Origin of the sequence: Streptomyces sp. NPDC090032 (assembly GCF_044748025.1) — a bacterium.
In the GTDB taxonomy this organism is placed as follows: Bacteria; Actinomycetota; Actinomycetes; order Streptomycetales; family Streptomycetaceae; genus Streptomyces.
In genome coordinates, this window is record NZ_JBIVFF010000002.1 from 1 (window position 1) to 228248 (window position 228248).

Here is a 228248-nt window from a genome sequence, read left to right on the forward strand (position 1 = left end):
GGGGCGGCCCGGCTCGCCCCCGCCCGGCTGGGGGGGGGGGGCCCCCCCGGGGGGGGGGGGGGGGGGGGGGGGGGGGGCGGCGGGGGGGGGGGGGGGGCGCCCCCCCCCCCCCCCCACGACCCGTCATGCGTGCACGGTGACCCTAATGGCCGGTCCGTACGTGCGGTGCGGGTGTCCGTCTCGGAGGATTTCCGCAGAGCCCCGCCCGGTCTCCCTTCCTTCCGGCCGGGCGGGGCCTCTCATCCCAGAACGCCGAGTTCCGTGTCGGGCCGGCAGCGAGGGCCCGCAGTGCCTGGTCCCGGTCGCCGCCGCGGGAGCGCTTGCCCGCCATGCGCAGTGCCTCACAAGCCGCCCGGGAGGCGATCTTCGCGACGACCCGATCGGCGACACGGATCACAGCGGGCGCGTCGACCGGCGACGGTGACCAGCGCCCCAGCCAGAGGCCGCCGCTGCTGGAGAAGATCCGTGTGCCCCGGCTCGGGTCGGGCAGGCCCCGCAAGAGGCCCGACAGCGTCGCGGCGGACAAGGCCTGCAGCCTTCGGAGGCATAGCCCTCCTCCATGATTCGCTGCACGAGCGCGACCGCCTCCGCTCGACTCAACTCCACCGAACCCATCAGGCCCCTTCCATCGCCACCACCTTGGCGAGCGGTGTGACGTCCGGATCGTCCGGATCAGTAGAGGCCGGGCAGCCGGTAGCTCCGCTGGGCGTTGAGGCCGAATACCTGCTCCTTCTCGGTGGCGCTCAGGGTGTTGACGGCGTTGGCGAGGGCGTCGGCGACGACGCCGTAGCGGTCGGCCGCCAGCAGGCAGACGGGCCAGTCCGAGCCGAACATCACGCGCTGGACCGTGAAGAGGCCGAGGACGTGGTCGATGAACGGCCGCAGCGTCTGCGGTGACCAGTTCTTCCAGTCGGCCTCGGTGACCATGCCGGAGAGCTTGACGTCGACGTTGGGGAGGTCCGCGAGGGGTGCGAGAGCCGTCGCCCACTGGCCGTCCCAGCTGTCGGCGATGCGCGGCTTGGCGATGTGGTCGAGGACGAAGCGCAGGCCGGGCAGGGCAGCCACCGTGGAGACGGCTGCGGGGAGTTCGCGGGTGCGCACGAGCAGGTCGTAGGCGAGGTCACGGGCCGCGATCTCGCCGAGGCCGCGCCGGACGTTCGGCCGCTCCAGCCAGCACGCGTCCGCCTCGTCGTGGACCTGGTGACGGATGCCGACGAGCAACTGGCCGTATTCGTCGCGCAGTTGGTCGAGTACGTCGCCGACGTCCGGAGCAGTGAGGTCGACCCATCCGACGACACCGTGGACGAACGGGGTCTCGCGGGCGATGTCGAGGAACATCCGCGTCTCGGTGAGGTCGGAGACGGTCTGGACGAGGACGGTGCCGTCGATGCCGCGCGCGGCGAGTTCGGGGGCGAGGTCGTCGGGCGAGAACGGGCGGCGTACGGGGTCGAGCGCGGCGTCCTCCATCCAGGGGTAGTGGAATCGTTTGGGGTCCCAGAAGTGCTGGTGCGCGTCGATGCGCACGGCGTGCCGGGGGGTCACCGGACGCTCCTTTCCGGACTCGTGACCAGGGCGCCGGACGGAACGGGCACGTCGTCGGGCAGGAGCCCGCTCGCCCGCAGGTCGTGCCAGAGCGCGTCAGGGATGACCACGTCCAACAGATCGAGGTCCATGTCGAGTTCGGGGACGGACCTGGCCCCGATCAGGACACTGGCGATCTGCGGATGGGCGAGCGGGAACTGCAGGGCGGCGGCCGCGAGAGGGACGTCGTGCCGGTCGCACACCTCCTGGATCCGCCGTGCCTTCGCGACGATCGCGGCGTCGGCGGGGGCGTAGTCGTACCGGGCCCCTGGCGAGGGATCGAGCAGGATGCCGCTGTTGAACACGCCGCCGACAACGACCGTGGTGCCGTGTGCGCGGCAGGCGGGGAGCAGGTCGGCCATCGAGCTCTGGTCGAGCAGGGTGTAGCGGCCGGCGAGCAGGACGAGATCGAGGTCGCAGTTCTCCACCAGCCTGGTCAGCACGGGCGTGCGGTTCATGCCGGCGCCGATGGCCTTGACCGCGCCCTCGGCCCTCAGATCCCGCAGCGCGGTGTAGGCGGTCGAGGCGGCCTGCTCGTAGTGGTCGTCGGGGTCGTGCAGATGCAGGATGTCGATGCGGTCCAGGCCGAGCCGGTCGAGGCTCTCCGCCAGCGAGGTGCGCACCCCCTCGTAGGAGAAGTCCCAGACGGGACCGCTGTCGGGGACGTCGGTGTAGAAGGGCTCCCCGTCCAGGTGCTGGGTTTCGTCGCGGGGGGCGTCCGCCCGCAGCAGCCGCCCGGCCTTCGAGGATACGACGAGGTCCTCGCGCGGCATGTCCCGCACGGCCGCGCCGGTACGTGTCTCCGCCAGGCCGTGGCCGTACAGCGGCGCCGTGTCGACGTAACGGATCCCCCGCGCGTGCGCGCGCCGGATCGTGTCGACGGCCTGCTGGTCGGTGATGGCTCCGAGGAAGTTCCCGAGGGACGCTGTCCCGAGCCCGATGCGCGGCAGCCGCAGGCCGTGGTCGCCGACCTCGACGCGCGGGGGTGTGTTCGACACGGTTCTCCCGACTTCGGTGTGGGGACGGTACGCAGAGGATTCAGCCAGTTCCGGCCGCGCCGGACAACACCGAAGTGCGGATGACGAACTTTCGGATAAGGAGACGACGCGGGGGTTCAGCTGTCGGGCGTCACCTCGCAGGATCGTCCCGGGAGAAGACTCAGGGCGAGGGTGTCGTCCGCGTACCGGATCCGGACCTGCCGTGCCGCCTCGGCGCGGAGCGTGGCGTGCCGCAGTCGGCCGTCGGACCAGGTGATGTCGACCTGGATGCCGCCTCGCGCGCGCAGTCCCCGCACCTGCCCGTCCCTCCACGTGGTCGGCAGCGCCGGGAGCAGCTCGATCTCGTCGCTGTCTGACTGCAGCAGCATCTCCGCGATGCCGCCGGTGCCGCCCGCGTTGCCGTCGAAGGAGTAGATGTTCTGGGCTGCGCCCGCCACCCCGCCGCGCGAGTACGACAGCAGGTTGGCCTCGCTGGCGTCCGCGACGAGGCTGCGGACGTGGTGCAGTGCGGCGTCGCCGTCGAGGAGGCGCGCGTAGTAGGCGATGAAGTTCGCCTCGGCCCACTCGGTCTGCTCCCAGCCGGGTGCCGCCTCGCGCCGGTCGATGGTCACGCGGGCCGCCTGCGCCAGTTGCGGTGTGGTGCGCGGGGAGATCTGCCGCTCCGGGTAGAGCGCCATGAGGTGGGAGGTGTGGCGGTGGCTCGGCACGGCTTCGTCGAAGTCGTGGAGCCATTCCTGCAGTTGACCGTGGCGACCGATCCGGAACGGGGCGAGGCGGGCGCGGGCGGCGGCGACGCGCGCATGGAAGTCGGCGTCGACGTCCAGGTGCGCGGCCGCCTCTTCGCACATACGGAAGATCGCCTCGACGAAGACGCGGTCTGCGGTCGGCCCCATGGACACGGAGCATTCGGCGCCGGAGGGCGCGAGATACCAGTTCTCCGGTGAGTCGGAGGGACCGGTGACCAACCACCCGTGCTCGGGCTCGGGGACGAGGTAGTCGAGGAAGAATTCGGCGGCTTCCTTGAGGACCGGGTACGCACGCTCGCGAAGGAACGTCTCGTCGCGCCCGTACTCCCAACGCTCCCAGTGCTGCAGGGCGATCCAGGCGCCGCCGGTCACGTTGAGGCCCCAGCCCATCCCGCGGCCGGGCGCGGAGTAGCCCCAGGCGTTGGTGACCGTGTGGGCGACCCAGCCGCGGGCACCGTAGAGCCGTGAGGCCGTCGACCGTCCGGACACCCGCAGGTTCTCGACGAGACGCAGCAACGGCTCCTGGGACTCGGCCAGGCCGGTCGGCTCGGCCGCCCAGTAGTTCTGCTGGGTGTTCATGTCGAGGTGGAAGTCGTTCGTCCACGAGGCGCTGCTGGCCAGCCCGTCGTTCCACAGCCCCTGCAGTGCGAGCGGCAGCGGTGAGTCGTGGCGGGATCCGGCGATGGTGAGGTAGCGGCCGTACTGGAAGTAGAGCGCGAGCAGTTCGGGGTCGTCGGCACCCTTGGCGAGGCGGTCGCGGCGTGCGTCGGTGGGCAGTGCGCGGACGGTGGGGTCGGTGCGGCCGAGGTCGATGGCCGCGCGTCCCATCAGCGCGGACACGTCGGCGACGTGCGCGGCGCGCAGCTGCGGCCAGCCCTGCCGCTCCGCGGCGTCGAGGGCTGCGGCCGCGTCGGCCTCCGGGGAGCCGTCGAGCCAGCTGGTGCCTACGGCGATCAGGAGGGTCGCGGCGTCCGCGCCGTCGATGCGCAGAGTGTCACCGGACGTGTCCGGCGTTCCGTGGTCGGTTCCGTTGTCGGGCAGCAGGCGGATCCGGATCGTGAGGTCGACGCCGTCCCGGCCGTTGCTGTGCAGCGTCTCGACGGCCCGGCCCGAGAGGACCAGGTCACCGTTGTCGATCCGGCGTCGGAGCGGGAACACGGCGTCACCGACGTCGACTTGGAGAGCGACGGCGTTCGGCGTGGAGGCGGTGATCCGGTAGGCGATGACACCGGTCGGGTGCGAGGCGAGCACCTCGGTCGCGTAGTCGGTCCCGGACCGGGTGTATGCGGACCGGGCGATCCCGTCGTCGAGGTCGAGGCCGCGTCGGTAGCCTTGGACCGGGCCGGTGGCGAGGTGCCGGATCAGCACCTCTGGCAGTGGGAGGTTGGTGCCGAAGGATGTCGGGCGGCCCAACAGGTGTTCCTCGGTGAGCTGTTGAGCCTTGGCGTGGTCTCCGGCGAACAGCAGGGCGCGGATGTGCGGCAGTTGCTCGCGGCCGGTGTCGCTGACGTCGGTGTCGGACGGTGCGCCGGACCAGGCGGTGGACTCCGACAGCTGGATGCGGTCGACGTCGGCGGCGCCGTGGACCATGCCGCCGAGTCTGCCGTTGCCGATGGGGAGGGCCTCGAACCATCTGGTCGCCGGCGTGCTGTACCGGAGCGAGCCGGCCGGCAGGGGCGCGAGGGATTCGGAACGGTCGGTCCCGCCAAGGGAGTTGAGGAGCATGTGCCTGGCCTTCGGTGTGAGCGTGAGGAGTGGGGGAGTGGGGGCCGGTCGGGTCAGATGGCGTCGAACTGCAGCAGCAGCGCCTGCTGGGGCTGGAGTGTCGGCATGGGCAGGCCGAGCGTGGACAGGGCGTGGCCGCTGAGCGTCAGCGCACCCTCGTCGGCCGAGGCCAGCCAGCCGGGCGGGCCTTCGTGCAGGGCGGGCCGGCCGATCTCGGTGCGCGTACGGATCCTGTACCGGCGATCCGGAGCGAGGCCGGGCACCGGGACCCGGCCCGAGGTGACCGCGGCCGACGTACCGAGCCGCGCCCAGGTGAAGAGCGCGGACGTCCCGTCGTGGGCGGCGACGCCGTGCAGCAGGGTCTGTTCGTCCGCCAGGTCGGCCCGGACGACCCGCCCGCTGTGCAGAAGTGGCCGCAGCTCCTTGTAGAGGTCGGCCCAGGCCCGGATCGTGCGCAACTCGCCGTCTTCGCAGGCATTGAGGTTCTGCTCGATTCCCGCGTGCCCGAACAGCGCGGTGGCGAGCCGGAACGACAGCGAGGTCACGCGCTGCGTCGTGTGTGCCTCGGCGGCGCCGACGTGGGTGCCCATCAGCTCGGGCGGCAGGAGCTGACCGGTCCAGCGCTGGATGTGCTGGCGCTCGACGGGGTCGTTGCAGTCGGAGGCCCAGACACGGTCGGTGTGCTGGAGGACGCCCAGGTCGACGCGGCCGCCGCCGCTGGCGCAGGACTCGATCTCCAGGGCGGGGTGCCGGGCGCGCAGGGCGTCGAGCAGCCGGTACAGCGCCTCGGCCTGGGCCCGGACGGCCGCCCGACCGCCGTCGGCCCGGCTGCTCGCTTCGTGGAGTTCACGGTTGTGGTCCCACTTGATGTAGTCGATCCCGTACTGCGACACGAGGGAGTCGATCCGCTCGTACAGGAACTTCCAGGCTTCCTCGTGGGCGATGTCGAGGACGTGCTGGTGCCGGATCGAGGGGCCCGCGCCGGAGGGCGGGGCCAGGATCCAGTCGGGGTGTTGCTGCGCGAGGCGCGAGCTGAGATTGATCATCTCGGGTTCGAACCAGAGGCCGAACTCCATGCCGTGCGAGCGCACTCGCTCGACCAGAGGGGTCAGGCCGTTCGGCCAGACTTCAGGGTCGACGAACCAGTCGCCGAGGCCGGCGCGGTCGCTGCGGCGGCCGAGGAACCAGCCGTCGTCAAGGACGACGCGCTCCACGCCGACCGAGGCCGCCCGGTCGGCCAGGTCCAGCAGGGGGCCGAGGTCGTGCTGGAAGTAGACGGCTTCCCAGGTGTTGAGGACCAGTGGCCGAGGTTTCGCCGGGTGGTGCGGCCGGGACCGGAGGAACCTGTGGAACCGGTCGGCGACACCGTCCATTCCGCCGTCGGACCAGGCGAAGTAGAGCGTGGGGCTGTCGTACGAGTCGCCGTCGGCGAGGGTGACTTCGCCCGGCAGCAGGAGTTCCCCGCCGCCGACGACCGAACGGTGTGCACCGGCGCCCTCCGGGAGTTGCTCGACCAAGTAGCGCTGGTTGCCGCTCCAGGCCACGTGCATGCCCCAGACCTCGCCGGTGCGGAAGCCGAAGCCGTCCGTGCCCGCCATGAGCAGGTACGGGGAGTCGAGTGAGGGCCGTCCGCGCCGGCTCTCGCGCAGGTGGGTGCCGAACGGGACGGGGTGGCGCTGCGCGCTGCGCTCGCGTGACCACTTGCCGGTGAAGTCGACGATCTCCGTGGCCCGTTCGGGCAGCGGCAGCAGGAAAGTGAGGGCGGTGAGGTCGAAGGCGTCGCCCTCGCCCGGAGTGCCGGCCAGGTCCGGGCGGTGGAGCCGGCCGTCGACGGCGAGGATGCCGTGTGCGTCGAGCCGGTAGCGCAGTGACAGTTCGAGGCCCAGGTCGCAGTGGAGCCGGAGGGTGAGGCTCGATGCCTGCGCGTCATGCGTGTGCCCGGTGAGGTGGAAGCGTGGGTAGGGCATTCCGGTCGAGCGCAGGTGGCCTTCGATACCGGGCGTCCCCGACCAGGCGTCCGCCTCGGTGGGCAGCACGGTCAACAGGCGAGGAAGATCGGTGGAGTTGTGGGTGATGCCGGGTACGGCCGTGGCGCGGATGGTGTCGAGCTCGGCGGTGGAGAGTTCACCGAGGTCGGCACCCCAGTGCAGGACGTGCGGCAGTGGGGCACCGAGCTCGACGACGAAGCTGGTGGCGCCGCCCCGCAGGTGGATCAGGGGTGCGGGCTGGGCGAGGTCGGACACGGTTCCTCATGTGGGTAGTGGAGTGGCGCCGGCCGGTCGGGAGCGATGCCCGCCGACCGGCATGGTGCGCGGCGGTGCCGGAGTCAGTCGGCGTCGGCGATGATCGACTTCGTCTGCTTCTGGAGCGCCGGCCAGAATCCCGCGTTCTTCTGGTGCAGGAAGAACGCCTCGAACTGCGGCCTGATCTCGGACTCCATCTGGGTGCCGTTGTTGTAGGCCGGGGCCGGGACGAGCTGCCCCTTCTTCTGGTACGCACCGAAGACGGACAGGTCGAGACCTTGCTCGGCGGAGGACTTGACGAGGGTGTCCATCGAGCTCTTGATGGAGGGGAAGAAGGAGCCGTTGACGACGGCCGCCTTCGACTGGCACTGCGCGGAGCCCATGTAGGAGAGCCACTTCCAGGTCTGCTCGGGCTTGTCGGTGCCGGACCAGATGTTGTTGCCGTTCATGTTGCTGATGACGGAGCGCTTGCCGTCGGGGGAGGACACCACGGGGACCGTGCCGACCTGCACACCGGTCAGCTTGGCGAGGGCGGGCGCGTCCCAGGAACCGCCGGAGGCCATCGCCACCGAACCCGAGCCGACCTCGTCGGCGATGCCGGTGGTGAACTGCTTGAGCTTGGGCGCGTAGCCGTCATCGGACAGACTCCGCATGAAGTCCATCGTGCCGATGAACCGCGGGTCGCTGTAGTTGAACCGGCTGGGCCAGTTGGCTTGGTCGGTGAGCTTGAAGCCCGTGCTGGAGGCGAAGGGGCCCCAGGTCGTCTGGCCGAGGTTGTCGTCCGAGGCCATCGTGCCGATGCCGTAGACCTTGACCTTCTTCTTGTCGAAGCCGGGCTCGTCGCCGCGCACACCGTTCTTGTCGACGGTGAGGTGCTTGACCACCTTCAGGAACGTGCCGCCGTCCTTGGCGTTCCAGGTGAGGTGCTGGAGGTCCTTCTCCTTGAGCCCGGCCTTCTTGACCATGTCCTTGTTGAAGTAGAGAGCGCTGCCCGCCCAGTCCAGCGGCAGCCCGTACTGCTTGCCGTCGCTGTACTTCCACAGGTCGACGCCATCGGCGAAGGCGCCGAGGTCGTACTTGCTCTTCTTGATGAGGTCGTTCAGGGGGAGGAGCTGCCCCAGACTCGCGTAGGACTGGAAGTACGTCACGCTGTTCTGGAAGGCGTCGGGGGCGTCCTTCGCGGCGAAACCGGCGGTGAGCTTCGTGAAGTAGTAGTCCACGCTGTAGTTCGTGATCTTTACGTCGATGCCGGGGTTGGCCTTCTCGAAACCAGGTATGCACGCGCTGTAAGCGGCGGCCTGCTCGGGGGACCAGGTCCACCAGTCCACCGTGGTGCCCGCGCCTTCGGTGCTGGCGCCGGTGCCGCAGGCGGTGAGGGTGAGCAGGGCGGCGACGCCGACAGCGGCGGCGGCGAACTTCCTGGTTGTCATGGGGTGCCTCAAGTCGAGGTCGGGCGGGGTCACTTGATCCCGCTGAAGCCGATGGAGTTGACGATCCGCTTACCGAAGGCGATGAAGAGCAGCAGCATGGGAACCGCCGCGACCAGCGTCGCGGCCATCAGGCCGGCGGTGTCCGGCGCTTCCTTCGGGGATGCCTGCTGGAAGACGCCGAGCGCCAGCGTGAGCGGCCTGACCTGCTCGTTGTTGCCGACGAGCAGAGGCCAGAAGTAGTCGTTCCAGGCTCCGATGAAGGTGAGGACGGCCAGCGTGACGAGCGGCCCCTGCGTCATCGGGAAGGTGATGCGGAACATGATGCGCAGCGGTCCTGCGCCGTCGATGACCGCCGCCTCCTCCACCTCGCTGCTCAGCCCGAGCATGAACTGGCGGAGGAAGAAGATGTTGAAGGCGGAGAACAGGGCGCCGGGCAGGATGAGTCCGGCGAAGGTGTTGAGCAGGCCGAGGTCGCTCATCAGCACGAAGTTGGGCAGCAGCATCAGAATGCCGGGCACCATCAAGCCGGTCAGCAGGATGTTGAACACCAGGTTGCGGCCACGCCACTGCAGTCGCGCGAAGGCGTACGCGGCGAACGCGGAGAACGCGACCACGCAGACGGTGAGCAGGCCCGCGTAGATGATCGAGTTGCGCAGGAAGAGCGGGATGTCGAGGGTGGCGCCGGAGCCGCCCTGGGCGATCGCCTCGCTCTGACTGGTCATGCCGAAGACGCGCTCGAAGGCGTTGAGTGTGAAGCCGGTCGGCAGCATGGAGTGCGGGTCGCTGCTCAGCGCGTGGTTGTCCGACAGGGCGGTCCGCAGGATCCAGTAGAACGGGAAGACGGTGACCAGCAGGAACCCGATGATGTAGAGCCAGGCGGCGGCCCGGCCCACCGGCGGGCGCCGACGTCGGGGCGCCACGGGACCGCCCTCGGACGACCGGGGCGCCTGGACTTGTGGAGCGGTGACGGCTGTGGCGGTCATGGCGGCCGGCCTCACTTCGTGTCGGATTCGTCGGCGCGCAGCAGGCGCATCTGCAGGAAGGTGATGGTGATGAGCATCGCGAAGAGGGCGAGCGACATGGTGGCCGCGTAGCCGAAGTCGAGCTGGCCGAAGGCCTTGTCGTAGATGTACATCTGCAGCACGTTCGTCGCGTCGGCCGGTCCGCCCTTGGTAGTGACGGCGACGATGTCGAAGACCTGGAACGAGCTGATGACGCTGAGCACGACGACCATGGCCATGATCGGCCGCAGCAGCGGCAGGGTCAGCCGCCAGAACATCTGGATCTCGCTCGCCCCGTCGAGGCGGCCCGCCTCGTAGACGTCGGGCGAAATGGTCTGCAGGCCCGCGACGATCAGGATGGTGCTGTAGCCCATCGACTTCCAGACGCTGATCAGGGCCACTGACGGGATGGCCCACGCCTGGGAGCCGAGGAACTGGATCGGCTCCCCCGTGACCTTCTCGATCAGCATGTTGACGATCCCGAGCTGCGGGTCGAGCATCCACTGCCACACCAGCCCGGCGACCACGCCGGAGATCAGGAACGGCAGGATGACCAGGCCCCGGACCACGGTCGACTTGGTCAGCCGGTGCAGCACGACGGCGGTGACCAGCGAGACCGTCAGGCCGATCCCGACGGAGAGAACGACGAAGTACACGGTCACGCGCAGGGAGTGCCAGAACTTCTCGTCACTGATCAGCGTCCTGATGTTGTCGAAGCCGGACCAGACAGGCGGCGTCAGGATCTTGAAGTCCGTGAAGCTGAGGTAGACGCCGCGGAGCGTCGGATAGACCGCGAACACCGCGAAGCCCAGCACGGCAGGGGCGATCAGCAGCAGCGCGAGCCGCCAGTCGCCTCGATGGGCCGGATTGCGCAACTGTCCTCCGCGGAGGGCACGTTCACGTCCTTCCGGCCGGGTCCTCAGCGTCGTTGCCATGAACTCTCCCTTGAGCGGACGCACTTCGGCAGGGCACCGGCTGGTCGCCGACGTGTGGCGACCATAAGTTCATTACATTCCTCTGTCCAGTAATTCTTCGACCATGTGTTGTCCAGGAACGGTTGCTTTACATGGCGACGGAAACCAAAATGATCGACAGCAGGGCACTGCCGTAGCGGAGATCGGGGACAGGCATGAGCGACGGGCGAGCAGCTCGCGGCGAGGAATCGACGGACGGCGACTCTGTGGCGCCGGGCCTCGAGTGGGGCCGGCTGCCCACTGCGCCCGCTGTGACGACGGTCCTGACCGAGATCCTCAAACGCGGCCCGATCCCGCGGACCGAGGTCGCTCAGCGGACCGGACTGTCCCAGACGGCAGTCACGAAGGCGGTCGCCCGCCTCGCCGAACAGGGCCTCATCTCGGCCCACGACCACCTCCGTTCGTCAGCGCCGGGCCGTCCCGTACAGCCGCTCAGCGTGCAGGCGGAGGCGGCCCTGGCGATCGGGATCACGGTGCGCGTCGACGAGATCTTCGGCGTGGTCACCACCCTCCGTGCCGAGGTGCGGCACTCGATCCACCGTCCGCTCGCCAGTACCGTCCCGGCGGCCGTCGCCGACAGCGTCGCCACCGTGATCGACACCCTGCTCGCCGAGCTCGGCCCGGACGCCGCGCGAGTCCTCGGCGCCGGGGTGGCCGTGTCCGGCGAGGTCGACAGCGCCCTGGGAATCGTACGCACCTCACCACGGCTCAACTGGTCGCAGGTGCCGCTGCGTGACCTCGTCCAGGAACGTCACGACCTGCCGGTGTACGTGGACAACGACGTCCGGGCGCTGTCGATCGCCGAGGAGTGGTTCGGCATCGGCGTCGACACGAACTCGTTCGCCATCCTGACGATCGGTGCCGGAATCGGCTGCGGGTTGTACGTCAACGGCGACATCGTCGCGGGTGATCACGGGGTGGCAGGTGAGATCGGACACCTGCCGCTCGGCCCGAGCGAGTTGCTGTGCACCTGCGGACGGCACGGCTGCGTCGAGACGGTCGCCTCGTCGAGCGCCATCATCCAGGCCATCCGTACGGCCAAGCAGGACCCGCTCCTCACGATGCGGGAGGCCGTCGCCCTGGCGCGCGACGGTGACACCGAGGCCCGTGGCGCGTTCGAGCGCGCCGGATCCGTGATCGGGCTGGCGCTGGCGACCGTGGCGAACCTGGTCGGCCCCGGCAGCATCCTCGTGGCCGGTGAATCCGTCACCAACTACGACCTCTTCGACCTCCGGCTGCGCGAGGCCTTCGAGGCGCACGTATTCGGCTCGGCGGGAGCCTGCACCATCGTCGCGAAGTCCCACACCTTCGAGGACTGGGCGCGCGGCTCGGCGGCCTCGGTGATCCAGGCGCTGGTGGAAGGGAACCTGGCCGTGGAGGCCTGATGCCGCGCGGACCTGATGCCGCGCGGACCTGATGCCGCGCGGACCTGATTCGGAGAACGTCATGCGGAGGTCGCCATGGGGGTAGAGCTGGTCTGGCTGAAGACCTGGCTCGACGTCGTCGACACCGGCAGCTTCGCCAGAGCCGCCGAAGCCATACCCCTCTCGCAGCCACGTGTCTCCGCACACGTGGCCAACCTGGAACGGGCGCTCGGCTGCACCCTGATCGAACGCCGGGTCCGGCCGCTCGCGCTCACCGAGGACGGGCGCGCCCTGCTGCCCAAGGCCCGGGCGGTGCTCGCCGCGGTCGACGACCTCACGGGCCATGGCCACGGCCGGGATCCGCTCACCGGCCTGCTGAAGATCGGCAGTTTCGCCAGCGCGAGCGACGCCTTCCTGCCGGCCGTCGTGCGGCAACTGCGCAGTGAGCACCCGAGACTTGAGGTCGGCATCTTCGACGGTGACGTCCAGTCCACCGAGACCGCGCTGACCGACCGGCGCGTCACCGTCGCGCTGAGGCCGCTGCGCCCCGAACCCGCCGACCGCGCGCTGACCTGCATCCCGTTGTGGCGAGAGCCGTTCGTGGTCCTCCTGCCCACCGGCCATCCCCTGCTGGCGGAGGAGTCCGTCGCGCTGGAACAGGTCGCCGCCCACCGGGTCATCACCATCGGGAACCCGCTGCTCGACAACTATCTCGGCTACGAGGCCGAGGCCGCGCTGCACGCGAGCTACGTGGAGGTGCCCATGGGACAGGTTTCCCAACAGCCCACCACGCTCGCTGCCATGGTCCGCGCCGGGCTCGGTGTCGGTGTCGTCAACCTGCTTGCCGCGTCGATGGTCCGCCAGGACGGGCTGGAGCACCGTCCGATCCGCGACCTGCACCGGTACCGCGACGTGGGTATCTGGTGGCACGGTGAACGACCACTTCCCCGCGCGTCCAGGACGTTCATCGACCTGGTGGCTGCGGCGCCACTGCCGCAGGGCACGATCCCGGTCCCGCCGAGCGCGTGACCCGGGCTCCCTCGGATCGCGGATGCCGTCCATCCGCGATCCACTCTTGCCCGGTGAGGAGGGTGCTGGCTGCATTGAACCGGCCGCCGGACCCGCGGTGTTGTCACGTAGCGAAGTCACGTAGCGAAGGAGAACAACCCTCCATGCCCGATGCTGCTCCGCAGGTGCTCGGTGTGCTGTCGCCCACCCTCAGTGATCTGGTCCACGGTGACGAGGGCGCCGAGATCGTCTCGGTGGAAACGTACGCGCTGGCCGTCCCACTGGCCCGGCCTATCGCGGACGCCACCGCCGCGATGGACCACTGGACGGTGCCCGTCGTCGAGATCCGTACGCGCGACGGCCGGGTCGGCACCGGGATCTCCGGCGTCCACACCGGACCCGGACTCCTGTGCTCCGTCATCGACGACCACTACGCGCCCACCCTGCTGGGCGCGTCCTCCGAGGACATCCTCGGCACGTGGAACCGTCTGTACTGGCTGCCCACCCATTGGATAGGCCGCGCCGGTCCCGTGCACATGGCGCTCGGCATGGTCGACATCGCGCTGTGGGACCTCGCCGCACAGCGCGCCGGCGTCCCCCTGTGGCGGCTCCTCGGCGGATCCGCCGAACCCGTCGAGGCGTACAACACCGACGCAGGCTGGCTCAACTCCCCTGTGGGCGAACTCATCCGCGGCCTGACGGCCCTGGTCGACCAGGGCTGGCGCCGGGTGAAGGTCAAGGTCGGCAAGGCGGACTGGTGCGAGGACGCCGCCCGGCTGCGGGCGGTACGCCGGGCACTCGGGGACGACGTGCCCCTGATGTGCGACGCCAACCAGCGCTGGGATCTGTCCACCGCCCACCGGATCATGCCCGTCCTCGAGGAGACCCGGATGGACTGGGTGGAGGAACCCCTGCACGCCGACGACCTCGACGGCCATGTCGCCCTGCAGCGCTCGACGACCCTCGACATCGCCGCCGGCGAAAGCATCTACAGCTACCAGCAGTTCACCGGCTTCATCGCCCACGATGCCCTGCGCGTCGTCCAGCCCGACGCCACCCGACTCGGCGGCGTGACCGAATGGCTGCAGGTGGCGAGGACCGCAGACGCCCGCGGCCTGCGGGTCGCCCCGCACGCCGGTGACATGATGCAGCTGCACCAGCACCTCGTAGGCGTCGGTCTGTCGGCCGCCCCGCCCCTGGTCGAGTTCATCCCGTGGACCCAGGACGCCTACGCCGAACGCAGCGTCGTCGTCGAGGGCTACCTCCAGCGACCGCAGGCCCCCGGCGCCGCCACGGCCATCGCCCCCCGGGCCCGCCGGGACTGGCAGCTGCGCGGGGTCGGCGCGTTGCGTACCGCATAGGCGTCCGGGCCTTCGGCGGCGGACGGCGCCTGGTCGAACTGCCGATGGCAGGCTCCGCCGCAACCCCGGTGTGCGCGCGGGACGCCCTGCGCGCCCACCGGGACCACGGCCCGCGGCGCCACCTCGCCCAGTACGGGGAGGAGGACGGCGGCCGGTGCTTCAGGCCCCCGCGGTGAGCATCTTCTCCAGGGCGAAATGCCGGTGATGCCGTGCGGAGGGCACTGCCGGCGGCGGAGGAACCTCCCCATTTCGGCGCCGAGTTCGGTCCGCACCCTGGCGCAGGGCTCTTCGCCGGCAGGTTCCGGAACGACCGCCGGACTCGGGTCGGGGCGGGCTTGTGCGGCTCGCTCTTCTTCTCCCACGGCGACGGGAGACCGACCGCGATCGGCCGGGCGAGCGAGCTGCATCCGGATGTGAGCCCGGCGATCAGCGGCCATAGGGCCACCGGCGGCACGGGTGCCCCGCCGGCTGTGCAGCGCTGCCTGGTCGCAGGGGAGGGCATGACGCGAAGGCCACCGTTGTCATTCGATCTCCGGCATGCCGATGGGCTGGACTTCGGTGTGTGCCATCAGTTGTACGGTTGTGTGGTCGCCGTCCTGGCACTCGGCCCACTCCCAGTAGTGGCAATCGGACCCGGGGCCCGTCTGGACGTAGCCCAGGTCTGTGAGGGCCTGTCCGCGTGCGCGCAGGGTGGGGGCTTCGGTGCCGGGCAGGTTCGTCGAGGGCCACTCATCGGCCGGGACCCCGTACAGGACGACCGCGATCTCCCAGTTCGCGTCCCCTGGGGAGCGGGTCAATTGGGCGCGGGTGAAGTGGCCCTGGGCGGTCGGGTCCGTTTGAGGCCCTGGCAGTTTGGGCCGCGGGTCGAGGACGTCTGCCATGGCGTCGAGGGGATCGGGGAGCGGCACAGAGGATTCGGAAGTCACGAGTTCTCCTCACAGCAGGTTCATGGTCGTGTGCCAGGAGTCCCCGCCGATGGGGCATGGTGGCGCGACCTTGTGGTTCGTCGACCGGTGGATGCGAGCCCGCTCTTGGGCGATGTTTTGAACACGCGTGCCGGGTCAGTTCTCAGGCGAGCAGTTCGCCTCCCTGTGCCTCACAGCCAAGTACCGGACCGGGCAAGGACTCGGCAGCCAGGATCTGCGGTCGTGGGATCGCTGCTCAGCGGGGGAGCGTGGCATGGATCGATTTGCCGCCGCCGGGCTGGGGATGGATGGTGAGCGTTCGGGCCAGGCGGCGGATCATGGGCCAGCCAATCCCTCCGGCGCCGCCGGACAGGTCGGTACTGCGGTCCTGGGGATGCGCGGGGCTGGGATCGTCGACGGTGACGTGGATGTGCCGCCGGTCGGCGCGCAGATGAAGTGCCGTTACGGTGCCTGCGTGGCGCCTGGCGTTGGTGACGAGTTCTGAGACCAGCAGGAGCAGGTCCTGGGCCGTAGGTGTCGGTGGGGTGGGGTGGAGACGGGCGAGGAAACAGCTCGCCGCGTCACGGGCGTCGGTCGCTTTCTGCGGGCGGCTGAGTGCCTCGGCCGGATAGGCATGGTGGTCTTCGACCGTTGGCGGGTGCTGCATGGGCTTCACCCCTCGGGCGGACTTCGGTGCGGCTGCTGTTACACAGCGCATCTACCCCGCGGGAGCGCGATGAAAATGGTGAGTCTTCCGTTGGGTGGTTCGGAGCCGTCGCCAGCGGTCGTACGTGGAGGTTAATTCGCAGGTAGGCGGCCTGCGAAGGTCTCTGGCGGTGTGCTCAGCCCGGGCCGAGGCGGAACTCGTGTGGCCTACCGAAGAGCGCTCGGTTGTATGACGGTCTGTTACCTGGGTACGGGGGAGTGGTGAGCGGGGCCATTCCGCGGCGGGCGGTCGACGTCAATGTCGCAATCGGCTCCACGGCCCCGCCATTGGCGAGCAATGCGGAGAGAAAGGAACCACCTCATGCAGAGCGTCTGGGCCTACCCGGCAGGCACCGGCTATCAGGGGCAGGAGCAGGCGGCGTTGACGGGATTCACCCTCACGGCGCCGGACGGGATGGTCGGCCAGGTGGAACGTCAGGTGGATGAGGCCGGTATGCAACACCTGGTCGTCGATACCGGTGTATGGCTGTTCGGCAGGAGTGTCCTGATCCCGGCAGGCATCGTCGTCGCCATCGATACGGGTGCCCAGAACGTGACGGTCACTCACACCAGGGACGAGATCAAGGGCGCGCCCCGCTTCACCCTCGACAGCCAGACCACCGAGCCGGCCTACCTCACCGAAGTGGGCAACTACTACGCCACGTTGGAGCGCTCGGCGTGAAGCCCGGCGGAGATCGCCGCGGTATCCGGCGCGGTGGCGGAGCACCCGCAGCCGGCGATGGCCGACTACAGCGCGTCAAAGGCCGCTCTGAGTGCCTGGCCCGACGCCGTCCGCCGAGAGACGCATACCGTCGGGGTCCAGGTCCTCGACGTCAGGTTCGGGCACTTCGACACCGAGTTTGCCGACCGCGCAGTAGAGGTCATAGCGCCACCGATGCCAGCAGGAGGCGACGTGAACCAGCCAGCGCGAGCGGTGGTGGAAGCCCTGGAGAGCGGCGCTGAGCCCGTGCCCTGGCCCCGACGGGAGATCGGTTGTCCACCGGGGCGCCAGGTACCGAGCACTTCTTGTACCTGAACCATCTCGTCGGACGGTCGAGTCAGTCGCCGATAGGGTGAGGCGGCGCTGCGGTCCGGTCCGGTCGCGCGCAGCGGACCCTAGGTGCAGAGGTGTAGCGAGCGCATGAGGCGACCTGGACGGCTGTGGAAGATACCCGGAACGGGGGGCCGGTTGGCCGGGGCCCTCGCCAGGAGTCGTGCGGTGAGGGGGAGCTCGGCGACGGACCTGCTGCGCAGCGTTGGCGGGCACGATGCGGTGTGGCTGGCCGCCGCTACCGTACTCGGGATGTCAGGCGGCAGGAGTGCCCGCAGGGCCGCCCTGCGCGGCATAGGCTCCGTGGCGATCGTCGTGGCGATCGATCGCGCGCTGGCCAGACCAGCTGCCCGGAGCACGCGCCCTGTCCTGGACGCGCTCCCTGGGATCTTTCCCCGCCCGAGCACCGATTCCCTGCCTTCAAGTCCGATGACGTCGGCCGCCGCTTTCGCGTCCGGGGTCGTCCTGGAGTCGCCCCGCTACGGGCTCGCGGTGCTGCCGTTCGCCGCAGGACTGGCCTACGTACGCGGCCGTGAAGGTCTCGACCACCGAGGCCGCGCGGCGATGGGCGTCATCGTAGGTATGGGTGCCGCACTGCTCACCTGCCGCTGGTGGCCGGTGAAGCCGGAGGCCGCGGCCGCCGCAGCTCCTCCCCGCAGGCCGGCTCCGGCGCTCGTGGCCGGCAAGGGTCTGCATCTGGTGGTCAATCCGTCGTCGGGCATCTCCTGGAGCCAGGACACCGCCGAGACTCTGCGCACCTTGCTTCCCGAGGCCGCGATCACCGTATTCGAGCCGGGTGACGACCTCGTAGCGCTGCTCGACGAGGCGGCGATGCGCGCCGTCGCCGACGGTGGTGCGCTGGGAGTGTGTGGTGGGGACGGCACCGTCAACGCGGGCAGTGCGACGGCTGCCCGCCATCACGTTCCCCTGGCTGTCTTCCCTGGCGGCACGTTCAACCATTTCGCTGTGGACCTCGGCAATCAGACGCTGGAGGACGTGGCCCGCGCGATTCGGGCTGGCGACGCGGTCACCGCCGACGTGGGCCGGGCATCGTCGCCCAAGAGCCCTCGCACGCGCCCCGAGACGGGTGCTCCGGACGGTTCACCCGACGACTCGGCCGGTGTCTTCCCGAGCGGTGGAGAGCAGCAACTCTTCCTCAACACGTTCAGCATCGGGGTGTACTCGGAACTCGTCCATGCCAGGGAACGCATGGAGAAGCGCATCGGTAAATGGCCTGCGCTGGCCGTGGGCCTGGCGAAGGTCCTGGCCACGGGCACCCCGCTCTCAGTGGTCATCAACGGCCGCCCCCGCAGCATATGGCTGCTCTTCGCGGGTAACGGGATCTACCACCCGGCCGGTTTCGCCCCGACCTACCGCACCCAGCTCGACGACGGGCTCCTCGACGTCCGTGCGGTGGAGGCCGGTACCCCGCTGGCCCGCACACGGCTGCTCCTCGCCGTCCTGACCGGGACCCTGCACAACTCCCGGGTGCTGACGACAGCGCAGGTGCGTCGGCTGGACCTGGAAGTGTTGCAAGGTGAACCGCACTTCGCCTACGACGGCGAGGTCACGGATGCCACCTACCGGCACTTGGTCCTCGACAAGATGCCCAAGGCGGTCACCTTGTACCGGCCTGCTGACCAGGACCAGTGGCTGCGCTGACACCAGGCGTCGATCGCAGGAAGGCGGCGGGGGCGACGGGATGAGTCCGTCACCCCCGCCGCCCTCACGTACCGAGTGTGCCGCGTTCGCGTGTGTCGGGGTTTGCGCCAGCGGGCGTTGGCCCAGGAGAAGACACCGCGCGTCGGGCCCGCCGGCGTCCGCGCGCCATTGCCGCTCCACCAGTCATGTCATACCGAATTTCCCCGGCAGGCGAAGCGAATACATTGGGCCGACTACCGGCCGTGTCTACCCGCCGGACCGGATGTGCGGACCGGGCCGTCCCTAGCCGTGGACCTGAATCTCACCCAGGAACCAGCCGCTTACCTCGTCGAGTCCGATGCGGAACAGTCCGCCGTGTTCGGGGAAGGCGGCCCCGCCGCTGACGACCTTGCCACCGTTCAGATGCAGGTAGTTGCTGTTCTGCTCGGGCTGTTCCGCCGCCCAGGTGAAATCGGCGGAGAAGGCATTCGCACGGCTCGCCGAATCACCGAGTTGCTCGGCTATGTGCTCGGCCCAGACGGTGTGCGGTACTACCTCTCCGGTGACCGTGGTGCCGCATACGACGAGTGTGATCGGTAGCGTGAGGGCGTCGGTCTCCACTCGGTCGGTCAACCTCTTCAGCAGGGGATCCACTTTGCTCATGCCTGGACAGTAGCCCGCTGTCAGCCGACGGGAGCCGTCGGTCCACGAACTGGAGTGGTCCAGCGACAGAGTTCCGCCCGCCTTCTGTCATGGCGCCGCGATGATGGCGCTCTGCGGGCCGTTCAACCTGCTGTCCAGGGCCCCGGCAACCTGATCGCTGCTCTGGCCAACGGGGCCCCGTCGGTTGGTTCGGAGGGCGGGGCTTGGCGCGGTCCGTGACCTCGTCGCCGACCGGTCGTCGCCATGGCACGGCGTTGTTGGCGTCCGGCGCCTCTCCCACCATCCGGGATTACGGCGCCTCGTGATTCCGGCCAACTCGCGGGAGACAGACAGCACTTCCCGCATCCTGCACGGCACTCTGGTCAGGCTTCGCTGCGACATCTTCGCCTCACCCGGGCCCCTCCGCGGGTCAGGGCTGGAGACGCGGTGCGGGCGTCAATCCACAGCCCCGCACCGCGTTCTGCGCGCCTCGGTCACACGCTGAGGCGGCCGACTTCCTGCGGGTCCAGGCCGGTCAGTTGAGCGATGCGCGCCGGGGGAATGCCAGCAGTCAGGGCCCGGTGGACGAGAGCCTGCCAGTCCTGCGTCAGTTCCCGGAACTCCAGCAGCTCCGTCTCCATGTCCGTGATGGACTGGGGCGCGCACTCCTGTTGGACCCTCAGCGTTTCCTCCTCGCTCAACGGAACGGGCAAGCGCTCCGCGTCCGGAGGGATCAAGGTCTGCGCCTCAGAGGGAAGAACCCGAACCTGCTCGGAGGTCGCTGGTACGTCGTGGGCCTGCAACCAGCCATGTACGGCCGGAGTCTCCGCACATTCCAGAAGGCCCACGGCAGCAAGAGCCGCCCCCAACCGCGGATGTCGGTCGGGGAGCAAAAACAAGTATGCGTCGTCGGCCATTTCGGCATCGCTTTCGATCGGACATCAGCGGTGCCCTGATGCTAGCGCTCCTGAGCAGCCACGAGTCCCACCGGCTACTTGAATGCCCAGAGCAGTCCGGCTCGCACTCACAGCTCGGAAGGCGCACGGGCCAAGTCGAGTTCGACCAGTGCCTTGTGCGCGTTGGCGTATTCGGTGGTTGTGGGGCTCGGAGAGGCGTCGCGGCAGGTCAAGCGGCATAGCGGTACCCGTTGGTGACGCTGCTGAGGACGCGGGTGCGCAGGATTCTGCGGCCTTCGAGTGCGTGCAGGGCGATGGGTTGTAGGTCGGTGCCTGGCGGTAGTTGGTTGCGGGCCCTGCGCGCGCCGACGAGGTCGTCCACGTGGCTCAGCAACTTGTCGGGTGGCAGATCGAGCGAGGAGAATTTGTGGACCGCGGTCTGTAGCCGGCCCATGGTGGCGGCGGCGTGCATGCCTTGTCCGGACGAGTCGGATACGGAGAGCGCCATGGGCATCGTGGGTGCCACCTGCCTGTACGCGATCTACGATCCGGTGACGCGGCGATGTGTCATGGTGATCTGGGCGTTCCCTCGGTCGCCCCGATACCGGGAGCGGACCTCGCGCCGACGGGGGGGCGACTCGTGCGGGTCGGGCCCGGTGATGCGGCGCGCGTCCATCGTGTCGGATGGGCCGGGGGGCACGGGTTGTGACCGCTCCGCGTGCACCCGAATGCGCTACCCGGTAACGTCGAAAACGCGCGTTCCGCCCAATCCGTCGCGGCCTGGTCTCGTCAGTGGCCGCCGTCGCTGCCGGCAGAGGGACGAGATCACATGCCAAAGCGCAGCATCCACGCGGTGACTGCCGCGGCCGCTCTGGCCTGCTTGGCAGCTTTCGGCACCACACCGATCAGCGCCTCATCAGCAGCTGCCCAGGCCGCAGAACCCAGACCGGCAGCCCCCAGGTTCGTGCCCGGTGCCTGTCCGAAGCCGCCCGAGCCCATCGAAGCGCTGAGGAAGGCACGGTGCGGCTTCCTGGAGGTCCCCGAGAACCGCTCCCGCTCCGGCGGCCGGACCATCAAGCTGGCCGTGGCGGTCATTCCGGCCGCGGCGGAGAAGCCCTCCGAGGACCCGGTGGTGTTCATGGCGGGCGGCCCCGGTGCCGACACGTTCGACGACATTCCCTTCCTCATGGACTCCGGGCTGAACAAGGACCGCGAGCTGATCGTCATGGCCCAGCGCGGCAACCTCTACGACCGGCCGAACCTCTCCTGCCCTGAGGTCGACCGGTTCAACGCACAGGCCGTGGGCCTGGGATATGACTCACAGCGGGCGGAACAGCTCATGCTGAAGGCGGTGAAGGACTGCCGGGGCCGCCTGACGGCCGCCGGCGTCGACCTGAGCGCCTACAACACCACCGAGAACGCCGCGGACTTCGCCGACCTGCGCAAGGCGCTGGACATCCCCCGATGGAACGTCTACGGGTACTCCTACGGCAGCAATCTGGCCCTCACCTACCTGCGCCTGCACCCCGAGGGAATCCGCGCGGTGGCGATCGACTCGGTCACACCTCCTCAGGTCACGACCCTGCCGTGGGGATGGGGCAGCGCCGCTGAGGGAATCCACAACATCTTCAAGGCGTGCGCGGCGCAGCCCGCCTGCAAGGACCGCTACCCGGACCTCCCCCGCCTGCTGACGGAGCAGGTGCGCGAACTGGAGGCTCACCCCCTGACTCTGAACGCCACGCCGTCCAGCGGAGGAAAGCCGGTCAAGGTCGTCCTCGACGGGGGCGCGCTGCTGAACCTGATCGTCGCCTTGACCCCCCGGCCCAAGGACATCCCGGCGGCGCTCGACGAACTCAGCCGCGGAAATCCGAAGCGCTTCGCGCGGGCCCGCGCGGCGGGCTCGGTCCAGAACGTCGGCGCCTTCGCGCACGGCCTGACGAACTCGATAGCGTGCGGCGAGTGGGCTCCGGGTCACTCGGAATCCGACGTGCTGAAAGCGGGGCGCAAGGCCTTCCCCGGGTGGCCGGACACGGTCCTGGCCCAGGCGCCGCAGCTGCCCTTCCAGTACCCGGCGTGCGGGATCTGGAACGTTCCGGACCGCGCGAAGGTACAGCGGGTGGCCACGGTCAGCTCGGTGCCGGTGCTCGTCGTCTCCGGCACGTTCGACGTGAAGACCGGGGCAAGTTGGGCGAAGGGCGTGGCCCGCAACCTGTCCCGCTCGACCGCCGTACAGGTCCCCGGCATCGGCCACTGGGTGGTCCCGCAGTCGCCTTGCGCTCAGCGCGTGCTGGCGTCGTTCTTCGCTCGCCCGACCGCCCCCGACACCTCGTGCGTGAACGGTCTCGAGCCCGAACCGTTCACGATCACCCCGAAATGACTGGGAGGGCACCAGATGACCTTCCACCACGCGCCCCGTCGTCGACGCCCCCTACGACGACTTCCGGCCACGTCGGTCGGCATAGCAACCGGTCTCCTCGTCACCGGCCTGCTCGCAGCGCCTGCTCAGGCACAGTCCCGCACCGACACCAGCGCCGGCCCCGAGGCGCCGATCGGCACGGCCGCACGCACGGTGGGCGACGCCGGCTACGAACCGGGCCCCTGCCCCAAGACGCCGGAACCCGTCGAGGCGCTCAAGGGAGCCCGCTGTGGAACCCTCACCGTGCCCGAGAACCGCGCCAGGTCGACCGGTAAAGCGATCAAACTCGGTGTCGCGATCGTGCCCGCCAAGTCCGCCACACCGAAACCCGACCCCATCGTGTGGCTCGCGGGCGGGCCAGGGGACGACGCGGTAGGGGAGGCGAAGATGGCGATCGACGGCGGCCTGAACCGCGACCGTGACGTGATCCTCATGTCCCAGCGCGGTACGTACTCGGCCGAGCCGAACCTCCTGTGTCCCAACATCGACAGGTTCAACGCGCAAGCGGTCGGTCTCGTCTACGACGCTCCGTCCACCAAGGACCTGCACGTCGAGGCCACGAAGGCCTGCCACGACCAGCTGGCGGCCCGTGGGATCGACCTCAGCGCCTACAACGACATCGAGAGCGCCGCCGACTACGACGACCTGCGCACCGCGCTCGGAATCAAGCAGTGGAACCTGTACGCCATCTCCTACGGCACCCACCTGGCACTCGTCTACATGCGCCTGCACCCCGACGGGCTCCGCTCGGTGGGCCTCGACGGCATACTGCCGCCGTCCAAGGGCGGGTCGGCCCTGACCTGGAGCAGTGCCCGGCAGGGCTTCGACGGTCTGTTCAAGGCCTGCGCGGACCAGCCCGCGTGCAACAAGCGCTACCCGAACCTGTCGGCCACCTTCGACAAGCTCGTCCGCGACCTCGAAGCCAAGCCGGTCACCACCACGGTCAAGCTCCCCGGGAGCGACAAGCCGGTGAAGGTCGTACTGGACGGCGGGGCACTGGTGAACTGGATGACCTCCGCCACCCACGTGGCGCCCCAAGTGCCCATCGCCCTCGATGAGCTGGCGCACGGCAAGCCCCGGCGGATCGCTCAGCAGTGGGCCGGCGGCAAGCTGAGCCCCCAGGCCATGGGCAGGGTCGCGCACGGCCTCGGCTACGGAGTCTTCTGCAGCGAGTGGACGCCGTACGAGAGCGAGAAGCAGGCGCTCCAGGGCGGACAGGACGCGTTCCCCTCCTTCCCCCGCTCGGTCCAGGCCCAAGCCCCTCAGCTCACGTTCCTCCGCCCGGACTGCGACGTCTGGAACGTCCCCGCGGCACCACGCTCGATCCGGGACGTGACCCGCGGAGACATCCCCACCCTCGCCCTGTCGGGCACCTTCGACTCCCAGACCGGGGCGGACAACGGGCCTTACGTCGCCCGCACGTTGAGCAAGGCCAAGGTCGTCACCGTCCCGTACGAGCCGCACGTGGTGTTCGCCACGTCGAAGTGCGCCCAGGAGATCACCGTCTCCTTCTTCGACACCCCGGCTGCACCGAAGACCGCATGTCTGAAGAGCCTCGAACCGCCCAAGTTCGAGATCGGTCCCTGAGCCGCCGGCTACTCCACCGAACACTGACCCCCGACCAGCCCTGCGCGCGCCGGGTGGCTCCCCGCCGCCCATGGGCGGGCCGACGCAGATCGCTTGGACGCTGGGGATGCGTGGTGCCGCGTCCGGCCGGTCCGTCGACGTACCTCAGCCCTTCACTCGGCCCGGACAGCGATGGTCTCGCCGTCCACGTCGTGGCACTAGGGATGTACGCCCAGATGGCCTGGGGGTTGTAGCCGCGGCGATAGTGGTATCCGCCCGTCGGGTCCTCGGTGTCGAGGTCCGCGACGTTGATCCGGGACCTTCGCATCAGCCAGCAGTCCGCCGTGATCCGCCGAAGAGTGGCCCGAGCAGCGCGCCGAGGCCGCCGAGGAAGTAGTTCACGATCAGCGGGCTCTTGTAGAGGTTCCTGGGCAGGATCACGAGGCCGATGACCGTGCTCCTGGTGAGGATCGGCCAGTTCTTCGGTGATCAGCAACGCCACCAGTCGGTGCAACCGGCCCATTGTCCGAGGGCGACCTCAATGTGCCGCTGACCGCGGACGGCCGCGCGGCAGCGGCCTCGCCTCAATCTGATCCGGGAGAGGGGGGCCGGCCCCACTGCGTCTCCAGCACCGTGCGCAGGGCGTCGACCGTCTCCCGGCCGATCCGTTCGGCGAGCTGCTCTTCCAGCTGTTCGAGGATGACGCCGGCCTGGCGGTGCGCGCGTTCCCCATCCGGGGTGCGCCGGATCAGGCGCTGCCGGGCGGAGGTGGGGTCGGGAACCTGTTCGAGCAGTCCGGCGTCGATCAGGCCGTGCACGGCCTGGTGTGCGGTCTGCCGGGTCACGCCCATGCGCCGCGCCAGCTCCGAGACCGTGGTGCCTTCGTCGTCCAGTACGGCGAAGAGCTGCGCCTGCGTCGGGGAGACCGGCGCGGCACCGCTCGCTGCCATGGCCGCCAGCAGCCCTTCTTCGAACCAGCGCCTGGCGTCACCGAGCAGTTGGGGGAGGTTGCGGCGGGTGGATCGCATGTGTTCCTCACGGCGACAGGGGTGCGGGGGCCGGGCTCCCCTCGGGGGTTGCCCACCGACATTTTCCATGTCAGGCTACCTGACATTCCTGGCGGTAGCCGATCCGAGGAGTCCCATGACCATCGAGTACGCCACCCGATACCGGCGGGCCTCACGCATACCCGCCGAGGTGGGCAAGCCCTACTTCATCGAGAAGGGGGAGGGGGACCGTGCCCACCTGTTCGGTGACCTGGTCACCATCTACGCGGGCGGTGAGCAGACCGAGAACACCTTCAACTTCTTCACCGTCGAAGGTCCCAAGGGCGACCTCATCCCGGCCCACGTGCACTCGGACACCCATGAGGTCTTCTATATCGCCGCCGGCGCGGTCCGGCTGTTCGTCGAGGACACCGAGGGCAACCAGCAGGAGAAGCTGCTCACCCCCGGCGACTTCGGCTTCGTGCCCAAGAACTGCCCGCACGCTTACCGCATGGAGCGCCACCACAGTCAGGTCGTCGGCGTCGCCGCCGGGCCCGGGGGCACTTTCGAGCGGTTCTTCGAAAACCTCGGCGCCCCCGCCGAGCAACTCGGCCTGCCCACCGAGCCGGTCATCCCGGAACCCGGCAAGTTCGTAAGCATCCCCGAGCAGTACGACGTGCGTTTCCTGCCGGACCACCAGTGGCGGACCTGATGACGGCAGCCGAACCCTCGGTGCGGGAACTGATCGTCGCGCCCCACCCGGACCGCGCCCCCTTGCCGCCCGCCGATGAGAGGGAGCCCGGCGTACGCGAGCTGCGCGGCGTGCCCTACGGCGTTGTCGAGGGCGGCCGTCCGCTGGAGCTGGACCTGTGGTTGCCGAAGGCCAGCCAGGCGGGGCCTGTTCCGCTGGTGCTGTTCGTGCACGGCGGCGCCTGGCGCCGGGGACGACGCGATGACATGGGCCCGCGCATGCGCTCCTGGGTTCCGGGGCCCTTCGCGCGCATCGCGTCTGCGGGCTTCGCCGTGGCCTGTGCCGACTACCGGCTCAGCGGCGAAGCCACGTTCCCCGGCGCGCTCGACGATCTGCGCGCCGCGCTGCGCTGGCTCACCCTGCGTTCCGCGGAACTGGACATCGACACTGAACGGACGGTGATGTGGGGGGAGTCCGCCGGCGGACACCTCGCCTCACTCCTCGCCCTGACACACACCGACCCGTCACCGGCCGGTGCGGTGATCTGGTATGCCCCGAGCGACCTGACCACTGCACGGGGTTGCTTCGCCCCCGAAGACGCCGCCACCCCCGAGGCCCTGATGCTCGGCGCGGCCCCGGCCGCAGTCCCGCAGCGCGCCCGCGCGGCCAGCCCTCTCGCCCAGGTCCGCCCCGGTGCGCCACCGTTCCTGCTCGTCCACGGCGACGAGGACACCTTGGTGGCCTGCTCACACAGCGAATCCCTCGGCGCGGCACTGGAGCAGGCTCAGGTGCCGGCCAGGCTATGGAAGGTCACGGGCGCCGACCACGGCTGGTGCCGGCTGCCTGATGCCCAAGTCGAGGAAATCTTCAACCGATCCCTGGCCTTCGCTCGTCACCTCGTCACCTCGTCACCTTGCGACCGGGAGCGCGAGTGGGGTGTGAGGGCCAAGGGACCTCTCCGACGCGAGGAGCATGCGCCGCCCAGTCCTCGGCGGACTCACTCATAGACGAGTACGAAAGGGCAGCGTAGATCCGCAGTCAGTACGACGCCCCTGTTCTGGAACCCGGGTAATGCCCTTGCGGGTACGCAAGTATCGGATATACCCCCTAATCATCGATATAACCCGATTAAGGTGACGTGGCGAGCATTAGGGGCATGTGTGAAAATTGGGAATTACGTGGCGAAGCTCTTGCGGGGCCCAACGTCCAAGATTCACACAACACATTTTGGGCCAGCCCCTGAGGGGAGCGGGCAGTGGCGCAGGAAATTCAGGACAAGGCGGCCCACGAGCTGGGAGTCGACATCGGCGGCACCGGTATCAAGGGAGCGGCGGTCGACCTCGAGCTCGGCAGCCTCATCGGTGAGCGGGTTCGGATCCCGACCCCGCATCCGGCGACCCCGGGGGCAGTCGCGGACGTGGTCGTGACGCTGCTCTCCCAGATCGGCGCCCCAGGACCGGTCGGGCTGACGCTCCCGGCCGTCATTCGGGGCGGCATGGTCCAGACGACGTCCAACATCGACCCGGCCTGGATGGAGACGGACGCGGCCCAGCTCTTCGCACGAGCGACCGGCCGCGACGTGAGGGTGGTGAACGACGCCGACGCGGCCGGGATTGCCGAGATGCGCTTCGGCGCCGGCAAGGGACGCAAGGGCGTCGTCGTGATGGTGACGCTCGGCACCGGTATCGGCAGCGCCGTCTTCACCGACGGGTTCCTGGTGCCCAACAGCGAGCTGGGGCACCTGCCGCTGCACCACGGGGATGCCGAGGACTGGGCCGCGGAGTCGGTGCGCGAGCACGACGACCTGTCCTGGAAGAAATGGGCGCACCGTCTGGAGAGGTATCTCGAGCTTGTCCAACGGCTGCTGTGGCCCGACCTGGTCATCATCGGCGGCGGCATCAGCAAGAAAGCCGACAAGTTCCTGCCGCACATCGAGCTCAGGACCGAGATCGTGCCGGCGCAGCTGTTCAACGATGCGGGCATTGTCGGCGCGGCGCTCTTCGCCCCGGCCGGGGAAGGGCAACCCTAGCCCTCCGCGGTCGATATGACGGCCCGGGCAGCACCTTCAGGGACGCCGACTCCTTCGACCAGTGGGCCGTCGAGCTCGGCAAGGTGTTCGCTGTCGCGGTCATCTCGGACCTCGAGAGCGCGACCGAGCCTGAGTTCGGCCACAACTCCACCACTCGTCCACGAACGCGCTGATCCGGCACCACCGCACGCTCAAGGACCAGGAGGCACCACATGGCGACAGACAAGCCCATGCAGCTGGGGATGATCGGGCTCGGCCGGATGGGGGCGAACCTGGTGCGTCGGCTGATGCGAGACGGCCACCATTGCGTCGTGTCCGATGTCGACGCGGCCGCCGTCGCCGAACTGGTCGGCGAGGGTGCGACGGGCGCAGACTCACTCCAGGACTTCGTCGCGAAACTGGACAAGCCACGGGCCGTATGGCTCATGCTTCCGGCTGCGATCGTCGACTCCATCCTCGACGACCTCGAGCCGTTGCTGGAGCCCGGCGACATCCTCATCGACGGCGGCAATTCCTACTACCGCGACGACATCACGCGCGCCAAGCGTCTTGCCGACAAGTCGCTGCACTATGTCGACTGCGGGACCAGTGGTGGGGTCTGGGGGCTGGAGCGCGGCTACTGCCTGATGATCGGCGGCGAGGATGAGACCGTGGCCCATCTCGACCCGATCTTCAAGACGATCGCTCCCGGCGAGGGCTGCGCCGAACCGACGCCGAGCCGGACCCGGACCGACGGCACCGCCCCGCTCGGGTACCTGCACTGCGGGCCGAACGGCGCCGGGCACTTCGTGAAGATGGTCCACAACGGGGTCGAGTACGGGATGATGGCCGCGATCGCCGAGGGCCTCAGCATCATCAAGCGCGCGGACGCCGGTACAAGTCGTCAAGAGGCCGACGCGGAGACGACGCCGCTGCGCGATCCGTGGGCCTACCAGTACGACATCGACGTCGCCGAGGTGGCCGAGGTCTGGCGGCGAGGCTCGGTCGTCGGCTCGTGGCTGGTCGACCTGATCGCCGACGCCTTTGCCGCCTCGCCCTCCCTCGAAGGCTTCGCCGGGCGGGTCTCCGACTCCGGGGAAGGCCGCTGGACCGTCCTCGCCGCGGTGGACGAAGGCGTCCCGATACCGGTCATCACCACCTCGCTCTACGAGCGCTTCGAGTCCAGACAGGCCGGGGAGTTCACCGACAAGATCCTCTCGGCGATGCGCTCGGAGTTCGGCGGGCACGCCGAAAAGAAGGGCTGAGGGCTGTGCATCACGAACTCGAGGTCGTCGCTGACCCCGACGCGGTCGCCGGCACCGCGGCGGCGTTCGTGGCGCGGTCGGCCCGGGCCTGCGTGCAAGCGCACGGCCGGCTCACGTTCGCCGTCAGCGGGGGGCACACGCCCTGGGCGATGTTCGCGCGGCTCGCACAGGAGGACGTGCCCTGGGAGCACGTGACAGTGTTCCAGGCCGACGAGCCGGTCGCGCCCGACGGTGACCCGGACCGTAACCTCACCCACCTGCGGGAGAGCCTCGGTGCGGCCCCAGCCGAGGTCATCGCGACGCCCGTGAACGATGCCGACCCTGACGCGGCGGCCGCCGCCTACGGGCAGCGCGAACCGCTCTTGAGGCTCGTTGCGGGAGACCGGTCGATTCCCGCCGGCCGGGTCAGGGCGGCGCCGTCGCTCGTCCTCGCGGACACGGCGGCGGCCGGCCGGGGTCCTGCTCGCGTCGGCGCCCAGCCGCCGGCAGGACCATGATGCCCGACCCCATTGCGGTGCCGGCTCCGTAAGGAGGATGAGGTGGCTTCGAACTCGTCGAACGTTCCCACAGACGTGCTGGTCATTCTCGGGATCAGTGGAGACCTCGCGCGCAAGATGACGTTCCGCTCGCTCTATCGGCTTGAGCGGCGCAAGCTGCTGACCTGCCCCATCGTCGGAGTGGCGCGCGACGGCTGGTCCGACGACGCGCTGCGTGACCACGCCCGCGCGGCGATCAAGGCAACTGGCGAGCCGCTGGACGAAAGCGTCTTTGCCCGGTTCGCCGCCCGACTCAGCTATGTGCAGGGCGACTACGCCGACCCGGAGACGTTCCATCGCCTCGCCCGGGCGGTCAACGGCAAACGGCACCCGGTCTTCTATCTGGAGATCCCGCCGTCGCTGTTTGCCCGGGTGGTCGAGGGTCTGGCAGGTGTCGGGCTGACCAAGGGCGCCCGGGTCGTCGTGGAGAAGCCCTTCGGGCATGACCTCGCGTCGGCGCGTGCCCTCAACGCCGAGCTGCGTCAGCTCCTCGACGAGGATCAGCTGCTGAGGATCGATCACTTCCTCGGCAAGGAGCCGGCGATGGACATCCAGTTCCTGCGGTTCGCCAACTCCGTGTTCGAGCCGGTGTGGAACCGCGACCACGTCTCCTGCGTGCAGATCACCATGGCCGAGGACTTCGGGGTCGAGGACCGCGGACACTTCTACGACCCGGTCGGCGCGCTTCGCGACGTCGTGCAGAACCATCTGTTGCAGCTGCTCGCCCTGATGGCGTCCGAGCCGCCGTCAGCCGCCGATGCGGACGCGCTCCGGGACCGCCGGGTCGATGTGTTCCGGGCGATCCCCGACGCCGACCCGGCCCACTACGTCCGCGGGCAGTACGAGGGGTACTTGCAAGTCCCCGGCGTGCGGCCGCGTTCGCGCACCGAGACCTTCGTCGGGTTGCGGCTGGAGGTCGAGAACTGGCGCTGGTCCGGGGTGCCGTTCTTCATCCGCGCCGGCAAGTCACTCCCCGAGCGTGTGACCGAGATCCGGATCGTGTTCAAGCGCCCGCCGCGGCTTGCGTTCGCGGAGCGGTTCGCGCCCGAGCCCGACCAGTGGATCCTGCGGATCGATCCGAGCCCCGGCGTGAACTTCCGCATCCAGGCCAAGCGGCCGGGCAAGCAGGACACGCAGCTGGTGGACCTCGACCTCCTCTTCGCGGCCGAGCTGGGTGAGGCACCCGAACCGTACGAGCGCCTGCTCAGTGATGCAATGCAGGGCAACGCGAGCCTGTTCACCCGGGAGGACTCGGTGGAGGAGACGTGGCGAATCGTCCAGCCACTGCTGGAGGCGCCCGGCGATCCGGAGCGCTACCGGCCGGGGACCTGGGGACCGGAGGGAGCGAGCAGGCTCGTCGCCGGATATCCGCGGTGGCACGAACCATGGCTGCCGGCGAGGTCTCCCGACTGACACAGCCGAGCTCCGGCCCCTGGTGAACCGCAAGTTGATCGGCCCACCTGCGTGAGGAACGAGTCCAGTCCCGTGCGAGCCATCGGGCACCCCCAGGTGCTGTTCTCTCGGGCCTGGCGCAGGATGAGCCGCTTGATGGTGCGTGTGGTGGATGGCCTGCCGGGGTGATGGTGCGAAGTGAACGTCAGCTTCCGCGCGATGAGTTGGCGGTGCCCGGCCGACAGCGTGGTCGGTGTGACTGCGCATACTTGGTGCCGGAGTTCCCGTGGTGCCAGTCGGGAGAGGACGGAGAGCCAGATCCGACCGGCAGGCGCGTAGCGGACTCGGGCGGTCTGGCGGCGCAGCACGGCGCTGCCAACTCCTCGCGCTCGCTGCTGGTCAGACCGTCCTCTCGTCGGCGTCAACCTCAGCCCGGCTGACCAACAACCGCACCGCGGCCTCCGTCAGAGGGAAGTCCTTGACTGATCGACCGAGCGGTCACCACGCCGGCACAGCTCGACGATCTCGGCCTCGAACCCCGGCCTGAGTGAACGACGAGGCCGAGGCTTCTCCTTCCTTATGCTCCCCATGCTGGACATACTCCCGGGGCGAGGCTCCTGACCTCGGATGTCGTCGAAGTGGATCAAGCCCACCCGCAGGGCCCGTCAGTCCGGCGGCTCCATCGGGCGCGGCCGACCCGGCGTTGGCTCCGGTGGGTCGGGCTCATCAGGGCCGGGGGGCGCGGACGGCTCGGTTGGCGGGACGGGGGAGCCGGGCGGTGCCGGGGGATCCGGTGGGCTTGGCGGCTCGACCGGTTTCGGCCGATCGGGCGGTTCGCCAGGGTCTGGCGGCCCTGGGCGTGGCGGCGGCGAAGGCGGTGGCACGGGGGCGACGTCGGGATCGGTTGGTTCAGGCACAGTTCCCATGATCACGGCTCCTATCGGCCGGGCGCGCGTTCGAGTGTCAATGACAATCACTTGACGGGCGCCGGCCCGCTCGGCTGCGCGCACCGCTCCGTCCAGGCCGACCCGGCCTTGGGCGGTCAACGCGAGCCGGTCGCCTCGGGCGCCGACCGCAGCAGCGCACGCGCGCCTGATGCCACTGCTGGTGCCAGTTGGCCACCACCGTGCGGCAAGCGCCCGCGTGACGTGTCATACGGGGCGGGTTTCCCGGATCAACGCTGGCAAACGGCCGTAGGGACCGTGCCGTGGGGGCGGGCTGCTCGTAGGGTCGAGAACAGGCAGACGAGGCTCGAGCAAGGGAAGCAGCTGATGCCGGTCGTGACGCTTTTCCATGTCGATGGGCCTCCGCTCGCCATGAGCTGCCGGCACCCGCTCAACCGCGGTGCGCTCGCGGACCCTGTCCGCTACGCCCCCGAATGCGGTTGACCGCACTGCCGTGAGTGAGATGTTCGGCGCCGACTACACGGTCTCTGTCGAGTTCTACGATCTGCTCCAGGCCGAAACCGACCGCCGCTCGGCGAAGCGGCGCTTCGCCGAGGCGGCCGGCCGCGCCCGGCACGGGATCCTTGATGTCGGCGCGGGTACCGGGATCGTCACCGAGACTCTGTTGACCGCCTCCGCCGCGCCTGTCCATGCTGTCGAGCCGGCGGCCCCGATGCGCGCGGCCCTGCTGTCCCGCCTGGCTGGTCTGGGCGCTGACCAGCGTGCCCGCGTCACCCTTCACCCCGTGTCCATCGAGAGAGCGGGACTCGAGGAGGTTGCAGACCTGGCCGTCGCCTCCAACATCATCGCCTGCCTCGACCCCGCCACCCGACGCTCCGCCTGGCAGGCCGTCAGCCGCGCGCTCCTGCCCGGCGGGCTACTGCTCTTCGACCCTCCCCCCGCCGAACTGCCGACCGGGCGCGAGACGGTGGGTCGGCTCGGGCCGGTCCGGTTAGGCCCGGACATCTACGGCGCCGACATCACCCGAGAACCCGATGCGGGGGTCGTGCGGATGGTCTTCACTTATCACGTCGAACGGGACGGACGGGTATTGCGCCAGCAGCGGGAGACATTCGAGCTGTGGCCGGCCAGCGCTTCGCAGATCGGCGCAGAACTTGAGGAACAGGGCCTGCAAGTCGTGCAGGCCCCAAGCGCCGATCTTCTGGCCGCGCGCCGTCCTGCACGTTGACAGCGACGCGTGGGCGGGCGCTGGACGTGTCTCCTCACTCCCGTGTGCCTCGACGTATCGACATGACCCGTCGACAGCGGTGAACCTTCGGCATCGGCCTCCAGCGGGCCGTTGCGCGAGGCACGTCCCATGTCGGGCACGCCGTACAGCCTGCCGTCGGCCGGGCCATGCGACGTGACGTGGGCGGCCGTACCGTTTGCCAGAGAGCAGGCTTCTCCGCCGCGATGTATTCGTGCTCCCGCAGTTCACTCCTGGGCCTCAGCCGGAGCCGTCCCTCGGGCCTGTGGCGCTCGGCCTCACTCGGGCAGCTGGTCGGTCAGTGCCGCTACATCCAGCGCGGGGGCGCCTCCCAGCGACTGTTCGGCCCAGATCACTTTGCCGTTCGCCACATAGCGCGTGCCCCACCCGGCCGCGAATTGCGAGACCAGGAACAGGCCGCGGCCCCCTTCGTCGGTCGTTGCCGCGCGGCGCAGCCGCGGCGAGGTGTTGCTGCCGTCCGACACCTCGCAGACCAGGGTACGGCGGCCCAGCAGGATCCTGACCCGGACCGGAGGGGCCCCGTAGCGGATCGCGTTTGTGAGCAGCTCGCTGAGGATCAGTTCGTTGGCGAAGGACTCCTCCTCCAGCGCCCAGTCCCGCAGTCGGCGGCTTACCTCGGTCCGTATCCGGGAGACCGCGCTGACGTCGAACGGTACGTCCCAAAGCGCGACGCGGGAGGGATCGAGCAGTCGGGTGCGGGCCACGAGCAGGGCCACGTCGTCGCTCGGGTGCTGCGGCAGCAGCGTCTCCGTCAGGGCCTGGCAGGTCTCCTCCGCTGTCTGGTCCGGGTGGGCCACGGCGGCGCCGAGCAGGGTGAGTCCCTCGTCGATGTCCCGCTTGCGGTCCTGGACCAGGCCGTCGGTGAACAGCACGAGGCGGCTGCCCTCGGGCAGGTCCAGTTCGCCTGCCTCGAACGGATGCCCGCCCACGCCCAGCGGCGGCGACAGGGGCAGGTCCGGGAAAGTCACCCGGCCCGCCGGATCCACCACCGCGGGCGCCAGGTGTCCGGCGCGGGAAAAGGTGCAGCGGCCGCCCACCGGGTCGTAGATGGCGTAAAGGCAGGTCGCACCGGTGACCTGCGAGCCCTCCCGGTCCGCCCCGTCCGCCTGCGAGTCCAGGCGCATCACCATCTCGTCGAGACGGCCGAGCAGTTCCTCCGGCGGCAGGTCCAGCGAGGAGAAGTTCAGCACCGCCGTGCGCAGTCGGCCCATGGTCACCGCCGCGTGCAGCCCGTGGCCCACCACGTCGCCCACCACCAGTGCCACCCGGAAGCCGGGCAGGGGGATCACGTCGAACCAGTCGCCGCCGACGCCGGACTGCGCGGGAAGATATCGGAACGCCACTTCCAGCGCGTCCTGCTCGGGCAGATCGCGGGGCAGCAGGCTCCGCTGCAGCGTGACGGCCATCGTGTGCTCACGGGAGTACCGGCGTGCGTTGTCGATCGCGACGGCCGCGCGGGCCCCCAGCTCCTCGGCGACGGCGATGTCCTCCTCCTCGAAAGCCGGCGTGCCGGCGCCCCGCCAGAAGTTGACCATGCCGAGCACCACGCCCCGCGCTCTGAGCGGCACCGTGATCAGCGAGTGGATCCCCGAGGCCAGCACCTGGCGGGCGCCCTCCGGGTCCTGGGCCTGCCAGTCCCGGGCGTTCTGCAGGTCCGGCACCAGCACGGCCGTGCCGCCCCGTAGCGCCGCCACCATCGGCGTGTCGGCCACCACGAACTGGATCAGGTCACCCACCGGCTGCAGCGGATGGGGCGCGTAGGCCCCGTGCAGCACGGTACGGCGCATCCGGTGTACCGCGCCGGTGGGCTCCTCGCCCTGCAGGACGGCCTCCAGGAGTTCCACGGTGACCACGTCCGCCATCCGCGGCACCGTCACCTCCGCCAGTTCCTCCGCGGTACGCCGGACGTCCAACGTCGTACCGATCCGCACCCCGGCCTCGTACAGCAACGTCAGGCGTCCGCGCGCCACATCGGCCCGGCCCGACAGCGCCCGCAGCTCCGTGGTGTCCCGGAAGCTGGCCACCAGGCCCGGGGCGTCGCGGTACGGAGTGGTGCGCCGGATGTTCACCGCGAGCAGCCGGTTCCCGGCAGGGCACACCTTGTCGGACGCGATGTCGCCGGCCACCAGCAGCTGGGTCAGCTCCGGGGACAGCCCCAGTTCCGTGACGTGCCGCTGGTCGGCGTCGTTCGGCAGGTTCAGCAGTTTGCGTGCTTCGTCGTTGGCGAGCAGCAGCCGGCCGTCCGCGCCGATGATCAGCACACCCTCGCGCACCGCGTGCAGCACCGCGTCGTGGTGTTCGTACATCCGGGTCATCGCGGTCGGCCCCAGACCGTGGGTCTGCCGGCGCAGCCGCCGGCTGACGAGGGCGGTGCCCCCGGTCGCGAGCGCCAGGGCCAGCGCGGCCGAGCCCAGCACCATGGGCACCTGCTGGTTCACCAGGTGCCCGAGGGTTTCGATCTGAATCCCGGCGCTGACCACCCCGACCACCCGACGGCTGGCGTCCGTGACGGGCACCACGGCGCGCACGGCGTCGGACGGCTCGCCGTGGAAGACCTCGGTGAAACTCTCGCCCGCGACGGCCCGCCGCACGTCCACTGCCTTGGTGCCGATCAGCTTGGGCTGGGTGTCCGTGAGCCGGATCCCCTTCGTGTTCAGGATGGAGATGAAGTCGACGCCCGCACCGGCCTGTGCCTGCATGGTGGGCGTCTGAAGCAGCTTTGTCGGGTCGGGCGACTGCAGCGCGAGTGCCGTGCCGGGGGCGTGGGCAAACACCTCTGCTGCGGCCATGGACCGCTGCCGGGCACTGTTCTCGGCGTCGTAGCGCCCCTGCAGCACCAGGGCGGCGGCCGCCGACGCGACGAGCACGAGGACGACGAGGACCTGCAGCAGGAACACCTGCACGGCCAGAGTGCCGAGGAACCGGGACGGCGTGAGGCGGAGCCCGGCGGAGCGTACCGGACGGCGGCCGCTGAGCGGCGACGCCGCCTTCGATGGGGACCGGCGGGAACGTCCGATCATGTTCAAGTTCTAACACCGCGCCGACCCGCAGGGCGACCGGTATTTCTCGTTTTTCTACGCTTCGCACCCGGGCTCGCACCGGCCCGGGTTCGAGTATGAGGCGGGCGCGGCTCCGGCGCCGGGGACCGCACCAGTTCGCCGTAGGGGGCAAACCAGTAACGCGTCGATCCCACCCACGCGATTCACGGACAGAAGGACACGGTCTGCGTCAATGACTTCAAGTGCGCCAGGTCAAGTGGTCTGTTCAGGCGTGGCTTGCGCGATGAGTACGGCGACGTCGTCGTGGTCGTCGGGGTGCCGCAGGGTCTGAACGAGCCATGGGCAGGTTGTCTTGAGAGACCGGCGGGATGTGTCCAGGGTGTGCAGCAGGGTGTTGAGTCGCTCGTCGATGGGGTGGTGGCGGGTTTCGACGAGGCCGTCGGTGTAGAGGACGAGCCGGTCACCGGGGTTCAGCTCGAAGTCGGTGCTCTGGAAGGGGATGCCGCCGACGCCGAGTGGTGCACCAGTGGGCAGGTCGAGCAGTCGGGTATGTCTGTCGGCTGTGGCGAGGACGGGCGGGAGGTGCCCGGCGTTGGCGATGCGGCAGCGGTGTTCGTGGGGGTCGTAGACGGCGTATATGCAGGTGGCGATGTAGTGCTCGAGCCCGCAGGTGATCTTGTCGAGGTGCTGGAGGACCTGGTCGGGTTCCAGGTCGAGGTCGGCGAAGGCGCAGGTGGCGGTGCGCAGGCGGCCCATGGTGGCGGCGGCGTCGATGCCGTTGCCCATGACGTCGCCGACGACCAGGGCGGTCTTGTCGTCGGTGAGGGGGATGACGTCGTACCAGTCGCCTCCGACTTCGCTGGATGCCTGGGCCGGCTGGTAGAGCGAGGCGACGTCCAGGCCACGGGTCGGGGGAGGGGGGCCGGGCAGGAGGCTGCGCTGGAGGGTCTCGGCGGCGTTGCGGACGCTCTGGTGCCAGCGGGCGTTGTCGATGGCGACGGCCGCGCGCGCGGCCAGTTCCCCGGCCAGGATCACGTCGTCCTCGTCGAAGGGGAGCGGGTTGCGGGCGCGCAGCAGGTCGAAGGCGCCGAGGACCTCGTTGCGGGCGATCAGTGGCACCGCGAGATAGGAGTGCGCTCCGGCTCGTCTCAGGGCGGCGGCGGCGTCGGAGTCTCGGGCGATGCGCAGGAGGTCTTCGTCGCGGGCGCGGGCGACGAGCACCGGTTGCCCGGTGTGGACGCACTGGGTGACGAGCCGGTCTGCCCCGTATGAGGACAGGTCGCCGACCTGGTCTGTGGCTGCGGTGGCTTCGGTCTGGTAGGCGGAGGCCACGGCCAGTGCGCGGAACACCTCCGGTCCGTCGTGGTCCCCGGCGGTGCGGCGGAAGGCCAGGACGGCGTCCAGGACGTCGACGGCTGCCAGGTCGGCCAGGGCGGGGACAGCGGCCTGGGCCAGTTCGTGGGCGGTCTTGTCTACTTCCAGCGTGGTGCCCACGCGTGCGGAAGCCTCGGCGATCACGGCCAGGCGGCGACGGGCGCGGTCCGCTGCGGCGGCGGCCTCGTGGCGTTCGCTGACGTCGATGACGGAGTTCGCCACACCGATCACGCGGCCGTTGGGGCCTTCGATCCGGTAGTACGACACCGACCAGGCATGGTCATGGTCGGTGTCGGCGGGCGTGCGGCCGACGATGTACTGGTCGATCAGGGGTGTGCCGGTGATCAGCACCTGGCGGAGCGCGGACTCGATCGTGTCGACGTCGAGGCACGGCAGGATGTCGCGCGGGTGGCAGCCGATGTGATCGACGGCCGGGATGCCGTTGATACGTTCCAGTGCCGGGTTGACCAGCAGATAGCGCAGTTCGGTGTCCAGCAGGGCGATGCCGATGGGAGCCTGCGACACCAGGCGCTGGGACAGGGCCAGGTCGGTCTCCACCTGCTGCAGCGTGCTCTGGTCAGCGGCGATGCCCAGGGCATAGACGTCGCCGAGGTCGTCCAACAGCCGCATGTTGCGAAACTCCACCAGACGAGTGCTGCCGTCCTTGGAGCGGATGGGGAAGGCGCCGGCCCAGCTCGCCCCGGTGCTCGTCACCTCGGCAAACAGCTTGATCACCATGTCCCGGTGCTCTTCGTGGACCAGCAAATGTGCCGCGTACTGGCCCAGCGCCTCCTCGGCCGTGTAGCCGAACACGTCATCGGCCTGCGGGCTCCAGAACACGATCCGTCCACTGGTGTCCAACACAACAGCGGCGACACTGAGCAGGTCGAGCAGCCCTCCCGGCGGCGCTGGCCCCTCCGATCGGGGCTGCTCCTCCCTAGGGAGCGGCTCGTGTGCACCCATCCCTGACGGCTTCCTCCTCAGCGACCCCGGTACGGGGCGCGCGGCGGTGGACGGCTTCAGTTCTATGCTGCTCCCCGACCCGCTGCTGCACTAGCCGAGAGCGGCCCTGGCGCAAGAATCCGAGGTCGTCCTCGGGCGGCATGAGGCGGGCCTGCCCGACTTGGATCGGTGCGCCTGAGCAGGCACAGAACGTGCCCTTGTCGGGCACGTGCCAGTGGAAGGCGGACTGGAACTCGGCGCTGTTGTCGGTCTGGATGAAATCGACCCGGATCGGCAGGCATTGGATGCCGGAGTCGAGGAATTCGATGGCGGTGGTCCCGCCCGTCGGACGGCCCGATCTGCCAGTCGACTGTCCTCGTGTCGCCGGACCCGGATGGCGCAGGCCGATCGCTATCGCTGTGCGCCGGCCCACAACGCGCACCAGAGCGCCGCGCCGCGGGAGATGGCTGCTCTACGCCCGACTGGACGTGAGCGGAGGGTGTCAGGCCGCCCGGCCGGAAGGCTTGGCCGCGCCCGTCCCGGCTTGCGACGACTCTTGTCCAGCCACACCCTTTCCAAGACCCCCCTTGTGTTCGCTCCGCTCCGGCCCAGTCACACGAGTCCGACAGCGTTGTGCGAAGCCGCCCCTGGGGGAACACATAGCTGCGCGACTCGACGACAGGAGGCGGTGACACACAGGTGGACCACCGTTCGCGTCGGTCGCAGCGGCAGCAACCGGGCGGGTCCGGCTCGCGTCCCGGATCCGGTCGCGGTGGGCGACGGCTGCGGTATGTCGTGCTGGGGAGCCGGCCCGCCCGCGGGGTGGGGGCGGAGGCACGGGCACGTACGGCTGGAACCGGAGTGCGGCGCCGCGGGGACCACGACGGCGTGGCTGTGAACCGCGGGCTGCGCGTGGCGGCGGCGTACGCGTGGCGGCTGCTGCTGCTCGGGGCGGCCGTGTACACGGCTTTCACGATCCTGGGGAGATTGCAGCTGGTCGGTGTGGCGCTGTTCCTAGCGCTGGTCGTGACGTCGGTGCTGCGTCCGCTGGCCGACCTGCTGGCGCGGCGCCTGCCGAGGGCCGCGGCAGTTGCGTTGAGCGTGATGGGGAGCCTGATGGTCGTGCTGGGGCTGCTGGCGCTGGTCGGCGGACTGACAGCGGGGGAATCGACACGGCTGGGACAGGAATTCTCCGGGGGCATCGGGCGGATCCAACGGTGGCTGGAGGGCCCTCCCTTCCACGTGAGCCACGCGGTGCTGTCGGATCTGCAGGGAAAGGTGTCCACGTTCGTCTCGCAGCACCGTTCGGAACTGATCAGCAGCGCGCTCAGTGGCGCCGGGCGGCTGGTGGAAATCCTCACCGCAGCGGCGCTCGCCCTGTTCTGTTCCTTCTTCTTCATGCATTCCGGGGACAAGTACTGGTATTGGTTCCAGGATCTGTTGCCGGACGGCGCCCGGGACCCCTGGGGCCGTGCGGGACGAACGGCGTGGCGCACGTTCGCCGGGTACACACGGGGCATCATCATCGTGGCGGCATCCAACGCCGTACTGGTCGGGACCGCCCTGTTCGCGCTCCGCGTGCCGCTGGCCCTGCCGCTGATGCTGCTGGAGTTCTTCGCCGCCTTCATCCCTCTGGTGGGCTCACCCATCGCGCTGGCGGTGGCCACGATCGTCGCCCTGGCCGCGCGGGGCCCGGTCATCGCGCTCGTGGTGCTCGCCCTGATCGTGGTCGTCGGCCAGATCGAAGGCCACGTATTGCATCCACTGGTCCTGGGCTGGGCGGTGCGGCTGCACCCCGTGGTGGTGGCTGTCTCCGTCATCACCGGCAGCATTGTGGCCGGAGTGGTCGGTGCGGTCGTGTCCGTACCCATGGTGTCGGTCGCCTGGGCCGTGGTCTGCGAGCTACGCGTACCGCGTACCCGGCCCGACCCGGACCACCCCGGACGCTCGCCGGACTGACGGACGCACTGAGAGCCAGGGATTCCGTTCTCCCACATCACGCCCAGTGCGTGACCGCATCCTGGGAGATGATCGACGACCGGCGCCTCGGCCTGGTGCGAGACGGCGCCGTCCTGATCAACACCGCTCGCGGCCTGGAAGCCCTGCCGGGCGTAGGAGCCGGCTCGGGCGAAGGCGCGTTTTCCCGCCAGCAGGATGGCTGCGAGCGGGCGCTTCTGTACCGCCGTGCCGACTGGTCGGTCACCGGGCTCGCACTCGATCCCCACGATCCCGACCTGATACTGGCCTCCACTTCGCACGGTGCGTTCCGTTCGGCCGACGGCGGCCACGTCTTCACCGCCACGCAGGGCCCCGAGGCGCCCCGCCAGCACGACTTCGTACGCCGAGATCCGCACCGCAGAGGCAGGTTCGTCACGGCCCCGCATTTCGGCGATATCGACATCCCGCTGCACGAGAGCCTGGACTCCGGCCGCACCTGGCAGCCGCTCAAGCAGACCCATGCACAGGCCGACCTGAGCGACTATCCCTCGTACATCACGACTCCGGCCGACATCGGCGCGGCCGTCTCGGAGATCGTCTTCCACCCGGAGCAGCCCGGAACCTTCTTCATCACCGGCTGCTTCGGGGTGTCGAGGACCGATGACGCGGGCAACACCTTCACCGGCCAAGGCTTCAACGGTACGGAGACGATCTGCGTCGAAGCAACCGTGACCGACCCCCGCACCGACCGGATCGCCATCGCCATGGCCGACCACTCGGTGGCCGTCAGCTCCGACGGCGGACAGACCTTCCAACCTTCCCCCGGCGGCCACGGTGGCACTGCCGCCCTCGCCTTCTCCCCGCACGAGAGCGGTCTGCTCCTGTGGGGCGCGGGCGGCAAACGCCGCAACGACACGGACGCTCACCTGCGTCGCTCCACCGACGGCGGCCGCACCGCGGAGGTCGTGCACACCTTCGTGGGTCACCGCTTCCTGCAAGCTCTGGCCGCGGCGCCCGACGAACAGGGCCGCTTCTACACATACGTCGATGGCGTGATCGACGACTCGCCGCACAGCGCAGGCCTGTATCGCTCCGACGACACGGGCCTGACCTGGAACCCGCTGCCCTCGCCGTTCCCCGACTCGCTGCACCGCCTGCCGGCCGAAGAGGACTGGATCGAGAGCGAGCTGCTGCCGGTCGTCGTCTACCAGAAGCGCAACGGCGCCGGCGCCAACCAGCTGCTCGCCTGCGAACCCATGCGCTGGACCGGTACGCCGGCCCGCATCCTGGTCAGCGATGACCGGGGGAACCACTGGCAGGACATCCACCCCGCCGAACACGGGGCACTGCGCTGGAAGGGGATCGCCCTGGACCGGCACGGCACCCTGCACGCCGCCACCTGTGGCAACGGCGTCTACCGCGCAACACCCGCACTGGCGCCAGGTCGTGACAGTCCCTCGGGCAAAGCCTGACCACCCTTCCCTACCGAACCGTACGACGGGATCGGAGGCCTGCCGGGGAGCCACCGTGTTCATGGGTCCCGGTCACCTGCGTGGCCCGCGGCACCAGATGATCGTCGATCCTCTGTGCGCAGCCCTTCCCGGAGGCCGACCAGGTGTCACCAGGTGTCCCCCCGCCATTCACAAGCGGGACGCACAGCTGCCCGTTCGGGCCTGAACCTTGAAGTGCCCCTTCCCTGATCACGAGGATGTCTCTCCGTGTCTGAACTCAACCGCCGGCGCTTTCTCCAGCTCGCCGGAGCAACCACAGGCTTCTCCGCCCTGTCCCAGAGCATTGCTCACGCAGCGGCCATCCCGGCTCACCGCCGTCATGGGAGCCTGCGCGATGTCGAGCACATCGTGGTGCTGATGCAGGAGAACCGTTCCTTTGACCACTACTTCGGTGCTCTGCGGGGCGTACGCGGCTTCGGCGACCCACGTCCCTTCCCCCAGGGCAACGGCAAGTCCGTCTGGCATCAGAGTGACGGCACCAAGGACGTGCTGCCCTTCCGCCCCGACCGTGACGATCTGGGGATGGAGTTCCTCGAAGGGATGGATCACGAATGGGAGGGCGGACACGAGGCCTGGAACAACGGCCGCTGGGATCAGTGGGTGAAGGCCAAGGGCGCGGGAACGATGGCCCATGTCACCCGCAAGGACATCCCCTTCCACTATGCGCTGGCCGACACCTTCACCGTCTGCGACGCCTACCACTGCTCGTTCATCGGCGCCACGGACCCGAACCGCTACTACATGTGGAGCGGGTACGTCGGCAACGACGGCACGGGCGGCGGCCCCGTCCTGAGTAACTACGAGGCCGGCTACAGCTGGACGACCTACCCCGAACGCCTGGAGAAGGCGGGTGTCTCCTGGAAGATCTACCAGGACGTCGGCGACGGGCTGGACGCCGACGGTACCTGGGGCTGGATCAAGGATCCCCAGCGCGGCAACTTCGGCGACAACTCGCTGCTCTACTTCGACAACTACCGCAACGCCGCCCCGGGCGACCCGCTGTACGACAAGGCGCGCACCGGTACCGACGCCGCTGCCGGCGACGGCTTCTTCGACATCCTCAGGTCGGACGTCATGTCCGGCAACTTGCCGCAGATCTCCTGGATCGCGGCACCGGAAGCTTTCACCGAGCATCCCAACTGGCCCGCGAACTACGGCGCCTGGTACATCTCCCAGGTCCTCGACGCGCTGACCTCCGACCCCGAGGTGTGGAGCAAGACCGCCCTGTTCGTCACCTACGACGAGAACGACGGCTACTTCGACCATGTCGTCCCGCCGTTCCCGCCCCACACCCCCGACCACGGACTGTCCGACATCGATGTCACCCAGGACTGGTTCCCCGGTGACGACGGACACCGCGCCGGACCGTACGGGCTCGGTGCACGTGTCCCCATGACGGTGGTATCCCCCTGGAGCACCGGCGGGTACGTGTGCTCCGAGACCTTCGACCACACCTCGATCATCCGCTTCATGGAGCGCCGCTTCGGTGTCCACGAGCCCAACATCTCCCCTTGGCGCCGGGCAATCTGCGGCGACCTGACCTCCGCCTTCGACTTCCGCCTGACCAGCCGGCACCACGCGCAGCTCCCGCAGACCGACAGCTACCGTCCACCGAACCCCGACCCCTACCGGACCTTCACCCCCCTCGCCCCGGCCACCGCCTCGATGCCGCAGCAGGAACCAGGCACACGGCCCGCCCGCCCGTTGCCCTACGCACCTCGGGTGGACGGCACCGCCGACGCCGACGCCGGCACGTTCGCCCTGACGTTCAGCACGGGTCCCCAGGCCGGCGGATGCCATCTGGTCATCTCGGGCAACCGTGAGGACGGCCCCTGGAGCTACACCACGACGGCCGGCCGCGCGCTCACCGACCACTGGAACACGGACCAGACCGGGGGCCGCTACGACCTGAGCGTCTACGGCCCCAACGGGTTCCTCCGCACCTTCCGGGGAAGCGTTTCATCCGGCACCCCGGAGCTGACGGCCCGCCACGACGCCGCACACGGCGGCAGCCTCGAACTCACCCTGACCAACCCGGCACACAGCCCCATCACCGTCACCGTGACCGACGCCTACCGCGACGGCTCGACCACACGCCTGACCGTGCCCGCCCGCGGTCGACTCCGACACCGCGTGCCCGCGACCCGCGGCCACCGCTGGTACGACCTGACCCTTCACACCCCCGGCGACCCGCACTACCTCCGCCGCCTCGCCGGCCACATCGAAACCGGCGAAGCAGGCACCAGCGACCCTGGCACCGCCTCGTCCTGACCAGGCCACGAGAGTTGCTCCGTCCCGTTCATGGCGGAGCAACTCCATGGCACGAACCTTGGCGGGGCGGCCGTCCTGACGGCCGGTGATCAGGTGGGGCTGCCAGGGAAGCAACTCCCTTTCTCACTAGTTGAGTTGCCGGCAGATCGTGCGGCGATCTGCCCGATGACTCATCTCGTGACGGGGTCTTCTTGTTCCGGCGGCAGGTCCGTCGAGTACCCGTACGACTCGTCGCTCCTTCGCCTGTCTTGCACTCGCTCCCGCCGTCGCTTCGTTGGTGAGTCGACCGGCCGGGGATGCGATCGACCCGTCGGTCGGTTCTGGCCGTCGATACATGGACCCGTGATCGTACTGAATATGACTGCCCGTCAGGAATCTCATGCGGCAGTCAAGTGGCTCCAGCGGCAAAGGCGTCAAGCAAGCCCGGTTCTGGACACGTCACGAGCGCTCGGCTGCCGTGCCGCGTCGCGCCTGACTTCCAGCTAGTTGTCCGCGTTCAACCAGGTTCGTTCGCTCATGGCTGCGGTGGTCTGACCATGTCCAGGCCGCATCGCCTGCCGCGCCGGTGTCTTGACGGTGGCGTCCTTGGCCACGCCGCCGCGCAGCGCGGCAGCCGGCCGGCACAGCGCCCGGGACGATCTGACGATGGGCCCTGCGTGGAGAAGCCGCAGGCCCGAGCGGGACAGGCGCGTCGGATCGACGCGGTCTTTCGGCTCCCATTGCACGGACCGGTCGCCGACGGTGATCTCACTGCGCCCCGTCCGTGAAACCCCCCATCATCGAAATTCATCGAAGAGCCGAGGAATCCGTAGACACCCGGCGGGAGCCGAACCTAACCTCACCGAGGCCGCCCAGGGACGAGCGGCTCCCCGCGCACCGTGTCGAACGATTTCGACGAGCCGACCCGAGCGGCCACACGACAGCGGCGGACCCCGGCGAAGAGTCAGGCAGTACCTCATGGTTGCGATCACGGATGTGGCCCGGCAGGCGGGCGTCGCCGTCAGCACGGTCTCGTACGTGATCAGCGGCAAGCGCCCCATCTCGGCGCCCACCCGCCGCAAGGTCCTCGACGCGATGAACCGGCTCGGCTACCGGCCGCCGTCCTCCGCGCGCTCGCGCACCATCGGGCTCGCGGTGCGCGTCGACGACGGGGCGCACAGGCCGCTGCTCGCCGAGTTCATGCTCACGGCGAGCGTGGCCGCCCGCCGGTACGCCTGCAACGTGCTGCTCCTGACCGACCACGAGGAGCACGGCGTCCTGGACGCCGCCCTCCTCGACGGGCTGATCCTCATGGACATCGGCATCGTCGACCCCCGCCTCGACGTGATCCGCGCACTGCCCGTGCCGACCGTCCTGATCGGGCTGCCCCGCGAACCCGCGGGCCTGGCCTGTGTCGACCTCGACTTCCGGGCCGCCGGAGCGCTGTGCGTCGAGCACCTCGCCGACCTCGGGCACCGCGAAGTGGTGCTGCTCGGCGCGCCCGAAGCGGCGTACGCCAGACACGCCGGTTTCGCGGTGCGCACCGTGGCGGGCGCCGCGGAACGGGCTGCCGCGCGCGGAGTGAGGCTCACCCACAGGACCGTCGCGGGAGACTGGGACAGCGTGGCGGGCACCCTCGCCCGGGTCCTGGCCGAACGGCCGCGCACCACCGCCCTCATCGTCCAGAACGAGGCCGCGACGCCCCACCTCGCCCCGCTGCTGCGCGGCATGGGCCGCGCCGTACCCGAGGATCTGTCCGTGGTGGCGCTCGGTTCGGACGTCGTCGCCACCGCGGGCACCCCCGCACTGACCTCGGTCCCCGTGCCCGCCGCCGCGCTCACCGAACGCGCCGTGGACCTGCTCGTCGCCCGGCTCGACGGTGCCACGGCGCCGGGCCGCCGACCGGTTCTGCTGGAGCCCCGGTTGTCCGTCCGGGCCTCGACCACCGCGCCACCGGGCCCCGCCTGAACTTCCCCGCAGCCCCCTGCCCACTCCGTCCCCCTCGGCAGTACCCCCTGCCCGCACGCAAGAGCCGCCCTCGTCCCATCCCGTCTCCCCGAAGGACCCCATGCATCCCCGCCCCCGCGCAGCCGTCGCCGCCTGCGCCGCCCTCGCTCTGAGCGCGGTGCTCGGCGGCTGCGGACTGATCACCGCCGACACCCCGGCGAACACCCTCACCGTCGCCGACTACTACACCGCCGAACCCGGCAACACCGCCCTCACCAGCATCCTGGACACGTGTGCCGCCGACACCGGCGTCGACGTCGTGCGCGAGGTCATGCCGCGCGCCCAGCTCGTACCGAAGCTCCTCCGCGACGGAGCCGCCAGGACCCTGCCCGACCTGATCCTCAGCGACAATCCCGACCTGCCCAAACTCGCCTCCACCGGCGCCCTGTTGCCGCTCGACGGGCGACTCGACACCGACGGCTTCTACGACAGCGTTCTCGCGGCGGGCACCTACAAGGGGACGTTGTACGGCGTCGCGCCCGGCGTCAACGGGCTCGCCCTCTTCTACGACAAGGCCGCCTTCCGCGAGGCCGGACTCGAACCGCCCACGGACTGGAAGCAACTCCGGTCAGCCGCACGCAAACTGACGCAGGGTCACCGCTACGGGCTCGCGCTCTCCGCCGTCGGAACCGAGGAAGGGTCCTGGCAGTACGAGCCGTTCCTGTGGGGCGCGGGCGCCGACCTCGACGACCTGGACTCGCCGCGGTCTGTGTCGGCTCTGTCCTACTGGACGTCCTTGTTCGCCGACGGGTCGGTGTCCAAGTCGGCGCTCAACTGGCAGCAGTCCGACGTCGCCGAGCAGTTCATCGGGCACCACGCCGCGATGATGGTCAACGGCTCCTGGCAGCTTGCCGCCCTCGACGCCGCCAAGGGCCTGGACTACGGGGTCGTACCGCTGCCGGGGAAAGTGAGCGGCACGGCTCCCGTCACCCCGCTCGGCGGCGAGACCTGGGCCGTCCCCAAGGGCGACAAGCAGGACAAGGCCGTCCAGCTGCTCGACTGCGTGCTCGGCCGCGACAACATGCTGCGCTGGGCAAGCCTGCGCGCCGACGTGCCCGCCGACCCGGCGGTCGCCGCGAAACTGGTGAAGCGGCAGCCCGACCTCGCTCCGTTCCTCGCGAGTGTGCCCGGCGCCCGCTCGCGCACCGCCGAACTCGGCACCGGCTACCCCACGGTCTCGCAGGCCCTGTACACGGCCCTGCAGGAGGCGGCGACCGGCCGCCGCACGCCCGCCGACGCCCTTGCCGCCGCGCAGCGGGCCGCCGCCACCTCCGACGACAACTGAAGGGGCGCCGACCATGACCACACTCCTCGACCGGCCTGCCACCGCGGCCGCCGCCCGGCCACCCGCACAGTGCCCGGCGGCCCGCCGCGCACGGCTCGTCCGGCTCAGCTTCTGGGTCCCCGCCGTGCTCTACCTGGCCGTCTTCTTCGGCTACCCGATCACCGCCAACGTCGTCATGTCCTTCCAGGACTACACGGTCACGTCCTTCTACCGGGGCGGGGCGCCCTTCAACGGCGTCGCGAACTATGCGCACGTCCTCGGCGACGACCTGTTCTCCGGCACGCTGTGGAACACGGTCGTCTTCACCGTCGCCTCGCTCGTCTTCCAGTTCGCCATCGGCTTGGGCCTGGCGCTGTTCTTCCGCCGGCACTTCCCGCTGAGCGGTGTCCTTCGCGCCCTGCTCCTGCTGCCGTGGCTGCTGCCGCTGCTGGTTTCCGGCACCGTCTTCCGCTGGCTGCTCGACCAGGACTACGGCGTCGTCAACCAGGTCCTGATGAATCTGCACCTGATCTCCGACCCGGTGCCCTGGCTGGTCAGCCCCGACTACGCGATGACGGCCGTCGTCCTCGCCAACGTCTGGATCGGCATCCCCTTCAACATGGTGATCCTCTACGGCGGACTACAGTCCATCCCGCCCCAGCTGTACGAGGCCGCGTCCCTCGACGGCGCCGGTGCCTGGCACAAGTTCCGGCACGTCACCTGGCCGCTGTTGCGCCCCACCACCTCGGTGGTGCTGATGCTGGGCCTCATCTACACCATCAAGGCGTTCGACGTCGTCATGGTGCTCACCCAGGGCGGGCCCGCGGGCGCCACGCAGCTGCTGTCGACGTGGTCGTACCAACTGTCATTTACCGAGCTGCACTTCGGTCAGGGCGCCGCCGTCGGCAACGTCCTCATCGTCATCGCCACCCTCTGCGCCCTCGTGTACCTGCGGGCCGTGCGCGCCGAGCAGTCCGAGAACGAGAGGTAGACGACCACCATGTCCGCTCCCGCCCCTTCCTCGGGCGCCCCCTCCGTGCGCAGGTGGGCCACCACCGTGCTCGCGCTGGTCATCGTCGCGGTCTTCCTCTTCCCGCTGTACTGGATGCTCAACGCCTCGCTCCAGCCCGCGCAGGCACTGCTGTCCATCCCGCCGAAGTGGATCCCGACCGCCCCCACCCTCGACGGCTACCGCGCCGCCTTCGACACCCAGGGCCGGCACCTGCTGATCAGCCTGTTCGTCGCCTGCGGGGTCGTCGTGCTGACGCTGCTCCTGGCGACGCCCCTGGGCTGGGCGCTCGCCAGGTTCCGGCTGCGGTACGCCGCCACGCTGATGTTCGTGCTCCTGATCGTGCAGATGCTGCCGGGCATCGTGAAGGCCAACTCGCTGTTCACCCTGTACAGCCACCTCGGGCTGCTGAACAACACCATCGGCCTCATGTTCGCCCAATCCACGCTCGCCGTGCCGTTCGCCGCGGTACTGCTCCGCTCCCAACTGCGCGACATCCCGGCCGAGATCATCGAGGCGGCCGCGCTCGACGGCGCCGGAACGTGGCGCACCTTCCTGCGCATCGTCGTCCCGCTGTCCCGCAACGGGCTCATCACCGTTGGCCTGTTCGCGTTCCTGTTCTCCTGGGCCGACTTCCTCTTCGCCATCAGCCTCACCTCCCGCGATGCCGTCACGCCCGTCACCGTAGGCATCTACCGCTTCATCGGTGCCAACGCCACCGACTGGAACGCCCTGATGGCCTCCGCCGTCCTCGCGTCGGTACCCGCCGCGATCCTCCTGATCGTCGCCCAGCGCTATATCGCCGTCGGCATCACGGGCGGCTCGGTCAAGGACTGAGCCTCCCCTCCCGTCCACCCCTTCCACTCCGTACTGGAGCAATGAACGTGACCACCTTCCGGGAACACAACGGCGGCCTCGAATGGCGAGGCGAGCACGAAGTGCTGCGCATCGAACCCTGGGGAACCGACTCCCTGCGCGTCCGCGCGGCCCTCGGCCGGCTGCGCGACGACATCCCCGGCGCCCTCCTCGACCGCGACGACGCCACCGGGGCGGCCGCCACGATCTCGGTCCCGGACCTCACGGGCCTGCGGGTCTTCAAGAACGGCCTCGGCTCGCCCACCGACCCCGTGCCCCCGGCCCGCATCACCCAGGGCAACATCACCGCCGAACTCACCCTCGACGGCCTGATCCGCTTCGTGCGCACCGCCGACGGCACCGAACTCCTCGCCGAACGCCCGGCCCACTTCTGGTGGCCCGGCAGCCGGGTGCACACCCCGGTGGGTCATGGCTACCAGCGTCTGGAGCAGAACTTCCAGGCGTACGAAGGCGAACGCCTCTACGGTCTCGGCCAGCGCCAGCACGGACTCCTTGACCAGAAGGGCACGGTGACCGACCTCGTCCAGCGCAACACCGAGGTCACCATCCCGTTCGCGCTCTCCAACCGCGGCTACGGCCTGTTGTGGAACAGCCCCGCCGTCGGCCGCGTCGAACTCGCCGTCACCGGCACCCGCTGGGTCGCCGACAGCGCCCGCCAGATCGACTACTGGATCACCGCGGGCGACCGCCCCGCCGACATCCTGCGCTCCTACGCCGACGCCACCGGACACGCCCCCGAACTCCCCTCCTGGGCCAGCGGGTTCTGGCAGTGCAAGCTGCGCTACCGCACCCAGGAGGAACTCCTCACCGTCGCCCGAGAACACCGGCGGCGCGGCCTGCCGCTCTCCGTGATCGTCGCGGACTTCTTCCACTGGACCCGGCTCGGCGACTGGCGCTTCGACCCCGCCGAGTGGCCCGACCCGGCCGCGATGGTCGAGGAGCTGGACGAGATGGGCGTCAAGCTGATGGTCTCCGTCTGGCCCTCCGTCAACCGCTCCTCCGAGCACTACGACGCCCTCGAACGCGGCGGCATGCTCGCCGCCAACGAGTACGGCACCGCGGCCCACGCCACCTGGGTCGACAAGGGCGCCGACCACCGCGTGATGGTGTCCTTCTACGACCCGACCAACCCCGACACCCGCGCCTTCGTCTGGGACAAGGTCCGCGAGAACTACCAGTCCCTCGGCATCAACCTGTGGTGGCTGGACGCCTGCGAACCCGAGATGAAGCCCGGCCACCCGGCCAACCTGCGCCTGCATGCGGGCCACGGCGCCGAGGTCGCCAACCTGTACCCGCGAGAGAACGCCCGCATCTTCCACGAGGGCATGGCGGCCTCCGGCAACACCGACGGCATGTCGTTCTCCCGCTCCGCGTGGGCGGGCAGCCAGCGCTACGGCACCGCCGTCTGGTCCGGTGACATCGGCACCGACTTCACCGCGCTGCGGCAGCAGATCGCCGCCGGCCTCAACATCGGCATCTCCGGCATCCCCTGGTGGACCACCGACATCGGCGGCTTCCATGGCGGCGACCCGGACGACCCGGCCTTCCGCGAGGTGCTGATCCGCTGGTTCCAGTTCGGTGCGCTCTGCCCGATCTTCCGCCTCCACGGCTTCCGCCTGCCCTGGCTGCCGCTGGGCGGCGAGATGACCGGCGGCCCCAACGAGGTCTGGTCGTACGGTGATCAGGCCTACCGTATCCTCGGCGACTACCTCGCCCTACGCGAACGCATCCGCCCCTATATCGACGAGCAGATGCGTACCGCGTCGCGCGAGGGACTGCCGCCGATGCGAGCTCTGTTCCTGGAGTTCCCTGACGACGATGCCTGCTGGACGGTCGCCGACTCGTACCTGCTCGGGCCCGACCTGCTGGTCGCCCCGGTCACCACCGCGGGCGCAACGACGCGCGAGGTGTACCTCCCGGCGGGCGCGCGCTGGACGTGCGCCTGGACCGGCGCCGACTTCGAGGGTGGGGCCCGGGTGACGGTGGACGCGCCGCTGGAGCGGATACCGCTGTTCCTGCGGGACGGGACGCGGCTACCGGTCTCGGCCTCGGTGGGGTCGGTGGCTGTTGAAGTGGCCGGCGTAGCCGTGGAGGGATCTTGACCACGGTGATGCCTTCGCCGGCGAACACGGAGTCGAAGGCGGGGGGTGAACTCCGTGTCCCGGTCGCGGAGAGACGGAGCAGCACGAGTGACCATCCATCCTGCCGCGCCGTGCGATCGACGCCATGACTGCGGTGACCCGCTCGGACGTAATCATCGGCACACACATGGGCCGTCGTCACGGAGATCTCGCCCGTCCGACGTCGGCGCCGATGCTGACCGCTCCGACCCGGAGCTACGGGCGTCGGCACGTCACTTGACGATCTCCAGAACGGCCATCATGCCCGCGTCCTCGTGGTTGAGGATGTGGCAGTGAAGCACGGTCTTGCCGGTGTAGTTCCCGAAGTGGGTCCGAACGACGAGCTTCCCCTTGGCGGGCACGCTCGCCGTGTCCTGCAAGCCGTGGCCGTGGTGCGGTCGGCCGTTGATGCTCATCAACTGGAATTTGTTGACGTGCACGTGGAATGAGTGTTCCTCGTTGCTGTCGTTGCGCACGGTCCACTCCTCGACCGTGTTCAGCTTGGACCGGACGTCCACCCGGTTCGGATCGAACTGCTTGCCGTTGATGTAGAACTTGCTGCCGTCCTTGTTCTCGGAGAACGCGAGGGTGCGCCGGGCGGCGATCGCCGAGTGGCTCAGGTCCGTGACCGGCGCGAAGGCTGAGGTGGGCAGGGCCGCCGGGTGCGCGGAAGGTCCTTCGGAGACCAGGGTTGCCAGGGTCGCCTGCGGAAACTTGTTGCCGGCCGGCCCGGTGTCGTACGCGAGCGTCTGCAGCTGGGTACGGCCGGTCGGACCGCCCTGTACGAGTACGTCGAAGCGCGCGCCTGCCGCGAGAAGGAGCGAGTCGGCCGTCCAGATCCGGTCGACGGGGGTGCCGTCGTGGGCGATCACGTGGAACCGCTGACCCTTCAGGCGGATCTTGTAGTAGATGTTGGCGCTGATGTTGGCCAGCCGCCACAGCTGGGTCTCACCCGGCCGGATGCGGATGGTCGGGTTCAGCTGACCGTTGACGGTGCGATTGGTGGACGCGCCGATGTGCAGGTTCTGGGTCCTGACCGCATCACCCTGGATCTGGAAGTCCTTGAGCCCGATGACGTGCTCGGTGATGTGGCGCAACTTCGCCGGCAGGTACTCCTGCAGCCCGTCGACGATCAGGACGCCCGACATGCCCCCGGCGACCTGCTGTGCCGAGATCGAGTGTGCATGTGAGTGGTACCAGTAGGTGCCGGGCCGCAGGGTGTCCGGAAACTGGTAGGCGTAGTGAAACGTCTGGCCGGGACGGATGTGGACGAAGATGTTGTCGGAGTTGCCGTTCGGCGACACATGAAGTCCATGAACATGCAGATTGGTGAACTCGTTCAGCGAGTTCTTCATCGACAGGTTCACTTTGTCCCCCGGCCGGATACGCAGCGTGGGAGGCATGTAACTGCCGTTGTAGGTGAGGGCCCACAGCTTGCGACCGCCCACCTCGACCTTTCGCCTCTCAACGACGAGTTCCACCCGCAGGACCCCGTTGCGGCTCACCAGCTGCGCCGGCTCCTTCAGCGGCGCGCCCTGCGCGACCGCCGGCGACTGCCGGGGGACTGCTACCGGCTGTGCCTGAGCCGGTTCCCGCTCTGGTGGCTGCTCGTCGGAACAGCCACCGACCAAGAGGGCGATGACGACAGCGACGGCGGTAGCCAGTTCGGGCAGCTTGAACCGAGACCGCATTACCTCTCCACTCCTGGGACTCCCACATCACACGTAGCTCTCTCCCAGCAAGCACGTGGTTCCGCCTGTGCGCTACCCCGGTGGAGCGTTCGCGCGACACAGCCACCCCCGATGTACGGAGGTCGCCCGGTGGAGGTCAAGGGGTCGCAGGTTCACATCCTGTCGTCCCGACTTGCGTTATCGCAGGTCGAAGGCCGTTCTCTCGTGATCGAGAGGGCGTCCTTTCGTGCTTCCTGGGGCGTGGTGGTCGCAGTGTGGTCGCACGCCCTGGGCGGTGCTGGCCGGCCGTGATGCTGAGGGCGGCGGGGCAGGGTTGCACAGCCGACGGAAGGCTTCGAGGAGGCTGCGGATGTGGTCGCGTGGTGGTCGCGGCCACGTTGGCCGGTTGGTTCGAAGACTGGTGGTCTCGGCCTGGGTGAGAGTGCGGTCGACGGCGTTGACGGCTTCGAGGGCGGCGTGCTGGGTGAGGTGGCTGTAGAGGTTTGCGGTGGTCGACAGGGTGGAGTGCCCGCTCTGCAGACAGCCAGAGGTCCGGATCTTGGTCCGTATCGGCTTGCGCAATGTGCTGCTGCCGGGCGGGGCCTTCTCGGACCAGCGCTGTGATCGGCAGTGCGACGAGCTGGATTCCACCGGGGACCTCCCTCTTTTACCGAGCGTGGCCGCCGAGTTCAGACGTCCGGGCGGCGGCGCCGGGCAGGCCTTTGAGGCAGCCGGCCGCCTTGTGGCCTTCGGCGGTCACTGGGTCGCAGCGGGGAACTGCTGGGACGCTGCGGAGGCGGAAGCAGGAGCGGCGTTGAGGAGCACGGCGGCGCCAACCCCGGGGGGACGACGCAGCACGTCGTAAGGGAGGAGCGGCCAGGGTCACCAGGCGCTGCTCCATCCGGTTGTGCTGGAATACGAGTCCAGCAGGTCCACCACGAAGACCAGGGTCGAGCCCGGCGGGATCAACGGCGAGGGCGACTGACTGCCGTAGCCGAGACGCGGGGGAACGATGATCTCGCGCCGACCGCCGACCTTCATCCCCCTCACCCCCCGGTCCCAGCCCTTGATGACCTTGCCACTGCCCAGAGCGAACTTGAACGGCTGGCCCCGGTCCCAGGAGGCATCGAACTCCTTCCCGGACTCGAAGGTCACCCCGACATAGTGGACCCTGACCACCATGCCCGGTTTCACCTCGGCCCCGTCCCCGACGACCAGGTCCCGGATGGTCAGCTCGGTAGGAGCGTCACCCTCCGGAACGCCGACCTCGGGCTTCGTCAGTTCACTCATTGCAGCCTCATCACTCTCCGTCGGAAGCCATCGCACGGACCAGCCGGAAACATGAACACTCCATGCAGCAGATGGTCACGCTATCGAGAATGCCGGTCCCCGGAGCACTGCGGCCGTCGAATATTGCACCCGTCCAGGTCGGGCGGCCGGCAGGCGCAGACTTGCCGGCCTCGGCGCCGCGACCGAGCCGATACGGTTCCGGTCCCTGACCGCCGAAGGCTTGCCCACCCACTCGACCAAGTAGTGAAGCAGTAGGCATTCACACAAGCCGCCGCGAGAGCGGCGAAACACCTTCTGACCGAGGACGGAGCAGGACAGGCGCTCAAGGCCATCCGGCAGCTGTCGGGTGGATGACGCCGGTCCGACCCGGAGCGACCGGGATGCTCAGCGCCATCGTCGCGCCGCTCGCCGCCAGCGAGCTCCAGGTCTGGACCCCCGCGAGCTACGGCGGAGACCCCGTGCTCGTCCCGGCCGACCGGCTTGAGGAAGCCGTCGGCGTACTTCGCCCGGCCGGCCGACAGTCGCCTGATCAACGACTTCTGTTAGTGCTTCTGCACGGGACAGCCCTTAGGGCAATGAGACTCCAACTCCCCGAAGTGATCGCTACGCTGGACGTCTCGACGACAAGGGGGCTCTCGTGGCTGAGTATGCCGCGCACGCGCACAAGGCTCAGGAGTTGCTCGAAGCAGCTGAGCGAGGGGGGAAGGGGCGGCTCTCCGCCGAGACCCGCGTACGGATGGCCCAGGTTGAGGCACTCCTTGCACTTGCCGCCGCGATAGACAAGAAGGAGCGAGCGGCATCCCGTTGAAGGACGGCCCCGTCACTTGTACAGCAGCGCCGTACCGCGACCCCAGCAACCGCCCCGTCCGGTATCGCCCTTGAGGGCCTCCAGCGGAGCGGCCGGTATGGCCGTCGTTGACGGTTCCTGCCAGAGCTGCGGATCAGATGCTCCTCTGCTCCTCCTCCACTGCAGGCTGCCGCTATTCCGCTGTCCAAAGACCGCGTCCTACTCGTCGTCCTTGTCCCGGACATCTTCGAAGACGAGGAGGGGTTTGGCGCCATGAGCGGGGGTCTCGGCGAACGAGATGGCTTCAGCGAAGCGTTCGAGTGGGAACGGCTTGCCTTGGGGGATGCTCAGCACATCAGCAGCGACGAGGCTGCGAACCTCGGACAGCGCGCGCAGCACATCCGTAGGTGAGGCAGTGCCGAACCAGCGGTTCAGCCAGAAGCCACGGACCACTTTGGTCTCGTAGATGACCGAGCGCGCCAGCAGCGGAATCGTCAGCGCCGCCGGGTCAGTCTGCCGATGGGTGGAGAGCGCGCCGTAGACCACGACCTCTCCTCCCGGAGCCAACGCCTGGGAGACCTGGGCACCTACGGGTCCCGCGACACAGTCGATGGCCTTGCGCACGCCGGCCGGTCCTGCAATCTCAGTCACACGCTGCAGCAGGTCCTCGTCCTCAGTGCAAATGACCTCGTCGCCGCCGAACGCCTTGAGCTCCTCGACAGCATCGCGCCGCCGCACCACATTGATCGTGCGAATACCCAGATGTCTGGCCAGCTGAATGACGAGCCGGCCGACGGTGGACCCCGCCGCCGTCTGCAGCAGCCACTCGCCCGACTGTACGTCGAGTTCGCGAGCCACCAGGAGCAGCGCGGTCAACGGATTGACAGCGAGTTGACAGGCGCTGGAGTCGCTCAGACGATCGGGGACCGGCACAAGCCTATGGACATCGGCAACAAGGTATTCCTGCCAGGTACCGGCCGCACGAGGCCCGGGTACCGCCGGGACAGCAACGGCCACCACGCGCTCGCCGATCTTCAGTCCCTCCGTGTCCCGACCCAGGGACTCAATGCGGCCCACGCATTCCATGTGACCCCCGACCGTCGGAAACTCGGGGGAGAAACCGTAGCGACCACGCAACACGTGCAGATCGCTGGCGTGAATCGGAGCCGCCTTCACACGGATCAACGCCTGACCGGCTTCCGGCGTGGGCACGGGCCGGGATTCGAGCCGAAGGACATCGTTCGGCTCGCCAACCTCTCCGGCTACGAGCGCGCGCATGGATTGCGGCATGAGTGGCCTTTTCGCTCAGCACCGGATGAACTCGGCGGACGTTCTGGGCAGGAACGACGGAACCTCCGGCGGGTCTCGACGCCATATGTACAGCGCGCCTTGCCTGATCTATCGCCAGGTGTCACCCCTCCACTTGCTTCCAGCTTGCGCTCGTTCGCGAGCGCTGTCATGTGGTGAGCAGGCTTGCCCTCGACGCGAGGCTCGCGACGCACAAGAGCTGCACCAACGCTGCTCCTGCCGAGCATCTCGTCCGTGCTGGTCAAGCAGCATGCTGGTACGCGTTACTCGTGGAGGGTGCTGCTGAGTCGGTCGTCTCGGCGTACGTCGGGACGGGCGGGTCTGATGCAGAGTTGGGTGACAGATTCGGTCATGACCGCCCCGGGGCGGTCATGAGGTGAGGCGGACGGTGGCTCGCCGGCGGGCACGGGCCACCATTCGTCGGCCTCGGGTTTGGCTGAACTTCACTTCCCGCGAGCCGAGTTGACGTTCGAGAACAGCGGGCTGGTGGCGTCGGGCGAGGATCTCGGCGGCCTTGGCGTGGTCTCTCGTGCGCGGCAGGTGCAGGGCGGCGAAGAGGTGAGCTGGGGGCAGGTAGGTGAGACGGAGCAGCACGAGTGGCCATCCTCCTGCCGTGCCGTGAGATCGACGCCATGGTGTCCAGGGGGATCGGGTCGTCTCCGCGCCAGCGGAGGTGGGTCGTCCTCGCCGGTTGCGTTTGGGCTCAGACCAGGTCAGCGCGCACCCGCGGCTCGGCCGCCGCAGGCCGGCCAGGTGGAGTACCCCGTCACTGTGACCCTCGCCGAGGCCGACCGAGGCTGCCCCGCGGCAAGGGCTGGTGGAACGACAGCACCGCACCGTGATGTGGCGCGATCCCGAGACCGTCCGGCTACGGGCCCGGTCCGGGCGGACGGTCACCTCAGCGTGGATGGAGCTGGCCGTGGCCGGCATGGGCTCGCTACGCCCCGGCACGGTCCTCGACGGGCCCCTGGCGTCCGGCTCGACGCCGCCTGCGCGCTCACCCTGCACCCCGGCGCTCTCCCCGCATGAGCTCTCCGCTGCGCGTCCGCCGGGATGCGGCGCACGCCGGCTGGCGCCAGCGTGGGGGAGTGGTGCAGCAGAATAAAGCCAAGTGGATTCCCGCCGGCGTGATCGTGCTGGCCGTAGTGCTCGACCTGGTGACGCCGACCGAGGTGACGTCGGCCCCGCTCATCATGGCGGCGCCCGTCGCCGCCGCCCCGCTCCTGTCGCTGCCCGGCATCATCTGGGTGGGCCTAGCATCGATGGCCGTCCACGCGGGACTGGCCTGGGTGGACGGCACCTTCGGCTGGCACCGCGGTCTGGCCAACCAGATCACCCTCCTGGCCGTGACCCTGCTGGCCATCTTCATCAACCGGACGCTGAAGAGCCAGGACGTCCGGACCCGGCGTGCTCAGCACGTCGCGGCCGTCGCCCAGCGCGCCGTGCTGCCCAGACCCCCGGCTCGCCTGGGTGATCTGCACATCGCCGCCCGGTACGTGCCCGCCGAGGAAGAGGCCATGATCGGCGGCGATCTGTACGTCGTACAGGACACCCCGTACGGCACACGCGTCCTCGTCGGTGACGTACGGGGCAAGGGCTTGGGTGCTGTGAGCGCGGTCTGCGCCGATCTCGGCGCGTTCAGGTACGCCGCGGACGAGGCCGAGGACCTCGCGCAGCTTGTGCGCTCACTGGAGCAGGCACTGCTGCGTGAGGGCGGGCGGCGAGGCGGCCTCGAACAGGAGGAGGGATTCACCACCGCCTTGCTCGCGGAGTTCCCCGCGGACCTCAGTGCCATACGCATCGTCAACCGCGGCCATCCGCCGCCCCTGCTCCTCGACGCACAGGGCTCGGCCACCGTCCTCGAACCGACTCAGGAAGTGCCTCCGCTGGGGATGGCGGCGCTGGGCAGCTGGGACGCACCGGTCGACACGTTTGCGTTCCCGCCGGGCGCGACACTCCTTTGCTACACGGACGGCATCACCGAGTCCCGGGACGCCGAAGGCACCTTCTACGACGCTGCGGCGCGCCTGCCCGTTCTGCTCCGGCACCGCGCCCGGTCCGGCGAGCACCTCACACCGGCGCAGGTCCTCGACATGCTGATCCGTGACGTACGGCGCCACACGGGCGGCCGGCCCCAGGACGACCAGGCACTCCTCGCGCTGCGCCGCTCGGTGCTCTGACCGCATCCCCGCGCATCCGGGGGGCCTTCGGCCCTGGCTCCCCCCGCTCAGCGGGTAGACGATGAGGCATGGACACCAGAGCCTGGCTCATCCTCGCCTCAGCCGTCGTGCTGCTCACCATGGGCATCGCCGCAGTTCTCCTGGTCCGAGTGATCCGGGCGAAGAGACTGCTCCTCGACGCGGGAATCCCGCTCCGCAACAAGGCGCTGGTGTGGGCCGCCGTGATCTACACGGTGTCACCGGTCGACCTGCTGCCGGACCCCGTCTACCTCGACGACATCGGATTCCTTCTGCTGGCCCTGCGCTCCCTGCACGTCGCGGCGCGAACCGGATACCCGCTGGTGGCAGGTCAACCTGTGGTGCGACACCTGGCAGGTCGCCGAGCGGATGGCGGTCAACCACCTGGGGCGGCTGCTGGTCGAGGCTGAGGAGAGCGGGGACGTCGCCGCCTGGTGGTTCATCCGAAAGGCGAATCTTGACGGCTGCGCGCCCTCCCCGCCGACAGCCGTGACGCGACTGCTTTCCTCGGGTGGCTGACCTGCACGCTCACTGAACGGGCCCGCCGGGCCAGGTCTGCACGACGGCGGCACCCTCGCCTACGTGACCGCCCGCCCGCCCGGCCGGCGAGGACGCCAACGAGCTCGGCGCCGCGAGCGAGGCGCTGACCGGACGCTTCGCCTGAAGCTGTGATTCAGCAATCATCGCGACCCCTCGTTTCACCAATGAATCTTGGTCTTATCGAGGGAGGCCGACAAGATCGCAGGACATCAGATCAGAAGGAACACCTGGGCCTACGCGGATGAGGGTTACCGTGGTCTTGTGGCTTGTGACCAGGCAGCGTCGGCCGACGCGGTCGGCAGCGCCATCGACTCCGTCAGTGTCCTGAGCGAGGACTCACGACGGCGCGTGTTCACCTATATCCGCCGTGCCGGCCACGCCGTCACCCGCGCCGAGGCCGCCGAGAGCGTCGGCATCTGCCGCAGGCTCGCCGCCATCCGCCTCGACAAGCTCGTCGACGCCTGCCTGCTGCGCGCCCGCTACGAAACGGCCGGCGGGATCCGCAAGGCCGGCAGGCGGCCAAAGGTGTACGAGGCCACCGACGCACAGATCACCGTGACCATCCCCGACCGGCGCCACGAACTCCTGGCGGACCTGCTCCCGGACGCCGTTCTGACCGAGGAGGCCGACGAGAACGCCGCACAGGCGGCCAAGCGGACCGCGGAGCAGCGCGGTCGGCAGTTGAGCGGACCCGCACGGGAGGAGACCCGCCCAGGGCGCCTGGGCCCCGAGTGCGGACCGGCCGTCTGCGAAGGACTGCTGGAGGAGTACGGCTACGAACCCGTCCGGGAAGCCCCCACCCGGCTCCGGTTGCGCAACTGCCCGTTCCATCCGCCGGCCGCGAAGGCCCCCGACCTGGTGTGCGGCATGAACCAAGCCTTCCTCAGCGGCTACCTCACCGGCCTTGAGGTCAACGGAGTCAAGGCCGTCCTGACCCCCGAGCCCGGCGCATGCTGCCTGCGGCTGTGCCCGAACGACACCGATCGTGATGAGCAGATGCCCCAGGACCACTGACACGGCACCGGCCGCCCGCCCCCGCGGGCCACCGACCCGATGCACAACTCTGCCCGCAGCGAAAGGATCGGATGGGGCAGGGAATCGCCCACGATCTGATGCGGGGCACGCCCAGCATCGGTGCTCGACGTGTCGTCGAGCTAGGGGAAACGCCCGTTCTGGCGTTCCAATCGGAGCATCGCCATGTTGCCCAAACGCGTTCTGAAATCTTCTGCCTCTTCCACGGCACCACCGGCGCAGTCCACTTCCACCGCCGCGCCCACGACGACCGCCGCCGACTTCGGTCTGCTGCTCATCAGGCTGACCGTCGGCCTGCTGATGGCCGCACACGGGGCTCAGAAAGTCTTCGGATTCTTCGGAGGCCAGGGCCTGACGGAGACGGGCAAGGGATTCGCGGCCCTCGGCTACCACCCGGGAAAGCTCTTTGCCTTGATCGGGGGCATGTCCGAGCTGCTCGGCGGCCTCGGTCTGGCCCTCGGCCTGCTGACGCCGCTGGCGGCCGCGGCCCTGATCGGCGTCATGATCAACGCCATGGTCACGGTCACCGGCGCCCACGGCCTGTGGGACGCGCACGGCGGCGTGGAATACAACGTCTGCATCGCCGTCGTCGCGCTGGGCATCGCCGCCATCGGGCCGGGCAGGCTCGCCGCCGACCGCCCCTTCCGCTGGGGCAAGGGCGGCTGGAAAGAGGCCGCTTTCGCCCTCGGCCTGGGCGGCATCGGCGCCGCGATCACGCTCAGCCTGTAGAACCGAGGCGGCCGCCTGCGAGGCCTCGCCTGGGGGTTGAACTGCGCAGGGCCGGTCACGACGTTGCCCTCGCCTCCACAGACACACGCGCCCCTCGTGCGCGACGCAGGGCCGGAGTTCTGCATCTTCCCGCCGACCCGCCGACCCGCGGGTGCGTGGCGGCGTCACAGGCAGACGTGAACTGATGTGCACCGCCGCCGCGTTCGTCACCGAACCCGGTCAGGGCTTCCCCGACGCGATGAACGAAGGCGCGGACCTCCCTCGACGCTGTACGGCTTTACGCCGGCCCGGCTGTGTTCCCTGTGTACGTCGGTCAGCGCAGCCTTCGTGTTCGCCAGAACCGGTCCAGCCCCTCCAAGGGCACGACGATCAGGTCGGGAGAGTCGGCGGAGCCGGATCGGCGGGAGAAGAGTCGGCGCGTACTTTCAGCCGGTCGACGAGTTCTGCTCTCGCCGGGCTTGCGAGTCCACTGCCGTTGCCGCCGCGGCGATGTTGCGGGCCATGCCACCGAACACGAAGGCGTGGAACGGCGAGACGCTCCACCAGTACGCGTGCCCGAGCAGCCCGTGCGGGTGGAACAGGGCCCGCTGGCGGTAGCGGGCCCGCCCGTCGGCGTCGGGATCCGCGGACATCTCGAGCCAGGCCAGGCCCGGCAGCCGCATTTCGGCCCGTAGCCGCAGCAGCCGGCCGGGCTCGATCTCCTCGACGCGCCAGAAGTCGAGGGAATCCCCGACCCGCAATCGCGCAGCGTCGCGGCGGCCCCTGCGCAGGCCGACGCCGCCGACGAGGCGGTCGAGCCAGCCCCGTAGGGCCCAGGCGAGTGGGAACGAGTACCAGCCGTTGTCGCCGCCGATTCCCTCGATGACGTGCCACAGGGCATGAGGTGAGGCGTCCACCCCCAGCTCCCTGCGATCCGTGTAGAGGCTGCCGCCCGCCCAGTCCGGGTCAGTGGGCAGCGGGTCGCTGGGCGCACCCGGCACCGACGCGGACGACCAGCGGGTGTCGACCCGCGCGTCCTGGACGCGCCGCAGGGCGAGCTCCAACGCTGCGTCGAGTCCGATGGGTGCCCCCGGCGGATCGGCCACGTAGCGAGCGATGTCGTGCTCGCGGCAGACCACTTCGTGCCGCAGAGACTCGGTGAGCGGCCGCGCGATGGAGCTGGGCACGGGTGTGACCAGGCCGACCCAGTGGCTGGAGAGGCGGGGCGTCAGCATCGGCACGGGCAGGATCAGCCGTCGGGGCAGCTTCGCGATGGACGCGTACCTGCGCATCATGTCCCGGTACGTCAGGACGTCGGGGCCCCCGATGTCGAAGGTGCGGTGCACGTCGGCGGGCATGCGGGCACTGCCGACCAGGTAGCGCAGCACGTCACGTACCGCGATGGGCTGGATACGGGTGCGCACCCAGCTCGGTGTGACCATCACCGGCAGTCGCTCGGTGAGGTAGCGCAGCATCTCGAAGGAGGCGGAGCCGGAACCGATGATGACCGCGGCGCGCAGAACCGTTGTCGGCACGCCCGAGTCCAGGAGGACGCGGCCGACCTCTGCGCGCGAGCGCAGATGCGGCGACAGCTCCTCGGCGGGCACTCCGGCCGGGGTGAGCCCGCCGAGGTAGACGACGCGTCCCACGCCCGCCGTGCGGGCCTGTTCACCGAAGATCCGTGCCGCCTCACGATCGGTCCTCTCGAAGCCCTGTCCCGTGCCGAGGGCGTGGACCAGGTAATACGCAACATCGACTCCCTCCATGGCGGCGCCGACCGATTTGGGGTCCATGACGTCACCGCGCACGATGTCGACGTCACCCGCCCACGGATGGTCACGCAGCTTGGCGGGTGTGCGGGCCAGGCAACGGACGTCGTGCCCAGCGGCGAGCAGTTCGGGAACGAGACGCCCGCCGATGTAGCCGGTCGCACCGGTGACGAGGCAGCGCAGCCCGCCTCCGGCACTGTCCAGGCTCACGTCCCGCACGCCGGCTCCGCCGTTCATGTCCGTCTCCCTCACTCGCCCGGCAGCCCCATCCCACGATCCGTCGTACGGGGCGCTTCCGCACCAGGGGAGCCGGCGACGGATACGCCGAGGGTTCAGCGCGTCGCGGCGTACGGCATCCTCAGAGGCGAGCTGCCGCACACGGTCTGCGCCCGGGCCGCCCGCCGCACGTCGGTGGCCGACCGGATCCGATAGACGGGACTACCGGGCTCGGTGGAGAGTCCGCTCCCGCCCGCGGGTACCTGCTGGACAACGCGCGCGCCGAGGCGGGCGAGCGATTCGTCTGGCTGGCCGAGCTGTCGACGGTGTGACGCGCGGGCACTTCGATCGACTGGGGGTCAGGGCCGGCTCGCGCTGCTGGGAAGTGGGCGCCGGCGGCCCCAGTATCCCGGAGGCGCTCGCGGCGGCCGTCGGTCCGACCGGGCACGTGCTGTCCACGGACATCGACCCGTCGTGGCTGAAGGCAGGCGACGGGTACGAGGTGCGCCGGCACGACGTCGCCGCTGATCCGCCCCCGGAGCCGGGGACGTTCGAGCTGGTGCACACCCGGCTCGTGCTGGTTCATGTACCCGACCGGGCTCGCGCGTTGGCCACGATGGCGCCAGCGCTACGGCCCGGCGGCTGTCTGCTGGTCGAGGACGCCGATACCGCTCTGCAGCCACTGGCATGCCTGGACGACAGCGGCCCTGTGCAGCGGCGGGCCAACCGGCTGCGCGACGCGGTCCGGGAGCTGCTGACGCGCCGCGGCGCGGAGCTGCGCTACGGCCGGACACTGCCGCGGGCATTGCGTGAGGCCGGCTTGGTAGATGTCGCCGCGGCGGGTTCTTTCCCGGTCGGCGGCCTGGCCTGCGACCGGCTGGAGGCGGCGACCATCCGGCACGTGCGCGGCGAGCTGCTCGCGGCCGGCCTGGCGGACGACGCCGAGATCGACGCGCACCTGGCCGCCATCCACGCGGGCGAACTCGAGCTGACACTCGCGCCGCTGATCTCGGCCTGGGGACGCCGTCCAGCCGAGCACCCTCCGCAACTCGGGTAGGTGCGGTCCAGGCATTGTCCTCCCGTGCCCTGGCCAAGCCCGGCCTCGACGACCACATCCAGGTCACCCTCCTCGTCCATGACGAGGGCGCCCGCCGGCCCCGGTCCGACTCTGGCCAGTTGGCCGGCAGGCATGAACTTTCGGCCGATGCCCACGCCGCACAGCGTCTCTAGCGTCGACGTCATGCCCCACGAACTCGGACCACGACACCGCCTCCTCCTCGCGGCCGCCCTGTTCCTGCTCGCCCCACTGGTGGGCGAGTTCCTCCTCGGCAACCAGCCGGTCACCGCGCTGCCCTCACTCGTGCTCCTGGCCCCGATGTACGGCGGCGGGGCTCTGCTGATCCGCGAGGCGACCCGACGCGCGGGGCGCGGCTGGCCGACGATGATCCTGCTCGGCGCGGCCTACGCCCTGCTCGAGGAGGGCCCGATCGACCAGATGCTGTGGAACCCGCACTACGGCGGCTTCGACATGGGGCTCGCCTACGCCGGAACCCATGTCCCGGTGCTCGGCGTCAGCGTGGAAATGGTCCAGGACGTGCTGTCGATGCACACGGTCTGGAGCATCTGCGTGCCGATCGCGATCGTCGAGACGTTCAGCCGCGACCGTACGCGTCCCTGGCTCGGCCCGGCCGGACTCGGGGTCACGGGTGTGGTGTTCGCCGCCGGGTCGCTGTTCCTGGCCTTCGCCCAGGCCGAGTCCGAGCACTTCATGGCGTCACCCGCCCAGTTCGGCGGCGCGGGGGTCGTCATCGGCGCGCTGGTGGCGGCGGCGTTCGGGTTGCGCCCCTACTCGGCCTCTGCGGCCGGGCGCACCGCTCCGGCGTCGTGGGTGGTGGGCGCCACGGCGTTCGCCGCGTCCAGCCTCTACTGGGGCCGCGAGTTCCTGCCGGACGGGGTGCCGGCCTGGGGCACGGTCGGCGCATGGTGCGTCCTCGTCGCCGCGGTCGTGGCATTGTGCGCGTACTGGTCGCGCGGCCGGGGCTGGGGCGCGCGGCACCGCCTCGCCCTTGCGGGCGGCTCGCTGCTCACCTACGTGTGGGTGGGTTTCGGGCACGCGCGTGACATGGGCGTCCCGTTCGCGACGTCTCTGCTCGGCAACGTCGTCCTCGGCGTGGGCGCGATCGTTCTTCTGGTGGGGGCGGCGGCCGTGGTGCGCGGCCGCGAGAGCGCGCACCACGGACCTGGAACCCGTACGGCGCTGATCACTGCGAGAAATGAGTGAGTTGAGATGCGAGACATCATTCTGGGCATGTCGGTTTCCCCCGACAGTTACACCGAGGGACCGGACCGCGACATCTGCTGGCACCGGGTCGACGAGGAGCTGCACCGGTGACTTCGAGGAAGGCCACCAAGAAGACGTCGGCGAAGAAGCCGTGGCGTAGCGCCTCAGTCGAGTACCCCGAGCTCGGTGTCGGGCCGGCAGTGCGGGCAAGCGTCGAGGCCCTCGGCCACCGCTCGCAACGCATCGTCGTCGTGAGTGTCGGGTCATTGATGGGCGGGGTGGTTCGTCGAAGGGGGCAGTTCCTCTGAAGGGGAACCCGTTCAGGTGGGTGAGGAGCCTTCGGGTAGCTGCCTCGGCGATGACTCGACACCTCCGATGCGGTTCTGCGCCGCCGGCACTGCCCTTCCGATTGCGGTGGCGAGCGTGGCTCCGAGGATGCTGACGCCAAACAGGGTCAGCCAGATCGCGGCTGCCCCGGCGGACAGCAACCCGGAGAGCGCGAACGGAGTGACCGCTCCTGCGACGGTCACGGCGAGTTGGTTGAGGGCCAAGTACCGCCCGCGGAGAGCGTCTGGGGCGCTCTCCGCGGCAACAGTCGACGTGACGGGGCCGCCGAGGATCTCACCGAAGGTATAGCTGCCGGTGCCGAGCAACACGACGGCGATCGCGAGGGCCAGCGCAGCCATCCGGTCGGCCGCGAGGAAGAGGAGGTAGCCGGCCGCAAAGCAGGCGTGGCCGGCGACGAGGACGCGGCTGCGGATCCGCCCGCCGAGCCACCTGACCACGATGCCTTGGCCGAAGCCGACCATCAGGGTGTTGAGCGTGAAGACCGCCCCGGCGGTCCAGCCCGGCAATCCCAGTACGTCGACGGCATAGACCGGTATCGCGATGTTGAGGGCGAACAACGAGATGGCGAAGCACAGTTGATGTGCGACGAGGGACAGGTATCTCCGGTCCCGGAGCACACGCGGCCAGCCCCCAGCAGCATCTTGGCCGGGCTTGGGGCGGGCGTTCGGCACGGCCTGCAGCAGGGCGAATGCGGCGACGTAGGACAGGGCGTTGACGACCACGATCGCGGCGTAGCCGCCGTGAGTGCCGATAGTGACGGCAACGGCGGAGAGGAGCCCGCCGAGCGCATAGCCGAGGTTGCGTACCGACCCCAGCAGGCCGAACCAGCGCTCACGCCGGCCGGGCGCGGCCAGCGCCGTGACGGTCACCCCGTAGCAGCCGAAGAACACCGCCCGGCCCGCGCTGTTCAACCAGGCACAGAGGGAGATCTGCCATGTCTGGCCGGCGACGAGGTACCCGGCGAAGCCGAGCGCCTGGGCCAGGTTCGCCGCCTGCAGTACCGGCTTGGCGCCGTACCGGTCGACCAGTCCGCCGACCAGCGGGCCCGCAGGGAGCGCCAGCAGCCCGGCCGTCGTCAGCGCTGCACCCACCTGCACCAGCGTCAGAGACGTGGTGGCCAGAAAATACAGCATCGAAACGGGGACGAAGACGCCGGTGCCGATCGAGTCGATGACGATCGCCGCGACGAAACGGCGATGGGGAGCTATCAGGGGATGGGTCGGGGGATCGGAAGTGGTCACAGCGCGGACGGTATAGAATCTATACCGGTATCTACAACGCTACCGGGAGGCGTGCATGGGCAAGGCCTACAACGTCATGGCCGCGACCTGCCCCAGCCGCACCGTCCTGCACCGGATCGGGGCGCGCTGGACGGTGTTCGTCGTCAACGCGCTGGACGCCGGCCCGATGCGATTCACTCAACTCAAGGCACATGTACGGGGGATCACGCCGAAGGCGCTCATTGAGACGCTTCGCGCGATGGAGTACGACGGTCTGATCTCCCGCACGGAAATCCCCGCGAATCCCCCGCATGTCGAGTACGCCCTCACCGACCTCGGCCGGTCACTGCTGATGCCGCTACGTGCCGTCCGGGAATGGGCCGAGCTCCACGTCCCCGACATCGAACGCGCCCGCGCGCAAGCTGACGCGCGACGATAACGTCGCTCACCGAGTGGGGCGGGGTGACCTGGCCGGTCATCGGTCCACTTGATGGGGCGGCAGGCGTCACCGCCAATGCGTGTCATCGAGATGACTGGCGACAACCGCTACCCGGAGCTGGAGGCCCGATGACGGTCGGTAAGGCGATTCGCACGTTGGTCCGCCGCCTCGCCGCCTCGCCGCCTCGCCGCCTGATCGCCTGATCGCCTGTCGCTCCTCCCCGCCCCACCCGAAGTGGTCAACCGGAGTGGGAGGCGGGGGAGAATTCGAAGATGCCGTAGGAGAACGGAGAGGCCTGCAACGTAATCCCGTCGGCGACGCTGACGCCGTGTGTCACCAGTGCTCGCGTTCGGCCCAACTCTCCTTCAGAGAGGGTGAATTGTGTATCGGCGGCGCTCGGATTCACGACGACCAGGTGGGTTCCTCCGCGGGTGTAGACGAGCGGGTAGTCGGCATTGAGCACGGTCACCGTCGCGCCAGTGCCAAGGGCCGGGTGCTCGGCGCGCAGCGCGATCAGGGTCCGTACGTGGTGGAGCAGTGAGGTGGGGTCGTCTCGTTGGGCCGCCACCGTGGGGCGCTCGGGGTCCGGGTCGATCGGCAGGTACAGGTCGTCGGCGTGGGCAGTGGAGAAGCCCGCGTTCGCCGTACTGTCCCACTGCATCGGTGTACGTGAGCCCTGCCGGGCCTCGCTGCCCAGTTGGCTGCCCTCCTTCGTGGGCAGGCCCGGCAGGTAGCGCATACCGATCTCGTCGCCGTAGTAGATGACGGGCAGAGTCGGCCAGGTCAGCTGGAAGGCGAAGGCGGGCGCGACCATATCGCGCGTGCGGGTACCGCACACGAGTCGGGAGAAGTCATGGTTCGCGGTGGGCAGGGCCACGTAGCCGCTCCCGGCGATGGCAGCGTCGGCCTCCTGCCAGGCGTGCAGGAACTCCTGCATAGAGCCCTCGCCCTCGGGGGCGAAGTAGCACGGCTGGGTGCCCCAAGCGTCGCTGTGACTGCCTTGCGCATTACCCCAGAGTGAGCGCAGCGGGCGACCCACGAAGTGAAGGAAGAAGTCGGCGTGGATGCCGGCCGGGACCGAGACCTTCGGGTCGCCCCACTCCGACAGCAGTGCACGATCGGGGTACTCGCGGTCGAGCCACGCGCGCATCTCGCCCCACAGGGCGGCGGTCGCGGCGCGGTCGGGGTCGTCCTTGACCAGAGAGAAGGCCATGTCCACCCGGAAGCCTGCGACGCCTCGATCAAACCAGTACGCCATGATGTCGCGGAGCGCGGCGCGGTTGGCCTTCGGGCCGGGGGCGTCGACAGGCCGGCGCCAGGGCTCGGCCGGGTCCATGCGGGCGTAGCCGAAGTTCAGGGCAGGCTGGACCGGATAGAAGTTCGGCAGGTAGTAGCCAGGTCGAGGTCCGGTCGAGGCGACCCAGTCCGGGCCGGGAGCGGTGGGGGAGTGCGCCCAGACGTAGCGGTCGTCACAGGGGTCCTGGAGCGAGCTCTGGAACCAGGGGTGCTGGTCCGAGGTGTGACCTGGCACCAAATCCAGCATCACCCGCAGTCCGCGTGAGCGGGCGGCCTCGATCAGCGCGATCAGATGCGCGTTGGTGCCGTAGCGCGGGGCCACGGTCAGGTAGTCGGCGACGTCGTAGCCGGCGTCGGCGAAGGGCGAGGTGAACAGCGGGCTGAACCATAGGGTGTCGACCCCGAGCCACTGGAGATGGTCCAAGTGGTCCATCACGCCCGGCAGATCCCCGATGCCGTCGCCGTCGGCGTCGGCAAAGCTCTGCGGGTATATCTGGTAGATCACCGCATTGGCCAGCCAGGCAGGGAGCGTTTGCGCGAGGGACACGAGAGGACCACCTTCTCCTAGGGGCAAAGAGCTGCGGCGAGACGTCACATCAGCAGGGAGAGAAGCGCTTTCCCGTATTCGTGTGACGCTGCCGTGCGAGGGGGTTACGGGCTCGGATGACCGAGCGGGCCGGGGGCTGCGGGGCCATAGGGCGGCGCCGCGGGATGTGCTGCAGCGGGTGCGGCTGTGCGCGTTCCCTCACGATCCGCAGCCTCAGAAATCCTGTTGCCACCACCTCTGGCGGTGCCGGCTGCCGACTGTTCCTGGTCCGTCGGTCGGCCGCCGTGGCGCCCGTGCCACGGCAGCCGCCGGTGTGTACACCTGCGGTGGCATCACCGTGTACCGATGGGGCCGGGAAGCGGCACAGACCAGCACCTCGATCGATGCCGGCGTCGACGGCCTGCTCCTACCGGAGATGGGGCGGGCCCTTCACAAGCCGGGCGCTGCGGACTGCCCGGTGAAGTAACCGGTCACCGCAGCCAAGGCGGTGGCACTCCCGCCCGCCAGCCGGATCCGCAGTTCTCGCACGGTAACCGGATCAAAGGCGTGAATACGGCGGACACCGACTGTCTGGCCTACGGCGATCAACTGCCCTTCGGCGACGACCTCGTGGCGCGTGATGTGCTGTCCGGTGGTGAGGTCTTCGCGCAGCTCCAGATGGTCGATGCGTACCGGCTCGGCGAAGGACACCTGGATGCCGCCGTCGATGGTGGCGAGTGTGGCAGGAACGGGTTCGGCGAATCGGCGGGCCGCCTCGTCGGTGAAATCGAGCAGCCGGGTGCGGTCGGCGTCGTCGATCCTGCCGCGCCGGTCCGGTGGGACGTTGAGCAGCAGACCCGCGCCGAGGCCGACCGAGCGATACCAGATGCCCAGCAGGTGATCGGCGCTTTTGAGCGTATGGAGATCGTCGGGCTGCCAGAACCAGTTGGCGCGGATCGGGACATCGCACTCGGGTGGCAGATAGCGGGCGGAGTCGAGGGCGGCCTGCCCGTCGTCGTACACGCTGATCCCGGTGGACTCGGTCACGTACCAGCAGGGGTCCTCGGCCAGACCGTCCTCGTTTCCCACCCAACGGATCGTCGGGCGCCCCATGTTGAAGACCATGGCGTCGGGCTGGTGCTTGTCGATGACGGCCATGACGGCGTCCCAGTCGTACGTGCGGCCCTCGGATCCGGCGCCGTCGAACCACAGCTCGTACAGCGGGCCGTAGCGGGTGCACAGCTCGGTGAGCTGGCGAAGATAGAAGGCGTCGTACGCCGCTGGATCGTCGTAGCAGTCCGCGTTGCGGTCCCAGGGGGAGAGGTAGAGGCCCAGGCCGAGGCCCGCGCTGCGGCAGGCCCGGGACAGCTCGGCGACGACATCCCCCTTGCCGTCGTGCCAGGGGGAGGAGGCCACTGAGTAGTCGGTGGTGGAAGTGGGCCAGAGGCAGAAGCCGTCATGGTGCTTGGCGGTGAGGACGACGTACTTGGCGCCGGCCGCGACCGCTGTCTCCGCCCATTGGTCGGCATCCAGCTCGGTCGGGTCGAACGTGGCCGGATCGAGGGAGCCGTCGCTCCACTCCTCGCCGTTGAAGGTGTTGATGCCGAAGTGCAGGAAGAGGCCGAACCCGTCCTGCTGCCAGGCGAGTTGCCCTGGGGTCGGGATTGCGGTCATGGGTGCATTCCTTGAGTCATGGTTCGATCACCGGCAGCAGTACGCGGGGGCGCCGAGTGGGCAGGTGGAAGCACGCCTGGGTGAACCAGTCGGTCCCAGAGGGAGGTCATGCATGCGATCTCTCGGATGGCACAGACAGGCGTCAGGCCGAGCGGGCCAGGACCGCACGGTGGATGGCGTGCTGGAAGGGCAGTCCGCGGGCGTAGCGCTCCAGCTCGTCGATGGCGGCGTCGGCGAGTCGGGCCAGTTCGTTGCCGAGGGATCCGGCGATGTGCGGGGTGAGGAGCACGTTCGGCAGGTCGTACAGCGGCGAGTCGGGCGGCAGGACGGTGGGTTCCGTGACGTCGAGTACGGCATGCAGCCGGCCGGAGACGAGTTCGGCGGTAAGGGCCTCGGTGTCGACGAGGGAGCCGCGAGCGGTGTTGACCAGGGTGGCGCCGTCACGCATGGCGGCGAGATGCGTCGCGTTGAGCAGGTGCTGGGTCTCGGGGATCTCGGGCGCATGGATGCTCACCACATCGCTGCGGCGTACCAGGTCATCCAGTGTCGTCCGTTCCACGTTCAGCTCTGCGGCGTCCTGCGGATCCAGGTACGGGTCGTAGACCAGCGCCTCGAAGTCGTACGAACGCAGAAGCTCGATGACGTGCCGGCCGGTGCGTGAGGCCCCCACGATACCGATGGTCCTGCGGTAGTTGCCGACCTCCGGGTAGAGGCGGAGGGGGTCGAGCTGGCCGCGGGCAGCCCGGTAGGTCTGAGCTGCCGAAAGGACACGTTTGTTGGCGAAGACGATCGCGGCGACGGTGTACTCGGCGACGGGCCGCGCATTGGCCTCGGCCGCACTTGTCACCTTCAGGCCGCGCTCCCAAGCGGCCTCCGTCATCAGCCCCTTGACCGAGCCCGCCGTGTGCACGACGGCACGCAGCCCAGGCATCTGTGCGAGCGCTTCCTCGGTGAGCTGAGGGCAGCCCCAGCCGGTGAGCAGCACCTCGGCGTCGCGGAGTGCGGCTGTTGCCTCGGGGCCGGGAGCGGTGAAATCGGTGATGAGCGGTGCGGGGAGCAGGTGTGCGGTGGACTGCAGACGGAGCAGTGCGTCGTCGCCCAGCACGGCGGTCATGGCGTCCTGGCCCATGGCGAGGACGATGCGGGGGCGGTGGGTCACTTGAGCGCTCCTGCGGTGAGTCCGGAGCGCCAGAAGCGCTGCAGGCCGATGAAGGCGAGGATGAGCGGCAGAACGGCGACCAGGGAGCCGGTGATGGCGAGCCGGTAGATCTCCGGATTCTGGGCGACCATGTTGTTCCAGCCGTAGATTCCGAGTCCGACCGGGTAGAGGTTCTGGTCGTTGAGCATGACCAGCGGGCCGAAGAAGTTGTTCCAGCTGGCGGTGAACGAGAACAGGAAGAGGGTCATGAAGCCGGGCATCAGGATGGGCAGGGCGATGGATCCGAAGATCCTCACCTCGCTCGCTCCGTCGACGCGCGCGGACTCCAGGATCTCGCCCGGGACATAGCCCTCGGAGAAGACCCGGGCCAGATACACGCCGAAGGGGCTGGCCAGGGAGGGGAGGAGGACTGCCCAGTAGGTGTTGACGAGGCCGGCCTCGGAGGCAAGGAGATACTGAGGCAGGGTGATGACGATGCCGGGAACGAGCGTGCCTGCCAGGACGACACCGAAGAGCTTCTGCTTGCCGCGGAACTCGTACTTGTCGAAGCAGTATCCGGCGGCGACGCACACCAGCGATGAGGCAAGCGCGCCGACGACCGAGTAGATCAGGGTGTTCAGGAGCCAGCGTACGAAGATCCCGCCGTCGTAGGTGAAGACGGCATGCAGGTTGTCGAAGAGGTGGAACTCCCCGAAGGTGAACCCGGACGTCCCGAAGAGGTCGGCGTGGTTCTTGGTGGCCGCGATGAACAGCCAGGTCAACGGCATCACTGCGTACAGAACCGTCAGGAGGAGCACGGCGTTCACCACGAGCGTGGAAGCGAACCGGCCGCCCGTGGGCCGACGGCCCCGCCCGGTGCTCTTCTTCGGCGGTGTGCTGCGCTCCGGCTCGTTCACCGGATCGTCGTTCGAGGCGACGGTGGGAAGTGTGGGAGTGGTCATGCTGCCTTCCACCGGTTTCCGATCGTGGTGACGATGTAGGAGAGGACGCCCGCTACAAGGGCGAGCACGAGCGAACCCGCGGCGGCGAGGCCGTAGTCGTGTTTCTCGAAGGCAGCCTTGAAGATGTACATGATCGGCGACCAGTTGGAGCCCATGGAGTCTGCTCGTGCGGACAGGAGCTTCGGCTCGTTGAAGATCTGGACGACCCCGATGCAGGTGAACAGCAGAGTCAGGATCACCGCGGAACGAATCATCGGCAGTTTGATCTGGACGGCGGTACGAAATCCGCCCGCACCGTCCACGGTGGCCGCTTCGATGACCTCGCGGGGAACGGCCTGCAGGGCGGCGAAGAAGATGATCGCGTTGTAGCCGATCCACTGCCAGGCGGCCATGTTGACCATCGAGGAGATGGCGTGGCCGGAGGAGAAGAAGTCCCAACTGCCGCCCACGGCCTGGATCCAGTCGAGCACCGGACTCAGACCGGGCGTGTACAGATAGAGCCAGATGATCCCGGCGATCATTCCCGGAACCGCGTGCGGCAGGAAGACCACCAGCTGCACGAAGCGTTTGGCGCGGGCCACCGTTGAGTCCACGAGCAGGGCCAGGGCCAGTGCGCTGCCGATCATCACCGGGATGTAGAAGGCGCAGTAGGCAGCCACATGCAGGAAGGAGCTGACGAAGCCGGGCTCGCTCAGGGCCTTCGTGAAGTTGCCGAAGCCGGCGAAGGTGCGCTCGCTCACGCCGCCGAAGCCGAGGCCGGAGGAGCGCTCCTGAAAGAGACTCATCCAGACGGCGTAACAGATGGGGGCCACCGTCACGGCAGCGAAGATCGCGAAGAAGGGAGTGAGGAACAAGGCCACCGCGCTGCGCTGGCCGGGCCTGAGCGTGGCGCTGCGTGCGGACCGGGTGAGGGGTGCTGCCACCGGGGACTCCTTGGTGGGGGCGTGAGAGGCGTCGGGAGGGAACCGCCGGGCACGTCGGACAGTGCGCCCCGCGGCGGGAGGGACCCGGGCATCAGAGCCCGGATCCGCACCGGCTCACTTCGCGAGGTTGAGACCGCGCTCCTTGATGGCCTTCTGGGCCGCTTCCTGGCCCGCATCGAGGGCGTCGACGAGGGTGCCCTTCCCCGCTGCGTCCTGGATGGCGGTGTTGGCGCCGACCTGGACCGGGCCCCATGTCCAGCCCGGAACGATGGTGTCGACCTGCGCGCCGGCGATCTTGTATACGTCGTCGCCGCCGAAGTACCCCTTGTCGTCGAAGAGGCTCGCGGCCACGTCACGCATCTCCACGTTGGCGGGCAGGGCGCTGCTCGGCGCGTCCAGGCTGCTCAGACGGGCCTTCACGGCGTCGGCGTCGGTGGCGACCCACTGCGCGAACACAGTCGCTTCCTTGACGTGCTTGCTTCCCTTGGGAACGGCGTAGGTGGTGCCGCCGTACATGCCGGAGGCCGGGGTGCCCCAGTTCGGCAGCGGGGCGATGCCCCACTTGCCGCTCTGCTTGGGGAAGGCCACCGTGTGACCGCCCGCGCTCCACGAGGCTCCGATGAAGCTGGCTACCTTGCCGTCGGTCTTGTACTTGTTGAAGTCGTCGCCGGCGAAGGTGGTCTTGAGAACGACGTCGTCCTTGACCAGCCCCTGCCAGTAGTCGGCCACCTTCTTCGAGGCGGCGTCATTGATGCCGACCTTCCACGCGTCACCCTCGACGCCGTACCACTTGGCTCCCGCCTGCCACGAGAGGGCGGCGAGCAGCATGGGGTCATCGGAACCCCAGCCGCCGATGCGTACGTTCTTGTCGGCCTTCTTGATCTTCTCGCCGGCCTTCTTGTACTCGTCCCAGGTCTTGGGGACCTCTACGCCGGCCTTCTTGAAGAGGTCCTTGCGGTAGTAGAGCAGCTGAGGGCTTGCGTCGAACGGCACCGCCCACGTCTTGCCGCCCAGGGTCACCAGGTCCTGGATGGCCTGGGGGAACTTCGCCTTGACGGTGGCGCCGGCCTCACCGCTCAGGTCCTCCAGCAGGCCCTGGGAGGCGAATTCGGGAAGCTGCGGGTACTCGATGCCCGCGAGGTCGGGGGCATTGCCCGCCTTGATCGCGTTGGTGATCTTCGCGTATCCGTCCGGGCCGCCAGTGATCTGCGAGAACTTGACCTGGATGTCCTTGTGGGTTCTGTTGAACTCGTCGGCCGTCTGCTGGGCGCCGGCGGTCCAGCCCCAGTAGGTGAGCGTGACCGGCTTGGCGGGCGAGCCGGCCTTCGATCCGACGTCCTCTCCACCGCAGGCAGTGGCGGTCATCGCCAGCGAGACGGTGACGGCTGCAAGGGCGAGGCGAGATGTGCGGGATATGAGCTTCAAGGCTCTGCTCCTCATGGACGGGCCGACGATGCGGCGGCTGCTCGCACATCATTCGGCCAGCCCAATACGGAGTCAATAGAAAAGCAAGAAATTCGAAAGGAAAGCCAAGTTTCAGGTTAGGAAGCGTTGGAGGAGGAGCGCACCCGAAGCTCAGGGAGGATGGCGATCCGGCGCCTGGGTCGACCCGGCTCAACGAGTCTCTGAACCATCAACTCGACTGCGGAGAAGCCGACTTCGTGCTTCGAAGGGGCCACTGCGCTCAGCGGCAGATCGGCGAGCTCGGCCACCTCGTCGTCGTACGAGACGAGCGCCACGTCACCCGGGACCGAGAGCGAGGCGGCGCGCAGTCGCTGCAGCACGACCAGCGCATCGTTTTCCGGATGAACCAGCGCGGCGTCGATCCGGCCGGACCGTACACCTTCGAGGAACTCCTCCATGGGCCGCTCGTAGCCCGGATCACCGGGGCCGCCCGTGCTGAGATCGATGTAGGTGGTGTCGTCGGGACCGTCGAGGCCGGCCGCGCGCATGCCGGCGAAGTAGCCCTCCTTCAACCACGGCGAAGTGGGCGTTCCGCCGCGCATGAACAGGGCGATCCGCTGACACCCGCCGTCGAGGAAGTGCTGTACGGCCAGCCTGGCCCCGTAGGCGTGGTCCGTGCCCACGTGCTCGGTGGCGGCCGCGTCCTGCGCGGGGCGGCGTTCGATCAGCACCACGGGAACGTCCAGATCCTCGTACCACTGCCGCCCTTGGCCGCCATCGGTGTCGGAGGGCGCCAGCAGCAGTCCGGCAGCTCCGTCCTCGATCAGCCGGGCCGCCTGAGACTTCTCCACTTCGGAGTCGTACCCGGAGACAGCCAGCGCGAGCCGTACTCCCCGCGCCTCCGCCGCCTCGCGGGCGCCCTTGATCACCTCGGGGTAGTAGTAGGCGGAGGACGGCACGATCATGCCCAGAGTCCGCACCGTTGGCGGGCTCGGCTTCGTGCGTGCGGCGGCACCCTCGGGAGCGGTCTCCGCCCAGTCCTCGGGCAGCATCGCGCCGCCGTGAACCCTGGCCACGAGGCCTCGCTCGGCGAGGACTTCGACGTCCTTACGAACCGTCACCGGGGAGACCCCCAGCTCCGCCGCGAAGTCCGTGACCCGCATCGACCCTTCCTCGCGCACCCGGCGCAGGATCGCCTGGTGCCTCTCCTCCGCATGCACGATGCGGCTCCCCTCTGTTCGCGTCCCGGTCGGAGCCACACTAGCTCTGACCTCTAACTTTAACGTTTTGTTTCGTTTCGAGCGAAGAAAATGCAAGATCTCTTGGCGCGGGCTGTTGTCGCCAGAGCTGAACCTGTGGGTTCATGCCGCTCCCCTCGTCTCGCGCGGGGAGAGGTCAGGTGCAGGAGAGTCCAGTCCCTGTCGTGCCGCACACGGTTCCGGTCACCGGCGGCGACGTCATCGTCCGGCAACGCCACCGCCGACGATCACCTTCGAACGAACGAAGCAAATGCAAAATAATCGCGCACAAAGCATTGTCCTCCTGGCGCGCAGGGGTATTACATACCCCTGCACTCGCAGGCCCTCAGCGGTCTTCCCGGCGTTGCCCGTCATCCGGAGGTCTCTTCCCATGCCATCCACCTGGTCCCGCCGCCGCTTCCTGCAGGCATCCACCGCCTCCGCCCTCGCACTGGGCATCATGGGAACCACCACCGGACAGGTCTTCGCAGCCGACGACGAGTACGCCGCTCTGCGTGGCACATGGCGCGACCTGATCCTCGGCACGGGCTTCACTCCCACGGCGGAGCCCTACCGGACTCTGCTCGCCAACATCGGCACGTCCGCGCAGAGTTACCTGTCCAGCATGGCTCCGGCCGACGGTTCCCTGTGGCCCGACCGGAGCTACGCCGATCCCGATCCGGACACCGACGCGGAGTCCTACACCTTCTCGGCGAACATGAACGACAGCTACTCCCGGCTGAACACCATGGCCCAGGCGTATGTGCAGCCCGGCACGGGGCTCACCGGCGACACCGCGCTCAGGGACGCCGTCCTCAGCGGCCTCGACCACCTGTACGCAGACGTCTTCAACGAGAACGCCACGCAGTACGGCAACTGGTGGAACTTCCAGATCGGTGCCCCTCAGTCGCTGATGGACACCAGTGTGCTGCTGTACGACGCCCTCTCCGAGACGCAGATCGCCAACTACTGCAAGGCCGTTGACAAGTTCGTCCCCGACTCGGTCTTCGCCTCGTACAGCGGCACCAGCACCGGCGCCAACCGCGTCGATCTGTGCCGCGGCGTCATCCTGCGCGGCATCGTCGGCAAGAACCCGGACAAGATCGCCCTTGCCTCCAAGGCGCTGGCTCCGGTGTTCCCGTACGTCACCTCCGGCGACGGCTTCTACACCGACGGTTCCTTCATCCAGCACACCAGCATCCCCTACATCGGCGGCTACGGTTCGGTGCTCCACGACGGTGTAGGGCGCCTGCTGGCGCTCTTGCGTGGATCGAGCTGGGAGCTGAAGGACCCCAACACACAGCTCTTCCTCGACACCGTCGAGAAGGCCGTGGCACCGTTCATCTACAACGGCCTGATGATGGACAACGTCTCCGCGCGCGGCATCAGCCGCAACGGAAGCAACGACCACCTGCGCGCCCACGGCATGATGGCGAGCATCCTGCTGGTCGGCCAGGGTGCCGGTGCCGAGGAGAACGCCCGCTGGCGGGCCATGGTCAAGGGCTGGATGCAGCGCGACTACTACAGCACCGCCTTGAAGAACCCGGGCCTCAGCCTGATCAGAGCATCGCTGCTGCAGTCACTGCAGGACGACACCACGGTCAAGGCCGCTCCAGAGCCGGTCGAGCACCGGCTCTTCCACAACATGGACCGCGCCACCCATCGCCGCCGCGACTGGGCCGCCTCGATCTCCATGGCCTCCAAGCGGATCTCGCACTACGAGTTCGGCAACGGCGAGCACGCCCGCGGCTACCACACCGGCGCCGGGTGGCTGTCCTGGTGGGGCAGCGACTTCGGGAACGAGCAGTACTCCGACGCCTACTGGCCCACCGTCGACCCCTACCGCCTGCCCGGCATCACCGCATCCCGCAAGCCCCTCGCCGACGGCGAGGGCGGCAACTGGGGTGGCCCCAGGCCCGATTCGGCCTGGGTCGGCGGCACCACCGACGGCGAGTACGGTGCCACCGGCCAGCACCTCAAGGGCCTGTCCAGCACCATGAACGCCAAGAAGTCCTGGTTCTGGCTCGACGACTCCATCGTCTGCCTCGGCGCCGGCATCACCTCCACCGACGGCTACGCCGTCGAGACCACCGTCGACAACCGCCACCTCGGAACCACGGGCACCCCCGCCCTGACGGTCGACGGCAAGTCCCAGCCCACCACTCAGGGGTGGACCGCCACCTTCACACGAGCCGAGTGGGCGCACATAGCCGGACAGGCCGGCTACGTTTTTCCCGTCAGAGCCAAGATCAGCGCGGTCCGCGAGGAACGCACCGGCGCCTGGAAGGACATCAACACCGGCGGGCCCGCCGACCCGATCACCCGCCGCTATCTCACCCTGTTCACCGACCACGGCACCGACCCCACCGACGGCGACTACGCCTACATCCTCATGCCGGGCGCCAGCGCCAGGGCCACCGCCCAACGCGCCTGTGACAAGGGCTGGCTGAAGATCCTGTCCAACACCGGTGACCATCAGGGCATCCGGGTCCCGAAGCTCGGCTTCACCGCGGTCAACTTCTGGGTGCCCGGAACCGTCGACAAGCTCACCACGAGCGCCCCCGCCTCCGTCCTGATCCGGGAGAACCGCAACGGCACGGCGACGATCGTCGTCTCCGACCCGGCACGCCAGGCCACCTCACTGGACATCACCTGGAACCGGCGCGTCTCCAAGGTGCTCACCAAGCCGTCCACACTCACCGGCGCCACCACCGGCTCCTCGCTGAAACTCAGCTTCGGTGACCTGACCGGCGCCGCCGGCGCCCCTCAGGAGATCACCGTCCGCCTGGCCTGAGCCCCCTTGAACCGCGGGCCCGTCGTCGGCGGCGGGCCCGCTTCTTCTCCCCCCGCGCTGTAGGAGGATGCATGCCCCGCACGATGCTGAATGTCATGAGCGCGATCGTCACCCCCCTGCTCCGTCGAACCGCACTCGTCGCGACGGCCATGGCGCTGGCCCTCACCCCGTTCCTCGTCACTCCCGCCTCGGCCGCCGGCTTCACCGTCTACACCAACGAGCGCGGGACCAACCCGCCCGGTCTGCAGCAGTTCGGCGCGGTCAAGTCGACCGTGGTCTACGACTTCTTCAAGTTCACCTGTGACAGCGCCGGCTGCTACTCCAACGGCGGTGCGCTTCCGTCCCAGGCCACCTACCAGGCCAAGGTCCAGGAGTACATGGGCACGGGACAGTTCGGCGGTGCAGCGGGCTCACCGGTCGTGCTCGATTTCGAGGACATCGTGGTCACCGCCCTGTCCGGCCAGGCGGCCACGAACGCGTTCAACCTCTGGAAGAACCAGCTGATCCCCTGGACCAAGAGCGCCGCCCCCGGCCACCCCGTCGGCATGTACGGGTACGACTGGTCGACCACCAACAACAGCCTCACTCAACAGCTCCACCAGAACGGACTGTTCGACTTCTTCGCGCCCCGTATGTACTGGGACGGCGGTGAGACCGAGTCCAGCTGGTCCACCCAGCTCGACCAGGCCATCGCCAACGACCACGCGCTCGCCCCGGGCCAGCCGATCTACCCGTACATCGCGCCCAGCGCGATCGGCGGCGGCTATCTGCCCGGCGGTACCTGGAGCTTCATATTCAGCCAGCTCAAGGCGAAGACCGAGGGCGCCGTCGTCTGGGAGCCCTCGGCCTCGGACGCCGGCGCCTGCAACTGGGTCTCGCAGAACTCGTACGAGATGGGCGTCATCACCGGCACCGGCAGCAGCGGTCCGCTGACCGCCACCGCGGCCGCGCCGAGCGGCAACTGCACGGTGACCCGCGGCGCCACGACCTCGGTCCCGGTCGTCATCAAGAACACTTCGAGCACCACCACCGCGGCCACCACGATGCAGAGCTTCACCGGAGCCCCGCAGGGCATCTCCGGCACCTGGCAGTACTGGGACGTCCCCGCCCTGGCGCCCGGCGCAACCTGGAACACGGCCCTGAACCTGACCGTCCCCTCGACCGAGACGTGGAGCACGGCCCTGTTCCACTTGCGCACCGGCCTCAGCGACACCCGATGGGCCGTCATTGTCCAGTGAGCTGACCGGCAAAGACACCCCGTCGCCCGGACCTCCGGGCTGCCACACTGCGCAGGAGCCGACCGGCCCACCCACCCGCTCACCCACCGACTGCCAATCGCTGAGGAAGGATCAGTCATGCCTGGTGGCGCCCGCCGCGTCCTTGTCGTCGGCATCGACGGCGTACGTCTCGACACACTCCACACCGCGGATACCCCGCACCTCGATGAGGTGGCGGCGGCCGGCTTCCTCGCGCCGCTGACCATCGACGCGGGCACCCCGACCATGTCGGGACCCTGCTGGGCCACGATCGTCACCGGCGTGCGTGTCGACAAGCACGCCGTGTGGGGCAACGACTTCAGCGGGAACCGCCTCGGTGTCTTCTCCGACTTCGCCACCCGCCTGACCCGCCAGGACGGTAGGCGCACCTATGTCGCCGCGGGCTGGCAGCCACTGGTGACCGTGGCCGACGGTGGCCCCCTCTTCCATGGCCCGAGCCGTCTGACGCACATCGCGCCGGCCACCGAGACCTGCGAGGACTGGGACGACACCGACGAGCTCATCACCACCGAGGCGGTGCGTGTACTGGCCTGCGAAGACCCCGAGGCTTCCTTCGTCTACCTCGGCGCCGTGGACGAGACGGGTCACATCCAGGGTTGCGGTCCGGCCTACTCGGCGGCGATCGCCCGCGCCGACGAGCGCCTCGGCCGGGTCCTGACCGCCGTCCGCTCACGCCCTTCGTACGCGGACGAAGCCTGGACCGTCATCGTCGTCACTGACCACGGCCATCGCGACGAAGGCGGCCACGGTGGCCCCTCGGACCTTGAACGAACCGCATGGATCGCCTGCGCCGGCCCCGACATCCCGGCCGGGGCACAGGTCGGCACCCTGCACCACGAGGACGTCGCCGCCCAGGTGTTCGCCGCCCTGGACCGCCCCGCCGACTCGCACTGGACCCTGGACGGCAGGCCCTTCATCACCGCCCCGCAGGCGGTGCTGTGCGACATGGACGGCACCCTCGTCGACAGCGAGACGCTCTGGCTGCGCACGGTCGGCGAGGTCGCGGCCGAGCTCGGGCACACGCTCACCGACGCGGACACCCCGGAGGTCCTCGGCCGCGCGGTCGAAGACACCGCCGCGTATCTGCGGCACGTCGCGGCCACCGCGCGTCCGCTCAACGACATCGCGGCGGACCTCGACGCCCGCTTCCTGGCCGCGGTCGAGGCGGACACGGCGCTGTTGCCGGGAGCCCGCCGCCTCCTGGACACCCTCCTCGACTCGGGCATCCCGACCGCACTGGTGTCGGCCTCCCCGAGGCCCGTCGTCGACGCGGTACTGAAGGTGCTCGGCACGGAGTCGTTCGCGACCACCATCGCCGCGGGCGAGACCGCCCGCACCAAGCCGCACCCCGACCCCTACCTGGCCGCGGCCCACGCGCTGGGGATCGACCCGGCAGCCTGCCTCGCGGTCGAGGACAGCCCCACGGGCGTCGCAGCGGCAGAGGCGGCGGGCTGCAGAGTCGCCGTCGTCCCGTCGTTCGTATCCATCGGGCGAGCACCGGGCCGACAGCTTCTGACCGGCCTGGACGAGCTCGCACGGTCCTTCACGTGCGCACTGTCGCCCACCTCGTGACGCACACAGGGAGCGCGGCCGGCCTCGGTAGGAGCCTCCCGCGGCCGACCCGGATCACCGACAGATCTCTGATGATGCGCGGCGGCTCGTACCTGTGCCACGCCGCCTCGTACTGCAACCGCTACCGCGTCGCCGCCCGCACCCGAAACTCCCCCGACAGCACCGGCGGAACCGTCGGTCTCCGCATGATGACCGCGTTCGGACGCGGCCAGGAGCTCGCTCAGTCGCGGACTTGCACATGGGCGGCGGCCCAGGAGGTGTGGTCGTACGAGCCGTCGCTGTTGGCGTCCCTCACCACAAGACGCAACAGCTGTACGCCCGTTACGTCCACATCGACCGGGCGCGGGCCACCCGCCGCCGTGAGCGGGCCGCTGTCGAACAGCCTGGTGCCGTCGCCCCACACCTCGGCGACGACCCCTCCCCGGGCGTTCTGCAGCGCCGAGAAGTCGTCGATGCCGACGACCGAGGTGAAGCGGGCGCCCTTGGCGCCGAGGAAGTAGACGATCTCCGAGGGGGCATGGACGCCCAGGCCTTTTGCGTAGGTCGTGCCGCCGAAGGCGATCGGAGTCCCGTCGCCGGCCGGCTTCTTGCCGTTGCTGGTGTCGAGTTCGACCGGGCCCCAGCCGTTGGTGGCCGAGAGCCAGGTCAGGTCGCTGAGGTAGGCGTCCTGGGCCGGCGCGGGCGGGGGAGTGGCGACCGTACGGGCGGATGTGTAGCGGACCGTGTCGCGGCCGTACCGGGCCGTACCTTCGGCGCGCAGCGCCCAGGTACCGGCGGAGGTGAGGCCGGGGGGCGCGGTCACTTCCCAACGGGTTTCCAGCGCCGAACCGGGCCTGAGGCGGTGGGCGTCGCGCGCCGTCAGGGGGCGCAGCCGCCAGCCCTCCGGCGCGCCGAGTCGCACTGCGACGCTGGTCCATGTCCGGTCGGAGGCGTTGCCCAGGGTTGCTGTGACCGTGAACTTCTGCCCGGGGAAGACGAGTTCCGGCGCCTCGAGGCGTACGCCGAAGCGCTCGCGCTCGTACGTGTCCGCCCACGACGCCCGCAGCAGTGCGGTCAGTTCCGTCACCACCTTCGGGTGCGCGGCGGCCAGGTCGGTGGTCTCGCCCGGGTCGGTGGCCAGGTCGTACAGCTCGAACTGCCACTGGTCGTCCGGGACCTCACGGTCGCGGCCCGGGGCGAAGCGGATGCCCTTCCAGTCGTCGCGGCGAACCGCCTCGGCCAGTTTGAGGATCCGGCCCTTGTCGACCGTGTTGGCCCGGGCGGTCGAGCCGGGGTCGTTGCGGTACCAGTAGAGGTGTCCGTGCAGCGGGGCGCTGCGCGGGCGGGCGGTGAGCAGCGAGGCGGCGGACAGGCCGTCGATGTCGCGTGGTGCGGGGGCGCCGCCGAGGTCGGCGAAGGTGGGAAGCAGGTCGATCAGCGGGGTCGGCCGGTCGGTGGTGTCCGGGCTGATGGTGCCGGGCTGCCAGGCGATCAGCGGGACCCGCACTCCGCCCTCGAAGAGGTTGCGCTTGTAGCCCGTGAGCGGGCCGTTGGCGTCGAAGAGGTCGGGGTTGACGCCGCCCTCCTCGTGCGGGCCGTTGTCGCTCGCGGCCAGGACCAGCGTGTCCTTGTCGATGCCGAGCGCGCGCAGGGTGTCCACGACCGAGCCGACGAGGGTGTCGAGCCGGGTGACCTGGGCGGCGTGGCCCTTGTTCGCGGCATTCCACGGCTGGTCGTCGTACTCGCTCACGTCCGGGATGTCGCTGGGCCCGTGCGGCACGTTCGGCGTGAGGTACAGGAGGAACGGCTCGTGTGCGTGCTCGGTGATGAACGCGTTGGCGCGTTCCTGGATCACATCGATCGCGTACGTGCCCCTCTTGCCGTCGGCGTTCTCGGGGAACTGGACCCGCTCGCCGTTGTGCCAGAGGTACGTCGGGAAGTACTCATGGGCGTGACCGTGCGTGATGTACCCGTAGAACTCCTCGAAACCACGGGAGTTGGGGTGACTCGGCTGGTCGGCCTCCTCAGGACCGTAACCCCACTTGCCGATGCACGCGGTGCGGTAGCCGCGTGCCCGCAGTACCTCGGCGAAGGTCGTGTCGCCGTCACCGATCGGGTCCTGCGGGCCGTCGAAGGGGTTCTCGCGCACGGGCGCATGCCCGCCGTGCAGGCCGGTCAGCAGCGAGGCACGGGACGGTGCGCAGACGGCGGCCGCCGAGTAGGCCTGGGTGAAGCGCAGGCCCTCGGCGGCGAGTGTGTCGAGCCGGGGCGTGTGGATGAGCTGCTGTCCGTACGCGCCGAGGTCGCCGTAGCCGAGATCGTCGGCCAGGACGACCACGATGTTCGGCCGGCGCGGGCGCGTGCGATCCTCTGCCGACGCGGCGGCGGACGGCAGTGCACTCAGACCGAGTGCGGCGCCTGATGCGGCAAGAAACTGACGGCGACTTGGCACCAGGGACTCCTTCGGACGGCTATGTCGAAGATCCTGAGGGAGGTGTGGAGGGTAAGACCATTGCGAGAGCATGAAGACCTCATGGCGTCACCGAGCGTGGCCAGTTGGGGCACCGTGGCCTGCCGCACCGCACCCCGTGGGTGGGTGGCCCGGCCGCCGTCGCCGTCACCGGCACGGTTCAGCTCGCCTGGCATCGCGGCGGCCCAGGTAGTTGTCGTGGATGTAGCCGAAGAGTCTGCTGGTGATGAGATGCTGTTGGGCAAGTCCGCGACCGAGTGCCGCCCAAGAGGCGCCCCGGATGTCGTCCATATGCGGGACGTGGTACTGATCGTGCCGCCCTCCGGCCGTTCGGTTGCGGCTCCGGATCCGTAGCTCTGGATCCGGAGCCAGCGGGCCACCTCAGGGTGTCGGTGGATCGTCGGACGGCCGGTCACGAGATCCCTCCGGTTCCTGTTCCGTGAGCTGTGCTGGGCACGGTCGGCTTCTCCTTGACTGGTAGGTATTCACTTTGAGCGCAGGCGCCGTGGTCGGAACACATGTACAGATCGGCCTTGATGCGCCCCCTCGTGTGGCAAGCCTTGGGGTGGGGGTCCACGGGACCGCGAGTCGACGCGACGTCTTTCGGCTGCCGGACCTCTGGCAGCTGCACTTGTACCGGTACGAGGCTGAACTGACCGTCGATGGTGTGGTCCACGAAGTCAGGCCCGGCCATGTCAGCCTGGTGCCGCCCGATGCGCTGGTGCACTTCCACTACCGCGGACGCTCGGAACATCTGTACGCCCACCTTGAACTGCCGTCCGCCGGTGAGATGTTGACAGTGCCCGTCATGCAGGACGCAGGCGCTCATACCCCCGCACTGACCGACTTGTTGCAGCAGGCCATGGCGGCGGCGCCGCGCAGCTCCGCCCGAGCCGCCGCGGAGGTTTGGGCTGCCCTGTGGCGCGTGGCAGAGCTGGCCGCACCGGCTACCGGAGGAACGGCCAAGCCGCATCCCTCGGTCGCCCTGGCCATCGCGTACATCGAGTCCAATTTGGCGGGCCCCTTGACCGTTCCCGAGGTGGCGCGTGTGGCCGGGATTTCGCACAACCACCTCATCCGGTTGTTCAAGGGCGAGAACGGCGAGACTGTTGTCGCCTACATCCGCCGACGTCGGCTGGAACGTGCCCGACATCTGCTGCGGGAGTCGACACTGTCCATTCCCGCCGTCGCGGCCGCCGTCGGAATAGGCGATCTGCAGGCCTTCAACAAGGCGTGCCGACGCGAACTGGGTGCGTCGCCGAGGGCTGTTCGCGCCGGTACCGGCTGATCAGTCGCGGCCCGTGCCGCGGTAGAGGTCCAATTCACCGTCGAGCTCGACGGCGAGCACCGTGGCCTGGTCGTCGATGTCGGCCGCGTCCGGGGCGTCGATCCAGGTCACTCCCGGGACTTCACCGAGGCCACCGGTGACGTGATGGCCGAGCTCCCGGTCCGTGCCGAGGACGGTGACGCGCTCGACGGTGTTGCGCAGCCCCCTGACCGAGACGGCCTCACGAGGGGCGTCGAAGCAGACCAGATAGAGCGTGCGCCGGTCGGCGGACAGCGTGCTGGGGCCGTAGTGGTGCCCCGCGGGTAGGCCGGCGACCGTCCCGTACACGGCGTCGACGTGCTTGGCGATCCAGGCTCCGAGGCCCTCCAGGCGTTCGACCTGCTCCTCGGGGATCGTCCCGTCCTCCCGAGGGCCGACGTCGAGCAGGAGGTTGCCGCCCATGCCGATCGTCTCGGTGAAGTAGCGCACCAGCTGACGCACCGACTTGTGGTTGTCGTCTTGGTGCTGGTAGCCCCACGAGTCGTTGACGGTCAGGCACAACTCCCATGGCCCATCGGGTGCTTGGAGCGGAACCCCCTGTTCGGGTGTGGCGTAGTCGCCGTAGCTGAGCATGCGGGCGTTGAGCACGGTGTCCGGGTTGCCCGCGAGGATCTGCTCGGACAGCTCCCGCATCCCCCACTGTTCCTCGCTGCGTTCCCACTCGCCGTCGAACCAGAGCAGGTCGGGCTGGAAACGCTCCACGAGTTCGCCCACTTGGCCGTCGCGGTACGCGATGTAGCGCGCCCAGGCCTGTGGGTCCTCCTTGCCGGGCTCGGCATGGGAGTACGGGTTGGTGGACACCTCGCCGTTCGGCGGCTCGGGGTGCCTGATGCTCGCGTAGTCGGGGTGGTTCCAGTCGGAGTGCGAGTAGTAGAGACCGACCTTGAGGTCCTGCTCGCGCAGCGCGTCGACATATCCGGCGATCAGGTCGCGGCCCGCCGGAGTGTGGCGGACGGCATTCAGATCACCCTCAGCGGTGTCCCACAGGGCCACGCCGTCGTGATGACGGGCGGTGAGCACCGCGTACTTCGCGCCCGCGCGGGCGAACAGATCGGCCCAGGCGCTCGGGTCGTACTCCGAGGCGGTGAAGCCGTCGAGCTGATTCATGTACTGCTCGTGTGTGACCTTCCCGGTGTAGAAGGACCAGGACTCCGGCACTCCGTCCACGGCGTAGATGCCGTAGTGGAGGAAGATGCCCAACTTGGCGTCGGAAAACCAGGGCTGCATTGGCATGTGCCCACGCTAGGCAGCGGTGGTGTGTCGGCGCGTGGGCAGCGATCACCATTTCTGGTTTATTTTCACCTCGTCCGCGAACCTGATGGGGAGGGCTGCCGGTCTTGCTCTTGGCGTGGATGTCGTCGAAGCCACGGGCAAGACCGAGTGGACCGCCGGGTCCTCGGCCGGTCCGCCACCATGCCATTCCATTCGGGATATTCTGACCGCAAAAGGCCGATTCGGTCGTAGGTCCGGGTGAACACATGTCGAGGGTGTGAGAGGCAGTCACTCATGGTGATCCAGGTTCTGGTCGCCGACGACAGTGAGATCGTCCGTCGTGGGCTGAGCAACATCCTCGCCTCGGCGGACGACATCCACGTGGTTGCGGAGGCATGGGACGGCCGCAGCGCTGTGGACGCGGCACGCAGCCTCAATCCCGATGTGGCACTGCTCGACATTCGCATGCCCGGTATGGACGGCTTGGCTGCCACCCGTGAGCTTCAGGCCCTACCCGCACCCCCGCGTGTGCTGATTCTGACCACGTTCGCGGCAGACGAGTACGTGGATGAGGCAGTTCAGTCCGGAGCGAGCGGCTTCCTCCTCAAGGACGCCCCGCCGGAGGAGTTGCTGCGCTCGGTCCGGTTGATCGCGGCCGGAGGGGCGACGCTCGACCCCTCGGTGACCGGGCGGGTCATGGAGCAGCTTGCCCAGCACGCGGTCCGGCTCACAGAGCAGGAGCAGCGTTCCCTGGACGCCTTGACCGGCAGGGAACGAGAGGTGCTGGGCCTCATCGGACGAGGGTTGTCGAATGCCGCCATCGGTGCAGCCCTCCACGTGAGCGAGGGGACCGTGAAGAATCAGGTCAGTCGGCTGCTGACGAAGGTCGGAGCGGACAACCGGGTGCAGGCCGCACGACTGGCCTTCCGCGCTGGATTGGGATGCTGACTGCCCACACTGCCCGCACTGCCCACCCACCCGCCGTCCGCCGGCGATGGGAACAGCCGTGCACCCTCACGCCGCGTGAACCTGGAACCACACCCACTTGCCGCGACACCCCGCGGTCGCCACCCCCCAGGCCCCCGCCACGGTGTCCAGCAGGTCCAGTCCGCGCCCCGTCTCCATGTCCGTCACCTCAGCATCGGTGTGGTCGCTGCTGGACCGCGCACCCGCACCCATCAGCGGTTCCGTGTCGAAGACGGCGCCCGTGATCACACCAGCCGACCGGTCGAAGTCGACGGAGACCTCGATGGCCGCTCCCTTTGCGTGACGGATGGCATTCGACACCACCTCGGTCAGCAGCAGGGCGGCCATATCGGTCTCCCCGCAGTTGGCGGGGACCGTCTGTTCCAGGACCTGCCGCGCCTCGGCCGCCGCACGGGGATGCCGCGGCAGGACGGCGACGCCACTGTGTTCGTTCATGAAAACTCCAGGTTTCTCAGCTGCCCGAATGAGCCGAATCGCCCCCTGCTTTCCCTTCCAGAGTGACGGCGCGACACGGGCCAAACCGTGTGCAGTTGCTCCGGTCTGCGTCAGCTTGGAGTCACCGAGCAGGATGACTTTCGTCATGTGCCCGGCTGAGGCATCAGGCTGCGGTTCGGGCAGGTTCAGGCCCCGGAGGACCGGCGTCATCCGCGGGCCGAAGGCGTGACCTCGCGTCGCACAGGTCAAGTCCCGGCCGCGAGGGGTCCCGACTCGGTCGGAGGAGGCACGTGATGCCCGTCGGGTCGTCGGGATCGCCAGTGGTCAGGGCGTATCCAGACCTGCTCGGTAGGCGATCCTCGCTGCCTGCACGCGGCTGTCCGCGCCGAGCTTCGCCAGGATGCCGGTTACGCGCCCCTTGACCGTCCCCTCGGTCATGCCGAGCTCACCGGCGATGTCGATGTTGGTGAGCCCGCGGGCCAGCAGGCGCAGAACCTCGAGTTCGCGGGGGGTGAGCGTCGCGACCCGTGCCTGCTCCGCCGGGTCGATCTGCGCGGCGCGCCGGGTCAGACCGTCCACGAGATGCCGGGCGACCGGCGGGCCGAGCGCGGCGTGCCCGGCGTATACGTCACGCACGGCACGCAACAGTGCGTCGGGCGGGGTGTCCTTGAGCAGGAAGCCGGCCGCCCCCGCGCGCAGCGCCTCACGTACCTGTTCGTCCTCGTGGAACGTGGTGAGCATCAGGACCTTCGGCGGTTCGGGCAGTGCGAGCAGCCGGTGGACGGCCGCGAGGCCGTCGAGCCTCGGCATCCGGATGTCGAGAAGGACCACGTCCGGCTGCTTCTCAACGGTCTGTGCGACGGCTTCCTCGCCGTCCACGGCCTCGCCGCACACTTCGATGTCCTGGCTGGCGTCGATGATCCAATGCAGCCCGCGGCGGGTGATCTCGTTGTCGTCGGCGAGCAGGACGCGGATGGTCATGGTGCTCCTCGGCGGTGGGGGATGACGGCCGAGACCTGGAAGCCGCCCTTGTGCGGCCCTGCTGTGAGTGTGCCGCCGAGGAGTTCGACGCGCTCGGCCAGGCCGACGAGGCCGTGCCCGCCGCGGGGCAGGTCCGACGACGGCCGGCCGGTGGGTGCGGCATTGGAGACTTCGGCATGGAGACCGTCCCTGCGACAGTCCACGGATACCAGGACCGGGGCACCCGGAGCGTGCTTCGCCGCATTGGTCAGGGACTCCCGCACGATGCGGTGCAGCGCGCGCTGCACGGGCGGCGGAAGGGTCTCGGGGTAGCCGTTGACGTGCAGTTCCACAAGCTGTCCGCGCTCCCGCGCATGGGCGACGAGGCCAGGGAGCTCCCCGGAGTCCGGTTGCGGCTCCGTCGGCGCCTGTGCGGCGGTGACGTGGGCCTGGGAGAGCACACCGAGGACCCCGCGCAGCTCCTCCAGCGCCTGGCGGCCATCGGCCCTGATGAGCTCGACGGTACGCCGCACCTCGGGCTCTGTGCCCACATCCCCCACTTGCAGGGCCCCGGCGGCGAGCACGATGTTGCTGACCCGGTGCCCCACCACGTCGTGCATCTCGCGCGCGATCTCGGCCCGCTCCTCGGCCCGGGCCCGCTCGTCCAGCAGCTGGTTCTCGCGCTCCAGGTCGGCGAGATGCGCCTGCACCGAGGCCATCAGATCGCGCCGAACGCCCACCGCGTACCCGACGGCGAGCGGACCGATGATCAGTGCGAGCGAGTCCGCCGCCTCGCGCACACCGGCATCCGGCATACCGCCTCGAATTCCCGCCAGACCTGCGACGAATCCGGCCGCGGCGAACCCGGCCAGGACGCGAAGCCGCCTGTCCACACTGCCGATGGTGTACATGGCAACCGCGAGTGCCGCCGGCGTGAAGGCGACCGCGTGCATGATCAATACGACGACGGCGACCAGGTGCGGCCGTTGCCGTCGCCACCACAGCGTGGCACCTACGGATCCGGATACCACCGCGATCACAGGCGTCGGTAGGCCCGTGAGCAGCCCGCTGTACGGCTTCACCCAGGAGTCGACGACGCCGAGCGCGACGACGAGCGCGGTGACCATCGCATCGACGCGCTGAGGTGACCAGCGGGATCCCGTCGGTACGGACATATCGTCACCGTATTTCAGAACCACCGGGCTCACCCTTTCGGGCCGCCTGCGCACGACCCAGCTGCTGTCCCGTCCCGGTGCCACGGACCCGCGTGGAGGAGCCTGTAGCGCTACCGGGGCCTGGCGACTCGGACAGGGTGTGTTGCGAAGTAGCGCCATCGGCCCGGGAGCGGACCTCGCTGCTCAGTCCTGGGCGGTGACGCGGGACTCGGAACACCGCCTCGACCTGCCGGCGGCCCTCCGGCATCCGGCTGGTCCTGAGGGGCCCCACATCTCCACACGTTCGGTCATGCCCACAACACCCAGACTCCGCTGCGTCGGCTGCCTTGATCAGGGGGCCGCTGCCTGCCGTCGTCGCGGATCGCGAGCCGCACCCCGGCAGGCCCGTCGGCACGCACCGATTACCCCACGGCGTCCGCGTCCTCACCACGGGCCTGCCAGCGGCCTGCGCCAGCACCACGATTTCCACGACCGACGTGGTGGGCCACCAGGTCGTGCGGCTCACGGGCCAGGTCCCGGCGCCCGTGTGCCCGACGGGCTCCAGATCCGTGACCCGCTTCCCGTCATACACCCGCAGTAACGGCGTATGGGCAGTCACCACCGCCGTCACCGTCGCCGCGGGCGGGGTGACATCGGCCGGGACGAGATCAAGAGAGGGACCGGATACCGCCGCCACTCCAAGAGCCGGCACAGCTGCGCGGCCGTTCGCACCGCGCTGCGCCACAGTATCGGCGACAGCAGGAACAGCAGGGCGATCGACTCCCCCAAACCCCACACGCGGACGGGGTGCCCGGCCACCAGCAGTCCGACCGTCGTCGCCAGCGTCACCACCGCCGCGCCGGCAGCCCTGCCCTCCAGCCGAACCTGCGGCACCGGCACCGCGCACACGCACACCACCAGCCCGCTCGCCAGCGCGGCCGCGTGCTGCAATGGTTGCTGCTGCTTCAGCGCGACGTACTCCGCCACCACCAATCCAGGCAGCAGCACCACAAGCAGACCGCTCCGGATCCGGTTCCACATTCTCTCGTCCTCACCTTGTCTGCGTTCCGGACCGGCGCCCGGCCGATCGGTCCTGACGACCGGGCAGCCCAAACACGACACGCCCCTCGTCCAGGTGTGGCACCGGGCGGACACGTCGTTCGCCCCCTCGCCGCCGGTCCGGCGCCCTCAGACCTCGGCGAGGGCAGGGTTCCGGATGCCCGTAATGGACGGCCTGGAGGTCACCCGACGGCTGAATGCGCGGGCGGCGCCCCCAGGTGTTGATCTGCTCAAAAACTCCGGGCCGGCCCAGCGGATCGAGGCCGTCTGGGCTGTTGTCAACGGCGAGTCCCTGATGGCCCCTGTGGTCACGGTCCGGCTGCTCGCCCACATCGCCGGCCGCAGCGGGGCAGGGCGCCAGCCCGCCGAACAGCTCACCGAATGCGAGAAGGAGGTTGTCGTTCTCGTCGCTCGGGGCGCCACCAACCAGGAGCTCGGCCGGTCCCGCACCCACCGCAGGGGAGTGCCGATGTGGGGGACGGTGCCGGGTGGTTGCCCGGCACGTCCCGCATCAAGTCTGAGCGCCCGAACCGGCCGCTTGCCCCCACCCAAGGTCCGGGCATGGGCCTGACGAAAGTCATGGCCCAAGGCAATCCCGCCGCAATACGGCGGATGCCGCTGCGAACCCGACGCGGGAGAGCGATGCCTGCACCCGAGGTTGCGGACCCGGGGGGGGGAGGGGGGGGAGGACGACACGCGGGTTCGCTCCTGCTGGCTGGGGACTCCAAACCGCGACCAGCTTCCACACATGCTCCCCGCTCTGACCGCGGCACGAAGCCGGCTCGGTCTGACGTGCGCGGTGTGTGAAGAGGTACTGGATGTCCCGTACGGAGAAACCGAATTGGTCTTGACCAATGGGCGTCCAGCTCGGGCACCATATGGCTGGATCTCCATCCGCCCCCATTGAGTGAAGGCGAATCCTCCCTCCATGCGCATATCCGCAGCCGCCGCGGCCGCCGCCGTGCTCGGCTCCTCTCTCACGCTCATGACCCCCATCGCCTCGGCCGCAGAGGCCCAGTGCGACAACCCCCTCGGCATCGCCGGCCAGTTCAACGAATTCATCGAGGGGGACGCCAGCCGCACCCCTGACAGTGAAGGCGCCGTCGCCGTCGGTGGCGACGCGGACTTCGGCAAGGGATTCAGCGTCGGGAGCCATCTCAATGGCACGGGCCAGTTGCCCGGCGGCAACGCCCTGGTCGTCGGCGGCACCCTCCGTACGGGCGATGCCGCCTACACCGTCGTGGAGAAGGGAAACGTCGCGTACGGCCAACTCTCCGGCAGAGCCGTTGAGTTGAAGGGAGGGAAGGCAGCGCAAGGTGGCTCGCCCGTCGATTTCAGCGCAGAATTCGGCACGCTGCGCGGCCTCTCCGACCGACTCGCGGCGGCCACCGCGAACGGCAAGGCCAGCCGCACACAGTCCGGCGGTGACTCGACACTCACACTCAACGGCCAAGACCCGAAGCTGAACGTCATCAACGTGACCGCCGAACAGCTGCAGAGCGCCAAGCACCTCGTACTGGACGTCCCCGGCGGATCGTCGGCCGTGGTGAACGTCTCCGGGACGTCGTACGACATGAATGCCGGCGGCACGTATGCCATTGACGGCCCCTCCGGAGCGGGCCTCAACAGCAAGGTCCTGTGGAACTTCAAGGACGCGACGAAGGTCGTCAAGAAGAGCGAGACACTGTGGCCGGGAACGGTCCTCGCACCCGACGCGCACGTCGACCTGGGCACGGGCGGGCCGCTCGAGGGGACCGTCATCGCCAAGTCGCTGACGGCGGTGGGCAGCGCGGAGACGCACTACTACCCGTTCACCGGGTGCCTGCCCACGTCCGCCTCCGTGCCCGACTCCGAGGCGCCCGCGCCGGCCCCCGGTAACGGGACCTCTTCGCAGCCGGCGCCACCGTCGAAGACCCCCTCGAAGCCCGCCGCGTCGCCGACCTCGCAGGGAGACTCGGGCGACGACCTGGCAGAGACGGGCAGCGGTAGCAGCGCTACGCCGATCGCGCTGAGCGCGGCAGCGGTGCTCGTGGTCGGTGGCGGCCTCGTCTTCTACGCCAAGCGCCGCAGGCCGGGGCTCCAGCGCTGACGTCGTCCGAACCCTCGGCTGCAGGCCCCGAAGGGGTCTCCCTCTGGAGGGGGACCCGGAGCCGAGGGGGCCTGCGTGTTCGCGTCGAGGGCGGTGGGCGGGCGGGGCCTTGCAGCCGGAGGGCGTCCCGGTGGTGGAGACGGTCCGAGAGACCGGGCTGAAGCAGGCGATTCCGGGGACGTGTGGTGCCATCGCGCAAGGCGCGGGCGGTGCACGACCCGGGAGTGCTCCCGCTGGATGGGGCCCGGCCATCGCTCTTGGAGGGGCGCCGCCCGGCCGCTGCGGGAATCATGCAGGCCGAGCCGGTGGTGTTCGGTCCGGTGGTCGGGATCCCGTCACCGTAGATCGGAACCACCGGACTCACCTCACCCTTTCGGGCCGCCAGGGCGCGGGATCCGGGACGCAGGGCGACGATGGGGGAGTGAGGCGCACGGCATGATCACGATCCTGGTCGCGGACGACGAAGCCGCGGTGCGAGAAAAGCTGCGGAAGATCATTGACTCGAGCCCTGATCTGCGGGTGATCGCAGAGGCGTGGGACGGCCGCTCCGCGGTTGACCAGGCCAGTCGCCTGCTTCCGGACATCGTGGTCATGGACGTACGGATGCCGGGCGCCGACGGGATCAAAGCCACTCGTCGGCTGAGGGAGCTGGCCTCGCCGCCCGCCGTACTGATGCTCACCGCCTTCGGCCTGGACCAGTACGTCGAACAGGCACTGGCCGCGGGTGCCTCCGGTTTTCTGCTCAAGGACACCCCGCCCGCCGATCTGCTGAGCGCGCTGAGGAGTCTCGGTGAGGGCCACGCGGTGTTCGCCCCCGCAGTCACCGGCCATGTCATCGACCTCGCCGCACGTGACGAGACAGTGGGCGAACGACGCGAAGGCATCGATCTCGCTGGCATGTTGACCGGACGTCAGCTGGACGTGCTGCGACTGCTGTGCCGCGGGATGTCCAATACGGACATCGCAGCTGAGCTCGGGATGACCGAGGGCACGGTGAAGGGGCATGTGACCCAGCTACTGTCCCGGCTCGGCGCCAGAAACAGGGTGGAGGCGGCCAGGATCGCCTACCGGGCGGGTATGACGGGCGATGATTCCTGACCGACGACGGGACCTCGTGGGAGGACCGATCGCTGTGCCAGTTGCCCGGTCCTGAGCCCTCCGGTCGAGACCGATCACCCACCCCGACCTTCGCCAGGGGTTCCCCGTACCAAGGGCAGGGGTTCCCCGTACCAAGGGCAGGCTTTGAACCCACGGCTGTGGCAGGGCCATCGTCCCCGCGGTCCTCGCCTGCTCGGCGAGCGCGCCCGGTGGGGCCGGTTCAGGTGTCGCGCAGCCGCCCCAGATCAGTCACCGCGAGCAGCCGCCCATGCTGGTCGTGCACCAGAGTGCGCGCCCACGACCAGCCGTCGGGGGGATCGGTTGTCCTCGACCGGACGATCTGGGGACGGGCCGGCCGCACACCTGCATCGAGGAGCCAGATGTTGATGTCGCGCAGGGTCGTCGGCTCCGACAGGGCGCCCGCCCGGCTCAGACGCTTGAACCGCGGTACGGAAGCCAGGAGTGAGGGTGCGAAGTACGACGTCGAACAGCGCACCAGGGTCGCGGAGTCGCGGAACACCCGATGGCGCAGGACGAGGGTGTGGCATGTCTCCTCGAGTCCGAACAGCTCTGGGATCTCGTGTGCCATCCGCTCGTACGTCAGCTGCGTCGAAGCGGTCGTCCTGGGATCCCGCGCTGCGGTCTGCAGCGGTGTCGAGCGCGGTGCGTACGCAAAGGTGCCGCGCTTGCTCGTGTAGATGTGGCGCCTCTCACGCAGATGCCGCAGGGCGCGCCGCACGGTGTCGCGATGGGCGCCGTACATCTCAGTGAGGTCGCGTTCGGAGGGGATTCGCACGTCCGAGGTTCCGGGTGCCGCAGCGACGAATTCCATGATCTGATCCGCGATTTGCAGATATCGCACTGTGGGGCGGGGCATCGATTCGTACCTCGTGGACTGCTTCGGAAGCGGGGGCTGCGGATTGCAGGCCCTTCCATCGAGTCTCGAGGCGGTATCGGCTTCAGAAGGGGGACCTGGGTGGGGGGGTGACCCCTGACGAAAGTCACAGGTCGCCCCGCATATGCCCCTTTGGCGTCGACGATCTGAGCTGTCCGTTTTATACGGACCACGCGCAAGCGACCCGGAGAATTTCTCGGAGGTCACGCGAATGCGGGACGGGCGACGCCGGTTCGCGCAGGTCGCCAGGGGCGTACTTACGCAACCTCCTTGGGGGAACTGTGTTGTACGCCGGGCATGTGCCGTGCCGCCTTCCCGCATGGAGGCATGGTCTGGGGCCGGCCACTCACGTAACGCACGGGTAACGACGCGCAGCGTGAATCAGGTGTGCTTCCCGGCGTAATTCCCTTGGAATTCCATGGCGCCCACCGTGCTAGCGTCCGTCGCCGCCGACTCAGAAAGCGAAAGGAAACCCTGTGGGCCATCTGCACCATTTCAGTGCCGGCTGGGTGTCTCCCGTCCTCGCCTACGCCATGGCGAGCATCGGCGCGGCACTCGGACTGCGTTGCACCGTAAGGGCGTTGGCCGTCGAAGGCCGCTCCCGGCGCAACTGGCTGATGACCGCCGCCATAGCCATCGGCTCCGGAATCTGGACGATGCATTTCGTCGCCATGCTCGGCTTCGGCGTCTCAGGAACCGCCATCCGCTACAACGTGCCCCTGACTCTGCTCAGCCTGCTCGTAGCAGTCGCCGTGGTCAGCGCCGGCATGTTCACCGTGGGTTTCTACGGCGGTGCGCGGCTTCGGTCGCTGTCCCTCGGCGGGCTCGGTACGGGGCTCGGCGTGGCCGCGATGCACTACCTGGGTATGGCAGCGCTACGGCTGCACGGAAGCATCGGGTACGACTTCGGTCTGGCGGCCCTCTCCGTCCTGATCGCCGTTGTCGCAGCCACAGCCGCACTGTGGGCCGCACTCACGGTGCATGGCGTCACAGGCGCCGCGCTCGCCTCGCTGGTGATGGGCCTCGCCGTCAGCAGCATGCACTACACCGGCATGCGGGCCGTGCACGTCACCGTGACGGGGGAGCGGACCTCGCTGCCGGGGGCGACCGCCATGGAGTTCATCTTCCCGCTGACCGTACTGCTCGGCTCTTTCCTCTTTCTCACCTGCGCCTTCGTGGCGCTCTCGCCGACGGCGCGTGAACGGGCGGAGGAGGCGTCCGCTGCTCGGGTCGGTGGAGCCGAACTGCCCGCCGGTTGACCATCCTTGCCGTCCCCCTCATCACCGAACGAGGCATCTATGCGTGCACGCAGCTCACTTGGCAGGCTGCGCCCCAAGTCCGTGAGAGCGAAGATCGTGGCGCTGCTCATGGTTCCGATCATCTCCCTGATGGCCCTCTGGGCCTTTGCGACGGTCAGCACGGCCCGCAACGTCTCCGAACTGGCCCAGTTCAAGGACGTCGATGCGACCCTGCTGACTCCTGTCGACACCTTCGTCTCCGCCGTGCAGGACGAACGCTCGGCCGCCGCACGCAACGTCGCGGCACCAGGGTCCGAACGCGCCGCTGCGTTGCGCGAGGCGACGCGGGCGACGGATGCCTCGGCAAGGAAGCTCCGCGACAGCATCGCCACCGGAACCTTCGAGTACGGAGCCCTCCATCCTGAACTCCCGAGACGTATCGACCAGTTGCTGGAGTCGGCCGACGCGCTGCCGGGGCTGCGCAAGCAGGTGAGCGGAGTGGACGCCTCCTACCGGGCGTACACGGCCGTCGTGGAGAGTGGTTTCGCCGTGCGAGGGGCGGTCGCCAGTTCCGCAGGTGTCCAGGCTGCCTCCCCGGCGCGCGTGTTGCTCGAGTTGGCAAGGGCCCGGGAGATGCTCGCGCGCGAGGACGCCCTGCTGGGCGTGGCCCAGGCAGCCGGGCGGATGTCCCGTGCGCAGCAGACAGAGATCACCGGAGCCGTCCACACCCGACGTGATCTCCTCGCCGCCGTCGACGATCTCCGTCCGGTGGACCGGGACGCCTACCGCACTGTCCTCGCGGGGGAGGACTATCGCGCACTGCGCAGCGCCGAGGACGCCGTTCTGCAACCGGGTTCGGGCACGTCTGCGGCCGCCGCGGTGTCCACGTCGAATTGGGAAGCGCACAGCCATGCCGTAGAACAGCAGCTCCGACGAGTGGAGGCCGGCGCGGGCAATGTGGCAGCCGCGCGACTCGACCCGTACTCCTTCGATGTACTGGGCGGATCGGGCATCGCGGTGGTCCTGGGACTCGCCGGCGTGCTGCTCTCCCTGCTGATCTCGGTCCGCATCGGACGGGCGCTCGTCGTCGAACTCGTCGACCTGCGCAACGACGCCCTCCGCCTCGCCGGCCACGAACTTCCCGCAGCGATCGAGAAGTTGCAACAGGGCGGACAAGTCGACATCGACGCACCCGTGCCTGTCCGCAGGCGAGGCGCGGACGAGATCGGACAGGTCGGCTCCGCGCTCGTCGCCGTACACCGCGCCGCGCTCAAGGCGGCCGCGCAGCGCGCCGAGGTCCTCGGCCGGATCTCCGGCGTCTACGTCAGCCTGGCCCGCCGCAGCCAAGTGCTTCTGCACCGCCAGCTCGCCCTGCTCGACACCATGGAGCGCCGCAGCCAGGACCCGGTGGAGCTGGAAGATCTCTTCCGTCTCGACCACCTCACCACGCGTATGCGGCGGCACGCCGAGAGCCTGATCATTCTCTCCGGCGCCGCACCTGGCCGAGGCTGGCGCAATCCGGTGCCGTTGATGGATGTCGTACGGGCGGCCGTCGCCGAGGTGGAGGACTTCGCACGCATCGACGTCCGCGACATGCCGGAGGTGCGGATCCCCGGCAAGGCGGTCGCCGACCTCACCCACCTCCTCGCCGAACTCGCCGAGAACGCAGCGGTGTTCTCGCCCCCGCACACCACGGTGGAGGTGCGCGGCGAGCCGGTCGGCACCGGCGTCGTCATCGAGATCGAGGACCGTGGCCTTGGAATGGGCAAGCAGGCACTCTCGGAGGCCAACGCCAGAATCGAGGACTCGGGCCGCGTCGACCTCCTGGACACCGAGCGGCTCGGTCTGTTCGTGGTCAACCGGCTCGCTCATCAGCTCGGTGCGCGCGTGGCACTGCGGACCTCGGTGTACGGCGGCGTCACCGCCGTCATCCTGCTTCCCGAGGCACTGGTGACAGCGCCGGCGCAGATGGCCGAGTCCGACTCCCAAGAGGGGCTGCCTCGTAGGACTGCGGTACGGGCCAGGGCAGTTGAGGCAACTCCGCCCGCACGGCCCGAGGCTCCTCTTGCCCCGCCGGCGCCCCAAGGGCCACCTGAACTCCCGCCCGTCCAGGTATCGGCCGGCCGGCAAGCCGACCCACCAGACGGTCGCCGGCCCTTGCCGCGACGCGTACGCGAGACACACCTGACGCCCGAGACACAGGAATCACAGCGGGAGGCTGCCGCCCAGCCGTCCAGGCCCCGGCGTTCGCCCGAGGAGGCCCGAGCCACCATGTCCGCGCTCCGCACCGGCTGGGCCAGAGGCCGTCGTCTCGATGCCCAGGGCCCGTCACAAGGAGAAGAGGGATCATGACCGACGCCACGCACCGCCCCAGTGGACTCAGCTGGCTGCTCGACGAGTTGGTCGGCCGAGTAGCCGAGATCAGACACGCCGTCGTGCTGTCGTCCGACGGCCTTGCGGTCGGGGTCTCCTCGGGCCTTGGCCGCGAGGAGGGTGAGCGCTTCGCAGCCATCGCCTCCGGATTCCATAGCCTTGCCAAAGGCACTGGACGCCATTTCGGAGCGGGCCAGGTCATCCAGACCATGGTCGAGCTCGAAGGCGGCTTCCTGTTCGTCTGCGCGGCGGGCGACGGCTCGTGCCTGGCAGTGTTCAGCTCGGCCGATGCCGACCTCGGCCTGGTCGCGTACGAAATGGCGCGCCTGGTCCAGCGCGTGGGGGAACACCTGGAAACACCCACCCGGCACAGTGCAGAGGCGCCCTCGCAGAAATGAGTGGCAACACCCCTCAGTGGTACGACGACGAGGCAGGACCGATGGTCCGGCTCTACGCGATGACAAAGGGCCGGGCACAGCCGGCCGGTGAGATGTTCGATCTGATGGCCGTCGTTCATGCCGTCCCCGAGCAGCCCCGCCAAGCTCCGGTGCTTTCGCCCGAGCAGCGCGCGCTGGCCCAGTTGTGCGGTACGCGTCCCCGGCCGGTTGCCGACCTGGCCTCCGAGTCCGGTCTTCCGCTGGGTGTCGTACGCGTACTGCTCAGCGATCTGCTCGCCGCCGGTCTGATACGCGTCACCGCCCCCGTACCACCGGCACGCCTGCCCGAACCCGACCTCCTCAGGAGAGTGATCGATGGACTCCACGCGCTCTGAAGCCTTCCTGGCTTTGAAGATCCTTGTGGCCGGCGGCTTCGGGGCCGGCAAAACGACCCTGATCGGCGCCGTCAGTGAGATCCGGCCGCTCAGCACCGAGGAGAACCTCACCGAAGCCGGCCGCCCCGTGGACAGCCTCGACGGCGTCGTGCACAAGACCACGACGACGGTCGCCCTGGACTTCGGCCGCATCACCATCGACAACGACCTCGCCCTCTACCTCTTCGGCGCACCCGGCCAGGACCGCTTCCTGTTCCTATGGGACGAACTCGCTCAAGGAGCCCTGGGAGCCGTGGTGCTCGCCGACACCAGACGCCTCGAACAGTGCTTCCCCGCCGTGGACTTCTTCGAGCGCCGCCGGCTCCCCTTCGTCGTGGCCGTCAACTGCTTCGACGGCGCACGCGACTACAGCGCGCAGGAGGTGGCGAAGGCACTCGACCTGTCGCCCGAGACCCCCGTCGTGCTGTGCGACGCCCGCGAACGAGAGTCCGGCAAGGAGGTGCTGATCGCCCTCGTCACCTTGGCGGGCGGTCCCCGCTGACGGGGGTTCCCGCGGGTCGGCGGTGTCGATGCGTCCTGCGCGCTGTCGTCACGCGGTAAGCGGCTCCGGCTCCGGCCCTGCAGGACAACCCAGTTCAGATGTCACCCGATCATCAGACCCTCACGGCTGTCACGTAGGACGCACACCAGCACATACACGCAGAAGTCGGCCACCGCGCGGTCGTTGTCCTGCTGATCGCTCAGCCGGTGTTCACACAGGGTTGGTGTCCACTCGCTTCGATGAGCGGGTTGCAGCACCACCCTCGACTGTCCATGCCTCTGAGGAGCTTCCATGTCCCCCGATCCGATCAACCCGACGTCCGAGTCCGAGCTGGACGACAGACCCGGGACGACGGCCGGCACCACTCGCCGTAAGTTCCTTCAGAGCACGGGGGTCACCACCGGGGCGCTGGTGCTCGGCGCGACCGCCGGGGCGGGCGGCGCGTACGCCGCCCCGAACTCCAGGTACGTCCTGCCGAAGGGCTTCAAGGGCAACATGTCCGACCTGAAGCATGTCGTGATCCTGATGCAGGAGAACAGGTCCCTCGACCACTACTTCGGTACGTTCCCGGGCATACGCGGCTTCAACGACAAGCAGGCGCTGCGGTTCCAGGACGGCACTACCGTCTTCCAGCAGAAGGACGGCAGCGGCAAGATCGTCACCCCACAGGTCGACGACGGAGCCTGGGGCAACGACCACGGAGCCTGGGGCGACGTCGAGCATCGCAAGTGGGACCGGTGGGTGCAGCACAACGGCGCCAGCTGCATGAACTACCACAGCGACACCTACATGGGCTTCTACCACTCGGTCGCCGCGCAGTACACCATCGCCGACCAGAACTTCTGCTCCGAGTTCGGGCCGACCGACCCCAACCGCAAGTACCTGTGGAGCGGTACCGCCAACAGCGAGACGGGCAACACCGACGAGTCCAACTACTCCCGTTCCTGGACCACGGTGGCCGAGCAGCTCCAGCAGGTCGGCATCGACTGGCGGCTCTACTCCGACAACAGCGGTAACGGGCGACAGGGTTACATCAGTACGTGGGTCGGCGACTACGGCGACAACGAGCTGAAGTACTTCAAGGGGTTCGACCCGGAAGGGCTGAGCGCGGACGACCCCAAGCTGCGGCCCGGCACCGGGCTGATCTGGCGCGGCAACGCCACGTACTACTCCGGCATGACCGCGCCGAACGACGACTCCGACGCGAACCTCGACGCGGTCCTCAAAGACCTCCGTGACGCCTGCCGGCCGGGCGCGGAGCACCCGCTGCCGGCAGTCTCCTGGATCGTGGCGCCCTACGGCTGGTCCGAGCACCCGGGCGCGGACACCCTGCACGGCGAACGCTACGTCAAGAAGACGCTCGACATCCTGCAGAGCAACCCCGACATCTGGAACCACACCCTCTTCATCCTCAACTACGACGAGAACGACGGGAAGTTCGACCACGTGCTGCCGCCGTGGCCCGAGCCGGGCACGTCGCGCGAGTACGTCGGCGACTACCCGCTCGGCTTCGGTCCGCGCGTGCCGATGCTGCTGGTCTCGCCGTGGACCCGCGGCGGGTACGTCGCCTCGGAAGTCTTCGACCACACCTCGACGATCAAGTTCCTCGAGACCTGGGCGGCCCACCTCGGCAAGCCGTTCCGGTGCCCCAACATCAGCGACTGGCGGCGCTCGATCGCGGGCGACCTGACCAGCGCCATCGACTTCGCCCACCCGCAACCGGGGCCGGCCACGTTCGTGGACCCGCAGGCCGAGCAGTCGGTGTCCATCGCCGCCGACCACATGAAGCCGCGCCCGCTGAGCTTCCATCCGCACGCGACGATCTCGCAGGACCGCGCGACGGGGACGGTCACCGCCAGGATGACCCTGACCGGCGGCCCGAAGGACAAGGCCTTGAGCTTCCAGGTCTTCCCCGACAAGTACCAGCCGTTCTCCAGCACGCCCTTCACCGTCACCGCGCGCAAGACGCGCGAGTACACCTGGGACACCAAGGCCACCGACGGCAAGTACGCGTTCTCGATCTACTCCAACGACGGGTTCGTGCGCTCCTTCGCCGGCCAGGTCGCGCCCGCCGGAACGAGGGACGGCGCCCTCCCGCGTGTGGAAGTCGACCTGCTGAAGGCCAGGGGCACCAAGCACCAGGCTCAGGCGAAGTTCACGTTGCACAACGACGGCACCAAGCCGGTGGACTACACGCTCACCGCAAACGACCACCTCGGCCGTACCCAGAAGGTCACGGTGCCCCACGGTGCGACGAAGGTCGTCATGTGGCCGACCCAGGAGGGCTACTACGACGTGGTCGTCACCGTGGACAGCGACACGACCTGGACGCAGCGCTACGCCGGCCGGATCGCCACCACCAAGGACTGACCGGCAAGGACATCCGTGGTGACGGCGTAATGCTGCGCACTACTGCGACAAGCAGGGCCTCCTGGCGCTCGGTGTGGCTTCAACACCATCCGGATCACCAAGGGGCCCTGCTTCCGTGCACCGGCCACGCCGGGGCCCGAACAAGACTCCAGCTCGACCCGCAAGCCCGGATCAGCCGCGGCGACCACGCGGCCGACGCTCTGGCGGGTTTCCTCGGGGCGTTCCATGTGGAGGCGCAGGCTGAGGCGCCGGCCAGTCCTTCCTGGCGGCAAGCCGGCATGGGGGGGACCAGCAGGTCGGGCGGCGCGCGATCGTGTTCTGACATCCAGTTCGGGCTGCCCCCTCCTGCATAGGCCCCGCCCCGACGCCGGCAGACGCCCTGGACCGTTGGAAGCCGATCTGGAGGCGCGGGAGCGCCGGTTTGACGATCAGCAGGAGCAGAAGTAGGGCCAGATCGACCATGAGCGCAAGATGGCGCACTCATGCGTCCACCGCTCTGGTAGCAGTCCGCGTCCCCCAAGGTGCCCCGGGTGACGACCAGCCGTGCAAGGAATTTGATGCTGTCCGTGCGGCGCAGAGCGGGGTTTGCGGGCCAGATGCGCGGTGCCGGGGCTGTTCGGAGGAGAGGTGGGTGTGCCTGTGACAGTAACCTGGCGACCCACCCCGTCGCCCCGCGACGGGACCCCTGGGGTGAAGGTGCCGGAGCCGAGATTCTTGGTCAGCTCAGCCGTCGCGCGCCCACTGCCGTGGGTGCTGGTGGCCTCGTGGTGCGTTTCGTTGCCGGGGATGAGAACTGACCCGAGCACGGCCGCTGTTCCGAGAGTGATCACCGTCGTGAGCAGCACCACCTGGGGGCGTTGAAGAACTGCACGGCCCCGGCGGGGTCCCACCTTGGACCGGCCCGGTAGGGCATGTCGGGGACGTCGGCCGTCCAGAGGCACTCGGTGGACACCACGCCCGAAAACCCGATGGCTGATGCGGGCGAGCGATCTTGGCACGAGAGTGACGGTGAAAAGAGCAATGGCAACGATTGCAGCCGCCGCCAGGCCAATCGTGACAAACATCGGCATCTCCCCGAGTACCAGGCTGGTGAGGGTGACGACCAGAGTGAGCCCAGGGAAGACCACGGCCGAAGCTGCGCTCCCCGCTGCCTTTCCGAGGGCTTCCTCCCTGCTGTGTCCCTTGATGAGCTCGGCGCGACAGCGCGCGGCGATGAACGGGGTGCAGATGATGCCGATAGCGGGACCGATCAGCATCGCGGCTGCGGTGGCGCCGGCGGAGATTCCGAAAGCTGCGCTGAGCGCAAACATCGCAGGGATGCCCAGGCCGAAGCCCAACAGTGCGGCCAGCAGCGGCAGTCCGGTGGCGATCAGCGAGCCGAAGGCGAGGCCGAGGGCCACGGCAGCGAGCGTCATCCGGTTGGCCTTGCCATGGCGCATACGTGGCTCGGCGAGCGTTGCGCCGATGCCGATCTCCGTCGATTTCCCTGCCTCGCGCCCGGCCGCGAGCCCGTTCCGGGTTCCTGAGCCGGTCGCGTCCTCGCCATGGTTCGGCGGCAGATTCTCCGTCGCCGCAGCTCGGGCGGGCATGCCGTCCGAGCCGACCGCTCCCGCGGCGAGTCGCTCAGTAACTGCTGCGATTTGCGGGCCGGCATGTGCTGTGCCGCCGAAGCATCTGACGGCGACATTCCGGTGTCGGCGGACGGCCACGCCGAGTCGGTGGAGAAGGGAAGACATACGTGCGCCATTTCCGTTCTGCGGTCGGTCGGGGTTCAGGTTCGGGTTGTCGGGGGACGCAGGTGGGCGGGCACCGCACGGGCCAGTACGGGGGGAAGGGCCACGTGCGGTGCCTGCCGTCGGCCGCGCGTCGGGGGGTTCGGGCTCCGCGCGGCTCTCATCAATGCTGGCGGCAGCGCCGGGGGATACGAGACCGACCTGAGTGGGGGGTACCCCTGTCAAAGGTCAGGGGTACTCCCGGGCAGCTGTCCGCAGCCCTCCCTTGATCATTTCTCCGCAACCTGGACGTGGCGGTGATCATCGAAGCTCCGCCGCATGGCCTGCGTCATTTCTCGATGGACGGGGAGGCCGTCCGAACATGTCTGGCCTAATGGCGTCGTGCCCGCTCCACCACCACAAGGGACACGAGCTTCGGTCGGGCATTGGCACCGCGCGCCGGCGGCGAGACTCAAAGTGCCGGGCGACTCGGGAACGCCGAAGGGCGGCCCCTTGAGGGCTGGCCGACAGGCTCCTTGCGCACACCGACCAGATGGCGAGCGTGGTGACGATGTCGCGCTGTTGCTGCTGCTACACGCCGGGCTCCAGCGGCCGGTAGCCCACCGGATCGCGATCCGCACGAGACATCGATCAACATCTCAGATCCGCCCTACGGCGCCTCGGCAGCCGGCGGGAGCATGAACTCGTAGGTGAGCTCACCGTGTTCAGGAGCGATATGTAAGTCCGTGAGCTCCAGGATTTGATGGCGCTGGTCGTGGACCAGGCGCCGCATGGAGAGCCAGAGGTTCCCGCACTCGGCCGCAAGGCTCACCCGCACGCAGTCCCGACGCACGGCGTGGATCCCGGCCTGCGCCATCCAGAGGTAGAGGTGGCGCATGTCGGGTTCGGCGTCGCTGGGCAGACGACGTAGGCGGGTCTTCAGCTGAGGTACTGATGAGATTGCGGCCGGGGAGAAGTACGAGATCGAGCGCTGTAACGTCTCGCCGCTTGGAAGCCTGATGTGCTGCCGGTGCACCAGGGATGGCCTGGTCGGGGCAAGACCGAGCAGTGCCTCAATGGGCGGTGGAACGGGCTCGACGGACAGCCGGGCAGACGCGCGGACGGTCAGACCGGGAAATATGGCTCCTCCGGGGAACAGCTGCTCCGCGTCGAATGCCGGAGGTCCTGGCGGGCCTTCGGCCCTGAGGTATGTGCCGGACTTGTCGGTGAAGACCAGTCCATGGGTGCGCAGATGGCTGAGCGCGCGCCGGACACTCTGCCGGTTCACGCCGAGCGAGGAGGAGAGTGTCCGCTCGGAAGGGAGCCTACTGATCGCGGAGGCGGTGCCCTTCTCGCGGCGGGCGTCCTGGAGGATCTGCTCTGCCAGCCGAATGTACAGAGGACCGGCAGGAGGAGCCGAGGGCGTCAAGGGACTTCCTTCCGTTGTCTGCTCCCGTGCCGAGCGGTCAGCCTTCACCGGAGCCGCGGTACAGGTCGATCTCTCCGTCCAATTCGACAGCGATCACGGTGGCGTACGGGTCGCAGAGTTCAGGTGCGGCAATACGGACCACACCCGGGACACCCGCGCTCGGGAAACCACCGACGACGCGGTGCATGAGTTCCTCGCCGGTGCCGAGCACGGAGATCCTCCGTACGCAGTTGCGTATGCCGCGCAGTTCGATGAAGAGCCGTGGCACGTCGAAGCAGACGAGGAAGACCGTGCGACGGTCCTTGGAGAGCATCGAAGGGCCGTAGTGGTGGCCGTACGGCAGACCGGCTTCGGTCGGATAGACGGCCTCCTGGTTGCGGTTGATCCATCGGCCGAGCCCTTCCAGGCGCTGGGCGTGGATAGGGAGGATGGTGCCGTCCTCCCGGGGGCCGGTGTTGAGCAGCAGGTTGCCGCCGTGACCGATGGTCTCGGTGAACACCCGGACCAGTTCGCGGACCGATTTGTGGCCCGTGTCCTGTGGCTGGTGGCCCCAGGCGTCACCGATCGTGTAGCAGAGCTCCCAGGGGCCCTCGGGCCGGGCGATCGGTACGCCCAGTTCGGGTGTCGCGTAGTCGCCGTGCCCGAGCATGCGGCTGTTGAGGACGGTGCGCGGTCCCAACTCGAGGATCTCCTCACGCAGTTCCTTCATGCGCCACTGACGTTCGTCGCGTTCCCAGGCGCCGTCGAACCACAGCAGATCGGGCCGGTAGTTGGTGAGCAGTTCGCGGATCTGCCCACGATGCACCTCTTCGAGGTAGCGCTCCCAGCGCTCCGGGTCCTCTTCTCCGGGGGCGGGCATCGCGTAGCGGTTGTCCACCCACGGCCGGTGCAGGGCTGAGGGCCGGACGCTCGGGTAGTCGGGGTGGCTCCAGTCGCTGTGCGAGAAGTAGAGGCCGACCCGCAGGTGGTGGCGGCGCAGTGCGTCGGCGAACGGACCGACCAGATCACGGGCCGCGGGCGTGCGGGCGGGGACGGAGAGGTCGGTCCGCCGGGTGTCCCACAGGGCGACGCCGTCGTGGTGCTTGGTAGTGAGGACCGCGTACTTCGCTCCGGCACGCCGGAACAGCTGGGCCCAGGTGTCGGGGCAGTAGCGCGATGCGGTGAAGCCGTCGAGCTGCTTCATGTACGCGTCGCGCGTCAGGTCTCCGCCGAAGAACGACCAGGACTCCGGTACGCCGTCGACGGCGTAGATCCCCCAGTGGATGAAGATTCCGAGCTTGGCGTCGGTGAACCAGGGCTGCATCGTCACGCTGTGTGATCCAGTTCCTCGCGGTGTACGGCATGGGTGAACGGCAGGCCCGCGGCGTACCGGGTGACTTCGTCGACGGCGAGGTCACCCATGCGCGCGAGCTCATTGCCGAAGGAGCCGGCGAAGTGCGGGGTGAGCAGCACGTTCGGGAGGTCGTAGAGCGGGGAGTCGGCGGGCAGGACCTCGGGTTCGGTGACATCGAGGACGGCATGGAGACGCCCCGTCACCAGTTCTTCGGTGAGGGCCTGTTGATCGACGAGCGATCCGCGGGCTGTGTTGATGAAGGTCACGCCGTCCCGCATCAGGCCGAGACGTCGCCGGTCGATCATGTGTCGGGTCTCGGGCGTCTCTGGTGCGTGCACGCTGATGACATCGGATGTCTGGCACAACTCGTCGAGCGTCAGGCTCTGTACGCCGAGAGCGGCCGCCTCGTCCGTGGAGAGGTAGGGGTCGTGGACGACGACCTTCAGGGCGTACGGCCGCAGGAGGTCGATGACGAGTCGTCCTGTGCGGGAGGCGCCGATGAGTCCAACAGTCCTGCGGTAGTTGCCGACTTGGGGGTAGGCGGCGCGCCAGTCGTGTTCGTCGCGGATCCGGCGGTAGGTGTCCCAGACTTCGAGGAGGCGCTTGTTGGAAGCGAGTACGGCGGCCACGGTGTACTCGGCAACGGGCACCGCGTTGGCATCGGCTGCCGAGGTCACTTGGATGCCGCGATCCCAACAGGCCTCCGTCACATGCCACTTCACCGAGCCGGCGGCGTGCACGACGGCACGCAGCCGGGGTGCGGCGGCCAGGACCTCGGCGTCCAGGGGAGGGCAACCCCAAGAGGTGAGGAGCACCTCGGTGTCGCGCAACGCGGCGAGGGCATCGGCCTGGGAGAAGTCGTCGACGACGAGGCCTGGTGCCACCTCCGCGACGCGCGACAGCCGTCGCAGGGCGCATTCGTCGAGGAGGGAAGGCGCGAGCGTGGGATCCATCGCCAGCAGGGTGCGGGGACGGCGGGGTGGCTCCGCCGGCAGGACGGATGACTCGTCGAGCTTCGTTGTCTGGGCGGTCATGCAGCGACCTTAGGGATCGATATTTCGATCGTCAAGATCGATCAAGTGAAACTCGGGAGGGGGATGATCGCTGAAGTACGCTGACGTCACTGTCCCGGGGAGACGAGGAGTGCACGTGCGGTACACGGTGGACGAACGCCACGAGCGGATCCTGGAACTGGTCAGGCAGCACGGCACGCTCCGCGTCACCGACCTCGCGCGCCATTTGCAGATCTCCACGGTCACCGCGCGCCGCGACGTCGAGGCTCTCGCTTCACGCGGGCGCCTGAACCGGGTACGCGGTGCGGTTTCGTGGCCGGGTGCGCCGCTCGTGACCGACCGCGGGCCGTTGTCCGCGCCCGTGTCGCATGCGGGTGCCGTGCCTGATGGGGAAGGTCTGGTCCTCGGCATGGTCCTGCCGCAGTCCCAGCACTACTTCGGCGAGATCATTCGAGGCGCCGAGGAGGCGGCCAAGGAAGCCGGCGCCCGTCTCGTGCTCGGGTTCTCCGGCTATCAGGCGGACCAGGACGAAGTGCAGGCGCGGCGCCTTGTCGATGCGGGCGCCCATGGGCTGCTGCTCGCGCCCGGCTGGATGACGGACGGGACCGACAAGGACGCCCGCAGTCTGGACTTCGGCGTACCGACCGTCCTTGTGGAGCGGCGCCCGGCGGCCGGCACCCGGGCCGCGGAGTTCGACCATGTGTGTTCGGATCATGCTGGGGGCGCGGGCCTCGCGGTACGTCACTTGGCCGGCCTCGGACACCGGAAGATCGCACTGCTCGCCGCAGGCAGTGCGACAGGGGTGCACGTCCGGGCGGGTTACGAGACCGGGATACGGGCCGCGGGCCTGGAGCACACGCAGACCCTGCGGATCGAGCTGCCGGTAGGTGCGATCAACGCGCGAAACATGGAAGCAGCGGCGCGGCAGCTGGTCGAGGCGGTGGAACACCAGGAGATCAGCGCAGCGCTCGTGGTCAGCGACACGGATGCCATCATGCTGCTGCAGCTCCTGCGCGGATTCGACCGGCAGCTCCGGGTGCCGCAGGATCTCGCGATCGTGGCGTACGACGACGAGGTTGCGGCACTCTCCGACCTGCCGCTGACCGCGGTCGCGCCCCCGAAGCGCGAAGTCGGCCGTGCTGCCGTGGGTCTGTTGCTGCAGAGGGTGCGCGAGGGGGCGCAGGGGCAAGAGGCGCCGCGCCAACACCTCGCACTGTTGCCCCGTCTGTGGATCCGTCAGTCGTGCGGGGCCGAGCTGCAGGGCGAGTAGCTTCGATCAATTTGATCGAAATACGGAAACTTCGATCCCTTCCTCTTGACTGCGATCGTCACGGTCGCCAGGATTCGGAGCGTTCGCCCGGAGCACCGATACATCGGATCTCTGTGGTGGTGTTCATTGCCCGTCGACCTGGACGACCCCGCGCCTGAGTCAGCTCACCTTCGTGCGATGCGCTCACGCCGGCAGGGTGCACCCGTGGCCGGGCGCAGTGAGAAGGGGATCAGCGATGTCGGTGACGACGAAAGAGCCGGAGGCTCGCCCGATACGGGCGGCCTCCCGGCCGACGGGGAAGGCGAGGCGGCCGGGAGGCGCGCTGCGCCACCGGCTCCACCGGGACCGCGCACTGCTTCTGATGATGGTGCCGGGCCTGCTGTTCTTCCTCGTGTTCCAGTACCTGGCGCTCTTCGGCAACGTCATCGCGTTCAAGGACTACATGCCGTTCCTGGGCGTGGCCCAGAGCCCCTGGGCGGGCCTGAGCAACTTCCAGACCCTCTTCGGTGAACCGGCGTTCTGGCACGCCGCGCTGAACACCGTGGTTCTTGCCCTGGCTCAGCTCATCTTCTACTTCCCCGTTCCGCTGGCCCTCGCGCTGCTGCTGCACAGCCTGATCCAGGGCAGGGTGCGCAGGTTCGTGCAGAGCGTGGTGTACCTGCCGCACTTCATCTCCTGGGTGATCGTGGTCGCCCTCTTCCAGCAGGTCCTCGGCGCGGACGGGGCGCTGAACGGCGTGCTCGGCGGATCCGACGGGCACCTGTTCGACATCTTCGGAAACCCGGACCTGTTCAAGCCTCTGATGGTCCTCGAGCTGATCTGGAAGGAGTGCGGCTGGGGCACCATCATCTTCCTCGCCGCGCTCGCCCAGGTGGACAACGGCCTCTACGAGGCGGCGGCGCTGGACGGCGCCGGCCCCTGGCGCCGGTTCTGGCACGTCACCCTGCCCGGACTTCGCTCGGTGATCTTCCTGCTGCTCATCCTGCGGCTCGGGGACATCCTGTCGGTCGGCTTCGAGCAGATCCTGCTGCAGCGCGACGCGTTCGGTCCCGATGTCGCCGAGGTGATCGACACGTACGTCTTCTACCACGGCATCCGGGACCAGAACTGGGGCGTCGCGGCCGCCGCTGCCCTCTTCAAGGGCGTCATAGGTGCCTGCCTCGTCTTCTCCGCGAACAAGATCGCTCACCGCATGGGCGAGCAGGGGGTGTACCGCTGATGAGCGCTGCCACTACGGAACACGTCGAGCGTCCGGCCTGGATGGAGAAGCCGAAGCCCGTCACCCAGGGCGCCAAGGGCCTGGCCCTGGTGGTCACCGTCCTCGTCGTCGTGGTCCCGTTCTGGGTCGTGTTCGCCACGAGCTTCGCGCCGGACCAGCAGGTGATCGACAACGGTGGCTACGCCCTGTGGCCCGACACCTGGACACTGCGCGCCTACGACTTGATCTTCTCCGGCGGGCAGATCACCAGGGCGCTCGGTGTCTCGGCCGGCATCACAGTCGTCGGTACCGCCTTCAGCCTTGCCTGCACCGTGCTGCTGGCCTACGCCCTGGCCAGGCCCGGTGTCGTCGGCGGCAAGCCGGTGATGCTGCTGATCCTGTTCACCTTCCTCTTCCCCGCGGGCATGATCCCCAGCTTCCTGGTGGTCAATGAGCTGCACCTGCGCAACACCTACTGGGCGCTGTTCCTGCCGGTACTCATCAGCGCGTTCAACCTCGTGGTGATGCGCGGGTTCTTCCAGGGGATCCCCCTCGAACTCTTCGAGTCCGCGAAGATCGACGGCGCGAACGAGCTGCGGATCCTGCTGACCATCGTCCTGCCGCTGTCCAAGGCCGTCATCGCGGTGGTCGGACTGTTCTACGCGGTCGGCTACTGGAACGACTTCTTCCGCGCCATCCTCTACACCGACCAATCGACGATGTGGCCGCTGCAGACCTGGATGCGCACCTATGTCGTGCAGGCCCAGAGCAGCATGGTGCAGGTGCAGGGCGGCGTCAACGAGCAGATCCAGTTCGCTCCGCAGACCGTGAACATGGCGGTCGTGGTGCTGGCCACCGTGCCGATCCTGTGCGTCTACCCGTTCATCCAGCGCTATTTCACGAAGGGCGTTCTGACCGGCGCTGTCAAGAGCTGACCGGCTTCCGCTCTCTCTCCTCCCAGCATTTCGTCCCACTTCACCCCTGCCCGGGGTTCCTCATGAAGGATCGGTTCGTCATGTCATCTGGCATCTCCCGCAGATCTGTGCTGCAGACGATAGGCATCGGCACGGCGCTCGCCGCCACCGGCGTATCGCTGTCCGCGTGCTCCACCTCGGCCGGCGGTGACCCTCTCACCAACGAGGGCAAGAAGCTGGCGCCCTGGCCGGCCTACATCCCGCACCCGGACGCGCCCAAGCCGGACCTCGCCCCCAGCGACAAGGGAGTGCAGCCCGGATACGTCGCGTACCCGAAGGAGCTGAAGCAGTCCGTCGCCGAGAAGCCCGGTGACGGCTCCAAGGTGACCGTGTGGACGATCACTTGGGGAGCGCCCCCGAAGGAGAAGGCCAAGCACAAGCTGTGGCAGGCGCTGAACAAGCAGCTCGGTGTCGACCTCGACCTCGTCGTGGTGCCGGCCATGGAGAGTCAGCAGAAGTTCGCGACGCTCGTCGCCGGCGGTGAACTGCCGGACATCATCGCGGTGGCGCAGAACCTGCCGAACCCGACCGAGCTGATCGCCGCCAAGTGCCAGGACCTGACCGAATTCCTGTCGGGGGACGCGGTCAAGGACTACCCGAACCTGGCCGCCATCCCCGGATATGCGTGGAAGGCCGCCGGGCACATCGACGGCAAGCTCTACCGCTTCCCGGTCGAGCGCTCGCGTATCGGCCACTCCCTCTACGCCAATGTGGAGCGGCTGAAGAAGGCCGGAATCTGGGTGCCCGAGACCGGCGGGATCGCAGTCGACGACTTCACCAAGGGGCTGCAGCAGATCTCCGGCCGGAACAAGTGGGCCATGGGCGCGGCCGGCACGGGCGCCTTCGGCTACAACACCGTGGCACCCGCCTTCGGGACACCCAACTGGTGGTCCGTGAAGGACGGCCAGTTCACCGGCGCCGTGGAGTCGGACGAGTTCAAGGCGTCCATCGAGCAACTCGCCAAGTGGCAGAAGGCGGGCGTGTTCCGGCCGGACCCGATGTCTCACGACGCCACGCTGAGCACCGACTTCCAGACCGGCATCACCGCGACCGTGTCGCAGTCCAACGTCTCGTTCACCGGCTTCGAGACCGCCGTGAAGGACGGGTTCACGCTTGACGCGGTCCGCCCGTTCAAGCCGTCGAACGGGGCGCAGCCGGGACACTGGTTCAGCCCGGGTGCCGACTACTTCACGGTGCTGAAGAAGGCCCCCAAGGCCCGCATCCAGATGCTTCTGCGGGTGATGGACTTCCTGGCCGCGCCGTTCGGCACCAAGGAGTGGGAACTCGTCAACTACGGCGTCGAAGGAACCCACTTCACCCGCGGCGACGACGGCAGCCCGGTGCAGACCAAGCTCGCCCTCGACGGAGACAGCAAGGACACCCTGGGGATCGCCTTCATCGCGACCGGCCAACAGGTGCTCTTCATGCCCGCCGGTGTCACCGGGGGTGCCGATGCGGTCAAGCGCCGCCACGCCTTCCAGACCGAGGTCGCGGAGATCGGTATCGCAGACCCGTCGGTCGGGCTCCTGTCCAAGACCTGGCTTGCCAAGTACAACGAACTGCTGCTGCTCAAGGAGGACGCCATCAAGGCGATCGTCATGGGCCGCAAGCCCCTCTCCTCCTGGGACTCCATGGTCAAGGACTGGAAGGCCAAGGGAGGCGACAAGGCCGCGGACGAGTTCGCCGAGGAGTACGCCGCGGCCAAGGCCTGACCCCCCACGGTCCGGCAGGTCTCTCCACCCCCCTGGCCTCCCCGCCGCGGAGGGACCTGCCGGTCCACAACGCTGGCCCACAACCTCAGCTGTCTCCGTCACTCACACAAGGGAGTCTGAGTGAACACCGCAGGATCCACCTCCCCCCACGCCCTCCGTGTCCGTTCGGCGCTCGCCGTCGCCGGGCTGCTGACCGCCACGCTGCTTTCGGCCCCGGCCCCGCACGCGTCCGCGGCCACCGGCTCCGTCGACCCCAACACGCCGGCCGGCGTCCGCCCCAACGGCGGCAGCTCGCACAGCACGCTCGTCTTCAGCGACGAGTTCATGGGCACCTCGCTCGACACCACCAAGTGGAGCTCCGTCGATGCCCTGCGCCGCAGCGGCGACTACTACGACGCATGGTGGAAACCGTCGAACGTCAAGGTCAACCCGAACCCCGACTCGATCAACGGCGGCAACCTGTGGATCTCGCTGTCCCAGCTGAGCTCCACCGCGTACGCCACCGGCGAGATAGAGGGTCGCGGCAAGTTCGACTTCACGTACGGCACGGTGGAATGGCGTGCCCAACTGCCGCCCACTGACGACCACTTCGGTGCTCTGTGGCTGATGGCATCCGGTGGCACCAGCGGCGTGGACGGCACGGCCCGCGACGGCGGAGAGTACGACGTCATCGAGAGCACGCAGAAGGCCGACGCCTACGGCAACACCATCCACTACGACGGCTACGGCGCCGACCACAAGGCGTCATCGGCGAACATCAGCGCGCCGGGACTGCACAGCGGCTATCACACGTACACCGTGGAGTGGAAGCCGACGCAGATCATCTACCGCTACGACGGCACCGTCGTGCGCACCATCAACGACCCGAACCTCATCAGCCAGGTCCCCATGTTCCCGGTGATCTCGCACGAGGCCGCCGAGTGGGCGGACGGCAGCATCTACGACGCGCCGCTGGACTACCGCTCCAACATGTACGTCGACTACATCCGCGTCTGGCAGTAGCCCCATCCAGCCCAGCCCTTCGGAGGTCCCCATGGCGCCACCGTCCTGGTCCCGACGCGGCGGCTACACCGCGGTCAACTTCTACAGTGCAGGGACCGTGGGCAAGCTGACTTCCTCCGGCCCTGCCAGCGTCATGGTCCAGGAGAAGGCAGCCGTCGCCACGCTGTGTGTCTCCAACCCGACCAGGTCCTCGACAAGTCTCGATGTCATCTGGAATCACCCGGCTTCCTCCGTGGTCTCCAAGGACCCCTCGGTGACCGTCGTGTCCGCCGGCTCCTCGCTGAGACTGCGCATCGACACCAGTGCGAAGACAGGCTCCACTCACGAGATCACGGTGCGGTAGGCGGCACCCCACTGCCCGTCCTGCCGGCGACGAGAATCCCCCACCTCTCTCAAGGAGATCCCCATGCAGAGCCGCATGCTCCGATTCATCCCCCGTGCTGTGCGCGGGCGCTTGTACCCGCTCGCCGCGGGTGCCGCCGCCATGATGCTGGTCACGGCGACGCCCGCCCACGCCTCGGTCATCTGGGACGGCGACGCCTCCCACGGGACCGGCGTGTTCGCAGGGATCCTCTGCGACGCCCCGAACTACACCTACACCACCGACTGGGGCGACGGCCATGGAGACATCCTCGGCCTCGTCAACAAGGCGGGCGGCACGCGCTGCGAGGCGCACAGCGTCAAGGTCGGCGGCTCGGAGTATGCATTCACCAGCGGCAAGGCGTACTGGTGGGGCTGGGATTCGATGACCAGTACCGGCAACACCGGGACCGTGTTCCAGTGGAAGTCGAACGGCACCGGCGAGCAGCATCAGCAGAACTACCCCGTGATCATGATGGTCCTGGAGAACCAGCTCCGCGTCTGGTACGTCGCTCCGGGCGAGCAGTGGATCGGGGTCGGCAGCGGTGCGTGGGCGCCGGAGACCTGGCACAAGATCAAACTCGGGATCAACGCCCAGTCGGGCACCACCGGCTCGTTCCAGGTCTATCTGGACGGCAATCTGATCGTCGATCAGCAGAACGTCCGGACCTGGGACGACCTGGGCAACAAGCCCCGGTGGGGCGTGTACGACTCCAATGTCGCCGATACCGACCAGGTCAACTGGATCAACGGCCTGAAGATGGGCACCACCAGCGGGGACGTGTAGCCCTCCGCTCCCCGTACGCGGGCCCGTCGTCGGAGGCGGGCCCGCTCCTTCCCCCTGACACGCGCAGGTCTGCCGCGCCAGGTTCCCCGTTCCCTTTTCCTCCTGGAGGAGCATCCGTGTCCAGATCCGTCCCGCCGCGCCTGACCCGTGCCGCCATAGCCGGTACGGCCCTGGCCGGTGCGCTCGCGGTGTCCATTCCGGTGCCGGCCGCCCATGCCGCGGAATCCCTGGTCGCCAACGGCGACTTCGAGCAGGTCGCCGCCGACGGCAGCATCGTCGGCTGGCCGCAGAGCGAGAACCGGGCCAGCGGCCACGCCACCATCGTGGACGGCGCGGGCCCCGACGGCAGCCGGGCCCTCGCCCTCGACCTCGGCGACCCGGGAGACAAGGCGGCGGTCGGCCAGGACATTCCCATCGCCGACAACTCCACGTTCCAGGCGTACAGGATCACGTTCGACGAGCGGGCAGTTGGCCTGTCCGGCTACGGCGGCGACCTGTGGGCCCGAAACGTCGGCCAGGACGCCGTCATCGGCCGGATCACCGGCAACACGGGCTGGCGCAAGGCCAACGCCGTCGTCCTCGCCCGGCCCGGCGCCAAGGCCGTCAACCTCCTTCTCGCCCTCGAGCAGACCACCGGTCGCATGCTCATCGACAACGTCAGGGCCGAGCGCATCGAGGGCAACGAGGTGGGCGCCAGCGCCCAGCCGACCGGCGCCGTCCAGCTCACCTGGCACTTCGCCGCGGTCGACGGCACTCCGGCCACGTACCAGGTACACCGCTCGACCAGCCCGGGATTCACCCCGAGCGAGAAGACCCTGATCCGCGAGGTTCCCGACGCGTGGACCGCCGAGGACGGATCCGCCAGGCCCGGTACCCGGTACACGTACAAGGTCGTCGCGCTCGCCGCGGACGGCTCGAAGCTGGGCGTCACCGAGCCGGAGACCGTCACCACCCCGTCGGTGTTCCTGGACGAGCAGCAGACGAATGTGCTGACGGCGACCGAGGACGGCGAGAGGGCTCGCCTCGCGTGGCGGCTCAGGGCGGGCACCAAGGGCCCGGTGACGCTGTATGCGGGTGGCGCCGAGGTCGCCGACGGCAAGCTGCACAAGGCCCGCAAGGTCAGTACGTACGGCGGCCACGGAACCATCGGCGGCGTCACGCTGCGGGGCGGGGAGCGCCGCGGCGCCACCGGTTTCGCAGTCGTCGGGCAGGGCGGCAAGGTCCTGGCCACCGCGAGCCTGGCGAGCCTGCAGCACCCTCGGATGGGGGTCACCGACGACAAACTCGCCGCGATCCGCGCTGCGATCCAACAGGACGGCACCCCCAAGTCGACGTACAACAGCATCGTCAACCGGGTCGGCAAGGGCCTCCCGGCCTACAACTACGGGCCGGGTCCGTCACAGGCGTCCTGGGCCATGGACGCCGCGCTGCTCTACCAGGTCGGCAAGGACCCGGCCTACGCGCAGACCGCCTTTGACGCGCTCATCGAGGCCGGCCGGACCATGCCGTTCATCAACGGCACCGGGTACGCCGGGGCCGCGGCCCTGGAGACCGCCAACGCCGCGGGGCCCCTGGCCACCGCCTACGACTGGGCCTACCCGGCCTGGACACCGCAACAGCGCGCCGAGGCCCAGAAGGTACTGCAGCGTGTGGCGGCATATCTCGAGGTCGCGTACCACCCGAACTTCGACCTGCCGACCAAGCAGAGCAACTGGACCGCGGTAGTGCGCGGCGCCGAGCTGTCGCTGCGGCTTGCGGTACGCGGTGACGGCCCGTTCGACCTCCAGGAGTACCGCATCCCGCAGCTCGTCGACGCGTTGGGACGGCACCTGGACACGGCGTACTCCGACGCCGGCTGGGACCAGGAGGGCATGGACTACTTCAGCTACGGCCTCGGTGTCGGAGCACCCGCTGTCGTCGGCTCCGTCGACGCCGGAATCGGCGCGCTCAAGGCGAAGTGGCGGCGGCCCGCCTTCGCCAACCTGGTGCTGCACAGTGCCTCCGCGCAGCCCGACAACGCCCGGCTGCAATGGGGCGTCTCCACCCCCAATGGCGGGGTGCCCATTCCCGGCCTGATCTTCACCCAGGTTCCCGAGGAGCAGCGGGCGGCGTGGCTGTGGCAGTACCAGAAGACCGTCGGCGGTGGGGGAGGCGCCTACGGACTGCTCAACTACCCGTACGGCGTGGCCCCGCAGGACCCCGACGAGGGACCGGCCGCGGTGCGCGCGGCGCTCCTCGACGACCACGCCGGCTCGTACCTCTTCCGCAGCCGCTACCAGGACAAGGACGATGTGCTGGTCGGCGCGCAGAACCGCAACGACACCCACATCGGGTGGGGTGGTTTCGACACCTTCGCTCTGTCGCTGGTCGGCCAGGACGTGACCTGGGCCCGGCAGCCCGCCAAGGACTACGCCAAGCGGGAGTTGTTCTCCAAGCCGCTGATCGACGGCTTCCCCGAGAAGCGCAGCACGGACTCCACAGCGGGCAAGGGCGAGACGTTGGAGTCCCGGGCCTACGCCGGCCAGGGCGGCGGTTACGTGTCCCTCGACGGTCACCTCAACTACGAGGTGACCAAGGCCCGGCGGGACCTCGCCGTGGACCTGCGGCCGGTGGGCGGGGCGGACGCCGTGATCGCCGTCCACGACGCATTCGCGGACAGCGCCTCCCACGCGTACACCTGGCAGCTGGCCCCTGAGGCGGGTACGGAGATCACCTTCGGGGAGACCGAGTCCGGTGCCAAGACCTTCCTCTTCAAGAAGGGCGACAGCTATCTCAAGGGCTGGGTCCTGAACCCGGACGGAGCCCAACTGTCCACGGAAAAGGGCGCGTTCAAGGTGACCCGGAACGGCACCGACGCAGACTTCAAGATCGTCTTGACGGTCGGCAAGGGCACTCCGCAGACCGCCACCACGTCGGGCGACGAGCTGACGGTCGGCGACACCACGTACGACCTCGGCGATCTCAAGGGCTACGACCCGCGGAAGGGCTGACGAAGCGCGGGGGAGCCGTCGGCGTAGACAGCCGACGGCTCCCGTCCGAGAAGAGGTCTGAGAAGAGGAGGGCAGCACCCTTGGTTCACGAAGACTCATCGGATGGTCCCGCGCGCGGCGGAACCCGTCGGCAGCCACGCCGAGACCTACTCGACCGGCGCCCAGTACGACATCTTCACCGCGCACTACCCCGACGTGAAGGGCGAACTCGGCGGCGAGACCGCCAGGCCCTCCAGCAAGGAGATCCTCATGAACGGCGGCTCCAGCAACTGATGGGCGCGCCCGGGCCGGGGTCACCGGCCTCGTCCGGCGTGGTCGGGCGAGTTCGGCGCCCTCGGTCGGCCCCTTTATGCCACTTCCGTGAGGGGTTCCTCGGCCCAGATAGTCTTGCCGCGGTCTTCGTAGCGCGTTCCCCACCGCTGGGCGAACTGCGACACCAGCAGCAGACCGCGGCCACCCTCGTCGGTCGTGCGGGCGTGCCGCAGATGCGGGGCGGCGCTGCTGCCGTCGGAGACTTCGACGCTCAGCGTACGGTCGCGGATCAGCCGTAACTGTACGGGCGGCTGTGCGTACCGGATGGCGTTGGTGACCAGCTCGCTGACGATGAGCTCGGTGGAGAACGCCTCGGCGTCCATGGCCCAGGTGCTGAGCTGGCGGGCCGTGAGTGAGCGGGCGGTGGCGACGGCTTCCAGGTCGGAGGGGAGCACCCAGGTGGCGACGCGTGAGGGATCGAGGGGCTGGGTGTTTGCCACGAGGACCGCCGCGTCGTCCGGAGGGTCGGCCGGGATCAGCTCCTCGGTGAGCCGCAGGCAGAGGTCCTGCGGGGACTCGTGGGACGTGGACAGCAGGCGCACCAGGTCGTCGTACCCGTCCGCGTCGGTGAAGGCCTGCAACAGCCCTGGTGTGAACAGGACCAGCCGGCATTCATCGGGCAATTGCATGGTGGTCTTGGCGAAGGACGGACCGGGCCGACCGAGCGGCGGCCCGGCCGGGATGTCGGCGAAGGTCACGGTGCCGTCCGGAACCACCGTGGCCAGCCCCGGCGGTCCGGCTGCGGCCACAGTGCACTCACAGGTGACCGGGTCGTAGACCAGGTAGAGGCAGGTGGCGCCGACGGGGCTCCCGGCCGGCGGCTTGGCGGTCTCGGCGTCCATCTGGCGGACCAGGTCGTCGAGACGTGCCATCAGCTCGTCAGGCGCGAGACCGAGGGCAGCCATGGTGTGGACGGCGGTGCGCAGTCGTCCCATGGTGGCGGCGGTGCGCACGCCGCGGCCCGGTGCCCTGCCCGCGACCAGGGCCACCCGGGCTCCGGGCAGGGCGATGACGTCGGTCCAGTCGCCGCCCGCGCCGGACTGGACCCAATGGTGCGCCGCCTGAACCGCCTGGGGCACCTCAAGGTTCTCGGGCACCAGTCCGCGCTGCAGCGTGAGTACGGTGTTGTGCTCGCGTAGATAGCGGCAGGCATTGTCCAGAGCGACGGCGGTACGGGCGACAAGGTCCGACGCCAAGGTGAGGTCGTCGTTCTCGAAGGCGCCGCGGGCGGTCCACCGGTAGAGGGTGACCAGGCCCAGTACACAGTCGCGGGCCAGCAGGGGGACCGCGATCAGCGAATGGACCCCCTCTTCCTGCATGCGCCGGCCACGGACCGCGTCGCCCTGCACCCACCTGCTGTCCGCACCGACCGTGCGCACGAGAAGCGGCCTGCGGTCGGCGAGCACCTGGACGGCGGGCGCGGCGTCAGGGAAGCTGCTCATCTCGCCGACCGTGTACACACCGGGCTGGATGTCGCGGCGGATCGACCGGGAGGCAGCCCGCCGCAGGTCCCAGTCGGCCTCAGCTGTCCTGTCCGGGACCTCTTCCCCGGCCAGGACCGGTTCGAGGAGGTCCACGGCCACGCTGTCGGCCAGCCGTGGCACCACCATGTCGGCCAGTTCGGCCGCGGTGCGCAGCACATCGAGGCCGGTGCCGATCCGGGAACCGGCGTCGGCGATGAGGGCGAGGCGTTCCTGGGCACGATGCTGCTCGGTCACGTCGACGACGAGGTCGGCGATTCCGAGGACGCGGCCGTCGGGATCGTCCAGACGGAATGCGGACGCCGAGTACACGTGTTCGCGGTCGGGATCGCCGGGGGGACGGCCGCGCTTTTCGAAGGCGAGGACCGGCTGCCCGGTCTCCAGGACCTCGGTCATCACTCGTTCGGCGACCTCCGCGCTGAAGTCCGGCCATGCCTCGGTGGGTCGCAGCCCGAGTCCCTCGGTCACCCGAGTGCCCTGCATGCCCTCCGCAGCGGCGTTGTACCGGGTCAGCCGCAGATCGGGGTTGAGGACGAACAGACCGATGGGGGAGCGGGTGAACAGCGCGTCCAGAAGCGCCCGGTCAACGGCGGCCGACCCTTCCCCGCCGGGCGGCACATCGCCGACCCTGCTCGAGGACACATCGACTTTCCAGTGCGGCACCGCCCCCGCCTCGGGTTCGGCGCTCACCCGCACGCGGCAGCCGACGAGGTGCCCGTCCCGGTGCCGCAGCACGACATCGGCGGTCATCTCGTCCGGCGCCTCGACCGTGGCCAGATCCGTGACCGCCCGGCCGAGGACCTGCTGCGCGGGATAGCCCAGCAGGTCCTCGGCGGCCGGACTCCACTCGATCACGATGCCCTCGTCATCGACCCCGAAAGAGGCCGTGCGCGGCCCGCCGTCCACGGAGCCGCCCGAGCGGCGGCCGCTGTCTGCCCACTCGTTCATGATCACCCGACCGTTCTCACACAGGGGCCAGTGCGGTCGTACATCCCAGTCTGACCCGGGCGCTCCGACTCGGCATCCCTGACGGGGCATTCCGTTCGACCCCAGCACGGCATCGCTTCCCGCACCCCGGCAACCGCAGGCGTGACCGTGCGTGCCGCACTCCGCCCGGAACGCACGGTGAAGTGGCTCGCCTCCCGTGTGTGCAGAGGGCGCACGGAGATGTGGCGTACCGCGGTCGCGGATGTGGTGTGCCGCGGTCGTGCCCGGCGACAAGACGTCCGCAGGCCGGTGGCCGATGTATGTCAGGACGCTTCAGGCTCCCTTCGGCACTGCTCCGGCCGCCGGTCCACACCGCGTGTCCCGCGCGAAATACGATTCGCGGCTGTGGCCTGCACGTTGGCTGATGCCGGCGACGCGGCGTCGACTTCCCTGCAACGATCTGCAGATGCCGTGGTCGGTCGTCGCCGCGCTGGTCCGGAATCTGATCACGGCGCCCGCTGCCGAGCTGCGCAGCCACACGGTCAGAGTTGCGGAGTGCTGGCGCCACGGCACGAGAACGCGGTGCTGCCCCGTCAGATCGCCCGAGTCCGCTACCAGTTGGCTGTGTTGGCTGTCCCGATCCGGCTCGCCGCACTCTCCCAGTTGATCCCGGGGTCGCTCTGCGGCGGGAGGCGGCCAGAACTGCGGGCGAGACGGCCTGACCGGCCGACGCCGACTTCTATGCCGGCTGGGGGAGTTCTTGTTCGGTCCAGATGGTCTTGCTGCCGTCGCTGAAGCGGACGCCCCAGCTCTGTGCGAGTTCTGCGCAGATGAACAGGCCGCGGCCGCCTTCGTCACTGGCCTGCGCATGGCGCAGATGCGGTGAGACGGGGCTGGAGTCGCTGACTTCGACGGTGAGCGTACGGCCCTTGATCAGGCGGAGGGTGATGGGCGGGGTGCCGTAACGGACGGCGTTGGTGGCCAGTTCACTGACGATCAGTTCCGTGGTGAGTGAGAGCTCGTCGAGGTTCCATTCGGCCAGTTGTCGCCGTGTGCGGGCTCGGACGGTGGCGACGGCCGCGGGGTCGACCGGCAGGTCCCAGGTGGCGACGTGGCCGGGATCGAGTGTGTGCGTCCGCGCGAGGAGCAATACGGCGTCGGTGCCGGGAGAGGAAGCCGGGACGGTGCGTACCGCTTCGTCGAGCAGGTCGTCCAGCGGCCGTCCGCTGTCGGCGAGGACCTGCCGCAGACGGTCCTCGCCGGCCTTCCTCCCGGCCTCGCCCATGGACAGAAACGCGTCGGTGCACAGCGCCATGATGCTCCCCTCAGGGAGGTCGAGACGGGTGATGACAAACGGTGCTTTCTCGCCGGCACCCAGTGGGGGAGCGATGGGAATGTCGGCTGTCTCGGTTGTTCCGTCGGGGTGTGCGATGACGGGTCGTGGGCCACCGGCGAGGGCGATGACGCAGCTCTTGCTCAGCGGGTCGTAGGCCGCGTAGAGGCAGTCGGCGGTCAGTTCCTGACTCCGCAGGGGGTCGCGGGGCGGCAGGTCGGTGCGTTCGTCGGCGAGTCGGACCACCGTGTCGTCGAGGCGGGCGAGAAGTTCGTCGGGTTCCAGGTCGAGCGCGGCCAGAGTGTGGATGGCGGTGCGCAACTGGCCCATCGCTATGGCAGCTTGGATGCCGGTACCGGAGACGCGGCCGACGGTGAGGGCGATGCGCGCGCCGGAGAGCGGGAAGAGGTCGAACCAGCTGCCGCCGGCATGGGCAGCCTGGTGGAAATGGGCGCTCTCCACCGCTGCCAGCGGCTCTGGGTGCTGGGGAAGGAGACGGCGCTGCAGGGTCAGGGCGACGGTGTGTTCTCGGGTGTAGCGGCGTGCGTTGTCGATATGCAGTGCGGTACGGGAGGCGACCTCCAGTGCGAGGTCGAGGTCCTCGTCCACGAACTCGTCGCGGTCAGGGGAACGGTAGAGGCTCAGCGTTCCGTAGACGCCGCCCCGGAGGGTGAGCGGGGCGACGATGGCGGAATGCGAGGTCGGAGTGGGCGTGGCCCTCCAGCCACGCGGATCGTTGGCGGGGCCGTCGTCCGGGTGGTACGTGATCAGGTGGGGCTGCAGGTCGGTCAGGGACTGGAGCCATGCTGCCGGAAAGCGGAATGGGGCCGTACCGGCGCCCGCCCCCACCGGGTTCCGTTGACCGTCCGCCGACGCGAGGGACATCCGTCGTAGAGGCACGTCGGGTTCCACCGGTGCAGACGGGGGCTCGTCGCCCCGGACGACCGGGTCCAGCAGGTCCACCATCGCTACGTCGGCGAAGGCAGGTACGAGCACGTCGACGAGTTCGGTGCAGGTGGTGTCCAGCGCCAGCGAGGTTCCCACGAGTTGCCGTACATCGTTGAGGACCCGTGTCCGCGTGACGGCACGCTCGCGCACCGTGACGTCCACCTCTGCCGCGGAGAGGCCCAGGACGTGGCCGTCAGCATCCTGGAGCCGGAACACGGAGACGGAGTACACATGCTCGTGGTCCGGGTCGTTGGGCGGGCGGACCTGCACGAGCCTGTCCAGTGCAGGTTCGCCGGTGGCAAGCACGTGGCGCGCCATCGCCACGGTCTCTTCGGGGTCGGACAGCCGGAACACGTCACTGAGTGGGCGGCCGAGCGTGACCGTGAGGTCGAAACCAGTCATGCCTGACGCTGCCGTGTTCATTCGCATGACTCGCAGCTCGGGATCCAGCACCTGCATGCCGATAGGCGATTGCGTGAACAGCGCCTTCAGGAGAGCGTGCTCGCTCGCATCCCCGCACTCCTGCGACCGGAGCAGGCTGAGGACCCAGCCCGAACCACCGTCGCTCAGCGTCACGGGCCGCATCACCAGTCCGTCTGGGACCGCCCCTGGGCCGCTGGAACGACTGTCCTGGTCCGTGACGGCCCGAACCCATGGTCCGGCCAGCAGCTCCAGGACGGGACGGCCGAGTGCCTCGGACGCTTCGTGGTCGAAAAGGGACTTGGCCTCCTGGCTCCACGCCACCACGACACCCGCTGCGTCGATCTTGAGCAGCGCGTCCGGTGCCATGGACTGCTCGCCTCCATGCGTCGCTTCCCGACGACGGGCATCAGCCCGGCAGGCCGGGAGCCTGCGTACGGTCAGGCCACTTCCAGGGTGCCTCGCGGCGCGGGGTACCGCACATCGGCGAGGCGGCATGCGGCACAGACGTCTGATGGGCCCGGCCTGCCAGCGTCTCAGCAGCCGGAGACGTTCCGTACGGCGCGGGCGGGCGACCACTGCACTTCATGATGCCGCGGTCAGCGGAGAGGTTCAGGTTCGAACGAGTGAACCCAGTCGTTCCGCGCGTAGCGGCCGATGTGACAGCGGGAAGGCCATTCCCCACCGGACAAACGATGGGCAGGAAGCATCCCTATGCCGAAGTTCCTCATCCAGGCCACCTACACGCCCGAGGGCACCAAGGGTCTGCTCAAGGAAGGCGCGAGTGGCCGTCGCGCCGCCGTCGACCATGTCGTCACCAATCTCGGCGGGCGGGTCGAGGCCATGTACTTCGCCTTCGGGGAGGACGACATCGTGCTTATCGTCGACTTCCCCGACCCGGTCTCCATGGCCGCCGTCAGCCTCACCGTCAAGGCCAGCGGAGCCCTCCACACCCGGGCCACCCCTCTCCTCACCCTCGACGAGATCGACGAGGCCGCCCGTCGGCAAGTCACCTTCCGATCCCCCGGCATGTGAGCCCGGGACCCTTGGCCCGGTACCGGGAACCGGTCGTGCCGCCTACCGCCGTCCGTGACCGACCAGGCAGCGCGCGACCGACGCGGACGATCTCTGAGCTTCTCGGCGCTGGTGAGGGTGCGATCGATGGCGCCGACAGCTTCGCGGGCCTCGCCCTGTGTGTCGCGGTCGGTACGTATGTAGACGGCCGGACCGCGGACGGGCGGTTCGAAAGGGACTGACAGACGGTCTTCGGTGTGGTTACGATGCCCGCGATGAACACCTTCTTCTCATTGGGATCGGAGGAATCGTCCGCGCAAGGTGAGTGCTGATGGCACATCACTTCACGCAGGAGATTCCGGCCCACCTGTTGATGTGGCAGCGCGTACGTGAGTACGCCGTGCCACCGTCCATGATCGAGACCGCGACCGCGCGCCGTGCAGCCGGTGACTGGGCGGGAGCCTGTGCCGCCGCCCGGATCGACGTAGACCTCGATCTGCGCGCCGTGCGCGACCGCCACGGCACCGATATCGCCACCCGTATCCGTGCAGATCTGCGCAGGCTCGCGCCCGATCTGCTCCGCTGGCACATGCCCAGGATCGCTCCCGACGGGCGCCTGAGGCCCGGCCTCACCATCTCCTTGGCCCGTTACGGGAGGTGCGGCGGAACACCGCCGCACCTCGTGGTGCGGACACCGCCCGCCCACGCGGACGCCGGACAGCGGATGTCGCTGGACGTGTGGGAGGGGTCGGCGAACGACCGTTCCGCGAACCGTCCGTACCTCCATCCGCATCCGCATCCCGACCGGCGTTTCCGGCTCGATCTGCACCGGCATCTCTGGGATTCGGGACGGAGCGGCGAACTGGCGCGGCGCGGAGGTGCGCCGTCCGTGGCGCCCCCCGGCCGGCCCGCCCTTCACGACTCGCCCTGGGCAGTGGCCGGCTGGGCTGCCGAGGCGGAGTTGCTGTTGCGGGCCGAGGGGCGCTCTCGTGGGGCCTTCACCGTACGGCTCGGAGCGCGCAGTCGTGCCGTCCTCGAACTCGTCGCCCCCGACGACAGCCACGTGCCGACGTTCCGGCCGCTGCGGGAGACACTGCCCCCACAGGAAGTCGCGGTGCTGCCCGTGCTGCCCGAGGCGGCGGCACGGATTCTTCCGGATCTGGAACTGCTACGGGCCGGGCTGATCACGGTCGGGCGGCTGCATCCGCTCGTGGCCCCGGCGGTGCGGGGAGACGGCCCGAAGTCCGTGGCCGGCCGCGCATCCGAGCCCGGCGACCCGCACCGGGTGGAGTGCCGGGGCGAGGTCCATCGCATCGCGCTGCGCGACGGGGTGCTGAGCGCGGTCGATCACGACCCGGACCAACTCCGCCGAGAGGACCTGCTGGTGGCGCTCGGGGGTACGGCGCTGCCCTGCCTACGGGCGATCGACGCGGTGCACCGCAACCCTGAGGCGCTTCCCGCCGTACGGGAACGGCTCCGCCACGGCGACGTCACCGGTGCGCTCGCCGTGGTCGAGAGGCTGCTCGGTCCCGGTGCGATGCTGCGCGACGGGCCGCTCAGGGAGGAACTGGAGTCGGCCGCGATCCGCCGTATCGATCACGGGCTCTTCCGCGCGGGGCTCGCCGACGTACCCGCCGGCCCCGGCGAACCACGGGGCGGGCACCCTTCGGGCGCGCGGCACACGGAAGCGGGCCACCGACCCCGGCTCGGCCGCGGCACATCCCTTGCAGTGCGCCGCAAGCGCGGCAGCCGGGGCCGGCCTCGCACCGGTCAGATCTGATCCGCCCTCACTCACCAATCGGCTGACTCGCCGAAGTCCCCTTCACGCACGGTGCGTTGCGCGCCGCATGCCCATACGCCCTCAGGAACGGCACGCCCCGTTCCCCTCTCCCACTCCAGGTGATGCCCCATGACTTCCAGCACCGTCCTGCCCGTCCTTGCCCTCGCCCCCGCCACCGCGACCACCAAGACCGATACGGACCTGGCCCTCGCCGCCCATCTCCTCTCCCTCCTGCGGTCAACCACCACCGAGCCGCGCCCCGACGAACAGCTCGAAGCGCTCACCCTGGCCGTCGCCGCCGACCTGCCCGTGCTGCTCTGGGGCGAGCCGGGCATCGGCAAGACCGCCGCCCTGACGCAACTCGCCGCCTCGCTCGACCTGCCGCTCACGACGGTGATCGCCAGCGTCCACGAGCCGTCCGACTTCTCCGGGCTGCCCATCGTCGGCGACGACCCGGCCGTGCAGGGCGTGCCGATGGCGCCGCCGCAGTGGGCCGTCGAACTCGTACGCGCCGGCCGGGGGCTGCTCTTCCTGGACGAACTCTCCACCGCCACCCCGGCCGTCCAGGCCGCACTGCTGCGCGTAGTCCTGGAACGGCGGGTCGGAGCGCTCCAGCTCCCGCCGGACGTAAGGATCGTGGCCGCCGCCAACCCGCGTGCCTCGGCAGCGGACGGGTGGGAGCTGAGCCCGCCGCTCGCCAACCGCTTCGTGCACCTGAACTGGGTGCACGACCGGGACGTCGTGGTACGCGGCCTCGGCGGCGTCTGGCCCCGGGCGGAGCTGCCCCGGCTCGCTCCTGAACGGCTGGCAGAGGCGGTGACGTTCGCCCGGCACGCGGTCTGCGGATTCCTGAAGGCCCGGCCGACACTGATCCACCGGCTGCCGACCTCCGAGACCCGGCGCGGCGGTGCGTGGCCGTCGCCCCGGAGCTGGGAGGCCGCGCTGACCCTGCTCGCCTTCGGTACGGCGGCCTCAGTCTCCCGGGACGTCCTCGCGCTGCTCGTGCGGGGCGCGGTGGGGGACGGGCCGGGGCTCGAACTCCTCGCCCACCTCGACCGGATGGACCTGCCGGACCCGGAGTCGCTGCTCGCCGACCCGGCCGCCGCCGAGCTGCCGGAGCGGGGCGATCTGCGGCAGGCGGCGCTGGAGGCGGTGGTGGCCGCCGTCGGGGCACGGCCGGAGCGGCACCGGTGGGAGGCGGGCTGGGCCGTGCTGGTCAGGGCCCTGGAGACCGGAGCCCCGGACCTCCTGGTCGCCCCGGCGACGGCTCTGGCCGGGCTGCGGCGAGACGACTGGGAGGTGCCGGTGGCGGTGGAACGGCTGGCCGGGGTCGTCGGGCTCGCCCGGACTGCGGACCGGTCGGTGGAACGGGTCGCGGCAGCGGCCGACGCCCGTCGCGTGACGGGGACGCGTCGATGACGGCAGCCGCGAACCACCCCGGACCGCGCCCGCTCCCGCGATCGGCGACGGCTGCCGCGCGGCGCCCGGGACCACGCCCGCTGCCGCGCCCCATGTCCCCGCCCGCGCCCCCACGCCCGGTGCGGGCGACAGCGCCGGAGCGCGCCGCAGGGCCCGGCGACCGGCCCGGACTCCCGCTGGACCGGGAGAAGTTGTTCGCCGCCCGGCTGCACGCGGTGAGGGTCCGCCCGTACCTGGCCGACGCGCTCTTCGCGCTGCATGTGGTGGAGGACCGTGCGGTGCCGACGATGGCGGTGGACGCGCACTGGCGCTGCTACGTGTCGCCCGGATTCGTGGCCCGCACACCGCTGGAGGAACTGGCGGGCGTCTGGGTGCACGAGGTCTCCCATCTGCTCCGTGACCACCACGGGCGCGGCGAGCGGTATGCGCGGGAGCATGAGGAGTCCGGGCCGGGCGAGCGAAGCGAGATGGGGGTCCCCCCGGCCGAAGGCTGGGGGAGGCTGCGTCGGAACATCGCCGCCGACTTCGAGATCAACGACGACATCTACGGTGACGGACTGCCCCGGCCCTTCGGGGCGGTCGTGCCGTCGCTGTTGCGACTGCCCGACGGTCTGCTGATGGAGGAGTACCTGCGGACGGCCTCGATGTCCGGGCTCGGCGCGGAACTGGCCTGGCTGGACTGCGGCAGTGGTGCCGACGGGCACGACCGGCCGTGGGAGCTGGGGCCCGGCGGGGCGAACGGACTCACCCGGCAGCAGCGGGACGCGGTTCGCTTCCGGGTCGCGGAGGGCATCAAGGGCCGGCCCGGCCACGCGCCGGATGGGTGGCGGCGGTGGGCCGACGAGGCGTTCCAACCGCCGCAGCCGTGGCGGCAGTTGTTGGGCGCGGCAGTCCGCTCGGCGGCGAGTGCGCCCGGAGTGGGGGAGAACCACACCTACCGGCGTCCGTCCCGCCGCTCGTCGAGCGTCCCTGGAGTGGTTCTGCCGAGCCTTCGCCGTACGCCGCCCCGCGTCTGCGTCGTCATCGACACCTCCGGGTCGGTGAGCGACGCCGAGCTGGGCAGCGCGCTCCTCGAGGTCGCGGCGATCTCGCGGGCCGTCGGCGGGCGGCGCGACCTGGTCTCGGTGGTCTCCTGCGACGCGGCGGCCGGCGTCGCCGTCCCGCTCTGCCGTGCCGAGAGCCTCGAGCTGCTCGGCGGCGGCGGAACCGATCTGCGCTCCGGTTTCGCCCGGGCGCTCCGTTCCCGGCCCCGCCCCGACGTGATCGTCGCCCTGACCGACGGGCAGACGCCGTGGCCCTCCGGGCAGCCGCCCTGCCGCACCGTCGTCGGCCTGTTCCCGCGACCCGCCCGCGCCACGGACGAGGACGACTCCGACTACGTACCGGACACCCCGCCGTCCTGGGCGCGCGTCGTCACCATCGGTTGAGGAAGGCAGCAGGCGTCCGTCGCTCAGCGGCGAGGAATTGCCGGCGGTGATCGTCCCGTCCGGCCGGAAGGGCTTGAGACCTGTCGGTTTCTCGATCGGCACGGATGACGAGGCCGTCGTAAAACCCCTCGCCCATGCTCTGGCAGGACGCGGACGGAGCGTCCAGCCATAGAGCGTCGCCCATTCACGATGAAGACGTATTGGCCTATGCGTTGATCAATCAAATCTTCTTGGTTTCTTCCGGGTTGAAGCATGAAATCGAGTATCAGCCTTCAAGTGTTCGTTGCTGGATTGTGATCTCCGTGAATGCAACCGTGTTCACCGTCACCTTGCGAAGATCTCTGAAGCCGTGAATCTGGAGGTTTGTCGGCTTGCAGCGTGATCTTGGGGCCAAGGAATATGTCCGGCGGTGTGCGACAGGTCAACAGAGCCAACCGCCAAGGAGATTGCACTCTTGAGACGCAGACGCTTATCCAGAACGCTACGGAGAATTGCCGCGGGCGCGGCGCTCGTCGTCTTCGTAGGAGCCGGACCTGCGGTCGCTGTGGATGCGGCGGACGTGAAGACGGACGCGGCACGTTCGACACGCCCCGCAGAAGAAGCCGATCCGTCGGCCCCGCCGCCCAAGGTTCACGGGCCGGAACCGAAGGGGCTGGCCGCGGCGGGGGCGCGCCCGGCGTCGGGCAAGAGCCCGAAGGCCGACCCGCTTTCCCGTAACAGCGCGCCGGGCGGATTCCAGCGGGTGACCTCACAGAAGGTCAAGCTCAAGAACACCGTGACCGACCCCGACGGTGACCAGGTGAACCTGACGTTCGAGGTGTGGACAGCGGACGCTGCCGGCAACCCGAAGACGAAGGTCATGCTCAACGACAGCCAGTACGGCGTCATCGTCTCCCCTTACGTGGCGTCGGGCTCGACGGCCACGGTGGAGGTCCCCGCGGGGAAACTGTCGCTGAACCAGAACTACGTCTTCCACACCAACGCCTACGACGGCTCCCTGTATGAGACGGCCTGGTCGCCATGGGCGAAGTTCCGGGTGGAGCTCCCGGTCGACCTGACGCTGCCGACGCCCGACTACACCGCGCCGGACCCCAGCTCGCTGAACACCCCGCCGGACCGGCGCCAGACCCGGCCGCTGGGCTCCTCCGGCAGCCTGGCTGCGCAGCGAGCCCAGGGCGGCGAGCAGTGCAGCGAGAAAGACGCCGACGGCCGGCAGGTGTGCTTCGGCAAGCAGCTCTCCAAGGACGAGGCGCCCAAGAACGTGGCCCGTTCGATGGCCAGAGCCGAAGGGACCGCAGGGGTGGAGTGGTGCCACACCGACTTCCCCGACATCCTCGCCACGCGCTTCACCGAATGCGACGTGCGATCCGTGCCGGTCATCATCCGCACCGACGGTGTGCCCGACGCGATCGCGTACTTCATGTTCCTGCGCATGATCCAGCTCGACGGGCAGAACAGCTTCACCGAGCACCTGACGATCGAGCCGGCGCAGCAGATCCCGACGGACTTCGCGGAGATCGACCTGGCCATCAACGAGCACCTGTGCCAGGGCTCGTGCAAGCCGATCGAGCCGGATGACGGTGCCTGGACCGACAAGACGTGGTGGACGCCGGGTGACATGCACTCCACCTCGGTGACCACGCCTTACACGTGGGACGCTTCGACCGCTGGCCAGCAGTACTTGTTCAAGCCGGACATCAAGATCGACGCGAGCATCCTCCCGTCCGACGGGAAGATCCGCCCGTTCATGACCGGCTACCAGTGGTCACTGGACTACAGCGGCGGCGTCGAGGACATGGACAAGATCCGCTGCGACACCACCGACGCCGGGCCCGGCACGGGCTGTGTGTTCGTCAACCACGCGCCGACGTACAGCTTCAATGCCAAGGCGTTCCCGCAGGCCGCCGCACACGCGTGGCTGATCCAGAAGTCCACGCCGAAGCACCCCGGTTCGATGCAGGACCAAAAACCGCTCTACTACATGGGCGACAGTGCGCAGAACTCGCGGAGCCGGAACCGGATCTGCCCCACGGGGTGGGCGAAGGAGAACGGTGACGCCTCGGCCCTGGTGGATGCGGCCGACGAACTGAACTGTGACGAGTTCGCCTTCGCGTCGACGTACAACAGCGGCGGCATGTCGAGCTCCGAGGGCGGGCTGAATCCGGCGCTGCTGCCGGGCGGGACCACACCGACCGGCGCGGCATGCATCGGTACGTACGCCAAGAAGCAGGGCAGTGCGGTGCACCTGTTCAGCCTGAACGGAACCGACCCGACGTTCACCGAGGTGTGCGGGCGTTCGGCGATCTCCGGCATGCACAACCAGGAGTCCATGGGCAATCACTTCGCGACGTTCATGCGCGACAACAGGATCATGGACAAGGACCCGTACTGGCTGGACACCCGCATGGACGACGGCGGGACCTGCACGTACGGGACCGGCGGTGGCCAGCCTGTCATCTGCAAGCTGACCGCACAGTAGATTCCGTGCAACAGCACCGGCCCCCACCCTGCGCGCGGGTGGGGGCCGGTGGCGTCGGCCGGCATGGTCAGGGCATGGGGATCAGCACACAGGGAAGGTCGCCGGCCCTGACGGCGGCCTCGTCGATGGACAGGCCGCAGTAGTTGCCGACGGCGGTGAACACCGCCTCGGGCAGCCGCGGCCCGTGCTCCTCGTAATACTCCACCACCGCGGCCTCGCCGACGTTCCCGATCGTGGGGAAGACGGCACCCGCCGCGTGGAGCGCCGAGTCCAGGGCGGATGCATCGCCGGTGTCTTCCCCGAACGCGGCCCGCCGGGCCCGCTCGTCGCCGGGGACGTGAAGGACCTGCGACGGCGGACTGAAGCGGTTCAGCGTCAGGCAGACGATCTCCTCACCCGGGCGAGGCCACATCGACTCCACCTTGCGGTAGCCGGTGGACCACGTCGCAGCCCCCCAGTCCTCCAGCACGTACACCCAGTCACCGCACGTCCCGTACATGACGGGGTTCACCGCGGGCGAGGGGCGGCCGGGACCTCCCACCGGTACATCAAGGTCCCTGTACGGGGTGCGCGCGGTCAGCTCATCGATGTCGGCGCCCAGCGCGATGAGGAAGTCGTCCGGCTCCAGGCCCCTGGCAGCGGTCAGCGAGATCCCGCCGAGCATTCCGTGCACACCCGCGGATACGGGGGTGTGGTGGTGTGCGCCTATCCAAGCAGTGCCATCGGTCATCAAGTTCTCCGGTGTGGTTCCGATGCCGGTGAGCATACCGACACGTGTTTCTCTCTCGGCCCGACGCAGGCCAACTCCCCTTTTCACCAGGCCACTTTGGCGATTCTCGGCTACTTGAGGGAGCGCGGCCCGCAGGGCCGCCCAGCTACGCAAGAATGCTTCCGACACGGCCCGTTGAGGGGCCTGCGCGTGCCGAAAATTGCGTCCGCCCCGGTCAACACCCATCGTGTGGGGCCCAAATATGGGATTCGCCGCTGATCTGCGGGTTCGTAGTGGTGTCGACCGGCGGTCTGGTACTCGTTGACGAGTCCTCAGAGTGACGGGCTTCAACGCCGTACGAAATTCGTGTTTTTGAGCCCCGCAGGGGCAGTCAGACCGTGATCGACGGCTTCGGCAGCACCGTGGACGGGTTCCTGGGGATGTTGCGGGGCGAGAACCAAGGCAAGATCATCGTGCGGGCGACCGGGGCGGACGCCTGACGGACCGGGGCGTGCCCGGCACCGCGCGTGTTGCAGAAGGCCGCGATCACGGCATTTCACTTGTATGCGTGGGGTGTTGAGGGGGTGAGCCCGTGTAGGTGGAGACGTTCACCGGGCTGAGGACGCGACAGTTCGAGTGGCTGTTGAAGGTGGTTCGAGAGCGAGGCGGCAATGGTCCCGGTCGAAGCCGGCCGTGGTGCCTGCCCTTGGCGGACCGCGTGCTGCTCAGCCGGGCTTTCGGGAGACTTGCGGGGCACCTCTTTCGCGGTCAGCGGCCTGCCCAGTGCGGTGGGCGCTTTTCGGCGAAGGCGTGAGCTCCTTCCTGCGCGTCGTGGGACGCGAGGACCGGGGCGACGAGCCGGTCCTGCTGGCGGAAGGCATCCTGGTCGCCGTACGCGGTCCGCTCGTTGACCGCGCGTTTGAGGGCCGCGATGGACAGCGGGGCGTTGCGTGCGATGCGATGGGCCAGTTCCACGGCCTTGGTGAGCGTCTCGCCGGGTGGGGTGAGGTGGTTGACGAGGCCGAGCTGATGAGCCCGTTCGGCGGGCAGGGGGTCGCCGGTGAGGAGTATCTCGACGGCGATGTTGCGGGGGATGCGTTCGGGCAGGCGCACGATTCCTCCTTCCGGGGGCACCAGGCCGAACGTCACCTCCGTGAGGCCGAAGGTGGCATCCTGGGCTGCCACGATCAGGTCGCAGGCGAGTGCCATCTCGGTGCCACCGCCCAGCGCCCAGCCCTCGACGGCAGCGATGAGCGGGGTGCGGAGCTGGGTTCGGGTGAGGCCCGCGAAGCCTCGCCCGGGGATGACCGGGGTATCTCCCCTTGCGAACGCCTTGAGGTCCATCCCCGCGCTGAAGGTGCCGCCGGCACCGGTGAGCACACCGACCATCAGGTCGTCACGGGCGTCGAGTTGGTCGAAGGCATCGGCCAACGCCCGCGCGGTGGCGCCATCGACGGCGTTGCGTGCCTTCGGCCGGTCGATAGTGATCACGAGAACGCCGTCGCGTTCCTCGGTGTGCACGGTGGGCGCATCGGTGGTGGGTTCGGTGGTCATGGTGGGGCTTCCTTGTCGTTCCCGCCGGCGTGGATCGTCTACCGCTGACGGCGCAGAGCTCCTCGGGGCGCTCGTCGTCCAGTGCCGGGTGCTGTTGGTTTCGGACCACTGCTAGCTCGGGATCGCTCCGCCGGTACGCAGTGACTCGATGTCGGCGGCAGCGAAGCCGAGTTCGGTGAGGACCTCTTCGGTGTGCTCACCCAGATCGGGTGCCGGCCGTGGGGGAACCTTCTGTTCCTGGTCCAGGTGCACGGGGCTGTTGAGGGTCAGGTGTGGCTCGCTGCTCCCGTCCTCGATCGGCACCACGATCTGGTTGGCCAGGAGTTGGGGGTCCTGGGCGAATTCCTCGAGTGTCTGGGCAACCCCGTAGGTGAGGCCGGCGGCGTCGAGTACCTCGCGCCATTCGGCCAGGGGACGGGTGGCGAACCGCTTGTCCAGCAGAGTGACGATGTCGGCGGCGTGGGCGCGGCGACTGGCGGTGTCGTGGAACCGGGGGTCCTCGACGGCCTCGGGGTGGCCGATGGCCTTGAGGAAGAGGGGGACTTGCTTGTCTTCGTTCGCGAAGGCCAGGAGGATCCAGCGGTCGTCCGCGGTGCGGTACACGTTGGCCAGGGCGTTAGGTGGGTGGGAGCGGTCGGCGGGGCGAGGGGGTTTCCCGCCGAGCAGGGCTGCCTGCAGCCACATCCCGGCGGCCCAGGCGCCTTCGGCGACCAGGGACGCGCTGACGCGTGCGCCCTGGCCGGTCTTCTCGCGTCGGTACAGGGCGGTCATGATCCCGGCGAACAGGGTGATACCGGTGGGGTGATCGCCAGAGCCGAACGCGTTGATGGCCGGGGCCGCGTCGCGCTGGCGAGTGAAGTCCATCAGACCGCTGCGTGCCCAGAATGCCGTGACGTCGAAGCCGGGCAGGTGTGCGTCCGGGCCCTGCTCGCCGAAGCCGGTGACGTCGGCGTAGATCAGCCGGGGGTTGAGGGAGGCGAGATCGTCGTAGTCCAGGCCCAGCTTGTCCCGGGTGCGGGGCGGGAAGTTGGTGATCAGGACGTCCGCCCACCGCACCAGTCGTTCCAGTACCGACCGGGCGTCGGACGATTTCAGGTTGAGCTCGATGCTGCGCTTGTTGCGGTTGTCCAGTTGCCAGGGGTAGTTGACCCCTTCAACCTGGGGATTGGGGGGCATTCGGCTGAGGGCACGGTAGCTGTCGCCGGTGTGCGGTGGCTCCACCTTGACGACATCGGCTCCGAAGTCACCGAGCACCGAGGCCGCGGCCGGTCCGGCTATGAAGCTGGCGAGATCGACGACGTGCAGTCCCTCCAGCAAGGGCGTGTTCTCCATGACAGGGTCCTCTCCCCGCCCTGTGTCCGGCGGGGTGTCGGTGTCCTCGCCGCCGGCGCTGCCCGCACCCGGGCCGCCAATGGATGCGGACGCGGGAGACGCTGCGGCGAAGCTGTACTGATGTGACCGGTCCGGCAGTCGCCCGGCTCGGCAGTGCAAGGCGCGGGGTGCCATGCGCACCGGTGCTAGTGGTGGCCGTTGGGGGCCATGGGCACGAAGGCGTTGTATCCGGTGATGTCGCGGCCGACGATCAGTGCCTGCACGGTGTCGGTGCCCTCGTAGGTGTCGATGGCCTCGATGTCGCACAGATGCCGGGCCACGTGGTAGTCGAGCAGGATCCCGTTGCCACCGAGCATGTCGCGGGCGTCGGCGAGGATGGCCCGGGCTCGTTCCGTGTAGTGCATCTTGGCCAGCGCGACCCGCGGCATCGACATCTTGCCTTCGTCCATGAGCTGGCTGAGCCGGTAATTCATGCACACCATGTCAGTGATGTCCGCCAGCATCCGCGCCAGCCGGTACTGGATCAGCTGGAAGGCCGCCAGCGGTACACCGAACTGCTTGCGCTGCTTGGCGTAGGCCAGCGCGGTCTCGTAGCCGGCGATGGCGGCGCCGATCGACTCCCAGGCCACGCAGAAGCGCGAGGCCAGCAGGACCTTCTCGGTGTCCCGGAAGGTGTTGACGTTCGCCAGGCGGTTCTCGGCGGGCACGCGGACGTCGGTGAGGGAGATCTGCGCGTTCTGCACACAGCGCAGTGCCATCTTTCCGGTGATGGCCTCGGCCTCGAACCCCGGGGTGCCCTTCTCGACGACGTAACCGCCCACGTGGCCGTCGTCACCGCGGGCCCAGATGATCGAGTAGTCGGCGAACGTCGCGTTGCCGATCCAGCGCTTGTGGCCGTTGAGCACGTACGAGTCGCCGTCCCGGTGCGCGGTCGATTCCAGCTTGACCACGTCCGTGCCGTGGGCCGGCTCGGTCAGACCGAAGGCGCCGATCTTCTCCAGACGTGCCATCTGCGGCAGGAAGCGCTCCTTCTGCTCCTCCGATCCCAGCAGCGCGATCGACATCATGGCCAGCGCCGAGTGCACCCCCATGAACGTGGACATGCTCAGGTCGCCGCGGGCCAGCTCCATGATCACCACACCGGCCGTCACGTTGCTCATCCCGGGCGCACCGTATCCGGGAATCTGGAAACCGGCGATGCCCAGCTGCGCCAGCTTGGGGACCAGCTCGTGCGGGAATTCCGCCCGCTCCCAGTAAGGGTTGATGATCGGAGTGACCTCCTGGTCCATGAAGTCCCGCACCTTCTGGCGGAGGGCCTGCTGCTCATCCGTGAGCAGATCGTTCAGCAGGTAGTAGTCCGTGTTCTCGGGGCCACCCAGCACGGGGGGCTGGACGACCGGATGCCCGTTTCCGGAGCCGACGGTGGTCACGTCGACGGGCATCATCGTGTCCTGGCGTTGCGCGTTCATCCGTCCGACGCTCCTTCTTGTTCGGCCTGGGTCCGATCCCTCCCCCTGACACGACGCTAGGGGCTGTCCGGGGAGAAACCATCGGACGCGGGGTACGAACTTTTCGAAAGAATTCGTGCCCGCGAACCGATAAACCCGGGGTGACCGCCCCGGCACAGAAAGGCGTGAGGAGTGAGGCGTGGAATTCAGGTAGAGGAGTGAGGCGTGGAATTAAGGTAACTGTCCTTCGCCTGACCGGCGTTGGCGGCCTCTCCGCCGGGACCGGTTGCTGAAGGTGTTGGCCGGTTGCGCTGGATGGCACGGTCGGGACCGTCGCGATAGCGTGACGATATGGCCGTGGGCAGCGATGAAGCAGAAAAGTGCTTGTCTGCCGTGGCGTCGAACGTCGCCGCACACACGCCGGAGGTCAGCCGCGACGTGTGGGAGCTCGTGATTGCCGAAATCCCGCAACTGAGAGGCGACGGGATAATTCTCAACACTCTTAAAGCGAGTGTCGAGGAGAATATCGCCACATTGCTGCACGGTTTCGAGAACGTCATGCCGCTGGACCATGTTGAGGGGCCCGCGGCTGCTTTGGACTATGCGCGTCGGCTGGCTCAGCGCAATGTTCCCATCAGCTCGCTCATCAGGTCCTACCGGCTCGGACACTGCCGATTCCTGCAGTGGTGCCTGGACGAGCTCCGCCGTCAAGGGCCCGATGAGGATGTCTGCACGGCTACCGCGCAGCTCATGCTGGAATTGAGCTTCGGATACATCGACCGCGTCAGCGAACGAGTCGTCGAGGTCTACCAGTTGGAACGGGACCGTTGGCTGCTGGGCCAGACGGCCGTACGCGCGGTACGTGTGCGAGAGATCCTCGCCGAAAAGCATGTGGACGCCGACTCGGCGGAATCAGCCCTCGGCTATCGCATACGTCGACATCATCACGTAGGGATGCTCCTCTGGCTGCCCCAGCGGCCCTTCGGCGGTGAAGGCCTCGCCCGGCTCGACCGGCTGACAAGCCGGATCGCCGAGGAACTCAACTGCTGTACCAACCCGCTGTTCGCCGCCCGCGACGAAACCCTGGCATGGGCCTGGCTGCCCTTCGACTCGCCCCGCGACCTTGCCTGGGACGTGCTGGCGAGCGCGGTCGAGGACGGCGACCCCACCGCGAGGGCCGCCGTGGGGGACATGGAACCCGGCATCGAAGGCTTCCGCCGCACACATCGCCAAGCCCTGCGCGCACAGGCACTGGCCATGGCTGCGAGTCCCGGAACACGGGTCACCGCCTACGCCCAGGTCGCCCCGATCGCATTGATGTGCACGGACATCGAGGACACACGCGCCTGGGTGTGGAGCGTGCTGGGTGCCCTGGCCTTCGACGACGAGCACTGCGCACGACTCCGGGAGACCTTGCAGATCTTCCTCGCCACCGGCTCCAGCTATACCGCCACCGCCAGCCAGCAGATTCTGCACAAGAACACCGTGCAGTACCGCATTCGTAAAGCCGAGGAAGCCCTGGGGCGGCCACTGCAGGAACGGCGCCGCGACCTGGAGTTGGCGCTGCTCGCCGTTCAGTACCTCGGCTCATCGTTCCTGCGGACGAACCCCTCCTGAGCACGATGCTCACGGCCTCCCCCCGGGGAGTCGGCTCATCGATCGCCCGGTTCGGCCGGCGGGACGATCTCCCGCTTGAGGATCTTGCCGGTGGAACCTTTCGGCAGCGCGTCCACGATCCATACCTTCCGCGGATACTTGTACGCGGCGACCTGGCGCTTGACGTAATCACGCAGTTCCTGGGCTGTGGCAGCGGCGCCTGGTTTGAGAACGACGGCGGCGCCGATCTCCTCGCCGAGATCAGGATCCGGCAGGCCGATGACTGCGGCTTCGGCCACCGCAGGATGCTCGTACAGCACGTCTTCGACCTCGCGCGGGTACACGTTGTACCCGCCACGAATGATCAGGTCCGTCTTCCGGCCGACGATCCAGAAGTATCCGTCCTGGTCGACCCGGCCGAGGTCGCCGGCGTGGAACCAGCCGTTACGGATCGCCGCGGCCGTGGCCTCGGGACGCTGCCAGTAGCCCTTCATCACATTGTGTCCGCGGATCAGGATCTCGCCGGTTTCGCCCTGTGACACCTCGTTGCCGCCGTTGTCGGCCACCCGCATCTGGACGCCGTGGATCGGGGTGCCGATCGAGCCGGGCTTGCGTGGGGCGTCCAGGCGGCTGAACGAGGCGACCGGTGAGGTCTCCGACAGCCCGTAGCCCTCGAGCACGACACAGCCGAACGCGGCCTCGAAGTCGCGCAGCACCTGGACCGGAATGGCCGCGCCACCGGAGACGGCCAGCCGAAGCGCGGAGACGTCGTAGGAGTCCCGGTCCAGCGGCTGCACCAGTCTGCTGAAGATCGTCGGTACCCCGGCGAAGACCGTCACCCCGTGCTCGTCCAGCATCCGCAGCGCCTGCTCGGCGTCGAAGCGCGGCAGCAGAGTCAGACATGCACCGGCGGTGACGGCGGCGTTGAGCGTGCAGCTCTGCCCGAACGCGTGGAACAGGGGGAGCCCACCGAAGATCACGTCGTCCGAGGTGAGGTGAAGCAACTCAGTCGCCACGACCTCGCAGTTGCGGGTGAGGTTGGCATGGGTCAGCTCGGCACCCTTCGGCTGACCGGTCGTCCCCGATGTGTAGAGGATGACCGCAGTGTCGTCCTCGTGCCGCTCGATCACGTCCTCGACGAGTGGAGCGGACGCGAGCAGCGTGTCGAATCCGCCGGGACCGACGACCACCGCATAGGCCCCGACCTGCTGTGCGCCGGTCCGTACCTCGTCGGCAAAGGCGGGCCGGGCGAACAGCAGCCGGGCACCTGAGTCGCCGAGGTAAAAGGCGACCTCCCGGGCCTTGAGCAGGGGGTTCATCGGAACGACGATGCCGCCCGCCCGGAGCACGCCGAAGTAGGCGATGGCGAATTCCGGACTGTTGGGCAGCATGATGGCAACTTGGTCGCCAGGCTTGACGCCTCGGTCACGGAGCAGTCCCGCCATGCGGGCGCTGACCTGGTCAAGCGCCCGATACGAGAGGATGTCATCTCCCAGACGCAGCGCGGCGCGGTCCGGGTAGGCACTGGCGCTTCGTACGACCTGCGACGCGAGGTTCATGGCAGAGCCACCCTTCAGCGTGCTTGCCTTCGTCGGCCGCCGGCCTCAGCAGGAGCGGCGACATCGCCCGCGCCGCCGCGTGGCCGACAGAACCCTCAAGTGATCGCCGGCCAAGCCGATGGGGTGCATCACCTGCAAGCACGCACACTCCTTTGCCCATTCTGCCGCACCACCAGGCTGCCGCATCTCAGGTGAATGTTCGCAGGTCACCGGCACGGCGTGCGGTTTGCCGCCGAGGGCGCCCCGAGGGCCGATTCAGCCCGTGGTAACGGTGGATCGCCTTGCGGCAGCAATCGTGCCTACGGCTCCTTGGTCGGAATCAGGGCATGGGCGATCCCGGTGAGGTTGCCCTGCGCAATGAGGATCTCTCTCCGGTTCGATCCGTCGAGATCCGCCGCGTAGACGGTCCCGGCCATGTCGGTCACGAACATGCGGCCGCCGTCCAGATCGAGAGCGATGCCGATGCCCTCCATCAGGTGGGTCCACAGGATCTCGGCCTCCCGCTGCCCGTTCGGCGGATCCATCGGCGTGCGATTCACGGAGTTGCCTCGCGGCGGGTCCCCGCGGTCGGTCCAGTACAACATGCGCTCCGCGAGGTCGAGTTGCAGGTCGATCGGCTCCGGCAGCTCCCGGAGCAGCACCTCGATGTCGCTCCGGTCGGCTGCGGATTCGCCTGCGGGCAGGTCGATTCCGGCCCGCAGGATCTTCCCCAGCCCTGCATCGCTCGGGCCCTTCTGTGTCCAGTACAGGTGCCCGCCGCCGGGGTCGACGGCGACTCCGACGCACCATCTGGTCGGGTCGCGGCGGTCGTTGTCCCCCTGCCCTGTTTGCACGAGTGTCTCGACGTTCGAGCCGTCGAGGTCGCAGCGCATGACGCGCATTCCTTCGCGATCGCCCCAGTAAAGCTTTCGGCCGGCGGCCTCGAAATGCAGCTGTTTCGGCGTGTGCGTGCCGCCGTTGGGAACGATCGTCGTCCGGTTGCTTCCGTCCAGGCCGACGCGCTCGATCGAGCCGTCGTTCACCGGCGGAGACCCCATGTTCGTCCAGTAGAGGTGCCCCGCTTCGTCGTCGACGGCCACACCGTCGGGGTACCTGCACCCGGTGACGATGACCTTCTTGTCGGTGCCGTCGGGGTTCACGGAGAACACGCGGCCGTCACCGCTGAGTTCGAGCACGAACAGTCTTTCCTGCCGCTGTGTCACCGTCTCTCCTTTCGGGCGGGATCCCACTGCTCCGGGGCAACGGGTGCCGGACTCACGCCGACCGGCCGGCTGCGTCGCCGTGCGGGCCGGATGCGGCGCGCACGGCCAGCAGGCTGAGCAGCATCGCGTCACGCTGGGAGGCCAGTTCGTCGACCGAGTGGCCGTCCGCCTCTTCCAGGACGCCGTTGACAATCTTCTCTTTCAGCTCGGGCGTGAGCTCCGGGGTGCCCAGTTCCTGCCACATCCCTGTCATCCGCGGCATGAGCGTGTCCATGAAATGCCGGATGCCGCCCTCGCCTCCGCCGAGATGCCACAGCAGATTGGGTCCCATGACACCCCATCTGAGTCCCGGCCCCCAGGACACCGCGTCGTCGGAGTCCGCGACGTCGAGTACTCCCTGCTCGATCATGTGGACGACCTCGCGGTACAGCGCGGCCTGGATGCGGTTGGCGACGTGCCCGGGGAGTTCCTTCTTGAGATGGATCGGCTTCTTGCCGATCGCGGCGTAGAAGGACATGGCGTCCCGGATCGTCTCCGGGGCGGTCTTCGTTCCGCCGACGACTTCGACCAGAGGCATGATGTGCGGGGGGTTGAAGGGATGTCCGATGAGGGTGCGCTCCGGATGCCGGCACTCGGCTTGGATGACACTCATCGTGATGCCCGACGAGCTCGACGCGATGATCGAGTCCGGCGGCGTGGCGTCGTCGATGTCGGTGAACAGCTTGACCTTCAGTTCCGGGCGCTCCGGCGCGTTCTCCTGTACGAAATCTGCGTCCGCAACGGCCTGTCGCATGTCGGCGATGAACGTCAGGCGATCGGGTGAGGCTCCGGGTTCGGCCCCGAGCGTGGCTGCTGCGTCCCACGCTGCGGCCACGTACGACCTGAGGGCCTCCTCGGCGGCGGGGGCAGGGTCGGTCGCTGTGACGTCAAAGCCCCGAGCGAGATAGTGCGTTGCCCAGCTCGCACCGATGGTGCCGGTGCCGACGATCGCAACGCGATGGACGGGTTTGTAGGCGTTCATGGCGTGTCGATGCTCCTGGAGGTTGGGCGTTCGGCGTTCGGTGTTGGGCGAGAGGGCATCACGGCCAGGTGGTCAGAGGCCAGGACGGCTCGGTCTGCCTGCCTGCGGCCGCGTCGTCGGTTCGCGCGCTGCTCGCGCTTTGCGTGGCGCGGTCCGGGGTGGGCGATCACCGCTTGTCAGCTCCCGGACGACGTCGGCACCGGCGACGGTCGTTGGGGGAGGTCTGAGAGAGCCGGAGTTCACAGACACTGTGGTGCCCCCTTCCCTCGCGGTCGGTACTACGGCCGGGGACGCCCTTCGGCCTCTTCCCCGTGCTGCCGGGCGCGTGCCCGTACGAGGACTCCGCGATCGGCTGTCCGTCCTGACTCGTGTGGCTACGTTCCAGGGTGCGGCGCTTGCCCACCCCGGGCATCTCGGGGACCACCGGGGCCGCTTTCCCCGTCACGTTGCGACGTCAGGTCGCGCTGCCCCGGACGGCCGGCGAGGGTCGGCTGGTGCTGGAGCCACCTCTATGTCCTGGTGGCCCCCAGTTCGTAGCCATCAGGCCATCGCCCGAGTCGCCCGTACCGTGTCCGGAGCGGATGCTGGACGCACATCCATGGTCGGCCTTCGGTTCGTGTGGCAGCTACCGTTCGCCGCCGCGATTACTTCACACGGGAGCAGCGATCACGTATGGCACGCATCTTCATCACCGGATCGACGGAAGGGCTGGGTAAGGCGGCCGCCCTGGATCTCCTCGACGACGGGCACGAGGTCGTCGTGCACGCGCGCAACCCGTCGCGGGCGGCGGACCTGGGCGCCCTCGCGGACCGCGCGTTCGGGGTCGTCGTCGGCGATCTCTCCAGCGCCAGGCAGACGCATGCCCTGGCCGAGCAGGTCAACGCGCTCGGCCGAATGGACACAGTCATCCACAACGCGGGCATCTATATCGACCCCGAGCGCGTCGCCACCGCCGAAGGTCACCCGCGGACGCTGACCGTGAACGTGCTCGCGCCCTATGTTCTGACCGCCGAGATCCAGCGTCCGGCCCGGCTGGTCTACATCAGCAGCGGGATGCTGGAGGACGGCAGCGCCTCCCTGGACGACCTCGACTGGACATCACGGCGATGGAGCGGCGTCCAGGCGTACTGCGACAGCAAACTCCTCGTCGCCACGCTGGCCTACGCGGTGGCCCGGCGGTGGCCGGACGTGATCGGCAACATCGTCGATCCGGGCTGGGTGCCCACCCGCATGGGCGGGCCGAGCGCGTCGGACGACCTCGTCCTCGGGCACACGACGCAGGTGTGGCTGGCGGCCAGCGACGAGCCGGAAGCGACCGTCAGCGGTGGCTACTGGTACCACCGGCATCGCAGAGAGCCCATTCCGGCCGCCTCCGACCCCAGTTTCCAGGACGCCCTGCTCGACGAGCTGAACCGCCTCACCGGAGTGCGGTTGCCCTGAAGTGCGCACGGTGTCGCCGGGCCGCACGGTCGAGCGCACCGGCTTGCGCCGCTCCCGGGCCGGCTTCGAGCCGGCCGCGCGGGCCTGCCGGATGTGGAGGAGCTGCTCGACAGTCCGTCGTGGGTGAAGTGGCAGGACGGGCGCACGCACCACTACGCGGCGGCGTAGGCACTCACCAGGACGACGCAATGCGCACGAGGGACGCTGCTCGTATCTGCCACGGCTGCCCCTGCGCCCCTCGGCAGCCGCACGACTGCTGAGAGCCGTGAGTGAGGTGTGACGGGTCCTCCTCTGGGACTTCGATCAGCTCTACTTCGAGCCCGAACCCGTTCGACGTGCGAACCGGCTCAGTGCGAGAGACCGTTAAAGCATGAATCACCCACTCGTCCCGCCGACAGAAACGCCGCCGGCGGAAGGGTCGATCGCTGAAGCACATCAAGAACGGGCCGATGGTGGCATCTGGGAACACCCTTATTTCTGGGTGTCCCTCATCGCGTTCGGATCACTGCTGGTGGCCGGCTACTTCCTGGCACGTATCTGGGGTATGTGACCACGCTCGTCAGACTGCTCCGGCAGCCGGCCGTCAAGCCTGCCCGTTTACGGCCGTCGCCCGAGGCGTAAGCAGCACGAGTGCCACCAAGACCGGCCCGTGTTCACCGTCTGCCGGACACGAGAAACGTCCCATCGTTGGTGCCTCAGACGACCCCGCCGTCCACGCCCCACCGTGACACCCCTGTGGAGCACAAGGGGGCGTTATGCGCAGGAGCCTGGGGGCGGTCCCAGCTCAGGAGATGGCACGCTCGGCCTGCGGCGGCAGGTCCACGGGGTATGGCTCGACGAAGTCGGCGGAGCGGCTCACCTGTTCCCAGGCGCCCGCTTCGGCCAGTTGCAGGCGGGAGTAGTCGAGTGCCATGGTCACCGCGTTCACCCCGAGCAGCAGATGGCCCGGAACTCGACCGCGCCGCACCGTACGCACGATGATCGCGGCGGCCCGTTCCGGGTCGCCGGCGCCGCCGGACGTGCCCTGGCGCACCCGCCGGTTCATCGCGCCCACGGTCTCGTCGTAGGCGTCCGGGACGGGGTGGACGGTCATGGACGAGCCGGCCCAGTCGGTGGCGAAGCCACTCGGCTCGACGACCATCACCTGCACCCCGAACGGAGCGGCCTCCGCGGCCAGTACCCGGCTGAAGCCGTCGACCGCGAACTTGGCCGCCTGATACGAGGCGATGCCCGGGGACCCGCCGACGCGCCCGCCGACCGAGGAGAACTGCACCACGGTGCCCGACCCCTGCCGGCGCAGGGTGGGCAGCGCCGCCTTGGTCACGTTGTAGACGCCCCAGAAGTTGGTCTCGAACTGGGCGCGGAAGTCGTCGTCGTCCGATGTCTCGACCGGTGACACGTTCGCGTACCCCGCGTTGTTCACCAGCACGTCGATGTGGCCGAAGCGGGCGAGCGCGGCGTCGATTGCTGCGCGGGCCGCGTCGGGGTCGGTGACGTCCAGCGGCAGGGCGAGGGCGCGGTCGTCGTACTCCGCCAGCTCCTTCGCGAGGGCCTCGGGGTGACGTGCGGTGGCCACGACGAGATCACCCGCGTCGAGGACGGCGGTGACCAGAGCGCGGCCGAATCCGCGGGACGAACCGGTGATGAACCAGACCTGCGGCGTAGTGCGTGCGTTTTCACTCATGTATTTAGTACAACACCGTTCTCTAAATAACGCAACGTCGTTCCGTTAAATGTTCCTATGATGGCCCCATGAGTCAGCCAGCCTTCCAGCGGGCGCGCAGCGCCGAGGCCAAGCAAGCGCGCGAAGGGGCGATCCTGGACGCGGCCCGGGCGCTCGGCCGGGGGCGCGGCATCCGGGATGTCACCCTCACTGACCTCGCCACCGAAGTGGGCATGCACAAGTCGGCGTTGCTGCGTTACTTCGAGACGCGGGAGCAGATCTTTCTCGAGCTCACCGCGGAGGGCTGGCGGGAATGGTCCGCATCGCTCCGTGCCGACTTGGCGGCGCGGAGCGAAGCGACGCCAACGGAAGTCGCCGAGGTCTTCGCCGCAACGCTGGCGGCGCGCCCCATGTTCTGCGATCTGCTCGCGCAGGCGCCGCTCAACCTGGAGCGCAACGTGTCGTTGGAGGCGGTGCGCGCGTTCAAGCTCGTCACGCTGCAGGAAGTCGACCTGATCGGCGGCGAGTTGAGCCGCCTGCTGAGGCTCACGGAGGAGCAGGTCCTCGACATGATTTCCACCGCCACGGGCATGGCCGGAGCGCTGTGGCAGATGGCCAGCCCGGGCCCGCGCCTGCAAGAGCTCTACGCCGATGACCCAAGGCTCGGGCACGCGATCGTCGAGGTGGAGCCCCGACTGCGCCGTATCCTCGCCGCGTTCCTGACGGGAGTCGGGGTCCCGGCCCGTTGAGGCTCTTGACATCACGCCGTGCGCATACCGCGGTCCCTGCGTTGGCCCAGCACGGATCGTGAATGTTGTGCTCCACGTAACAGCGAAGAGCGTCCGGGTGCACGGGTGCGTCTGATCAGGCACGTCCCAACGCTTCGAAGATCTCTTCCCGCGGGGCGAGTGATCGTTCCCCGCCGGAAGAGGTCAGCCGTCGCGAAGGCCCCAGTCGTCGAGACCTTGGTAGATGTGTGCTGTGAGGCATTGCGGTGCTGCGAGGCATTCGGCTTCACCTCGGTAGACGGCGATGGGGGAGTCCGTACCGCGCCACCAGTTGTCCGCGATCCCTTGGATCTCGGGCACTGGCTCGCTCCGTCCGGCCCGATCATGAACTCGTAGGCCATAGACACCCGTTCGTCTCCGGCCGAGAACCACCATCCTCCTGTGGCCGAGGCTTCAGAAGCGTCCGCCCTTCTTCTTCCCGGTGGAGATGACGAGCCGCTCGCCGATCTCCCGCAGGCTCAGTTCCTGGTCGCGGAGGTGGAGCGCGAGGGCGAGCATGGTGTCGTCCGTGACGGCGGCCCCGCCGGTCGACTTCCCGCGGGCGCGGGCGGCCTCGTGGCCTTCCAGGGTCTTGTCGCGGATGTACTCGCGTTCCGTTCCGGAGATCGTGGCCAGGACGGTGAAGACGACGCCGGACGGGTCACCTGATTGCAGTTCGCCAGTCAAGGACTCCAGCGCGCCAGCATCGAACTCGCGCAACTCGCCGAGTAGCTCCGCGCCGACGGCATCGCGCGGCCGGTTTCGTAGAAGCCAGCAGGTCCGGGTCAGATGCCGGGCGGCTGGTGTCGCGTAGCAGCGGGTGCAGCCGCGCGACCGGCAGCGCGTCCAGCCCGGCCGCGGAGTGCCAAGTCAGCTGGACGCTTCCTCCCGTCGCCGGTCATCGCCGGCTGTGGCGGGGACGGCGTTGTCGATGAGGACGGCGGCGATGGCGGCGGCGGTGGGGAAGGCGTCGGCGTTGAGGACCCGGGTGCGGGCCGCGGCGCCGTCGATGAGCAACGCGAGCTGCTCGCCGAGCTGTTCAGGGTCGGCGGCGCCGGCTTCGCGGGCGGTGTCGGCGAGCCGTGCGGCGACGGCCTTCTTGTAGTCGCGTGCGTACTGGGATGCGGGGTGCTGGGGGTCGTGGAGTTCGACGGCGGCGCCGATGTAGGGGCACAGGGGAGTGGTGGGGGGGATGTCGAAGACGGCGAGGAGCCGTTCGCGGGGCGTGAGGTCGGTGCGGTCGAACACGCCGGACAGAACGGAGGGGTCGAACTGGCGCAGGTACTCGGCGACGAGTTCGTCCTTGCCGGCGAAGTGCTGGTAGGCCGTGCGCTTGGACACCTCTGCCGTCGCGCAAAGCTGGTCCATGCCGGTGCGGTTGATGCCCTGCTCGCGGAACAGCTGCTGGGACGCGCCGAGGATGCGCTCGCGGGCGCCCCGCCCGCGGCGGCGGCCCTTGGGGCCCTTCTCCAACTCCTTCATAGGCCCATGGTACCCCGCTGGGTAACGACCGGTGTACATAGTTTGCGCCCCGGTCGCCCGCCCCGTACCGTAAGTACACAGGGCGGTGTACATAACTCCGTCCCCCCAGGTGCACGCGGCACCACCGACCCAAGGGAGCGACTATGGGAAAGCTCGACGGCAAGGTAGCGGTCATCACCGGCGGCACCACCGGCATGGCGCTGGCCGGCGCGAAGCTGTTCGTCGACGAGGGAGCGCACGTCTTCATCACCGGCCGCCGCCAGGACGCCCTGGACGAGGCCGTGAAGCAGATCGGCCGCAACGTCACCGGCGTCCAGGGCGACGCCGCCGACCTGGACGACCTGGACCGCCTGTACGACACCGTCAAGCGGGAGAAGGGAAGCCTCGACGTGCTGTGGGCCAGCGCCGGAGGGGGCGAGCCCGCCCCGCTCGGCGAGATCACCGAGGCCCACTTCGACGCCGCGTTCTACCTCAACGCCCGCGGCACCCTGTTCACCGTTCAGAAGGCCCTCCCGCTCTTCAACGACGGCGGCTCCATCCTCATGACCGGATCCAACGCCTCCCTCGGCGCCTTCCCCGGCTGGAGCGTCTACGCCGGCAGCAAGGCCGTCCAGCAGGCCTGGGCCCGCGTCTGGCTCAACGAGCTCAAGGACCGCCGCATCCGCGTCAACGTCCTGACCCCCGGTCAGGTCGCCACCGCCAAGCAGGAAGAACTCTTCGACGAGGCCACCAAGCGCCAGTTCGAGTCCCTCATCCCCCGCGGCCAGATGGGCCGCCCCGACGAAATCGCCACCGCCGCCCTCTTCCTCGCCTCCGACGACTCCAGCTACGTCAACGGCATGGAACTCGTCGCCGACGGCGGCACCACCGCCATCTGAACCGAACAGCACACAACCAGGGCAGGACAACTCATGAGCAACATCAGCATCATCGGCACCGGGAACATGGCCCGCACCATCGGCGTGCGGGCGATAGCGGGCGGCAACACCGTCGAGGTCATGGGCCGCGATCAGTCCAAGGCCGCCGACCTGGCCAAGGCTCTCGGCGGCGGCGCCACGACGGGAGAATGGGGCACCGCCCCGGCCGGGGACATCGTCATCGTGGCCCTGTTGTACGACGGTGTCGTGCCGGTCGTCGCCCAGTACGGAGACGCTCTCGCGGGCAAGGTCATCGTCGACATCAGCAATCCCTTCAATTCCACGTTCGACGGGCTGGCCCACCACGAGGAGACCTCGATCGCGCAGGAAGTCGCCAAGGCGGCCCCGGCCGGCGCCAGCGTGGTGAAGGCGTTCAACACCGCCTTCCGTCACGTCCTGGAGAAGGGTCGTCCCGACGTTTTCATCGCTGGCGATGATGCGCAGGCCAAGGCAAGTGTGGAGGCGTTCGTCGAGAGCCTCGGGCTGCGCCCGCTGGACGTCGGCGGCCTGAAAATGGCGCACTGGCTGGAAGGAGCGGGCGTGGTCACGGTGGGCCTCGCCAACCACGGGGTGGGGAACTTGGACTTCGCCCTCAGCATCACCGAGCTTCCCGTCCGAGCACACGGCTGACGGATCACCGAAGAACTCACCAATGCAGTCACCGCGGCGAAAGCGTCATCAAACTGCCGGCAGCCTCCAAGCGGCGATCAGGTCTTCCGGCTCCCAGTCGGCCTTGTGGGGACCATGTTCTTGATCGCCTGGGTGCCCCAGGCCGCGGTCGGGTGCGCGGTGGTGCCCAGGATGCGGACGCGGCGGGTGGTGTGCTCGGTGGCGGCTGCGTGGAGGATCTCCCAGGCCGTGGGCGGGGCGATCGGGGAGTAGTTGAGGTGGGCGAGTTCGCCCTGTATCCGGAGGTGGCCCCAGTTGCTGTTCTCCCGGGCCAGGCGCAGGATGAAGTGTTCGAACGGCACAGGGTCGGGACCAGACGCTTTGCAGCGGGGGCGGAGCTGGTCACCCGAAAGGCCGGGGCGGCCGACCAGTCGGGAAGGGCACCGTTATGGCCGAACAGATCGTCTTGGGCGCCGCTGAGGATGTGGATCACAGCCGGGAGCTGCTCTCGCCGAGTGGCTGACCAGGAGCCGGTGACCAGTACGTGAGACCAGCGGTGGCGGTCACTGCCGTTCACGCGAACTGGCCCTTGCCGCAGGCCTTGACCGGGCACGGGCCGGCTCTCCACCGCACGCTTCTGGGCATCCCACGCCGCCTGGAGACGTGAGGAGGGATGGGGCAATGCGAACGAACATCATCCGGCACGAGAACCTGATGGTGAGTTACGACGTGGTCAACGGCTGGACCGTCATCGAGGTCGACGGTGAGGTCGACGCCCACACCGCCCCCGTGATCCGCGAAGGAGTGATCAAACTCCTCAATGAGGGACACCGCCGTTTCGTCCTGGATCTGGGCTTTGTCACCTTCATGGATTCGATGGGGCTCGGCATGATCGTGGCGATCACCAAACGCCTCCGTGAACAAGAAGGCGCGCTGCGTATCGCGTCCGCCTCCAGCCGGGTACTGAAGATCTTCGACCTGAGCGGCATGCGCGAGAGCTACGAAATCCTCCCCTCGGCGGCGGAAGCGACGGCGTCTGCTCCCTTGCCTGGCAGCCTCGCGCACTGGCCGCATCCATCCTCCGGCTGAGGAGGGCGGCACTGTGTGTCGGGTGTGCGGCAACTTGGGGGTCTCGGTAGCCCGCCGCCAGGGAGATCCGGCACCGGGAGGTCGCTGGGCATGGGCCCCCGTCATCGTGCCGGGCCCTCCGAGGGGGCGGGGCGGACCCACTGGGTCTGGTCCGCAAGATCGTGCTGGACTGCTGGGCCGACCACTACCGCCGCCAGGCCCGCCACGCAGTCCTTTTGCTTCAAGCAAGGACGTCGGTAGACGCGCGAGCGACCTGCTCGCGGAATTCGGCGACATTGTCACCTCGGCCTCGACCATGTCTGCCCGGAATGCCGGCTGCCGGCGTTGTCGCAGGAATCCAGGAGCCCGCCGCTGCACTTTGGTTCGGTGCAACGGCGGGCTGCGTCGGCGGAGGTGTTACTACAGCTCCCGCTCGATCTGGTTCTCGCTCACCTTGTCTTCGCGCAAGGTCGCCTCGTTCTGGACGGCGTAGCGCATCTGCGCCCCGCTGCCCTCGGCGCTGCGGATCTCGCCCCGCTGAAGCTCGTCCTGCTGGTCCCGGTACTCCACTTGCTGTCCCTTGCGGTAAGGCATGGGGATCTCCAAATCTCGTGTGTGTCGACGAGGGCCGGCCCCGCGCGTTCGGCAGCGGGCGCCCTACCCTCTTGGCGCCCGCGACTATCGTCAGGCGCACTCATAGCCCACCCCCAACTCCGTCCTACGGCAATCGCTACGGGCCGAATGGATGATGCCTCGCCCTGTGGGTGCCGGAAAGTAGGTCCATGCAGGTCACGCAGCGTGTCGGCACTCGTGGAGGACGCCGCCGAGGCGGTCGTGTCGGCGTATGCGGAGGCTGGCGCTTCGCTTGGGTTCGAGCGGTTGGGGGAGCGGGTGGAGCGGAGTGGCCGTCTGGAGCGATCGGTGGGTGCGCTGCTCGCCGTAATGGAGCGCGTAGGCGCGTAGGGCGTGGCGCATGGGCGGCGGTGTCGGGCGGTGTCGGGGGAAATTCCACGTCCGGGCAACGAGTCGTTCGTGCCGGCGCAGCAGTGTGGTGAGGGTGGCTGCGCATGCTTGGCGCCAGTGCTGCCGAGGGACGAGCCGGGAGAGGAGGGCGAGCCAGAGCCGGTCGGCGCCTCGTAGCGGACCCGGGCGATCTGGCGGCGCCAGCGCGGCGTTCTCGTGCCGCTACGCCAACACTCCGCGTCCTTGGCCACGCGGTTGCGCAACACGGCAGCGGGCACCGCCAACTCGGTAAGGGCCGCTTACCGGCAGGCGCCGCAGGCGCCACAAGCGCTCTCCCGCTCCGGCAACCACCCATAGTCGGACGGCGACATGCCGGCTTCCCGGACCCCGCACAGCGTCCTGTCGAAAATGCCGAAGGCGTGGGCGACGTCTGGGAGAGGGCCGTTCGCAACGGCCCTCTCCCAGCGCATCTCCGTCAGGGGCACCTGTGTCGGTCAGTGCCCCAGATTCACGTCCGCGTCCTTCTCGCCCGCGCCGCTCACCCGCAGCGGCACGGCCCGGGGCGCGTATCCGCTGGCGATCACGGTGTAGTCGCCGGTGGCCAGGTCGTTGAACGCGTAGGCGCCGAGCGCGTCGGTGACCGTCGTGGCGACCGTGTTGCCCGCCGCATCGAGGAGCGTGACCCGGGCGTCGTCGACCGGGTGGCCCGCGCGGTTGCGGACGGTGCCGTGGACATGGGCGCCAGGGTCGAGGCGGATCTCGTAGCGGTTGGCGGCGCCGCCCGCGACCTCGGCGGGCAGGGCCGCCGGACGGTGTCCGGGGGCGCTGACCACGAGGGTGTAGTCGCCGGGGACCAGGTCGGCGATGCCGAATTCGCCGGTGTGGTCGGCCGCTGCGGAGGCGACGACCTCGCCGCGCACGTCCGTCGCGGTGACCAGGGCGCCGGGCAGCGGCCGGTCGTCGGGGGTGGCCAGGACCGTGCCGGTCAGGCCGGCCGCGCCGGAGAGCACCAGGTCGAAGTCGACCAGGCCGTCGGCCACCGTGATGGTGGTGGCCTGCGGCTGCCGGGCACCGCCGGAGGCGATCAGGACGTACGTTCCCTCGGCGGGCGCGGCGACCGCGTAACGGCCGTCCGCCTGCGTCGCCGTACGACCGAGCTGGCTGCCGCGCAGGTCGATCAGCGTGACCACGGCGCCCGCCACGGGCGATCCCGCGATGTCGCGGATGTGGCCGCGGACACCTGAGGCGGGTTCGTCCGCGAGGGCGGTGGCGAGCGAGGCGACCGGGGCCGCCTCCACCGCCTCCGCCGTGTCAGCCATCGCCGTCACGGGCGTCTCGGCAGCGGCATCCGAAGCGGTGCCGCCCTCCTCCGCCGCCCGCGCCTCGAGACCCGACATCTTGCGCAGCGGGACCTCCTTGGTCCACAGGACCATGAGGAACGCGACCGCGATCACGCCCGCCGCGATAAGGAACACCACGTGCATGGAGTCGGCGAAGCCCTGCTTGAAGGGCTCGGCCAGGCGCGGGTCCAGGTGCTGGATGAACGACGAGTCGCTCAGTACGTCGGAGCTGCCGCCGCCCGCGCCGGGGTGCTGCAGCATGTCGAGGACCGGCTTGTTGGCCGGGTCGGACAGGACCGCCGGGTCGTGCAGCGCGGCCTGGAACTGGTGCGTCCCGGCGGCCGACTTGAACGCCGAGGAGATCTTGTCGCCGACGTTCGAGAACAGCACCGACAGGAAGATGGCCGTACCGGCGGTGGCGCCCATCTGCCGGAAGAACGTGGACGACGCGGTCGCCACGCCCATGTCCTGCGGCGGCACGGCGTTCTGCACGGCGAGCACCAGGGTCTGCATGCAGCCGCCGAGGCCGAGGCCGAAGACGAGCATGTAGATCATGCTCTCCCACAGCGGAGTGTCCCACTGGACCTTGAAGTGGAAGAGCAGCAGCGCCGCGACCATGAGGACGGTGCCGATGGTCGGGAAGATCTTGTAGCGGCCGGTCTTCGCGGTGATCTGGCCGGAGACGATGGACGCGATGATCATGCCGAGCATCAGCGGCAGCATCTCGAGACCGGACTTGGTGGGGCTCGCGCCCTTCACGATCTGCAGGTACTGCGGGATCATCAGCATTCCGCCGAACATGCCCGCGCCGATGAGGACGGACAGCAGGCTGGTCTTGCTGAATATCGCGTTGCGGAACAGGCGCATCGGGATCAGCGCGTCGTCGCCCATCCGGCGCTCGACGAGGATCCAGGAGATGATGCCGACGACGCCGATGCCGTAGCAGGAAAGGGACCTGGACGAGTCCCAGCCCCACTCGCGGCCCTGCTCGGCCACCAGGAGCAGCGGCACGACGCCGAGCGCGATGGTGAACGCGCCCCACCAGTCGATCCGCCGGTCGCGGCGGGTGTGCGGGATGTTGAGGACCTTGGCGACGACGAACAGCGCGATGATGCCGATCGGCACGTTCACCAGGAACACCCAGCGCCAGCCGACGACGCCCAGGATGCTGTCCTGACCGGCGAGGAAGCCGCCGATGAGCGGCCCCGCGACGCTGGAGGTGGCGAAGGTGGCGAGCATGTAGCCCTGGTAGCGGGCCCGTTCGCGGGGCGGCACGATGTCGCCGATGATCGCGAGGGCGAGGGACATCAGGCCGCCGGCACCGATGCCCTGCAGGGCGCGGAACGCGGCGAGTTCGGTCATCGACGTCGAGAACGTGCACGCCGCCGAGCCGAGGATGAAGATGCCGATCGCGCCGAGGAAGTAGGGCTTGCGGCCGTGCAGGTCGGACAGCTTGCCGTAGAGCGGCGTCGCGATCGTCGAGGTGATCAGGTACGCCGTCGTCGCCCACGCCTGCTGGCTGAGGCCGTGCAGGTCGTCCGCGATGGTGCGGATCGAGGTGGAGACGATGGTCTGGTCGAGCGCGGCCAGGAACATGCCCAGCATCAGACCGCTCAGAATGGTCAGGATCTGGCGGTGGCTCAGGCCGCCGCCGGAGGAGGCGGCTATCGCCTCCGTGTTCTTCGCGGTGTCTCGGCGCGGCGCCGACACGGCCTCACTCATGCTTGCTTGCTCCCTGCTGCGCCCCTGCTTCGGGCTGAGTCCCGTCGCCGTGGCGTTTCTGTTGATGCACTACCAGGTCGTCGTTGAGGCGTGTCATCAGCCGGATCAGCTGATACCGGTCCTCGGGGGGCCAGGGGCCGAGGAGCTCCGCCAGCTGCGCGTCGCGCTGCCGGCGGTACTTCTCGTACACCGCCCTGCCGGACTCGGTCGCGTGCAGCAGCGTGCCGCGCCGGTCCTCCGGGTCGGGCCGCCGCTCGATCAGGCCGCGCTCCACCATGGAGCGGACCTGACGGCTGACCGTCGACAGGTCGAGGAAGGTCTCGGCGGCCAGATCGGTGGCCCGCTGCTCCCCGTCCCGTACGAGCCGGGCCAGCAGGACGCGCTCACCGGCGCCCTGCTCCAGCTTGGTCTGGTGCCTGCGCGCCGCGACCAGCCGGGTGAAGCGCACGATCTGGCTCCCCAGTCCTGCCCCGGCCTCCTCGGCACTCGCGACCCCGGTGTCCCCGGTTGTCCTGTGCTCACGCGCTGCGCGGTCACGGACCGTCCCCTTGCCCATTGCCCGCCCCCTGTTCCACTCAGTTTTATTGCTTGTAGCTACCAAGTGAGTGTAGACGGCCCGGAACGGTGCCCGGTACGGGTCTCGGATGCACGACCCGGCGCATGTGGCAGCCCGATGCGCCGGGTAGCGAAGCGGCCGACGCGAGGTGCCGGAGTGTGCCGACAACCCCGGTCACCCACGCTGAGCTGCGGCTTCAGGGGCACGACGGGTTGCATCGAGGGTGTCCGCGAGCCGGTCGGTGCAGGCTTGGGAAAGGTGGCGTTCCGTCTGGTCTACAGATTCGGCAAGAAGTGGGCCTGCCCGCCCCGCAGCCCGGTCCGCCCGGCCAAGCCCGAGGCGCTGCGCGCTCTGGTGCTGCGCCTGGCCCGCGAGAGCGACACGTGGGGGTATCGCAGGATCCAAGGCGAACTGCTCACCCTGGGCCGGAAGGTCTGCGGATGTCGTCGCATCGCGGGGGCTCCACCGGGCGGCCGATGGCGAAGACAAGCCCCTGCGCCTGGCCGACGGATTGCGGTATCGGATCGAAAGTGCCCTGCAGGTGGGACGTGTCCTGTCCTGGACAGTGGTCTGGAAGTCCTTTGGTGTGTTGTGGCGGACCGGTCAGCGACATACCTGACGACTGGCCGCCGGGGCCACGCGGATCGTGTGTCAGGAGGTGACGCGGGCGAGGAAGTCGCGGATGTAGCCGGTGATCTCCTCCAGGTGGCTCTCCAGGGCGAAGTGCCCGGACTCGAGGAGGTGGATCTCGGCGTCGGGCAGGTCGCGCTGGAAGGCGCGGGCTCCGTCGGGGCCGAAGATCTCGTCGTTGGCTCCCCATACGGCCAGCAGCGGCACCTGGCTGTCGCGGAAGAACTGCTGCAGCTCGGGGTAGAGAGCGACGTTGGTCGGATAGTCGCGGAACAGGGCGAGCTGGATGGCGTCGTTGCCCGCGCGGTCGAGCAGCGCTTGGTCGATGGTCCAGTTGTCCGGGCTGACGACGCTCGGATCCGTGACCCCGTTCAGGTACTGCCAGCGGGTCACGTCGAGGCTCAGGGCTCCTCGGACGGGGGCTTCGGTCTCGGGCGTCGGGTTCTCGGTGTAGGCGAACAGCCCGTCCCAGAAGGCCTTGACGAACCCGTCGGTGTAGGCGTTGCCGTTCTGCGTGATGATCGCGGTGATGCTCTGCGGGGAGCGCGTGGCGAGCCGCCAGGCGATGGGTGCTCCGTAGTCCTGCGCGTAGACCGCGAACCGGTCGACACCGAGCTGCTCCAGCAGGCCGGCGGTCACGTCGGTGAGGGCGTCGAAGGTGTAGTCGAACTCGTCGACCGCCGGCATGGCCGACTGCCCGAATCCGATCATGTCGGGTGCGATGACGCGGTAGGTGTCCGCGAGTGCCGGGATCAGGTTCCGGAACATGTGTGAGCTCGTGGGGAAGCCGTGCAGCAGCACGAGCGCCGGTGCCTGCGGGTCTCCGGCCTCCCGATAGAAGACCTCCACGCCGTTGATGGTGGCCGTGCGGTGATGCACAACGCTGCTCATGTCGACCTCCAAGAGGGCTTTGAGCGGGTACTTACAGTCCAGCACACGTTACCTAACCTTGCAAGTCGCGGTTAATGGTTAGGTTTGGGTTGTCGGTTTCCGGCCCTCGCCGCTCCCCGAAAGCTGGGGCGGAAGCGGGGTGCCCCGCCGCTCGCACGCAACCTGTATGGCAACTTTTGATGGTTATGTGGAGCGGAGGGGTGAGGTAACCTCTTAACGGCGGAGAAAAGGTTAGGAGTCGGGTGTGGTGGGAGGCAGGATTCACGAAGACATGCTGCTGGAGCTGCTCAACACGACCCCCGTGGTCGAGGGCTCGACGCGGGATGCCCTCGGCACGCTTTCCGCAGGCCGCGCGTGGGCGCGCCAGCACGGGGGGACCGGTTCGAGCGAGGAACTCAGCTGCCTCGTTGCCGCACGCGACACCCTTCAGGACGTCGTGAGGGGAGAGCGGGAACCTGCGTGCCTGGGTGAATTCCTCAACGGGGTCAGCAGTGTTCCCGACCTCTCGGGAGGGAAGCTCGAATGGGCCCTGGAGGTACCCGCTGCGCGACGCATGGCGGTCGAGTCGGTGCTGACCTGGGCCGGCCTGCAGGAGACCAAGCCCGGACGGCTCAGGCCCTGCGCGAACCCGCAGTGCCAACGCTTCCTTCTCGACCGAAGCAAGCCCAACAGTGCCCGATGGTGCTCCATGGCCGAGTGTGGCAACCGGATGAAGGCCCGACGCCACTATCAGCGCGCCAAGGAAGCCCGAAACTCCTAGCAGGGTGCGGCTGAAGCGTTCGAGAGAAGTCGTGGCGGTTCGAGCATCAGCGCTCCGGGAGGAGGGCTGATGGAGACGGGCCGGCAGTCGGCCTTGTCAGCGCGTGGCCTGCGCCGTGGTGTGGTCCAGCCCCAGGCGTAGCGCGTCGCGCTCCGGGCGGATGCTCGCAACGGAGAGCAGGCCGGCGAGGACCATGACGAGGGCGGCGACGAGGAAGGCGGCCGTATATCCGGAGGCCGTGGTGTCCGCAGCGTCGATGAGGTGGCCGGTGAGGGCGGGTGCGACGAGACCGGGGAGGGTGCCGGTGGCGGCGACGATGCCGAAGACGGCCCCGCGTTGGCCGGTGGGGACGACTTCGGCCGTGGTCATGTAGTGCAGAGGTATGGCTACGGCGACGGTGCCGAAGGCGAGTGCGATGAGCAGCAGGCGAGGCAGGGTCGAGTTGATGAACGGGAAGGCGGCCATGGCGGCGCCGGCTATGCAGACCGCGATGCCCTGTGCCGCGCCGCTGGACCAACGGCTGGTGACGCCACGGGACTTGAGCGCGTCCATGAGTGGCGAGATGGTCAGCAGCAGGACGAGGCTGAGGGCGGAGACGGCGCTGATGGTGGTGGCGGCCGTGCCGGGGCTCATGCCGAGTTCGGTGCGGAGGTAGGAAGGCAGCCAGGCCTGACTGAGGGACAGGGCCCAGGCGGCGCCGAAGGCGCTGGAGATGCTGCCGAGGACCGTGCCGGTCAGTAGAAGTCTGCGGTAGGGCAGGCGGGTGTTGCCGGGCGATGCCGCTTTCCCCGAGGCCCTGGGGCGTACGTCGTCGAAGGGGCCGTCGTGACCGACGCGCCACCAGACCAGGGCCCAGATCGCGCTGGCGACGGCGAGCGCGGCATACGCGGAGCGCCAGCCGTGCTGGCCGATGACCCAGGTCAGGGCGGGCGCGGAGACGAGGGTTCCCAGGGCCGCGCCGCCGATCTGCAGGGCGGAGGGCAGGCCGCGCCGATGCGCGGGAAACCATTTGTAGAGGGCGTGCATGGACATCGAGGCGGCTGGTCCTTCGGCGGCGCCGAGGAGGAGGCGTCCGGCGATGAGTGCGGGGACGGAGGCCACGACGAGGACGGGCAGTTGGGCGGCGGCCCACGTCAGCGTCATGACGAGCAGCAGGGTCCGGCTGGAAATGCGGGAGGAGAGCAGCCCGACGACGAGTCCGGAGACGCTGAAAAGCAGGGAGAAGGAGCTGGAGATCAGTCCGTAGGTGCCGTGGCTGATGTCCAGTTCGTCCGTGATCGGGATGGCGGCGAGCCCGAGGACGGCCTTGTCGGCGAAGTTGATGACCATGAAGGCGACGATCATGGCGGTGATCAGCCAGGCTCGACGCCGGTCGTACGGGGGAGAGTCGGCCGCCTCGGCACTGCGAAGTGTGCCGGGTGGCGCGGGTGGTTGGGGTGCCATGGGTGGCTCCTGCGGGCGTGGGTGGAGCAGGGGTACGGGCGAGGGGAAGGCGAGTTCGTGTGGTGACCGGACGGACGCCGGGCGTGGGCCTGGCCGACCGTCCGGTGACGCCGGTTCGTGGAGCCACGGCCGGCGGTCTGCCTCGAGGGAACAAGTGCCAAGAGCGGTAAGGGGTTTGGTCAGACAAGCGCCTTGGCGATGGCGTTCTTGTGGATCTCGGTGGTGCCGGTGACGATCCGGAACATGCGCAGCGTGCGGAAGACCTGCTCGACCTCGTGGCCGCGCGTCAGGCCCGTCTTGCCGTGGATCTGTACGGCTTGGTCGGCGACGCGGAAGCACACCTCAGAGGTGAACAGCTTGCACATGTTGGCCTCGACCGCGATGTTCTCGCCGCGGTCGAGGCGCGCCGCGGTCGCCATCACCATTGAGCGGGCGGCGTAGAGGTCGGTGGCCATGTCGGCGAGCTTGTGCTGGACGGCCTGGAGCGCGAGCAGCGGCTGCCCGAAGGCGACCCGGCTCTTGGAGTACGCGACGGACAGGTCCCAGGCCCGACGGGCGGCGCCGATCAGGGAGGGGCAGTGCAGCAGCCGGTTGAGGGTGATGCGGCCTATGCCGATCCGCAGGCCGTGGCCGATCTCGCCGAGCAGGTTGTCGGCCGGGATCCGGCAGTCCTCGAAGACGAGATCGCCCTCCATCTGCTGCCCGGACATGGGGACCTCCCCCTCAAGGACCCGGCAGCCGGGGGAGTCGAGGTCGACGAGGAACGCGCTGTACGCCTCCTCGCTCCCGGCCATGCGGGCGACGACGACAGCGAAGTCCGCGAAGGGGGCTGCGGAGGAGAAGACCTTGTGCCCGTTGAGGACGTAGGTGTCGCCGTCCGGTGTCGCGGTCGTGCTCATCCGTCGTACGTCGGAGCCTGCGTCCTGCTCGGTGATCGAGAAGCAGCAGGCCCGCTCGCCGCGGATGACGGGCATCAGATAGCGCCGCATTTGCTGTTCGGTCGCGTACTTCACGATCGCGCCGACGCGCAGCGGCCCTCCCATGTCGCCGAGGACCGAGTGGGACAGGGCGGCCCCGGAGGCGGTCAGTTCCTCCTTGAGCGCGCACAGCTCGGTGAAGTGCAGTCCCTGGCCGCCGAGTTCGGGGGGCAGGCTGATGCCGTAGAAGCCGAGTTCGGCGCTGCGCTTCCAGACGTGTTCGAGCGTGGTTCGGTCGAGTTTGCTCTCGGCGGTGATGCCGCGCTCCCTTTCGTACGGGATGAGTTCGTCGGTCAGATACGTGCGGAGCCGCTCGACCAGTTCCTTCAGTCGCGGGTTGTCGTCGTAGGAGGGTTCGAGGGTGTAGGGCATGGTGCGGAGTCCCGTTCCGGTTGCAGAGGGCTTGTCGGTGTCAGTGGACGCGGCGCTCGGCGCCCGCCCAGTACCGCTCGCGGATCGCGCGGCGGTCGATCTTGCCGTTGGGGTTGTGGGGCAGGGCTTCGACGACGTCGACGGAACGGGGCTTCTTCATCCGGGCGAGGTGCTCGGCGCAGAAGGCGATCAGCTCGGCCTCGTCGAGGACGGCGCCCTCGCGCGGCACGACGACGGCCTGGACGGCCTCGCCCCACTGCTCGTCCGGGGTGCCGACGACGGCGGCCTCATACACGTCGGGGTGCTGGTGGAGGACGGACTCGACCTCGACGGCGTAGATGTTGAATCCGCCGGAGATGATCATGTCCTTCTTGCGGTCGACGATGAAGACGTACCCGTCGGACCTGCGACGGGCGAGATCGCCGGTGTGGAACCAGCCGTCGCGGAATGTCTGTGCCGTGAGGGCTGGTTCGTTGTAGTAGCCGGGTACGACGTCGGGTCCGCGGACGGCGATCTCGCCGATCTCCCCGTCGGCGACGGGGATGCCGCTGTCGTCGACGATCCGCACTTCGGCCTCGGCGAGCGGCCGCCCGCACGACAGCAGCAGTTCCTCGTCCTCGCCCTCGATCGCCCGCCGGTGGTCCTCGGTGGACAGGAACAGCACCCCGGAAGTGGTCTCACCGCAGCCGAACCCCTGCGAGAGCACCGGGCCGAAGAGATCCCAGGCCGCCCGGATCCGGGCCGGTGACATGGGTGCCGCGCCGTAGATGAGCTGGCGCAGGCTGGAGACGTCGTAGTCTCGGGCGCCCGGCAGCGCGAGGACCGAGTTGACCATCGTGGGTACGACGAAGGCGTGCGTGGCGTGTTCGCGCTGGACGGTGGCGAGGAACTCCTCGGCGTCCCAGCGCGGCAGCACGATCGCGCAGCCGCCGGCGAAGAAGATACCCATCAGCGGCATGCCCGAGGCGTGGGTGACGGGACCGGCCAGGATCTGCCGGTCACCGGGGCCGACCCGGGTGCCCGCGCTCATCACCGACTTGCGCAGCAGCGCGAGACGATTGCCGTACGTCTGGACCGCCGCCTTGAGCTTGCCGGTGGAACCCGACGTGAAGTGCAGCACGGCGATGTCGCTCTCGGAGCACTCCACTTCGACGGGTTCGGCCACGGCGGCGGCGAGGATCTCGGCGTAGCCGGGGCCCAGCTCGCTCGGGCCGTCGTAGCCCACGACCGTCCGCACTCCGGTGCCGGGGACCGCCTCGCGTGCCGTCTCCCAGTGGGCCGCGTCGGTGAGCAGGACGCGGGCGTCCGACTCCGTGAGCAGGTGGGCGACTTCCGCGGTGCCCAGGCGGGCGTTGATCGGCGCCCGGGTCAGACCGGCCTTGTACAGGGCGACTTCGGTGACGACGAGTTCGGCGCGGTTGGCGGAAAGGGTCGCCACGCGCTCGCCCGGGCCGAGGCCGAGCCCGCGCAGCGCGGTGGCGAGGCGGTCGCTGTGGTCGTCGAGTTCCGCGTACGACAGCCGAACGGGCCCGCAGACCACGGCTTCGGCGTCGGGTTGGTGGCCGGCAGTCCGGCGTATGTACCGCCCGAGGTTCATCGCATCTCCAGGGTTTCCGAACAATGTGTCTGGTATCAAGCTTGGCGTTCGGCAACGTAAAGGCAGCGTTAGGGTCAGGTCAATGGTCCGGAGAGAAGGAAGCGAAGTGGATATGAACCCCGCGGGAGACCGCCGCGTCCGCAGGACGCGGGCCGCACTGCGCCAGGCCCTGGTCGAACTGGTCCTGGACAGGGGGTTCCAGGCGATCACCGTCGAGCAGATCACCGAGCGGGCCGATGTCGGGCGCGCCACCTTCTACGCGCACTACCGCGACAAGGAAGACCTGCTGGTCGGCATCGTCCGGGACCTTGCGGAGGACCGTGAGCGCCTCCTCCCGGCCGTCCAGCAGGCGCACGCCGAGGGTTTCACCGGCCTGCCGGTGAAGTACATCTTCGAACACGCCGAACAGGAGAAGCCCGTCTACCGCGTCGTCCTTCGGGGTGAGGGCGACGGACGGGCGCTGCGCGAGTTCACCGACCTCATCTGCGCGCACGCCGAGTCCGCCTTCCGCGCGCGGACCGAACAGCTCGCGGTCACGCCCAGGATTCCCCTCGACGTCGTCGCCAGGGCCTGGACCGGCGAACTCATCGGCCTGCTGACCTGGTGGGTCGAGAACGACACCGGATACAGCGCCGCCGAGATCACCGCCCATCTTCGCGACCTGTCCGTCTACGGCCGCGTGTGGGCCACCGGCCTGGCTCCCTCCGACGCCCCCGGGGCGCTCGACCTCGCCCCCTGAGGGGCGACGCCCGCTCCCGTCCCGGCATCCCTGTCCGAGTTACCAGACACGGTGTACGGTATCGATCTCAGTGGCGCACGACAGCGCACGACGGTAAGAGCGGAGCGGACGCATGACAGGCATGCCCACACTGGCCGACCTCGTCTGGGCACGGGGATACACCGATCCGGCCTGGGCTCGTCAGTACACAACGTCAGGCCGGGAACTCGTTCCGAGCCGCAGTGTCTGGCGCGGCTCCGGCGCGGCTTCGGCCCTGCCCATCGCGCCGCCCGGCGCTCTGGACGGCCTCACCTTCACCGGACCGCACGGGCAGCCGCTCACCCTCCCCGAACTGCTCGCCGCGGCAGAGACCGACGCCCTGCTCGTCATGCACCGAGGGACACTCGTCCACGAGCAGTACTTGCACGGATACGAGCCCCACGTCCCCCACTTCAACGCCTCGGCCGCAAAGTCCTACCTCGGCCTCGTCGCCGCCGTCCTCGCCCACGAGGGGCAACTCGACCGCGGTGCACAGGTGGCGAAGTACGTCCCCGAACTCGCCGGCACCGCCTTCGGCGACGCACAGGTCGACCACTTGCTCCACATGGGCACCCGCATGAGCTACGCGGGCCGCCCCTACGACAAGGCACTCGAAGCCCAGCGCTACTTCGCCGTCCTCGCCCCCCGACTACGCCCCTACGGCTACACCGGTCCCGCCACCATCCGCGAACACCTCGCCACCGCCAGGGCGACCGGCGACCCCGGCGCCGAGTTCTGCTACGAGAACGGCAATGTCGAAGCCCTCGCCGAGGTCCTGCGCCGCATCACTGGTACGACCACATCGGCACTGCTGTCCGAGATGATCTGGTCCCGCATCGGCGCTGAGGAGGACGCCTACTACCTCCTCGACGCGGACGGCACCGAGGCCGCGTGCGGAGGGTTCAGCGCCACCACCCGCGATCTGGCGAGGTTCGGCGAGATGATCCGCTGCGGCGGTGCGATCGGGGACCGTCAGGTCGTCCCTGAGCCCGTCGCTTCCACGATCGCCTCCGGTGTCCCGGACGGCTACTCCCGCCGCGTCCGCTTCCCCGCCGCACCCCCCGAGGCGCCCGCCACCCTCTCGTACCACGACCTGTGGTGGATCCCGAACGACCCCTACGGCTCCTTCATGGCCAGCGGCATCCACGGCCAGCGCCTGTTCATCTCTCCCGCCCTCGACCTGGTCATCGTCCACTACGCCTCCCAGATCGTCTCTCCGGCGGTCCCTCAAGTCCCGCTTGTCCAGGCATTCCTCGGGATCGGTGCCCACCTCTGCGCCTGAGGAGCACCAGCGGCCGGACGGACGTTGCTGTCCCTCAGCGGTCATCTGGAAATCGTCCGCCGGTCGACAGGCACTCGAACCCAGTCTGTCGGCCACCACCGAATCCGGGCCCGAACCCGAACCCGCCTCCGTGCCCGACCCCGTACCCCTACGGCCTTTCAGATCCGCCGTTTCGGCGAGGGCGGTCGGCGCACGACCGGGGACTGGCGGGATTGTGGGCGAGGCGGTGGCGGCGAAGGCTGCGGGGGTGCCGGTGCCCGAGCTGGTCGAGCTCGAGGGCCAGGTGTGACGCCGTCGCTGGAACGTTCAGCGCACCAGCTCGGCGATGACTAGTTTTCAGGCAGGGGCCGGTCGTCGATGACGTTCTTCATGACGAGGGTGGAGGTCAGGCGCTGGACCCCGGGCAGCCGGGCGAGCTGTTGGTCGTACAGCTCCTGGAACGCGGCCAGGTCGGCCGTCGCGACCCGCAGAAGGTAGTCGGGCTCGCCGAACAGACGCTGAGCCTGAAGTACGTGCGGGACGGCAGCCACTGCCTCTTCGAAGGCCGTGACGGTGTCAGCGTCTTCCCAGCGCAGTGTCGCGAACACGAGCGCCTCGAAGTTCAGGCCGACCGCGGCAGGGTCGACCACGGCGCGGTAGCCGCGGATCGCGCCCCCGCGTTCCAGATCGCGCAGCCGACGGTGGCAGGGCGAGACGCTGAGCTGCACACGAGCGGCCAGCTCGGTGACGGTCAGGCGGCCGTCGAGCTGTAGCTCGGTAAGAATCTTCCGATCGAGTGCATCCATGGAGAAGATTCTCCCTCACTTCGCGCGATCATGGGGTAAAGAAGCAAACATCTTCGGGCATATCCGGCCTAGCCTTCCCTCGAGAGAAAGAATTGCGAGAGGGAACGATCGATGGATACGACGACGCTGGTGGCCTTCCTGGCTGTGGACCTGCTGCTGGTGTTCACTCCGGGCGCGGACTGGGCCTACGCGATCTCCGCCGGACTGCGGGGACGCTCGGTCGTTCCGGCCGTCACCGGGCTGCTTGCCGGACACGCGGCCTACGCGCTGGTGGCCGTCGCGGGCCTGGCGCTGATCGTGGCGAGTTCCCCGGCCGCACTCACCGCCCTGACCGTGGCAGGAGCCGGCTATCTGCTCCGGCTGGGCTGGGGCGTGCTGCGGCAGCCGGCCGTACCGGCGGCTGCCGACGAGAGCGCGGACGCCTCCCGCCTGCAGGTCATGCTCAAAGGGGCCGGGATCAGCGGCCTGAACCCGAAGGCGCTGCTGCTGTACTTCTCGTTGTTCCCGCAGTTCATAGACTCTGCCACGGGCTGGCCGGTCGCCGCGCAGACCGGGCTGCTCAGCACGGTGCACCTGACCGCGTGCGCCGTCGTCTACCTGGTCGTAGGCATCTTGGCCCGCACCCTTCTGCAGACCCGGCCCTCGGCCGCCAGGGTCGTCACCCGCATCAGCGGTGCCATGATGATCGCCATCGGCGCCTTCCTGCTCGTGGAACGCCTGGCCGTCTGACGCCCTGTCCCGATTCACCCGACACGGATACGAAGGAGAGCGCGTGGAAGACCGGACGCAGCAGGAACAGGCGAGCCCCGCAGTCCAGAAACGTGTCCGGAACAGCTTCGACCTGCAGGGCCTGATGTCCCACCTCGGCGCGCGCCTCACCCATATCGGCCCCGGCCGCGTGCACATCGTGCTCCCGGCCCGCCCCGAGGTGACCCAGCAACACGGCTACGTCCACGCCGGCGCCACCAGCGCCATCGCCGACAGCGCGGGCGGCTACGCGGCACTCACCTTGTTCGACGAGGACTCCGAGGTCCTCACCGTCGAGTACAAGATCAACCTCCTCGCACCCGCCGCCGGCGATCACCTCGAAGCGATCGGCACCGTCCTCAAGCCCGGACGCACCCTGACCGTCTGCCAGTTGGAGGTCTACGGCGTTCAGGGAAGCGGCGAACGGAAGCTCGTGGCCAACGGCCAGCAGACACTCATCCGCGTCGACCGGCCCGGCCGGTGAGCCCGCACCCCCTGCTGCCGCCCTGGGTGACGTGGTGGCAGCGGCCGTTCCCCGACGCCAACACCTTGCTCGTGCACGGGCGGCGGCCGGCTCTGGTCGACAGCGGGTTCGTGGCCCACGCCGAGGACACCTCCTCCTGGGCCCGCACCCGCGCAGGGGAGATCGGCCTGGTCGTGAACACCCACTGGCATTCCGACCACGTCGGCGGCAACGCCGCCCTCCAGGCCAGGGGAGCCGCCATCGCGGCAGGAGCCCCGGAGGCCGAGGCGGTCCGGCGCCGTGACGCGGGCTGCTGCGCGGCTGAGTACCTGGACCAGCCGGTCGCCCCGTACACCGTCGATGTGCCGCTCGCCGACGGCCAGGTCCTCCGGCTCGGTGACACCGACTGGCAGGTCGTGCGCACTCCCGGTCACACGCCGGGCCATCTGGCACTGTGGGAACCCGACGAGCGGCTGCTCGTGGTCGGGGACGCGCTGTCCGACTACGACGTCGGCTGGGTCAACCTCGCCCTCGACGGGCCCGACGCAGCCGATACCGCGCTCGCGTCCCTTGAGCGGATCGCCGCCCTCGACCCGCGGGTGATCCTCCCCTCCCACGGGCCGATCCCCGCCGACATCCCCGCGGCCTTCACCGCCGCCCTGCGACGTGCCCGGCGCCTGGCCGACGACCCGCAGGGCGCCGTCTGGTACGGGGCCCGGCGAATCTTTGCCTTCGCGCTGATGATCCGCGACGGGATACCGGCCGACGAGGTCGAGGTGTACCTGCTGAAGCGGTCCTGGCTGACGGACGCGGCACGACTGCTGAGCCTCACGCCCCAGGCACTCACGGACGAACTGGTCACCTCGATGCTCCGCAACGGCGCGATCGTCAAGCGTGAGGGCAGACTGTGCGCCGCAGCCGAACACACCCCAGTCGCCGCCCAGCCGTTGCGGGTCCCCTATCCGCGCGCCTGGCCGGCCCCCGAACCGCGCCGATCGGCAGGCACGTAGCGGACTCGGGCGATCTGGCGGCGCAGCACCGTGTTCTCGTGCGGTAACGCCATGACTTCTGTGTCCTTGGCCAGGCGGCTGCGGAGCACGGCAGCAGGCTTCTTGATCTGGCTTCGGGCCGGCGCGGTCACGATCGACAGTGGCATCGTCAGATCGTCGCGGGCGCTGTGCCGGTCGACGCCCTGCGCGGAGAAGCTGCGGACCAGAACCAGAGTCGTATGTCCGAGCGGGGCAGGCGGCAGGAAGCAACCGGCTCGCCACGTCCCCGCTGAGCGACGGCCCCGCTCCGGAACGCCGCAGCAGTCTGGGCTGTCGGCGCCCAACAGCGGGGTCCTACTCCTCCGACCCGCCCGTCTCCGCGTAGATCACCAGCGTCCGCTCCGGCTGTCCGGCCACGTGGAACGCGGTGTAGTCGTACGTGACCACGCCGCGCCCCCGAATCCGCAGCCGCTTGCGCCCGCCGCGGCGCGCCTCGACCTCGAACCGGGGCCACCAGTCCCGTACTTCGGGGCTGCCCTCGTGGAGTTCGTCGACGAGTCGCGCGTAGCGGGGGTCGCCCGGATGCCCACCGGCCAGCGTGCGCACCCGGGCGAGCAGGCCCCGCGCCTCGGGCTCCCAGTCGACGAGCACCTCCCGCGCCAGGGGCTCCAGAAAGACCCAGCGCACGAAGTTGGGCCGCCGGCCGTCCTCGGTGACCAGGCGCGGAAACACCTCTTCCGTCGCTCTGTTGTGACTGAGCACGTCGTACGTGCCGTCGATGACGTACGCGGGATGCGGCTGGAGCAGCAGCGGGACGGCGGCGACCTCCGGGGCGAGCGGCTCCACGTCGGGGATGTCGGCCGCCGGCGCGCGCCCGGCGAGCTGGAACAGGTGGGCGCGCTCGTGCGGTGCGAGCCGCAGGGCCGTGGCGAGCGCGTCCAGGACCTGGTCGGAGACGCGGATCTCGCGGCCCTGTTCCAGGTACGTGTACCAAGTGGCGCTCATCCCTGCGAGCAGGGCCAGCTCCTCCCGCCGCAACCCCGGGGTCCGGCGCCGGCCGGTCGTCGGCAGTCCCGCCTCGACCGGCGTCAACCGCGCCCGGCGGCTACGCAGGAACGCACCGAGTTCACGACGTCGCTCCGCCGTCTCGGACATGGTCCTACCACCTCTGGTTCCAGAATAAATGGGCTCTGGATACCAGGCTAAAGCCGGACCACACTGACAGAGAAGCCGGAACAGAAGCGGTGAGAAGTGAGGAGAAGGCGATGTCAGGCATCACGGGCAAGGTCGTGGCCATCACGGGGGCGAGCAGCGGTATCGGTGAGGCGACCGCACTCCTGCTCGCCGAGCGCGGAGCGCGCCTCGTCCTCGGAGCACGCCGCTCGGAGCGGCTGGAGGAACTGGTCGCCCGCATCGAGAAGGCCGGCGGCGAGGCCGTGCAGATCCGTACGGACGTGACCCGTCTCGACGACGTACGCGCCCTGGTCGGGCTCGCGGGAGAGCGGTTCGGCCGGCTCGACGTGCTCATCAGCAATGCGGGGGTGGGCACCATCTCGCCCCTGGACGATCTGCGCACCGACGAGTGGGACCACATGGTCGACGTCAACATCAAGGGCGTCCTGCACGGCATCGGCGCCGCGCTGCCCGTCTTCCGGGCCCAGGGCGGCGGCCACTTCGTCACGACGGCGTCCACGGCCGCGTTCCGCGTCGCACCGGCGATGGCCGTCTACGCAGGAACGAAGATCGCGGTGCGGGCCATCTGCGAGGGCCTGCGCCAGGAGGCGGGTCCCACGGTACGGGTGAGCACCGTCTCGCCCGGGGTGATCGACACGGACTTCCCCGAGGCGTCGACGAACGAGCGGGTCCGCGTCGAGATCGCCGGGTTGCGGGACCGGGTCGCGATCCCGCCCTCGGCGATCGCCCGGGCCATCGCGTTCGCGATCGAGCAGCCCGCCGAGGTGGACGTCAACGAGATCGTCGTCCGGCCGACCGCGCAGATCTGAGCGGCGCACACCTGCCGAAGAGACGAGGGCAGCCGACCAGCGGTACGGCGTCGGGGGCGGGCCGTGCGTGGTGACGTCGTGGACGGACCACATGAGGGCTTCGTACGGCACGGGGGTGCACCGGGGCTGATGGTGATCGAGACCCTTTCGGCTGATCCCTGGCCCCTGCCTGCGAGGACTTCGATCAGCCGTGGAAGGTGATTCAGATGTCATCTGACAAGAGTTACGAACCCGAACTGACGGGGCTGCTGATCGTCGACCCGTACAACGACTTCCTGTCGGAGGGCGGCAAGCTCTACGACCGCGGTCGCTCGACCCTCGACGCGCTCAACGTCGTCGATCACATGCGCCAGGTCCTCGCCGCCGCCCGGGCGGCCGGTGTGCAGGTCTTCATCGCCCCGCACCATCGGTGGCGTGGAAGCGACCCGTACAGCCGCTGGAAGACGATGCCCCCCGTCCAGGCCTCCGCCGCGAAGGCGCACGTGTTCGCCGACGGAACCTGGGGCGGATCTTTCCACCCCGATTTCGAGCCGCGTCCCGGCGACATCGTCGCGCAGGAGCACTGGCTCTCCAGTGGATTCGCCAACACGGACCTCGACCTGCAGCTCAAGAAGACGGGCGTCCGCGAAGTCGTCGTGATCGGCATGCGTGCCAACACCTGCATCGAATCCACCGTCCGCTTCGCCGCCGAGCTCGGCTACGAGGTCACGGTGGTGAAGGACGCCATCGGCAGCTTCGGGGCCGCCGAAATGGATGCGTCGCTGCAGTTCAACCTGCCGCAGTACGCGAGCTCCGTCATCTCGACCGACGAGACCGTCAAAAAGCTTTCCGCCTGACGTCACGGAGATCGAAGACGACTGACCGCGTCATCGCCGAATCGGTGGCCGAGGCCTGTACGGCTTCAGAGTGGCTTCACAGCCTGTGAGCTGGGCAGGGTCATGCTCCTGTGGTGGAGCCGGGACGGATGATCATCAGGACGGTGACCGTTGCCCACAGCAGGTTGAAGACGCCGGTGAGCATGGCGAGACGGCCGGCGGATCGGGAGCCGGGGCCGGGGCCGGGCGTGTGCGCGACAGCGAGAGCGTTGTCCTGGGCGGGAAGGATCAGCAGTGCCAGGATGGCGGCGGCCGCGGTGGTCAGCAGGATCGAGGCGATCAGCCACCCGCTGCCGAGGACGCCGAGGCTGCTGGCCGTGGCGAACCCGAAGACGGGAACCGCGGTGCCGACGGCCGCGTAGACGCGGCAGATGCGGTGCAGCATCCGCAGGGTCAGGACCGCCTCGTGGTCACCCGGGTCGGCTTCGATGCGCCGCAGTGCTCGGGGGAACAGGCTCGCGGCGACGGTGACCGGACCGATGGCCAGCACGGCGGCCAGGACGTGCAGGGAGAGGAGGAGTTTCGTCACGGTCAGTGTTCCGTCGCCGTTCGGACGGCACGACGTCGGCCGGTGACCTTCGACGCCGGGAGGCGTCCGGCCTTGGAGGTGCCGGTCAAGGTGTCGCCACTGATCGTCACGGCGAAGGCCAGGTTCAGGCGCAGGGGCTTGGTGACGGTCTGCTCCCAGGTGAGCCGGTCGCCGTCGAGGGTGATATCGCTGAGTGCGACTTCCTCTCCCGTCCCGTGGGCGACCCCGGTCAGGACACCGTCCTGGCGAAGTAGTTCGACGACGGCCTTGATCTTGCCGATGGGGGTGGAGACGGACAGGTCCCAAGTGCCTTCAACGGACATGCTGTTGTTGCTTCCTCACGGTGCGATGTGAACAGAGGTGATTCGAGGGGAGGCGTGGTGTGTGGTCAGAGGCCGGCGGGCGCCGGGCCGTGAGGGCGCCAGACAGTGCCGCGGCGTTCATGAGCGAACAACTCCTCGACAGCGTGGGCGATCTGGGGGCCCACCTCGCGCTCCAGCAGGTACAGGCCCAGGTCGAGGCCGGAGGTGACACCGGCGCCGGTCACGAGGTCGCCGTCATCGACGATGCGGGCGCTCACCGCGTGGACGCCGGTGGCATCGAGCATGTCCAGGCCCAAGTGGTGGGTGGTCGCATGGCGGCCCTCCAGCAGGCCGGCCATGGCCAGGACGAGCGAGCCGCCGCACACCGCGCCGACCGTCACCTCCGGATTGTCCATCGCCGCCTTCAGCTGCGCAGGCAGCTCGGTGGTCAGGGTGCGGCCCAGGAGCACGGGGATGAGTTCGTCCTGCTGCCACTCCCCGGCACCCGCGTCATGGTCAGGGACTTCGCCGGGTTCTCCCACGCGGCCCGAGGCGCCGGGGACCAGAATCAGGCCCGCGCGCGTGGGGTCGAGGGCGGCCGTGGCGCGCAGCACCAGGCCCCCGGTGCCGCTGACCACCTCGCGCGGTCCTTCGGCGGAAACCAGCTCCACGCTCACCGCACCGCCGGAGGCGGTGCCGCCCGCGTACAACACTTCATAGGGGCCGATGGCATCGAGCGGATCGAAGCCGTCGAACAGGACGATCTGGGCGTGCATGAAGGGTTCCTTCGGAGTGGGACAGGCCCGGTCTGCGCCGGGCTCGCTCCCGACGCTAATCGGCTGCCGAGTCCTGCCCCAGTGGCATTAGTGACACCTTTCAACGGAATAACGCCATCGCGAGTGAACAGGCCGCTGAGCTGGCCAAGGAAGGGACAACGGGGTGATCGGGCCAAGGCTGTGCACCTGGAGGAGCGGTATCTTCTGGCCATGCACACTGTCGCTGTCCTGGCGCTGGACCGGGTGATCCCGTTCGACCTGTCCACCCCGATCGAGGTCTTCACCCGGACCCGTCTACCGGACGGCCGTCCCGGCTACCAGATCCGTGTGTGCGTGGAGAAGCCGGAGATCGACGCGGGTGCCTTCACCCTGCGCGCGCCTTGGGGGCTGGAGGGGCTCAAGGGCGCGGACACGATCATCGTGCCGGGCACCGACGCCCCCGCGGCCCCGCTCGCCCCCGCCGTTCGCGACGCGTTGCGAGCGGCGGCCGAGTACGGAACGCGCATCGCCTCCATCTGCACGGGCACTTTCCCACTGGCCGCTACCGGGCTCCTGGACGGCCTTCGCGCCACCACCCACTGGATCGCGGCCGACCTCCTCGCCACCGCCTACCCGGACATCGAGGTCGACCCGGATGTCCTGTACGTCGACAACGGCCAGATCCTCACCTCCGCCGGCGCTGCCGCCGGCCTGGACCTGTGCCTGCACATGATCCGCAAGGACTACGGCTCGGCCGTCGCCGCCGATGCCGCCCGGCTGTCCGTCATGCCCCTGGAACGAGAGGGCGGACAAGCGCAGTTCATCGTCCATGACTGCGCGCCCACCCCCCAGGGCTCCGTACTCGAACCCCTGCTCATCTGGCTGCAGGACAACCTGGGCGCCGACCTCACACTCGCCGACATCGCAGCCCACGCCGGAACCAGCACCCGAACCCTGATCCGCCACTTCCGGGAACAGACCGGCACCACGCCGCTCCAGTGGCTCCACCGCGCCCGCATCCGCCAGGCCCAGCACCTCCTCGAGACCACGCGCCACTCCGTCGAACGCATCGGCACCCAGGTCGGCTTCGGCTCACCCACCGCCTTCCGTGACCGCTTCAAGCGCACCACCGGAGTCAGCCCTCACACTTACCGGCGCACGTTCAGCTGATTGAAGACCGTGCAGGACGGTGTGGTTCATCGAGGTGAAGTCCGGCGCGACGTTGCGTGAGACGCCATTTCGGTGGGCGTGATCTCGCGGCTGTCTGGGTTGGTGACTGCTTCGCTCGGGTCGTCGAACGCTGCCCTTGCCGAAACCTCATCCGTGACAGCCACACCTTTTGAAACGGTGCCGCTTCCAAGCTGCAACATGTCATAGCTCTCGCAATTCAGGGCCTCATGCCGCGATACGGCTGCGTCGTGCCGGGCTCCCGACCGCGTAGTGCACGTACTCGCGTACCAGTCGGAAGCCGGCGGTCCAGGCCAGGAGGCGGCTGGCGCGGTTGAGGGTGGAGCAGTTCCAGCTGGGGGTGTGACCGCGTGCGGTGATGTCCGCGACGAGGCCGGTGACGCACGCCAGCGCGAGGCGGTGGCGACGGTGGTCGGGGGCGGTGAAGACGGCTACGTCCTCGTAGCGGGTGCCGCGGAAGTACGTGCAGGCGATGGCCAGCACCTGTCCGCCGCGGTCCACGGCCCCCCAGCCGTGACCCGAGGTGGCGAGGCCGGCGGCGCCGCCCCAACTGGCGTGGATCCAGGCCGAGTCGGGGCCGAGGGCGTGCAGGGCGTCGGTGTCGGCGGGCTCGAGGCGGCGCACGGTCACGCCGCGAGGAGTCGGGCAGGGCTGGGGCTCGGCCTGCAGGGTCCACACCATGCGTTCCCACGGGGTGAGGCGGTCGAAGGCCGCGCCGAGGGCCGGCAGGAAGCGCGCGGGCGCGTCGATGCGGCTGCCTGCCAGGGGCGTCAAGTCCTCCGGTGTGTCCGGGAAGCCGCGCAGCAGGACATGGTCGGCACAGGAAACGGCGATGATGCGCGGCTGATCCGCCCGGTCCGCCCACCAGCGGCCGACGCCGGTGGTGAGGGCATGCTCGCCGATGGTGGCCGGCCCCGGGGCGCCGGCGGGGAACCAGCGGGTGAGTGGCGGCAGTTGACGGGGTTCGAGTTCGATCATCGACATCTCCGAGGTGCGGTGAGGGGGGAGAGGCGGGTGCGGGGGAGATGCGGCCCGTATGGCCGGTCTCATCACCGCGCCCGCCCCTCCGGTGGGTCAGCGCTGGCCGGCCTTGCGGCCGTGGTTCGCCTTGTTCCTGCGGCGGGCTCTCTTCTTGCGGGATCGCTTCGACATGGGTGGCAACTCCGTTATGGGGTGGGCGCGTTCAAGCGGTACGGCCGACGAGGAGGTCGGCCAGTTTGCTGAGGCGCTTGACGGTGCGGTCCTCGGTGGCGGCGGGCGCCGGGTCGACGCGCTCGGCCCGGTCGTAGTAGGCACCGTTGACGATCTCGACCGACGGGTCGCAGAGGCGGACCACGTGCGCGGCACCCTCGGTGGGCGTGACGCCGTCGTGGGCGTAGAGGGGGAGCAGCGCGGTGTCGCACACACCCGGGTGGACGGACACCGCGCTGACGCGCGGATCCGCCGCGAAGACCGTCAGGGCCAGTTGCGACTGGGCGTAAGCGGCGAGCCGGGAGTAGCGGCGGGCGCGGTTGGGGTCGCTCCACTGGATGGATCCGGTGCGGTGCAGGGAGGAGGAGACGTTCACGACGCGGCCGCCCGGGGTGCTGGTGAGTGCCGGTTCCAGCAGGCAGGTCAGCAGGTAGTGGGCGAGGAAGTTGACCTGGAAGGCGATCTCGTTGCCGTCGGCGGTGATGGTGTGCCGCTCGGGCGCCGCCATGCCCGCGTTGTTCACCAGGACGTCCAGGTGCGGGTGCTCGGCGACGACACGGGCCGCCAGGGTCTCGACCTCGTCGAGGCGGGTGAAGTCGGCGCCCATGCTGCAGAGTCGGTCTGCGTCGATGCCGGCGGTCGCGACGAGACGGTCGGCGGCGGCGCGCGCTTCCTCGGCGGTCCTGCCGTGCAGGAGTACGGTGGCGCCGCGTTCGGCGAGCTGCCGGGCGGTCTCCAGACCGATGCCGGAAGTGGCGCCCGTGACAAGGACGGTGCGGGAGGAAAGGGTGGTGTCAGGCATGGTCCATCCGGGGATACGAGTACGGCTTCGCGTACGGCTCAGGTCCGCGTACGGCAGGTGCGTACGGGCATGGAAAGGGGCGCCGGACGTGGGTCACGGCGCCCCTGGGGCAGCGGAAAGCGCGTCAGCGGACGGCGGACGCGGGCGTTTCCGCACAGCGGGGCACACGGCGGGACGCCCGATGAGGCGGCCGGTCGATGAGGAGCCACTCGCTGTTCATGGTGTCCATGGAACCCGCGGGAGCCACCCCGTACAAGCTCATCTCCCGCTCCCTTACGCGCCTCTGACGTGCCCGGACGCGTTCTTTACGCGGGCTGTTCACCCAAGCCCTGGCACGCCGGAGATCAGCAGGTCGATGAGCTTGATGCCAAGGAAGGGCAGGACAAGGCCGCCGAGTCCGTACAACGTCAGGTTGCGCCGCAGAAGGTCGTGCGCCGACGCGGGCGTGTAACGCACACCCCGCAGCGCGAGTGGGATCAGCGCGACGATGATGAGCGCGTTGAAGATGATCGCCGAGGTGATGGCCGAGGTCGGGCTGTGCAGGCCCATGATGTTGAGCGACTCCAGACCCGGGTACGCGCCCGCGAACATGGCCGGGATGATGGCGAAGTACTTGGCGACGTCGTTCGTGATGGAGAACGTCGTCAACGCCCCGCGGGTGATGAGGAGTTGCTTGCCGATCTCGACGATCTCGATGAGTTTCGTCGGATTGGAGTCCAGGTCGACCATGTTCCCGGCCTCTTTGGCGGCCGAGGTTCCCGTGTTCATGGCCACGCCCACGTCGGCCTGTGCGAGGGCCGGCGCGTCGTTCGTGCCGTCGCCCGTCATCGCGACGAGTTTGCCTCCCTCCTGCTCACGCTTGATCAGCGCGAGCTTGTCCTCGGGAGTGGCTTCGGCCAAGTAGTCGTCCACACCGGCCTCTTCGGCGATGGCCTTGGCTGTCAGCGGGTTGTCGCCCGTGATCATCACCGTTCTGATCCCCATGCGGCGGAGCTCGGTGAAACGCTCGCGGATGCCGTCCTTGACCACGTCCTTCAGGTGGATCAGGCCCAGCACCCGGGGCCCGTCCCAGTCGTGCACGGCAACCAGGAGCGGGGTGCCCCCCGAGGCCGCGACCGAGTCGGCACACCAGCGAGCCTCGGCGGGAACATGGCCGCCGTACATCTGCACCCACTCGATCACCTGCTGGGCGGCGCCCTTGCGGATCGCGCACACCGCGCCGTTGTCCCAGCGCAGATCGACGCCGCTCATGCGGGTCTGCGCGGTGAACTTCACCCACCGGGCGTGGCCCAACTCGCCCTCGGCAGGCGCCCGTAGCCCGTACCGTACTTTCGCCAGCACGACGACGGAGCGTCCCTCGGGCGTCTCGTCGGCCAGCGACGACAGCTGGGCGGTGCCGGCGAGCTGCGCTTCGGTGATGCCGGGCAGCGGTACGAAGGCGGCCGCCTCGCGGTTGCCGAGGGTAATGGTGCCGGTCTTGTCGAGAAGCAGGGTCCCCACGTCACCGGCAGCCTCGACCGCGCGGCCGGACATGGCGAGCACATTGCGCTGGACGAGCCGGTCCATGCCCGCGATGCCGATCGCCGACAGCAGTGCCCCGATGGTCGTCGGGATGAGGGTGACGAGCAGGGCGACGAGGACCGTGGTGGACTGGGCGGCGTCGGCGTACCCGGCCATCGGCTGGAGCGCGACGACGACCAGCACGAACACGATCGTCAGCGCGGCCAGCAGGATGTTCAAGGCAATCTCGTTCGGCGTCTTCTGGCGCGAGGCGCCTTCGACGAGCGCGATCATCCGGTCCAGGAAGGAGTGTCCCGGGCGCGCGCTGACGCGGACCACGATCCGGTCGGACAGGACGGTCGTGCCGCCGGTGACACCGCTTCGGTCGCCGCCCGACTCCCGGATGACGGGCGCGGATTCGCCGGTGACGGCCGATTCGTCGACCGCCGCGACGCCGTCGATGACGTCGCCGTCGGCGGGGATCAGTTCGCCCGCCTCGACCACGACGACGTCGAGAGGTTTGAGCTCGGTGGCGGCCACGGCCTCCGTCTCGGCATTGCGCAGGTTGGTGCCGTAGCTCCAGTGGCGCAGGCGCAGCGCGACCGTGTCCGTACGTGCCCTGCGCAGCGATTCCGCCTGCGCCTTGCCGCGGCCCTCGGCGACGGCCTCGGCGAGGTTCGCGAAGATCACCGTCAGCCACAGCCAGGCGCTGATGACCCAGGTGAAGACGGCGGGGTGGAGGACCGCGGAGAGGGTGGTGAGGACGGCTCCGACGGAGACGACGAACAGCACCGGGTTCTTGACCAGAACTCGCGGGTGCAGCTTCCGCAGCGCCTCGGGGAAGGACCGTGCGAGCTGAGCGGGTTCGAACAGCCCGCTCGACGCGCGACGTCCCGAACCTCTCTTGGGCCCTGGCTGGGGTCCCTGCTGTGGAGGGGACGGCGGGGCCTGCTGGGGACGGGCGGAATACATGGGGACCTTCATGCCTCGGTGGGGAACCGCGCCCACGCGCAGGGCGGCGCGCCGGCGACCGGTCGGGCTGACAGAAACGTGTGGTGGCCGCCGGGCCTTGCGGTGCATGGGCCCCGGCACCGCAAGGCTGCACACGGACGTCGGCGACGGGACGACGAGACGCCGCCGCGTGCTCGGCCGCCCGTGAGATGCCCTGACCGGAGGCGTCCGATGGGTGCTTCCGGTGGCGAGCCGTCATGCCACTGACGCCCGCGGGCCTCACCGGCGGCCGAGGGGAAATCTAGCCGCGCCGGATGCCTGAAGTGCGCCGTCCGGCATGGAATTTGCGCCTCCCTTACGACCCTTCGAAGGGCGGTATCAAGCTCGCGTCAAGGTCACCTGAGAAAGCGTCAGGGAGGCGTCAACGAACCACGTCCGTGGCCGATTCCGGTCGCAGACTGAGCGGCGCGGGGGACACGGGCGACCGTCCGTGGCGTGACGTTGGAGGGCTCGTGACCATCACGGCCGGTACCACGCGCAGTTCTGAGGTCGAGGCCGAGACTGTCGCGGAGCCACAGCACGGACCGGTCGCCCCGCCCGGGGGCGGGCCCGGTCCGCGGCCACGAGGGGGGTCGCGACCGGGCCCTCACCTCCGTCGCGAGGCCGTGGACGCGTGGGCCGCTCTGCGCCGCCGCTTCTGGGCCACCATGCCCGCGCGGCTGCGCCTCCTGCACGTGTCCACGGTCTCGCTGGCCGCCGCCCTCGCGCTGCTGCTTCTGCTGGCCGGGCTCGCCGCTTCCGGCACCTGGGACGCGGTCGCCGACCGGGACTCCCCGCGCACCACCAGTGCCGCCGACCTCAACCTCGCCCTCAACGACATGGACGCGCAGGCCGCGAACATCCTGCTGTCCAGCGGCGACGCGGGCAACGGGCGCCTGAAGACGCCGTACGGCAAGGCGGTCGGCTTATACGGCGACGCCCGCACCGCCATCGGCCACGACCTGCGCACCCTCGCCGTCGCCGCCCAAGGTGACCGCACCGACGAGCGCACCGTCGAGTCCCTCACCGACAACTTCGCCGAGTACCAGGAGATGATCGGGCGCGCTCTCGAGAACGACGGCCGCACCGGCGGCAAGGCGTCCGCCATCGCCGACTACCGGGATGCGACGGATCTGCTCCAACGCAAACTCCTGCCGGAGTCACGCGAGTTGGTGGCTTCCAACGATCGGGCGTTCAACACACAGTACGCGCAGGCCCGTTCGGCGCTTTCTGCGCAACTCGCCGCTGTCATCGCGCTAGGCGTGCTGCTCCTTGCGGTGCTCGCCGTACTCCAGTGGTACTTGGCGCGCCGCTTCCACCGGATCCTCAACCCCGGAGTCCTGATCGCCACCATCTGCGTCCTGCTCGCCACCCTCCTCGGTGCTCAGGCGCTCTCCGGGACGGCCGAGCAACTGCGGGGCGCCCGCCGGGACGCGTTCGACTCCGTCGTCGCGCTCTCCCGCGCCCGCGCGATCGCGTACGACGCGAACGCGGACGAGAGCCGCTACCTCCTCGATCAGGAGCGTCGCGGCCGGTACGAGCGAGCGTTCCTGGCGAATTCGCAGAAGTTGTACGGCGTGCGGGGTGCGACCCTCGCCACGTACGACGACGAACTCGCCACGACCTGGCAGGCGTACCGCTCCGACCACGAAGACCTGCGTTTCACCGGCGAGTTCCGGCGCGAACTCGACAACATCACCTTCCCCGGCGAGCGGGCAGCGGCCGAGAAGGCGGTCGAGACGTACGCCGTCTACCAGCGCGACGACCGCAAGATCCGTGCTCTGGTCGCACAGGGCAAGGAACGCGAGGCCGTCGCGTTCGGGATCAGCTGGCAGCCCGACATGTCCAACGCGCACTTCGGGGCATGGATGGAGGCGCTCGACAAGGTGACCGACATCAACCGCGACCACTTCGCTGCCTCGGTACACGCGGGCCGCTCCGCGGTGGGCGATCTGCTGACCTGGGTCCTTGGAGCGCTTTTCGCGGCGATCGTATGCACCACCCTGGGACTGCGACCGAGGTATGCGGAGTTCCGTTGAAGCGTGAGTTGCACCAGGCGGCAGGATTCGAGATGACACTGTATGGCGTGCCGAAGTGCCATCACCGGGCCAGCTGCCCACTTCGGGCGGACAGCGGAGCGGTGTCCAGTCAGGACACGCCATTTCCCGGGCCGGCCGGCCCGGGGCCACGAGCATGGAGAGGGATCCACCATGACTGACTCCGACCTGTCCGTCCTGCGGGAGCGGGCCGAGAAGGGTGACGCGTACGCGGTCGACGAACTGATCGAACTCGCCGCCGAGCGCGGAGACATGGATGAGTTGCGGCGTCTTTCCGACGGGGGCAGCGCCACTGCGACCGATGAGTTGATTCAACTCGCCGGCGAGCGCGGTGACATGGGTGAGCTGCGACGGTTGTCCGATGCCGGTAACGCCACCGCAGCCGATCAGTTGATGGAACTCGCCACCGAATGTGGCGACTTGGACGAACTGCGACGCCTCGCCGACCAGGGCAACACCGCTGCTGCCGAGCAGCTCATGGAGCTCACGACGGAGTGACCCGGCTCGCGACGAGGTGACACCCGCACTGTTCAGGCGGCGGGGGGCACGTGACCGGCGGGTGGACCTCGACTGCCCCTGCGCTGCGCAGGCCGTCCCCTTGGTCATCAGAAGGGGACCTTGTCGGCCCTCTGCCGACCGGACTTCCCGGCCTGCCTCTTCCGCCCCGGCGGAGCAGGTCTCGTCAGTGTGGTGTCAATGTCCACGTGACCGGCGCCAAGGATGCGTCAAGGGGTGCGCCGATGCACTCGCACAAGCGCTTCGGTAGAGAGAAGGAACCCTTCCCTCCGGGAGAGTTGATCATCAGTGAGCGGAGCGCATCGGCTGCGATGAGTGACGTACGGACGGATATGAGTGACGTACGGACCGGCGGGGGTGTGAAACGGACCGGCGGGGGTGTGACACGGACCGGCGCGGGTGACGTACGCCCCGGACGGCTGAAGGTCTACCTCGGGGCTGCCCCGGGAGTCGGCAAGACCTACCGCATGCTCGACGAAGCGCGGCGCAGAGCGGCGCGCGGCGCCGACGTGGTGGTGGGGTTCGTGGAATGCCATGGACGCCCCGGTACGGAGGTGATGCTCGACGGCCTGGAAGTCGTCGACAGGACCTCGTGCACCTATCGCGGCGGCGGGTTCACGGAGATGGACCTCGCCGCGGTCCTCGCGCGGCGTCCCCAGGTCGCGATCGTCGACGAGTTCGCCCACAGCAACGTTCCGGGGGACGGCCGCAACCCCAAGCGCTGGCAGGACATCGAGGAGCTGCTCGCGGCAGGGATCGATGTCATCAGCGCGCTCAACATCCAGCATCTCGAATCCCTCAACGACGTCGTCGAGAAGATCACCCGGGTCCCGCAGCACGAGACAGTTCCCGACGAGGTCGTGCGCCGGGCGCGTCAGATCGAGCTGGTGGACATGCCGCCCGAGGGGCTTCGCCGCCGGATGGCGCACGGCAACATCTACGCTCCCGAGAAGGTCGACGCGGCCCTCGCCAATTACTTCCGGCCCGGCAATCTGACAGCCCTGCGCCAACTCGCTCTGCTGTGGGTGGCCGACCGCGTCGACGAGGCACTGCAGTCCTACCGCTCGGAGCACGGCATCGGTGGCGTGTGGGAGACCCGGGAGCGGGTGGTCGTGGCTCTGACGGGCGGGCCCGAGGGCGACACTCTCATCCGGCGGGCCGCCCGTATCGCCGACCGGTCGGCCGGCGGTGACCTGCTCGCCGTACACGTCACGCGCAGCGACGGACTCGCCGCCGGCACCTCGCACGCCTCCCTGGCCCGGCAGCGGCGGCTTGTCGAGGATCTCGGCGGCAGCTACCACTCCGTGGTCGGCGACGACGTCGCCACCTCCCTGGTCGAGTTCGCGCGCGCCGAGAACGCCACGCAGCTCGTGCTGGGCACCAGCCGCCGTGGCCGCCTGGAGCAGTTCGTCACGGGACGGGGCACCGGCGAGACGGTGGTCAAGTCCTCGACCGACATCGACGTCCACATGGTCACGCACGAACGTGCCGGGCGAGGCACGCTGTTGCCTTCGCGCCGCCGCACCCTGTCGACCGTCCGCAGGATCGCGGGCCCGGTCGCCGGCCTGCTGCTGCCGCTGGCCCTGACCTTCCTGCTGGATCTGGACGCGGCCAGGGACAGACTCAACCTCACCAGCGAGGCCTTGCTCTTCCTGCTGACTGTGGTGGGGGTGGCCTGCATAGGCGGGGTCGTGTCGGCGGTGATCGCGTCGGTGACGGCGTCCTTGCTGCTCAACTACTGGTTCATCCCGCCCAGAGGGCACTTCACGTTGAGCGATCCGAACGCGTTGCTTGCGCTCGCGGTCTTCGTCGTGGTGGCCGCCATAGTGGCTGCCGTCGTCGACCGCTCCCTGCGTCTGTCGCGGCGCTCGGCGCGAGCCACCGCGGAGGCGGAGACCATGTCGTCCCTCGCGGGCACCATCGTGCGCGGCGGTGCGACGATCCCCGCTCTGGTGGAACGCACCCGTGAGACCTTCGGAATGGACTCGGCGGAACTGGTGGACGAGCCGCCGGGGGAGGACGGCGCAACAGTCGTGCCCGCGGGGCCCGGCGCCTTCCTGGTGCTTCGCGGCCGTCCCCTCCCGTCCTCCGAGCGGCGCGTGCTGGCCGCGTTCGCGGCACACGTGGGCGCCGCCGTCGAACGGGCCCGGCTCGCCGAGGCCGCCGCCGAGGTCGAACCGGTCAAGGCCGCCGACCGGATGCGTACGGCGCTGCTGCGGGCGGTCGGCCACGACCTGCGCACCCCGCTCGCCGCCGGATGGGCCGCGGTCTCCTCGCTGCGCAGCCGGGATGTGGAGTTCTCCGACGCGGACCGTGACGAGCTGCTCGCCACCGCCGACGAATCCATGGCCAAGCTGAACCGGCTGATCGAGAACCTCCTCGACCTCAGCCGACTGCAGGCAGGGGCGCTCACCCTGAACCTGCGCCCCACCACGCTGGACGAGGTCCTGCCGGCGGCGCTGGCGGACACACTCGAGGTCGAGGTGGGGGACATGGAGGAGGTTCCGGCCGTGCTGGCCGACCCGCCGTTGCTGGAGCGGGTGGTCGCCAACCTCGCGGGCAACGCGGCCCGCCACAGTCCTGCGGGGCGCAAGGTGCTGCTGACAGCCAGCGCCCATGCGGGCCGTGTCGAAGTGCGTGTGGTCGACCGAGGCCCGGGCCTCCCATCCACCGACCGCGACCGCCTCTTCGAACCGTTCCAACGCCTCGGCGACACCGACAACGCCACAGGACTCGGCCTCGGTCTGGCCCTGTCCAGGGGCCTGGCCGAGGCGATGGACGGCACCCTCGTCCCGGAGGACACCCCGGGCGGGGGCCTGACCATGGTGCTGTCCCTGCCCTTCGCCGAGCGGGCGGAGCACCCCAGTGGTACGCAGAGCGTAGGAGGGGCGCCTGAGGCCTGACCTCGGCGTACGAAGGGTCGTGGGAACCGCCCAACCCGTCCACACCACCGAGGCGTTGGGGGTGCTGCGTGATCCCGCTGTCCGCGAGCGATCGGGTTGTTCATCGGCTTCACCATCAGCCAGGTCGGGCTCGTACGGCACTGGGCAGAGGGGAGCGGCCGCCCGGCTGGCTACGGCGTGCGGTGCTCAACGGGGTCGGCGCGGTGCTGACCGCGGTGCCGCTCGTCGTCCTGCCGGCAGGTAGAGCGTCGTGCCGTACCGGCTGAGCCTGTGAAGTGCCTCAGGCCCAGCCGGTGCTGCCGGACTACAACAGCCCGTCGGCGATGGTGCCGAGGGAGAGCGCCGGAAGGAAGTTGAGCAGCGCCAGGATGATGGCCGCAGCTGTGGCCAGGACGACGAAGTTGACGCCCTGCGCGCGCAGCGTGCCGACCGTGACGACGCCCGGCTGTTGCCTGGCGAGGCGCCCGGCCAGGGCCAGGACGCAGGCCATCGGCAGATAGCGGCCGGCCAGCATCGCGAACACCATCAGCAGGTTGTGGAAGTCGGTGGCGCCGTTGAAGCCCGCCATGGCACTGCCGTTGCTGTTGGTGTTGCTGGTGTACGCGTAGATGAGCTCGGTCAGGCCGTGCGCGCCGGGGTTGCCCATGGAGGACCCGCCGTCGCCCGTCGCCAGGGAGAAGCCGGTGCACGCGAGGATGACGGTGGGCGGGATCAGGGCGTACACGACGACCCAGCGCATCTCCCCGTAGCCGATGCGCTTGCGCAGGTACTCGGGCGTGCGGCCGACCATCAGGCCGCCGATGAAGACGGCCACCAGGACCACCACGATCAACCCGTACAGGCCGCTTCCGGTGCCCCCAGGGGCGATCTCGCCGAGCATCATCGCCGAGAGGAGTACACCGCCGCCGAGGCTGGAGAAGCTGTCGTACGACGAGTTGCCCGCACCGTCGGCACTGGCGGTGGCCGAGATGCCGAAGAGTGTGGAGCCCGGGACGCCGATGCGGGTCTCGGTGCCCTCGTACTGGCCGCCGACCGCTTCGGTGACCGTGCCGGTGTGGGCGCTTTGTGCGAGCGTGCCCGCGGCGAGCAGCAGGCCGAAGAGGATGCCGACGACCGTGAGCAGGGTCCAGGACTGCTTCAGGCTGCCGATCAGCCGGCCGAACATGCGGATGCATGCCGTGGGGATGAGCAGCATCAGAATCACCTCGACGATGTTCGTCCAGGCGGTCGGGTTCTCGAAGGGGTGGGCGCTGCCGGCGTTGAAGAAGCCGCCGCCGTCACCCGAGAAGAGCTTCACCGGCTCCCAGGACGCGACGGGCCCGTCGAGGAGGGTCTGCTTCGCGCCGCCCGCGACCGTGGTCACGGTGTGTCCGCCGCCCAGGCCCTGGATGACACCACCCGCCATGAGGATCAGGCCGCCGACGACGGCGATCGGGACCAGGACGCGGAACGTGGTGCGCAGCAGGTCGACCCAGAAGTTGCCGAGGTCCTGCGTCGAGCGCCGGGTCAGGCCCCGGACGAGGACGAGAGCCACGCAGATGCCGACGGCCGCGGACGCGAAGGCCTGCACACCGAGCCCCGCCATGACCGCCAGATGACCGGTGGTGGCCTCACCCGCGTAGTTCTGCCAGCTGGTGTTCGTGGTGAAGGAGACCGCGGTGTGCAGCGCGAGACGCCATGGCATGCCCTCGTGCCCCGTCGACCAGGGCAGTTTGTCCTGGAGGGTGAAGAGGGCGAACAGGGTCGCGGTGCTCATGGACGTGAAGGCGAGCAGAGCGGTGAGATAGTGCCGCCAGGTCTGCTCCTTGTCCGGGTTGATTCCGCAGACGCGGTACAGGGCCTTCTCCGCCCGCAGGTGGCTGCCGCCCTGCAGGACGCGGGCCATGTAGTCGCCGAGCGGGACGTGGAGACCCACGACCACCACGAGGACGATCGATGCCTGGATCCAGGCCGCCATGATCAGGCTCCCTGCTTCTGCTGTGCGGCGCTCTTCGGGTAGGCGCGGTCGAGTGCGAGGTTGAGTTCCACGACGTTGACGCCCGGCTCACCGAGCACGCCGAGCGTGCGGCCGGTCGTGTACGTGTCGACCAGTTCGCGGACGGCGTCCTGGCTGGCGCCGCGCTCCCTTGCCACGCGCGGGAGTTGGAGCCTTGCGTACTCGGGGCTGATGTGGGGGTCGAGCCCGCTGCCGCTCGCGGTGACCGCGTCGGCGGGCACTCTCGGGTCGGCCGGGGCGTCACCTCGCACGGGGGTGGTCACGGCCTTGCTGTAGTCCGCGCCGGACTTCGCGCACTCGACGCGTGCGCCCTGGTACGTGGAGATGAACGGGCGTGCGGGACATGCCTGGTCGAGGCTGACGACGCGCGTGACGGCGCCGCTCGTGCCACCGCTGCGGAAGACGCCCAGGACCGCGCCCACACCGTCGTCCGTGCAGTACGGGCGTGACCCGTCCACGCCCTCCAGGTCGCCGACGGCCTTGCTGCGGGAGCACACCAGGGTGAGCAGGCTCGGCCTGTCCTTGGCGTCGACGACGGACTCGGGGCCCTGGTTCCCGGCCCCGGACGCCGTGGCGTCGTAGCCCGCACCGGCGTTGGAGGGCCGGGACTGGAAGTACCTCCTGATCGGCGCGCCCTTGGCGTCGGTGAAGGACTGGCCGATCAGCGAGGAACCGGCCTTCCTGCCGTCGGCGCCCGTGACGCGGGAGCCGTCCGCCTTTCCGCTCAGGCCGGGGACCTGGGCGAAGGCCGTCATGGCCAGCGGATAGGCGAGGCCGGTCAGCAAGGTGAGTACGAGGACGACGCGGATGGCGGCGAGGTGCTGCGCCAGCCAGTGCGGGAGTCGTTGATACATGGTCAGATCCCCGGGATGAACTGGACGAGGGTGAGGTCGATGAACTTGATGGCCAGGAACGGGGCGATCACTCCGCCGAGTCCATAGATCCACAGATTGCGCGTGAGCAGGGAGGAGGCGCTGCTCGGGCGGTAGCGCACGCCACGCAGCGCGAGCGGAATCAGCGCCACGATGACGACCGCGTTGAAGACGACCGCGGACAGGATGGCGGACAGCGGCGAGTGCAGATCCATGATGTTGAGGCGGTCGAGTCCTGGATACACCGCGGCGAAGACGGCGGGCAGAATCGCGAAATACTTGGCGATGTCGTTGGCGATCGAGAAGGTCGTCAACGCGCCCCGGGTGATGAGGAGTTGCTTGCCGATCTCGACGATCTCGATGATCTTGGTGGGGTCGGAGTCGAGGTCGACCATGTTGCCGGCCTCCTTGGCGGCCGACGTGCCGGTGTTCATCGCGACGCCGACGTCCGCCTGAGCGAGCGCGGGAGCATCGTTCGTGCCGTCGCCCGTCATCGCGACGAGGTGACCGCCCGCCTGTTCGCGCTTGATGAGGGCGAGCTTGTCCTCGGGTGTGGCCTCGGCGAGGAAGTCGTCGACGCCGGCCTCCTCGGCGATCGCCCTGGCGGTGACCGGGTTGTCGCCGGTGATCATCACGGTGCGGATACCCATCCGGCGCAGTTCGTCGAAGCGTTCGCGCAGCCCGGGCTTGACGACGTCCTTGAGGTGGACGACGCCTAGCACCTCGGCGCGTCCGTCCGTGGCAGCGGCGACGGCCAGGGGGGTGCCGCCGGACGCGGAGACCTGCTCGACGGCCGCATCCAGTGCGACCGGGACGGTGCCGCCCTGCTCACGCACCCACGCGGCGACCGACGCGGCGGCGCCCTTGCGCAGCCGCTTTCCCCCCGGCAGGTCGACTCCGGACATCCGGGTCGCGGCGGTGAACGGTACCCACTCGGCCCCCCTCTCGACCCGTTCCGTCAACTGGTGTTCCGCGTAGGCGAATTCGACGATCGAGCGGCCCTCGGGCGTCTCGTCGGCCAGACTGGACAGCAATGCGGCGCTCGCCAGCCGCTTCATGGGGACATCGCCCATCGGCAGGAACGCACTGGCTCGCCGGTTGCCGAAGGTGATCGTGCCGGTCTTGTCGAGCAGCAGTGTGTTGACGTCGCCGGCGGCCTCGACCGCCCTGCCGGACATGGCGAGTACGTTGCGCTGGACGAGCCGGTCCATGCCCGCGATGCCGATCGCGGAGAGCAGGGCACCGATGGTCGTCGGGATCAGACAGACCAGCAGCGAGACCAGCACGATGCCCGTGACACCGTCGGCGGTCAGCGCCGCGGTGTCGGGCGCGGCGGCCATGGCGTCCTTGGAGAAGATCGCCATGGGTTGCAGCGTCACGACGGCGACCAGGAAGACGAAGGTCAGCATGACCAGCAGCAGATTGAGCGCCAGCTCGTTGGGGGTCTTCTGCCGGTTGGCGCCCTCGACCAGGGAGATCATCCGGTCCAGGAAGCTCTCCCCGGGTTCCTGGGTGATCCGTACGACGAGGTGGTCGGAGAGCACCCGGGTGCCACCGGTGACCGCACTGCGGTCGCCGCCGGACTCACGGATGACCGGAGCGGACTCACCGGTGATCGCCGACTCGTCGACGCTCGCGGCGCCCTCGATGACGTCGCCGTCGCCGGGGATCAGGTCCCCGGCCGGTACGGACACGATGTCGCCGCGCCTCAACTCCGAAGCGCCGACCGCCTCTTCGACGTACGCGCCGTGGTCGGCCCCGGGTTCCCAGCCCACGAGCCGCCGGGCCGTGGTCTGCTGCCGGGTTCTGCGCAGCGAGTCGGCCTGCGCCTTTCCTCGGCTCTCGGCCACGGCCTCGGCGAGGTTGGCGAAGATCACGGTCAGCCACAGCCAGGCGGCGATCAGCCAGCCGAAGCCGGTGGGGTGGACCATCGCCGTGCCGGTGGTGAGCGTGGCACCGACCTCGGTCACGAACATGACCGGGTTACGGAACAGGGTCACCGGATTGAGCTTGGCGAATGCCTGGGGAAGGGCGCGCCACAACTGCGTCGGATCGAGGATCCCCGCGCCGATCCGGCGCGGTCTGTCGGGTCCGGGCGGGCGGTCGTCCTGCGCGGGCGCGGGACGTACCTGTGTGGGCGCGGACATCAGAACTTCTCCGGCTTGATCAGGGCCACCACAAGGTAGGCAAGCAGCGCGACGGCCACGATCAGGCCGACGGTGTTCTCGACGGTCATGGAGGGAACCTCGTCCTCGGGATTCAGGGGGGTGTTCGGGGAGAATTCGAGCTACAGGGCCACTGGTGGCATGCGTCGGACAGCCCTCCGCCGAGGGACAGCTCGGCGGAGGGACGAGGACGGGACCGGTGCTAGAGGCCGATGTCCCGGCGGCTCATGTCGTCCAGCGACTCACGGCGGACGAGAACACGGGCGATCCCGCCCGCCACCGCGACGACGGGCGGCCTGCCGACCAGGTTGTATCCGGAGGCCATGGACAGGTGGTAGGCACCGGCCGCGGGCACGGCAAGGAGGTCGCCGGGGCGTACGTCACCCGGCAGCGCCACGTCGTCCGCGAGGATGTCGCCCGCTTCGCAGTGCCGGCCCACGACGGTGACGAGCTGGGGCGGCGCCGACGAGGGGCGGCCGATGAGCCGGGGTGCGTAGCGCACCCCGTACAGCGCGGGCCTGGGGTTGTCGCTCATGCCGCCGTCGACGGCGACGAAGGTGTGTCCCGCGGTGCGCTTGACCGCGAGGATCCGGTAGACGACGACCCCGGCGGGGCCCGCGATCGCACGTCCGGGTTCCAGGGTGAGCCGGGGCACGGGCAGGCCGGCACGCGCGCAGCCGTCCTCCAGTTCGGCGCGGACCCGGCCGGCCAGGACTCCCACGTCGAGACTCTCCTCCCCGGGCCGGTAAGCGATGGCGTGGCCGCCTCCGATGTTCAGCTGGGGCAGGGCGATGCCGTGCTGGTCCTGTATCCGGGCCATGAGCCCGACCACGCGGCGCACCGCGGCGACGTAGGGCTTGACGGTGGCCACCTGCGAGCCGATGTGGCAGTGCAGGCCCACGAGTTCGAGGTGCGGCTGGTCGAGTATGCGGGCGACGGCGTGCTGCGCGGATCCGTCCGTGATGGACAGACCGAACTTCTGGTCGTCGGTGCCGGTGCGCACCTTGGCGTGCCCACCGGCGGAAATGCCCGGTACCACCCGCACCATGACCTTCTGGCGGGTGCCTTCGGGCGTGATGGCGGCCAGCCGCGCGATTTCCGAGGCACTGTCCACGACGATGCGTCCGACACCGAGACGGACAGCGGTGCTCAGGTCGTCCGGGCTCTTGGCATTGCCGTGCATCACGATCTTCTCCGGCGGGAAGCCGGTGGTGACGGCGAGCGCCAGCTCACCCGCGGAGCAGACGTCCAGGCCGAGGCCCTCCTCCTCCACCCAGTGCGCCATCGCGCGGCACAGGAACGCCTTGGCGGCGTAGACGATGTCGGCGTCGGGGAACGCGGTGCGGTACGCACGGCAGCGCTCCCGGACCTCCTGCTCGTCGAGGACGTAGACGGGGGTGCCGAAGCGGTCGGCCGCCTCGGCGAGGGAGACGCCGCCGACGGAGACGTCCGCGCCGGGCTCGGGGCGCGTGGAGCGGGGCCAGACGGACAGGCCGTCGGTGTCCCTGTCACCGCCGGCGAGGATCCGGGACAGGGCCTGGGGATCCGACGGCAGGGACGACGGAAGGGGCGAGGGAAGAGAAACGGTCATGGCGGGCGTCTCCTCAGCCGATCAGCAGGTTCAGACACGCGACGACGGCGGCGGCGCCGGTCACTCGCAGGGCACCGACGTGCTGGGGACTCCAGCGGCTCGTGGAGCTCTCGCGCTCACGGACCTTGGCCGAGGTGCGGTCGGCCGCGGGGGCGGAGAACGGCGGGTCGACGGTGAGGGCGGTGACGCCCAGGGGCGCGGCGAGCGCGCGCAACGCGGGTTCGGAGAGCCTGATGCAGGCCTGGTCCGTGCCGAGTGTGGCGGTGAGCTTCGCCGCCGACGTGAAGCCGACGGCGGTACGGCCGCCCAGGGGGGTGCGGAAGAACCGGGCCGTGCAGCCCGTGGGCCCCGACCGGACGGGGACGTAGAGAGGTCCGGCCGGGAAGCGTTCAGAAGGCTCGGGGTCCTCGGAACGGTCGACTGCAGACATGATGCTGCTCCTCGAAGAAGGCGACGTGCGCCGCCCGGTCGGATCGGCCGGGCGCTTCGATGAAGCTATGCCCGACCATCCGGTGCCGGGCCCCCTCACTGACACATGCTTGACGGGAAGCCGTCCACCCATAACGCGCTGCTGACGGCAAGGGAATGCCTGGTCAGCGATGTGCCTCAGTCTTCGGGCGGAGCCGGGTCGGGGCCGTGCCGGGGCCGGCCTCGACCGATGAGGGCAGGGCGGAGCGGTCGGAGGTGGGGGAGTGCACAGTGGTGGGCCCGGAGGCCTCGCGGGGAAGGCCGAAGGAGGGTGTCCGTCGCGGCAGAGGGCAGCCCCTGTGCTTGCTGGGCATCTGCCGGATCACCGACGGACCCATGGCGTGGCCGGTTGCCGACGCGTCCCGGTCGGTCAGGACCTGCCGTCCGTCAACTCCCGCGCGTCGAGCGGCAGCCGCAGGCTCACGCGGCGGTGCACGGACGCGAGTTCGCTCTCCAGGGGCGACGGCGGGACGGCCAGCACAGGACAGGCGGCGTGCGCGACGCAGTACCGGGCGACCGACGGGAACAGCGCGCGGCGCACCCTCCCGCGGCAGCCCGCGCCGATCACCAGGAAGTCGTCGGCCCGGTCGGCCGTCTCGACCAGTGCGCGCCCCGCCGCGCCCCGTGCGACCACACCCTGGAACGGAACCCCGGGACCTGTGTCGCCGAAGGCCGTGCGGAGAGCGGCGAGCAGTCGCTCGCCCGCGTCGTGCCGGAGGTCGGCCATCGGCGACGGGAACACCGAGCGCCGGTGGGCGAGTTCACCGCCCGGCGGCTCCCACGCCAGTACGGCCAGCAGCTCGGCACCGGTACGACGGGCCTCGTCGGCGGCCACGTGCAGGGCCGCCAGACTGCTCAGCGAACCACTTACTCCGGCAACGATGCGCCGCCGCTCGGCACCGCCCATCGCTCGCTCACCCCTTGGCGTACGTCCACACAGACATGCGGGTCCCATAGAAGTCCCCGAGGTGGTGCCGGACCGTTCTGTTGGCGCATGCCTGATGCCGGAGGACCGCTTCCTAATGCTCTTCTGACACCGCTCAAGCCAGTCGTTGCGCCGGAAGGCCCGGTAGATCATCACGGCGCATGCCGGAGTTCTGCTGGATGCCGGCCTGCGCGAGGGCGAGGGACAGGGCGGTGTAGGGATCAGTGACGAAGACCGCCACGGCGCACGGCGAGGCGACGATCATGAAGGGCCGGCTCCCAGCCGCCGGTAAGTCCCCCTCCCTGTGCATCCGTCGGTTGGTCGTGGTCGATACGAGGGCGCCGAGGCGCTGTCCGCGTTCGACCTCTGCGGGGGTGAGCGGCAACGGCAACCTGGCCATGGCTCCGATTCCAGACCGGTATAGTAATGCCGGTATAGTTATTGGTTCCATGAGAAGGCGTCGCATGATCGAGATCCTGAACCCCACCCTGCTCGCCCGGGCGAAAGGCACCGGTGCCCTGGTCGCTGACATCCTCCAGACCCTGAAGAGCCGTAGCGCGATCGGCACGAACCTTCTGGACATCGACCGGTGGGCAAAGTCCATGATCGTCGAGGCCGGAGCGCAGTCCTGCTACGTCGACTACGAGCCGTCCTTCGGGCGCGGCCCGTTCGGCCACTACATCTGCACGGCCGTCAACGACGCCGTACTCCACGGACGGCCGTACGACTACACGCTTGCCGACGGCGACCTGCTGACGCTCGACCTCGCCGTCTCCAGAGGCGGAGTCGCCGCAGACGCCGCCATCAGCTTCATCGTGGGCGACGCGAAGCCCCCGGAGAGCGTCGCGATGATCAGTGCGACCGAACATGCGCTGGCCGCAGGGATCGCCGCTGCTGGGCCGGGGGCCCGCATCGGCGACATCTCCCATGCCATCGGCGCGGTCCTCAGCGAGGCGGGATACCTGATCAATACCGAGTTCGCAGGTCATGGCATCGGATCGACGATGCACCAGGACCCGCACGTTCCGAACACCGGACGGCCCGGCCGGGGATACAAGCTGCGCCCTGGGCTGCTCCTTGCCCTGGAGCCGTGGGTCATGGCGGACACCGCCGAACTCGTCACAGATGCCGACGGGTGGACGCTCCGAAGTGCGACAGGCTGCCGGACAGCACACTGCGAGCACACGATCGCCATCACGGACGACGGAGCCGAAATCCTCACCTTGCCGAAGTAGGCCCTGTCATGAGGTCGACCGGGCGAGGTGCACCGAACCCTTTGGGTGGCCCCGCGACCGCCCACTTCGCGTAGTAGTCGTACGCGGTCTCGTGCGGAGGGAGGTGATGCGGCAGGTACTTCCACGGGATGCCCGTGCGGTTGATGTAGGGGATGGCGTTCACGATGGCCCGTAGATCATGCACCCGTGCCGCAGTCGCTTCCAACCCTCCAAATCGCCTGCCAACCAGATCGGTTGCCCTTGGAGGGAGTCGCCCTCCGGGGGCAACATCCTGGCCCCTGAAGCGGGCTGAACACGTGACGTGGGTAACGCGGAGGGGGTCGAGCCTGTGAAGCACCCCATAGGAGCCAGGTCACATACTAGTGGCGATAGTAGCTGGTGAGGCCGCCCAGAGGCACATAGAAGGCGCCCTATTTGGTCATTTCGGACATTCCCTCCGTAGTGGGGTAGTACGTCACATCCTTGCGCCCTCTCTCGGGCATCGCTAACTATGGCTGTCGTCCCGGAGAACGGGTCGGAGCACGAGCGAAGGCGCTCGCTCCGGACCCCCGGGTCAGGACGCGGATCCCGACTCCGCTCCAGGCGCCACCCACAGCGGCCGGCGCCGCACGATGTCCCCCACATGAAGAGGTAATCCCGTATGACCTTCTCCACCCCGATCACCGCTGCCGCTCGCCCCACCCGCTTCAAGCGCGCCACCGTCACGGTCCTGGCCGCCGCCGGTCTCGCGGGCGCAGCACTGACCTTCGCCCCGTCCCCCGCGCAGGCCGCCGAGCCCGCCGCGACGCCGAAGGCCGCTCACTCGGTCTCGACCGAGAAGGCCACCGGCGGGAACGACGTCGACGGCTGGATCAACGACGCCCTCAAGATCATGAAGGCCAAGGGCATCCCCGGCTCCTACGAGGGCCTGCACCGCAACATCATGCGCGAGTCCTCCGGCAACCCGAACGCCGTCAACGGCTACGACGTGAACGCGGTCAACGGCACCCCGTCCAAGGGCCTGCTGCAGGTCATCCAGCCGACCTTCGACGCCTACCACGTCTCCGGCACCGCCAAGAGCCTGACGGACCCGGTCGCCAACATCACCGCGGCCGCCAACTACGCCGCCGACCGCTACGGCTCCATCGACAACGTCAACTCCGCGTACTGAGTCGTCGTCATCGCAGGCCGTAACTGATCCACGGCACATCACAACCCTCGAACGGAGGGCAGCGCCCATGCCGCACACCAGCGGAGACGAAGGGAACGCGCCCTCAGCCGATGCCCCGTGACCACCCCGACCACGGGTCCGCGAACCTGCACCGCTCACGCGGCAGGTCACGCAGGAAGCGGCTGCGCGTCATCACGTACACCGCGCTGGGCAAGAACGGTCCGGACTCGGGCCACGACGAGTCGATGAACATCCTCCTCCTCGGCTCCGACTCGCGCGCCGGCACACACGGCGAGTACGGCACGGGCGTCACCGGCGCCCGCTCGGACACGGCGATGGTGCTGCACGTCGACATGAGCCACAAAATGGCCTCCGTCGTCAGCATTCCCCGCGACACGATGGTCGACCGGCCGCGGTGACTGGCCGGACATGCTCCGGGTCGCCGGATCGCTCATCACCAACCAGGTCCGCGCCTAGGACCTGCTGCGGATGTTCGGCTGCGAGGGTCACCCCACCCCGCTCGGCGCTGTGTTTGCCGAGTACGGCCGCATCGACAAGACCATGCACCTGCTCGCCCCGGTCGACGACACCTGCCGTCGCCTGATGAATCGGCAGCTCACCGTGCATGGTCCCGCCACAGCCTGGCCCGCGTGATCTGCCATGGCGGACGCGGGCAGATCCGCCAGGCGTACCGACGAGGGCCGAGAAGACCAGCTCGCCGCCCACGGTCTGGTCCTCAACACCGTCGCCCTGTGGCACACCCGCTGTCTCGACGCCGCCGTCGCCCAACTGCGCGCGAGGGTCGGGACATCAAGGACGAGGACGTCGCCCGCCTCTCCCCGCTCAAGGGCCGGCACATCAACTTCCTGAGCCGCTGCCTGTTCAACGTCAAGGCCGGCGGCCCCGGTCAGGGCCTGCGCCCGTTCCGGTACCCGCGCGCTGTCGAGGACGACGCCGACGACGAGGATCGAGCGTCAGCCAGAGCCTGTTTCCTGAACTGAAACGGCGTTCAGGTGCCCCCTGAGGGCGACCGAACGCCGTCACGGGCGAGTCGTCGCGCTTCTCCCGCCAGTGCTGGTGCCGTCGCCGTGAAGCGGGGCGGACCGGACCATCACCGTCCCCGCAGGCCTGCGGAAAACCTCCAGGTCAGGGCTGCCCGTGGTAGGTGAACTCCAGGCTGTACCCATCGGGGTCGAGGACGTTGGCCGCGTAGTACCCGGGAGCGAAGTAGGGGCGCTCCCCAGGTGCACCGTTGTCGGTCGCCCCCGCTGCCATGGCCGCCGCGTACGCCGCGTCGACGCCCTCTCTCGAGGGAGCGGTGAAGCCGACGTGCGCGGCGTGTCCCTGGCTGTCGCCTTCGCGCAGCCAGAACGTGAAGGCCGTGTCGGTGCCGAACCCCGCGAGGTCGCCGACCCACTCCGGGGCGGTCGAGCCATCGAAGTCGAACACGTGGCGCATGCCCAGCGGCTTCAGCGCCTGGCTGTAGAACTCGACTGAGCGTTCCCTGTTGCTTACCGTCAGGAAGACGTGGTCGATCATTGTGCTCATCTCTTTCCGGATGCCGAGACGCCGCTTACGCAAGCGTCCAGGACTGTTTGGATTGCTGGTTCTCGGCCTCCAGGGAGACCGAGCCGTGGCGGGCCGCCTGCCGGGAGGCCCCGTACTCACCCGTTGAGAAGCTGCATCTGGTCGGGGGTGTAGCGGTCGCCGGCGACGATCCCGTGCGGGGCGACCGCATCGATGGCGGCCATCTCTTGCGCGGTGATGGTGACGGCGGCAGCGGCGCTGTTCTCTTTCAGGTAGCGGCGGCGCTTGGTGCCCGGGATGGCGACCGCGCCCTGGCGCAGGACCCAGGCGAGGGCCAGCTGGGAGGGCGTGACCTTCTTGGCTGCGGCGATCCGGCGGACCTCGTCGACCACGGCCAGGTTGCGCTGGAAGTTCTCGCCCTGGAAGCGGGGGTCGATGCGGCGGTAGTCGTCGGGGGCGAAGTCGTCCGGGCTGGTGATCGCGCCGGAGAGGAAGCCACGCCCCAGCGGCGCGTAGGCGACCAGACCGATCCCGAGCTCTTTCAGGGTGGCCACGACCCCGTTCTGCTCGATGCCGCGCTCGAAGAGCGAGTACTCGGTCTGGACCGCGGTCAGCGGGTGGGTGCGGTGGGCGCGGCGGATGGTCTGCGGCGAGGCTTCGGACAGGCCGATATGGCGGACCTTGCCGGCGTCCACCAGCTCACCCATGGCGCCGACGGTCTCCTCGATCGGCACCTGCGGGTCGACCCGGTGCAGGTAGTAGAGATCGACGTAGTCGGTGTCCAGGTGGCGCAGGGAGCGGTCCAGAGCGTGGCGGATGTACTCGGGGCGCCCGTTGAGGCCGGTCACCGCACCGTCGTCGCCGATGTCGATTCCGGTCTTGGTGGCGATCACGGCCTGCTCGCGGCGGCCGGTGAGCGCTGTGCCGAGGAGCTGCTCGTTGGTGAAGGGGCCGTAGATCTCGGCGGTGTCGAGCAGGGTCACGCCCAGTTCCAGGGCACGGTCGATGGTGGCCAGCGATTCGGCCTCGTCGGTGCCGCCGTAGAAGGCGCTCATCCCCATGAGGCCGAGTCCCTGGGCGGAGACGGTGAGGCCCTGACTGCCGAGCGTGCGGAGTTCCATCATTGATCTTCCTTGTGTCGAGGTCACCCAAGTCATGGCAACCAACTGGATGGTTTCTATCGTGGGATACGCCGTCGCGGGTGTCAAACCAACTGGATGGTTACTTGCTAGAGTGGCGGCATGCCCCGAGATTCCGCCGCGACCAAAGAACGCCTTCTGGACGCCGCCTCCGCCGAGTTCGCCGCGCACGGCCTGGCCGGCGCCCGGGTGGACCGCATCGCCGAGGCGGCCCGTGCGAACAAGCAAAGGATCTACGCCTACTTCGGCAACAAGGAGCAGCTGTTCGACGCGGTGATCGAGCGGGTGCTGGCCGTGGGCACGGAAACCGTGCTCTTCGACGCCGAGGACCTTCCCGAAGTCGCGGGACGGATCTTCGACGAGCTGGTCGCCCACCCCGACCTGATGCGGCTGCTCTCCTGGAAACTGCTGGAGCGCCCCGGCGCCACCGACCAGGAGGCCGCCACCTACACCGCGAAGGCCGCAGCCGTGGCGGCGGCCCAGGAGCAGGGCCGAGTTGATCCGGAGCTCGGCCCGGAGGACCTGGTGGCTTTCGTGCTGGCGCTGACCCAGACCTGGTTCAGCCTCGCAGGCGGTATGAGCCCGACCGGCGGAAGCGCCCCGTGGCCGGCGCAGCGACTGATCCAACACCGCGCCGCCGTCGTCCACGCCGTACGGCAGATCACCACACCACGCGGATAGACCAAGCGCTGATCACTCGAGCTGGTTGCCCGAACTCGTGGGCGGAGCCGCCTGCGGCGAGGGTGCAGACCGAGCGACGGCCAACAGTGCACGACCGGCGTCATCTTGAACGGCGGCGCCGGCGCCCAAGGCGTGGAAACCGACACCCTCTACGAACCCACAACTGACAACTGTGGGAACTGGCGGCGGCGACGGCAACACGGGCAGGGTGACGGGCGCACACGTGAGGGCCACCGCTGGCGACGCCGGCGACGGGGCAGATGGCGGCGAGGGCAACCTGGGGAGAAAACACCGGCGTCCCGCCACTGCCGGAGCGGTTGTGGACGGTGGATCCGGCCCGAATTCCTGCGGCATCTCCCGCCACTGCCTGCCCGTCTTGAAGCGCCAGATCACGCCCTCGACTGCTGCTGCAGCCGCTCGGAGGGTCCCCCCAGGGCCTACCCCTTCTCGGCCCGCAGTCCCGGTGTAGCTTCGACCAGGCTTTCGAAGCCCGATGGCGGGCGGCCCAGGAGTTCCGTTACATCGTTGGTGCTCCGGTCGTAGCGGTTCTCCCTGTGCAGTCGGGCCATCGTGGAGATGTGGGCAAAGACATGCGGCGTCAGACCCAGCGGCTTGAGGTCGTGCTCAACCCATTCGTCGTATGGCACGTCGAGGTACGTCACGGTGCGTCCCAGCGCATCGGAGAACTCGGCGGCGATCGTGGTCATGTCGCGTGAGGCGGCGCCTGTCAGCTCGTAGACCCGGCCGACCGGTGGTGAAGGGTCGAGCAGCAGTCGGGTGACCACGTCGGCCACGTCGCGGGTGGCCACCGGCGAGGTGCGTGCGGTGCCGAAGGGGAGGCGGATGGTGTTGTCGCGTCGGATGGAGGCCACGGCGAGCATGCCGAAGAGTGGGTTCTCCATGAACACCGTCGGCCGGATGTGGACGACGGGCAGCCCGGACCAGTTGAGGACGTGTTCGGAGAGCCAGTGCAGCCGCTGCTGGCGCGACTCCGTGCTGCTGGTGAGGTTCATCTGAGAAACGGTCATCTGGGAGATGTTCACCAGCAGTTCCAGCCGGCCGCTCTCAAGGCCCGCTGCCGCCACGGTCGCCGTGGCTTCCAGGTAGTCGTCCGAAGGGCTCATCCCGAAGTAGGCTCTGCGGCATCCCTCCAGGGCCGCCACCACGTCCGCCCCACGCGTGAGATCACCGACCACCACCTCGACGCCGCTGATGGCCCGCAGGGCGGCGGCACGGTCGTCGTCGTGGTGCACCAGGGCTCGCACCGGCACCCCGTGTTCGCGCAACTCCCTGACGACTTTCCCACCCACACCTCCGATGCCACCGGCGGCACCGGTGACCAGGATCGGATCAGCGCTCGGCAAGGTGCCCTCCCACAGTCGACAACGCGTTCCGTCTACCTATGGCTATCTATGGCGCGCGGTCCGCGCCTCTGCACGCCCCGGTCGCGGGGGTCACCCGTCAGGAGTAGCCGCCTTGGGCCGTCGGCGCCGCAGATGCCGGGCCCGGTACCGCCAGTGCGCGAGTCACTCGACACCACCACGCCCGGCGCCGTCTGGTGTCCACGTGTTCGCGGAGTTCATCCGCGAACTGATCGTGCAGGGCGCCCACGAGGGCCTGGCGGCGGCACGGGCCCATAGTGAACGGATCGGCCGGCCGACCGCCATGACGGAGCAACAGGTGCGGCGCCCGCGGCTTGCCGACCGATCCGGAGACACGATCACGTCGATCGCCAAGCTCCTGAGTGTCTCGCGGACCACGCTCTACAAGTACCTGCCAGCCCCGTTCCAATCTGCTTCGGCGCCGCATGTTCGAACGGTGGTCGCCGTCCGGCCCTGGGCCCGATCGGCGACTCCGTCACGTCGAGCCGTAATACAGCCGGAGGAAGTCCTCCATAGCCGCATTGACACCGTCGCGGTCACCGGTGGCGAGCAGGTCGAGCAGCAGACCGCGGACGGTGGCGAGTCCCAGCCTGGCGCGATTCCGGGCCACGGCAGGGTCCACCCCTGTGGCGACCTCGGCGGCCACGAGCGGCTCCAGCCAGTCGTTCACGAGCCCTTCGAGGACCGGGGCAGCCTCGGGACGGCCTCGCAGCGCCTGCCCGTAGATTTCGAAGAAGAGCCGCTCTTGACCGGCCAGTTGAGGGTCCGTCAGTTGCTGCCAGAGGAGACGCGCAGCATCGACGGGCGAGAGACCGGGCTCCAGCCGCAGCCGGGACAGCAGTTCGCGCTGGCGCTGCTCCGACGTCCGGACGATCTCGACGAGCAGGTGTTCCTTGGAGCCGAAATAGTGGATCAGCATGCGGTGACTGACGCCGATCGCGGCACCCAGGCCGCGCAGGCTCAGGTCTGTGATGCCGTGTGCCGCGACGTAGTCGACCGCCGCGTTCACTAATTGAGCACGCCGGTCCCCGTCCTTGCCGGGCGCTGCCTCACCCTCCGGATCTGAGTCGACCGTATTCACCACCTCACGAGTGTACCAATTGGTACATGCCCTGTGTACCGTGTGGTACATGAAGTCCGTCACCGTGTCGATCGACGTACCGCAGACGCCCGAGCAGGTCTACGACTTCCTCGATGTCATGGCTCACCACGAGCGATTCACCGACCACTACCTGACCAACTGGCGCTACAGCGGCCCCGTCCGCGGCATCGGATCGTGTGCCACGGTCACGGCCGCGCTGGGCGGCACGAAGACCGACGTCGCCATCGAGGTCGTCGAGGCAGCCCCGCCGCGGCGCATCGTCGAACGGAACGTCAGCGCGGCCGGCCGGCGCCTGGCAAACGGCACCTACACCATCGAGCCGCTGCGAACCGGGGGGAGCCAGGTGTCGTTCACGTACGCCTGGGCCCACACCCCGCTCGCCGACCGCGTGCTGGCACCAGTCGTCCGGGCCACGATTCGACGCGCCAACCGGACGGTCATGCGACGCCTGGCCACCGAGTTGGCTCGACACGCGTCCCCTGCCGGATCCTGACGTCGGTACCTATCGGCTCTTCTGTCCAACGAAGCTGCATCGTCGCCGGAATCGCCGCCGCAGATCACGGAGAGCTCATGAGCCAGATCAGTAGCGCCGAACGCCGACGCAACGAGGAAGCGATCCGCGCCGCCATGGACCGCCTTCTGCGCGGCGAACCCCCGCCCGGCGGACGCGGCGACGTCAAGACGCCGGCCGCGGAGGCCGGGGTCAACCGCACCGGCTTCTATCCGAAAAGCACCCGAACGACACCGTGCGGGACGGCCCTTACCAGCACCTTGCCGACGAGTTCGTGCGCCGGCTGAAGGTACTGCATCACGCGATCTCCCTCTCCGTGGTCTCGGAGCGTGTCGCTCGACGGCCGTCTCAGGAACCGGTCGCCTGTTCAGGCCGCGGTGCGAGGGACCGGCTCGTGGATTCCCGAAAGCGGGCAGCGAGCGGGCTGCGGTTGCCTGGCCGGCCGGCGATGAGCGGGCTGTGGTCTGCAGCGCGGCCGGTGACGGCCATCTGGCAGGCCCTTCACGTCATCGGGCCTGGCCGCCCGCGGTCACGGCCTTGAGCTCGTCCATCGCATCTCGCATCAACCGAGACAGAGCGCGTTCCTCGTCCGCCGCGATCCAGCGGTGGAAGCCGACCTTGAATACGCTGACTCCCGACTCCGCGGCCAGGCTCGCGGCCGGCTCCGCGACGCCATGCCGGCGCAGGGTGTCGGCGAGCGCGGCCGTGGTGGCGGCGAGCTTGATCAGGTCGCGCTCCTGAAGCTCGGGGTTCGCCATGATCACAGCCTGTCGGGTGCGGACGAAGTCGCGTTGGCCGGCGAGCATCTCGCAGATCGCGTCCAGACCCACCGCGATCGCGTCGATCGGCGCCGCGGACTTCAGCGCACCGGAGACCGCCCCCACGAACCGTTCCTGAAACTCGCCGGCGGTGGCGAACAGGACCTCACGCTTGTCGGCGTAGTGATTGAAGAAGGTCCGCTCAGTGAGCCCGGCGCGCTTGGCGATCTCGGCCACGGTGGTCTGCTCGTAACCGCGCTCGCTGTAGAGCTCCATCGCCGCTGCTGCCAGGCGCCCGCGCGCGTTCGGCTCCCATCTGCCCATGGGTGGATCCTACGCGATTGCAGTCACTGCAATCAGGTGTACGGTTGATTGCAGTGACTGCAATCAAGTGTTGAGGTTCCTCATGCGCATTTTTGTGACCGGAGCGACCGGCTTCATCGGTTCCGTCGTCGTCCCCGAGCTCATCGGGGCGGGGCATCAGGTCGTCGGGCTGGCCCGCTCCGATGGCTCCGCCGCCCAACTCACAGCCGCCGGCGCCGAGGTCGTCCGCGGCACCCTCGGCGATCTCGAGATCCTGCGGGACGCCGCCGCCGCGTCGGACGGGGTGATTCACCTTGCCTTCGACGGCGCGGCCGCGTTCAGCACGGGCGACTACCGGCCCGTCGCCGAGGCCGACCGCCGCGTCGTGGACACCTTCGGCAACGTGCTCGCCGGTAGTGGCCGCCCCTTCGTCATCGCCTCCGGTTTCGTCGGTTTCCCGGCCGGACGCGTGGTGACCGAGGCGGACGAGCCCGTGATCGACGACTCGCCGTATGTGATCCGCACGGCCACCGCCCAGGCCGTGCTCGCCCTCGCCGGGCGCGGAGTGCGTTCCTCGGTGGTGCGGGTTCCCCCGTCCGTGCACGGCGAGGGTGACTATGCCTGGGTGCCGGGCCTGATCGCCGCCGCCCGCACCCACGGCGTCTCCGGCTACCTCGGAGAGGGTGCGAACCACTGGCCGGCGGTCCACCGCCTCGACATCGCGCGGCTGTTCCGTCTGGCCGTCGAGAAGGCCCCCGCCGGTTCAGCGCTGCACGGCGTCGCGGACGAGGGCGTCGCGCTCCGTGACATCGCCGAGGTGATCGGCCGCCACCTCGACGTGCCGGTGGCCTCCGTGGTCCCCGAGGCCGCAGCCGAGCATTTCACCTGGCTGAGCCCCTTCATCGGCCTCGACGTACAGGCCTCGAACACCCTGACCCGCGAACTGCTGGACTGGCAGCCGACCCACCCCGGCCTCCTCGAAGACCTCGAAAAGGGCCGCTACTTCGACACCCCCGCCAGCACCGTCTGACCAGCCTGTGGGTGCCCGACATTCGGCTGCCCTGTGCGATCTATGTGTATTCGTGGATCGCTCCGCCGAGTTACGGGTACCCACGGGCTGCGTCGCTGACCTGGAAGTTCGAGCCGGGCAACCGAATCCGGTCAGCTGGTGTTCCTGGACGATGAATTCCGGGGCTCTGTACACAAACCGCGGACCCCCGCCTGTGACCGTTGGCGCCCAGATCGCGAAGCCTGACCCTCCACGAATGGCCCAGTCGGATAGCCGTCAAGTGGACCAGCTCACTGGTCCGCTTCATGTTTACGGTGAACCTGGAACCCCGCACGAGCACCATGGCCGGACGGACCGTGGACAGAACCATGGCCGGCCCATGGCAGAGCCCCTGAGGAAATTCCCATGCAAGCCATCACCGTGAAGGACCGCGAAGCCGGTGTCAGTGGCCTCGCTCTTACCGAACTGCCCAGCCCGCACGCGGCGGAGAACGACGTGATCGTGCGCGTCCACGCCGCCGGATTCACCCCGGGTGAGCTGGCCTGGCCCGGCACCTGGACCGACCGGGCGGGCCGTGACCGTACCCCGAGCGTCCCCGGTCATGAGCTGTCTGGCGTGGTCACGGAGCTGGGCTACGGCACCACCGGCCTGACCGTCGGGCAGCGGGTCTTCGGACTGACCGATTGGACGCGCGACGGCTCCCTTGCCGAGTACACCGCCGTCGAGGCCCGCAATCTCGCCCCGCTCCCCGCCGACGTCGACCATGTCACGGCTGCCGCCCTGCCCATCTCCGGCCTCACCGCCTGGCAGGGACTGTTCGACCACGCCCGTCTCACGACAGGTCAGACGGTGGTCATCCACGGTGCCGCGGGCGGCGTCGGCTCCCTCGCCGTCCAGCTCGCCCGTGAGGCCGGAGCCCGCGTGATCGGCACCGGCCGTGCCGCTGACCGCGACACCGCAGGGGCCCTGGGCGTGGACGCCTTCCTGGATCTCCAGGCCGAGCGGCTGGAGGACATCGGCCAGGTGGACGTGGTGTTCGACGTCATCGGTGGCGAGATCCTCGACCGCTCCACCGCGCTGATTCGCCCCGGCGGCACCGTGGTCACCATCGCCCACCCGGTCGCCGTCCACCCCGAGGACGGGCGCGCCGTGTTTTTCGTCGTCGAACCCGACCGCGCCCGCCTCGTCGACCTCGCCACCCGGCTGCGCGATGGTCGGCTGAAGCCCGTCGTCGGAGCGGTTCGGCCCCTCGCCGAGGCCCCGGCGGCCTTTGCCCCGGACCGGCGTACCTCCGGCAAGACGATCATCCGTGTCGCTGAAGGCTGAGAACACTCGAACGGCCCGGCGCTCACCAGGGACCATTGTGTGCGCGCCGGGTCAGCCGATGCTCAGGGTGGTCGATGGGGAGGAGCCGAAGGAGAGGGCGCACCTGCGCGCCCCGCGTCCCATGCGACGCGCCGCTCGCGTGCCGACGCAGCGGTGCGTCACCATGAGTCGGTCCGGGTGCCAGAACGTGTGCGGGTTCGCGAGATACAACAGGGCAGACATTGCCTCATGCCAACTATCGATCCCGGTCACCCGAGGGCGAGTTTTGAACACGTTCAAGTAGGGCGTACGCTCCTGCCATGAGTGACAGTGGTGACAGACTCGCCCTTCTCAAGGGCATCCGTGCGTGGCTGGTCCTCTTCGTCGTCTGCCTCGTGCTGAGCGGGGCGACGGCCTTCCCTCTGGTGCATGAACTGCACTGGGCCGAGGATCTGTTGAGGTCCTTGTCCGTGCCGGAGCACCTGCCCGCGCTCATGGACTGGATCGAGCACGTACGGCACGGGCTCGACGTCGCCGACGAGGAGTACCCCTTCCTGCTGTACGGCACGGACTGGCTGGCGTTCGCACACCTCGTGATCGCCGTCGCCTTCTACGGGCCCTACCGCGACCCGGTCCGCAACATCTGGGTCGTCGAGTTCGCGATGATCGCCTGCGCCGGCATCGTCCCGCTCGCCCTGATCTGCGGACCGCTCCGCGGCATCCCCTTCTGGTGGTCGGTCATCGATATGTCCTTCGGGGTCTTCGGGGTGATCCCGCTGTACATCGTCCGCAGGAAGATCAAGCGGCTGGAGGCGCTCACCTCGCCTGTGCCGCTTGCCATGGCTACTTGAGCGCCGCCGACGCGATCCGCCGGGCCACCGGCTTCAACTCACCTTTCGCGTGCGTGGAGTTGGCCGAGTGGACGAGGGTGCGGGAGAGGTCGCGGGTGGCCACGACGACCGCGCTGTGGCCGTAGCGGGCGCCCGACTTGAGCCAGTACACCTTGCCGCCGTACTCGAAAAGCTGAAGCCCGGCGCTCATGTCGGCACCCTCGATGGTCGAGGGGACGGTGAACATCTCCTCCAGCTGCGGCTCCGGGAGGATCTCCTCCTGGAAGAGGTGAGTGATCAGCCGGCGACCGGAGCCCGGAGTCCTCGGCGCCGTTGTGTCGGGGATCTCGAGGTTTTCCGGGGCGGCAGCGTGATCAGTGGGCACTCTTGGGGCGTTCGAAGACGATGCAGCTGTCCAGACGTCCGTTGTCGCTCGGTCCCCGTTCCGGCCGACACGCACGTCCGCGTCACGCCCGAACCTCCCCCTCCTGGGAGGGGAAGAGGCACGTAAGGAGTCGACCATGGATCACGAGATCCAGCTGATGAGTGACGGCGATGGTCTGGCGGTCATGGGGAATCCAACGGCGGTCGCACGCTTCCTCGTCTCTGAAGGACTGCCGTCGAAGGACCTCGCACTGCAACGACTCCGACCCGCCCTCGGCAACGCGGCTGTAGTCGCACAGGCAGCTTCCGATGTCGCTGCCAACTCGGGTGGTTGGGTGAAGCTGACCAAGGAGTCCGCGCAGCGTGCCGACAAGTACGGGCTGAGGGAGAGTGCCACGACAGGTCTCAGCACGGGAGTGCTGAAGGGGGACAGCGGCCAGATCAAGGGATTCCTCGAATTCGCCAAGAGGTCAGGACCGCTTCGGACCAACCCGGCGCGGTTGGCCAATGTCGCGGCGGCCATGGCGCAGCTTGCGATGCAGCAGACCATGGACGAGATCACCGAGATGACGGCGACCGTCAGCGAACCAGTCGCGCCGGACACCGACGGGGCGTTCCGGGTTGCGTTGCCCGCCGATGAGCCGGCGCAGCTTCATCGCGGATGCGCTGTGGGTCAGGATGTCGATCAGTGCGTGGCGACGCCCTCACCGTCCACGTCGTGCGTCGGCTCGCGGCTTGTGGAGCGCGCGGCGACGAGGAGAGCCTGATCGCCTGCGGCAAAAGCCGGAGGTGTTTCGTGCCCTGCGGGCAGCGGCACGACATTCCGCTTCGTCGGCGGATCGCCGGCTCGGGACGGCTGCGACGTAGCCTGATCCGACGGGTGGCGAGGGAGGCTGCGGCATGGCGTCGACGGACCCGGACTGGTCGGTGCTCGCGCCACGTTGGGATCCATCCCAACGCAGCGCGCAGGGTGACGCGGTCGCGGAGACCGAACTCGCTGCGGTTGGCCGCACTGCACGCCGGGTGGCTGGTGGCGGCATCCGGGCTGCCGTACTGGGCATCAACGACGGCCTGGTCACCGGGAAACGCAGCGCCCTTCACGAGCAGTGAGCGCAGCATCGGTGAGTCGGGCAGGACGGCGGCATCCCGCCGGCCCGGCCCCGAACCCGCTCGCGTTCCTCCATCCTGCGCAATGCAGCAACTGCTCACCGAGCGAGAGCAGAGATCCTCCAGCGGGAGCCTCACTGCTCGGCGGGCTTCCGCGCTGCCACGAATTCCGCCACACCGCCGGCTTGAATGACTACGAGGGCGCTGGAACACCTGCGGCAGTGGGCCCCGGCGGGGCTGGGCCGGCGCTCCGAGTGGCGCCCTGGCTCCGGCCGGACAATTCTGGTGCCGGTGGCCGGGTGGTGAACGTGGGCGCGCCCGCCTGACGAGAACGACCACGGCAGGCCCCTCTTCCTCCGTATGCGAGGTGAAAGAGCCACCTGCTGCCCTGAGTTCTGGGGTTCGCGCACCGCGCTAACCGCATTCGGCACGACCGCCGGATCGCCGTGACGGGAGACGACCGATGAGCGGAAAGCTGGCAGGCAGGAAGGCCTTGGTCACCGGTGGCGCACGGGGGATCGGCGCGGCGGTGTCCCGCAGGCTCGCCGCTGACGGGGCCGACGTGGCGATCAACTACCGGAGCAGCGGCGACGCGGCCCGAGCACTCGCCGACGAGATCACCGCCGATGGCCGCCGCGCGGTCGCGATCGAAGCGGACGTCAGCGATCCGGACCAGATCCGGCGGCTGACCGATGAGGCCGCCGATGCTCTCGGCGGACTCGACATCCTGGCCAGCAACGCCGGAATCGAGCACTTCGGCAAGCTGGAAGCCGTCACCCCCGCCGACTTCGACCGTGTGTTCGCCGTCAACGCACGGGGCCAGTTCTTCGCCGTGCAGAACGCGGTACGGCATATGGGCGAAGGAGGGAGGATCGTACTGACGTCATCAGGGAGTGCCCACAAGGCGGTCTTTCACCACGCCCTCTATGCGTCGAGCAAGGCCGCCGTCGAATGCATCGCGCTCAACCTCAGCCCCGAACTCGGCCGGCGCGGCATCAATATCAATGCCATCGCACCGGGGGGAACTGTCACCGACATGTCCGACCACGTGGCTTCCCAGTACGTCCACCCCGACATCGACGCTGACTTCCATACCGTCATCCGTACTGCCAGTTCGCTCGGGAGGATGGCCCAGCCCGCTGAGATCGCCGCAGTCGTGTCCTTCCTGGTGTCGGACGACGCCTCGTTCATCACAGGCCGGACCGTCCAGGCCGACGGCGGCTGGTTCTGACCAGGAATCACAGTGGGTCATACGGCCGCACAGCCAAGGCGCCCATCTGGTGATTCGTGGACTGGAAGCGTCGCCCTGCGCCCGAGCCACAGACCACGTTCGGCAACGTCAAAGCCGACGCGCCCGCGCACTACGTGCACGGCTTCGAGCGCGGGGACTTCGTACGCACCATCCTGGACTCCCCGTGGGCCGAACAGCCCACCAGCGAACCACGACCACGGGTCGTAGGAGCCGCCTTCGGCAGTGTGCAGCTGCTGGACGTCACCGGCCCGCTGAGCTCGCCACCACAGCGAACGCCTTCGGCACCCGCTACGTCGTACGAATCGTCTCCCCGGCCTGGCCGGCTCTGACGCAAGGCCGCCGCCATGCCCGCAAGATCGTGCCACCGGGCCCATATCCAGGTGTCGATGGCTCCACTCGCCGTCACGACCAGTGATGATTGCCCGTACTCCGAAACCTGGAGTTACCGCGGTACAGCGGCGAGGCCGGCCCTCTGGTCGTCAGCACGCCTGATTCCGGTGCTGGTGCGATGTCTGGCCCTCGTGTGCACGGACACTGGGTCGTGACTCCGTCGAAAGGAGCCCGTGTGGAACCGAGTGGGCGACCACCAGGCACGGCGAAGTCAGGAGGCGGGCCAGATCCGAGCCGGTGGCGGGCCTTGTGGGTCACGCTGGTGGCGGGCTTCATGATCCTGCTCGATGTGACGATCGTCGCGGTCGCGCTCCCCTCGATGCAGAGGGATCTGGGCGCCTCCCCGGCCGCGGTGCAATGGGTGGTGTCCGGGTATGCGCTGACGTTCGCGCTTGCGCTGGTGCCGGCCGGACGCCTTGGCGACGCGATCGGCCGACGCCGGATCTTTCTCGGAGCGCTCGCGGCCTTTGTCTTGTGCAGCGTCGCGGCGGGGGCGGCCCCGACGATCACCCTGCTCGTCATCGCCCGCATGGCGCAAGGAATCGCCGCCGGCTGCCTCGCTCCGCAGAATTCTGCGCTGATCCAACAGATGTTCACCGGAGCCGAGCGTGCTCGCGCCTTCGGGTTGTTCGGCGCCACTGTCGGCATCTCCAGTGCGGTCGGCCCGATCACCGGAGGCGTCATCCTCGCCTTGGCCACCGGACCCCAGGGCTGGCGCTGGATCTTCTTCGTCAACATTCCCGTGGGTGCCGTGGCACTCGTACTCGGCTACCGGCTGCTGCCCCGCGTCGCCCCGGGCAAGAGGGGACACCTCGATCTGTCGGGCGTTGCCCTGATCGGTTGCGGTGTCCTGGCGGTCCTGTTGCCGTTGGTCCAAGCCGACTCCGGCGGCGTGCGCCGTCTGTGGTGGCTCTTCCCAGTAGGAGCACTGCTGCTGGTCGGCTTCGCGCGGTGGGAGCGCCGAGTCGCTGCCCGAGGCGGCGAACCGCTGTTGCATCCAAGGTTGATCACCGAAACCCGTGGCTATGCGACCGGTGCCAGCTTGGCGACGCTCTACTTCATGGGATTCAGCGGTGTGTGGATCGTGTTCGCACTGTTCTTCCAAAACGGCCTGGGCTACTCGCCGCTGCAGTCCGGACTGGCCGTGACACCGTTCGCGGTGGGCTCCGCGGGAGCGGCCGTCGTGGCCGGACGGCTTGTGGAGCGGATGGGCAGGCTGCTGACCGTGCTCGGCCTGGGCGGCGTCGTCGTCGGGCTCGCCGCGGCGGCGCTGCTGCTCAGGTTCGCCCCGCCGTCGGTCGCCGTCTGGGCCGCTGCCCCCGCCCTCCTCGTGGGCGGGATCGGCAGTGGCTTCGTCATCTCCCCGAATGTGACGATGACGCTGCGGGATGTTCCGGTGCGGATGGCGGGCGCCGCCGGCGGTGCGCTGCAGACCGGACAGCGCCTGGGCGGGGCAGTGGGGACGGCCGCACTGCCCGGCACGTACTACGTGGTACTGACCTCGAGCGGGGACGACTACCGGCTGGCCGTGGCAGCGTCCGTCGGCGTCGGCATCGCCGCCATCTTGCTGGCGCTGGGCATCGCGCTCGTCGAGCGGCGTAACGACCCGGGCGTAACCGCGGCCCCGTGCCCGCCCGAAGTCGCCCACGGGCACTGTCATGCCACCCAAGGCTGACACTGGTCGGACCCCGACCCGGACAGCGGTCCTGGACGCCCGCCGATGACACGGCGCTATGAGGTCTCGATGCCGCCGGCTCCCGGATTGTGGCGGTCGCCGACGGGAGGCAGGGTGGTGTCGAGACCGTTTGGGCGAGGCAGAAGGCACACGGCCTGTCACGCATGTGAACTGTGGCTTGTCCACATCGCGAAGCGAGTTCTGTGAGCCGGGAACCGGTGAACTCGGTCACCGCCGAACGAGTGCGTCGGTACACCGGTCCGGAATGCGGTGGCCGACGCAAGATCATCCATTCCGGGCAGGCTTACGGAGGTGTGGTACATGTCAGCGAAGAACCCAGAGCACGGGAGCGCCCCCGAGGTCTCCCTGCCGCCCGAAGTCAAGTTGCTGCAGGAAGTCACTCCGCCCTTCTTTCCCGAAGGCGGTTCGGCAATGACCATCCTCGTCGAGTGGCCTCCCGGTCACCCCGGGCTTCCTCCGCATCGCCACTCGGGCCCGTCGTTCGGCTACGTGATGGAGGGCGCGGTCCGGTTCGAGCTCGAGGGTGAGCCGGAGCGTGTGGTCGAGGCCGGTGGGACGTTCTGGGAGCCAGGCGGTGACGTGATCCACTACCAGGACGGCAACGCCCTGTCGGACGCACCGACCAAGTTCGTGGTGACCATGGTGTGCGCGCCGGGCCAGCCGATGCTCAGGCTGGTCGACGAGGAGGAGCTGAAGGAACGGACGCACCTGCGCGCCCCGCGTCCCTCCGAAGGCTGACCCGCGAGACCGACAAGACTGCGGAGTCCGGAACACCGATCCAGGTGCCGGGGCTTTGAGGAAGGCGGCCCACTCCCCACGCGTCGGTTGGCGGCGTGGAGCCGGGCCGAGGCCGGCAGCGCGCAGCGCCCGTCGGACGGTGGCGGGGCTGGCCTGGTGTCTGATTCGGCGCGGTTCGCCGTGCACACGCCGAAGCCCCCATTGATGGTTCCTGGCGCCGAGCCGAATGATCAGGTCGCGAATCTCTTCCGGCAGGGGCGGGCGTTGGACCGGGTCGTCAGGCGCGTAGACCCACTTGCCGCAGGCCGATGGCCGCCAGGTCGGCGATGACCTGTTCGTCGCCGCGCCGCCAGGCCTCCGCGAGGCCGCCGGGTGGCGCGGACACCGCTGCGAGTTCGCGCTGCGAGCCGGTGAGGACGCGCAGCGCGAGGAGGTCGGCGCCACCTGGACCGGCGGCGAGGCGTCGGGTGACTGCGCTGCGGCGGATCCAACGCAGGCGCGGGGGCAGCCACAGCAGCAGCACGAACACCACTGGGATGACGATCAGGACGACCGTAGTCAGCGTGGCCACGTGGCCTACCGTGTCCTGGAGTGAACGACCTGCGTCGGCCAGCCCCGTGCCGGCCTCGGCGGCGGACCCGAGCTGCTTCTTCAACTGACCCCCGACGAACGGCACCTTCGAGGCAGCCTCGCCCGCGTCGACGAGTCCGTCGGAGAGGCTGACGCCGGCGCTTTCCGCCTTGCGGCCCGGGTCGGCCAGCCGCCCGATCGCGTCATGCACGACCAAGGCCAGCTTCACCACGGCGCAGATCATGGCCACCGCGATGAGGTCAGCGAGGACCTGGCGGATTCGACGTGCCGGGGTCTGGGCGTAGAGGCGCATGGGCGCGTGCTCCTTTTCCGATAGGGCATCGGCGGTTGGGCGGCTGCTGGGCAGACAAGCACGCGGAAGCCTCTGGTGGACAGGCGATCTTGGTCGTGACTCGTCTACCAGGAGCATCTGCCCATCAGGACGCCACTCACCCAAACTACCGGCCAGGCCAGTCAGGTTGGCGCACACTGGCACTGTTCGGGCCGGGAATGCCTACTCCTGGACCTGCCTCGGATCGATCGGAATCTCGCGTGCCGTATTCTCGGCGCGCTTCTCGGCGCTCTGCTGCCGCGCCACGGTCCCGCAGCAGCGGTCGTACTGGTTCTGCCAGTCCGTCATGAACGAGTCGTAGCTGGACCGGCCGATCAGCTTCAGGTCCGACTCGTCGTTGTGCCAGACGCCGTTGCTCGTCCAGTTCGAGGAACCGACGAACACGATCCTGGAGTCGGCCGCCCCCGCGTAACCGCCGCTGACCATCATGTACTTGTCGTGCGTGTAGTGCAGAGCGTTGCCGTTCGCGTCGGTGCCGCGGCTGGTGTCGTACATGTCGATATTCGGCCGGTTCTTCAGGTAGTTCTGCACGCTGTCGTCGACCTGGCCGGCGGTCATGAGAACGTGGATCTTGACGCCGGTTTGTGCCAGGCTCACCAGCTTCTTCGGCAGCTCCAGATAGTTCCTGTCGCCCGGCTGCCCGTGAGAGGTCCACTGGAACATGGCGACGTTGATCGTCGCCGGCGCCTTGACGTTGCTCAGGAAGTCGACCCAGGTGTCGCTTCTGGTGCGCGCCTTGGGCCACTGGTAGGAGGGCGGGGACAGTTGCCTGGCCGCCGTGGCGCTCGTGGAGTTGTAGTAGTCGGGTGCCAGCGGGCCCGGGCCATTGATCGCCCCCATAGCCATGGCGGTGAAGTAGCGGACGTAGGAGTTGTACAGGTCGACGTTGCCCTTGACGGTGGCGCTGCTGTTCCACGCGGTGCCGGCCTGGGCGGAGGTGGGGTTGGCGCTGCTGACGGTCACGGTCCTGTTCGCATCGAGCCCGCCGCTGAGCATGTAGTACTTCGCGTGCAGGGCGGAGCCGCCGAAGTGGGACAGGCAGCCGCCCGGGCACAGCGCGGCGAAGCTGGAGGCTCGGGGATCGTTGCCCAGCTCGGTGACCATCGACTGCCAGATCGCGTTGTCGCTGTGAGAGTCCATCAGCACCTTGACGATGACGCCGCGCTGGTGCGCCGCGATCAGGGCGTTGGCGAAGTCCGGCCCCGGCTGTGCGTTGCTGATCGAGTACATGGCGACGCGTACGGTCTGCCCGCAGCCGGCGCTGTTGATCGATTCGATGATCGGGCCCATGATCTTCATCTGGGCGGCGGGGTCCTCCGGGTCGTTGAAGCGCGGGCCTGGGCTGGAGGTGAACGTCCGAGACTCGCAACTGAGCGGGGGCTTGGCCTTCTTGACCGCGGCGTGCGCCGGTGTCAGCGACAGCACGGTGACGACCAGCGCGGTGATGAACGTGAACGTTCGCTTCATGGGCGGCCCTTCGCTGGCTGTTGATGATGAAGAGTCGGGTTGCCGCAAGAGGCCCGCAGGAGCGATGCCGCTGTCAGCGGAATCTACTACTGTTCCACCGATTGTTCCGAAAATCACTGAAAATCCCTGCACTTGCGCATCGCGAGATTCCTTGAACAGGGGGGCAGCCGCGGGGACTGCGGGGTGGTGTCCGGCCGTTTCAGGCGAGGGCCATGGCGAGTACGGCCCGGTCGTCTCCCTCGGAGGTGGCCGACCAGTTCCTGGTGTCGGTCTCCAGGAATGCCACGACCGCCTCTGGATCCGTCCTCTGTGTGCCGCGGAAGTGTTCGGTGAGCCGTTCCAGGACGGGGTAGAAGTCGCCGTCGGAGTTGCGGGCCTCGCTGATGCCGTCCGTGTAGAGGACGAGGACTTCGCCGGGCGTCAGCTTGTGCAAGGTCGTCAGCCCCGGGGCAGGAGAGAGCTCTTTGAGCCCGAGGGGGAGTGCGGGGGTTGTCGCCAGGATGCGGGCGCCGTTGGGGCCGACGGCGATCGGGGGCGGGTGGCCGCGGTCCATGATGCGCACGGTGTCCTGGTCGAGTTCCAGGACCAGTGCGGTCACGAACAGCTCGGGGTCGCCGACCATAGTGCGTGTCACGTTGCGGTCGAGGCTCAGCTCCAGCCGATCCGCCAGGAGGGGAAGACCTTTCCATTCGTGCGCTGACACCCGGAAAGCCCCCAGGACCGCGGCCACCGCCTGCACCGCGTCCAGTCCCTTGCCCCGCACGTCGCCGATGATCGCCCGAACTCCGAACGGCGTCTCACACACGTCGTAGAGATCACCACCGACCAGCGTGCCTCCCTCCCCGGCTGTGTAGGAGGCGGCGGCGCGCACATGCCCGATCCGGGGCGGTACGGGCCGCAGCAGGGTCCGCTGCAAGGCCTCCGCCACCGAGTTCGCCCGGATCAGATGCCTCTGCGCGCGCTCCCGCTGCACCGAGAGCAGGACGCTGACCACGCCGATGAGGAACGTGGCCACATACAGCGCCACATGGTGCTGCTCGTCGAAGTGGCCCGGACGTCGCCACGCCATCAGCATCTGCAGTCCTAGACACACCACCACCGAAACGGCGGTGCCCCTGGGCCCGCGCGTCGCGGCGGCCAGCGGCGGAACACCCGTGAGCAGGAAACTGACCAGCTCCCGCCCGCCCAGGGCGGCCTCCGAGATCAAGTCCAGGCCCACCGCCACGGGCGGCAGCCACCACACCCACCCGCGGCTCCCCACGGACAGCCGCCCACCTGGCGAAGAGGATTCCAAGGACACCTGCGCACTGTAGAACCACACCACCCGCCCCACCGCCCCGGCGCGCGTGGCTTGTCAGCCGGCTGGGGCCTGTTGTTCGGTGCGGATGCTGTTCCCTACCCCTCTGTCACCGATGAGGTGAGCGGGAGAGACGAGATGGTCACCATGGCTGCATGCGGTATCCGTTCCCACCCGAGTGCCCACGTGGTCGTTGTCCCCCGCGACAGGGTGCCGAAGCGCTGCGACCAGTGCACCCGATGAGACGTCGAGCGAGAGCAGGGCGGGGATGCGTTCGCTGAGGTCAGGAGAAGTCTGCCGCGGTGATGCCGTCGGCATGTCCGAACGGCCACTCCACCAGCTCGATCCGGTAGCCGTCCGGGTCCGTGAGCCACGACGTCTTCGGGCCGTGAGGGCCGCCCGGATACTGGACAGGCTCCGGCTCCAGGCCGGCTTCGGCCAACGCCTTCAGGGTGACAGTCAACGTGTCCACCTGGATCGCGAGGTGGTCGATTCCGCTGCGCACGTCGACGCGTCCGTCGGCGGGACGGTGGACCAGTTCGAGCGAGGCCGCCGGTTCGCCGGGGAACTTGAGGATCACGAGGTGACTCCCGTCGCCGACCTCGACCCTGCCCAGCTCGACGTAGCCCAAGGCGGTGTAGAAACGGAGCGAGCGGTCCAGATCGGTGACGCGGTAGGAGACGAAGAGCGTCTTCATGCGGCCTCCCCGGGTCGGCGCACCTGGTAGCGGAGGTGCGTGACGTCTCGGTCCTCGAGCCGTCGGACGAGGTCGAGTTCGATGTGATCACCACCGAGGTGGTCGAACAGCCGTCGACCGTCCCCGAGGAGGACCTGCACCAGGTGGATCTCCATCTCTTCCATCTGCCCGGCCCGGAGAAGCGCTTGGGCCGCCCCCGCCCCATGGACCATGACCGGCCGGTCCCCGGCGGCGGCGCGAGCCTGACGGGCGCATTCCTCGACGTCGGTGACGAAGCGCGCGCTACCGGGTGGCACGTCCCCGTCATCCACCTGGTGGGTGAGGACGAGGATCGGCACGCCGTCGTGGTGGTCGCCCTGCCAGCGCCCGGCGAGCTCGAAGGTCCGTCGGCCGGTGATCACCGCGCCGGTCGCTAGCGCTTCGCGGTAGACCTGGCCGCTCGGACCTTCGGACTCCCGATCGTCGAGCCAGTCGAAAAGCCGTCCGCCGTCGCGGCCGAGTTCCTGACCTGGCCGATCGTCCGGCCCCGCGATGTAGCCGTCGAGCGACATCGACATGTACAGCCGAATCGGATTGCGCATCCTGGCCTCCCTTTCTTTTCCGTGACACCGGGACCCGCCCACACCGGGCCCGCCGCTTCCTGATCCGCCGACGGGGCGGGCATGCCACGAGGAAGACTTCAGGCAACCGGCATAATCATCGGCCGGCGCGGTCGACGAGGAGGTCGGCGTGGCGTCCCTGCCGGTCCTGTCGCGCATCAGGAAGGGCGGTGAGGTTCAGGCTTTCGCCCGCGAGCGCCGCGGTCGCGGCGGCCAGAGCCTGGATGCCGGCATCCTCCGAGTCCAGGTCCGAGACGGAGAGGCAGTCGTCACGGGCCCCTTCGGACCGGCTCCGCGTTCGGTGTTGCACGGCGAGACGTCGATCTCCCCGAAGCCGTCCTGGTTCGTCACCAACAGGACCGCCGGACGCACCGGTCGGCTCCTCACGGATTTCCCGCGCGTCCCCGATGGCAGGCGCCGCCCGCCATCTTCACCTCGGCTCTGCGCGGCTGAAGGCCGTGGGCTCAAGTCCGGTGCGGAACCGGAGTACGAGCGTGGCACCGGTGGCGGCCGGCTTCCTCCCTTCGCACAGCCCAGAGCCGAACCCGTCCTGCCGCCGGAGCGACATCAACGCTCGGTCCTGGCACGGAACTTGGGGTCAGTCTCCGTCATGATCACTCGACGCCGCGACCGCAATCGTCCGGACTTCGCCACGCACGTTGAGGATCACCGCCTTGAACCGCGGAAGTCGCCCTCAGAGATCGCTGGACAAGCGCACGTGCAGCTCGGGGAGGATGAAGGTGCGCCGCCGTGATCGGGAGGGTTCGGCCAGTCGGAGCGCGAGTAGTTCCACGGCCGACGCCCCGACGTCGTACTTGGCGGGGGCGACGGCGCTCAGGGCTACGTCGGCGATCCTGGCGAACTCGTCGTCGTAGGAGACGATCGCGAGGTCGGACGGGACGGAGATCGATCGCGAGCGCAGCCGCTGAAGCAGCACCACTGCCTCGGTGTCGGGGTGGACGATGACGGCGTCCAGGCGCCGGCTCTCCACGGCTTCCAGGAAGGTGTCCATCGGGAGGTCGTAGGAGGGGTTTCCCTGCCGTTCGAAGCCGAGATCGATGAAGGAGATGTCCTCGGGAAGCTCCACGCCCGCCTGACGCATCCCCGCGGCGTACCCCTCCCTGAGCCACGGCACGGTCGGAGTCGCGCCCCGGACGAGGAGGCCTATGCGGCGTCGGCCCACCTCCAGGAGATGCTCGACGGCCTTACGCGCACCGAAGACATGGTCGCTGACGACGAAGTCGATCGACGCGCCCTCCCGTGCCTGGCCACGCTCCACCAGGACGACGGGCACGCCCAGTTCCTCGTACCACTGCCGCGAGGCATCGGGCTCGGCGCCGGTCGGGGCGAGCAGCAGCCCGTCGACGCCGTCCTCCACCAACTCCGCTGCCTGAACCCGCTCTTGCCCGGCGTCGTACTCGGAGATGCGCAGGGCCAAGCGAATGCCCCCAGCCTCGGCGGCCTCCTGCGCTCCCTTGATCAACTCGGGGTAGTAGTAGTTGGCCGAAGGCACCACGAGGCCGAACGTCAGCCGTCGACCTGACGAGGCGGCAGCGGAATCGGCGACCTGCTCCGACCGCACGGTCTCCGACCAGTTCTCCGGAAGCGCGGCCCCGCCGTGCACGCGCACCACGAGCCCACGCTCGGACAGCACCTGCACGTCCTTGCGGACGGTGGCCGTCGATGCTCCGAGCTCGGCAGCGAGTTCGCTGACTCGCACTGAGCCCCGCTGACGCACTTGCCGCAGGATCGCCTTGTGTCTGTCCTCGGCATGCATGTGCACCGTTCCCCTCCCGCGGTCCCAACGATGGCAGGGGAGCCTACTCGGCCTTTCGTTTCCGCGCGATCGCTAGCGAATAGCGAAAATCCTTGCCTTTCGCGCCCAAAGCATTGTGACCGCTGGGTGTTCGCGTGTAGAAAGTGCGGCGTTCAACAGTGGCGCATCACGCTGACGCAACGTCGATCGAGGAGTAACTGCCTTGAACCGCATGCCGATTCCCCGCACCTCGTTCAGACGTCGCACCGTCCTCGGGGCCATCGGTGGCACCACGGCGGCCCTGCTGACGCCCAACGCCCCGGCCCAGGCACAGACCTCTCCCTCGTCCGTCGCGCCCGGCGCAGCGGCCGCCGACCAGGATCGCGCCTTCTTCGGCGCCTGGGACGCCATAGCGGGTTCCTGGACCACCGTAGGCCGGCTGAACTACGCGGCCGCGCCGACCCTGGCGCCGGTGGAGGAGGCGGTGAAGACCGGTGACTACCCGGCGGCCGGGCAGCGGCTGGCCGAGCACTTCGCGAAGCGAGAGGCGCGCGCCACACTGCCGTTCCTGTACAACGGGACCTTCCGCCCCGGGCTCGTCCCGCTGTTCATCGACCACATCTGGACGCTGGGCACCGGGGAGATCTACCAGGACGTCGTCACCGTCGGCGCGCAGGACTCCGTCGCCGAGGCGGACGTCACCGACGCCGTCACCCGCTCCTTCGCCACCGGGGATCTGATCTTCTTCCTGATGGCCCGCAACAAGGAACCGTCCACGGCCGTCTTCCACAGCCGCACCGCAGGCTCCGGAGCCCCCGTCCTCGAAGTGACCCGCGCCGACGGCACGACCGTCTCCTTCTCGCCCACCGCCGACACCTACATCAAGGCGGGGGCGGACGCCTCCCACAACTTCGGTTCCGATCCGGGCCTCCAGGTGCGCGACGAGGGCACCGGCGCGTTCACCGACGAGACCCGCAAGGCCTACCTCGCCTTCCGCGTCGAAGGGATCACCGAGGCCCCCAAGTCGGCCGTCCTCAAGCTCACCGGACGCAACGCCACCACGAACGAGGCCAAGAAGGTCATCGTCTTCCAGAGCGTGGAGACCTTCGGCGAGACCACCCGCACCTGGGCCAACACCGTTCAGAACACCTTCTCCTGGCAGGGCGACCCGGGCGGCTTCACCTGGAAGGGCCCGGCGGGATCCGACCCGGAGTACAGCTACCAGCTGCCGCGCTGCTACTTCGCCGGCCCCATGGCCGACGCCTACCGCAGCAGCGGCGACGAGACCATCGCCGCGGGCCTGGTCGATCTGCTCACCGACTTCGTCCACGACGCCGACGGCTACGACAGCACGTACGGCGCCGGTGCCTTCCCGCGCAGCCTCGACACCGCCAACCGCATCCTCAACCTGGTCTACGCATACGAGATCCTGCGTACCAGCCCGTCCCTGACCGTGGCGGCGTCCACGGCGATCCTGCGCACCCTGGAGAAGTCCGGCCAGTACCTCGCCGTCGCCACCAGCCCGACCCCCAACTGGATGCAGGCGCAGAAACAGGCACTGGCCGAAATCGCCATCCACTTCCCCGAGTTCGCCGCGAGTCCGGGCTGGCTCACCGACGCCGGCGACTTCCTGACCAACCAGCTGAGCCAGGCCCTGTACCTGGACGGCGGCTACGCGGAGGCGAGCGACGGCTACGCCACGGGCGTGGCCGGCACCTTCGTCGGCCTGGTCAACTACTTCGCGGCCAACGGCCACCAACTCGGCGGCACCAAGGACCTCGGCCGGCTCGCCCACTTCCTCGCCGACGAGAACTTCCCCGGCGGCTGGGGACCCGGCTATGGCGACAGCGGCAGCGCCGACCGCCGCCCCCTCCTCGCGACCCTCGCCGACGCCCTCGACGACGAAGAGCTGCGTTACGTCGCCACCGACGGGCAGAAGGGCACCGAGCCGGGCCATGCCTCCGTGCTCTACCCCGACACCCGCGTGGCCGTGCTGCGCAGCGGTTGGCGCCCCGACGCGTCCTACCTGCGCATCAACGCCGACCGCGGCCCTCACTCCCACCCGGACGAACTGGCGGTCACCGTCCACGCGCACGGCCGCCAACTACTGCCCAACATGGGTGCGTTCACCTACAGCAACGATCCCCGTAGCAACTGGCTCCGCACGACCACCGAGTCGCACACCACCGTCGAGATCGACGGCAAAGCACAGACCTCGGACTCTGCGGCCACGTTCGACCTCTTCGCCACCAACGCGGTCTTCGACGTGGCACGCGCCTGGAGCGACGCCACGGCCGGGGTACGCCACACCAGGTCGGTACTGTCCGTGCACCCCGGCATGTGGATCGTCTCGGACCGGCTCGACCCCGCGGACACCGCCTCGCACACCTACCGACAGAACTGGCACCTGCTGCCCGACGCGCACCCCGCCGTCGATGCCACCACCAAGAGCACGGCCACGGCCTTTCCCCAGGGCGCCAACCTCCTGATCGCCCCGGCACGGCCCGAGAAGCTCACCGCGCAGATCCGGGACGGGTACTACTCGCCGGCCTTCTACAACATCACGGACACCAAGTACGTCACGTACACCCGGCAGGGCCCCGGACCGACGGTCTTCGACACGCTGCTGCTGCCCGCACCCGAAGGCACCGAGCCACAGGCCACCGTCGAGCACATGCCTGTCGCGGGCGCCTCCGATGCCACCGCGCTGGCCATCACCTTCGACACACACCGCTCGGCGACGTACTGCATCGCGCACGCCGCGCCACGCGGTGCCCTGCAGTTCGGCCGGTACGGCTTCGACGGCACGCTCGCCTACCTCGGCCAGGACCGGCAGCGCAAGACCTGGCTCCTCCAAGGTGGTAGGCAACTCACTTACAAGGGTGAGGTGTTGGTGTCCTCGCCCACCCCGATGACCGACGTGGCCGTCCTCCTCGACCCCCGGGCCGCCACGGTCGCCATCACCGGCTCCCAGCTCACCGCCACCACCGACCACCACGAGGCGATCCGGATTCACGCCCCCTGGGCCCGAACGGTCACGGTAAACGACCGCAAGGCCCCCTTCGCCCGCCGAGGCGACGCCATCCTTGCCGCCGCGATCGGCTGACCCCAGGCGCAACACGTACCGCAGGCGCACGGAACCACTACCAGAACGGAACCACGGCACCACTACCAGAGAGGTGATCCCATGCGCTTCCGAACCACTGCATACGGAATGGCGGGCGCGATGCTCAGCGCGTGTGCGCTGCTCGCCGCCGGACACGCGCAGGCGGCCCCGGCGCCTGTCCCGGGGGAGCCGTCCTCCTCGTTCGTCGATCCCGCGACACCGGCGGGGGTGCAACCCCTCGCTGCCGACGGCACCCGGGCGGCTCAGACGCTCGTCTTCAGCGACGAGTTCAATGGCAGCACGGTCGACAGCGGCAAGTGGACCGCCCGCGACCAGGAGCGCTCGGGAGCAGCCCCCGGCGATACCTGGTGGTACAAGCCCGGCAACGTCCGCACGGACAACAACGGCGCGCTGGCCATCGAGGTCCACAACATCGGCACCGGCGTGTACTCCGGTGGCCGCATCGACACCCAGGGCAAGTTCAAGTACACCCACGGCACGCTGGAAGCGAGTGTGCACACCCCGTACGTGACGAACGGCCACCTGGCCGCGGTCTGGCTCCAGGCCGACGGGGGGACCACTCCGGGCGGTGCCGTCGACGGCACGGCGCGCGACGGATCCGAGATGGACCTGGTGGAGACCGCCTACCAGGCCGACAAGTTCTCCACGGCCATTCACTGGGACGGCTACGGTGCGGACCACCAGTCCCTGGGGACCACGCCCGCCGCCCCCGGCCTGCACAGCGTCTGGTACCACACCTTCGGTCTCAACTGGACCCCCACGAAACTGGAGTTCACCTATGACGGGGCCGTGGTGCGCACCGAGACCGACCCCAAACTGATCAGCCAGGTCATGGAGTTCCCCATCCTCTCCCACGAGGTCCTCGACAGCTGGGCCGACGGCTCCATCCACGACGAGACCTACGAGTGGACCTCCAACATGTACGTCGACCACATCCGCATCTGGCAGTGACCGACCGATCCGAGACCCTTCTGGGACACGTCCCCTCCGTCAGGTCGGCATCAGCATGTCTTGCGGTAGGGAGCGTCAGGGATGTGCGTTCTCCACTCCTGTTCGGAGAGAGGGCCCGCCTTGGCGCAGAGATCCCGGATCAGCCGCGCAGGGGAGATGTCGTACCTGAAGAATCTGCCGTTCGTGTCCACGCTGGTCAATTCTGAGCCGTCGGGCGTGAACGTGATGGCGACAATCTCGTCCAAGGGGTCCGAAGGGCCCGTCAGCGGCCGCTTGGACATCCAGGCCGACCTGGCAGCGGTCGAAGACGGTGGCGACTTCGGCCCCGCCGGTCAGTCTCAGCTGATGGAGCCGGCGTTGGGCGGTCGCAGCGGAGGTGTGCGTGCGCGCGCCGAGCTGGGCGAAACTCATGCGCCCGTCCGCGGCGAGGGCTTCGACGAGGTGGTGTTCGTCGGCGTCGAGGCGAGGGCCTGGCTCAGGACTCGGATCACCGTGCGGGTCTGGGCGGCTGTGAGCAGGGGTGGCTGCGGCGGTCCTGCCAGGGTGTAGGCGCGCAGGGCAGGCAGGGCCCGCAGGTCGAGGAGATCGCCGGGGATGGGGAGCTGATGCAAGGTCAGTTCGTTGCGCTCGTCGCGGTTGCGGGGGTGGACCAGGGCGAAGGTCTCGTTGCTGTCGAGCACCCAGACGGTCTTCACCGGGTACATGCGGGCGAGATGGTGGGCAAGGCGCAGGGGTCTGGTCGGGACGGGTGCGCAGCACCAGGATGAGGGGCCAGCCGCCCCAGGCGCGAACCGCCCTCCACCAGACCCATGAGGTGCGCGACCCGCGCGGCATCCTGTTCGTGGCGGGGCAGACGGCGAAGGAGGGCAGTACCTACCTGTACACGTGGGACATGGAGAAGCAGATCGACCGGGTCTTCGACCAGGTGGAGAAATACGTCAAAGGACGCCGGGTATCAGCCGACCAGATCACGCAGCTGCGCTACTCGGTGACGGACGAGGATCTGTTCTTCAAGCACTTCGACAAGGGTCACCGACCGTCTGGACAAGGCCGGCATCAAGACCACCAGCGCGGCGATCGGCGTCGAACGCCTCGCCAAGCCGGGCGTCCTCCTCGAAATCGAAGCGGTCGCGGTGCGCTGAGAAGCGCGTCGACCGGCGGGGCCACCGGGCGGAGCAATCATCGTAGAAGGCCTCCGCCTCCATAGCGCAACACCGTGGGAGGGCGTGCTGAGGCCGCACGGCTACCCCGCCTCATCCGTTCCGGAACACGTCCAGGATCCGCTCCGCGGCCAGCGTGGCCGTGAGCTCTCCCTCCCGTACCTGACGCTCCAGGTCCGGGGTCAGCGACCGGACCGCCGGGTCGGCGTGCAGGCGGCCGAGCAGTTCGTCGCGGACCATGGCCCAGGTCCAGTCGATCTGCTGGTCGCGGCGGCGGGCGGCGAGACCGCCGGCGGAGTCCAGCAGGGTGCGGTGCTGTTCGAGCCGTTCCCACACGGCGTCGAGGCCGGTCGACTCCCGTGCGCTGCAACTGAGCACCGGTGGAGTCCAGAAGGCGTCCTTGCCGTGCATCAGCCGCAGCGCGCCCGCGAGTTCACGGGCGGCGGCCCGGGCGTCACGCTCGTGGGGCCCGTCCGCCTTGTTGACACTGATCACGTCGGCGAGTTCCAGGACACCCTTCTTGATGCCCTGCAACTGGTCACCGGTCCGTGCGAGCGTGAGCAGCAGGAAGGTGTCGACCATGTTGGCGACGGCGGTCTCGGACTGACCGACACCGACGGTCTCCACCAGCACCACGTCGTAGCCCGCGGCCTCCATGACCACGATCGACTCGCGGGTGGCTTTGGCGACCCCGCCGAGCGTGCCCGAGGTGGGGGAGGGGCGCACGAACGCCGCTGGGTCGACGGCGAGGCGCTCCATGCGGGTCTTGTCGCCCAGGATGGACCCGCCGGTCCGGCTGGACGACGGGTCGACGGCGAGCACGGCCACTCGGTGCCCGAGGCCGGTGAGCATCGTGCCGAACGCGTCGATGAACGTCGACTTGCCCACGCCCGGCACTCCGCTGATCCCGATGCGCCGGGCACGGCCGCTGTGGGGCAGCAGCTCCGTGAGCAACTCCTGCGCCAGTCCGCGGTGTTGGGGACGGGTGGACTCGACGAGAGTGATCGCGCGGGCGATGACGGCCCGTTTCCCGTCGAGGACGCCCTTGACGTACGTGTCGAGTTCGATGGCCATGGAGTCACCCGCTCACAGCTGCTGGTCGTGGCCGAGGTCGGTCGCCAGCCGGGACACCAGGTCATGGGCCGCGTCAGGGATCACCGTGCCCGGCGGGAACACGGCCGCCGCCCCCATCTCGAGCAGGGTGGGGACGTCGGCGGGCGGGATCACGCCGCCCACCACGATCATGATGTCCTCGCGCCCCTCCTCGGCGAGGGCCTCGCGCAGCGCCGGTACGAGCGTGAGGTGCCCGGCCGCCAGCGACGACACCCCGACGATGTGGACGTCCGCCTCGACGGCCTGTCGCGCCACCTCCGCCGGGGTCTGGAACAGCGGGCCGACGTCGACGTCGAAACCCAGGTCGGCGAAGGCGGTGGCGATGACCTTCTGGCCGCGGTCGTGACCGTCCTGGCCCATCTTGGCGACCAGTATGCGGGGGCGGCGACCCTCGGCTTCGGCGAATGCGTCGACGCGGGTGCGGGTGCGGTCCACGGACGGGGATTCGCCTGCTTCGTTGCGGTACACACCGGAGATCGTACGGATCTGCCCCGCGTGGCGGCCGTAGACCTTCTCCAGGGCGTCGGAGATCTCCCCGACGGTCGCTTTCGCCCGGGCCGCGTTCACGGCGAGCTCAAGAAGATTGCCTGTACTGCCCGCGGCCCGGGTGAGGGCGTCGAGCGCCTCCTGGCACGCCCCCTGGTCCCGCTCCGCGCGCAGCCTGCGCAGCTTGGCGATCTGCTGGGCCCGTACCGAGGAGTTGTCGACCTTGAGGACCTCGATCTCCTCGTCGGAGTCCACCCGGTATTTGTTCACCCCGATGACGGGCTGCCGTCCGGAGTCGATACGCGCCTGGGTGCGGGCGGCGGCCTCCTCCACCCGCAGCTTCGGGATTCCGGCGTCGATGGCCTGCGCCATGCCGCCCGCCTGTTCCACCTCCTGGATGTGCTGCCAGGCCCGGCGTGCCAGGTCGTAGGTCAGCTTCTCCACGTAGGCGCTGCCGCCCCACGGGTCGATCGCGCGCGTGGTGCCGGACTCCTGCTGGATCAGAAGCTGCGTGTTCCGCGCGATCCGCGCCGAGAAGTCCGTGGGCAGCGCGAGCGCCTCGTCAAGTGCGTTGGTGTGCAACGACTGGGTGTGTCCCTGGGTCGCCGCCATGGCCTCCACACATGTACGGGTGACGTTGTTGAACACGTCCTGGGCGGTGAGCGACCAGCCGGACGTCTGCGAATGGGTGCGCAGGGAGAGGGACTTGGTGTTCTTCGGGTCGAACTGCTTGACGAGCTTCGCCCAGAGCAGGCGTGCTGCCCGGAGCTTGGCGACTTCCATGAAGAAGTTCATGCCGATCGCCCAGAAGAACGACAGGCGGGGCGCGAACGCGTCCACGTCCAGGCCCGCCTCCCGGCCGGCGCGGATGTACTCCACGCCGTCGGCGAGGGTGTACGCCAGCTCCAAGTCGGCCGTCGCGCCTGCCTCTTGGATGTGGTAGCCGGAGATGGAGATGGAGTTGTAACGGGGCATCCGCTGGGACGTGTACGCGAAGATGTCGGAGATGATCCGCATCGACGGCTTCGGCGGATAGATGTAGGTGTTGCGGACCATGAACTCCTTGAGGATGTCGTTCTGGATGGTCCCGGCCAACTTCTCGGGCGGCACGCCCTGTTCCTCGGCCGCCACGATGTACAGCGCGAGTACCGGCAGCACGGCGCCGTTCATCGTCATCGACACCGTCATCCTGTCCAGCGGAATCCCGTCGAACAGCTGACGCATGTCGTAGATCGAGTCGATGGCCACGCCCGCCATGCCGACGTCGCCGGTCACCCGCGGATGATCGCTGTCGTAACCCCGGTGCGTGGGCAGGTCGAAGGCGACGGACAGGCCCTTCTGGCCCGCGGCCAGGTTGCGCCGGTAGAAGGCGTTCGACTCCTCCGCCGTGGAGAAACCCGCGTACTGACGGATCGTCCACGGCTGATTCACGTACATCGTCGGGTACGGGCCCCGCAGGTACGGTGCGACGCCTGGATAGGTGTCCAGGAAGTCCAGACCGTCGAGGTCCTGCGCGGTGTAGAGCGGCTTGACCGGGATGCCTTCCGGGGTCTCCCACAGCAGATCCCCACCGTCCGCGGGCTTCTTCACCGCCGTCCGCCATTCGTCGGGCCCGGCGTCGACGGCAGGTGTCCCGAGCGAGAGTGCCGAGAAGTCGGGGATGGAGGAGCCGCCCGCATCGGAGGGGTGGAACGGGCTGGGCATCAGGACACTCCCATACGGTCGAGCGTGGCGGACAGGACGTCCGCTGCGTCACAGCCTGCGAAGACATAGGTGTCGACCCCGGCGTACGTTCCCGGCCGCCCGGCGAGGAACACCTGCCGGGCGCCGTCCGCACGCAGCCGCTGAGCGGCGGCCTCGGCCTGCTCCGCGTACACCTGGTCACTGGAGCACAGGCACACGGCTTGCGCGCCGCTCTCCTCGAAGGTGCCGTCGGTCACGGGTTCGATGCCGCCTGCCTGGAAGAGGTTGGCGGCGAAGGTGAGCCGGGCGGAGTGGGCGGCGGCCGGGCCCAGCGGAGCGAGGAACACGCGGGGCCTGCTGCCGGACGCGGCGAGATGGGCGTCCGACCGGGACCTCAGCGCTTCGAAGGCTTCGTCCCGGCGCACCCGCGGCAGACCCCCGGACGGCGCCTCGGGCGCCGGCTCACGGACGACCGGCTTCTCGTCGAGGAACGGGAACTCGCTGACGCCGGTGACCGGCTCACGTCGCCTCGCCAGATTCCCGCTGCGAAGGGACCAGCTCTCGGCCAGGCGTTCGCGGACCATCCCCGACCGCAGCGCGGCGGCCTGGCCGCCCGAACGCTCGATCTCCTGGAAGAAGTCCCATGCCGCGTGGGCGAGTTCGTCGGTCAGGCGCTCCACGTACCAGGAACCTCCGGCCGGGTCGATCACGCGGGCCAGGTGAGACTCCTCGATGAGGATGGTGGAGGTGTTGCGGGCGATGCGCCGGGCGAAGCCGTCCGACAGGCCGAGAGCCTGGTCGAAGGGCAGTACGGTCACGGCATCGGCGCCGCCGACCCCTGCGGCCAGGGTGGCCACGGTGCTGCGCAGCATGTTCACCCAGGGGTCGCGCCGCGTCATCATCACCGGTGACGTCACCGCGTGCTGGAGTTGCGCTCCGTGCTGCGCGGCTCCGCAGGCCTCGGCCACCCGTCCCCACAGACGGCGTGCCGCGCGGAACTTGGCGATCGTGAGGAACTGATCGGCGCTCGCCGCGTAACGGAACTCCAGCTGGGCGAGGGCCTGTTGGACGTTCAGCCCGGCCGACGTCAGCGCGCGGAGGTAGGCAACTCCGGTCGCCAGGGAGCAGCCCAGTTCCTGAGCGGTGGAAGCGCCGGCCTCGTGATACGGCAGGGCGTCCACCGTCAGTGCCCGCAGCCCGGGCCGGTCCGCGACGCACCGGCCGGCAAGCTCGTAGATCGGCGCGCCGTCGTACGACTCGCCGGTGCGGGCCTCGTGGCCGAGCGGGTCCCCGCCCAGACTGCCGCGCACCGCGTCGGAGGCGACGCCCGCTTCCTCGTACATGCGCAGGAGTTGTGCCGTGGCTGCAGTGGTCTCCGCGCCCGCGTCGAGGACGACGGGAGCGAGGTCCAGATAGACGCCGTCGAGAGCGGCGGGCAACGCGGAGACGGGGAAGCCGGTGTGCTCACCGACGGTGAGCCACAATGAGGTGACGCCGTTCTCCAGGTCGGCGAGCACCGCACCGGAGTCCGCGACGCTGTGCGGCTGACGCACGTCCCAGCCGCCGACCGTCTGTCCTTCGGCGCGGCCGCCGCGCACGAAGGGAGCGAATCCGGGCAGCCCTGTCTCGGGGGCGGCATCGCGAGGTGTGTACAGAGGGTGGGCGCGCAGCCCGTCCTCGAGCGTGGTGGACAGGGCGTCTTCTGCCTCCTCGGCCGAGACTTCCTTGCCCGACTTGCGCAGAACACCTGCTACGAGGTGCTGCCACTGCTCATGTGTCGCGTCAGGGAACTCGGCGGCCAGGGAAAGCCCGTCGTCAGGCAGGACCGTCATGTCCGGATGGTAGGTCAGATCGACAGATGAGCAGGAGATGACGCGGGTGTGACCTTGTTCTCCTTGCCTAGTGGGCGTCGGCTGCCTATGGGTTGACGAACGGAGCCTCTCGCGGGAGCTGTGCGGCTGCCTGTGCCACCGACCCGGAGACGACCCGCCTCACCACACTGCACGCGGCCCTGTGCCACGCGATGCTCGCCGACAAGGGCATCCACCCCAACCTCGACCACCCGGCCGGACTGGCCCATCACCTGATGGGCTTCGACAACCCGGTCTTCACGCCCACCTTCGTGATGAGCCGCATCACCGGCTGGACCGCGCACATCACCGAGCAGCGTGTTCGCCGTCTCCCGCCCCGCTCGCTCACCGCCGCCGGCCCTCAATCCGGCGGCGGTACCCGGGCCCCTCAGCCCCGGTGGTCTTTGGTGGTGTGCGCGTCGTAGACGTGAAAGCCGCGACCGCTCTTACGGCCCAACAAGCCTGCCTCGACCATGCGTTGGAGCAGGGGCGGCGGCGCGTACAGCGGTTCCTTGAACTCCTCGTAGAGGGAATCGGCGATGGCGGCGACGGTGTCGAGGCCGATCAGGTCGGCGAGGCGCAGTGGGCCCATGGGGTGGGCGCAGCCGAGTTCCATGCCGTGGTCGACATCGGCCGGGGTGGCGAAGCCGGACTCGGTCATGCGGATCGCTGACAGGAGGTACGGGATGAGCAGCGCGTTGACGACGAATCCGGCCCGGTCGCGTGAGCGTACGACGGTCTTGCCGAGCGTCGACGCGGCGAAGTGCTCCACCAGGGCGGTGGTCTCCGGTGATGTGTGCAGTGAGGTGACGACCTCGACCAGAGGCAGGACGGGGACCGGGTTGAAGAAGTGCAGTCCGACGACGCGGTCGGCGCGGTGGGTCGCCATGCCGAGTCGCATGACCGGGATCGAAGAGGTGTTGGTGGCCAGGACGGCGGCCGGATCTTCGACGATCTTGTCGAGCGCGGCGAACACCTCGGTCTTGGCGTCGGGGTTCTCGGTGATCGCCTCGATGACCAGCTGTCGGTCGGCGAGATCGTCCAGGAGCCCGTGAGCCGGTCCCGCGCGGCCCGCGCTGCGGCGTCGGTCGTCTTGCCGCGCCGCGCGGCCTTTTCGAGAGAGGTGGTGATGCGTTCGCGTGTGCCCTGCACGGCCGTCGCGTCGGCCTCGCACACGATCGTGTCGAGTCCGGCTCGTGCGCAGACTTCGGCGATGCCCGCGCCCATCTGTCCGCCTCCGACGACTCCCACCCGTTGGACGGCGGCGGTCATGACTGAGGCTCCGTCGTGCGGACGAGGTGGCGGCTGTAGGCGTCGGAGGTGAAGAACAGGGGGAGTTCGGCGGCCAGGGCGGTCCGCTCGAAGAGGCCGCGGATGTCCTCCGGCGGAGCGAAGGGGTACTCGGCGATCAGAGCGTCGAGTTCGTCGTCGAGGACGCGTAGCACCGTTTCCCGGTCGACGACGCGGTGGCGCAGCCACTGCCAGATCTGGACGCGTGCGATCTCGGCGGTGGCGGCGTCCTCCATCAGCCCGTCCACGGTGACAGCGCCCTGCCCGCGCAGCCACGCGGCGAAGTAGCGCAGGGCGATCGAGATGTTGGTTCGCACGCCGTCGCCGGTCGGCGGACCGCTGACCCGCCGCACCGCCAGCAGATGGGCGGGGGTCACCTCGACGTCGTCACGGGTGCGGTCGAGCTGGTGCGGCCGGTCGCCCAGTACGCCGTCGAACACCTCGCGGCAGACCGGCACGAGTGCGGGGTGGGCGACCCAGGAACCGTCGAAGCCGTCTTCCGCCTCACGTTCCTTGTCCAGTCTCACCGTCGCGAGGGCGGCGGCGTGTGCCTCGGGGTCCTTGTCCGGGACTTGGGCGGCCATGGAGCCGATCGCGTGC

189 protein-coding genes and 17 pseudogenes (1 of these 206 running past the window's edge) are annotated in these 228248 nt (G+C 69.1%); 105 read left to right on the plus strand and 101 right to left on the minus strand.

The annotated features are described in order from the left end of the window. Window positions 1-672: 672 nt before the first annotated feature. The 7 genes from ACIPWY_RS03750 to ACIPWY_RS03780 form a co-directional block, all read right to left on the minus strand. On the minus strand, window positions 673-1542 hold the full coding sequence (locus ACIPWY_RS03750) for an amidohydrolase family protein (RefSeq protein ID WP_362910556.1): 870 nt from the start codon (window positions 1540-1542) through the stop codon (window positions 673-675). Next, entirely contained in the window at window positions 1539-2579 is a 1041-nt protein-coding gene (locus ACIPWY_RS03755) for an aldo/keto reductase (protein WP_401532170.1), read from the minus strand. Before ACIPWY_RS03755 ends, ACIPWY_RS03750 begins: the two co-directional genes overlap by 4 nt. A 116-nt stretch (window positions 2580-2695) precedes the next feature. Continuing rightward, on the minus strand, window positions 2696-5050 hold the full coding sequence (locus ACIPWY_RS03760; protein WP_401532171.1) for a glycosyl hydrolase family 95 catalytic domain-containing protein: 2355 nt from the start codon (window positions 5048-5050) through the stop codon (window positions 2696-2698). Between the two features lie 53 nt (window positions 5051-5103). After that, window positions 5104-7293: an alpha-galactosidase gene (locus ACIPWY_RS03765; RefSeq protein ID WP_401532172.1), complete on the minus strand. Its 2190-nt coding sequence runs from the start codon at window positions 7291-7293 to the stop codon at window positions 5104-5106. Between the two features lie 83 nt (window positions 7294-7376). Further along, window positions 7377-8723, minus strand: a complete 1347-nt coding sequence (locus ACIPWY_RS03770) for a sugar ABC transporter substrate-binding protein (RefSeq protein ID WP_362910547.1) — start codon at window positions 8721-8723, stop codon at window positions 7377-7379. Window positions 8724-8752: 29 nt separating this feature from the next. Beyond that, complete coding sequence (locus tag ACIPWY_RS03775) at window positions 8753-9706, minus strand: carbohydrate ABC transporter permease (RefSeq protein ID WP_362910545.1); 954 nt, start codon at window positions 9704-9706, stop codon at window positions 8753-8755. Between the two features lie 11 nt (window positions 9707-9717). Beyond that, window positions 9718-10659 carry a sugar ABC transporter permease gene (locus ACIPWY_RS03780; protein WP_362910543.1) on the minus strand — a complete coding sequence of 314 codons (942 nt, stop codon included), beginning with the start codon at window positions 10657-10659 and terminating at the stop codon, window positions 9718-9720. Between the two features lie 194 nt (window positions 10660-10853). Between ACIPWY_RS03780 and ACIPWY_RS03785 the strand changes: the two genes are divergently transcribed. The 3 genes from ACIPWY_RS03785 (at window position 10854) to ACIPWY_RS03795 (ending at window position 14431) form a co-directional block, all read left to right on the plus strand. Further along, window positions 10854-12083: an ROK family transcriptional regulator gene (locus ACIPWY_RS03785; RefSeq protein ID WP_362910541.1), complete on the plus strand. Its 1230-nt coding sequence runs from the start codon at window positions 10854-10856 to the stop codon at window positions 12081-12083. 75 nt (window positions 12084-12158) lie between these two features. Further along, a complete protein-coding gene (locus ACIPWY_RS03790; protein WP_393703275.1) occupies window positions 12159-13091 on the plus strand; it encodes a LysR family transcriptional regulator in 933 nt (310 codons plus the stop codon). Window positions 13092-13234: 143 nt separating this feature from the next. Next, entirely contained in the window at window positions 13235-14431 is a 1197-nt protein-coding gene (locus tag ACIPWY_RS03795; protein WP_393703273.1) for a mandelate racemase/muconate lactonizing enzyme family protein, read from the plus strand. Between the two features lie 521 nt (window positions 14432-14952). Here ACIPWY_RS03795 and ACIPWY_RS03800 read toward each other — a convergent pair. Next, window positions 14953-15357, minus strand: coding sequence for a DUF6303 family protein (locus ACIPWY_RS03800; protein ID WP_362910535.1), 405 nt, complete (start codon window positions 15355-15357; stop codon window positions 14953-14955). 235 nt (window positions 15358-15592) lie between these two features. After that, entirely contained in the window at window positions 15593-16003 is a 411-nt protein-coding gene (locus ACIPWY_RS03805) for an ATP-binding protein (protein WP_362910533.1), read from the minus strand. A 360-nt stretch (window positions 16004-16363) separates the two neighbouring features. Here ACIPWY_RS03805 and ACIPWY_RS03810 point away from each other — a divergent pair, with 360 nt between their 5' ends. The 3 genes from ACIPWY_RS03810 to ACIPWY_RS03820 all read left to right on the plus strand — a co-directional run bounded on the left by ACIPWY_RS03810 (window position 16364) and on the right by ACIPWY_RS03820 (window position 18754). Then, window positions 16364-16723, plus strand: a complete 360-nt coding sequence (locus ACIPWY_RS03810; RefSeq protein WP_362910531.1) for a PRC-barrel domain containing protein — start codon at window positions 16364-16366, stop codon at window positions 16721-16723. A gap of 12 nt (window positions 16724-16735) precedes the next feature. Then, a complete protein-coding gene (locus ACIPWY_RS03815) occupies window positions 16736-17077 on the plus strand; it encodes an SDR family NAD(P)-dependent oxidoreductase (protein ID WP_393703299.1) in 342 nt (113 codons plus the stop codon). Between the two features lie 444 nt (window positions 17078-17521). Continuing rightward, window positions 17522-18754, plus strand: a complete 1233-nt coding sequence (locus ACIPWY_RS03820; protein WP_393703270.1) for a diacylglycerol/lipid kinase family protein — start codon at window positions 17522-17524, stop codon at window positions 18752-18754. Window positions 18755-19036: 282 nt separating this feature from the next. Here ACIPWY_RS03820 and ACIPWY_RS03825 read toward each other — a convergent pair whose 3' ends face one another. The 3 genes and pseudogenes from ACIPWY_RS03825 to ACIPWY_RS03835 all read right to left on the minus strand — a co-directional run. After that, the gene (locus ACIPWY_RS03825) at window positions 19037-19396 is read right to left on the minus strand and encodes a hypothetical protein (protein ID WP_393703268.1); all 360 of its coding nucleotides are present in this window, start codon (window positions 19394-19396) and stop codon (window positions 19037-19039) included. Window positions 19397-19869: 473 nt separating this feature from the next. Then, a complete protein-coding gene (locus ACIPWY_RS03830) occupies window positions 19870-20292 on the minus strand; it encodes a DUF6003 family protein (RefSeq protein ID WP_393703266.1) in 423 nt (140 codons plus the stop codon). Window positions 20293-20635: 343 nt separating this feature from the next. Beyond that, window positions 20636-20779, minus strand: a pseudogene (locus ACIPWY_RS03835) (SpoIIE family protein phosphatase); the annotation flags it as partial. 321 nt (window positions 20780-21100) lie between these two features. On the opposite strand from ACIPWY_RS03835, the gene ACIPWY_RS03840 reads away from it, so the two are divergent. Next, complete coding sequence (locus ACIPWY_RS03840; protein ID WP_393703264.1) at window positions 21101-22648, plus strand: alpha/beta hydrolase; 1548 nt, start codon at window positions 21101-21103, stop codon at window positions 22646-22648. Between the two features lie 15 nt (window positions 22649-22663). Next, the gene (locus ACIPWY_RS03845; RefSeq protein WP_393703262.1) at window positions 22664-24274 is read left to right on the plus strand and encodes an alpha/beta fold hydrolase; all 1611 of its coding nucleotides are present in this window, start codon (window positions 22664-22666) and stop codon (window positions 24272-24274) included. A 193-nt stretch (window positions 24275-24467) separates the two neighbouring features. On the opposite strand, the pseudogene ACIPWY_RS03850 reads toward ACIPWY_RS03845, so the two are convergent. Continuing rightward, window positions 24468-24712 (minus strand): annotated as a pseudogene (locus tag ACIPWY_RS03850) (cytosine permease); the annotation flags it as partial. Window positions 24713-24837: 125 nt separating this feature from the next. Next, the gene (locus ACIPWY_RS03855) at window positions 24838-25281 is read right to left on the minus strand and encodes a MarR family winged helix-turn-helix transcriptional regulator (protein WP_393703260.1); all 444 of its coding nucleotides are present in this window, start codon (window positions 25279-25281) and stop codon (window positions 24838-24840) included. Between the two features lie 115 nt (window positions 25282-25396). Between ACIPWY_RS03855 and ACIPWY_RS03860 the strand changes: the two genes are divergently transcribed. The 7 genes from ACIPWY_RS03860 (at window position 25397) to ACIPWY_RS03890 (ending at window position 33264) form a co-directional block, all read left to right on the plus strand. Next, window positions 25397-25951 carry a quercetin 2,3-dioxygenase gene (locus ACIPWY_RS03860; RefSeq protein ID WP_362910517.1) on the plus strand — a complete coding sequence of 185 codons (555 nt, stop codon included), beginning with the start codon at window positions 25397-25399 and terminating at the stop codon, window positions 25949-25951. Then, the gene (locus tag ACIPWY_RS03865; protein ID WP_393703258.1) at window positions 25951-26937 is read left to right on the plus strand and encodes an alpha/beta hydrolase fold domain-containing protein; all 987 of its coding nucleotides are present in this window, start codon (window positions 25951-25953) and stop codon (window positions 26935-26937) included. The genes ACIPWY_RS03860 and ACIPWY_RS03865 overlap by 1 nt, the downstream gene beginning before the upstream one ends. A gap of 248 nt (window positions 26938-27185) precedes the next feature. After that, entirely contained in the window at window positions 27186-27959 is a 774-nt protein-coding gene (gene ppgK / locus ACIPWY_RS03870; RefSeq protein WP_362910513.1) for a polyphosphate--glucose phosphotransferase, read from the plus strand. Window positions 27960-28171: 212 nt separating this feature from the next. Further along, a complete protein-coding gene (gnd, locus tag ACIPWY_RS03875; RefSeq protein ID WP_393703256.1) occupies window positions 28172-29203 on the plus strand; it encodes a phosphogluconate dehydrogenase (NAD(+)-dependent, decarboxylating) in 1032 nt (343 codons plus the stop codon). A gap of 5 nt (window positions 29204-29208) precedes the next feature. Beyond that, window positions 29209-29700 (plus strand): 6-phosphogluconolactonase, encoded by a 492-nt coding sequence (locus tag ACIPWY_RS03880; RefSeq protein ID WP_393703254.1) that lies wholly within the window; start codon window positions 29209-29211, stop codon window positions 29698-29700. A 42-nt stretch (window positions 29701-29742) separates the two neighbouring features. Next, a complete protein-coding gene (gene zwf / locus ACIPWY_RS03885; RefSeq protein ID WP_393703252.1) occupies window positions 29743-31152 on the plus strand; it encodes a glucose-6-phosphate dehydrogenase in 1410 nt (469 codons plus the stop codon). Between the two features lie 1386 nt (window positions 31153-32538). Next, complete coding sequence (locus tag ACIPWY_RS03890; RefSeq protein WP_362910560.1) at window positions 32539-33264, plus strand: class I SAM-dependent methyltransferase; 726 nt, start codon at window positions 32539-32541, stop codon at window positions 33262-33264. 296 nt (window positions 33265-33560) lie between these two features. Here the strand turns inward: ACIPWY_RS03890 and ACIPWY_RS03895 are convergent, their stop codons facing one another. Together ACIPWY_RS03895 and ACIPWY_RS03900 are read right to left on the minus strand one after the other, a co-directional pair. Continuing rightward, complete coding sequence (locus tag ACIPWY_RS03895) at window positions 33561-36323, minus strand: SpoIIE family protein phosphatase (protein ID WP_393703250.1); 2763 nt, start codon at window positions 36321-36323, stop codon at window positions 33561-33563. A 231-nt stretch (window positions 36324-36554) separates the two neighbouring features. Further along, the gene (locus tag ACIPWY_RS03900) at window positions 36555-38639 is read right to left on the minus strand and encodes a SpoIIE family protein phosphatase (protein WP_393703248.1); all 2085 of its coding nucleotides are present in this window, start codon (window positions 38637-38639) and stop codon (window positions 36555-36557) included. 867 nt (window positions 38640-39506) lie between these two features. Between ACIPWY_RS03900 and ACIPWY_RS03905 the strand changes: the two genes are divergently transcribed. From ACIPWY_RS03905 to ACIPWY_RS03940, 8 genes are all read left to right on the plus strand, one after another. Then, window positions 39507-40577 carry an AI-2E family transporter gene (locus ACIPWY_RS03905; RefSeq protein WP_393703246.1) on the plus strand — a complete coding sequence of 357 codons (1071 nt, stop codon included), beginning with the start codon at window positions 39507-39509 and terminating at the stop codon, window positions 40575-40577. Between the two features lie 50 nt (window positions 40578-40627). After that, window positions 40628-42028, plus strand: a complete 1401-nt coding sequence (locus tag ACIPWY_RS03910; RefSeq protein ID WP_393703244.1) for a hypothetical protein — start codon at window positions 40628-40630, stop codon at window positions 42026-42028. Window positions 42029-42274: 246 nt separating this feature from the next. After that, window positions 42275-44338, plus strand: coding sequence for a phosphocholine-specific phospholipase C (locus ACIPWY_RS03915; RefSeq protein ID WP_401532173.1), 2064 nt, complete (start codon window positions 42275-42277; stop codon window positions 44336-44338). 957 nt (window positions 44339-45295) lie between these two features. After that, window positions 45296-46285 (plus strand): LacI family DNA-binding transcriptional regulator, encoded by a 990-nt coding sequence (locus ACIPWY_RS03920; RefSeq protein ID WP_393703242.1) that lies wholly within the window; start codon window positions 45296-45298, stop codon window positions 46283-46285. A 100-nt stretch (window positions 46286-46385) separates the two neighbouring features. Next, the gene (locus tag ACIPWY_RS03925; RefSeq protein ID WP_393703240.1) at window positions 46386-47609 is read left to right on the plus strand and encodes an extracellular solute-binding protein; all 1224 of its coding nucleotides are present in this window, start codon (window positions 46386-46388) and stop codon (window positions 47607-47609) included. A 13-nt stretch (window positions 47610-47622) separates the two neighbouring features. Next, window positions 47623-48579 carry a sugar ABC transporter permease gene (locus ACIPWY_RS03930; RefSeq protein WP_362910495.1) on the plus strand — a complete coding sequence of 319 codons (957 nt, stop codon included), beginning with the start codon at window positions 47623-47625 and terminating at the stop codon, window positions 48577-48579. Window positions 48580-48588: 9 nt separating this feature from the next. Next, on the plus strand, window positions 48589-49434 hold the full coding sequence (locus ACIPWY_RS03935) for a carbohydrate ABC transporter permease (protein ID WP_362910493.1): 846 nt from the start codon (window positions 48589-48591) through the stop codon (window positions 49432-49434). A gap of 41 nt (window positions 49435-49475) precedes the next feature. Then, window positions 49476-51575, plus strand: a complete 2100-nt coding sequence (locus ACIPWY_RS03940) for a TIM-barrel domain-containing protein (RefSeq protein ID WP_393703237.1) — start codon at window positions 49476-49478, stop codon at window positions 51573-51575. A 251-nt stretch (window positions 51576-51826) separates the two neighbouring features. On the opposite strand, the gene ACIPWY_RS03945 is transcribed toward ACIPWY_RS03940, so the two are convergent. After that, the gene (locus ACIPWY_RS03945; RefSeq protein ID WP_393703235.1) at window positions 51827-53284 is read right to left on the minus strand and encodes a multicopper oxidase family protein; all 1458 of its coding nucleotides are present in this window, start codon (window positions 53282-53284) and stop codon (window positions 51827-51829) included. 861 nt (window positions 53285-54145) lie between these two features. Next, window positions 54146-54553 carry an FKBP-type peptidyl-prolyl cis-trans isomerase gene (locus ACIPWY_RS03950; protein WP_393703233.1) on the minus strand — a complete coding sequence of 136 codons (408 nt, stop codon included), beginning with the start codon at window positions 54551-54553 and terminating at the stop codon, window positions 54146-54148. Window positions 54554-55190: 637 nt separating this feature from the next. On the opposite strand from ACIPWY_RS03950, the gene ACIPWY_RS03955 reads away from it, so the two are divergent. After that, on the plus strand, window positions 55191-55361 hold the full coding sequence (locus tag ACIPWY_RS03955; protein WP_393703231.1) for a hypothetical protein: 171 nt from the start codon (window positions 55191-55193) through the stop codon (window positions 55359-55361). 198 nt (window positions 55362-55559) lie between these two features. Here the strand turns inward: ACIPWY_RS03955 and ACIPWY_RS03960 are convergent, their stop codons facing one another. Together ACIPWY_RS03960 and ACIPWY_RS03965 are read right to left on the minus strand one after the other, a co-directional pair. After that, a complete protein-coding gene (locus tag ACIPWY_RS03960; RefSeq protein WP_362905340.1) occupies window positions 55560-56618 on the minus strand; it encodes a zinc-dependent alcohol dehydrogenase family protein in 1059 nt (352 codons plus the stop codon). Between the two features lie 399 nt (window positions 56619-57017). Then, complete coding sequence (locus tag ACIPWY_RS03965) at window positions 57018-57242, minus strand: hypothetical protein (protein WP_393703227.1); 225 nt, start codon at window positions 57240-57242, stop codon at window positions 57018-57020. Window positions 57243-57736: 494 nt separating this feature from the next. On the opposite strand from ACIPWY_RS03965, the gene ACIPWY_RS03970 reads away from it, so the two are divergent. Together ACIPWY_RS03970 and ACIPWY_RS03975 are read left to right on the plus strand one after the other, a co-directional pair. Beyond that, complete coding sequence (locus tag ACIPWY_RS03970) at window positions 57737-58828, plus strand: PP2C family protein-serine/threonine phosphatase (RefSeq protein ID WP_393703296.1); 1092 nt, start codon at window positions 57737-57739, stop codon at window positions 58826-58828. 68 nt (window positions 58829-58896) lie between these two features. Beyond that, window positions 58897-59256 (plus strand): YkvA family protein, encoded by a 360-nt coding sequence (locus ACIPWY_RS03975; RefSeq protein WP_393703225.1) that lies wholly within the window; start codon window positions 58897-58899, stop codon window positions 59254-59256. A gap of 118 nt (window positions 59257-59374) precedes the next feature. Here the strand turns inward: ACIPWY_RS03975 and ACIPWY_RS03980 are convergent, their stop codons facing one another. Beyond that, window positions 59375-59530 carry a hypothetical protein gene (locus ACIPWY_RS03980; protein WP_401532174.1) on the minus strand — a complete coding sequence of 52 codons (156 nt, stop codon included), beginning with the start codon at window positions 59528-59530 and terminating at the stop codon, window positions 59375-59377. A gap of 117 nt (window positions 59531-59647) precedes the next feature. On the opposite strand from ACIPWY_RS03980, the gene ACIPWY_RS03985 reads away from it, so the two are divergent. Together ACIPWY_RS03985 and ACIPWY_RS03990 are read left to right on the plus strand one after the other, a co-directional pair. Beyond that, entirely contained in the window at window positions 59648-60400 is a 753-nt protein-coding gene (locus tag ACIPWY_RS03985; RefSeq protein ID WP_393703223.1) for a helix-turn-helix transcriptional regulator, read from the plus strand. A 183-nt stretch (window positions 60401-60583) separates the two neighbouring features. Further along, window positions 60584-61147, plus strand: coding sequence for a DoxX family protein (locus tag ACIPWY_RS03990; protein ID WP_362905334.1), 564 nt, complete (start codon window positions 60584-60586; stop codon window positions 61145-61147). A 425-nt stretch (window positions 61148-61572) separates the two neighbouring features. Here ACIPWY_RS03990 and ACIPWY_RS03995 read toward each other — a convergent pair whose 3' ends face one another. Then, window positions 61573-63132, minus strand: a complete 1560-nt coding sequence (locus ACIPWY_RS03995; protein ID WP_393703221.1) for an SDR family oxidoreductase — start codon at window positions 63130-63132, stop codon at window positions 61573-61575. Between the two features lie 191 nt (window positions 63133-63323). Here ACIPWY_RS03995 and ACIPWY_RS04000 point away from each other — a divergent pair. The 3 genes and pseudogenes from ACIPWY_RS04000 (at window position 63324) to ACIPWY_RS04010 (ending at window position 65392) form a co-directional block, all read left to right on the plus strand. Continuing rightward, window positions 63324-64168 (plus strand): annotated as a pseudogene (locus tag ACIPWY_RS04000) (methyltransferase domain-containing protein). Window positions 64169-64182: 14 nt separating this feature from the next. Further along, window positions 64183-64341 (plus strand): hypothetical protein, encoded by a 159-nt coding sequence (locus tag ACIPWY_RS04005; protein WP_362905331.1) that lies wholly within the window; start codon window positions 64183-64185, stop codon window positions 64339-64341. A 10-nt stretch (window positions 64342-64351) separates the two neighbouring features. Next, complete coding sequence (locus tag ACIPWY_RS04010) at window positions 64352-65392, plus strand: hypothetical protein (RefSeq protein ID WP_393703219.1); 1041 nt, start codon at window positions 64352-64354, stop codon at window positions 65390-65392. Between the two features lie 164 nt (window positions 65393-65556). On the opposite strand, the pseudogene ACIPWY_RS04015 reads toward ACIPWY_RS04010, so the two are convergent. After that, window positions 65557-65634 (minus strand): annotated as a pseudogene (locus ACIPWY_RS04015) (DUF6233 domain-containing protein); the annotation flags it as partial. Between the two features lie 78 nt (window positions 65635-65712). Next, window positions 65713-66981, minus strand: coding sequence for an MFS transporter (locus ACIPWY_RS04020; RefSeq protein ID WP_393703217.1), 1269 nt, complete (start codon window positions 66979-66981; stop codon window positions 65713-65715). Window positions 66982-67036: 55 nt separating this feature from the next. Here ACIPWY_RS04020 and ACIPWY_RS04025 point away from each other — a divergent pair, with 55 nt between their 5' ends. Then, window positions 67037-67399, plus strand: coding sequence for a helix-turn-helix domain-containing protein (locus ACIPWY_RS04025; protein ID WP_362905325.1), 363 nt, complete (start codon window positions 67037-67039; stop codon window positions 67397-67399). A 238-nt stretch (window positions 67400-67637) separates the two neighbouring features. Here the strand turns inward: ACIPWY_RS04025 and ACIPWY_RS04030 are convergent, their stop codons facing one another. The 7 genes from ACIPWY_RS04030 to ACIPWY_RS04060 all read right to left on the minus strand — a co-directional run bounded on the left by ACIPWY_RS04030 (window position 67638) and on the right by ACIPWY_RS04060 (window position 76542). Next, window positions 67638-69242 carry an alpha-amylase family glycosyl hydrolase gene (locus tag ACIPWY_RS04030; protein WP_401532175.1) on the minus strand — a complete coding sequence of 535 codons (1605 nt, stop codon included), beginning with the start codon at window positions 69240-69242 and terminating at the stop codon, window positions 67638-67640. Between the two features lie 429 nt (window positions 69243-69671). Next, window positions 69672-70895, minus strand: coding sequence for an alpha-L-fucosidase (locus tag ACIPWY_RS04035; RefSeq protein WP_393703213.1), 1224 nt, complete (start codon window positions 70893-70895; stop codon window positions 69672-69674). A gap of 142 nt (window positions 70896-71037) precedes the next feature. Beyond that, window positions 71038-72024, minus strand: a complete 987-nt coding sequence (locus tag ACIPWY_RS04040) for a hydroxyacid dehydrogenase (RefSeq protein WP_362905357.1) — start codon at window positions 72022-72024, stop codon at window positions 71038-71040. A gap of 26 nt (window positions 72025-72050) precedes the next feature. Further along, the gene (locus tag ACIPWY_RS04045; RefSeq protein WP_362905319.1) at window positions 72051-72995 is read right to left on the minus strand and encodes a carbohydrate ABC transporter permease; all 945 of its coding nucleotides are present in this window, start codon (window positions 72993-72995) and stop codon (window positions 72051-72053) included. Then, window positions 72992-73855 (minus strand): carbohydrate ABC transporter permease, encoded by an 864-nt coding sequence (locus ACIPWY_RS04050; protein ID WP_393703294.1) that lies wholly within the window; start codon window positions 73853-73855, stop codon window positions 72992-72994. The genes ACIPWY_RS04045 and ACIPWY_RS04050 overlap by 4 nt, the downstream gene beginning before the upstream one ends. Before the next feature lie 177 nt (window positions 73856-74032). Then, window positions 74033-75343 (minus strand): sugar ABC transporter substrate-binding protein, encoded by a 1311-nt coding sequence (locus tag ACIPWY_RS04055; protein WP_362905315.1) that lies wholly within the window; start codon window positions 75341-75343, stop codon window positions 74033-74035. A 116-nt stretch (window positions 75344-75459) separates the two neighbouring features. Further along, window positions 75460-76542: a LacI family DNA-binding transcriptional regulator gene (locus ACIPWY_RS04060; RefSeq protein ID WP_401532176.1), complete on the minus strand. Its 1083-nt coding sequence runs from the start codon at window positions 76540-76542 to the stop codon at window positions 75460-75462. Window positions 76543-76951: 409 nt separating this feature from the next. Between ACIPWY_RS04060 and ACIPWY_RS04065 the strand changes: the two genes are divergently transcribed. The 4 genes and pseudogenes from ACIPWY_RS04065 to ACIPWY_RS04080 all read left to right on the plus strand — a co-directional run. Then, window positions 76952-79354, plus strand: a complete 2403-nt coding sequence (locus tag ACIPWY_RS04065; protein WP_393703208.1) for a polysaccharide lyase 8 family protein — start codon at window positions 76952-76954, stop codon at window positions 79352-79354. Window positions 79355-79425: 71 nt separating this feature from the next. After that, window positions 79426-80592, plus strand: a complete 1167-nt coding sequence (locus ACIPWY_RS04070; RefSeq protein ID WP_393703206.1) for a hypothetical protein — start codon at window positions 79426-79428, stop codon at window positions 80590-80592. 117 nt (window positions 80593-80709) lie between these two features. Next, entirely contained in the window at window positions 80710-82203 is a 1494-nt protein-coding gene (locus ACIPWY_RS04075; RefSeq protein ID WP_393703204.1) for an HAD-IA family hydrolase, read from the plus strand. Between the two features lie 71 nt (window positions 82204-82274). Then, window positions 82275-82388 (plus strand): annotated as a pseudogene (locus tag ACIPWY_RS04080) (SUMF1/EgtB/PvdO family nonheme iron enzyme); the annotation flags it as partial. Between the two features lie 35 nt (window positions 82389-82423). Here ACIPWY_RS04080 and ACIPWY_RS04085 read toward each other — a convergent pair. Beyond that, window positions 82424-84634, minus strand: coding sequence for a sulfatase-like hydrolase/transferase (locus tag ACIPWY_RS04085; protein ID WP_393703202.1), 2211 nt, complete (start codon window positions 84632-84634; stop codon window positions 82424-82426). Between the two features lie 508 nt (window positions 84635-85142). Here ACIPWY_RS04085 and ACIPWY_RS04090 point away from each other — a divergent pair. Then, a complete protein-coding gene (locus ACIPWY_RS04090) occupies window positions 85143-85940 on the plus strand; it encodes a helix-turn-helix domain-containing protein (protein ID WP_393703200.1) in 798 nt (265 codons plus the stop codon). On the opposite strand, the gene ACIPWY_RS04095 is transcribed toward ACIPWY_RS04090, so the two are convergent. Continuing rightward, entirely contained in the window at window positions 85941-87212 is a 1272-nt protein-coding gene (locus tag ACIPWY_RS04095) for an alpha-L-fucosidase (protein WP_401532177.1), read from the minus strand. A 276-nt stretch (window positions 87213-87488) separates the two neighbouring features. Between ACIPWY_RS04095 and ACIPWY_RS04100 the strand changes: the two genes are divergently transcribed. Next, window positions 87489-88139, plus strand: a complete 651-nt coding sequence (locus ACIPWY_RS04100; RefSeq protein ID WP_362905353.1) for a response regulator transcription factor — start codon at window positions 87489-87491, stop codon at window positions 88137-88139. A gap of 66 nt (window positions 88140-88205) precedes the next feature. On the opposite strand, the gene ACIPWY_RS04105 is transcribed toward ACIPWY_RS04100, so the two are convergent. The 4 genes from ACIPWY_RS04105 to ACIPWY_RS04120 form a co-directional block, all read right to left on the minus strand. Further along, on the minus strand, window positions 88206-88613 hold the full coding sequence (locus ACIPWY_RS04105; RefSeq protein ID WP_362905303.1) for an ATP-binding protein: 408 nt from the start codon (window positions 88611-88613) through the stop codon (window positions 88206-88208). Between the two features lie 324 nt (window positions 88614-88937). Next, window positions 88938-89594, minus strand: a complete 657-nt coding sequence (locus ACIPWY_RS04110; protein ID WP_362905301.1) for a response regulator transcription factor — start codon at window positions 89592-89594, stop codon at window positions 88938-88940. Then, window positions 89591-90748 (minus strand): sensor histidine kinase, encoded by a 1158-nt coding sequence (locus ACIPWY_RS04115; RefSeq protein ID WP_401532178.1) that lies wholly within the window; start codon window positions 90746-90748, stop codon window positions 89591-89593. The genes ACIPWY_RS04110 and ACIPWY_RS04115 overlap by 4 nt, the downstream gene beginning before the upstream one ends. Before the next feature lie 606 nt (window positions 90749-91354). Next, entirely contained in the window at window positions 91355-91768 is a 414-nt protein-coding gene (locus ACIPWY_RS04120; protein WP_401532179.1) for a hypothetical protein, read from the minus strand. A gap of 175 nt (window positions 91769-91943) precedes the next feature. Between ACIPWY_RS04120 and ACIPWY_RS04125 the strand changes: the two genes are divergently transcribed. The 3 genes from ACIPWY_RS04125 (at window position 91944) to ACIPWY_RS04135 (ending at window position 94973) form a co-directional block, all read left to right on the plus strand. Then, window positions 91944-92357, plus strand: a complete 414-nt coding sequence (locus tag ACIPWY_RS04125; RefSeq protein WP_362905295.1) for a hypothetical protein — start codon at window positions 91944-91946, stop codon at window positions 92355-92357. A gap of 357 nt (window positions 92358-92714) precedes the next feature. Continuing rightward, a complete protein-coding gene (locus tag ACIPWY_RS04130) occupies window positions 92715-93875 on the plus strand; it encodes a choice-of-anchor A family protein (RefSeq protein ID WP_362905293.1) in 1161 nt (386 codons plus the stop codon). Window positions 93876-94310: 435 nt separating this feature from the next. Next, the gene (locus ACIPWY_RS04135) at window positions 94311-94973 is read left to right on the plus strand and encodes a response regulator (protein ID WP_393703190.1); all 663 of its coding nucleotides are present in this window, start codon (window positions 94311-94313) and stop codon (window positions 94971-94973) included. 220 nt (window positions 94974-95193) lie between these two features. On the opposite strand, the gene ACIPWY_RS04140 is transcribed toward ACIPWY_RS04135, so the two are convergent. Next, the gene (locus tag ACIPWY_RS04140; RefSeq protein WP_401532180.1) at window positions 95194-96189 is read right to left on the minus strand and encodes a GntR family transcriptional regulator; all 996 of its coding nucleotides are present in this window, start codon (window positions 96187-96189) and stop codon (window positions 95194-95196) included. A gap of 155 nt (window positions 96190-96344) precedes the next feature. Here ACIPWY_RS04140 and ACIPWY_RS04145 point away from each other — a divergent pair, with 155 nt between their 5' ends. The 6 genes from ACIPWY_RS04145 to ACIPWY_RS04170 all read left to right on the plus strand — a co-directional run bounded on the left by ACIPWY_RS04145 (window position 96345) and on the right by ACIPWY_RS04170 (window position 103162). Further along, on the plus strand, window positions 96345-97127 hold the full coding sequence (locus ACIPWY_RS04145; RefSeq protein ID WP_362905287.1) for an MHYT domain-containing protein: 783 nt from the start codon (window positions 96345-96347) through the stop codon (window positions 97125-97127). Window positions 97128-97166: 39 nt separating this feature from the next. Beyond that, entirely contained in the window at window positions 97167-99458 is a 2292-nt protein-coding gene (locus ACIPWY_RS04150) for a nitrate- and nitrite sensing domain-containing protein (protein ID WP_401532181.1), read from the plus strand. After that, the gene (locus ACIPWY_RS04155; RefSeq protein WP_362905283.1) at window positions 99455-99877 is read left to right on the plus strand and encodes a roadblock/LC7 domain-containing protein; all 423 of its coding nucleotides are present in this window, start codon (window positions 99455-99457) and stop codon (window positions 99875-99877) included. Before ACIPWY_RS04150 ends, ACIPWY_RS04155 begins: the two co-directional genes overlap by 4 nt. Next, window positions 99874-100251 carry a DUF742 domain-containing protein gene (locus ACIPWY_RS04160; RefSeq protein WP_362905281.1) on the plus strand — a complete coding sequence of 126 codons (378 nt, stop codon included), beginning with the start codon at window positions 99874-99876 and terminating at the stop codon, window positions 100249-100251. The genes ACIPWY_RS04155 and ACIPWY_RS04160 overlap by 4 nt, the downstream gene beginning before the upstream one ends. Continuing rightward, window positions 100232-100792: an ATP/GTP-binding protein gene (locus tag ACIPWY_RS04165; RefSeq protein WP_362905279.1), complete on the plus strand. Its 561-nt coding sequence runs from the start codon at window positions 100232-100234 to the stop codon at window positions 100790-100792. Before ACIPWY_RS04160 ends, ACIPWY_RS04165 begins: the two co-directional genes overlap by 20 nt. A 291-nt stretch (window positions 100793-101083) precedes the next feature. Further along, window positions 101084-103162: an alkaline phosphatase family protein gene (locus tag ACIPWY_RS04170; protein WP_401532182.1), complete on the plus strand. Its 2079-nt coding sequence runs from the start codon at window positions 101084-101086 to the stop codon at window positions 103160-103162. A 428-nt stretch (window positions 103163-103590) separates the two neighbouring features. On the opposite strand, the gene ACIPWY_RS04175 is transcribed toward ACIPWY_RS04170, so the two are convergent. From ACIPWY_RS04175 to ACIPWY_RS04190, 4 genes are all read right to left on the minus strand, one after another. Next, window positions 103591-104751, minus strand: coding sequence for an MMPL family transporter (locus tag ACIPWY_RS04175; protein WP_401532183.1), 1161 nt, complete (start codon window positions 104749-104751; stop codon window positions 103591-103593). 793 nt (window positions 104752-105544) lie between these two features. Further along, window positions 105545-106351, minus strand: a complete 807-nt coding sequence (locus ACIPWY_RS04180; protein ID WP_393703176.1) for a GntR family transcriptional regulator — start codon at window positions 106349-106351, stop codon at window positions 105545-105547. Then, on the minus strand, window positions 106341-107612 hold the full coding sequence (locus ACIPWY_RS04185) for an alpha-L-fucosidase (protein WP_362905271.1): 1272 nt from the start codon (window positions 107610-107612) through the stop codon (window positions 106341-106343). Before ACIPWY_RS04185 ends, ACIPWY_RS04180 begins: the two co-directional genes overlap by 11 nt. Then, window positions 107609-108589: a hydroxyacid dehydrogenase gene (locus tag ACIPWY_RS04190; RefSeq protein ID WP_401532415.1), complete on the minus strand. Its 981-nt coding sequence runs from the start codon at window positions 108587-108589 to the stop codon at window positions 107609-107611. The genes ACIPWY_RS04185 and ACIPWY_RS04190 overlap by 4 nt, the downstream gene beginning before the upstream one ends. Window positions 108590-108785: 196 nt before the next feature. Here ACIPWY_RS04190 and ACIPWY_RS04195 point away from each other — a divergent pair, with 196 nt between their 5' ends. The 9 genes from ACIPWY_RS04195 (at window position 108786) to ACIPWY_RS04235 (ending at window position 119215) form a co-directional block, all read left to right on the plus strand. Next, window positions 108786-109919: a substrate-binding domain-containing protein gene (locus ACIPWY_RS04195; RefSeq protein WP_401532184.1), complete on the plus strand. Its 1134-nt coding sequence runs from the start codon at window positions 108786-108788 to the stop codon at window positions 109917-109919. A gap of 235 nt (window positions 109920-110154) precedes the next feature. Beyond that, on the plus strand, window positions 110155-111138 hold the full coding sequence (locus ACIPWY_RS04200; protein ID WP_362905266.1) for an ABC transporter permease subunit: 984 nt from the start codon (window positions 110155-110157) through the stop codon (window positions 111136-111138). Continuing rightward, window positions 111138-112052: a carbohydrate ABC transporter permease gene (locus tag ACIPWY_RS04205; RefSeq protein WP_401532185.1), complete on the plus strand. Its 915-nt coding sequence runs from the start codon at window positions 111138-111140 to the stop codon at window positions 112050-112052. Before ACIPWY_RS04200 ends, ACIPWY_RS04205 begins: the two co-directional genes overlap by 1 nt. Window positions 112053-112132: 80 nt before the next feature. Beyond that, window positions 112133-113803, plus strand: coding sequence for a sugar ABC transporter substrate-binding protein (locus ACIPWY_RS04210; RefSeq protein ID WP_401532186.1), 1671 nt, complete (start codon window positions 112133-112135; stop codon window positions 113801-113803). Between the two features lie 120 nt (window positions 113804-113923). Beyond that, window positions 113924-114805 carry a glycoside hydrolase family 16 protein gene (locus ACIPWY_RS04215; protein WP_362905260.1) on the plus strand — a complete coding sequence of 294 codons (882 nt, stop codon included), beginning with the start codon at window positions 113924-113926 and terminating at the stop codon, window positions 114803-114805. Between the two features lie 31 nt (window positions 114806-114836). Continuing rightward, a complete protein-coding gene (locus ACIPWY_RS04220) occupies window positions 114837-115148 on the plus strand; it encodes a polysaccharide lyase beta-sandwich domain-containing protein (RefSeq protein ID WP_393703168.1) in 312 nt (103 codons plus the stop codon). Window positions 115149-115211: 63 nt separating this feature from the next. Next, the gene (locus tag ACIPWY_RS04225; RefSeq protein WP_393703166.1) at window positions 115212-115952 is read left to right on the plus strand and encodes a heparin lyase I family protein; all 741 of its coding nucleotides are present in this window, start codon (window positions 115212-115214) and stop codon (window positions 115950-115952) included. 116 nt (window positions 115953-116068) lie between these two features. After that, window positions 116069-118942 carry a hypothetical protein gene (locus ACIPWY_RS04230; RefSeq protein ID WP_401532187.1) on the plus strand — a complete coding sequence of 958 codons (2874 nt, stop codon included), beginning with the start codon at window positions 116069-116071 and terminating at the stop codon, window positions 118940-118942. A gap of 102 nt (window positions 118943-119044) precedes the next feature. After that, window positions 119045-119215, plus strand: a complete 171-nt coding sequence (locus ACIPWY_RS04235) for a hypothetical protein (RefSeq protein WP_362905252.1) — start codon at window positions 119045-119047, stop codon at window positions 119213-119215. Between the two features lie 74 nt (window positions 119216-119289). Here the strand turns inward: ACIPWY_RS04235 and ACIPWY_RS04240 are convergent, their stop codons facing one another. Further along, window positions 119290-121683: a SpoIIE family protein phosphatase gene (locus ACIPWY_RS04240; protein WP_393703162.1), complete on the minus strand. Its 2394-nt coding sequence runs from the start codon at window positions 121681-121683 to the stop codon at window positions 119290-119292. A gap of 718 nt (window positions 121684-122401) precedes the next feature. Further along, complete coding sequence (locus ACIPWY_RS04245) at window positions 122402-124732, minus strand: SpoIIE family protein phosphatase (protein ID WP_393703160.1); 2331 nt, start codon at window positions 124730-124732, stop codon at window positions 122402-122404. 345 nt (window positions 124733-125077) lie between these two features. On the opposite strand from ACIPWY_RS04245, the gene ACIPWY_RS04250 reads away from it, so the two are divergent. The 5 genes from ACIPWY_RS04250 to ACIPWY_RS04270 all read left to right on the plus strand — a co-directional run bounded on the left by ACIPWY_RS04250 (window position 125078) and on the right by ACIPWY_RS04270 (window position 132482). Then, window positions 125078-125398: a GYD domain-containing protein gene (locus ACIPWY_RS04250; RefSeq protein WP_393703158.1), complete on the plus strand. Its 321-nt coding sequence runs from the start codon at window positions 125078-125080 to the stop codon at window positions 125396-125398. Between the two features lie 310 nt (window positions 125399-125708). Then, window positions 125709-127157 (plus strand): hypothetical protein, encoded by a 1449-nt coding sequence (locus tag ACIPWY_RS04255; RefSeq protein WP_393703156.1) that lies wholly within the window; start codon window positions 125709-125711, stop codon window positions 127155-127157. Between the two features lie 129 nt (window positions 127158-127286). Continuing rightward, window positions 127287-128576 (plus strand): MoxR family ATPase, encoded by a 1290-nt coding sequence (locus ACIPWY_RS04260; protein ID WP_362905243.1) that lies wholly within the window; start codon window positions 127287-127289, stop codon window positions 128574-128576. Next, window positions 128573-130003 carry a DUF2201 family putative metallopeptidase gene (locus tag ACIPWY_RS04265; protein ID WP_393703154.1) on the plus strand — a complete coding sequence of 477 codons (1431 nt, stop codon included), beginning with the start codon at window positions 128573-128575 and terminating at the stop codon, window positions 130001-130003. Before ACIPWY_RS04260 ends, ACIPWY_RS04265 begins: the two co-directional genes overlap by 4 nt. 742 nt (window positions 130004-130745) lie before the next feature. Beyond that, window positions 130746-132482, plus strand: a complete 1737-nt coding sequence (locus ACIPWY_RS04270) for a hypothetical protein (RefSeq protein ID WP_362905241.1) — start codon at window positions 130746-130748, stop codon at window positions 132480-132482. Between the two features lie 67 nt (window positions 132483-132549). Here ACIPWY_RS04270 and ACIPWY_RS04275 read toward each other — a convergent pair whose 3' ends face one another. Further along, entirely contained in the window at window positions 132550-133212 is a 663-nt protein-coding gene (locus tag ACIPWY_RS04275) for a hypothetical protein (RefSeq protein WP_393703152.1), read from the minus strand. A gap of 371 nt (window positions 133213-133583) precedes the next feature. Here ACIPWY_RS04275 and ACIPWY_RS04280 point away from each other — a divergent pair. Together ACIPWY_RS04280 and ACIPWY_RS04285 are read left to right on the plus strand one after the other, a co-directional pair. Further along, window positions 133584-133691: pseudogene (locus tag ACIPWY_RS04280) on the plus strand (NADP-dependent oxidoreductase); the annotation flags it as partial. A 98-nt stretch (window positions 133692-133789) separates the two neighbouring features. Next, window positions 133790-133936 (plus strand): annotated as a pseudogene (locus tag ACIPWY_RS04285) (IS5/IS1182 family transposase); the annotation flags it as partial. A gap of 23 nt (window positions 133937-133959) precedes the next feature. Here the strand turns inward: ACIPWY_RS04285 and ACIPWY_RS04290 are convergent. The 3 genes from ACIPWY_RS04290 to ACIPWY_RS04300 all read right to left on the minus strand — a co-directional run bounded on the left by ACIPWY_RS04290 (window position 133960) and on the right by ACIPWY_RS04300 (window position 137546). Beyond that, a complete protein-coding gene (locus tag ACIPWY_RS04290) occupies window positions 133960-134745 on the minus strand; it encodes a crotonase/enoyl-CoA hydratase family protein (protein ID WP_362905237.1) in 786 nt (261 codons plus the stop codon). A gap of 111 nt (window positions 134746-134856) precedes the next feature. Then, on the minus strand, window positions 134857-136077 hold the full coding sequence (locus ACIPWY_RS04295; RefSeq protein WP_393703150.1) for a CaiB/BaiF CoA transferase family protein: 1221 nt from the start codon (window positions 136075-136077) through the stop codon (window positions 134857-134859). A 185-nt stretch (window positions 136078-136262) separates the two neighbouring features. Next, window positions 136263-137546, minus strand: a complete 1284-nt coding sequence (locus ACIPWY_RS04300; protein ID WP_362905233.1) for an acyl-CoA dehydrogenase family protein — start codon at window positions 137544-137546, stop codon at window positions 136263-136265. Between the two features lie 330 nt (window positions 137547-137876). On the opposite strand from ACIPWY_RS04300, the gene ACIPWY_RS04305 reads away from it, so the two are divergent. Beyond that, window positions 137877-139142 (plus strand): helix-turn-helix domain-containing protein, encoded by a 1266-nt coding sequence (locus tag ACIPWY_RS04305; protein ID WP_362905231.1) that lies wholly within the window; start codon window positions 137877-137879, stop codon window positions 139140-139142. A gap of 35 nt (window positions 139143-139177) precedes the next feature. Here the strand turns inward: ACIPWY_RS04305 and ACIPWY_RS04310 are convergent, their stop codons facing one another. The 3 genes from ACIPWY_RS04310 to ACIPWY_RS04320 all read right to left on the minus strand — a co-directional run bounded on the left by ACIPWY_RS04310 (window position 139178) and on the right by ACIPWY_RS04320 (window position 142903). Then, entirely contained in the window at window positions 139178-140680 is a 1503-nt protein-coding gene (locus ACIPWY_RS04310) for a long-chain fatty acid--CoA ligase (protein WP_362905229.1), read from the minus strand. Between the two features lie 299 nt (window positions 140681-140979). Further along, window positions 140980-141882, minus strand: a complete 903-nt coding sequence (locus tag ACIPWY_RS04315; protein ID WP_393703147.1) for a 3-hydroxyacyl-CoA dehydrogenase — start codon at window positions 141880-141882, stop codon at window positions 140980-140982. 52 nt (window positions 141883-141934) lie between these two features. After that, complete coding sequence (locus ACIPWY_RS04320) at window positions 141935-142903, minus strand: 3-hydroxyacyl-CoA dehydrogenase NAD-binding domain-containing protein (RefSeq protein ID WP_362905227.1); 969 nt, start codon at window positions 142901-142903, stop codon at window positions 141935-141937. 672 nt (window positions 142904-143575) lie between these two features. On the opposite strand from ACIPWY_RS04320, the gene ACIPWY_RS04325 reads away from it, so the two are divergent. Together ACIPWY_RS04325 and ACIPWY_RS04330 are read left to right on the plus strand one after the other, a co-directional pair. Continuing rightward, window positions 143576-144343 carry an SDR family NAD(P)-dependent oxidoreductase gene (locus ACIPWY_RS04325; protein ID WP_362905225.1) on the plus strand — a complete coding sequence of 256 codons (768 nt, stop codon included), beginning with the start codon at window positions 143576-143578 and terminating at the stop codon, window positions 144341-144343. Window positions 144344-144713: 370 nt separating this feature from the next. Next, entirely contained in the window at window positions 144714-144893 is a 180-nt protein-coding gene (locus ACIPWY_RS04330; RefSeq protein ID WP_362905223.1) for a DUF6480 family protein, read from the plus strand. 234 nt (window positions 144894-145127) lie between these two features. Here the strand turns inward: ACIPWY_RS04330 and ACIPWY_RS04335 are convergent, their stop codons facing one another. Next, on the minus strand, window positions 145128-146027 hold the full coding sequence (locus ACIPWY_RS04335) for an SDR family NAD(P)-dependent oxidoreductase (protein ID WP_362905221.1): 900 nt from the start codon (window positions 146025-146027) through the stop codon (window positions 145128-145130). 68 nt (window positions 146028-146095) lie between these two features. On the opposite strand from ACIPWY_RS04335, the gene ACIPWY_RS04340 reads away from it, so the two are divergent. Further along, a complete protein-coding gene (locus ACIPWY_RS04340; protein ID WP_362905219.1) occupies window positions 146096-146755 on the plus strand; it encodes a TetR family transcriptional regulator in 660 nt (219 codons plus the stop codon). Between the two features lie 432 nt (window positions 146756-147187). On the opposite strand, the gene ACIPWY_RS04345 is transcribed toward ACIPWY_RS04340, so the two are convergent. Continuing rightward, entirely contained in the window at window positions 147188-147460 is a 273-nt protein-coding gene (locus tag ACIPWY_RS04345; RefSeq protein WP_362905217.1) for a hypothetical protein, read from the minus strand. Window positions 147461-147643: 183 nt separating this feature from the next. Further along, window positions 147644-148255, minus strand: a complete 612-nt coding sequence (locus ACIPWY_RS04350) for a helix-turn-helix domain-containing protein (RefSeq protein WP_362905215.1) — start codon at window positions 148253-148255, stop codon at window positions 147644-147646. 143 nt (window positions 148256-148398) lie between these two features. On the opposite strand from ACIPWY_RS04350, the gene ACIPWY_RS04355 reads away from it, so the two are divergent. Further along, complete coding sequence (locus ACIPWY_RS04355; protein ID WP_030354521.1) at window positions 148399-149133, plus strand: SDR family NAD(P)-dependent oxidoreductase; 735 nt, start codon at window positions 148399-148401, stop codon at window positions 149131-149133. A 33-nt stretch (window positions 149134-149166) separates the two neighbouring features. Then, window positions 149167-149802, plus strand: coding sequence for an NADPH-dependent F420 reductase (locus tag ACIPWY_RS04360; RefSeq protein ID WP_401532189.1), 636 nt, complete (start codon window positions 149167-149169; stop codon window positions 149800-149802). Between the two features lie 77 nt (window positions 149803-149879). Here ACIPWY_RS04360 and ACIPWY_RS04365 read toward each other — a convergent pair whose 3' ends face one another. After that, window positions 149880-150143 (minus strand): hypothetical protein, encoded by a 264-nt coding sequence (locus ACIPWY_RS04365; RefSeq protein ID WP_401532190.1) that lies wholly within the window; start codon window positions 150141-150143, stop codon window positions 149880-149882. A gap of 319 nt (window positions 150144-150462) precedes the next feature. Between ACIPWY_RS04365 and ACIPWY_RS04370 the strand changes: the two genes are divergently transcribed. Beyond that, window positions 150463-150870 (plus strand): STAS domain-containing protein, encoded by a 408-nt coding sequence (locus tag ACIPWY_RS04370; protein ID WP_362905211.1) that lies wholly within the window; start codon window positions 150463-150465, stop codon window positions 150868-150870. 399 nt (window positions 150871-151269) lie between these two features. On the opposite strand, the gene ACIPWY_RS04375 is transcribed toward ACIPWY_RS04370, so the two are convergent. The 4 genes from ACIPWY_RS04375 to ACIPWY_RS04390 all read right to left on the minus strand — a co-directional run bounded on the left by ACIPWY_RS04375 (window position 151270) and on the right by ACIPWY_RS04390 (window position 156951). Continuing rightward, complete coding sequence (locus ACIPWY_RS04375) at window positions 151270-151443, minus strand: hypothetical protein (protein WP_362905209.1); 174 nt, start codon at window positions 151441-151443, stop codon at window positions 151270-151272. Window positions 151444-152306: 863 nt separating this feature from the next. Continuing rightward, window positions 152307-154874: an MFS transporter gene (locus ACIPWY_RS04380; protein WP_362905207.1), complete on the minus strand. Its 2568-nt coding sequence runs from the start codon at window positions 154872-154874 to the stop codon at window positions 152307-152309. Further along, window positions 154867-155322 (minus strand): MarR family transcriptional regulator, encoded by a 456-nt coding sequence (locus ACIPWY_RS04385; protein ID WP_362905205.1) that lies wholly within the window; start codon window positions 155320-155322, stop codon window positions 154867-154869. Before ACIPWY_RS04385 ends, ACIPWY_RS04380 begins: the two co-directional genes overlap by 8 nt. A 759-nt stretch (window positions 155323-156081) precedes the next feature. Then, window positions 156082-156951 carry an alpha/beta hydrolase gene (locus ACIPWY_RS04390; RefSeq protein WP_362905203.1) on the minus strand — a complete coding sequence of 290 codons (870 nt, stop codon included), beginning with the start codon at window positions 156949-156951 and terminating at the stop codon, window positions 156082-156084. Between the two features lie 271 nt (window positions 156952-157222). On the opposite strand from ACIPWY_RS04390, the gene ACIPWY_RS04395 reads away from it, so the two are divergent. Beyond that, window positions 157223-157711, plus strand: a complete 489-nt coding sequence (locus ACIPWY_RS04395; RefSeq protein ID WP_362905201.1) for a CGNR zinc finger domain-containing protein — start codon at window positions 157223-157225, stop codon at window positions 157709-157711. Between the two features lie 96 nt (window positions 157712-157807). On the opposite strand, the gene ACIPWY_RS04400 is transcribed toward ACIPWY_RS04395, so the two are convergent. From ACIPWY_RS04400 to ACIPWY_RS04410, 3 genes are all read right to left on the minus strand, one after another. Continuing rightward, window positions 157808-159154: an MFS transporter gene (locus ACIPWY_RS04400; RefSeq protein WP_362905199.1), complete on the minus strand. Its 1347-nt coding sequence runs from the start codon at window positions 159152-159154 to the stop codon at window positions 157808-157810. 179 nt (window positions 159155-159333) lie between these two features. Further along, window positions 159334-160503 (minus strand): acyl-CoA dehydrogenase, encoded by a 1170-nt coding sequence (locus tag ACIPWY_RS04405; protein ID WP_362905197.1) that lies wholly within the window; start codon window positions 160501-160503, stop codon window positions 159334-159336. Between the two features lie 40 nt (window positions 160504-160543). Continuing rightward, the gene (locus ACIPWY_RS04410; RefSeq protein ID WP_362905195.1) at window positions 160544-162100 is read right to left on the minus strand and encodes a long-chain fatty acid--CoA ligase; all 1557 of its coding nucleotides are present in this window, start codon (window positions 162098-162100) and stop codon (window positions 160544-160546) included. Window positions 162101-162206: 106 nt separating this feature from the next. Between ACIPWY_RS04410 and ACIPWY_RS04415 the strand changes: the two genes are divergently transcribed. Together ACIPWY_RS04415 and ACIPWY_RS04420 are read left to right on the plus strand one after the other, a co-directional pair. Then, window positions 162207-162839 carry a TetR/AcrR family transcriptional regulator gene (locus ACIPWY_RS04415; RefSeq protein WP_393703132.1) on the plus strand — a complete coding sequence of 211 codons (633 nt, stop codon included), beginning with the start codon at window positions 162207-162209 and terminating at the stop codon, window positions 162837-162839. A 112-nt stretch (window positions 162840-162951) separates the two neighbouring features. Next, a complete protein-coding gene (locus tag ACIPWY_RS04420; RefSeq protein ID WP_362905191.1) occupies window positions 162952-164139 on the plus strand; it encodes a serine hydrolase in 1188 nt (395 codons plus the stop codon). A gap of 329 nt (window positions 164140-164468) precedes the next feature. Here the strand turns inward: ACIPWY_RS04420 and ACIPWY_RS04425 are convergent, their stop codons facing one another. Continuing rightward, window positions 164469-164924, minus strand: a complete 456-nt coding sequence (locus ACIPWY_RS04425) for an Lrp/AsnC family transcriptional regulator (protein ID WP_362905189.1) — start codon at window positions 164922-164924, stop codon at window positions 164469-164471. A gap of 111 nt (window positions 164925-165035) precedes the next feature. On the opposite strand from ACIPWY_RS04425, the gene ACIPWY_RS04430 reads away from it, so the two are divergent. From ACIPWY_RS04430 to ACIPWY_RS04440, 3 genes are read left to right on the plus strand one after another with little or no spacing between them, the layout of a single operon-like run. Beyond that, a complete protein-coding gene (locus ACIPWY_RS04430) occupies window positions 165036-165653 on the plus strand; it encodes a LysE family translocator (protein ID WP_393703129.1) in 618 nt (205 codons plus the stop codon). 43 nt (window positions 165654-165696) lie between these two features. Further along, window positions 165697-166155, plus strand: a complete 459-nt coding sequence (locus ACIPWY_RS04435; RefSeq protein ID WP_393703127.1) for a PaaI family thioesterase — start codon at window positions 165697-165699, stop codon at window positions 166153-166155. Beyond that, window positions 166152-167144 (plus strand): MBL fold metallo-hydrolase, encoded by a 993-nt coding sequence (locus ACIPWY_RS04440; protein ID WP_401532191.1) that lies wholly within the window; start codon window positions 166152-166154, stop codon window positions 167142-167144. The genes ACIPWY_RS04435 and ACIPWY_RS04440 overlap by 4 nt, the downstream gene beginning before the upstream one ends. 333 nt (window positions 167145-167477) lie before the next feature. Here the strand turns inward: ACIPWY_RS04440 and ACIPWY_RS04445 are convergent, their stop codons facing one another. Next, entirely contained in the window at window positions 167478-168278 is an 801-nt protein-coding gene (locus ACIPWY_RS04445) for a helix-turn-helix transcriptional regulator (RefSeq protein WP_362905183.1), read from the minus strand. A gap of 110 nt (window positions 168279-168388) precedes the next feature. Between ACIPWY_RS04445 and ACIPWY_RS04450 the strand changes: the two genes are divergently transcribed. Both ACIPWY_RS04450 and ACIPWY_RS04455 read left to right on the plus strand, forming a co-directional pair. Further along, complete coding sequence (locus ACIPWY_RS04450) at window positions 168389-169126, plus strand: SDR family oxidoreductase (RefSeq protein ID WP_362905181.1); 738 nt, start codon at window positions 168389-168391, stop codon at window positions 169124-169126. A gap of 206 nt (window positions 169127-169332) precedes the next feature. After that, window positions 169333-169962, plus strand: coding sequence for an isochorismatase family cysteine hydrolase (locus tag ACIPWY_RS04455; RefSeq protein WP_362905180.1), 630 nt, complete (start codon window positions 169333-169335; stop codon window positions 169960-169962). A gap of 100 nt (window positions 169963-170062) precedes the next feature. Here the strand turns inward: ACIPWY_RS04455 and ACIPWY_RS04460 are convergent, their stop codons facing one another. The 3 genes from ACIPWY_RS04460 to ACIPWY_RS04470 form a co-directional block, all read right to left on the minus strand. Then, window positions 170063-170530 carry a DUF2269 family protein gene (locus ACIPWY_RS04460; RefSeq protein ID WP_362905178.1) on the minus strand — a complete coding sequence of 156 codons (468 nt, stop codon included), beginning with the start codon at window positions 170528-170530 and terminating at the stop codon, window positions 170063-170065. Window positions 170531-170532: 2 nt separating this feature from the next. Next, entirely contained in the window at window positions 170533-170853 is a 321-nt protein-coding gene (locus ACIPWY_RS04465) for a hypothetical protein (RefSeq protein WP_362905176.1), read from the minus strand. Window positions 170854-170918: 65 nt separating this feature from the next. Continuing rightward, window positions 170919-171608 carry a DJ-1/PfpI family protein gene (locus ACIPWY_RS04470; RefSeq protein WP_401532192.1) on the minus strand — a complete coding sequence of 230 codons (690 nt, stop codon included), beginning with the start codon at window positions 171606-171608 and terminating at the stop codon, window positions 170919-170921. A gap of 210 nt (window positions 171609-171818) precedes the next feature. Here ACIPWY_RS04470 and ACIPWY_RS04475 point away from each other — a divergent pair, with 210 nt between their 5' ends. Then, entirely contained in the window at window positions 171819-172757 is a 939-nt protein-coding gene (locus ACIPWY_RS04475; protein WP_393703121.1) for a GlxA family transcriptional regulator, read from the plus strand. Window positions 172758-172982: 225 nt separating this feature from the next. On the opposite strand, the gene ACIPWY_RS04480 is transcribed toward ACIPWY_RS04475, so the two are convergent. The 4 genes from ACIPWY_RS04480 to kdpB (ACIPWY_RS04495) form a co-directional block, all read right to left on the minus strand. Then, window positions 172983-173753 (minus strand): GNAT family N-acetyltransferase, encoded by a 771-nt coding sequence (locus tag ACIPWY_RS04480; protein ID WP_362905170.1) that lies wholly within the window; start codon window positions 173751-173753, stop codon window positions 172983-172985. 96 nt (window positions 173754-173849) lie between these two features. After that, entirely contained in the window at window positions 173850-173927 is a 78-nt protein-coding gene (locus ACIPWY_RS04485; RefSeq protein ID WP_382007288.1) for a 50S ribosomal protein bL37, read from the minus strand. Window positions 173928-173958: 31 nt separating this feature from the next. Continuing rightward, a complete protein-coding gene (locus tag ACIPWY_RS04490; protein ID WP_362905168.1) occupies window positions 173959-174768 on the minus strand; it encodes an SDR family NAD(P)-dependent oxidoreductase in 810 nt (269 codons plus the stop codon). 318 nt (window positions 174769-175086) lie between these two features. Further along, window positions 175087-177240 carry a potassium-transporting ATPase subunit KdpB gene (gene kdpB, locus ACIPWY_RS04495; protein ID WP_393703118.1) on the minus strand — a complete coding sequence of 718 codons (2154 nt, stop codon included), beginning with the start codon at window positions 177238-177240 and terminating at the stop codon, window positions 175087-175089. Between the two features lie 644 nt (window positions 177241-177884). Between kdpB (ACIPWY_RS04495) and ACIPWY_RS04500 the strand changes: the two genes are divergently transcribed. From ACIPWY_RS04500 to ACIPWY_RS04515, 4 genes and pseudogenes are all read left to right on the plus strand, one after another. Beyond that, the gene (locus ACIPWY_RS04500) at window positions 177885-179297 is read left to right on the plus strand and encodes a hypothetical protein (protein ID WP_393703116.1); all 1413 of its coding nucleotides are present in this window, start codon (window positions 177885-177887) and stop codon (window positions 179295-179297) included. Window positions 179298-179468: 171 nt separating this feature from the next. Then, window positions 179469-179813: a hypothetical protein gene (locus ACIPWY_RS04505; RefSeq protein ID WP_393703114.1), complete on the plus strand. Its 345-nt coding sequence runs from the start codon at window positions 179469-179471 to the stop codon at window positions 179811-179813. Between the two features lie 350 nt (window positions 179814-180163). After that, window positions 180164-182734 (plus strand): ATP-binding protein, encoded by a 2571-nt coding sequence (locus tag ACIPWY_RS04510; protein ID WP_393703290.1) that lies wholly within the window; start codon window positions 180164-180166, stop codon window positions 182732-182734. Between the two features lie 87 nt (window positions 182735-182821). After that, window positions 182822-182973: pseudogene (locus tag ACIPWY_RS04515) on the plus strand (amino acid permease); the annotation flags it as partial. A gap of 65 nt (window positions 182974-183038) precedes the next feature. On the opposite strand, the gene kdpA reads toward ACIPWY_RS04515, so the two are convergent. The 8 genes from kdpA to ACIPWY_RS04555 all read right to left on the minus strand — a co-directional run bounded on the left by kdpA (window position 183039) and on the right by ACIPWY_RS04555 (window position 191016). After that, a complete protein-coding gene (gene kdpA, locus ACIPWY_RS04520) occupies window positions 183039-184691 on the minus strand; it encodes a potassium-transporting ATPase subunit KdpA (RefSeq protein WP_362905159.1) in 1653 nt (550 codons plus the stop codon). Window positions 184692-184693: 2 nt separating this feature from the next. Further along, window positions 184694-185584, minus strand: a complete 891-nt coding sequence (locus ACIPWY_RS04525) for a potassium-transporting ATPase subunit C (RefSeq protein ID WP_362905157.1) — start codon at window positions 185582-185584, stop codon at window positions 184694-184696. Window positions 185585-185586: 2 nt separating this feature from the next. Continuing rightward, on the minus strand, window positions 185587-187749 hold the full coding sequence (gene kdpB, locus ACIPWY_RS04530) for a potassium-transporting ATPase subunit KdpB (protein ID WP_362905155.1): 2163 nt from the start codon (window positions 187747-187749) through the stop codon (window positions 185587-185589). Then, window positions 187749-187838, minus strand: a complete 90-nt coding sequence (gene kdpF / locus ACIPWY_RS04535) for a K(+)-transporting ATPase subunit F (protein WP_362905154.1) — start codon at window positions 187836-187838, stop codon at window positions 187749-187751. The genes kdpB (ACIPWY_RS04530) and kdpF overlap by 1 nt, the downstream gene beginning before the upstream one ends. 131 nt (window positions 187839-187969) lie before the next feature. After that, window positions 187970-189358 carry a diaminopimelate decarboxylase gene (gene lysA / locus ACIPWY_RS04540; protein ID WP_362905152.1) on the minus strand — a complete coding sequence of 463 codons (1389 nt, stop codon included), beginning with the start codon at window positions 189356-189358 and terminating at the stop codon, window positions 187970-187972. Between the two features lie 13 nt (window positions 189359-189371). Further along, entirely contained in the window at window positions 189372-189788 is a 417-nt protein-coding gene (locus tag ACIPWY_RS04545) for an SAV_915 family protein (RefSeq protein ID WP_362905150.1), read from the minus strand. A 408-nt stretch (window positions 189789-190196) separates the two neighbouring features. Continuing rightward, the gene (locus ACIPWY_RS04550) at window positions 190197-190733 is read right to left on the minus strand and encodes a universal stress protein (protein WP_362905148.1); all 537 of its coding nucleotides are present in this window, start codon (window positions 190731-190733) and stop codon (window positions 190197-190199) included. 133 nt (window positions 190734-190866) lie between these two features. After that, a complete protein-coding gene (locus ACIPWY_RS04555) occupies window positions 190867-191016 on the minus strand; it encodes a hypothetical protein (protein WP_401532193.1) in 150 nt (49 codons plus the stop codon). A 199-nt stretch (window positions 191017-191215) separates the two neighbouring features. On the opposite strand from ACIPWY_RS04555, the gene map reads away from it, so the two are divergent. Beyond that, complete coding sequence (gene map / locus ACIPWY_RS04560; protein ID WP_401532194.1) at window positions 191216-191986, plus strand: type I methionyl aminopeptidase; 771 nt, start codon at window positions 191216-191218, stop codon at window positions 191984-191986. Between the two features lie 49 nt (window positions 191987-192035). Here map and ACIPWY_RS04565 read toward each other — a convergent pair. Continuing rightward, window positions 192036-192164, minus strand: a pseudogene (locus ACIPWY_RS04565) (transposase); the annotation flags it as partial. A 462-nt stretch (window positions 192165-192626) separates the two neighbouring features. Here ACIPWY_RS04565 and ACIPWY_RS04570 point away from each other — a divergent pair. The 3 genes and pseudogenes from ACIPWY_RS04570 to ACIPWY_RS04580 form a co-directional block, all read left to right on the plus strand. After that, window positions 192627-193136, plus strand: coding sequence for a transglycosylase SLT domain-containing protein (locus ACIPWY_RS04570; protein WP_362905142.1), 510 nt, complete (start codon window positions 192627-192629; stop codon window positions 193134-193136). Between the two features lie 203 nt (window positions 193137-193339). Next, window positions 193340-193549 (plus strand): annotated as a pseudogene (locus ACIPWY_RS04575) (LCP family protein); the annotation flags it as partial. A 7-nt stretch (window positions 193550-193556) separates the two neighbouring features. Continuing rightward, window positions 193557-194137: pseudogene (locus ACIPWY_RS04580) on the plus strand (Tn3 family transposase); the annotation flags it as partial. A gap of 145 nt (window positions 194138-194282) precedes the next feature. Here the strand turns inward: ACIPWY_RS04580 and ACIPWY_RS04585 are convergent. Together ACIPWY_RS04585 and ACIPWY_RS04590 are read right to left on the minus strand one after the other, a co-directional pair. After that, window positions 194283-194684: a VOC family protein gene (locus tag ACIPWY_RS04585; RefSeq protein WP_401532196.1), complete on the minus strand. Its 402-nt coding sequence runs from the start codon at window positions 194682-194684 to the stop codon at window positions 194283-194285. Window positions 194685-194800: 116 nt separating this feature from the next. Further along, a complete protein-coding gene (locus ACIPWY_RS04590; protein ID WP_401532416.1) occupies window positions 194801-195784 on the minus strand; it encodes an aldo/keto reductase in 984 nt (327 codons plus the stop codon). Between the two features lie 120 nt (window positions 195785-195904). Here ACIPWY_RS04590 and ACIPWY_RS04595 point away from each other — a divergent pair, with 120 nt between their 5' ends. Further along, window positions 195905-196483, plus strand: coding sequence for a TetR family transcriptional regulator (locus ACIPWY_RS04595; RefSeq protein WP_362905138.1), 579 nt, complete (start codon window positions 195905-195907; stop codon window positions 196481-196483). 281 nt (window positions 196484-196764) lie between these two features. On the opposite strand, the pseudogene ACIPWY_RS04600 reads toward ACIPWY_RS04595, so the two are convergent. Beyond that, window positions 196765-196882, minus strand: a pseudogene (locus tag ACIPWY_RS04600) (transposase); the annotation flags it as partial. A 38-nt stretch (window positions 196883-196920) separates the two neighbouring features. Then, the gene (locus tag ACIPWY_RS04605; RefSeq protein ID WP_401532197.1) at window positions 196921-197847 is read right to left on the minus strand and encodes an NAD(P)H-binding protein; all 927 of its coding nucleotides are present in this window, start codon (window positions 197845-197847) and stop codon (window positions 196921-196923) included. 301 nt (window positions 197848-198148) lie between these two features. Between ACIPWY_RS04605 and ACIPWY_RS04610 the strand changes: the two are divergent. Further along, window positions 198149-198229: pseudogene (locus tag ACIPWY_RS04610) on the plus strand (hypothetical protein); the annotation flags it as partial. Window positions 198230-198340: 111 nt separating this feature from the next. Here the strand turns inward: ACIPWY_RS04610 and ACIPWY_RS04615 are convergent. Continuing rightward, window positions 198341-198949, minus strand: a complete 609-nt coding sequence (locus ACIPWY_RS04615; RefSeq protein ID WP_401532198.1) for a TetR/AcrR family transcriptional regulator — start codon at window positions 198947-198949, stop codon at window positions 198341-198343. Window positions 198950-198995: 46 nt separating this feature from the next. On the opposite strand from ACIPWY_RS04615, the gene ACIPWY_RS04620 reads away from it, so the two are divergent. Together ACIPWY_RS04620 and ACIPWY_RS04625 are read left to right on the plus strand one after the other, a co-directional pair. Beyond that, window positions 198996-199460: an SRPBCC family protein gene (locus tag ACIPWY_RS04620; protein ID WP_362905132.1), complete on the plus strand. Its 465-nt coding sequence runs from the start codon at window positions 198996-198998 to the stop codon at window positions 199458-199460. A gap of 77 nt (window positions 199461-199537) precedes the next feature. Further along, complete coding sequence (locus ACIPWY_RS04625; RefSeq protein ID WP_362905130.1) at window positions 199538-199765, plus strand: hypothetical protein; 228 nt, start codon at window positions 199538-199540, stop codon at window positions 199763-199765. Window positions 199766-199984: 219 nt separating this feature from the next. Here the strand turns inward: ACIPWY_RS04625 and ACIPWY_RS04630 are convergent, their stop codons facing one another. After that, window positions 199985-200560, minus strand: a complete 576-nt coding sequence (locus ACIPWY_RS04630; protein WP_393703095.1) for a TetR/AcrR family transcriptional regulator — start codon at window positions 200558-200560, stop codon at window positions 199985-199987. Window positions 200561-200642: 82 nt separating this feature from the next. On the opposite strand from ACIPWY_RS04630, the gene ACIPWY_RS04635 reads away from it, so the two are divergent. The 4 genes and pseudogenes from ACIPWY_RS04635 (at window position 200643) to ACIPWY_RS04650 (ending at window position 203704) form a co-directional block, all read left to right on the plus strand. Beyond that, window positions 200643-201569, plus strand: a complete 927-nt coding sequence (locus ACIPWY_RS04635) for an SDR family oxidoreductase (protein WP_362905126.1) — start codon at window positions 200643-200645, stop codon at window positions 201567-201569. Between the two features lie 384 nt (window positions 201570-201953). Further along, window positions 201954-202874 carry an NADP-dependent oxidoreductase gene (locus ACIPWY_RS04640; protein WP_401532199.1) on the plus strand — a complete coding sequence of 307 codons (921 nt, stop codon included), beginning with the start codon at window positions 201954-201956 and terminating at the stop codon, window positions 202872-202874. A gap of 31 nt (window positions 202875-202905) precedes the next feature. Next, window positions 202906-202995, plus strand: a pseudogene (locus ACIPWY_RS04645) (cupin domain-containing protein); the annotation flags it as partial. Window positions 202996-203173: 178 nt separating this feature from the next. Further along, window positions 203174-203704 carry a hypothetical protein gene (locus ACIPWY_RS04650; protein ID WP_362905122.1) on the plus strand — a complete coding sequence of 177 codons (531 nt, stop codon included), beginning with the start codon at window positions 203174-203176 and terminating at the stop codon, window positions 203702-203704. Here the strand turns inward: ACIPWY_RS04650 and ACIPWY_RS04655 are convergent. Beyond that, entirely contained in the window at window positions 203697-204068 is a 372-nt protein-coding gene (locus ACIPWY_RS04655; protein WP_362905120.1) for a hypothetical protein, read from the minus strand. The two genes, ACIPWY_RS04650 and ACIPWY_RS04655, sit on opposite strands and share 8 nt — an antisense overlap. 136 nt (window positions 204069-204204) lie before the next feature. Between ACIPWY_RS04655 and ACIPWY_RS04660 the strand changes: the two genes are divergently transcribed. From ACIPWY_RS04660 to ACIPWY_RS04685, 6 genes and pseudogenes are all read left to right on the plus strand, one after another. Further along, a complete protein-coding gene (locus ACIPWY_RS04660; protein WP_401532201.1) occupies window positions 204205-204834 on the plus strand; it encodes a hypothetical protein in 630 nt (209 codons plus the stop codon). A 133-nt stretch (window positions 204835-204967) separates the two neighbouring features. Beyond that, window positions 204968-205177, plus strand: coding sequence for a hypothetical protein (locus ACIPWY_RS04665; protein ID WP_393703086.1), 210 nt, complete (start codon window positions 204968-204970; stop codon window positions 205175-205177). 460 nt (window positions 205178-205637) lie between these two features. Continuing rightward, window positions 205638-206405, plus strand: coding sequence for an SDR family NAD(P)-dependent oxidoreductase (locus ACIPWY_RS04670; RefSeq protein WP_393703084.1), 768 nt, complete (start codon window positions 205638-205640; stop codon window positions 206403-206405). An 80-nt stretch (window positions 206406-206485) separates the two neighbouring features. Further along, a pseudogene (locus tag ACIPWY_RS04675) lies at window positions 206486-206599 on the plus strand (diguanylate cyclase); the annotation flags it as partial. Window positions 206600-207090: 491 nt separating this feature from the next. After that, complete coding sequence (locus ACIPWY_RS04680; RefSeq protein WP_393703288.1) at window positions 207091-208491, plus strand: MFS transporter; 1401 nt, start codon at window positions 207091-207093, stop codon at window positions 208489-208491. Window positions 208492-208812: 321 nt separating this feature from the next. Continuing rightward, on the plus strand, window positions 208813-209250 hold the full coding sequence (locus ACIPWY_RS04685) for a cupin domain-containing protein (protein ID WP_362905110.1): 438 nt from the start codon (window positions 208813-208815) through the stop codon (window positions 209248-209250). 277 nt (window positions 209251-209527) lie between these two features. Here ACIPWY_RS04685 and ACIPWY_RS04690 read toward each other — a convergent pair whose 3' ends face one another. The 7 genes from ACIPWY_RS04690 to ACIPWY_RS04720 all read right to left on the minus strand — a co-directional run bounded on the left by ACIPWY_RS04690 (window position 209528) and on the right by ACIPWY_RS04720 (window position 216009). Continuing rightward, the gene (locus tag ACIPWY_RS04690) at window positions 209528-210133 is read right to left on the minus strand and encodes a hypothetical protein (RefSeq protein ID WP_362905108.1); all 606 of its coding nucleotides are present in this window, start codon (window positions 210131-210133) and stop codon (window positions 209528-209530) included. Window positions 210134-210334: 201 nt separating this feature from the next. Beyond that, window positions 210335-211639, minus strand: coding sequence for a phosphatidylserine/phosphatidylglycerophosphate/cardiolipin synthase family protein (locus ACIPWY_RS04695; protein ID WP_393703081.1), 1305 nt, complete (start codon window positions 211637-211639; stop codon window positions 210335-210337). A 199-nt stretch (window positions 211640-211838) separates the two neighbouring features. Then, window positions 211839-212900, minus strand: a complete 1062-nt coding sequence (locus ACIPWY_RS04700) for a PP2C family protein-serine/threonine phosphatase (RefSeq protein WP_393703079.1) — start codon at window positions 212898-212900, stop codon at window positions 211839-211841. A gap of 319 nt (window positions 212901-213219) precedes the next feature. After that, on the minus strand, window positions 213220-213633 hold the full coding sequence (locus tag ACIPWY_RS04705; protein ID WP_401532203.1) for a VOC family protein: 414 nt from the start codon (window positions 213631-213633) through the stop codon (window positions 213220-213222). Beyond that, window positions 213630-214214, minus strand: coding sequence for a dihydrofolate reductase family protein (locus tag ACIPWY_RS04710; RefSeq protein ID WP_401532204.1), 585 nt, complete (start codon window positions 214212-214214; stop codon window positions 213630-213632). Before ACIPWY_RS04710 ends, ACIPWY_RS04705 begins: the two co-directional genes overlap by 4 nt. A gap of 115 nt (window positions 214215-214329) precedes the next feature. Further along, entirely contained in the window at window positions 214330-214542 is a 213-nt protein-coding gene (locus tag ACIPWY_RS04715; RefSeq protein ID WP_401532205.1) for a hypothetical protein, read from the minus strand. 384 nt (window positions 214543-214926) lie between these two features. Beyond that, complete coding sequence (locus ACIPWY_RS04720; RefSeq protein WP_401532206.1) at window positions 214927-216009, minus strand: LacI family DNA-binding transcriptional regulator; 1083 nt, start codon at window positions 216007-216009, stop codon at window positions 214927-214929. A 211-nt stretch (window positions 216010-216220) separates the two neighbouring features. Between ACIPWY_RS04720 and ACIPWY_RS04725 the strand changes: the two genes are divergently transcribed. Then, a complete protein-coding gene (locus ACIPWY_RS04725; RefSeq protein ID WP_401532417.1) occupies window positions 216221-219094 on the plus strand; it encodes a heparinase II/III family protein in 2874 nt (957 codons plus the stop codon). An 81-nt stretch (window positions 219095-219175) separates the two neighbouring features. After that, on the plus strand, window positions 219176-220066 hold the full coding sequence (locus ACIPWY_RS04730) for a family 16 glycosylhydrolase (protein ID WP_401532207.1): 891 nt from the start codon (window positions 219176-219178) through the stop codon (window positions 220064-220066). A 75-nt stretch (window positions 220067-220141) separates the two neighbouring features. Here ACIPWY_RS04730 and ACIPWY_RS04735 read toward each other — a convergent pair whose 3' ends face one another. Continuing rightward, the gene (locus ACIPWY_RS04735; protein WP_401532208.1) at window positions 220142-220477 is read right to left on the minus strand and encodes a hypothetical protein; all 336 of its coding nucleotides are present in this window, start codon (window positions 220475-220477) and stop codon (window positions 220142-220144) included. Next, window positions 220474-220770 carry a hypothetical protein gene (locus ACIPWY_RS04740; RefSeq protein ID WP_362905090.1) on the minus strand — a complete coding sequence of 99 codons (297 nt, stop codon included), beginning with the start codon at window positions 220768-220770 and terminating at the stop codon, window positions 220474-220476. Before ACIPWY_RS04740 ends, ACIPWY_RS04735 begins: the two co-directional genes overlap by 4 nt. Before the next feature lie 110 nt (window positions 220771-220880). On the opposite strand from ACIPWY_RS04740, the gene ACIPWY_RS04745 reads away from it, so the two are divergent. Then, window positions 220881-221273 carry a hypothetical protein gene (locus ACIPWY_RS04745; RefSeq protein WP_401532209.1) on the plus strand — a complete coding sequence of 131 codons (393 nt, stop codon included), beginning with the start codon at window positions 220881-220883 and terminating at the stop codon, window positions 221271-221273. Between the two features lie 46 nt (window positions 221274-221319). Here ACIPWY_RS04745 and meaB read toward each other — a convergent pair whose 3' ends face one another. From meaB to ACIPWY_RS04760, 3 genes are read right to left on the minus strand one after another with little or no spacing between them, the layout of a single operon-like run. Next, window positions 221320-222300, minus strand: coding sequence for a methylmalonyl Co-A mutase-associated GTPase MeaB (meaB, locus tag ACIPWY_RS04750; protein ID WP_393703061.1), 981 nt, complete (start codon window positions 222298-222300; stop codon window positions 221320-221322). Window positions 222301-222312: 12 nt separating this feature from the next. Further along, window positions 222313-224529 carry a methylmalonyl-CoA mutase gene (scpA, locus tag ACIPWY_RS04755; protein ID WP_401532210.1) on the minus strand — a complete coding sequence of 739 codons (2217 nt, stop codon included), beginning with the start codon at window positions 224527-224529 and terminating at the stop codon, window positions 222313-222315. Next, a complete protein-coding gene (locus tag ACIPWY_RS04760) occupies window positions 224529-226340 on the minus strand; it encodes a methylmalonyl-CoA mutase family protein (protein WP_393703057.1) in 1812 nt (603 codons plus the stop codon). The genes scpA and ACIPWY_RS04760 overlap by 1 nt, the downstream gene beginning before the upstream one ends. Window positions 226341-226468: 128 nt before the next feature. Between ACIPWY_RS04760 and ACIPWY_RS04765 the strand changes: the two are divergent. Then, window positions 226469-226783: pseudogene (locus tag ACIPWY_RS04765) on the plus strand (citrate/2-methylcitrate synthase); the annotation flags it as partial. Here ACIPWY_RS04765 and ACIPWY_RS04770 read toward each other — a convergent pair. Both ACIPWY_RS04770 and aceB read right to left on the minus strand, forming a co-directional pair. Continuing rightward, window positions 226747-227630, minus strand: a pseudogene (locus tag ACIPWY_RS04770) (3-hydroxybutyryl-CoA dehydrogenase). The pseudogenes ACIPWY_RS04765 and ACIPWY_RS04770 sit on opposite strands and share 37 nt — an antisense overlap. Beyond that, on the minus strand, window positions 227627-228248 hold the 3' portion of the coding sequence (gene aceB, locus ACIPWY_RS04775; protein WP_401532211.1) for a malate synthase A. 977 nt of this gene lie beyond the right edge of the window; only the last 622 of its 1599 coding nucleotides appear in the window; its start codon lies off the right edge, out of view; it ends in the stop codon at window positions 227627-227629. Before aceB ends, ACIPWY_RS04770 begins: the two are co-directional and overlap by 4 nt.

Excerpts from the sequence above, each read along its gene's own strand:
- ACIPWY_RS03760 (WP_401532171.1), bottom strand. The coding sequence starts at position 5,050 with ATGCTCCTCAACTCCCTTGGCGGGACCGACCGTTCCGAATCCCTCGCG.
- ACIPWY_RS03770 (WP_362910547.1), bottom strand. The coding sequence starts at position 8,723 with ATGACAACCAGGAAGTTCGCCGCCGCCGCTGTCGGCGTCGCCGCCCTG.
- ACIPWY_RS03775 (WP_362910545.1), bottom strand. The coding sequence starts at position 9,706 with ATGACCGCCACAGCCGTCACCGCTCCACAAGTCCAGGCGCCCCGGTCG.
- ACIPWY_RS03780 (WP_362910543.1), bottom strand. The coding sequence starts at position 10,659 with ATGGCAACGACGCTGAGGACCCGGCCGGAAGGACGTGAACGTGCCCTC.
- ACIPWY_RS03785 (WP_362910541.1), top strand. The coding sequence starts at position 10,854 with ATGAGCGACGGGCGAGCAGCTCGCGGCGAGGAATCGACGGACGGCGAC.
- ACIPWY_RS03790 (WP_393703275.1), top strand. The coding sequence starts at position 12,159 with ATGGGGGTAGAGCTGGTCTGGCTGAAGACCTGGCTCGACGTCGTCGAC.
- ACIPWY_RS03795 (WP_393703273.1), top strand. The coding sequence starts at position 13,235 with ATGCCCGATGCTGCTCCGCAGGTGCTCGGTGTGCTGTCGCCCACCCTC.
- ACIPWY_RS03805 (WP_362910533.1), bottom strand. The coding sequence starts at position 16,003 with ATGCAGCACCCGCCAACGGTCGAAGACCACCATGCCTATCCGGCCGAG.
- ACIPWY_RS03810 (WP_362910531.1), top strand. The coding sequence starts at position 16,364 with ATGCAGAGCGTCTGGGCCTACCCGGCAGGCACCGGCTATCAGGGGCAG.
- ACIPWY_RS03820 (WP_393703270.1), top strand. The coding sequence starts at position 17,522 with ATGACGTCGGCCGCCGCTTTCGCGTCCGGGGTCGTCCTGGAGTCGCCC.
- ACIPWY_RS03825 (WP_393703268.1), bottom strand. The coding sequence starts at position 19,396 with ATGAGCAAAGTGGATCCCCTGCTGAAGAGGTTGACCGACCGAGTGGAG.
- ACIPWY_RS03830 (WP_393703266.1), bottom strand. The coding sequence starts at position 20,292 with ATGGCCGACGACGCATACTTGTTTTTGCTCCCCGACCGACATCCGCGG.
- ACIPWY_RS03840 (WP_393703264.1), top strand. The coding sequence starts at position 21,101 with ATGCCAAAGCGCAGCATCCACGCGGTGACTGCCGCGGCCGCTCTGGCC.
- ACIPWY_RS03845 (WP_393703262.1), top strand. The coding sequence starts at position 22,664 with ATGACCTTCCACCACGCGCCCCGTCGTCGACGCCCCCTACGACGACTT.
- ACIPWY_RS03855 (WP_393703260.1), bottom strand. The coding sequence starts at position 25,281 with ATGCGATCCACCCGCCGCAACCTCCCCCAACTGCTCGGTGACGCCAGG.
- ACIPWY_RS03860 (WP_362910517.1), top strand. The coding sequence starts at position 25,397 with ATGACCATCGAGTACGCCACCCGATACCGGCGGGCCTCACGCATACCC.
- ACIPWY_RS03865 (WP_393703258.1), top strand. The coding sequence starts at position 25,951 with ATGACGGCAGCCGAACCCTCGGTGCGGGAACTGATCGTCGCGCCCCAC.
- gnd (WP_393703256.1), top strand. The coding sequence starts at position 28,172 with ATGGCGACAGACAAGCCCATGCAGCTGGGGATGATCGGGCTCGGCCGG.
- ACIPWY_RS03890 (WP_362910560.1), top strand. The coding sequence starts at position 32,539 with ATGTTCGGCGCCGACTACACGGTCTCTGTCGAGTTCTACGATCTGCTC.
- ACIPWY_RS03895 (WP_393703250.1), bottom strand. The coding sequence starts at position 36,323 with ATGATCGGACGTTCCCGCCGGTCCCCATCGAAGGCGGCGTCGCCGCTC.
- ACIPWY_RS03900 (WP_393703248.1), bottom strand. The coding sequence starts at position 38,639 with ATGGGTGCACACGAGCCGCTCCCTAGGGAGGAGCAGCCCCGATCGGAG.
- ACIPWY_RS03920 (WP_393703242.1), top strand. The coding sequence starts at position 45,296 with ATGGTTGCGATCACGGATGTGGCCCGGCAGGCGGGCGTCGCCGTCAGC.
- ACIPWY_RS03925 (WP_393703240.1), top strand. The coding sequence starts at position 46,386 with ATGCATCCCCGCCCCCGCGCAGCCGTCGCCGCCTGCGCCGCCCTCGCT.
- ACIPWY_RS03930 (WP_362910495.1), top strand. The coding sequence starts at position 47,623 with ATGACCACACTCCTCGACCGGCCTGCCACCGCGGCCGCCGCCCGGCCA.
- ACIPWY_RS03935 (WP_362910493.1), top strand. The coding sequence starts at position 48,589 with ATGTCCGCTCCCGCCCCTTCCTCGGGCGCCCCCTCCGTGCGCAGGTGG.
- ACIPWY_RS03940 (WP_393703237.1), top strand. The coding sequence starts at position 49,476 with ATGAACGTGACCACCTTCCGGGAACACAACGGCGGCCTCGAATGGCGA.
- ACIPWY_RS03945 (WP_393703235.1), bottom strand. The coding sequence starts at position 53,284 with ATGCGGTCTCGGTTCAAGCTGCCCGAACTGGCTACCGCCGTCGCTGTC.
- ACIPWY_RS03950 (WP_393703233.1), bottom strand. The coding sequence starts at position 54,553 with ATGAGTGAACTGACGAAGCCCGAGGTCGGCGTTCCGGAGGGTGACGCT.
- ACIPWY_RS03960 (WP_362905340.1), bottom strand. The coding sequence starts at position 56,618 with ATGCGCGCGCTCGTAGCCGGAGAGGTTGGCGAGCCGAACGATGTCCTT.
- ACIPWY_RS03975 (WP_393703225.1), top strand. The coding sequence starts at position 58,897 with ATGGACACCAGAGCCTGGCTCATCCTCGCCTCAGCCGTCGTGCTGCTC.
- ACIPWY_RS03980 (WP_401532174.1), bottom strand. The coding sequence starts at position 59,530 with ATGATTGCTGAATCACAGCTTCAGGCGAAGCGTCCGGTCAGCGCCTCG.
- ACIPWY_RS03990 (WP_362905334.1), top strand. The coding sequence starts at position 60,584 with ATGTTGCCCAAACGCGTTCTGAAATCTTCTGCCTCTTCCACGGCACCA.
- ACIPWY_RS03995 (WP_393703221.1), bottom strand. The coding sequence starts at position 63,132 with ATGAACGGCGGAGCCGGCGTGCGGGACGTGAGCCTGGACAGTGCCGGA.
- ACIPWY_RS04010 (WP_393703219.1), top strand. The coding sequence starts at position 64,352 with ATGCCCCACGAACTCGGACCACGACACCGCCTCCTCCTCGCGGCCGCC.
- ACIPWY_RS04025 (WP_362905325.1), top strand. The coding sequence starts at position 67,037 with ATGGGCAAGGCCTACAACGTCATGGCCGCGACCTGCCCCAGCCGCACC.
- ACIPWY_RS04035 (WP_393703213.1), bottom strand. The coding sequence starts at position 70,895 with ATGACCGCAATCCCGACCCCAGGGCAACTCGCCTGGCAGCAGGACGGG.
- ACIPWY_RS04040 (WP_362905357.1), bottom strand. The coding sequence starts at position 72,024 with ATGGGCCAGGACGCCATGACCGCCGTGCTGGGCGACGACGCACTGCTC.
- ACIPWY_RS04045 (WP_362905319.1), bottom strand. The coding sequence starts at position 72,995 with ATGACCACTCCCACACTTCCCACCGTCGCCTCGAACGACGATCCGGTG.
- ACIPWY_RS04065 (WP_393703208.1), top strand. The coding sequence starts at position 76,952 with ATGCCATCCACCTGGTCCCGCCGCCGCTTCCTGCAGGCATCCACCGCC.
- ACIPWY_RS04070 (WP_393703206.1), top strand. The coding sequence starts at position 79,426 with ATGCCCCGCACGATGCTGAATGTCATGAGCGCGATCGTCACCCCCCTG.
- ACIPWY_RS04075 (WP_393703204.1), top strand. The coding sequence starts at position 80,710 with ATGCCTGGTGGCGCCCGCCGCGTCCTTGTCGTCGGCATCGACGGCGTA.
- ACIPWY_RS04095 (WP_401532177.1), bottom strand. The coding sequence starts at position 87,212 with ATGCCAATGCAGCCCTGGTTTTCCGACGCCAAGTTGGGCATCTTCCTC.
- ACIPWY_RS04105 (WP_362905303.1), bottom strand. The coding sequence starts at position 88,613 with ATGAACGAACACAGTGGCGTCGCCGTCCTGCCGCGGCATCCCCGTGCG.
- ACIPWY_RS04110 (WP_362905301.1), bottom strand. The coding sequence starts at position 89,594 with ATGACCATCCGCGTCCTGCTCGCCGACGACAACGAGATCACCCGCCGC.
- ACIPWY_RS04115 (WP_401532178.1), bottom strand. The coding sequence starts at position 90,748 with ATGTCCGTACCGACGGGATCCCGCTGGTCACCTCAGCGCGTCGATGCG.
- ACIPWY_RS04120 (WP_401532179.1), bottom strand. The coding sequence starts at position 91,768 with ATGTGGAACCGGATCCGGAGCGGTCTGCTTGTGGTGCTGCTGCCTGGA.
- ACIPWY_RS04125 (WP_362905295.1), top strand. The coding sequence starts at position 91,944 with ATGCCCGTAATGGACGGCCTGGAGGTCACCCGACGGCTGAATGCGCGG.
- ACIPWY_RS04130 (WP_362905293.1), top strand. The coding sequence starts at position 92,715 with ATGCGCATATCCGCAGCCGCCGCGGCCGCCGCCGTGCTCGGCTCCTCT.
- ACIPWY_RS04135 (WP_393703190.1), top strand. The coding sequence starts at position 94,311 with ATGATCACGATCCTGGTCGCGGACGACGAAGCCGCGGTGCGAGAAAAG.
- ACIPWY_RS04140 (WP_401532180.1), bottom strand. The coding sequence starts at position 96,189 with ATGCGGGAAGGCGGCACGGCACATGCCCGGCGTACAACACAGTTCCCC.
- ACIPWY_RS04150 (WP_401532181.1), top strand. The coding sequence starts at position 97,167 with ATGCGTGCACGCAGCTCACTTGGCAGGCTGCGCCCCAAGTCCGTGAGA.
- ACIPWY_RS04155 (WP_362905283.1), top strand. The coding sequence starts at position 99,455 with ATGACCGACGCCACGCACCGCCCCAGTGGACTCAGCTGGCTGCTCGAC.
- ACIPWY_RS04160 (WP_362905281.1), top strand. The coding sequence starts at position 99,874 with ATGAGTGGCAACACCCCTCAGTGGTACGACGACGAGGCAGGACCGATG.
- ACIPWY_RS04165 (WP_362905279.1), top strand. The coding sequence starts at position 100,232 with ATGGACTCCACGCGCTCTGAAGCCTTCCTGGCTTTGAAGATCCTTGTG.
- ACIPWY_RS04170 (WP_401532182.1), top strand. The coding sequence starts at position 101,084 with ATGTCCCCCGATCCGATCAACCCGACGTCCGAGTCCGAGCTGGACGAC.
- ACIPWY_RS04175 (WP_401532183.1), bottom strand. The coding sequence starts at position 104,751 with ATGCCCGCCCGAGCTGCGGCGACGGAGAATCTGCCGCCGAACCATGGC.
- ACIPWY_RS04190 (WP_401532415.1), bottom strand. The coding sequence starts at position 108,589 with ATGGATCCCACGCTCGCGCCTTCCCTCCTCGACGAATGCGCCCTGCGA.
- ACIPWY_RS04200 (WP_362905266.1), top strand. The coding sequence starts at position 110,155 with ATGTCGGTGACGACGAAAGAGCCGGAGGCTCGCCCGATACGGGCGGCC.
- ACIPWY_RS04205 (WP_401532185.1), top strand. The coding sequence starts at position 111,138 with ATGAGCGCTGCCACTACGGAACACGTCGAGCGTCCGGCCTGGATGGAG.
- ACIPWY_RS04210 (WP_401532186.1), top strand. The coding sequence starts at position 112,133 with ATGTCATCTGGCATCTCCCGCAGATCTGTGCTGCAGACGATAGGCATC.
- ACIPWY_RS04220 (WP_393703168.1), top strand. The coding sequence starts at position 114,837 with ATGGCGCCACCGTCCTGGTCCCGACGCGGCGGCTACACCGCGGTCAAC.
- ACIPWY_RS04225 (WP_393703166.1), top strand. The coding sequence starts at position 115,212 with ATGCAGAGCCGCATGCTCCGATTCATCCCCCGTGCTGTGCGCGGGCGC.
- ACIPWY_RS04235 (WP_362905252.1), top strand. The coding sequence starts at position 119,045 with ATGGTCCCGCGCGCGGCGGAACCCGTCGGCAGCCACGCCGAGACCTAC.
- ACIPWY_RS04240 (WP_393703162.1), bottom strand. The coding sequence starts at position 121,683 with ATGAACGAGTGGGCAGACAGCGGCCGCCGCTCGGGCGGCTCCGTGGAC.
- ACIPWY_RS04245 (WP_393703160.1), bottom strand. The coding sequence starts at position 124,732 with ATGGCACCGGACGCGCTGCTCAAGATCGACGCAGCGGGTGTCGTGGTG.
- ACIPWY_RS04250 (WP_393703158.1), top strand. The coding sequence starts at position 125,078 with ATGCCGAAGTTCCTCATCCAGGCCACCTACACGCCCGAGGGCACCAAG.
- ACIPWY_RS04255 (WP_393703156.1), top strand. The coding sequence starts at position 125,709 with ATGGCACATCACTTCACGCAGGAGATTCCGGCCCACCTGTTGATGTGG.
- ACIPWY_RS04260 (WP_362905243.1), top strand. The coding sequence starts at position 127,287 with ATGACTTCCAGCACCGTCCTGCCCGTCCTTGCCCTCGCCCCCGCCACC.
- ACIPWY_RS04265 (WP_393703154.1), top strand. The coding sequence starts at position 128,573 with ATGACGGCAGCCGCGAACCACCCCGGACCGCGCCCGCTCCCGCGATCG.
- ACIPWY_RS04275 (WP_393703152.1), bottom strand. The coding sequence starts at position 133,212 with ATGACCGATGGCACTGCTTGGATAGGCGCACACCACCACACCCCCGTA.
- ACIPWY_RS04290 (WP_362905237.1), bottom strand. The coding sequence starts at position 134,745 with ATGACCACCGAACCCACCACCGATGCGCCCACCGTGCACACCGAGGAA.
- ACIPWY_RS04295 (WP_393703150.1), bottom strand. The coding sequence starts at position 136,077 with ATGGAGAACACGCCCTTGCTGGAGGGACTGCACGTCGTCGATCTCGCC.
- ACIPWY_RS04300 (WP_362905233.1), bottom strand. The coding sequence starts at position 137,546 with ATGAACGCGCAACGCCAGGACACGATGATGCCCGTCGACGTGACCACC.
- ACIPWY_RS04305 (WP_362905231.1), top strand. The coding sequence starts at position 137,877 with ATGGCCGTGGGCAGCGATGAAGCAGAAAAGTGCTTGTCTGCCGTGGCG.
- ACIPWY_RS04310 (WP_362905229.1), bottom strand. The coding sequence starts at position 140,680 with ATGAACCTCGCGTCGCAGGTCGTACGAAGCGCCAGTGCCTACCCGGAC.
- ACIPWY_RS04320 (WP_362905227.1), bottom strand. The coding sequence starts at position 142,903 with ATGAACGCCTACAAACCCGTCCATCGCGTTGCGATCGTCGGCACCGGC.
- ACIPWY_RS04325 (WP_362905225.1), top strand. The coding sequence starts at position 143,576 with ATGGCACGCATCTTCATCACCGGATCGACGGAAGGGCTGGGTAAGGCG.
- ACIPWY_RS04330 (WP_362905223.1), top strand. The coding sequence starts at position 144,714 with ATGAATCACCCACTCGTCCCGCCGACAGAAACGCCGCCGGCGGAAGGG.
- ACIPWY_RS04335 (WP_362905221.1), bottom strand. The coding sequence starts at position 146,027 with ATGAGTGAAAACGCACGCACTACGCCGCAGGTCTGGTTCATCACCGGT.
- ACIPWY_RS04340 (WP_362905219.1), top strand. The coding sequence starts at position 146,096 with ATGAGTCAGCCAGCCTTCCAGCGGGCGCGCAGCGCCGAGGCCAAGCAA.
- ACIPWY_RS04350 (WP_362905215.1), bottom strand. The coding sequence starts at position 148,255 with ATGAAGGAGTTGGAGAAGGGCCCCAAGGGCCGCCGCCGCGGGCGGGGC.
- ACIPWY_RS04355 (WP_030354521.1), top strand. The coding sequence starts at position 148,399 with ATGGGAAAGCTCGACGGCAAGGTAGCGGTCATCACCGGCGGCACCACC.
- ACIPWY_RS04360 (WP_401532189.1), top strand. The coding sequence starts at position 149,167 with ATGAGCAACATCAGCATCATCGGCACCGGGAACATGGCCCGCACCATC.
- ACIPWY_RS04370 (WP_362905211.1), top strand. The coding sequence starts at position 150,463 with ATGCGAACGAACATCATCCGGCACGAGAACCTGATGGTGAGTTACGAC.
- ACIPWY_RS04375 (WP_362905209.1), bottom strand. The coding sequence starts at position 151,443 with ATGCCTTACCGCAAGGGACAGCAAGTGGAGTACCGGGACCAGCAGGAC.
- ACIPWY_RS04380 (WP_362905207.1), bottom strand. The coding sequence starts at position 154,874 with ATGAGTGAGGCCGTGTCGGCGCCGCGCCGAGACACCGCGAAGAACACG.
- ACIPWY_RS04390 (WP_362905203.1), bottom strand. The coding sequence starts at position 156,951 with ATGAGCAGCGTTGTGCATCACCGCACGGCCACCATCAACGGCGTGGAG.
- ACIPWY_RS04395 (WP_362905201.1), top strand. The coding sequence starts at position 157,223 with ATGCTGCTGGAGCTGCTCAACACGACCCCCGTGGTCGAGGGCTCGACG.
- ACIPWY_RS04400 (WP_362905199.1), bottom strand. The coding sequence starts at position 159,154 with ATGGCACCCCAACCACCCGCGCCACCCGGCACACTTCGCAGTGCCGAG.
- ACIPWY_RS04405 (WP_362905197.1), bottom strand. The coding sequence starts at position 160,503 with ATGCCCTACACCCTCGAACCCTCCTACGACGACAACCCGCGACTGAAG.
- ACIPWY_RS04410 (WP_362905195.1), bottom strand. The coding sequence starts at position 162,100 with ATGAACCTCGGGCGGTACATACGCCGGACTGCCGGCCACCAACCCGAC.
- ACIPWY_RS04420 (WP_362905191.1), top strand. The coding sequence starts at position 162,952 with ATGACAGGCATGCCCACACTGGCCGACCTCGTCTGGGCACGGGGATAC.
- ACIPWY_RS04425 (WP_362905189.1), bottom strand. The coding sequence starts at position 164,924 with ATGGATGCACTCGATCGGAAGATTCTTACCGAGCTACAGCTCGACGGC.
- ACIPWY_RS04430 (WP_393703129.1), top strand. The coding sequence starts at position 165,036 with ATGGATACGACGACGCTGGTGGCCTTCCTGGCTGTGGACCTGCTGCTG.
- ACIPWY_RS04445 (WP_362905183.1), bottom strand. The coding sequence starts at position 168,278 with ATGTCCGAGACGGCGGAGCGACGTCGTGAACTCGGTGCGTTCCTGCGT.
- ACIPWY_RS04450 (WP_362905181.1), top strand. The coding sequence starts at position 168,389 with ATGTCAGGCATCACGGGCAAGGTCGTGGCCATCACGGGGGCGAGCAGC.
- ACIPWY_RS04455 (WP_362905180.1), top strand. The coding sequence starts at position 169,333 with ATGTCATCTGACAAGAGTTACGAACCCGAACTGACGGGGCTGCTGATC.
- ACIPWY_RS04465 (WP_362905176.1), bottom strand. The coding sequence starts at position 170,853 with ATGTCCGTTGAAGGCACTTGGGACCTGTCCGTCTCCACCCCCATCGGC.
- ACIPWY_RS04470 (WP_401532192.1), bottom strand. The coding sequence starts at position 171,608 with ATGCACGCCCAGATCGTCCTGTTCGACGGCTTCGATCCGCTCGATGCC.
- ACIPWY_RS04475 (WP_393703121.1), top strand. The coding sequence starts at position 171,819 with ATGCACACTGTCGCTGTCCTGGCGCTGGACCGGGTGATCCCGTTCGAC.
- ACIPWY_RS04480 (WP_362905170.1), bottom strand. The coding sequence starts at position 173,753 with ATGATCGAACTCGAACCCCGTCAACTGCCGCCACTCACCCGCTGGTTC.
- ACIPWY_RS04485 (WP_382007288.1), bottom strand. The coding sequence starts at position 173,927 with ATGTCGAAGCGATCCCGCAAGAAGAGAGCCCGCCGCAGGAACAAGGCG.
- ACIPWY_RS04490 (WP_362905168.1), bottom strand. The coding sequence starts at position 174,768 with ATGCCTGACACCACCCTTTCCTCCCGCACCGTCCTTGTCACGGGCGCC.
- kdpB (WP_393703118.1), bottom strand. The coding sequence starts at position 177,240 with ATGTATTCCGCCCGTCCCCAGCAGGCCCCGCCGTCCCCTCCACAGCAG.
- ACIPWY_RS04505 (WP_393703114.1), top strand. The coding sequence starts at position 179,469 with ATGACTGACTCCGACCTGTCCGTCCTGCGGGAGCGGGCCGAGAAGGGT.
- ACIPWY_RS04510 (WP_393703290.1), top strand. The coding sequence starts at position 180,164 with ATGAGTGACGTACGGACCGGCGGGGGTGTGAAACGGACCGGCGGGGGT.
- kdpA (WP_362905159.1), bottom strand. The coding sequence starts at position 184,691 with ATGGCGGCCTGGATCCAGGCATCGATCGTCCTCGTGGTGGTCGTGGGT.
- ACIPWY_RS04525 (WP_362905157.1), bottom strand. The coding sequence starts at position 185,584 with ATGTATCAACGACTCCCGCACTGGCTGGCGCAGCACCTCGCCGCCATC.
- kdpB (WP_362905155.1), bottom strand. The coding sequence starts at position 187,749 with ATGTCCGCGCCCACACAGGTACGTCCCGCGCCCGCGCAGGACGACCGC.
- kdpF (WP_362905154.1), bottom strand. The coding sequence starts at position 187,838 with ATGACCGTCGAGAACACCGTCGGCCTGATCGTGGCCGTCGCGCTGCTT.
- lysA (WP_362905152.1), bottom strand. The coding sequence starts at position 189,358 with ATGACCGTTTCTCTTCCCTCGCCCCTTCCGTCGTCCCTGCCGTCGGAT.
- ACIPWY_RS04545 (WP_362905150.1), bottom strand. The coding sequence starts at position 189,788 with ATGTCTGCAGTCGACCGTTCCGAGGACCCCGAGCCTTCTGAACGCTTC.
- ACIPWY_RS04550 (WP_362905148.1), bottom strand. The coding sequence starts at position 190,733 with ATGGGCGGTGCCGAGCGGCGGCGCATCGTTGCCGGAGTAAGTGGTTCG.
- ACIPWY_RS04555 (WP_401532193.1), bottom strand. The coding sequence starts at position 191,016 with ATGATCGTCGCCTCGCCGTGCGCCGTGGCGGTCTTCGTCACTGATCCC.
- map (WP_401532194.1), top strand. The coding sequence starts at position 191,216 with ATGATCGAGATCCTGAACCCCACCCTGCTCGCCCGGGCGAAAGGCACC.
- ACIPWY_RS04570 (WP_362905142.1), top strand. The coding sequence starts at position 192,627 with ATGACCTTCTCCACCCCGATCACCGCTGCCGCTCGCCCCACCCGCTTC.
- ACIPWY_RS04585 (WP_401532196.1), bottom strand. The coding sequence starts at position 194,684 with ATGAGCACAATGATCGACCACGTCTTCCTGACGGTAAGCAACAGGGAA.
- ACIPWY_RS04590 (WP_401532416.1), bottom strand. The coding sequence starts at position 195,784 with ATGGAACTCCGCACGCTCGGCAGTCAGGGCCTCACCGTCTCCGCCCAG.
- ACIPWY_RS04595 (WP_362905138.1), top strand. The coding sequence starts at position 195,905 with ATGCCCCGAGATTCCGCCGCGACCAAAGAACGCCTTCTGGACGCCGCC.
- ACIPWY_RS04620 (WP_362905132.1), top strand. The coding sequence starts at position 198,996 with ATGAAGTCCGTCACCGTGTCGATCGACGTACCGCAGACGCCCGAGCAG.
- ACIPWY_RS04625 (WP_362905130.1), top strand. The coding sequence starts at position 199,538 with ATGAGCCAGATCAGTAGCGCCGAACGCCGACGCAACGAGGAAGCGATC.
- ACIPWY_RS04630 (WP_393703095.1), bottom strand. The coding sequence starts at position 200,560 with ATGGGCAGATGGGAGCCGAACGCGCGCGGGCGCCTGGCAGCAGCGGCG.
- ACIPWY_RS04635 (WP_362905126.1), top strand. The coding sequence starts at position 200,643 with ATGCGCATTTTTGTGACCGGAGCGACCGGCTTCATCGGTTCCGTCGTC.
- ACIPWY_RS04640 (WP_401532199.1), top strand. The coding sequence starts at position 201,954 with ATGCAAGCCATCACCGTGAAGGACCGCGAAGCCGGTGTCAGTGGCCTC.
- ACIPWY_RS04650 (WP_362905122.1), top strand. The coding sequence starts at position 203,174 with ATGAGTGACAGTGGTGACAGACTCGCCCTTCTCAAGGGCATCCGTGCG.
- ACIPWY_RS04660 (WP_401532201.1), top strand. The coding sequence starts at position 204,205 with ATGGATCACGAGATCCAGCTGATGAGTGACGGCGATGGTCTGGCGGTC.
- ACIPWY_RS04665 (WP_393703086.1), top strand. The coding sequence starts at position 204,968 with ATGGCGTCGACGGACCCGGACTGGTCGGTGCTCGCGCCACGTTGGGAT.
- ACIPWY_RS04670 (WP_393703084.1), top strand. The coding sequence starts at position 205,638 with ATGAGCGGAAAGCTGGCAGGCAGGAAGGCCTTGGTCACCGGTGGCGCA.
- ACIPWY_RS04680 (WP_393703288.1), top strand. The coding sequence starts at position 207,091 with ATGATCCTGCTCGATGTGACGATCGTCGCGGTCGCGCTCCCCTCGATG.
- ACIPWY_RS04685 (WP_362905110.1), top strand. The coding sequence starts at position 208,813 with ATGTCAGCGAAGAACCCAGAGCACGGGAGCGCCCCCGAGGTCTCCCTG.
- ACIPWY_RS04690 (WP_362905108.1), bottom strand. The coding sequence starts at position 210,133 with ATGCGCCTCTACGCCCAGACCCCGGCACGTCGAATCCGCCAGGTCCTC.
- ACIPWY_RS04695 (WP_393703081.1), bottom strand. The coding sequence starts at position 211,639 with ATGAAGCGAACGTTCACGTTCATCACCGCGCTGGTCGTCACCGTGCTG.
- ACIPWY_RS04705 (WP_401532203.1), bottom strand. The coding sequence starts at position 213,633 with ATGAAGACGCTCTTCGTCTCCTACCGCGTCACCGATCTGGACCGCTCG.
- ACIPWY_RS04710 (WP_401532204.1), bottom strand. The coding sequence starts at position 214,214 with ATGCGCAATCCGATTCGGCTGTACATGTCGATGTCGCTCGACGGCTAC.
- ACIPWY_RS04720 (WP_401532206.1), bottom strand. The coding sequence starts at position 216,009 with ATGCATGCCGAGGACAGACACAAGGCGATCCTGCGGCAAGTGCGTCAG.
- ACIPWY_RS04725 (WP_401532417.1), top strand. The coding sequence starts at position 216,221 with ATGCCGATTCCCCGCACCTCGTTCAGACGTCGCACCGTCCTCGGGGCC.
- ACIPWY_RS04730 (WP_401532207.1), top strand. The coding sequence starts at position 219,176 with ATGCGCTTCCGAACCACTGCATACGGAATGGCGGGCGCGATGCTCAGC.
- ACIPWY_RS04735 (WP_401532208.1), bottom strand. The coding sequence starts at position 220,477 with ATGAGTTTCGCCCAGCTCGGCGCGCGCACGCACACCTCCGCTGCGACC.
- ACIPWY_RS04740 (WP_362905090.1), bottom strand. The coding sequence starts at position 220,770 with ATGTACCCGGTGAAGACCGTCTGGGTGCTCGACAGCAACGAGACCTTC.
- meaB (WP_393703061.1), bottom strand. The coding sequence starts at position 222,300 with ATGGCCATCGAACTCGACACGTACGTCAAGGGCGTCCTCGACGGGAAA.
- scpA (WP_401532210.1), bottom strand. The coding sequence starts at position 224,529 with ATGCCCAGCCCGTTCCACCCCTCCGATGCGGGCGGCTCCTCCATCCCC.
- ACIPWY_RS04760 (WP_393703057.1), bottom strand. The coding sequence starts at position 226,340 with ATGACGGTCCTGCCTGACGACGGGCTTTCCCTGGCCGCCGAGTTCCCT.